This window comes from Haloterrigena sp. H1 (assembly GCF_005938085.1).
Taxonomy (GTDB): Archaea; Halobacteriota; Halobacteria; order Halobacteriales; family Natrialbaceae; genus Natrinema.
Genome location: NZ_SMZK01000001.1, coordinates 277526 through 502712, shown reverse-complemented (window position 1 = coordinate 502712; position 225187 = coordinate 277526). Strand labels below are relative to the sequence as shown.

Sequence of the window (225187 nt, the reverse complement as noted above, 5' to 3'; positions counted from 1 at the left end):
CCGTAACGCAGGCGAGCTTATCTTCCGTGTTCGGGATGGGTACGGGAGGAACCTCGCCGCTATGGCCGCTGTAATGCCGATCGGCGGAATCGAACCGCCGTCAGACCACGATCGGTGGATGATGACCGTATTGGTCGATATGAGTGGAGGCGGCGAAACGAGTTTCCCAGAGGGTCGCCCACTCCAGTACTCACCGTAACGCAGGCGGGCTTATCTTCCGTGTTCGGGATGGGTACGGGAGGAGCCCCGCCGCTGTGGCCGCCGTAACGCCGACCAGCGGAATCGAACCGCCGTCATTCCAATATCGGTGGTGTGTCCAAGACCGTTGTATACGTGTAGTCCAGTTTGCGTCCGGACCCGTTCGCGCGTCACGGATCCAATGCGATTGTAGTTATGAGTGTGTGGCTTGGCCGATTAGTGCTCGCGGACTCAACACCTCGTTGCCTTGGTGCGTACATCCCGAGTCTATCGATCTCGTCTTCTACGAGTGGCCTCGGTGGTATCTCTTTTTCAGGTGGGTTTCGAGCTTAGATGCGTTCAGCTCTTACCCCGTGGTGCGTCGCTGCCCGGCACGTGCTCTTTCGAACAGCCGGTACACGAGTGGCACCCATTCGTAGTTCCTCTCGTACTATACGAACGTTCCCGTCAGATACCGTAACACCCCCAATAGATAGCAGCCGACCTGTCTCACGACGGTCTAAACCCAGCTCACGACCTCCTTTAATAGGCGAACAACCTCACCCTTGCCCGCTTCTGCACGGGCAGGATGGAGGGAACCGACATCGAGGTAGCAAGCCACCCGGTCGATATGTGCTCTTGCGGGTGACGACTCTGTTATCCCTAAGGTAGCTTTTCTGTCAGCAATTGGCCGCATCAAGCAGCCTAATTGGTTCGCTAGACCACGCTTTCGCGTCAGCGTCCGTCGTTGTGCCGGACACTGTCAGACTTCCGTATGCTCTTGCGCTCTTCCCCGCGTCTCTGACACGGGTGAGGAAATCTTGGGGCGCGCCCGATATCTTTTCAGGCGCGTACCGCCCCAGTCAAACTGCCCGGCTACCAGTGTCCTCCGCCAGGAGTGAGAGTCGCAGTCACCATCGGGTAGTATTTCAATGCTGGCTCGGTGGCCCGCTAGCGCGGGTACCTGTGTAATGCCTCCTACCTATGCTGCACAATGGCGACCACGTCTCAGTGACAGCCTGCAGTAAAGCTCTATAGGGTCTTCGCTTCCCCTTGGGGGTCTCCAGACTCCGCACTGGAACGTACAGTTCACCGGGCCCAACGTTGGGACAGTGGCGCTCTCGTTGATCCATTCATGCAAGCCGCTACTGAAGCGGCAAGGTACTACGCTACCTTAAGAGGGTCATAGTTACCCCCGCCGTTAACAGGTCCTTCGTCCCCTTGTACGGGGTGTTCAGATACCTGCACTGGGCAGGATTCAGTGACCGTACGAGTCCTTACGGATTTGCGGTCACCTATGTTGTTACTAGACAGTCGGAGCGCCCGAGTCACTGCGACCTGCCCCATTGCGGGGCAGGCATCCCTTATTGCGAACGTACGGGACTAACTTGCCGAATTCCCTAACGTCGGTTGCTCCCGACAGACCTTGGCTTTCGCCGCCACGAGTACCTGTGTCGGATCTCGGTACGGACAGTGTGCTCGCCTTTTCACGGGCTCTAGGTTGACCTGACTTGCGCTATCCTGCCATTCGGTCGCTTCGTGCCATTACGGCTTCCACGAACTTCGACAGTTCGACCGGGCGAAAGCCCGGCTCAGGCGGCCCCAAAGCGTTGGCTTTGAGTGCACACTGGCATAGGAATGTTAACCTATTTCCCTGTTGTCAGCTTCGACTTACGGGCTGACTTAGGACCGGCTAACCCTCAGCTGATCAGCATTGCTGAGGAACCCTTACTCGTTCGGCCGTCGGGGTTCTAACCCGACTAACGCTGCTACTATGACCAGGATTTTCGTTACTGAACGGTCCACACGAAATCTCTTCCGTGCTTCCACCCGAACAGAACGCCAACCTACGGGATCGTGTTGTGACACACGCCGCTAGGTCTCGGTGGTGGATTTGAGCCCCGATCATTTTGGGCGCCTCAAACCTCGGCCGGTAAGCTGTTACGCTTTTCTTAGAGGGTAGCTGCTTCTAAGCTCACCTCCCGGCTGTCTAGGGCTTGAGACCACCTTCGATCGCACTTAATCCACACTTGGGGACCTTAACCCAGCTCTGGGTTGTCTCCCTCACGGTACACAGGCTTACCCCGTGCACCGGACTCCCTGCGTCAAACGACGTTCGTAGGTTCGGAGTTGGACAGGGGGGCGCACTCCTCTCGGAGTGCGGTCCCCCAATCCGTCGCTCTACCCCACAAACTATCTCGGCAGAGGTGATGCTTCGACATCTTTCGGTTGGAACCAGCTGTTTCCGGACTCGATGGGCCTTTCACCCCTAGACGTAGATCACGAGAGGGTATTGTAGGACACCAACTCTAACAGGCCTCCACGTGCCTTTCGGCACGCTTCACCTTGTCCACGCCTAGATCGTCCGGTTTCGGGTCGTGCCCGTTTGACTCCCCGCGCTTGAACACGGCGGCCCTCGCACATAGTGCTGCGGCCATGTCGGTTTCCCTTCGCCTTCCTCGATAATCGAGTTAGACTCGTCAAACAGGCACACTCCCTGGTTCGTTTTTCAAAACGTACGACAGAACACCGGCTTCCCAAACTGCTTACTACAGGTTCGCACCTGATTCATTATGTCCGGGACCTTGTGTGCCCTGTCGCTCCATCGCCAACTGATTTCACGCCCTATTGCACCTCCCTTCGTGGGGTGCTTTTCAGCGTTCGCTCACGCTACTTGTTCGCTATCGGTCTTGAGGAGTGTTTAGTCTTCGCGGTCGATGCCCGCGATCTTCACGAGGGATATCCAACCCCCGATACTCTGGAGCTGACTCGTTCCGTACTTGTCGACAATACGGGACTGTCACCCTGTTTCGTGCTCTGTTCCAAGAGACTTCGTGTCGACGTTCGGGAAGTGATCGTCAGTCCGAACACCACATTGCCTGACGGCTTCGGTTTGGACTGTATCGCGTTCATTCGCCATTACTAACGACATCGCGTTTGCTTTCTTTTCCTGTCGATACTAAGATGTTTCAATTCTCGACGTTCCCCATTGCGCGAAGCAATTGCGGTGGGGATTCCCATTCGGAAATCCTGAGTTCTTCGCCTCCGTGCGGCTCCCTCAGGCTTATCGCAGCTTGGCACGTCCTTCTTCAGCTCTCAAGCCGAGCGATCCACCAGCTGGCACAGTAGCCACGTTCATCGGATCGGCGTTGCGACAGAGTCGCAACATCGTGACCCGGGAACGGGTCCAGTGGACGCCTGGACTACACGTACACACGGTCTCATCTGCACGCCAGTAGACAGCTGGCCTGCATTAACCCTTCCCAGCCACACTTACGCGGGCTGGTGCATCGGTTCGGTCGTACTCCCTCATCAAGCCGTCCCCCACTTAAGGGGCACGATTCGATGAGCAGTACGAAGCATGGACCCACAGGGATTCGAACCCTGGGCATCCTCCTTGCAAAGGAGGCACTCTCCCACTGAGCTATGGGCCCACGTCCACCCAAACGGGCGGACAGAGATTGCGTTAGCCTTGGTAGTTCTAAGGTGCCCGATCGGCCACTCGGTGGTCGATCGAACGTGCGGAAAACCGCTAAGGTGGGCCAGGCGCGATGGCCTGGTCCCGGTCTGTGGAGGTGATCCAGCCGCAGATTCCCCTACGGCTACCTTGTTACGACTTAAGCCCCCTTGCGGAGCCCAGATTCGACCTCGGAATCGAGGCCTCATCCGGACCCCACTCGGGTGCTTTGACGGGCGGTGTGTGCAAGGAGCAGGGACGTATTCACCGCGCCCTTCTGAGGCGCGATTACTACCGAATCCAGCTTCATGAGGGCGAGTTTCAGCCCTCAATCCGAACTACGACCACGTTTCGGAGATTAGCGTCCCCTTTCGGGGTTGCATCCCACTGTCGTGGCCATTGTAGCCCGCGTGTCGCCCAGCACATTCGGGGCATACTGACCTACCGTTGCCCGTTCCTTCCTCCAGTTTGGCACTGGCAGTCCTCCTAATGTACCCAACCACCACAAGGGTGTTGCTGGCAATTAGGAGTGCGGGTCTCGCTCGTTGCCTGACTTAACAGGACGCCTCACGGTACGAGCTGACGGCGGCCATGCACCTCCTCTCAATGGCTCCAGTAAGGTCATCAACCTGACGTTCACTGCACATTGTCGATGCTGGTGAGATGTCCGGCGTTGAGTCCAATTAAACCGCAGGCTCCTCCGGTTGTAGTGCTCCCCCGCCAATTCCTTTAAGTTTCATCCTTGCGGACGTACTTCCCAGGCGGTCTGCTTCACGGCTTCCCTACGGCACACCACAGGCTCGTAGCCTGTGGCACACCTAGCAGACATCGTTTACAGCTCGGACTACCCGGGTATCTAATCCGGTTCGTGACCCGAGCTTTCGTCCCTCACCGTCGGATCCGTCTTTCCAGAGCGCTTTCGCCACCGGTGGTCCGTCCAGGATTACGGGATTTCACTCCTACCCCGGACGTACCCTCTGGATCTTCCGGTCCCAAGCCACACAGTCTCCACCGGACGCCCGCGCGTTGAGCGCGCGGATTTCCCGATAGACTTGCGTGGCCAGCTACGGACGCTTTAGGCCCAATAAGAGCGGTCATCACTCGTGCTGCCGGTATTACCGCGGCGGCTGGCACCGGTCTTGCCCAGCACTTATTCGTGTACCTCCTTACGGTACACAAAAGCGAGGACTATATGCCCTCGCACCTGGAGTCCCCTTATCGCACTTTCGTGCAGTGTAAAGGTTTCGCGCCTGCTGCGCCCCGTAGGGCCCGGTATCTTGTCTCAGATACCGTCTCCGGGCTCTTGCTCTCACAACCCGTACCGATTATGGGCACGGTGGGCCGTTACCCCACCGTCTACCTAATCGGCCGCAGCCACATCCTATGGCGCCGGAGCGTTTCTGACTCTCGCCACTTCCAGGCTGAGAGTCGTATTCCGGATTAGCCTCAGTTTCCCGAGGTTGTCCGGATCCATAGGGTAGTTTGGCCACGTGTTACTGAGCTATCTGCTACGAGTCTCAACTCGTACAACTAGCATGGCTAAATCGGACTCCAATAGCAATGACCTCCGGCAGGATCAACCGGAATGTAATGCTCTTCCCCAGCGAAGCTGGGGGAGTTGGCGGTGAATGTAAATACACTCACACATGGGTCCACACGTTCGCTGACGCAGATCAAACGACCGATCGGGCGTCACCGAACTACCAAGGCTAACATCAGATCCCATCTGTACGGCGGACCGCAGGGGTGGAATCCTCATTTCCTTCGGACGTATTTGTAGGCCATCAGGGGTACATAACCCCTTCGAACCTGAACCGTCCGAGCCGACGGCGCGTGTCATCCACGCCGCCTGCTTCTTCGTATATAATCACAATCGCTGACCACTACTTAAGGCCTACGAACCGAGACTTCAAAGAGAGAGAATACCATACAGAAGGAATGGACAATATTCAGTTCTAGTTGCCAGTAATTCGATAATTCGTCCGGTCTGTATCGAGCAAGGGCAGGCGTTCTGACGATTGGAGTCTACTATCGATGGCTGAGGACCGTGCCAAGTGGCTAACATGACTATTGATTTCAGTTTCGACAGATTCCGTCACGGAACGTCTTTACCCCAGGCGAGCGCGTGCAGAAATATGAACGTCGATATCGGGAACGCACTTGCAACAGTCGCAGCACCGGGCGTCTCGAGAGAATCACTCGAGCGACTGGACGATCACGTCGCAGCCGCCCACGAGCGCATCGAGCGCGGAATGGAAAATCAAGAGCACGGCTACGAAGCGCTGAATCTCCCCCAGCGAACCGACCCCGACGAGATTCGGACTGCGGTCGAGCCGATCGCTGACGCCGAGGTCTTGTTCACCGTCGGCATCGGCGGGAGCTCACTCGGAGCGGCAACGATCACGAACGCACTCGAGTCGGACACCGAGACGGTCTTCCTGGACAACGTCGACCCCGAGTGGATCACGAGCCATCTCGAGCGCGTGTCTCTCGACAACGCGGCGATCAACGTGGTCTCGCGGTCGGGGACGACGGCAGAGACGCTCGCGAATTTCTTGGTCGTGCGCGAGGCCTTCGAATCGGCTGGTGTCGACTGGACCGAGCGGACGATCGTTACGACCGGCGATTCCGGACCGCTTCGTGATCTGGCAGACCGTCACGATCTTCCCGCACTGAAGGTTCCCGACGGTGTGCCGGGACGGTTCTCGGCGCTTTCTGCCGTCGGTATGGTCGCCGCGGCCGTCTGTGGCCACGATCTCGAGGCACTGCTCGAGGGTGCGGCCGCCGAGGCCGAGACCCTCTCGGGATCGTTGTTCGAGTGCCCGGCCTACGCCTACGGCGCGACCGCGTACGCGTTAGACGAACGCGGCGCGGGCGTGAACGCGATGATGCCGTATGCGGAGTCGCTCGAGACTTCTGCCGAGTGGTTCGCCCAGCTGTGGGCCGAGAGCCTCGGCAAGGACGACCTCGGACAGACGCCGGTTCGAGCGCTTGGCGTCACCGATCAGCACTCACAGCTACAACTCTATCGCGCGGGCCCGCGCGATAAACTCGTCACGTTCGTCACGACACAGGAGGAAACCGACCGACAGATTCCGGATACAGACGTTGCGGAGCTGTCGTATCTGGGTGATGCGACGCTTGGCGAGTTGCTCGAGGCCGAGTTCGAAGCCACGGAAGCGAGCCTCGCGGCTGCCGGCCGGCCGAACGTCCGCATCGAACTCGAGCGCGTCGACGAGTACGAACTCGGCGGCTTGCTCTACGGACTGGAAGCCGCCTGCGTGCTCGCGGGCGAACTCTACGGCGTCAACACCTTCGAGCAGCCGGCCGTCGAGTGGGCAAAGAAGGCGACGCGCGGATTGCTCGGTGGTGGGGAGTTCGAAGAGGCCGAGGCGGTCGCCGACAAGACCGAACTACGAGTCGAACGATAATCGAACGCAGCATGCGCTCACCAGCTGTCATCCGGTTGCGGTGAGCCTATGAGTCCTCGCACGAACACTGAGGTATGACCGAAACCGCACGGGCCGATGACGCCGGCCCAATCTCCTCCAGCGTGATTCCCGGCCTCGGGACCGCCCTCGCGGGGATCACGATGGTCGCCATGCTCGTTCCCGTTCGGCGTGGTGTCGACGACCCGGTCGTCTGGGCGGGCGTCGGGTTCGCCGCCGCTGCCGTCCTCGCCTTTCTGATTCGTCGACACGGCGGTATCGATCGGACGATCGGTGGCTCGATCGCTGCCATTTCGGGTGTCGCCGTTGTCGTGCTCGCCGGCTACGCCCTGAATCAGGGGACGATGGGCACAGTATCTATCCCGGCAGTCTCGTCGTCGATACCGATCGTCTTCGTTGCCTTCGTAACTGCTGGGTTGACCACCGGCATCGGCGTCGCGGACTTCTTCGGAATTGGCGTGAGCGGACTGAAACGGCGGGCACAACAGGTGGTCGTGTTCACCGGGGTCGGCTTTGCCGGTCTCTTTGCGCCCTACCTGACGACGCCCATCCTCGTGCTTCCGGTGTTGCCGTTTGTCGATTCGTTTTCAGAGATCCAGAGTACCCTGGTCAATCAGGTCGTCGGCCAGCTCGGCATGGCGTTGGGAACGGTACTCGTAGTCGGTGCCGTTCTCAAATTCATGGATCGAGATCTGTCGTTTCTCGATCTCCGGCGGCCGACGCTGCGGGATCTCGCCTGGATCATCGGGGGGATCGTCGTGCTCTTTGGCGTCCTCTATGGGATTTCGATCCTCATGGAGCTGATCGGCGTCGAGAGTGCAGACCACGCGACGACCCAGAGTGCCGAGAAGGAGCCAGAGATGCTGCTGGTGTTGATCCCGCTTGCGATCCTGATCATTGGCCCGTTCGAGGAACTACTCTATCGGAACGTGATCCAGAAGGCGCTGTACGAGACGTTCTCGCGTGCCGGTGCCGTCGTCGTAGCCAGCGTCATCTTCGCCGCCGTCCACGTCCTCGCATACAGCACTGCCGGACTGGGCGCGGTGATTGCCAGTCTTGGCACCATCTTCGGGCTCTCGATCGTGCTCGGCGTGATCTACGAGCGAACGAACAATCTCGTGATGCCGGCGCTGGTCCATGGCATCTACAACGCGGTCGTCTTTACGAACCTCTACTTTCTGGTCGGCTGAAGACGACCGACTTGAGGACGCCTATGAGGGGTTCTTTCGGGCCAGTTCCGACCCGCAGATCGGACAGCGGTCTTTCTCTTCGTCGAACTCGCGGCCACAGCCCTGACACTGGAACGTCCAGTGGCGCTGTTCGTCGATCCCTTCGCGGGCAATCACTTCGACGTCGACGTTGAGTTTCTCCGCGACGTTTTGCATCGCGTAGTCGTCGGTCACGAGGACGCCGTCGAGTTCGAAACTCGCCGCGATGAGCCGAACGTCGGTTTCCGACAGGACATCGAGATCACCGGACTCGCGGGCCGCCCGCTGGACCTTCTCGGTGGTATCGTCGTTGGGAATGTGAATGTGCATTCCGGAGCCTTCCATCGCGTCGTAGCGATAGGCGCTCTCGTCTTTGAGTTCCTCGCGGACGAGCGGGATCGTCGCAGTCTGTTCTGTCGTGTGGAAGTCGTGAATAAAAGCCGAGGAGTCGAGAACGTACATACCGTTAGCGCTGGACGACGATGTAGTCTTTCACCGCTTGGACGCGGTTGACGGGAACGAGGAAGTGACCGGCGTCGTCGAGGTCGAAGTCGACGGCGCGCCGAGAGACCTCTTCGTCTGGCTCGATGACGAGATCGTTCAGCTTCCCTGATTTGAGATCCATCGTAATGTTGTAGAGCAGTCCGAGCTCGGTGCCGTCGGTACCCATGACGGATTTCCCCGAGAGGTTTTCAGCGAGTATATCGCTCATGCATACCCGTACTTACTAATCGGTATTAAAACCATGGAGACGGCATGAAACAGGCCGTCTCCAGGCGTGTCGCCAGCGGACAGCGCTCCCGTGAGCAAGGGACTCGAGTGGAACCGGATCGAACCGCCGAGATCGGCCAGCGACCGATCGATAGCCCAATAGCAGCGGCAACGACCGCCGGAACCGCGATGACGATGGGTTTAACTACGGCGATACGGACGATTTAGGTAAGACCTTCTCGGGTGGTTCATCATGTCGGACACGGATACACGCGACCCCACATCCCTCAGAACGCCGATCGTCGCCGTCCTCGGACACGTCGATCACGGCAAGACAAGTCTCCTCGATAAGATCCGCGGCTCCGCGGTCATCGAGGGCGAAGCAGGCGCGATCACCCAGCATATCGGCGCGACCGCCGTGCCGCTGGATATTATCTCCACGATCGCGGGCGATCTCGTCAATCCGGACGACTTCGATCTCCCTGGCCTCCTCTTTATCGACACGCCGGGTCACCACTCCTTTACCACGCTTCGATCCCGTGGGGGCGCGTTGGCCGACATCGCCATCCTCGTCGTCGACGTCAACGACGGTTTCCAGCCCCAGACGCTCGAGGCCTTAGACATCCTCAAACGCTCGCAGACACCGTTTATCGTCGCGGCGAACAAGATCGACACCGTCCCCGGCTGGAACGCGAAGGAAGATTCGCCGATCAACGACACCTACGAGTCTCAGTCCGATCGCGTCCGCGAGCGCTTAGACGAGAGCCTCTACGAGATCATCGGCAACCTCTCGGACGAGGGCTTCTCCGCCGATCTGTACTGGCGCGTCCAGAACTTCCAGCGCAACGTCGGCGTCGTCCCCGTCTCGGCGATGACCGGCGAGGGGGTCCCCGACCTCCTGACGGTCATGATGGGACTGTCCCAGCGCTACATGAAAGAAGAAATGGAGATCGACGTCACCGGCCCCGGTGTTGGCACCGTCCTCGAGGTCAAAGAGGAGAAAGGCTTCGGGACGACGATCGACACGGTCCTCTATGACGGCACGATCCGCGCGGACGACCAGATCGTCGTCGGTGGGATGAACGAACCGATCGTCACCGACGTGCGCGCGTTGCTTCAGCCCCGTCCCCTCGCGGAGATCCGTACCGAGAGCCGCTTCGAGAAAGTCGAGGAGGTCTCGGCTGCCTCGGGGATCAAGATCGCCGCACCGGAACTCGCAAACGCGATGGCCGGCGCGCCGGTCCGCGTCGTCCGTGACCGCGACATCGACGAGGTCATCGAAGAAGTGCAGGCCGAACTCGCCGATATCGCCGTCGACACCGCCGAGGAGGGCGTCGTCGTCAAAGCCGACACGCTCGGCAGCCTCGAGGCGATGGCCGACGCCTTAGACGAGGCGGAGGTTCCGATCGTCCGCGCGGAGGTCGGAGACGTCGCCCCGCGGGATGTCTCGGTCGCCTCGACGGCCGAAGACGGCAAACAGAAGGCCATTCTCGGGTTCAACGTCGATGTCCTCGACGACGCCGAGCAACGCGCGGAGATCGAGGACGTGACGATCTTCACCGACGAAGTCATCTACCAGCTCATCGAGGAGTACGAGGAGTACGTCGAAGGAATCGAGAAGGCCCAACAGGACACCATCCTCGAGAACATCACACGCCCCTCTCGGTTCCGGATTCTGCTCGACCATACCTTCCGCCAGAACGACCCTGCAGTCGTCGGCGTCGAGGTCAATGCGGGGACGATCCAGAATAACGCAAACGTCGTCAAGTTCGAGGGCAACGAACCCAACCGCGTCGGCCAGGTCAAGGGGATTCAGGAACAGGGCGAAGACGTCGACGAGGCCCGCGCGGGTAACCGTGTCTCGGTCGCCATCGACGGCCCGACCGTCGGCCGCCAGATCGAGGAGGGCGACGAACTCTGGATCGAAATTCCAGAGAAACACGCGAAGATCTTAGAACAGGAACTCGCCAGCGAGATTCCCGGCGACGAACTCGAGGCGCTGAACATGTATCTCGACAAGCAGCGCAGCCGGGACCCCTTCTGGGGCAAGTAGTCGACTGGTCGCCACCCTCTGTTTTGCACGTAAGTCGGGCGCTCACTCGATAGTCTGCTCGAGTCGAACCTGTGCCCCACCCTCGATCTCTGTAAGCGGTTCGGTCTCGGTGACCCGTGCGACGACGTTTACAGGCGAGGCAGCCCGTGGCTCGTCGTCCTCGCTGGCGAGCGTCGGCCCCCAGAACAGACAGAGGACGTTCCCGGTCGGCCAGTATGCGATCGCACCCTCGGGAACGACCTCGCGAGCGTTTTCCGCCGACACGTCAATCGGGACATCGAAATAGAGTTCGTCACCCCAGCGCGTGGCCTCGCCCGCGACGGGCAGTGTGTCCGCGAGTGCAGCCTTCGTTTCGGGTGCGTCGTCGGTCCAGTTCGCCTCGAGTTCGCGGCCGTCAACGATGACTCGGAGATCGGTCATAGCGGCCCAACGAACGGGGTGTACTTCTACCCATCTCTCGAGATCCTGTGCGCAGACGCACCCACGCGAGTTCCCGCCCGGCACCTGCCCCGAGAAGCGTTAACCGCGGGAATAGATCTAGCTTCGGATATGCTCGCACAACTTCGCCAGTACAAACACGAAGAGGTCCAGTTCGACGACAACCGGACGACCGGCGAATCGCAGACCGAAGACACGGTCAACCCGAACGCAGAGGACTACTTCGGAACGGACATGGACGACCTCGACATCGAGACGTGGGACACGGTCGAGTACGAAGGCGATCCGATTCAGCGCCGCGCTCTCACGATCGACGGCGTCACCGCCGTCTCGGTCCCGGACGACTCGCTCGAGGAAGACGAGTCAGCTCTGCCCGGCCACACGATTCAGATTCGGACTCCGGGCGACATGGAGACGATCGCGAACGCTGAGATCGTCGAAATTCAGGACGAGCAACCATAAGCAGCGACGACCGCGAAGACCCACGTGGCGCTGGCTGGCAGGAGTCGTCGCGGATCATGAAGCGCGCGTCGTGTAAGTTCACCGCTGACGAGGGATGATAACCTCTGTCGGTGGCGGTTCGCTCCCGAAATCGTTTTCAAGCGGTCGCGCTCACACTCGGTATGCCGACGGAATCGGACACTCATTATGACCCCTCGCTGGGGAACAAGTTCATCTTCGTCACCGGCGGCGTCATGTCGGGACTCGGAAAGGGGATTACGGCCGCGAGCACCGGCCGACTCCTCAAAAACGCCGGGTTCGACGTCACCGCAGTGAAGATCGACCCGTACCTGAACGTCGACGCGGGAACGATGAATCCCTATCAGCACGGGGAAGTCTACGTCCTAGAGGATGGGGGCGAGGTCGACCTCGATCTGGGGAACTACGAACGGTTCCTCGACATCGACATGACCTCGGACCACAACATCACCACCGGGAAGACCTACCAGCACGTCATCGAGAAAGAACGTGCCGGCGACTATCTCGGGAAAACGGTCCAGATCATTCCCCACATCACCGACGACATCAAGCGGCGCATCCGTGAGGCCGCCGAAGGCACCGACGTCTGTATCATCGAAGTCGGTGGCACGGTCGGCGACATCGAGGGGATGCCCTACCTCGAGGCGCTGCGCCAGTTCGCCCACGAGGAACCCGAGGAGAACGTCCTCTTTACGCACGTTACCCTCGTTCCGTACTCGAAAAACGGCGAGCAAAAGACCAAACCGACCCAGCACTCGGTCAAGGAGGTCCGTTCGATCGGTCTCCAGCCCGACATCATCGTCGGCCGCTGTGAGGACCGACTCGACCCCGAGACCAAAGAGAAGATCGCCCTGTTCTGTGACATCCCGACCGAAGCGGTGTTCTCGAACCCGGACGTCGAGGACGTCTATCACGTCCCGCTGATGGTCGAGGAGGAAGGGCTCGATCAGTACGTTCTGGAACACTTCGGACTCGCCGACGAGGCACTGCCCGAGGGCGAGCGCGCAAACGGGTGGCGTGAGATCGTCACGACCGACAAGAACGACGAGGTCGACATCGCGCTGGTCGGCAAGTACGACTTAGAGGACGCGTACATGTCGATCCACGAGTCACTGAAACACGCCGGCTTCGAACTCGGTGCCGACGTGAACGTTCACTGGGTATCGGCCGACGAGATGGCCGACGGTCACGACGGCCAACTCGAGGACGTCGACGGTGTCATCGTCCCCGGTGGCTTCGGGATGCGCGGCTCCGAGGGCAAAATCGAAGCCGTTCGCTACGCCCGCGAGAACGACGTGCCGTTCCTGGGACTCTGTCTTGGTTTCCAAATGGCCGTCGTCGAGTACGCCCGGCACGTCCTGGGCCTCAAGGATGCCCACTCCGCAGAGATGGTCGAGGATACGCCACATCCGGTCATCGACATCCTGCCCGAACAGTACGAGGTCGAAGACATGGGCGGGACGATGCGACTGGGCGAGCACACGACCGTGATCGAACCCGAGACGCTGGCCTACGACCTCTACGAGGACACGTCCTGTACCGAGCGCCACCGCCACCGCTACGAGGTCAATCCAGAGTACTTCGATCAGTTCGAAGACGAACCGCTGACGTTCTCGGGCACGGCGGGCAACCGAATGGAGATCTTAGAGCACGAGGACCACCCGTTCTTCCTCGGGACGCAGTTCCACCCCGAGTACACGTCCCGACCCGGACAGCCGAGCCCGCCCTTCGTCGGGCTGGTCGAGGCCGTCCTCGAGCAGTCCACTGAGAGCGAGAGCGACGATGCAGACGCAGATACTGACACCGAAACCGAGGTAACCCACTGATGGTAGACACTGAGACGTTCGTTCCGGACGCAGTTGCAGAGATCGAAGACGAAATCGGCGACGCGAACGCCGTCATCGCCCTCTCGGGTGGTGTCGACTCCTCGGTCGCCGCCGCGCTGGCCTACGAGTCCATCGGCGACCAACTCACCCCAGTCTACGTCGACACCGGCCTGATGCGGAAAGGCGAGACAGAGCAGATCCGCGAGACGTTCGACTACATGGAGTCGCTGCGGATCGTCGACGCGAAAGACCGGTTCCTCGAGGCCCTCGCGGGCGTCACCGACCCCGAGGAGAAACGCGAGATCATCGGCGAGCAGTTCATCCGCGAGTTCGAGCGCGAAGCCAAAGACGCCGACGCCGACTATCTCGTCCAGGGGACGATCTACCCCGACCGCATCGAGAGCGAGGGCGGGATCAAGTCCCACCACAACGTCGGTGGCCTCCCCGATGTCGTCGACTTCGAGGGCATCGTCGAACCCGTCCGCGACCTCTACAAAGACGAGGTCCGTGAGGTCGCCCGCCACCTCGGACTCGACGAAATCGTCGCCGAGCGGATGCCGTTCCCCGGTCCCGGTCTCGCCGTGCGCGTGATTGGCGAAGTCACCGAGGAGAAACTCGAGGTCGCCCGCCACGCCTGTCACGTCGTCGAAGAGGAACTCGAGGAGTACGAGCCGTGGCAGGCGCTCGCAGCCGTTATCGGCAAAGCGACGGGTGTCAAAGGCGACAACCGCGTCCACGGCTGGGTCGTCTCCGTGCGCTCGGTCGAGTCCCGTGATGGCATGACCGCCCGCGCCCAGGAGATCGACTGGGACACCCTCCAACGGATCCAGTCCCGGATCACGGGCCAGAACGACAACGTCGCCCGCGTCGTCTACGACGTGACCCACAAACCGCCCGCGACTATCGAGTACGAATGAGCACGACTGCGATCGTCGCCGGCCCCGACGACGACGAGATCGGCGCGGCACTCGAGGCCGCCGGCGTGGATGTGACTCGTGTCGACGGCGTCATTACCCGGCCCCAACTCGAGGAGGCAGGCATCGTCGCGGCCAAGCTGTACGTCCTGACCGATGTCGATCAAGCGACGACGATCCCGATCGTCTGTGATCTGAACGACGAGGTTCGAACCGTCGTCTACGCTCGCGACACGGTCCCCGAGTTCGTCAAGGGACAGCTCGACCTCGCGATCGATCCGCAACTGATGGACGCGAGCGTCGTTGCCGACGAACTGACCGACTGAGACGGTCTGCTGTCACCGTCCGGCGCACCCGCGACAGTCGTGCGAGCGCGTCAGTCCACACGACGCGTGGCACTATTCACTATTTACCGCGTATAAACGTTCTCGAGAGCGATATCGGCAGTATAAATCCGATTTGAATTCGGCGGAACTCGGCGTAAGATCCGTATACCATCACCCCCGTTCAAGTGCGAGTCGCCGGTAGCCGTGTGTGGAGGTCGACGGGCAGACCCCACCGATGGCACCCACCACCTGTTCCCGCGACTTCCAGCAACCCCACCACAGCACCCTTCCCCACCACTGCCAATCGATTCTTGCTGACGCGGGCCCATCCCCACACCGGCTCGCGTCACACCCTGCGGTTCTGTGATGAACTCGAGGAGAGACAAGTCGATGCCGATCGTCCGTCCTGCTGACCGACAGTGATACTGAGACGAGCGTACGAGTCGACAGTTATCGAGTGTCGTCCTCGAGTCGCCGTAGCACCGGAATTTCGTCGCGCCGCTCGTCATTGAGCAGGTCCCAGTCGAGCCCGGCCGGCTGGTCGCTTCCCTCAGGTCGCACCACCCGCTCGGGCGTGACGACGAGGTCCATCGTGACGTCGTGAGCCGCGAGCGCGACGGCCTCGTCGATGACCTGCCGGTCGTGGACCGTCGTCGCGACAGGCGTTTCCTCGTCGACCAGTCCGAGTTCCCGGAGGACGGCGTACTCGAGGTCGCTGTATCCCTCACCCTTGCCGATGCGACCGCCGTCTTCCGTGACCGCCACGCTACCGGAGACGATCAGGTCAACGTGGTCGATCTCGTCCGGCCCGATTTGCTCGCCGTGTGTCGACGAGCCCGAGACAGTCGTCGCCGCGTCGTAATCCTCGAGGTCGTCGGGATCGAGTTTCAGGAAACACTTCTCGTCGCGAAGGCGGGGAACCGCCATGTAGACCGTCTTGCCCTCACGTAGCGCCCGCCGTCGGACGGGCAGTTGCGGCGCGTCGGGATTTGCTTTGATCGTCGTCGCTGACTCCCACTCCGGTTGTGCGGCCAGCCGGTCGGCGGCTTCGCTCGCTCCGGCGACGTTCGGAATCCGGCCGTGGGGCGGAAACGGAAAGCGGGCGACACCGCTTTCTTCGAGGTCGTCCCACACGCGTTCGCGAAGCGCCTGTTTTTCCATGTTCTCCCCGTAGTGCCTCGACCCTATAGTAGCAACTGAACGGAGTGACACACCCCTCTCGCACAACTCTCGCAGCCAAGTGCACACCGACGGGCAGCGGCTATGATCGCATCACCCGCCGTTGGCAACGGTCACTCCTCGTCGGTGTCGGTCCCACTGCTCGCGAGCGTTGCAAGTCGCTGTGCCTCGGGGACGATAATCGACTCACAAGCGATCCGTATGGCCTCACGGTCATTGGGAAGACAAAAGATCGGGACCCCATCGGAGATACCGCCCAAAGCGCGGCTCGAGACGATGCCGGTCCCCAACTCGTCGTAAGAGATGGCGTGAAAGAGATCGAGAAACGCCGGGAGGTCCTTGTCGAGCAACGGCCGAACCGCCTCGAGGGTCGCATCCCGCGGTTCGACACCCGTGCCGCCGGTTGTGACGACGATGTCCGCATCGTCGCGATCGACGAGCCGCGACACTTTCGACTGAACGTTGTCGTGGCCCCGCTGGATCAGTTCCCGCGTTACGATCTCGTGGCCCGCCATCTCGAAGGCTGCCACGATCGCTTCACCTGCATCGTCCTCTTCGAGCGAGGAGTCCGACGAGACCGTGACGACGGCTGTGCCGACCGCATCGGACTCGTCCGTCGAATCACTCATGGGTCGCGGTTGGGGCTCTGGCGGCAAAAGCGGTCCCCAGTCGATCACATCCGTCATACGGTCTGCGGTCACGACGTCCCGGTGCACCTGCACCTGCAGACCGGGTCGCGGGCCCGCCGGCGCTGACTGACAGGAGTCCGTCTCATAGGGGTTAGCATAGACCCTCATACGTTTCAGCGTGGCAGATCCTGGATACGTTGAAATCGGTGTGCAAGACGTAGAGGACAAACCTATCAAAGAAACCGTTCATCGGCTTGCTTTGATTGGATTGTTGACTTCGATGCGTTGAGCCAGCCTGTGTCTGCATCATTCGGAACATCGAAGTCAGGAACGAACGGTTTGATATCCAGCAACGGCGTCTGATCAACGACATCGATTCCCCTCACAGTCACTTCGTGATCTGTGACGGAATCGATTTCGACAACAGAGAGTCCAATCTGATTCGGACGCTGTGGTGCCCGCGTGGCAAAGACTCCTCTTTTTTCGTCATCAAGAAACGGTTCAACCTGCAAGGAAGCGGTGTCAGCAGATGCGTGAAAATGATACAGCAAGATACAGTGAGTAAACCCGTCCAGGTCCTGCAAACCATCCGCGTATGACTCGTCAACCTCGACAGTCCCCACTGCGTCATCCGCTCCAGCCGGTTGGATCGGCATTCCGTCCGGCGATTCGAAGGGCGTCCGGATCACACCAATCGACTCGTACTGGAACTGGTCATCAGGCATGTCTATACTTCGGTCTTCGATTGAGAAATCAGTGTCGTGGCCGATACGCGCCTTGTATTCATCACCGCATATCTGTCAGTCTCTGTAGAGCACTGATGCAAAACTATGGATTGCTCTGCTAATCCCTATCAGTCGGCGATCGGGTCAGTTCAATCGCATCCTCCGAGATTTCGTCAATTGACGTACCCCGATTCGACGTGCTTGCCCCTTCCATCACGATTTTATATAGCCTGTTCGTTGGAAGCACTATGCAAGCCGTCAAGATCACGGAACACGGCGACAGAGACGTCATCGAGTACGGCGAGTACCCCGACCCCGAGATCGATCGGGACGAGGTACTGGTCGACATCAAAGCGGCCGCGCTCAACCATCTGGACATCTGGACCCGCCGCGGCATGCCGGGGATCGACCTCGAGATGCCCCACATCCCGGGCAGTGACGGGGCCGGCGTCGTCGAAGAAGTCGGCGAGGACGTCACCCGCTTCGAGGAAGGCGACCACGTCGCGGTCTCCGCCGGCGTCGGTGACCTGCGGATGGACGACCCGACGCTCGATCCACGCTTCCACATCATCGGCGAGCACGTCACCGGCGTGCACTCCGAGTACGCCGCGGTTCCCGAGGACAACCTGATCCCCGTCCCCGAGCACGTCGATTGGGAGATCGCCGGCTCGGCCTCACTGGTCTTCCAGACTGCCTGGCGGATGCTCATCGAGCGTGCGGATCTCGAAGCTGGCGAATCGGTACTCGTGCTTGGCGCAAGCGGCGGGGTCGGCCACGCCGCCCTCCAGATCGCCGATTACGCGGGCGCGGAGGTGTACGCGACCGGCAGCACCGAGGAAAAGCTCGAGTACGCCGAAGAACACGGCGCGGACTACGTCTGTAACTACGAAGAGGAGAACTTCGCCGACTGGGTGCTCTCGGAGACCGGCGGCCGCGGGGTCGACGTCGTCGTCGAACACGTCGGCGCGCCCACCTGGCAGGACTCGCTGAAGAGCCTGACCAAGGGCGGCCGACTCGTCACTTGCGGTGGCACCGGCGGTGGCAACCCCGAGACGGACATTCCGCGCATCTTCTGGAACCAGCTCGAGATCATCGGCTCGACGATGGCCACACCGGATCAGGTCGACGACGTGCTGGAACTCGTCTGGGACGGCACCTTCGAGCCCGCGATCCGCGAAGTGCTGCCGATGAGTGAAACCGCCCGCGCCCACGAAATCATCGAGAACCGAGAAGGGTTCGGCAAGGTCGTCGTCCGACCCGACAGCGAACTGTAGCCGATCACGGTCGGCCGCGGCCGGGTGCCGGAACCGTGAGGGCTTTCACGACGCGCTCGATACGTCCGGTCGTGAGCTCGAGCGACGACGGCGGCTACGTCCACGATCCAGCGGCGTTCAACGCAAACGGTGAAGAGGGGACCGAGGAGCCGGCCGGCGGGGACGGGAATCTCGAGCCGACCCACCCCGATACGGTCGACCGGGAGTTCGACTGGCGCGGCTGGCTCCTCGTCGGCGTCATCGTCTTCGCGTTCGTCATCGCTCCAGTCGCCATCTATCTGGTCCCGCCCGGTGGAGACGGGTACCGGTTCGCGTTGCTGATTCTGCCGCTTGCACCAGCAATTCTACTTGCGATTACGGCGGTCTGGGCGACGACTCGGCCCTGAGACGGCGACGGCTCGCTGGCGCTGTACGATCGACTGAAAAGAACTGACCGGTGACCGGCAGGTCAGGCGTTGCGAACGTCCTCGAGCCGTGCGAGCACGGACGTGGCGTCGCTGATATCCCTTGCTGGCGTCTCCTCACGGTCGACGTACGTCGCCAGCGTCTCATAGAGCCGGTCGGCTTGCGAGTCGGTGAGTCGCTCCGTGTCGCTGTCGGCTTCGATCGTCTCGAGTACCTCGAGTGTCCATTCGGGTGGGGTTTCGTCGGCATCGAGTGCGGCATCGAGGCGGTTCGAGAGGGCGTGATGGGCGACCCATTGCTCGTCTCTGGAGAGCGTGACTTCGTACGTCTCGGTTTCCGGTGGTGAGGAGCTCATTTCGTCACACGGGACCTGTTTCGTCGGTCCTCAGGCAACGCTACGAACAGGAAGGTAATAAACCTTGTTACGGTGTGCCATAGTTGCTGCGAGATCGTGTCGTGACTGGCTCGTCTCGAGTCGGCCGACTGCAAACCCGAACTATCCTGCTCTACCGGACGTCACGTCGCATCGCGATCTCGAACCACGGACAGAGTCGAAGCTGGCGGTACCACTCGGGATGGGAGTGGAGCCGCTCGTAGGGAACCCACATCAGCCCAGCGACCTCGTCCTCGTCGGGTTCGAGGCTGCGATCCGACAACGTGAGCTGCAAGACGGCACAGACCTCGTGTTCGACGCCCTCGTTCTCGAAGTAGCGTTTGTACTCGAAGCGGTCGGTCAGCCGCAGGTCGTCGTACTGGTCGGGCGTGATTCCGAGTTCTTCCTCGAGTCGCTGTCGGGTCGCTTCCTCCTGGCTCTGGCCCGCGACAGGGTGGGAGGCGACGGTGCCGTCCCAGTAGGTCCCCCAGAGACGTTTCTCCGGAGCTCGCTGGGCGAGCAAGATGTTTCCCTCGCCGTCGAAGACCAGCGAGGTGAACGCCCGATGGCGGATCCCGTCGCCCGTGTGGGCGTCCAGTCGGTTGACGAGTTCGAGTTCGGTGTCGTCGGCGTCGACGGCGATCACGTCTTGCCCGGCGTTCTCGTGTTGGAAGTCTTCCTGTGGCGTGCTCATAGAACCACAATTACACCGACTCGTAAAACCAGTATCGCTCATCGCAGCCGGTTCGCATCGACACGTGAGGCGTATCGACTACGTGCACGATCCTCCGAACGATGATCGGTTTCTGACGGATCGTCTGTCAGTCGTGCGATCGAGCGTGTGCTGCCGACAGTGACGGCTAGAACAGCCCGTCATCTGGATCGGGTTGATAGCCGTCGCCGACTGCGACCTGCAGCGTCCGCGGGACCGTCTCGAGACGGAGTGCGTGGGTCTCGAGCATCTCACCGTCGAGGCTGTATTCGATCGCGTCCCGACTGCTCTCGATCATGAGCGATGGGGCGCGCCGGCGAACGACGTAGTTGCTATCGCGTCCCAGTAGCCGCTGGAGGGCCGCATCGCCGAGCAGGTTCATCGCCGCGGCGTCCTCGACGATCGTCACCTCGAGCAGACCATCCTCGACGTTGGCCTGTGCCGTTCGAGCGCCGGTGAACCGCCGACAGTTTCCGATGAGGACGAACATGGCCCGCCCATCCCAGGCCTGTGTTCGGTTCCCGTTCGGTACGGGAGCCGTCTCCACCCGGAGCGGAAGCGCGTCGAACGATCCCATCGTCGCGAGCATGCTTTTGACGTATGCGAGCACGCCCAGGTTCGCCTTGCTCTCTGGCCCCGTCTTGCTGCTTGCTTCGGCGGTGATGCCGCCGACACAGGAGTTGACGAAGATCCGGTCGTTCGCAGTGCCGAGATCGATCCATCGCCGTCGTCCCGTTTCGATCACTGAAAACGCGTGCTCGAGTCCTCGAATTCCGATGTTCGTCGCGAAGTTATTGCCCGTCCCTGCGGGAATCACGGCGACTGTCGTCGTCTCGAGTTCGTTCGCGGCGGCGATCCCGTTGACCACTTTGTTCACCGTGCCATCGCCGCCGCCTGCCGCGATAAGGTCTGCATCGGGTGCAGCGTCGCGGGCTAACCGTTTCGCGTCGCCGCGTTTCTCGGTTTTTCGGACGTCGAAGCCATGCTCGGTCCCCAGTTCGACCACAGTGTCGACATGGGATTGACTGCCGCTGACAGGATTGAGGATGAGCACGCGGTCATCGACGCGACCGCCGGCTGTCCCCTCCGGACACATGATCTGGAACACGCCAGCCGAGGGCAAAAGGGCCTCGCTGGCGTATGCGTTCCCGTGTATACCGTCGATTTGCACGCACACACGCGATTCTTTCATGGCTATCGGGGGCTCGGCGATCGGTTCGACCCGCTGGGCGTCCGTCTACTCACCGGAATGGCTGACCGGCGCGGCCTCGACGGGGTCGCGACAACGAATCACGATTACTACACGCCATTGACGCCGACTGAACCCGTCGAACTCATCCCGGGGATCGAAATCACGACCGACCGCGGCCACGTCCTCGTCGTCGGTCCTGACCCGCCCGCGGAGACGAAGCCGGGGGCGCTCTCCCCGGCGGACGCAGTCGCACTGGCACACGACTGCGGCTGCGCCGCGATCGTCGCGCACCCGTTTCGGAACAGTTCCGTCCGAGAACTCGAGGGAATCCCGTTCGATGCGATCGAGGTCAACGGGAAACATCCCCGTTCGCGGCCGCTCGTCGAGGAGCTAGCGGACGAACGTGGGTTGCCGCTGGTCGGCGGGAGCGATGCCCACTACCCGTTCGAGGTGGGCCGGGCATACACGGTTATCGAGGCTGACCGGCTCACGCCCGAGACAGTCGTTGCTGCGATCCGTGACGGACGGGTCCAGGCACGCGTTTGCCGGACGGGATTCGATCGGCTTCTACGACGGGGATATCGGAAAATCCATCGCCGCAAAGGGGAACTCGACACGCACACGGGGCCGACGCCCGGTGTCGGAAGCCCACCGGATGAGAACTGACGCCAGTCGACCCTGCCAGTTGGCTGTCAATGCTGGCGTTCCCGCGGCTGCCGGACAGTGACGCCGTGAGATACAACAACTGACAGTCGGACCGGCTGCTACACCGCACGGATTCGGATCGTGACCCCGTCCGGGTCGCTGATTTCGATCCCCTCGTCCCAGTCAGTGACCGTGACATTGGCGTCCTCGAGCCGCTGGCGGACCATCGTGAGCGTCTCGTCGTCCGAGACGACGACCTCGAACCACGCCAGTCCACGGCCGCCCGCGGGCTGTGACCGGCCGTTCCACGTGTTCACCCCGAGATGGTGGTGGTAGTCGCCGGCCGCCAGGAACAGCGCCGACGGGCTCTCGGTCTGGACGGTCAGTCCCAGCGTCTCGACGTAGAACTCGCGTGCCGCTGCGAGCGAGGTCGCCTCCAGATGGAGGTGTCCGACCGTCGTTCCGGGTGGAGCGGTCACGATCCCGTTAGACTCGGCAGCGACGTCGTCGAGGTCGAGCGGAACGGTTCCGATTTCGACCGTGCCGTCGGCTGCGCGTGGCCACTCTGCTTGGGGCCGATCCGTGTAGATTTCGACGCCGTTGCCCTCGGGATCGGTCAGATACAGTGCTTCGCTCACGTAGTGGTCTGATGCGCCATCGACGTGCCAGCGCTCGCGAATCCGCTCGAGTGCAGCCCCCAACGCAGCGCGTGAGGGAAGCTTGAACGCGGTGTGGAACAGCCCTGCCTGGTCCCGTCCGCGAGGCGAGACGTCCTCGACGTGGTTCAAAACGAGCAACGACGTCCCGTCGACACCGAGTGTGGCTGCCGTGTCACGTCGTGTAAGCACCGTGAGGCCGACGACGTCTCGATAGAAGTCGATCAGCTCCTCGAGATTCGTAACGAGCAGTGCAGTTCGACCGATGTCTGCCGTCTCCGGAATGAGCGGGGACTCTGTCATTGACTCCATCATTTGCACGTCTCCTATGTGTGTGTTTGCGGACAGTCCCGTCACTAGGTGACGGTGTTGTTATCGGGCCATCGCCGCGAGCACGACTCCGTCAAGCTGATACTGCCGGACAAAACGGTTCATACCTCGATTACACCCGAGACGCTGTCGCCGACGGCGACAGCCGTCGAGACGCGATCGAGTATTCACTGACTGTTGTCCGGTAGTATGAGCTACGTCGTGGCTGCCGGGACACGGAGCGTAACGACACTGCCCCGTGGCTCGTTGTCGGTGATCCGCATCTCGCCGCCGAAGCTCTTCGCTACCCAGTAGATGTGCCACAGCTCGAGGCCGGTCCCGTGGACGAGTTGCGTCTCGGTTTCGTGTTCGACCATCGGCCGTTCCTGTGGCGGGATCCCCGGTCCGTTATCGGCGACAGTGATGTCGACCCAGTCGCCCGTGTCGGGTCTGTCGACCGGGGTCGCGCTGACGGTGATCTCGGGCACTGCGCGATCGGTATGGGTAACGGCGTTGGCGACTGCCTTCCGAATCGCCGTCTCGAGTCGGTCGTCGGCCTGTGCCGCGATGGTCTCGGGTGCGGTCACGGTGATGTCGGCGTCGGGATACTGTTCGTCGAAGTTGGTCGCCAGCCGCGAGAGCATCGCCCCGACATCACAGGTAGCGTCGGGATGGCGGTCACGCCGAAACAGGTCTCGCACGGCCGCGGCGTTGTCACTGATTTTGAGCAATTCGGCGGCCTGTTCTTCGATCGCGGTCAGGGCCTCGTCTCGCTGGTCGTCGTCAGAGGGGGTCCGAAGTCGCATTGCGTTCCCCTCGATCACGTTCATCCCGTTTCGGATGTTGTGTCGCAGGACCCGATTGAGCACGCTGAGTCGCTGTCCGCGCAGTCGCTGTTCGGTGATATCGGACTCGATCGCGACGAAATGCGTGATCTCGTCGTCGTCGGTAATCGGTGCAATCGTCTGTTCGACGTGGTACAGCTCGCCTGATTTCCGCCGGTTGATGAGTTCGTGTTCCCAGACCGCTCCCGAGCAGATCGTCTCCCAGAGCCGCTCGTAGAACGCTTGATCGTGTTTGCCCGATTTGACCAGCCGCGGGTTTCGCCCGACGGCCTCCGTACGGGTGTACCCGCTGTCTCGTTCGTAGGCCGGGTTGACGTACTCGATCGTTCCGTCGCGATCCGTGATCACGATGCCATGGCCCGCCTGTTCGACCGCCTTCTGAAAGAGCTGTAGTTCCTGTTCGCGTTCCCGTCGCGCCGTCACGTCTCTGACCGCGCCGCGTAACGCGACGACCTCACCATCGTCGACGACCGGCTCGCCGACGGTATGGGCCCATCGTTCGTTCCCCGCAGCGGTGATGATTCGCAGTACTACGTCGTACGGCTCGCCGCCGTCCCGACACGTCTCGACGAACGAGCGGATCCGCCCCCGGTCGTCGGGATGATAGAACGCGACTGCCTCGGACAGCGTCGGCTCGTAGTCGGCACCGACCTCGAAGATCTCCCGCGTCCCGTCGGTCCACCGGAGCTCGTCCGACCGCAGATCGAGTTCCCACCCACCGACGGCGGCGAGTTGCTCCGTTTTCTCGAGGAGTGCCCGATTGCGCTCGAGTTCACACTCCTTTCGCTTTTCCTCGGTGACGTCACGAACGATTCCGACGAGTTGATCGACCGTCTCGTTGACGACTGTCGGCGTCAGTTTCGTCTCGAGCGTGCGTTCGCCAGCGGGAAACGACAGCGTCGTTTCGTAGTCGATCGTCGCCGCCTGCTCGACGCACGCGTCGTATCGGTCCGTGATCGCAGCCGCGGTTTCCGCGTCGAACACCTCGGCCGGTGTCCGTCCGCTGAGCTCCGTGTCGGTCAGGCCGGTAATCGTCTCGTATGCGGGATTGACACGCCGATACCGGTACGTACGACCGCCGACCGTTCGATCGACATCGAGGAGAAAAACGGCGTCCTCGACGGCGTGGAATATCGTTTCGTACTCTTCGAGCGTCGTCGAGCAGCCATGCTCCGATCGTGTCCGGCGATCGGCGGGCGCTGTCGGCTCGGGTTGGTTGTCAGCCCTGTCCCCGGTGGTCATTATGTGTGAATATAAACCCAACTCGAAAAAGGGACCGATGTTTTCCAACTCACTGAGAATACCGATACAATCTGAATCTCAGGTCGCTCGAGACGACCCCAGACCTCGGTTCAGCCGAGTTCTTCGTCCAGAATGAGTCGTGTCTTCGTGCTGACAACCTCGTCCTGATCGCGGGCTTTCGTAATGAGATCGTTGACCCCGCGTGTGTCCGCAGCGTCGACGACGAGGACGATGTCTTGCTCGCCCGAGACCATCCAGACGAAGTCGACCTCGTCCCACTCGGCCATCCGCTCGGAAACACCCTTGGTGTCGACGTCGACCGCGACGCTGATCTCGAGCATCGCCTGGACGTTTCCCGTTCGCGTCGAGATGGTAAAGCGCTCGATGACGTCGTCGTCCATCATTCGTTCGACACGGTTGCGCACGGTCCCCTCGCTCGTTTCGACCTCGTCGGCGATCTCCGTATACGGCGTTCTGGCGTCACGCCGGAGGATATCGAGGATCTGTCGGTCCAGGTCGTCCATAGAGATGCGTACCTATACTCGACGTGCACTTACCGATTACGAAAATCGTAACTCAGCTTCGAAGACAACACTTATGAACGTCCATCCGATACGTAGATCGTAATGACGGAAGCCTACGTCGCACTGGAAGGCGGCCACGTACTCGAGGGACGTGGTCGCGCGTCAGGTACGGCTCGCGGTGAACTCGTTTTCACGACAGCATACACCGGCTACGAGGAGAGTTTGACCGACCCATCCTACGAGGAACAGGTCCTGACCTTCTCGTACCCGCTGATCGGTAACTACGGCGTCCGCGAAGAACGCTTCGAGTCCGACCGTGTCCACCCGCGTGCGGTGCTCGCGAAGGAACTCACCGAGGACGTCGCCGAGTGGCTCGAAAGTGAGGGTGTCCCGGCGGTCGACCACCTCGACACGCGCGAGGTCGTCACCGACATCCGCGACGGCGGCGCGATGAAATGCGGCATCGCCGTCGGCGAGGACGTCACCGAGGAAGACGCACTGGCCGAACTCGAACAGTGCAAGGCCATGAGCGACCATACCGAGATCGGCGCACAGGTCAGCGTCGACGAGCCCGTCGTCCACGGCGACGACAACGACGGCGCTGACGTGGCGCTGATCGACTGCGGTGCGAAGGGCTCGATCGTCGACTCGCTGCTCGAGCGCGACGCGACCGTCCACGTGTTCCCCCACGACGCGGCCACCGAGGACGTCGCAGCCGTCGACCCGGACATCCTCTTTATCTCGAACGGTCCCGGTGACCCGGTCAACTTCGAGGGCGCGATCGAACTCGTCGAGGAATTCGTCGAGGATACGCCCGTCGCCGGCATCTGTCTCGGCCAGCAGATCGTCGCCGAGGCACTCGGCGGCACCACCGAAAAGATGGACTTCGGCCACCGCGGCGTCAACCAGCCGGTGCTCGATCTCGAGTCCAATCAGGTCGTCATGACCACCCAGAACCACGGCTACACGGTCGCCGACCCCGGCGAGCACCTCGAGGTCACCCAGATAAACGTCAACGACGACACATCCGAGGGAATCGACGGCGTCGAGTACGACGTCATCACCCGCCAGTATCACCCCGAGGCCAACCCCGGCCCCGAAGACACCCTCGACTTCTTCGACGACGTGCTCGCCATGGCTTCCGGGCGAGCTGACTCGCGAGCGGTTCCTGCCGACGACTGATCGGCTGCCGTTTTCTCCGTCACGCGTCGACGTGCGAGTCGAACCAAATAACCCCGATCGGTTCGACTCGCAAAGTCAGGCTTGACGAACCACTAGTCCGTTATCGCGTCGTTTCGACACCGCTCATACTGTCGGCCACGACGGATGTAGACTCGACCTGGTCGATCGGTGACGACCACCGAGAGCCGCTTACGTGACCGCCTGTTTGCCCACCGGCGGCTCTCCTGGCAGACACACGGCCAGAACGAGGGGTGCCCGAAGCGGTACATATCCGACCGCAGACAGCTATACGATCGGCGTGTCGCTCGTTTCATACGGACTCCTGACAGCATACCGGCTGGTCCGCGGCCCGTCCTGCGGGTACGCCGGAGATCGGGACAGCAGCCCGTTTCAGTGGCACCTAACTCACTCACCCTGACCAGCACTGGGCTCGAACCGGGCGAACCGTACACGACGAGCGGGCCGTCGCCGTCACTGAGCCGTAAACGCGTACGTGACCGTCACGCTGGCGCTGACGGTGACCGGTTCCGCGTCGATTTCGGTCGGTGGTGCCCCGCCGCTTGCCGCAGCGTCGCTGGCTTCCGATTCGGCATAGTATGCCCGGACGTCCACGTCACCGGTCTTGACCGTCGTCGTTCCCTCGAGGGAGACGTTGCGATTGGTAGCGATATGGGACGCTTCCGCGTCGGCGTTCGCCAGTGCGGCATCGATCGCGTTCGCTCTGTATTCCTCCCGGGTCTCCGGACGCAACGTAAAGCGGACGCCGCCCACGTTGTCCGCACCGGCGTCGACCACCGTATCGATGATCTCGCCGACGCGATCGACATCGGTGACGACCACCTCGAAGGAGTGTGATCCTTCGAAACCGTCGGCGTCTCGTCCGCGTGCCGGATACACCCGGTACTGGCCTTCGTCGACGTTCTCCTCGGGAATTCCGAGGTCGTCGAACGCCGTGCGAAGACTGTCCGCTCCGGCCGCCAGGTCGTTGGACACGGCATCAGCGCTCTGGCCGTTCGCTTCGACGCCGACACTGATCACTGCCTGATCCGGTTCCGCCTCAACGTCGCCGTCGGCACTGACCGTGATTTCTCCGTCGCTGCCCGAGACTCCCGTATTCGATCCGGCATCGTCGGGTGTCGCTCCATCGCTCCCGAGCGACTGCCCCACACATCCCGCCATCGTTGCCGTCAGGCCGATACTCGAGGCCGCAAGGAACTGTCGTCTCTCCATAGAGTAGTGACTAATCGGGAGAGAAATAAACACACCCCCAAGCTCAAACGGCCGTTTGAGCTTCGGCGGGAGCGAAACCTTTCAGAAAACAGTCAAGCACATCGTGTTAGCCAGCTGTACTAACGAATCGGTCTCATTGGCGTCTCGGAGTACAGCAAGGACGCGCAGAGACCGACCTCTATATATCGACGCCGACGAGGGGTGACTTCGCTCGAGTGTCGCTTTGGGGCCGTCATATGGACTCCTGTCGGTGGATGCCGGCGGGTCCGCGACCCGTCCCGTCCTGCGGGTACGCCGGAGATCGGGACAGCAGCCCGTCTCAGTCAGCGCCAGTCGTAGACCTGCACTGCCCGGTCGTGTCGTTGTGAGAGTCCGTGTGGATTGCGCCGCCGAGAGCGATCACGGTATCGGGCTCGAGCGCCATCCCACAGGCCGCGTGTGACGTTCCTGACGACATCAGTCCCATCAGAGAGCCAGCCCGTCGGTGTCGCCTCGCCGGCCGCCAGTCGGCACACGCCGGCAGCCCCTTCTCGCAGCGCGCTACCGGCGGTTCGAGCGAGGACGTTCGGTCGCAGGCCATAGTTTTTCGCCAACCGGTACGACAGCGATCGATAGGCTGTGCCCCAGTCGGGATCGGTGCGGCCACCATCGGAACGGAGTTCCGACGAGGATCGCCTCGAGTCGATCGATCCACCGCCGGCAGTTCCGACCTCACAGCGAGCGGCCATCGCCGCGTTCCACGACACCTCGAAGTCGAGGCTCGCGACCCGATGCGCACAGTCGCGCTCACCTGCCTGTGTGAGATACTCGTCGAAGCCGTCCAGCGCCTCGAGGACGGAACGGTCGAACGCGACGTTATCTCCGTGAAAGTGCGTGACGGTCCGGCCATCGACGGCGTGTGACGACGGCTCGGCGTCGTCGATGGGGCGGCCGGTTACGGGGCCGGTGACGACGTCGGTCCCGTCGGCCATCGACTCGTCGATGGCTGGATACCAGCTGTGATCGATCGCGTACTCGCCGTCGAGAAAGGCGACGACGTCGCCCGTCGCGAGTTCGAGGCCGGCGTTGCGGGAGACGTTCGGAGTTCGCTCGGAGATTTCGACGAGGACATCGATGTCGTTGCGGTCACGGACCACGCCAGTCGTTCCGTCCGAGGAGGGGCCGTTGACGACGATGCGCTCGGTTTCGGCCGGCGTTCGCTCGGCGAGCGCGTCAAGACACGATACCAATCGCTCTCGGTCGTTGAGCGTCGAGACCACCACCGAGAGCTCCATACCTGCCAATAAGAGGCCCCAATAGTAAATAGGTTGGATTCCAGTCGGGTCAGCGAACGCGCGCGTTCCAGTACGAGACGGACGCGGCGTGGTCGGTGGTCGGCAATTCACCGATTGCCTCGTCGAGCATCCGAAGTGGCGAGGCGAGACTGTTAGGGATCGACCGATACAGCCCGTATGGGAGGAGGAAATCGTCCTCGACGTCGACGAGCGTGAGACCCGTCTTCGCGAGCAGCACTGCGATTTCGCTTTTCGAGTACAGGCGCGACCCCATCGGCAGCGCCCAGTTGTAGATACTGCGGGCCGAAAAGCGGTTGAACGTGTCGAAGACGATCTGATCGCGAGAGACGCGACGCATCTCCTCTAAGAACGCCTCCGGATCGTCCGCAAGGTGGAAAAACCGCATCGCGATGACGGTATCGAAGTGATCGTCCGGAAACGGCAGTCGGCCCGCATCTCCTCGGAGGAACTCGAGCGTACCCGCGAGTTCGGTGTTCTGCGCTTTTCGTCGTCCCTGCTGTAACATCGCCGCCGAGATGTCCAGTCCCACGACGTCGGCTCCCTGGTGGGCGAGCATGACCGTAAACCGCCCAGTACCACAGGCGATTTCGAGGACCTTCCGATCCTCGACTGGCATGATCGCCTCGAGGACGGCTTCTTTCTCCCGACGGTCGATCAGCTGGCCGCCCCGGGAGAATCGCTTATCGTCATATTCCTCGGCGACGTCGTCGGCTTGGTACCACTCCTGTCCTTTCACACTGGGCGAATCTACTGTCGTGCTGGGATAAAACGATACTGGAGTCCCGCCGACGAACCAGGCTCTGTACTGCTATCTTGCGTGACCATCGTTGCCGAAACCCGAACTATATAAACGTGTTAATACATCATTCATACGCATTATACAAACTTCAGTATCCGTATCCACATATAGGGAAGCTTTACCACCAACCACGCCGCTGGCTCGAGTATGAGCATGAGTACAGCCGAAGACCGTGCCACCGCTGCCGAGGAACTCCTCTCGGAGGAGGAATACCGCGACCGACTCCGTGACCTGCCACCGAGTGCGAAGCTCGTCGCGAAAGTGTTAGAGACCGACTCGCCGCTCTCGCAGGGCCAACTCGCTGAGGAATCGCTACTGCCCGATCGCACCGTTCGCTACGCACTCAACCGACTCGAGGACGTCGGCCTCATCGGCTCGCGGTACAGCTTCCGCGACGCACGCAAGCAAGTCTACTTCCTCAAGCGCTGACCGGCTCGGAACGCGCGTTCGCGGATCGAGACGGCCTGTTCGAGGGAGCCAGCCGGCGTCGATACATCCTTTTTGACCCGGTCCCACTGGCGAGGTATGCACGTCACGCGGTGTCCGATCCCAGTCGCGACACGTGCGCCGGGTGGGGAGACCAACGCCTATCTCGTCAGCGCAACCGAGACGCGATACGGCGGGGCCGGCGGCAAGCCAGCGATACTCGTCGACCCGGCAGCGAAAACCGACGACCTCGATCGGCTGCTCGAGGACTACACCGTCGACCACGTTCTCGTCACGCACACCCATCCCGACCACGTCGGTGCCGTCGAGCCGTACGCGGCCGCAACCGACGCGACGGTGTGGGCTCGCTACGGCCGCGTTGATCGGTTCCGTGACACGACCGGCTGCGATCCCGACCGCACGTTTACGCCCGGCACGACGATCCCCCTCGGCGACGAGCGCGTCCGCATCCTCGACACGCCGGGACACGCCCCCGATCACGTCGCGCTCGAGGCCGGCCACGGCGGACCGATCTGCTGTGGCGACTGTGCCGTCCGCGAGGGCAGCGTCGTCGTCGGCGCGCCGGAGGGGGATATGCGCGCATACATGACGACGCTGCGTCGGCTCCGTGCGATCGATCCACCGGCATTGTATCCCGGCCACGGCCCCGAAATCCACGCCCCACGAGCGACCCTCGAGCGCCTGCTCACCCACCGGACCGAGCGCGAGCAGCGGATCCGGGAGGCAGCCGCGATGGGTGCCGACACGGTCGCGGAAGTCCTCGAGACGGCATACGACAAGGACCTCACAGGCGTGCGTGACCTCGCACGGGCGACGGTCGCCGCCCACCTCGAGAAACTCGCCGTCGAGAGCCACGTCGCGTGGGACGGCCAGCCGGCAGCGTCGCTCGCGGACGACTGACTTTTCCCTGTCGGCGACCTCCCGTCGGATGTGCAATCGCTCGAGGCCGAACTCGACGCCGCTCGCCAGCTCGCAGTCGCCGATCTCGCGGACGCGATCGAGTCGATCGGCTTCGAGTGTACCCGCTGTGGGGCCTGCTGTACGGCCGATGGTGAAGACGACCACACCGCGACGGTGTTTCCCGACGAAGTGCGCGACCTCCAGCAAGCAGCCGCGACCGGCGACGAAGAACGCGACTGGCGCGACGTTGCCCGTCCGATGCCCTACGGCCTTGCCGAGTCCGAGGACGGGACGCTCGAAGGCGAGACCTTCGAGTGGGCGCTCCAGACCGACGGCTGTGGCGACTGCGTTTTCTACGAGGAAGCCGACGGGATGGGGACCTGCGTCGCCCATGAGGACCGTCCACTGATCTGTCGGACCTACCCCTTCAGCGTAGCACTGGCCGGAACGAGCCAGCCGATGGGCGAAGCCGTCGACGAAGAAGGTATCGTCCGCGCCCACGAGTGCGAGGGTCTCGGCCGCGACATCTCCCGCGACGATGCCGAGGAGTTGGCACAGGCGCTCAAAGAACGCGCAGTGCGGGAACTCGAGGAGGCGATCGCCGTCCGAGATACCTACCGGCCCGCCGATCCTGATTCCGGCGAGGTCGTCGTCCACGACTCGGAAGGGGCAAAACGGATGGATGGAACGCCGCTCGAGGACTGAAACGAGTCTGAAGCAGGTCGATCAATCAGAACGAAGTGAGCGGAGTCTCCGAAGAGCGCTGCTCTTCCGGTGTTTTTGATCGAGATTTTTTGTTGGGGTTGAGACTGGCGTCTATGACGCCAACCGATGCCCCCAGTAAAAAGGTCGTTGTTAGAACGTGTCTTCGATGATCTCGCCGACAGCGAAGTTCGACTTGACCTCGGTGACCTCGATCTTGACGCGTTCGCCGACGTCGGCCCCGGGAACGATGATGACGTAGCCGCGTTCGACGCGGGCGATGCCGTCGCCCTGTTTGCCGATGTCTTCGATCTCGACGTAGCGCGTTTCGCCGACGTCGACCGGTGGCTGTGGCTCCGACGGCGCACTCTGGGGCGTCGTGGTCGTCGTCCCCTCGTCGCCGCTCGGCTCGTCTTCACGCGAGATGAGCGCGACGCGATAGACCTCGCCGGGGTCGATGTCGCCGGTCTCGACTTCCTGGCGCGGTACCTCGATGACGTAGCGATCCTCCTCTTCCGACACGTCCGTACTGAACAGACACAACAGTTTTTCAGATATCTCCACAGGTAGACCCTCTATTTCACCTCTGATTCCCATCCATAATAGAACTACCGACACAGAACTGCCGATTGACGGGAAAAGCGCCCGTTTTGGGCGATCGAGATCAGTTCACACGCTCGAGCGGTCGGGTCGTGACGAACTTGGAGAGATCGACCGTTGTCTCGAGGCCGGCGTCGGCGACCGACTCGTAGGGGCGATCGACGACGATGTCGCCGGCGGTGCTGGAGCCGATGCCGGGGATGGCGGTGAGTTCGTCCATCGATGCCGCGTTGAGATCGAGCGGGTACGGGACGCCGGTCACCGAGCGGTAGCCGTGATCGACGACCGCGACGTCGATCGTCCGGCCGAGGTCGCGCTCACCCGGCACCCCGACGAGTAACGGATAGGTGCCGAGTTGGCGGCCGAAGGTCGTCCCGTCCTGGTGATACTCGAGGTGGACGTTCGGCAGAACGGTGCCGGGAGGAGCGACGCGCTCGAGCATCGGGTTGTCGATCTCTTCGCGAACCTGCTTCTTGTAGCGTTTGAACAGCTTCTTGTGGTCGTTAGCGATCTCGGCCCCGGTATCGGACATGTCGGTGCCGTCGAAGGCCATCACCTGCCGGATGTTGATCCGCCGGAGCATGTAGCCCTCGTCGTAGACTCGCCGGAGGAACGCCATGTTTCGATCGTAGGTCTCCTCGCGCTCGCCTTTGAGCCCATGCAAGAGATTGATTCCCGGCAACAGTTTGGGGAGTCGCCGCGGTGCGTCGTCCCCGAACGTCGGCGCGTCCGCCGGCTCCTCGCCGGGCCGCCAGCCACCCTCCTCGTTGACGATCCGGACTGCTTCGAAACACTCCTCGGCGCTGACGTTCAGGTTGTTCTCCTCCTGAACGACCGGATCGGCTGACTCGAGGCCGAACGCGGCCGTGTCGCCGGGCGTGTTGTGCTCGGCGATGATCCGGATCCCCTCGCGGCTCTGTTCGGGCCACTCGACGATCGTGATGGGGTTCATGTTGTCCAGATGCAGCGTCTCGAGGTCGGGGGCGACTTCGCGGATCCCGCTGTAGAGTTGCCGGAGGGCGTCGGGGTTTGGCGCTTCGCCGTCGCCGCCGTAGGCGAGGATGTCGGCCTGTCGGCCGATCCGGAAGTGTTTCACGCCGTAATCGGAAAGCGCGTCGACCTCGCCGACGACCGTCGGTGGCGGCCGAAACGAGGGGTTGCCATAGAGGGGTTCGGTACAGAACGAACATCGGTAGGCACAGCCACGGGAGGTCTCGAGTTCGGCGATGAGGTGGTCCGGGTGGTTGGGGTGTTGGTCGACGACGAACGCACCCTCCTGGGCCCACCGCGAGACCTCGTCGACGTCGCGCATGCGGTTGTTGAAGCCCTCGAGACCGTTTTCGACGAGGTCGTAGACAGCAGCCTCGACGTCGCCTTTGGCGACGAAATCGAAATCCAGGTCTTGCCGTTCGGTCTCGGTCGCGCCGGCGTTTTCGTCGCCGACGCCGAACTTGACAGGGCCACCCATCAGACTCGTGCCGTTTGCTGTCCAGGCGAGCTTGCGGACCTCGTCGGGCTCGGCCGGCGTGCCGCCGACGTACTTACCGGGGACGGTCATGCCACCCAGATAGATCATGAGGTCGGCCTCGTCGACGTCCCGCCAGCGATCGGTATCGTCGCGAAGCCCGTCGATCGTGTGGTACGTGATCTGGTCGCGGGGAACCCCCGCGTCGACGAGCGCCCCAGCCGTATATCGGGGATACGTCGAGATGTACGGCGGCACCCCGAAATGGGCGGGCTCGTCGACGTAGCCGTCGACGATCGTCACCGACAGCGCCTCGGGGTCAGTCATGGCTCCCGGTAGCGCCTCGAGTGGTAAAACGGTGACTACACGCGCGAGACCAGCAGCGGCCACGAACACGCAAACGGCCGGCTTCGGGTGCTCGCCGAAACCCCTGCGTTGATAGCCCTCGTGGCGCTAGTCCCTCATATGCCACCGACGGAAGAAGTCGTCTGTACCAACGAGGATTGTTTTCTCGACCTGTTCGAGATCCACTACACCTACGACGTGCCCGACGACTTCGATCTCTCGGAGCTTTCGTGTCCGGTCTGTGGTGGCACTGATTGTCTCGAGCGGGTCGAATTGTAAGTGAACTAGCCACATGTCAGACGTTTCTTTTGTCCGGAGCAAAAGGGATATCTACGGGGCAATCATAACCGTTCACACGGTCATGTCTGCCATGTACTGTCAGGCCCTTCTCTCGGTCTCCGCAACCGCCGCCCACGCCGCACGCACCGCTCGAGGTGACACCCTGTGAGGTTTAAAGACCTCGGTAAATCGGTTGGCAACGCGCTCTACCGACAGGTCGGCCGCGCGAGCGGTCGCGTGCAGAACCACCGATCCCTCCCCGTCGATATTCTCGAAAACGACACTGCCTATCGCGTCGTCTTCGACGCGCCGGGTGCCGAATCGGACGACATACAGGTTCGCTATCTCGACGGCACCGTCAGGATCCAGATCGACCGGTTCCGGCAGTTTCACGAGGGCTACGAGATGCAGTTTCCCGGCCGGGGCATGTCGCTGTCCGGCGACGCCGAGTTACCGGCCGACGCAGTCGTCGATCCGGACGCCGGAACGGCGCACCTCTCCGAAACCGGGACGCTGAGCGTCGAAATTCCGAAGGCGTCGGCGATCGGAGACCCAACGGAAATCGACGCAGAGACAGCACTCGACGCGTCCGATGACGAGTCGGAGTCGAACGCGGATCCAGTTACTGTCGACAACGAGTGATACTGTCGGACAGCAGTCAATACGATGTCGGTCTGTCCGGCAGTATGAGAAACTATAAGATCGCAGTGGTTCAACGTCGGTCGTAGAAAGCAGCCGCTTCCGTCGACGACTGCCGAATCCCGACAATTGGCCTTCAAAGAGTGCGCATCGAGCGTCTCAGTTCGACTCGAGTGACATCCCATCGACGACGTCGAACGCCTCGTCGCCGTCGAACCGCGTCGGGTCGAAGGCGTCGATCCCCGAGCTACCACAGATTTCTGCTGCGAGTCGCTGTCCGATCGCCGGCGCACGCATGAACCCGTGTCCCTGGAAGCCGGTCGCGACGTACACCCCATCACGGACCGCGCCGACGAGTGGATCGCGATCCGGCGTCGCCGTACAGAGGCCGGCCCACGCCTGCTCTACGTCACCATCCCCGAGACCTGGAACGCGGTGGACAACCCGTTCTCGGAGGTCGGTAGCGAAGTCCGGATCCGCGTCGCGGTCGTAGCTGTCAGGGTCAGCTTCACGATTTTCAGTGCCGTCTCCCGCGAGGACGCCAGCGGTGTGAGGCCGCAGGTAGAAGTCGCCGGTTGCGTCGTAACACATCGGCTCTGCGAGGTCGCCGTCTGCGACCAGCGCCTGCACCCGATAGGGCTTGACGGCGAGCGGAACGCCCGCGTCCGCGAGCAGCGCCTTCGTGCGTGCACCTGCTGCAACGACCACTGCGTCGACTTCGTGGACTGTCCCATCCGGATGGATTACGCGCGCTGGATCGGTTCGAACGTCGACCGGCGTGTCGGTCTCGAGAGTCGCTCCAGCACCGGTAGCTGCAGCCGCGAGACAGGCAGTGTACGCGGCCGGATCGACGTAGCCCGCTGCACCGGCGATCCCCGCGACTGCGATGTCGTCCGTTCGCAGGGCCGGGAACCGCTCGGCGAGCGCGTCGGCGTCCATCTCGAGGGCGACGACGCCGTTGTCCTGCATGCGCTGGACCTGATCACGGATCGCATCGGCCCGGTCGGCATCGCCTTCGCGGGCGAGCCAGACGTACGGACATTCAACGAACGGGAACGTATCATCGCCTCCGAGTGTACGGAAGCGTTCGATTGCCTCGCCAGCGAGTTCGGCGTCGAGTCCATCCGCGAAGGCGTCGTAGCAGATCCCTGCAGCCCGGCCGGTCGCGCCGCTTGCGACGCTGTCACGGTCGTACAGCGTCACGTCCACACCTTCGCGTGCGAGGTCGTAGGCCGCGGTCGCACCGATGGCACCCGCGCCGACGACCGCCACCTCGAGATCGGCACCCTGGTCTGTGAACGCGTCGGCGCCGACGGCCAGCTCCGGGTCGTCGGTGTCATTCATAGCCGATCACTCGTCGAGAAGGGTCGATACAGACGACTCGAAACGCGTCTCCACGTCGTTCTTACGTGGGTGGGATCGCCGCTCATACCTATCACTCGTGATGCTGTCTACTTACGTCTGGGTGGTTGCGGCAGGGTCGCGACCAGCTATGGCACCCCCGTGTTCGCTCGTTCATACTGCCGGACAGAACGACGTGACGCCGGTCGCATGTATGCAGCCGTCCCCGCAGGTGACGGTCGCAAATTCGCGACCGGCGTCGTATTGACTACTGTCCAGTAGTATCAGTGCCGTCATGTCGGGAGAAAGTGGGGGAAGAAGGGGGGTACGACGGCAGGGCGGAGCGCCATGGTTCAGTGCCCTGTCTCCCTGCCGTACGACGATGTACTACCTCATCATGCATACGAATACTCCCAAAGCATTTGGGTATCTCAAGTGACGTATAGCGAGTGCGCGATCACGAGAAAGCCGGTCAGAACCAGCAGACTCTCGAAGAGGATGCCCGTCATCAGCGGGACGGCGAGTAGTTCATACAGCATGCCGGCGAGGACGAACCCGAGCGTAACGAGTCCGAATCCGAGCGCGAGATAGCCAAGCGCCGGCTGTCGAGTTCGCCGGTAGGCCTTGGAGGCGAAGAACGTGATCACGCCGCCGACGATGAGGACGAGCGTTTTGACGATCGCGAGTGCGACCGCAGTCGGCAGTGTCACGGCATGGAACGACATTGCTGTGCGTACCCCACATTCGAGAGCCCTACCAAGAACTTTGTCGTTCCCGGAGCGGGGTATGTATGACAACAACCCACGACGCGCGGTCAGGAACACCGCACGCACGGCTCGAACGAAGCGTTTTGTCGCCGGCGGTCCGAAACGATGTCATGACACGACTTGTCGAACTCGAGGCGACGGGCCCACGCAAACTCAAGCCCGAGGACATCGACGACGAGAAAGGCGACGTTGCGGTCTGTCAATGTGGCCTGTCGGACTCGTTTCCCTTCTGTGACGGCAGCCACCGACGGACGCGCGACGAAGACGACGAGACGACCTACGTCTACGAAAATGGCGAGCGCCGGGAACTCGAGCGGGTCGTCACAACTGACGAGGATACAGAAGTGTAACCGACAGCCAAACGGAGCGGCTCACGTCGCTACATCGACCGCGAGGAGTTGAGGACGACCAGCGCGCTACTGGCAGCCATCGCGACGGCAGCGAACAGCGGGTTCAGCAGGCCAAGCACTGCCAGCGGGATCGCGACTGCGTTGTAAGCAAAGGCCCAGCCGAGGTTCTGTCGGATTCGCCGGTGAGTGCTCGTCGCGATATCGAACGTCTCAGAGACGGCATCGAGATCGTCACCGACGATCACCGCGTCGGCCGCGTCGGTCGCGAGTTTCGTCCCACTGCCCATCGCGATTCCGACGTCCGCGGTCGCCAGCGCAGGCGCGTCGTTGCTCCCGTCGCCGACCATCGCGACCGTTCCCCGACTCCGCAGTCGGTCGACGGTCTCGGCTTTCGCCTCCGGCGGGACGCCGGCGAAGACCTCGTCGACGCCCTCGAGCGCGCGGAACCGATCGGCCGCCGCGCCCTCGTCGCCTGTCAGAACGACGACTTCACGGCCCGCCGAGAGCGTCTCGAGCGTCTCTCCGAGCGCCTCTCGAGGGGAGTCACCGACGACGATGATACCGCGAGCGTGGCCGTCCCAGCCGACGACGACGGGTACGTCGCCTGCGTCGCGGGTCTCGTCGATTCGGGACTCGAGCGTGTCAGGAACGGTGAGTCCGTGCTCACGGAGGAAATCGGGATGGCCGACGACGACGCGATCGCCGTCAACGAGTCCGCTGACGCCGCGGTCGGCCCGTTCGAACTCGTCGACGGCAGTCGTTGGGTCCTCGGTCGCGGATTCGGGTGCCGCGTCCGCGATGGCAGCCGCGATCGGATGCTCGGAGAGCGCCTCGACAGTGCCGGCCCGCGGGAGCAGTTCGTCGGTAGCGACGTCATCGACGGCGTGAACGTCTTCGACGGCCATCGTCCCGGTCGTGAGCGTCCCCGTCTTGTCAAGGACGACGACGTCGACGTCTCTGGCGTCCTCGAAGATCGTCTCCGCGGCGACGACGATCCCTCGCTCGGCGGCGGCCTGAATTCCCGCAGCGATCGCAAGCGGCGTCGCGAGCCCGAGCGCACAGGGACAGGAGACGATCACGACCGTCAGCCCGATCAACAGCGCCGTCGAGACGCTCGAGCCGGTCGCGAGCAAGACGGCCGCCGTCCCGACGGCGAGGGTGACGACAAGCGGGACGAACACCGTCGCGAGCTTGTCGGCGAGTCGCTGGACGCCCGGTCGGGCGCTCTGGATCGACCAGAGCAGGGAGACGAGTCGGTCGAGCGTGCTTTCGGCCTCGTCGCCGACCGTGACGACGAGTGGGGCGTCGGTGACGACGGTTCCGCCCCGAACTGGATCGCCCGGTTCCTTGCCGACGGGCAGCGACTCGCCGGTGACGAGCGACTCGTCGACGGCAGCCGAGCCCTCCGAAACGTTACCGTCGAGGGGGATCCGCTCGCCCGGACGGACGAGCAGGCGGTCGCCGGGGCCGACATCCTCGAGGGGGACCGTCTCGCCGCTCTCGCGGCGGGCCTCGTCGACCTGCTGTTCGGTCAGTTCGGAGAGTAAGCCGGTCGCGCGGCGTTTGACCGCCTGCTCGTAGTGGGTGCCCGCGGTGACGACGATGATGATTGCGACGGTCACGTCGAAGTAGACGTGGGTCTGTCCCAGAACGGTCGCAATCGCGCTGTAGCTATACGAGCCGAGTGCGGCGAGCGCAACGAGCAGATCCATGTTCGGCCGACCTGCCCGGAGGCTGACGTACGCCCCGCGGAGGGTCGGATAGCCGGTATAAAAGAGGACGAACGACGTAAACACCCAGATGTTTGCCGTCAGAAACGTGCCGTCGTAGCCGCCGAAGTCGGCGATCGGCTCGAAGCCGAAGTAAGTCGGGTATAGAAACAGGATGTACCACGTCATGACCATCATGCCGAAAAAGGCCCCGAACAGGAGCGCACCGAGCCGATCGTCGGCGTCTGCGTTGTCGGCATTCGCTCGGTCGGCGGCGGTGTAGCCGTAGCCGGAGACGATATCGGGCAGCTCGTCGGCCGCAAGCTCGTCGGGATCGTAGACGATCCGGATGGTATCCGTCGCGTAACTGGCCGTCACGCCACGGACGCCTGACTCGCGTTCAGCCGTCGTCTCGAGGAACGCCTCACACGTCGAGCAGTGCATGCCATCGACTGCGAGGAAGGCGTCTTCGCCGTCGAGGTCGTCGAGGTTGGGGCCGTCGTCGCCGTCCATTCGGGACTGCAGCTCCGCCTCGTCGGGGCCGTCGGTTCGCTCGAGCGTCCGAGCGACCTCGAGACAGCCCTGGCAGCAAAACGCGCCGTCCACGTCGGGTTCAGTGATCGGCGTCGGCGGGGTCGGCAGGTCACAGAGGTCGCAAGTCTCGGTGTCGGTCTGACTGGCGGGTCCAGTGTCGACTGGGGGTGTCGTCGCGGGCGACTGCGCGGACCGTCGTGGATTCTCACCCATCGTTAGAACAGGGGGATGTACGGCAGCGGGAGGTGTGGCAGGTGGATGCCGTACAGCATCAGGCCGTGTGAGAGCGGGATGTAGCCGAGCACGACGAATGCGGCTCCGAGCCCACGGTGGAGTCGCACGCGCGTATCAGCACCGATCTTGTTCAGGACGGTCCCGTAGGCAAACAGCGTCGGGATCGTCCCCAGCCCGAGGACGGCAAGCGAGAGCGTCCCCTGTATCGGCGACCCGAGCGCGAACGCGTACAGGTACGCCGGATAGATGATCGGACACGGCATGAGGCCGTGGACCGCGCCGAGTGCCACGATCCTCGGCGAGGTCGCGTAGTGGTCGATCCGACTCGAGAGCAGCTCCGAGAGTCGCCGAAAGGCAGTCCCGATAATCGGCAGTCCGTGGCCGGGGACGGCGGTTCGCCCCCGCAAGTAGTACAGGCCGCTCGCGACGATCGCGATCCCGACGAGGATACCGGTGACGCCCCTGACGTTGTCGCCGATCGCGGCGACGGCCTCGCTCGAGGCGATCGTAATCGCACCGAGCAGGCCGAACAGCCCACCGACCGCGGCGTAGCTGGCCGTCCGACCGAGGTTGAACAGCGCGTGCTGGCGCACCTCGTAGCCAGTAAGCGTATCGTCACGGCGCTTGCCGCTTGCCGCCCCGATCCGGTCGGCGTAGGCCGTCACGAGTGGCCCACACATGCCCAGACAGTGTGCGCCGGCCAGTAAGCCGACGATAAAGAGGACGAGCAGGTTGACACGCTCGAGGCCGGGGCCCGACGGCACCGATGCACCCATCAGCGGTGCGATCAGTGAGCGTGCGCCGTACTCCGGAGTAACGGCGGTCGAGAGCAGGGCCGATACGAATGAAACAGGCGTCATCTGTGCGGAGAGTTAGCCGAGAGTGCCGCTGCCGTCACTGTGGTGGCCGTGGGACGTCTCGACCGGCGACATAGCAAGGTACAGCGAGCCGTAGATGAGGCACGTGTTGAGCGCGCTGACGCCACCGGCAAGTGCCGAATGCGTCACATGTGCCGTGATTCCATAGACGATAAGCGGGATCAACGCAAGCAACCCGACAGCTGCTGCGTGCCGGGGTTGGAGTGTCTCGAGGCTCATACGCACTCCTTTGACGGTCGGTAGCTTAATTCCCTAACCCGTTCCCAGTGGCCGGGAATGAGGGCTGGCAGTAAGTCATCCCCTTTCCCAACCACTTCGTATGAGTTCGGCTATCGAAAAAGGGGTGGATGGGAAGCATCCCACTGATGAGACCGAGCAGGTTCGTGAGCTCGGTCACGACGAGTACGACCCGATCGGAACGGCGATCCTGGTCGGGATCTACTTTCTCATACTAGTGGCATTGTGGATATTCATGTACTTCGTTGAGTTCCTGGGTAACGGGCCGACCGTCATCGGTGTACTCTTGACGGTGGTGGGGCTCGCATGAATATTCACACGTACGAAAAAGCCTGGCTGGCCGTGGCGATGGTGCTGATCGTCGGCTTCATCGCGACGATCACGTACGGCGCGGTCGGGCCCGGCATCGCGATGATCGACGACGATGGCGGCACCATCGACCCGGACAAAATCAACGACGACGAGCGGTTCAGTGACCCTGGCGTCACACACGTCGGTGGCAACGAATACGAGGCAAGTATCGTCGCACAGGCGTGGTCGTACACGCCAGGCGAAATCACGGTGCCGGCAAACAGCAAAGTAACGTTTTACGTGACGAGTCGGGACGTGACACACAGCTACACTGTCGTCGGAACAAACGTGAACACGATGGTCGTCCCCGGGCAAGTCTCACAGATGACCGCCGAGTTCAACGAAACCGGCGAGTACGGTGTTCTCTGTAACGAGTACTGCGGCCAATATCACCACACGATGGAAGGCAAAATCAACGTTGTCCCCGAAGACGAGTTCGATCTAACTGAGCTGTCGACCGACGCCCCCGACGAGGCCCAGGTCGGCAATCAGACGACCATCAACGCAACCGTAAGCAACGGCATGAACTACGACCTCGAGCCGACAGCCACGCTCGAAATCGACGACCAGACGATCGAACAAGACGTGACGGTGCCCGCACACGGCAGCGAAACCGTCGAGTTCGCGGTCGACACGACCGACCTTGGCACGGGCGACCACGACTGGACGGTGACCGTCGACGGCCACGAGGACGGCGACACGCTCACGGTCACCAACGCGACCGAGGGAGGTGATGGCGATGCGTAACGCCTACGTCGACCAGTTCCCGGACGAAGCACGCGTTATCAGATCCATCCTCTGGAGTTCCTTCCTCGCGCTGACGATCGGCGGGACGCTTGGGCTTATTCAGGGACTGCACCGAACGAACGTCTTGCGGTTTATCAACCCGCCGGACTACTACACCGTCCTGACGGCCCACGGCGTCTTGCTGGTGCTTACGTTCACGATTTTCTTCCTCGTGGGCATCTTCACCTGGGCAGTAACGACCAGCCTCGATCGCGGTGTCGAAGACATCCGCTTTACCTGGGGCTGGTACGCCATGATGATGCTTGGAACACTACTGGTCGGCATCTCGATCCTCGGCGGCGTCGTCGAGCAGATCCCGATGAACGCCGACGTCCTCTACACGTTCTATTCGCCGTTCCAGGCACATCCGGCGTTTTACGTGGGTCTAGTCCTGTTCGTCGTCGGCTCCTGGCTCGCCGGCCTCGATTGGTTCCGGACGTGGTGGGCATGGAAGAAGGAAAACCCCGACGAACGGATCCCGCTACCGACGTTCATGGCGTTGACGACGATGCTGTTCTGGTATCTCAGCTCAATCGGTGTCGCCATCTCGATCCTCGCGTTCCTGCTCCCGTGGTCGCTTGGGATCATCGACTCCGTGAATCCGCTGCTCACCCGGACGCTGTTCTGGTTCTTCGGCCACCCCGTCGTGTACTTCTGGCTGATGCCGGCGTACATGCTGTGGTATGTCATGCTGCCGAAGCTCGCCGGTGGAAAGCTGTTCAGTGACCCGCTCGCACGCGTCGTCTTCGTGCTGTTCCTGATCCTGTCGACGCCGGTCGGGATCCACCACCAGTATCTGGACCCCGGCATCGCGGAAGGGTTCAAGTTCATTGCGATGACGAACACGATGTTCCTCCTGCTGCCGAGCCTGCTGACGGCGTTTACCGTCGTCGCCAGCATGGAACACGGTGCACGCCAGCGTGGCGGTGAGGGCTACCTCAGCTGGCTCAAGGCGCTTCCATGGCGCGACCCGGCGTTTACCGGGATGGCGCTTGCAGGACTGATGTTCGCCGCGGGCGGCTTCTCCGGCATGATCAACGCTGGCCTGAACATCAACTACCTCGTCCACAACTCCTGGTGGGTCGTCGGGCACTTCCACCTCACCGTCGGCACCGCCGTCGCGCTGACCTTCATGGCAGCGTCCTATTGGTTCATGCCGCAGCTGACCGGCAAGGAGATCTGGAACCGCTCGCTCGGCCTGGTCCAGGTCGTGCTGTGGTTCATCGGCATGACCCTCATGTCGAACGCGATGCACCGCGCTGGGCTGTTCGGGATGCCCCGCCGCACCGCCGAGCCGCAGTACCAGGGCTTCAACTTCGAACCCGCGGTCGGGACCGTCGCTGAGATCGACGCACAGGTCGCTCTGGGCGCGGCGTTGCTGACCCTCTCGGTGTACCTGTTCATCACGAACATGGTCCTGACCACCATCGGTGGTTCCAGCAGCGACGCGATCCCGGACAACACCTACGCCGGCACGCTCTCGGGCCCCGAGGACTCGCCGGCTATCATCGATAACCTCAAGCTCTGGACCTCGATCGCCGTTGTCCTCGTGATCATCGCGTACTCGCTCCCGCTTGCGAGCATCATCGACGCCGGCGGCCTGTTCGGTCCCGGCATCGATCCCTGGAAGCCCGGCGTCGTGGCCGACCCGAGCCTCGTCCTCGAGTCGCTTCGTGGGGTGATGCCCTAGTATGCGTATCTCGAAGGGAGGACTCCTCGTCATCATGGCGTTCCTGACGCCACTGATCGTCGAGTTGCGAACGGTGCTCTCGTGGTTCGGCATCAAGCTGTCCGTCGGGGGGACGGTTGCACTCAGCGGTGCACTCGTCCTCGCGGTCCTCGTCTGGGCGCTGTGGCCGCCAAACGGCGACGCCGAGGCAGAACCAGTCGGATAACTACGAACGCGTTTTCCGCCGATTTCTTAGAAGATATCGCGCTCGCGGAGTCGATCGACCACCTCACGCACCCGCTGGGACGCCTCCCGTGGGGCGACAAGCAGTCGATCGTCGACCACCGCCACGATCAGGTCGTCGACTGCGAGCAATGAAACGTGTTTCTCGGGCGCGGCGACGACGTTTCCCGTGGCGTCGATCGCGAGAACGTCTCCTGCCACGGCATCGTTCGCTGGCTCGCCGTCCGTCTCGAGGACGCGGCCAACTGCATCCCACGTCCCGAGGTCGTCCCAACCGGCCGCCAACGGGGTGACGAAGACGTTCACCGCGCGTTCCATGATCGCGTAATCCACGCTGATGGGGGTGACGGCGTCGAAACCGCGGTCCGGATCACCTGCTTCGAGCGCGTCGACAAGCGGCGCGAGCGGAGAGTCACGCGCCGCGGCCAATAGTGCACTGGGTGTCCAGGCGAAGACGCCAGCGTTCCAGTATGCGCCGGCCTCGACGAGGTTCCGTGCGGCGTCGCGGTTAGGTTTCTCGGTGAACTGTGCGACGGCCGCGTAGTCGCCGTTGGATTCGTCGTCGCCGTTCGCCTCGAGCCCGCCGGCGGGAACGATATAGCCATAGCCCGGCGACGGCCGCGTCGGTTCGACGCCGACCGCCACCAGACCATCAGTCTCGGCGGCGATGTCGGCAGCACGTTCGAGGCGCGCCGCGAACGCCACATCGTCGGCGACGTAGTGGTCACTCGGCAAACAGACCAGGACAGGTTCCGTATCGAACCGTTCGCGGAGCCGCCAGGCGGCGTAAACCAGCGCCGGGCCGGTGTCCTTCCCGGCCGGTTCGACAAGCACACCCGCCTCGGGTACGTGATCGTGGACCGCGTCGGCGAAGGCTTCGCGGGTCAGCACGTAGCGCTCGTCGGCGAACGCCGTTCGATCCATCGTCCGTGCGAGCAGCGACCGCTCGCCAGCAAGCGAGAGCAACTGTTTGGGTCGGTCGCTTCGACTTGCCGGATACAGTCGACTGCCGATCCCGCCGGCCAGCGCGCAGGCGACGACGGGGTGGTCCATCTTACCAGGTTTCGATCCGGCCGTTGCGGACGTCCTCGGCACACCCCTCGCAGTCGGGGTGGCCCGCCTCGTAACAGGCCGGTCGGTACTCCTCGTCGAGCTTCGCTGCCCGCTGTTCGGCATAGCGCCGACAGACGATCTTCGCCCGCCCCGCATCGTCGGTCGGCAACTGGCGGGCGTTTTTCGCCACCTCGTAGGCCTCTCGGGCCTCCTCGAGTTGCTCGTCGGTCGATCTGCGAAGCTCCTCGAACTGCTCGCCTGCGCCCTGCAGCGTCGAGCGGACGAATCGCTCGAGCCGACGCCGATCCGCCATACGCGTCCGTTCGACTGCCGGACACATATACTGTCGGACGGATCGACGGAGCGGTCACTCACGGCTATCTGTCGCGGGCGACCGATAACAACGATTTTGGCGTGATCGCACGTTGAGCACTGACATGGATCTCCGCGACGCACTTCGGGGTATCACTTGTCCGATGGTGACTCCATTCGATGGCGGATCGATCGACAAAGCGGCACTCATCGACGTGCTCGAGCACCTGCAGGCCGGCGGTATCGACGCTGTCTTTCCCTGCGGAACGACCGGCGAGTATCCGAGTTTGACAGCCGACGAGCAGCGCCGCGTCGTCGAAACGACCGTCGACCACGCTGACGTGCCGGTCATCGCAGGTGCCGGCGCAACGAGCGTCGGTGAGACGGTCGCAGCGATCGACCGCGCCGCCGACGCGGGAGCCGACGCCGCCGCAGTCGTCGCTCCCTACTTCACGACCGCGAACGCACCCGAAGGCAATCGGCGGTTCTTCGAGGCTGTCATCGACGAGGCGCCACTTCCAGTCTTGCTCTACAACATTCCGCAGTGTACGGGCCAGCGCATCGAACCCGAGACCGTCGCCGCCGTCGCAGAACGCGATGGGGCTGTCGGGATCAAAGACTCGAGTGGCGACCTCGGATATTTCCTCTCAGTGCTCGCGGGGACGCCCGACGAGTTTCTGTGTCTACAGGGGTACGACGCGTTGCTGGTACCCGCATTGCGGATGGGGGCTGATGGCGGGATCAACGCCCTGTCGAACGTCGTCCCCGAGGTACTGCGGGAGGCGTTCGAACGCGCCGACGACGAGCGCGGGCGAGAACTCCAGCGGGACGCGATCGCACCGCTGTTCGATGCGTGTACGACTCACGATTTTGCCCCGGCGACCAAGACCGCACTAGCTGAACGTGATGTCATCCCGTCCGACGAGGTTCGCCCGCCACTGGTCGCCGTCGACGACGCCGGCAGGGAGACGATCGGCGACGCGCTCGAGGCCGCACTCGCGGTCACGGAGCAGTAGGACGAATCGGTGTCTCGACGGGTGGTGACCACTATCTCGAGATGCCCCTTGACGCCTGCTGGCGGTTTCTTTCGTCCCTGTTCACTTTCGCTCCGGTGGCGGTAGTTTAAATACTATCGGGAGCGAACAGCGGTATGCCTCCCAGTGAAACCAAAGAGGAGGCGAGACACTATGAGCGACGTACGACAGCACGCGGACGATATACACGCGCAGTTTTCCGACCATATAGACGTAGATGTTGAGGACGTCGAGGAGCGCCTGACGACGCTCGTCGACGAGTACAAAGTCCCGATGGACGAGGCACGCCGGAGCGTGACGAATCACTATCTCGAGGAGGCCGGCCTCGAACGCGAGGACATCTCGGGCGGCGACAGCGAGGCGGCAAACATCGAGGACGTCGACGAACCCGAGGAGTGGATCGACCTCACCGCGAAGGTCATCGAACTCTGGGATCCGCGCAGTGATTCGGTCGCACAGGTCGGCCTGCTGGGCGACCCAACGGGGACGATCAAGTTCACTAAGTGGGCCAAATCCGATCTTCCTGCACTCGAGGAAGGCAGCGTCTACGAACTTCGCAACGTCGTCACCGACGAGTACCAGGGCCGGTACTCGGTCAAACTCAACTCGACGACGGTGATCGAAGAACTCGACGAAGATCTCGAGGTCGGCAACGACACCAGCGAGGTCGAGGGCGCACTGGTCGACATGCAAAGTGGCAGCGGCCTGATCAAGCGTTGCCCGGAAGAGGACTGCACCCGCGTCCTCCAGAACGGTCGCTGTAACGAACACGGGGAAGTCGAAGGCGAGTTCGACCTCCGGATCAAGGCCGTCGTCGACGATGGCCTCGACGCCCACGAAGTCATCTTCGACAAGGACGCTACCGAGGAGTTGACCGGGCTCAGTCTCGAGGAAGCGAAGGATATGGCGATGGACGCGCTGGATACGACCATCGTCGCCGACGAGATCAGAGAGGACATCGTCGGCACCTACTACCGCATCGAGGGACCGACGTTCGGCCGGTACGTTCTGGCCGACGATGTCGAGGAACTCGGCGGGCCAGCTGATCCCGAGGAACTGCTGATCAAAGCGAGGTCGATGTAATATGAGTGGAGAAGAACTCACCCGCGAAGTCGCCCGCCGCGTCTTCGCATCCGAATTCAACGACTCGACGTACGCCTTCAAAGAGAGCGACGACGAGCGCGCGCCAAACTACGCGCTGCTCCCGACTGGCGACCGTGCGAACCGCGTGTTCGTCGCCGGCACCCTGACCGAGACAGAAGACGTCGGCGAGGAAAGCGAGTACTGGCGTGGCCGGGTCGTCGACCCGACCGGGACGTTCTTCGTCTACGCTGGGCAGTACCAGCCCGAGGCCGCGTCTGTCCTGCGGGAGACCGAACCGCCGGCGTACGTCTCCATCGTCGGGAAACCCCGCACCTACGAGACCGACGACGGAACGATTAATGTCTCCCTGCGACCCGAATCGATCTCGGTTGTCGACGACGAGACGCGCGACCGCTGGGTCGTCGAAACCGCCGAGCGCACGCTCGACCGTATCGAGGCGTTCGAAACGTGGGAAAGCGAGCAGGAAGCACCCGAAAGCGCGTCGACCGCACCGACGAACGAGTACGCCCAGATGGCCCGCGAACAGTACGACTCGCCCGTCGTCAACTACCGTAACGACGTGATCCAGGCCCTCGAGAGCCTCGAGACCGTCGAAAAAGACGACGCGGAAGCACCGGTCTGAACGCGGCTGCCAGCGGACCCGGTCCCCTTTATCGACCGCCGTCTGACAAATGGTTAAGTGTCGTGAACGACGACTAGGGACATCGATGGGGAACAAGAACAAGACGATCTCGTTTCGGGTCAACGAGGACGCCTTCGAGGCGCTGCAGGCAATCGCCGCCGAGCGCGATATCTCGCTGTCTGCGGTCTTCCGGGATTACGTTGACCAACTCGTCGAACACGACGGCCAGGTCGAAGTCGTTCCCGAAGCCGACCTCGAGGTCCGCACGAGCGAGGACGAAGACGTCTCGTTTCCGCCGACCGTCGAAGTGTCAAAGCAGTTCATCCGCGAGCACGAGCGACTGGAACTCGAGGCCGAGCACCTCCGAGAGCAACTCGACGAGTACAAAGGCTACGTCAACGAGTTACAGGACCGACTCGAGGGCGAAGAAGACGAAGTGCTCCTCTTAGATGAATTAGACGACGAGAGCGAATCGTACCAGGTTCGGTAGCTGAAGCGTCTTGTCGCCCGTCCCGAAACGAAAGCCCCAACGCGGTTCTCGCCTTGGTTTCATCCATTGTGGCTGTTCACTTCGCACTGAATTCCGTCTGAGAGAGGCCCGTGAGCACCGATTCCGTCACGATGGCGCAAGCCTTATGTACATATGAGTACGTCGATGTACAATAATGAACTCCGATACGGAGCTCGCTCCCGCGGTGCAGTCGATTCTCGAGGCGGCACGGGAGCGGTCGGGCGGTGACGGCGTCGTCGATATCGACGCACGGTCGCTGCCTGACGCGCTGGCCGACGCCGAGGCCGCGGGGCGAGTCCCAGTGGTCGCGGAGGTAAAACCGACGAGCCCGACAGCTGATGGGACTCGAGACGACGATCCAGTCGAGTTAGCGCAGGCGATGGTCGACGGCGGCGCGACGGCGCTGTCGGTGCTCACCGAGCCGACCCACTTCGGCGGCTCGCCCGAGGCGCTGACCCGAATTCGGGAGGCCGTCGACGTCCCCGTCTTGCGCAAGGACTTCGTTCTCGACGAAGCTGGGATGGACGTCGTCGAGGCCGACCTGCTGTTGCTGATCGCGCGGTTCGTCGACGACCTCGAGAGACTCGTCGCCGCCGCCCGCGAGCGCGGGTTCCAGCCGCTGGTCGAGGTTCACGATCGGGCGGAACTCGAGACTGCTCTCGAAGCGGGCGCGGAGATCATCGGCGTAAACAACCGCGACCTGGCCCGTCTCGAGGTCGACCTCGAAACCTTCGAGTCAGTGGCACCCGAGGTACCGGATGACGTGACGCTGATCGCCGAGAGCGGAATCTCGTCGCCGGCCGACGTGCGACGGATGCGCGAGGCGGGTGCCGACGCGTTGCTCGTCGGCAGCGCCATCATGGACCACGGCGCGGGCGATAGCGACGTGACCGAGAACACGCGGCGACTGGTACAGGTGGACGCCGACGCTGCGACCGAGACGGAGACGACATGAACGACTACCACGGAGACACCCAGACATGAGCACGGAACGCGAACGCGACGGTGAGAGCGGTCGAACGGGAACGTTCGGCGAGTACGGCGGCCAGTACGTCCCCGAGGCGCTGATGCCAGCCGTCCAGGAACTCGAGGACGCCTACGAGCGCTACGTCCTCGAGAACGAGGACGGCTTCATGGACGAGTTCCGCGAGCGGATGCGGGAGTTCGGCGGCCGGCCGACGCCGCTCCAGCGCGCGGATCGGCTGAGCGAGCGCTACGACCGCGAGATCTATCTCAAGCGCGAGGATCTGCTCCACGGAGGGGCTCACAAACTGAACAACGCGCTCGGACAGGTCCTGCTCGCGAAGTACATGGGCAAAGAGCGGATCATCGCCGAGACCGGCGCGGGCCAACATGGCACCGCGACGGCGATGGCTGCGGCCCACCTCGACATGCCCTGTGAGATCTACATGGGCCGAACCGACGTCAATCGCCAGCGCCCTAACGTCTACCGGATGCGGATGAACGGGGCCGAGGTGAACCCGGTCGAGGCAGGCAGCGGCACCCTGAAGGAGGCGATCAACGAGACGATGCGCGACTGGGCGACCACCGTCGAGCGGACCCACTACGTGATCGGCTCGGTCGTCGGCCCGCATCCGTTCCCGCAGATGGTCCGGGACTTCCAGGCGGTCATCGGGAAAGAAGCCCGAAAACAGATTCAGGAGCAGGCCGGCCGACTGCCCGATAGCGTCGTCGCCTGTGCCGGCGGCGGTTCGAACACGATGGGCACCTTCCACGCATTCGTCCCCGACGACGACGTCGACCTGTACGCCGTCGAGGCCGGCGGTTCGAGCCTCGAGATCGACGAAGACGAAGGGCTCGCGCCCAACTCCGCGACACTGTCGACGGGCACCGACGGTGTCCTCCACGGTGCGATGACGAAGCTCCTCCAGAGTACGGAGGGCCAGATCATGGAGTCCCACAGCGTCAGCGCGGGACTCGACTACGCCGGCGTCGGCCCGGAACTCTCGCATCTCGTCGAAACGGGCCGCGTGACGCCAGCCAGCGTCGACGACGAGGTCGCGCTCAACGGCTTCCACCGCCTCTCGCGACTCGAGGGGATCATTCCGGCCCTCGAGTCGAGCCACGCGCTCGGCTATTTAGAAGAGGCTCACGAAGACCTCGGCGATCTCGTCGTCGTCAACGTCTCCGGTCGTGGTGACAAGGACTTAGAGACCGTGCTCGAGGAAACCGAGAAACGCGATCTCGCGGCCGCCCCTGACGTGGAGGTGTTCGACCAGTGAGCGACGATACATCGATCGAGAGCGAGAGCGACATCGAAGCCGCCATCCGCGAGAACCACCCTGCCCTCATCACCTACATTACGGCAGGCGACCCCTCGCTCGAGGCCACCAAGGAGTACGTCGAGGCGCTCGATCGTGGCGGCTCGGATCTGATCGAGCTCGGCCTGCCGTTTTCGGAGCCGATCGCGGAGGGACCGACGATTCAGGCCGCGATCAACCGCGCGCTCGATGCCGGCACGACCCCCCAGGCTTTTTTCGAGTTGGTCGACGACCTCGAGACCGAGGCACCGCTGCTGGTGATGACCTACTACAACATGATCCTGCAGTATGGATCGGAGCCAGACGTCCGTCCCTTCGTCGAACGCGCGGCCGAGGCCGGCCTCTCGGGAATCATCGTCCCCGACCTGCCCGCCGAGGAGTCCGAGCCGCTCCGTGCGGCCTGTGACGAGCACGGGCTCGATCTCGTCTTCATCGTCGCGCCGACGACCGAGGGCGAGCGCCTCGAGACGATCATGTCACAGGTCTCTGGCTTTGCCTACGTCCAGGCACGCCTCGGGACGACGGGTGCGCGGGCGAACGTCTCGGGGGCGACCCACGACAGCCTCGCGCGACTCTCGGAGTACGACGTGCCTAAGGCAGTCGGCTTCGGGGTCAGCGAGGGCGACCACGCCGCCGAGATCATCGAGGCTGGCGCGGACGGCGTCATCGTCGGCAGCGCCCTGATCGATCTGATCGCCTCCAATGACGAGCCGGGCGACGCAGCCGATGCGCTCGAGGCCAAAGCCGCGGAACTCAAACGCGGCGCACGCCGTGGGGTCGAGAACGAGGAAGACGACGAAGTGGCACCGGAACCAGAACAGCCATAACTGCAAGCTTGCTACACTCCCGCAATGACCACCGGAACTGACGCACGACTCGATCGAATCGGGACAGACGGATCGTACGTAATCGTCCCAATGGACCATGGCATCACGATGGGTGCCGTCCAGGGACTGAAAGACATCGAATCGACCATCGATGGCGTCACCAGCGGTGGCGCGGACGCGGTTCTCACCCAGAAAGGGATCGCACCGCGTGTCCACGACAACAAGAACGGCAAGGGCTACATCGTCCACCTCAACGGCTCGACGACCATCGGGCCCGACGAGAACGACAAGCGCATGACCGGCACCGTCGAGGAAGCGATCCGTGCCGGTGCCGACGCCGTTTCCTTCCACATCAACGTCGGCTCGGACCACGAACCCGACCAGCTCACGCAGCTCTCGGAGGTCACCGAGAAAGCAGACCGCTTCGGAATGCCGGTCCTCGCGATGGCCTACGCCCGCGGCCCGGGCGTCGACCCCGAAGACCCCGAAGCGCTTGGCCACGCAGTCCGCCTCGCCGAAGAACTGGGTGCCGACATCGTCAAAACGGGCTACAGCGGCGACGCCGACAGCTTCCAGCACGTCGTCGAGTCGACCCGGCTGCCGGTCGTCATCGCCGGCGGCTCGAAGGGAACCGACCGCGAGACCATCGAGATGGTCCGTGGCGTGATGGACGCCGGCGGTGCCGGTGTCTCGATGGGGCGCTCGATCTTCCAGCACGACGACCCCGAAGCGATCGCCCGCGCGGTCGCCGGCGTCGTCCACGACGATCTCTCGACTGAGGACGCGCTGGCCGAGGCAGGACTCGCACTCGAGGCCTGAGCGACTGATTCTTCCCCGTCAGGCACTCTGCTCGGTCCGTTTTGGACCGCCGTTCAGTAGCTTGGGTAGTGGCCAGCCCACGGCCGCGCCCGCTCGAGAGCCGCAGCAACCGCGAGCACGTCCGCTTCCGCGTATCGGCGGCCGACGATCTGCAGACCGACCGGCAGCCCGTCGTCGGTGAGTCCCGCAGGAACCGACGCGACCGGATGGCCAGTCAGGTTGAACACCCAGGTGAGCATCGCGTCGGTCGGAATCCCGTCGACGGCCTGTCCGTCGATCGTCGTCGGATACCGGTCGGCCAGTCGTTTCCCGTAGGGAGGTACCGTCAGCGTCGGCGTCACGAGCGCGTCGTGGCCTGTCAGCGCGTTCTCGATCGCGTCGTAGGCCTGCGCCCGGGGACCGTTTGCGAGCCGTTCCTCGACCGCGCTCGTGTCGTCTGCCAGCGCGATCGTTGACAGAAGTGTCTCCTCGACGTCGGCAGTCTCGAGGTCGATCCCGAACCGCTCTTCGACTCGAGCTGCGAGCGTAGCGAAGTAGCCACCGACCTGCGTGTAGTACGCCGCGCGGAGGGTCTCGGAGGCCGGAAGCGAAACGTCGACGTGGTCGACGGTCACGCCCGCAGCCGCGAGGTCGTCGACTGCGTTGCCGACGATCGTGCGGACGGTTGGATCGACGGGCTGTAAGTCCAGGTTCGGACTATAGCCAACGGAGAGGTCGTCCGCCGGCCACTCCGTTGCCGGAAGTACGTCGTCGCCGTCCGGGACGCTGAGTGGATCGCGATCGTCCTGCCCTGAGAGGACGTCGAACGCGAGCGCGACGTCCTCGGTCGACCGTCCGATCGGGCCGCCGACCATGAACGGGGTATGCGTCCCAAAGGTGTCGAGCCGGGAATCGGCCGGCACGCGCCCGAAACTGGGCTTGAGACCGATGACGTTACAGCACGACGCCGGCACCCGAAGAGAGCCGCCGATGTCCGAGCCGGTGGCGAACGTCGCGAGACCGGCCGCAACCGCCGCCGCTGAGCCACCGGAGGAGCCGCCGGCCGACCGCTCGAGATCAAACGGCGTCGCCGTCGGCCCGACGAGGCGGTTGTCGGTCTTGATCGTGTGGGCGAATGCCGGCGTGTTGGTGGTGCCGATGATCACTGCGCCGGCCGCCTCGAGTCGCTCGACGGTGATCGAGTCCGTGCTGGCGACGTGGTCCGACAGCGGAGCCAGCCCCATCGTGTTCCGGACGCCTGCCTTCCGATCCCGGAGATCCTTGATCGCGATCGGGACCCCATGCAGTGGGCCGAGATCCTCACCAGTTGCCGCCGCACGGTCGGCCTCGCGGGCACGCTCTCGAGCCGCATCCGCGATGACCGTCACGTAGGCATTCAGGTCGCTGGCCCCCTCGATCCGCCCGAGAACGGTCTCGACGGTTTCCAGCGAGGACTGCTCGCCGCGCCGGATCGCGCTTGCGAGCTCCCGTGCGGACGAGGTGATGTCAGTGCTCATGAACTATGGACCCAGTTCGAGATGATAAATGTCCGGGTGGCTGCTCACTCGAGACGTGCTGTAGCCCGACCACCGGATCGCTCAGTGACAGTGCGTATCCAGGTGGATATCACGATCGTCGTAGTGCGGCGAGAGTTCGACGGTGGCGTGATCGACGCCGTGGCCGGCGAGTTCGTCGTGGACCCGGCGCGTGACCGACTCCGCTTCGATCATCGTCTCGATGTCCGTTTCGACATGGATCGTCGCGACGGTGATCTGGCTGCAGATCTGCCAGGCGTGGAAGTCGTCGACCGCGGTGACACCCTCGATATCACGGATGTGCGACCGGATTTCGTCGATTTCGAGGGGTGTCTTGAGGAAGAAGATCTCGCCGCTGCCGCGCAACACGGTGGCCGCCGACCAGGCCACGACGACGGCGATCAATGCTGCCGTGATGGGGTCGATAATGCGGATTCCCGTCAGTTCGATCGCCAGCACGGAGACGATGACGGCAACCGAGCCGCCGGCGTCGCCCAGCAAGTGGTAGAACGCACCCTTCTCGTTGAGGCTCATCGCGTCGCCGTGGAGGACGTACACGGACCCGATATTGACCAGCAAGCCGCCGAAGGCGATAGCGATCGTCGGCCCAGTTCCGATGGCGACAGGCTCGAGGAATCGTTGAGAGGATTCCCAGAGAATAAAGGCGACCATCGGCAGGAGGAGGAGGCCGTTGAGGAAGGCGGCAAACGGCTCGAGGCGGTGGAGGCCGTACGACCAGCGCTCATCCTCGCCGTAGTGTTCGGCGACGTAGGAGGCGGCGAAGGCCATCACGTACGCGAGCGCGTCGAACAGCATGTGGACGGCGTCGCTGATGAGCGCGACCGATCCGAACGCCAGTCCGCCGGCGAGTTCGACGAGGAAGCCGACGACGTTGATCAGCGAGACGGCGGCGAGTTTGCGGCTGCTAGTCGACCCGCCACCGTGGTCGTGTCCGCCATGGTCGTGAGTGTGACCGTCGTGTGAGTCGTCGTGGGTGTGCGCCGACTCGGTGTGACTCATCGTAGTTCGAACTCGGAGCGTTCTGTTTATTAATTCAACTGCTATTAAGTGGCGTTTAGACTAGTAATCTTAACAAAATTATCCGGCCAAGTTGCTAACTTGTCGACGGCTGGGCCATCGACCGTCCGGAGTGGTCGACTCATCGGAAGAATTTCGGAACCGGTCTCCCTTCTCGAGTCCGTGACCGACGGCGAGGAATACACGCTTGCAGACGAAATCGTCGCCCGCGCGCGGATCCACGCCCGCAAGGTCGTCGACGAACACGAACTGGCAGTCGACCTCAAGGCGCTCGAGTGGGAGGTATCAGCGCGAGCGCGCTGCCGAGCTGGTGCGTGTCAGTGGCATGCCGATCGCGAGGTGGCGACGATCGTCCTCGCGCGACGGGCCTACGAACGATACGACTGGTCCGCGTTCGCAGGGGTCGTCCGCCACGAACTCGTCCATGCCTGGGAGTTCCAGCAGTTCGGCGAGTCCGGTCACGGCGACCGGTTTCGTGAACAGGCTGGGGCGCTCGAGGCCCCGCGCTACTGCGATGCGTTCACGGAGCCGCGGTACGTCCTCCGGTGTCGTGTGGCCGACTGCGGCTGGCGGGCGACGCGTCACCGCGCCTCGAAGCCGGTGAAAGCGCCCGATCAGTACCGCTGTGGGGCCTGCGGCGGCGAATACGAGGTCGAACATGCGGTAAGCGGCCGCACGTGGACGACCGCGAGCGGCTACGGCGGTGCGAAGGCAGTGCTCGGCGACGATTGGTAGCGAGGCGGCACTCGAGCCCAATCCATATTCGGTAGTCGACAGCATCCCGACCAGACCACCGTCGAGTGGAACTGAACGGGCTCTCGAGGAGCGAACAGCTCCAAACTGCAGTACAGAGCACCAAAGACCCGTCAAGTCGACCGCAGAACACTTATTCGCCTCACGACACCTGTTTCTAGTATGGGAATACTCGACCAGATGCTGGGCAAGACGAGCCCTGGTGAACAGGGCATCAAAGAACAATCGTATACGCTCCCGAAAGAGACACACGACTTCGTCTATCCCGTCGCGGTTCGACGCGACGAAGTCGAGGCGTTCGCCGAACTGGTCGAGGTCGAAGCGGACGCACCGCCACTCGCGGATGCCGGCGACGATCTCCAGTCGGTCTTCGACGGGCTGGTCGGGGAAGGCGGCGTCGACGCCGACGAACTGGCCGACCAGCTACGCCAACCCCGGCAGGCGGTCGAGCCGATGATCGAGGCCTGGCAGGAGGCAATCGAGCAGGATATCGGCGTCGTCTACGCTCGCATCGGTGCCCACGAGAACCTGCTGGCGTTCGTCCAGTTCTGCAAGCAACGCGACGAGGACGACGACGATCCATTCACTCTTCCCGAGACCTTCTCGGAGGCAGCGGCACTGCTCAAGCGCGTCGAGGAGGGAACCGACACCCAGTACCGCGCGGTGGTTCACACGGACCTCTTGCCCGAGAACTAAGCCGGACCATCCCTCATACGGACTCCTGTCAGTCAGTTCCGGCGCATCTGCAGGATCGATCGCGGATGTGCCGGGACATCGGGAGAGCAGACCGTATCAGACGATCGTCTCGAGCCCCTCGAGCGACGCGAGTTCGTAGGTCGGGTCGTGCTCGCCGGGGCCGTCCTCGCGGCCGAGGTCGAGCCAGGCCGAGTCGAGTCCCATCGCGTTCGCGCCCGCGACGTCGGCATGGAGCGAGTCGCCGACGTGGATCGCCGCGTCCGGCGTGACCGCGAGCTCGGTCAGCGCGCGTTCGAACGGTGCCGCGTTCGGCTTGGGTCCGATGCCGGCGCTCGGCTCCGTAAAGACCTGTACGTCGAAGGCGTCCTCGATTCCGAGCGTTCGGAGTTTCTGTGTCTGTGTCGGCCGGCCGCCGTTCGTGATGAGCCCGACGTGGGCTCGATCGCGGGCGTACTCGAGTGCGGTCTCCGCACCGGGTCGGAACTCGACGGCGGTCGGATCTCGCACGTCGAGATACTCCGCGGCGAGCGTCGGTGCGATGTCCGTCTCGACGCCAGATCTGTCCGCGACTTCGGTGAAGAGGTGCTCGTAGAACTCACGATCCGTCTCGGCGGTTGGCAGGTCCGGGACCGCCGCTCGTAGCTCCGCCGGCGTACAGAACTGTTCGTGGCCGGCCCGGTCGAACGTCGACTCGAGCAGCGCGGTAGCGTCCTGGGTCGGCTCACAGAGAGTGCTGTCGAGATCGAAATAGACCGCGTCGTAGGCTGCCATCTGTGCTGGTGTAAGAGAGCAGGCGTTCTCAACGTTTCGCCGACGATGTGATTGATTCGTCGCTGCTATCGTCAGCGCTATCAAGAACACCTCGAAAGCCCCTTTCAATCCCACCCGACGATAGTTTGTCCGGGTGGCTGAAACGCGCCGGTTGGTCGGATGGGGTTCGACACGAGCCGAGACGGCAGTTCCACAGCCAGTGATCCGTCGGCCGTCTGTGACGGTCGACCGACACCCGCTCTGCGGGTATCCGCTAGCGAAGGCTGTCGATCACTCGTCTTCCCTGCCCGATTCGCCACGTTCAAGCCGGTTCCCTTCGAGGGTCGATTTATGACGCGAACTGTCTGGGTAAAAGCCGACGACGCCGTCGGTGACTGGGACGACCGCCGGGCGCGGATCACCGCCGCACTCGAGGCGGGTGCAGACTGGGTACTGGTCGACGAGGACGACGTCGGGCGCGTCCGCGAACTCGGCGATATCAATGTGGCAGCGTTCCGGACCGACGGGGACGTGACGCTGGTCGACGACATCGACGACGCCGAAAGCGACGACGGGCCGTCCACACAGGCCGACGCCATCGTCGTCGGGAAAGACGGCGAGGGCGACGCGACGATCGATCTGCCCGAGGACTTTTCTGGCTCGGCAGACCTCTCGACGCTGCGCCGCGATGGCGACTTCGAGCGGGGTGCGTACGTCCGCATCCTCGGCAAGGAGTACGAGCACTTCGCCGAAACCGCTGCCGAGGAAGCCGACCACACGATCGTCGTCGGCGAAGACTGGACGATCATTCCCCTCGAGAACCTGATCGCCCGCATCGGCGAGGAGACCGACCTCGTCGCCGGCGTCACCAGCGCGGAAGAAGCGAAGACGGCCTTCGAAACCCTCGAGATCGGCTCCGACGCCGTCTTACTCGACTCGGACGACCCCGACGAGATCCGCAAGACCGTCGAGGTCCGCGACGAGGCCGCCCGCGAGAGCCTTGACCTTGAGTACGCCGAAGTGCTCGACGTCGAGCGGGCCGGCAGCGCCGACCGGGTCTGTGTCGATACCGGCAATCTGCTCGAGCACGACGAGGGGATGCTCGTCGGCTCGATGAGCCGCGGCCTGGTGTTCGTCCACGCGGAAACGGCCGAATCGCCGTACGTCGCCTCGCGCCCCTTCCGGGTCAACGCGGGCGCGGTCCACGCCTACATCCGCACGCCCGACGGCGGGACGAAGTACCTCGCAGGCCTGCAAAGCGGCGACGAGGTGCAAGTCGTCGACACCGACGGCAACACCCGCGAGGCAATCGTCGGCCGAGTCAAGATCGAACAGCGGCCGATGTTCCGGATCGCCCTCGAGACCGAAAGCGGCGACCGGGTCGAGACGCTACTCCAGAACGCCGAGACGATCAAAGTCGCCGCCAAAGAGGGGCGCAAAGCCGTGACTGATCTCGAAGCCGGTGACGAGATCATGCTGTACTACGAGGACACGGCCCGCCACTTCGGCGAGGCCGTCGACGAGAGTATCATCGAGAAGTAACGGTTCGGCTCTATCTTAGCTGTTTTTCTCCGGTTTGGGCGCATCGGACTCGAGTCGCGTCGTACACCAGTGACAGAACTCGAGGTCCGGATCGACGTCTTTCCCACATTCGGGACAGGTCGTCTCGTCCGCGTTCTCGTCGCCGCCGGATGGATAGCCGAATGCTCGAAAGGTCGCGTCGATCGTGGCAAACAGGGCGATAAACGAGAGGAAGAACTGTGCCATCGGATCGACATCCTCGGCCATGGCGGTCGCCTGTGTGATAGCCTCGTCGTAACTCGCCGGCTCGGCGGCCGCGAGCTGCTCGATCGGGAGCAAGAAGGCACTCGCCGCGAGGAACAGGCCAGCGAAAACGGCGGCGCGAAGCCAGTCACGAGAGAGGACGTGGCCCGCACCGGGCATGATCACCGACAGACCGGCAGCGAGGATCGCGCGGAGCCATGTCATTGTCGGCTAGTGGGGGACCGCTGCCCTTAACATTCCGATTTCGGCTGTTTTTCAGGTCACTCGAGATGTGCTACGAGCTCCGCGAGCGTCTCGAGGTCGTACTGCCCCGGCGCAGTCGCCTCTGCTGGATCGACAGGCGCATACCCGATCTTCGACCCGTACACCGGCGCGACCGCACGCGTGTGACTCCCGACTTCACCCATCGCCATCGTCGCGACGGTGTCTCCATGCGAGGTCAACTGCTCGGTCGCCGACAGCAACGCGAGCGTATCCGCTGTCGATTCGGCTGTCACCGCCAGCTTCGCCACGTCGGCGTACTTGCCTGCCTCGGTCAGCGTCCGCACGAGTTCCGTCCGGGGCGGCGTCCCCTCGAAGTCGTGGGCCGAGGCGACGATCGACACGTCGCGCTCGCGAGCCGTCTCGAGCACAGCCTCGGCTTCCCCCTCGAGAATCGACTCGAGTTCGATATCAATGGCCTCGACAGCCTTGAACGCAGTCGCCTCGGCCAGTGCCTCGAGTCGGCCCTCATTACTTGCTTCCCCCCCTTCCCATTCGGCCCGGTTCGTCGCGAGGATCGGTAACTCGCCGTCGTAGGCCTCGAGTGCTGCCAGCGGCTCGTCAGCTAGGTCCATTCGGAATTCGACCGCATCGGCGTGCTCGCGGGCCGCAGGTTCATCCGAGAGGTCCGCCGTCGCTGCTGTAAGTACGAACGAGTCGAAATCAAGTCCCATTGCTACCGACTGGGACCGAGCGCGATAAAAACGGTATCGTTCCGGCGACGTGTAGTTCGACAGCCGCGATTACGCCATTCCGATGGTCTCCTCGGCTTCGAGGAGCTCGTGGTACCGGTTGCGGATGGTGACTTCGGAGATGTCGGCGACGTCGGAGACGGCAGCCTGCGTCGTCTTTTCGTTGGTCAACAGTGCGGCGGCATAGACCGCGGCGGCCGCGAGGCCGACCGGCGACTTGCCGGAGTGGACGCCCTTCTCCTTGGCGTTCTGGAGCAGCGAGCGCGCGCGGTGTTCGGCTTCGTCCGAGAGCTCGAGCCCCGAGGCAAAGCGGGGAACGTAGCTTTCGGGGTCGGCCGGCTGGACCTCGAGACCGAGTTCGCGGACCACATAGCGGTAGGTGCGCGCGATCTCGTTTTTCTCGACGCGGGAGACGTCGGCGATCTCGTCGAGCGAGCGTGGGACGCCGGCCTGGCGGGCGGCAGCGTAGACACAGGCCGTCGAGACGCCCTCGATGGAGCGCCCCGGCAGCAGGTCTTCGTCGAGTGCGCGCCGGTAGATAACGCTGGCCGTCTCGCGGACGTTCGTCGGGAGGCCAAGCGCGGAGGCCATCCGGTCGATCTCGCCGAGTGCCTGTTTCAGGTTGCGCTCCTTGGAGTCGCGGGTGCGGAACCGCTCGTTCCATTTGCGCAGGCGCTGCATCTTCTCCCGTTGCCGGGATCCCAGTGAGTTGCCGTAGGCGTCTTTGTTGCGCCAGTCGATGTTCGTCGAGAGCCCCTTGTCGTGCATCGTGTTGGTCGTGGGCGCGCCCACGCGGGACTTCTCGTTTTTCTCGGCGGCGTCGAACGCACGCCACTCGGGACCGCGGTCGACCGAGTCCTCCTCGACGACCAGGCCACAGTCCTCACAGACCGTCTCACCGTGTTCGTCGTCGACGACGAGCTGGCCAGCACATTCGGGGCAGACCAGATCCTGATCTTCGCTTTCGGTCTCCTGTTCGTTCGTTTGGGGTTCGCTACGTCGTACTCTCGTGTTCGATGGTGCGTTAGTCATACGATGGCGATTGCTGGCCGGCCGAACCGATCGCAAAAGCCCGGACGGATCCGTTACCTCCCACGTTCAGACACTCGAGGGATAAGGGTTTCGAAATCTCAGCCAGATACCCCTCGAAAACGGGTAATTCGGGCAAAAGAGCATGATAAATAGAAACATTAAAGCAAAGTATCGACTCGAACCGGAGCCACCAACTGCCCGCCGTTCGAACGGCCGCTATGAAGCTTGCAGTCGGGAGCACGAACCCGGTCAAGATCGATGCAGTCGAGCGAACCCTCGAGCGATACGAGCCGACCGTCATCGCCGTCGACGTCGATTCCGGCGTGAGCGAACAGCCGTGGTCGATCGAGGAAACCGTCACCGGTGCCGAGACCCGCGCCCGGCGAGCGCTCGCGACGACCGACACCGATTACGGCATCGGCCTCGAGGGAGGTGTCGCCCGGCTCGAGGGCGTGCCGGGACTCTCGCTGATCATGTGGGGAGCCGTGACGGACGGCGATCGAACGGAACGAGGGAGCGGCCCGACACTTCGGCTCCCCGATAGCGTCACCGAGCGGCTTGAAGCCGGTGCGGAACTGGGACCGGTGATGGACGATCTGCTCGGAACCGAGGGCGTCGCCGAGTCCGAGGGAGCAGCAGGTGCGCTGACGGCTGGACTGACCGACCGAACCCGTGCGCTCGGCGAGGCGGTTGCATGCTCGGCTGGTGCCTTCTTTACAGAGTATTACGACAGCGACGACTGACAGCGTTCGCCGGTCGAAATCCCGAACCAACCCATGACCGAGAACCACCACGATCGGATGAATGTAAGCGAATAGAATGTTTTAACCGGCTGTACCAACGGCAGCTTTCCGGTCGATTATTCATCTCTTACTCACCGGTAAAACCGCATGACAGCGGCCAGTTAACTGTGCGTACCAAACCCCCTAAGGTCGATCCAGTCATCCACAGATGTATGAGCACTGCAATGGCCCCCGACCTCACGAGCAAACAACAGCGGATTCTGGAGTACCTCCGGAACAACGCGGCGACGAAGACGTACTTCAAATCCCGCCTCATCGGCAAGGAACTCGGGATGACGGCGAAAGAGGTCGGCTCGAACATCACCGCCCTGCAGGAGGGCGACTACGACGTCGACATCGAGAAGTGGGGATACTCCTCGAGTACCACCTGGAAAGTCGACGTTTAACGCCGCCCCGGCATCCGGTGCCATTTCAGCTCGTTTTTACCGATCGGTTCGGTCGCAGACGTCAAGCGACGCCGAACCCTCTTTTCGCTGCACCCCTTCCATCCGAACGGATGACGACGGTACTGTTCGACATGGATGGGGTTCTCCTCGAGGACCCACACACGGACCCGGAGGTATACGCCGACGCGGCCGACGCGGCCCTCGCCGAGCTGGGAGCCGAACCGACGCCGGCCCAGCGCCGCGACTTCAGAACCCACGCGTACGAACGGATTCGGACCCACTGCGAGGAGCTCGGGATTGATCCAGCGCGGTTCTGGAAACTGAAAGAAGCACACGCCTCGAGTGGCACACACGATCGCCTTCGATCGGGTGAGCGCGGCATCTACGAGGACGTCGACGCGATCCGTAAACTAACCGACCGAACCACGACCGGTCTCGTCACCAACAATCGCCACGAGACCGCCGAGTTCGTCGCGGAGTTCGTCGGGATCGATTTCGATATCGTTCGCGGACGCGATCCAACGCTCGCGGGCTACGAACGCCGCAAGCCCGATCCATACTACATCGAGGAGGCGCTGGCCGACCTTGGCGTCTCGGACGGACTCTACGTCGGTGACTCCCCGAAAGACATCGTCGCGGGACAGGCGGCGGGCCTCGAGACCGCGTTCCTCCGTCGGTCGCACAACCGCGAGCGAGAGTGCCCGCCGAACGCGACCTACGAACTCGAGTCACTACCCGAGGTGCTGTCAGTCATCGACGAGCCAGTACTGTAAGCAGATCTTACCGGCTGCTAACAGCATCTTAGCCGCGGTAGTCAAGTAACTGATCGGCGTTCCGGGCGAAGTTTCGTGCCCGCTCGCCGAAGGAGTCGGCGTGACCGACGACCAGCAACAACACCGTCTCCGGGCGCTCGACCGCATAGCCATCGTCCCGGGAGAGGAGGCCGGCCTCCTCGAGCTGGCCGGCGTACTTGCTCACTGTCGGGGCCGAGACGTCGAGCGCCTCGGCGAGGTCGCCAGCAGTGGCGTCAGGATTCGCCAGGAGTTCGATCAGCATCCCACGCGGAGTCTCCCGGCGCAGGTAGCCGAGCGCTCGTTTCTCAAAGTCGTCGAACCGACCGGCTGTGACGAAGCGTTTGTAGTCGCCGTCGCGATAGCGCTCGATCGCACCCACGTCCTCGAGCCGACGAAGGTGATGTTGGGTTTCGCCGGTGCCGAGCTGGAGGTCGTCGCGGATCTTCGAGAAGTGCGCACCGGGCGTCGTGGAGAGATAGCCCACGATCGCGTCGCGCGCGTCGCTTTCACCCGTTTCGGCCGCCGCCGAGCTCGATCGGCCAACCAGCGGGGAGGCGGCACCGAGAGCGGCAAACCGGCGGAGGGTCGCTCGTTTCTCGTCGTCGACCCCATCGGGTGCTGTCATTACTATCTATCGTTCAGCACGGCGCGCCCAGTAAAACCGGTTTCGCTCCGCTTTGTTCACTGAAAGCTACTAATTAGCTCTCAAATACCGTTCGAACACGTGATACAAAACGAGGTTGACTGCGGGCCAGCGGCGTCCGATAGTGCCGTGAGCTCGAAGGCGATGGGGTTCCAGCGAAAAGCGACTCCATACTGTCGGACAAAACGGACCACACATCGATCGCACTCGAGACGCTGTCGCCAGCGACGACAGGCTCAAGACACGATCGAGTGTTCGCGGACTGTTGTCCGACAGTATCAAAAGAGGTGGCGCTGACCGACCGAGACCGTCGTCAGTTGTTCGTCGCAGTATCCTCCGTGTCGTCGTTCGGCACGTCAGTGCCGCCGTCGGTCTGTCCCTGGAAGTCCTGATCCATTTCCTCGATGACCTCGTCCGGATCGGAGATCTCCGCAGGGTCTTTCCCTTCTTTGATCGCCTGGGCTTCCTGTTCCATCGCCTCGACGTCCATGTCCGCCTCCTGGTCGATCTCGCCGATGATCTCGGCGATGTCGTCGAGGCCGATCAGTTCGCGGGTCTCCTCGTCGAACTCGCGGCTCTCGAGTTCCGCGCCGTCGGCTTCGACATCGCTGCCCGAGAGGTGCTTGCCGTAGCGGCCGACCAGCGACGTGAGTTCCTGAGGCATGACGAACGTCGTCGACTCGCCCTGGCCGATGTCGCCGAGCGTTTCCATCCCCTTGTCGATGATCGCGCGTTCGCCCATCGACTCCGCGGAGCGTGCACGCAGCACGGTCGAGATCGAGTCACCCTGTGCTTCCAGGATCTGACTCTGTTTCTCACCCTGGGCGCGGATGATCTCGCTCTGTTTGTCACCCTCCGCTTTCTCGACGGCGCTGCGGCGTTCACCCTGGGCCTCGAGAATCATGGCACGGCGTTTCCGCTCGGCGGAGGTCTGTTGTTCCATCGCGCGCTGGACGTCTTTCGAAGGGTTGACCTCGCGGACCTCGACCGATTCGACACGGATCCCCCACTCGTCGGTGGGTTCGTCGAGTTCCTCGCGGATGCGGGCGTTGATCTCTTGGCGTTTGTTCAGCGTGTCGTCGAGTTCCATGTCACCCAGCACGGCGCGCAGGGTCGTCTGGGCGAGATTGGAAACGGCGCGCTTGTAGTCGTCGACCTGGAGGAATGCCTTCTTGGCGTCCATCACCTTGATGTAGACGACGGCGTCGGCGGTCACCGGCGAGTTGTCTCGCGTGATCGCTTCCTGCCGGGGGACGTCAAGCGTCTGTGTCCGCATGTCGAACCGGTAGGTATTCGAGACGAACGGCGGGACGAAGTTGATCCCCGGTTCTAAGAGCTTGCGGTACTCACCGAAGACCGTGAGGGCGCGTTTCTCGTAGGCGTCGACGATCTCGATCGCGCTCAGCAACGCGGCTACGACGAGAACGAGGACGAGGGCACCGACGAGCAACAGAGCAGTGCCGGCGGTTTGTAGTGGAACCAATGGGATCTCCATATTTCGGAGTTACGACGGTGGGGAGAAAAGCGTTCCCTTGTTTCGTCAACATATGTATGTGTCTCTCACTCAGTGGTCCGATCGTTCCGTCTCGGTTTCGGTCTCCCACTCGCCGTCGACGCTGTCAGTTCGCTCGACATCGGATCGGTCGGTGGAATCGGACTCGGACGACTCGTCCATGCGTGCGAGCGCTCGATCGATCTCGTCTTCGCCGAGTGCATCGAGCGATTCGACCGTCAGCACGTTCCCGCCACCGGGGTCGAGGACGATGACCTCTTTGCCTTCTTCGATCGTCCCGTCGGTCGTCCGCGCGCTGTAGTAGGGCGCGAATCCGCCACCCTCGAGTTTGACCTCGCCGTCGCGGCTCGTGACGGTCTCGGTGACGTAGCCCGTTCGGCCGGCGAGCGAGTCCGAGTCCGTCGTCCGGGCCGTCCCTTTCCCGCCGTAGAAGTCGAACTCCCGGTAGACGTAGGCCGCTGCGAGCCCGATGACGAGCGTCAGCGCGGCCAAAATGAACGGGCTCGCTGCGGGCGGGAAGACCATGCCCACGAGGCCAGCACCGACCAGCGCGATCCCGATGACGATGAGGTGGGCACCGGGCGACATGGCCTCGAGGACCATCAACACGAGCCCCGCAACGAGTAACAACAGCGGGATGTTCCCCACGAGGGATTCGACCATATGCGGGGGTTAGGCCTTGTGCCGATTAAATGTTTACCGCACGGAAGAAGTGAGATAATCGGTCGAACGGCGGACAGGCCCATGAATGGGACAGTCCGATCTCGGGACGAGCCGACGACAGTTCACCCAAGCGGGAGCATGAGGAGTCGAGCGATGACGAGCACCATCGCGATCACACCTAGCAGGACGAACAACGCGTTCTCGAGGTCCGGGTCGCCGGGTTCGATCGGCGTCGAGCTGGCTTCGGGTGTATACCCGTCCGACTCGGTCACGGTCGCGGTCGTGTCATCGTCCTCGTCGCCTGCACCGGAGAGATCGAGCGGGATCCGATCGTCCTCGTCGGCTCGCTCGACGCGATCGGGCGGGCTCGAGTCGCCTGCCGGTCCGCTGTCCGGGTTCGCCGTCGACGACTCGCTCCATCGATCGTCGGCGTCGTCGCCGGGTCCGGACGGCTCGTTTGCCATACGCGGCTATACTGGCCCGGGCGTCAAAAACCCGCGGTCCGGCCTGCCGACGACGTGAACGCAGGGAGGACCGGTAGTGGCCAACAGTATCAGGCTCGCTCGTGTCGGTCCCCGATGTCGCCGCCGTAGACGACGCCGTGTTCGGCGTCGAGAGTGACCGGTTCGCCGTCCGTCAGTGCCGAGACGTCGGCATCGCTGAGCATCGGAATCCCCAGTTCGCGTGCAACCAGCGCCGGATAGCCGGTCATGCCCCGCTCGGCGTTGACGATGCCACCAAGGCGGCTCGTCTCGCCCGAAAACTCCTCGTCGAAGTCAACAGGCAGTGCGACGATAGCCCCGTCGGGCACCGCCGAGAGATCGCCGTCCGACAGGTGGACGACCGGGCCGGTCGCCCGCCCCTCGACGACGACCTGGCCGGTCGTCAGCGTGTCGGCTGCGACGTGGACTTTCAGCATGTTCGTCGTGTTCGCCCCCTCGAGTTCGGTCATCATCCCACAGAGGACGACGACGGTATCACCGCTTTCGGCAACGCCGGCGTCAAGGGCGGCTTGGACGGCGTTTTCGACGACGGCGTCGGCCCCCTGCCCCGAGACATCGGCGTACAGCGGCGTCACGCCCCAGCTCAGCGCGAGCTGGCGGCGCACCGCCTGGCTTGGCGTCGAGGCGACGACCGGGACGCCGGGGCGGTACTTGGCCGTCTTCAGCGCTGTGTAGCCGGACTCGGTCGCGGCCACAACGGCGTCCGCGTCGATGTCCCGCGCCAGAAAGCGCGCCGAGCGCGCGAGGGCGTCGGTCCGCGCCTCGCCGGAGGCAGGAACCCGCTGCTCGAGTAACTCGGCGTACTCGTTGGATTCTTCCACCTGGCGGACGATGCTGTCCATCACGCCGACGACGGCCACGGGGTGGTCGCCGACGGCGGTCTCGGCCGAGAGCATGACCCCGTCGGTGCCGTCGAGGACGGCGTTGGCGACGTCCGAGGCTTCCGCGCGCGTCGGTCGGCGAGCCGTGACCATCGAGTCGAGCATCTCTGTTGCCGTAATAACCGGGCGTCCCGCCTCGCGGCAGGTACGGATGATCCGTTTCTGGATCATCGGGACGTCCTCCATCGGGCACTCGACGCCGAGGTCGCCGCGTGCGACCATCACGCCGTAGGCGGCGTCGATGATTTCGTCCATGTTCTCGACCGCGCCGGCGCGTTCGATCTTCGCGATGATCGGGATGTCCGCCCCCAGATCCTCGAGCACCTCACCGACCTCGTAGACGTCCTCGGCGTCCCGGACGAAACTCGCCGCGACGAAGTCGACGCCCTTCTCGGCTGCGAGCTCGAGGTCTGCCCGATCCGACTCCGTGACGACATCTAGGTCGAGTTCGACGCCGGGGACGTTGACCCCCTTGCGGCCGCCCAGTTCGCCGCCGGTGTCGACGTGAGCGTGAACCCCGTCGGCGTCGGTCTCGAGGACGGTCGTCTCGATCAAGCCATCATCGAGCAGGACGCGGTCGCCTGGCTCGACGGCGTCGATCGGCAGCGAGAGCCCGACCGTCTCCGGGGTTGCCTCGTCGCCGTCGACGAACCGGATTTCGGAGTCAGTCTCGAGCGTCACCGTCTCGCCCTCGGGCAGCGGTGCGGTCCGGATCTCCGGGCCCTTCGTGTCGAGCATGACCGCGACGGGTTCGGCTCGCTCCTCGTCGACGGCGCGGACGTGATCGATCAGTGCTGCGCGATCCTCGCGAGTCCCGTGGCTCGCGTTCAGACGTGCGACGGACATTCCGGCCGCGGCGAGTTCCCGGATCGTCTCCCGGTCGTTCGACGCTGGCCCTAGCGTACAGACGATCTTCGCGTTTCTCATATCGAGAGCTACCGCCAGCACCCTCTAAAAGATGGTCACTTACTCGCGTTCGAGTAGCTGTCTTCGCCCCGTCGACCGGCGCCCCGTCGTCTGCCACGCCAACCGTTTTTTGCGGATCGCCCCTCCGACCCGACATGCCAACCTACGCGACGCTCGTCAATCTCGACGACCGCGACGTCCAGAACGCACAGGAACTCGCCTCGATCTGGGGCGAGATCAGAACGGAGTTCGAAGCGCACGGCGCGAAACTTCACGACTCCTATGCGGCCCTCGGCGGGTTCGACTTCCTCGTCGTCTTCGAGACCGACGACGACGAGGCAGCGTTCAAATCGGCGTTGACGCTCCACCGCCACGGTCTCGAGGGCGAGACGATGGAGGTCGTCCCGACCGAAGACTTCTCCCAGGTCGTCGACGAAGTGTGATTCAATCCGCCGGTCGCTCGAGCAGCCGGGTCACGCGCTCGCCGCTGACGACTTCGGGGATGATGACTTCGTCGGCACCGGCTTCCTTCGCGACCGACTCGTACATCTCCTCGCCGACGCGAACGAGGACTTCGGGTGCATCGGTCGCCGTCCCGCTGACGACCGCGATCTGGATGTTGACGTTCGAGTCGTCGATCGCGGCGACGAGTTTCGTCGCCCGCTCGACGCCCGCCGCTCGCAGCGTCTGTTCCTGTCTGGCGTCGCCCTCGACGAGGAGATGACCGTCCGTTCGGACGCGTTCCGCGGTGTCCTCGTCGCTCTCGATGACGACGACCGTTCGGCCCGCCTCGGCGAGCCGGTCGGCGATCGTTCGTCCGAACATGCCGTATCCACAAACGATAACGTGCTCGTCGCTGTCGTCGATTCGTCGTTGCATGGTTGCTCGTGATACCTCCGTTGGAATCCGCCCCCCGAACATCTCGGTGACGACCGTTTCGCCGATCCACAGCCCCGAGAGGACGAGGCCGGCCGTCACCGCGATGGCGTAGGCTTTCGTCGCTCGCTCGGGACCGGCGTGCTCCTGGAAGTGCAGGTCGATACTCGTCAGATCGACCAGCCAGAACGTCGCTTCGAGGGGACCGACACCGCCGAGAGCCGAGAAGCCGACGATGCCGGCGACGACGACCGTGGCGAAACAGCCGATCGGGATCAGCGCCCGTCGCAGGACCGGCCGCCCTGCGAGGTGGGAAACGAATCCTCGGTGCACAACTGACCCATGACAACATCCCGCATATATCTGTCCGTTGGCGCAAACGTTGGTCGAACCGATGGTCCAGAAAACCTCGGGTTCGAGTTATACCACCGTGAAAATTGACGAATAGCCAGTCGTTACTGGATCTTCTCGCCGAGCGCGGCGTCGCCGTGAGTCGTCAGCAGGTCCGCCTCGTCGCCTGCCGCAAGAATCATGCCATTAGATTCGACGCCGAACAGTTCCGCGGGTTCCATGTTCGCGAGCAGCACGCACCGCGTCCCCGGCAGTTCCTCGAGGTCGTGCAGTTGCTTGATCCCCGCGACGACCTGTCGGGTCTCGAAACCGATGTCGACCTCGAGTCGCGCGAGGTCGTCGGCTCCCTCGATGCCCTCGGCCTCCTCGATTCGGCCGACGCGGATGTCCAGTTCCTGAAAGTCCTCGAATCCGATCCGGTCCTCGAGCAGCGGCTCGAGGTCGTCCGTGGCTGTCATAGCGTCGGATTCGTCCCCGTCGGTGTCGTCGCTTTCGGTTTCGTCCTCGTCGGCAGCGGCGGCTTCGACGCGTTCCTCGAGCTTTTCGGTGAGTTCCTCGACGCGCTCGTCTTCGATCTTCCCGAAGAGTTCACCGGGTTCCTCGAAGGTTGCCGGTGGGGCCGCGAGTGCCTCGTCAAGGTGGGCATCGGCGATATCGCCATCCTCACCGATCTGTGTCCACAGGGCCTGTGACTTGTCCGGCGTGATCGGCTCGAGGACGACGGCGACGGCCTTTGCGATCTGGACGCAGTCGCGGATGACCTGTGCGGCCTTCTCGGGCTCGTCGTCGGTGAGCTTCCAGGGCTCGTTGCGCTGGATGTACTCGTTGCCGAACTGGGCGAGCTGGGTCGCGGCTTGGCCGACCCCGCGCATGGAGTAGTCATTGACGTGCTCGCGAACGTCGGCGATCGCCTCCTCGATGCGCTCTTCGACCTCCGCGGAGACGTCCGCGTCGGGGGTGCCCTCGTAGTTGCGGTAGGCAAACAGCAGCGAGCGGTACCAGAAGTTGCCCACGGTGCCGACGAGTTCGCCGTTGACCGTCTCCTGGAAGGCCTCCCACGAGAAGTCGACGTCCTGCTGGAGCCCACCGGTGGTCGTCAGGTAGTAGCGCAGCAGGTCGGGATGGAACCCTTCATCGAGGTACTCCTTCGCCCAGATCGCCCGATTACGGCTGGTCGAGAGGCCCTTGCCGTTGATCGTGATGAATCCGGTCGCGGCGATCCCGCGCGGTTTGTTGTAGCCCGCGCCCTCGAGCATCGCCGGCCAGAAGATCGTGTGGTGCTGGATGATGTCCCGGCCGATGACGTGCATGATCTCGCCGTCACCTTTCCAGACCTGCTCCCAGTCGAAATCGTCGGTGCGCTCGGCGTACTGTTTCGTACTCGAGATGTACTCGATCGGCGCGTCGACCCAGACGTAGAGGACCAGATCGTCACCGTCCTCGCCGGGGTAGTCAATCCCCCAGTCCATGTCGCGGGTGATACACCAGTCTTGCAGACCGTCTTCGATCCACTGACGGGGCTGGTTGCGTGCGTTCGAGGTTCCCTCGAGGTCGTCCAAGAAGTCGGTGAGGAAGTCGGCGAACTCCGATACCTCGAAGAACTTGTGGGTTCGCTCGCGATACTCCGCAGGGTTGCCCGTGATCGTACTCGTCGGGTCTTCGACCTCGCCCGGTTCTAAGTGGCGCTGGCAGCCCTCGTCACACTCGTCGCCGCGGGCTTTTGCGCCACAGTAGGGACAGGTCCCCTCGACGTAGCGGTCGGGTAGGTACTGGTCGGCGTCGGGATCGTAGGCGACCTGAATCTCCTTCTCGTAGACGTAGCCTTCCTTGTCCAGCGTGCGGACGATCTCCTGGGTCGTCTCGACGTTGGTCGCGTCGTGGGTGTGGCCGTAGTTGTCGAAGTCGACGTTGAACTGCGGGAACGTCTCCTCGTACTGGTGGTGCCACTCGAGTGCGAAGTCTTCGGGCTCGACGCCCTCCTGTTCGGCGTTGACGGCGACCGGCGTGCCGTGCATGTCCGATCCGCAGACGTAGATCGAGTCCTGGCCAAGCGTCTGCAGTGCGCGGTTGAACGCGTCCGCCCCGATGTACCCCCGCAGGTGACCGATGTGCAGGTCGCCGTTGGCGTAGGGCAACCCGCAGGTCACGACGGCGGGTTCGTCCGTCGGAAACTCGTCGTTGCTCATGGTCGTCACGTTGCGCTGCCGGGCGTAAAACCCGCCGGTTTCGATCGTCCGACCGGCCGCTCCCGTTTCGATACCCCGTCACACGACGTGCAGTCCCACCTACCGAGCGATGAAAAGCAGCGAGTAGCGACACTACTGGCTCGAGTAGCGAGATAAACCAAGGAGCAGCATTAGCGCTGGTTTCAGATCGCTTATTCGTCGCTCCAGCGAAGCAGGCGATCTTTCCGGTGCTCGAGTTCTCGAAGTGACCCAGCAACCGTTTCGTCTGCATCTGACGCCCTGAGCGCCGCTATGACGGTTTCAAGTAACGCTGCAATAGCTTCGGAGAGCGTCGCCAGTCGGATTCGATATCGATGGTCTCCTATCGGATCTCCGTCGAGCGTTTCCATCGTCAGTAGTCGTTCCGAGTCAACACGCTCGATTTCCCACTGGATGTACGTACAGCCGCTATCCCCACAGGAACAGTAGAACGGAGTCGTCCGAACGCGGTTCTCTGTGACTGTGCTGTCAACCATCTGTTGCATCGCCGTGGCGGTCTTTGACATCTCGAACGTTGCGGGGAGTTTGTTCCCGTATCCCAGTTCGCGTCCGTTTAGGCACAGATGTAGCCGTCCGACGACTCCAGCATCGTACAATCGAGTCCCCCGCCGATAATCCGTGCCAGCCTCGATATACGTCACCTCCTCCGCTTCGAACTGAAGCGAGTCGATTACCGTTTCGTCGGTCACAGTCTCTCTGTTCTGACCGTATTTGTCACTCAATCGTCGCTCGCCACGGGCACGCTCGCACGCACCTCGAGCCGATCGAGATCGCCGACGAACGACGCCAGCATCTCACGGGTGACGTGGGGCATACAGACGACACGTAGCTCACCGGTTGCGGTCCGGGAAATCCGCCACCCCTTCGCTCGTAAGGCGTCGAACGTCGACCGGGGTACGTCGGCTGCCACCAGCGGCAGCGTGGGGTCAGCGACCCGGTAGCCGCGTTTCTCCAGGGCGTCGGCGAGCCACTCGGCGTTGTTCTGTGACCGGATGTACTGGCTGCGATAGCCGGTGGGCCAGAGTTCTTCGATCGCCGCGACGGCGCTTGCGACCCCGGCACCCGATCGGGTGCCCGTCAGCGTCGCCTGCGAGGTCGACTCGAGATAGGGCGTGTCGACGGCGAGTTCATCGAGCAGTTCCGGCGAACGCACGAGCAACCCGCCCGAGGGCACCGCGGCCTGGCCCATCTTGTGGGGGTCGATCGTCATCGTGTCGACGGCGGCGTGGCCGAAGTGCCACTCGTAGTTAGTAAAGGGAAGAACAAACCCGCCCCATGCGGCGTCGACGTGGAGCATGGCATCAATCGACTGGGCGATCTCGCCGAGTGCTGGAATCGGGTCGACGCGGCCGTACTCGGTGGTCCCCGCGACGCCGATCACGAGCGCCGTGTCGGCATCGACGCTGGCGCGGACGGCCTCGAGATCAGCCCGGTGCTGGTCGTCGGTCGGAACGATCCGGAGTTCGACACCGAGTAAGTCGGCGGCTTTCTGGAAGCTGAAATGGCCCGATTCGGGCATGACGACGTTCGGCGTCCGACTGTCGGTCCGCTCGCGAGCGATGCGGACGGCCTGAATGTTGGCCTCCGTCCCGCCGCTGGTGACGTAGCCTGCCGGGTCGTCCAGACCCGCGATCTCGCCTAACAGGCTGATCGCGTCGTCCTCGAGTGCCGAGACGTTGGGATACGTGCCTGGGTCACCGGGATTCGTCGCGAGAAACCGCTCGGCCGCGTCGCGCGCCGCCGGGTGGGGTTCCGTACACATCGACGAGAGAACCCGGTCGAACGCTTGCGGCTCGATTTGCATATCACGTATGTAAACGGTCGTCGGTTTATTTGTTGCGTTTGACGACGTTTCTCGACGGCAGCCGGTTTGACACCGCTGCGGACTGGACGTTCGGTGAGGAACGAGAGCCATCACGGGCCAGCACTGCACGTCCGATCGCATGACAGCACGCCGATCAATGTCTCGCAGTTGGTGTGGAACCACCCTGACGGTGGCAGCTCACGCCCATCGAAAGCGTGCCTTCAAGTCCGCCGCCGCGCAACGCCTCCCTATGAACCCAGGCGACCGCGTCCGCGTCGACCGCGCGGATCGCACGTACGAAGGCGTGTTGCTCCCTTCGAGCACGGACGAACACCTCGTGGTGAAACTCGAGGGCGGCTACAACGTCGGCGTCGATCGCGACGGTGCCGACGTCGACGTCCTCGCGGAGGACGTCTACGAGATCGACGGGACGGACTCGACGGGTCCCGACGAGGAGAGCAGTTCCGAAATCGAGTTCGACGACGACCTGCCGACGATCTCGCTGATTTCGACTGGCGGGACGATCGCCTCGACGGTCGACTACCGCACCGGCGCGGTGACCGCACAGTTCGACGCCGAGGACGTCCTGCGCGCCGTTCCCGACCTCGCAGGCCGGGCGAACTATCGCGGCCGCGTCGTCGCCAACATCCTCTCGGAAAACATGGAGCCGCCGATGTGGCAGGAGCTCGCACAGGTCGTCGCCGAGGAGATCGAGGCCGGTGCCGACGGCGTCGTCGTCATGCACGGCACCGACACGATGCAGTACTCCGCGTCGGCGCTGTCCTTTATGCTCGAGACGCCGGTCCCGATCGTCTTTACGGGCTCGCAGCGCTCGGCGGATCGACCGTCCTCCGACAACGTCATGAACGCCGTCTCGGCCGTCGAGGCCGCCAAAAGCGACTGCGCGGAGGTCATGGTCTGTATGCACGCGTCCGAATCGGACGATCGCTGTGCGCTCCACCGCGGCACTCGCGTGCGAAAGAATCATACATCGCGTCGGGACGCCTTCGAGACCGTCGGCGCGAAGCCGCTTGGCGAAGTCGACTACGAGACCGAGGAGATCACGTTCCATCGCGACTACCAGCAACGCGGCGAGGCCGACCTCGCGATCGACGCCGACCTCGAGGACGACGTCGAACTCGTCAAATTCACGCCCGGGATGGATCCCGCGTTCCTCGATGTCGTCGAGGGCAGCGAGGGCCTGACCGTCGAGGGCACCGGCCTCGGCCACGTCCACACCGATCTCATCCCGCGGCTCGCGGAACTGATCGCGGACGGCACGACGGTCGTTATGACCAGCCAGTGTCTCGAGGGCCGGGTCTGTGACCGGGTCTACGACACGGGTCGGGACCTGCTCGAGGCGGGCGTCATCGAAGCCGGCGATACGTTGCCGGGGACGGCCAAGGTCAAGCTGATGTGGGCGCTCGCGAACAGCGAGGACGTCGAAGAGGCAATGAGCACGTCGCTTGCGGGCGAGCTTCAGGAACGATCGGTTCCCTGGGAGTAAGATCGGCTGCCGGCCGACCGTGCGGACAGTTGGAAACCCTATTCTGAGCTATACTTTTGGGCATGGCCGCTGAGTGTCCGCGTATGATCCGTGGCGTTCTCTCGCGACTCCGTGAGTGGATTGCCGTCGAGAACCCCGAAGAACGAATCGACGGGTCCGGTGAGGCGATCGTTTCGCCCCAGCATCGACGGTCGCTCGAGGTAGAACGCGAACTGGACCGGCTCGATGACGTCACCAATAGCGACCGGCACAGGGAGCGATAATGGACCGGTTTCGAGCGACCCCGTGAGGTGTTTCGACAGTCATGCCACCAGATTCAGACGCCGACGCGGCGATCGAAATCCGGCGCGCGACCCACGACGATTACGATGCCGTCGCCGCCTTCACGGGTGACATCTGGGTCGATCGCGGCGGCGACTACATCCCACAGGTCTACCACGAGTGGCTCGAGGACGGGCCCGGCCAGGGCAAGAAGACCTTCCTCGCGGAGGTCGACGGCGAGGCCGCGGGCATCGTGCAGGCCGTCATGCTCTCGCCGGACGAGGCCTGGTTCCAGGGAATGCGCGTCGCGGCCGACTACCGCCGCCAGGGCGTGAGCCGCCGGCTGAACGAAGCGACATTCGCGTGGGCCCGCGAACAGGGTGCGACCGTCGGCCGGGTCATGATCTTCTCGTGGAACGCCACCTCGCTGGGCGCGGCACGCGCCAGCGGGTTCGCACCGATCACCGAGTTCCGGTTTGCTCACCCGGAGCCCGATCCGACCGCCGATGGCCCACACCGAGTCTCGAGCGATCCCACAAGCGCGTGGCGCTACTGGACTCACAGCGAGGCCCGCGATCACCTGCACGGCCTGGGACTGGCGCCCGGAGAGAGCTGGGCGATGCGAGAGCTCACGCACGCCGATTTCGAGCGGTTAGCCGACGAGACGGCCGTCTTCGCCGTCGAGAGCGACACCGGTCTAGCGGGGACGGCCTACCGGTCGCGAACGTACGACAGCACAGTCGGGACCGACGACTCGAGCGAGTCGAAGACGTGGGCCGAGTACGGCGTCGCCGCGTGGGACGATGTCGACGCGGCCCGCTCGCTGTTGGCGGCGATCGCCCGCGACGGCGCCGCCTGCGGAGCCGACGCCACGCGCGTGCTGATCCCCGAAACCGCCCGCCACGTCACCGACGTGCCGCTCGTGGGGGCGGATATCGCCGAGGAACCGGACTTCGTGCTCGGAATCGATCTCACGGCGGAGTCGTCGGCTTAGTCCGCTGCCAGCCGTCGTAATCGCTCGATGCGACGCTCCGTCGCGGGATGGGTCGCAAAGAGGCCACCACCGCCATCACGCTCCGGGTCCAGCGTCGGGAGGACGGACATCGCGTCGACGGACCGGGCGTGTGTTCGCAGGTCCGCGGGCGGCCGGTCCGCAGTCGCCGAATCGAGGCGCTCGAGCGCTGCGGCGAGTGCACCCGGCTCACCGGTGGCGGCGACGGCCGCTCGGTCGGCAGCGAACTCGCGACCGCGAGAGAACAGCCCGACGCCGAGGGTCGAACTCCCGAGGAGCAGCCGCCCGAGCATCACCCAGGGAATGTCTCGCGGATCGCCGTCCTCCTTGTCCATCTCATCGTGGAACTCCTCGGCGGCGATCAGTGGCACGAGCGACCATGTCATCAACTGCTGGTCGCCGTTGGCGAGGTGTGCGAGTTCGTGGGCGATCACCGCCTCGAGTTCCGCGTCGGGAAGTGACTCAAGCAAGCCACTGGAAACGACGAGAACCGTCTCACCGTCGCGTCTCGTCGTGCACGCGATCGGCGTCCTCGCGTGATGGTGACGAAGTTGTGGCACTGGCAGATCGAACTGGGCCGCGACCCGAGCGGTCGTCGACGCGACCCGCTCGGTGTCGACGGGTGCGAGGTCGATCGGCACCGTCTCGCGGAGCAGCCGAGCACGGCCCTGCCGGACCGCTTCACGCACGTCGCCGATCCAGATGCGCAGCATCAGCGCGCCCCCGAGGAGCAGTATCGCGACGAACGCCTTTAGACCGGGATCGACGACGAGGTCGACTACGCTGAGGACGAGTCCGCCAACCACCAGCCCGCCCAGTATCGCGGTGACAAGCCCTACGACGACGAGCGTTCCGAGACCCATCACAGCCGCACCGACTGCACGACCCGCGAGGCTGACCGTCGTTCGAAGTCGCACGGCTACTTGTTTCGAACGGATACAATTAAGAAATTCGACTGGTTTCGCGCCGCCGTCGCTGTCGGTTGCTCGATCCGACTCGAGCGTCACCCACCACTGACCGGCGGAAACAGCGCCAGTTCGTCGTCGCCCTCGAGTTCCGTGTCCAGCCCCTCTTCCTCGACTAAGACGTTCGTGCCGTTGCGAAGGACGTTGATCTGTGATCGCAACTCGCCGTCCTCGAGCACGCGATCCTCGAGCGTCGGTTTCGTCTCGAGCAGTGCCTCGAAAGCATCACCGACGGTGTCACCGGCCGCAGCGTCGACGGTTACGTGTTTGTCCCCCGCGCGTTCCGCGAGGTCTGCGAACAGTTTCCACTCCGTTGGCATACGTGGCGCTATCGCTGCTGGCGGCAAGTAGCTACCGCTCCCCCGATCGGCCGGGTTTCGAATCGTGTTCGTGTCCCGTGGCCGCCCCACCAGCGTGGGGTGTGGCTCGGCCCTGCTCGGCCGTGTCGCCCGCTGACGGTTCGACTAGCGTTCGGTCGGTCACCCGCCGGAGCGCGGCCGGCCTGCCGAGCACGTAGGCGACGTCGCCGGCTGCGAGCTGGACGTCGTCGGCCGGCAGCGGCAGGTGTTTTTCGTCGTCACCCGCGCGCTCGAGGGCGACCACGAGAAGCGGCAACGCGCCGACTGGGTGGCCGGTCAGCGGGTCGTCCGGCGCGATGGCAATCGCCGTCACCGTCTCGTCGGCCGCCCGGAGCAGGGAAACGAGTTCTCGCTCGGCACCGGGACTACCCGGCAGTGTCGTGAGGCGATACGCTCGGTTGGGTTCGAGGTCGCGCGCGTCGGCGGCGTCGACGGCGACCGTCGCGACGTCGTCGACGGCGGCTCGCAGTTCGCCGCCGGCGACCAGCCGAGCGGTCCCGCCCTCGTCGCGGGTCCAGATCTGAACTGCGTCACCAGGGCTGGCATCGGCTGCGGGATCGGCCTCAAGCGCGACGGCGACGGTCCCGGGAGCAAGCGTCGGGCCGATCCCCGCCGGCCGGCTCCCGACTGCGAGGTATTCGATCGTCCCCTCCGCAGTGAGGTCGACGTCGACGTGACCGACGCCGAAGTCGCGCTCGAGGCGGGCTGCCAGCCGGTCGCGCAACCCCTCGACGGTGAGCCGGCGGGGGAAGAGCAACGTTTCCCCCGCGAGGTCGTCTTTGACCGACTCGTCGACGGGGTCGTAGCCGTCGATGTCCGCGATTTCGTCGGGGAGTTCGACGGTGACGACGCGGCCGGCCGAGCGGACGAGTTGGCTGACCTCGGTGAACGTCCGCGGCGTCGCCATCATGAAGACGTCTCGTGCGAGGTAGTCGCCCAGCCGGCGGCCACCGTCGGCGGCGATCGCGCTGGCGACGAACACCGTGACGGTGTAGACGGCAGTGCCGGGTTCGGTCAGTCCGGTGTTTCCGATGATCGCCTGCTGGAGTGCCGTCTGGGTGTTGAGCCAGAGCGCGACGACCGTGACGCCGACGAGGATGGCGACGCCGTCGGGGATCCCGTCCCCGCTGTACCATCGGTAAGTGACCGCCGTGCCGGCCGCGGCGCCGGCCGCGAGCAGGACGAACCCGACGATGCGGAGGACCGCCGTCAGCAGCGTCTCCGTCGGGATCGCCTGGGCGGGGACGGGGTCGATCACGGGCGCTCACCCCCGTAGTCGTCACGGGCCTCGGCAGCGTCGTCGGAGAGCGGCTGACTCATCGCGCGACCGCCTCCACGAAGGCGTCGATCGCGTCGTCGGGTCCCGCGACGAACGCCTCGTCGCCGGCCTCGAGCGGGCGTTCGATACCCGGACCGAACACCCAGCCGTGGCGGCGGCCACCGGTCTCGCTACCCTGTCGTCGTACGGCGAGAACCCGAACCGCCGTCGCCGACGTGGGCGGCTCGTCGGCCGTCTCGCCGTCCGTACCGCCAGTACCGACGGTCAGCCGACGGACGGCGTACCCCTCGCGTTTGAGCAGGGCGAACGCCTCGAACTCGCGGCTCGTCCCTCGCGAGCGGACAACGAGTCCCAGCGACTCGGCCTCGAGAAGTGGCTCGACGTCCCGTCGAGCGACGGCGATGGTCACGCGGCCGGGGCCGCCGGCGGTCGCCGTGGTCGGTCTCGATGTCGGGATGGCATCGGCTGTCGGGTCGCCCCCGTCGGTCGCCAGTTCGTCGTCCGGGGACTTCTCGGGAACGGGGACCGCGGCGCGCTCGTCGTCGATCTCGGTCCGGACGCTCAGTACCGTCCCGGTGATCGAGCGGTCACCGACTCGGGCGGTTACCTCGTCGCCGCGGGCGAGGCCCGTCGGGACGACCGTCGCAACCGAAACGGCACGGTGGCCCGTCGAGAGCCGTCTCGAGAGGCTGCCGGAGGGCGGTGCCGCCGCGATCGTCGCGCGGGCCCGCTCGTCGAGTGTGACGTCGACGTCCGCGAGATCGTGTTCGGTTCGCAATCGTTCCTCGAGCCGTGCCTCGAGTTCCGAGAGGGGGAGGTCGGCGGGGAGCCGCCACGAGCCGGCTTTGAGTCGCCCGCGGAGGTCGGGCGACAGCGGCGGGTACCCCTCCATGTCGCGGATTTCGCCGGTCGGCCGGACCGTGACCTGGCCGACCGAGCCGACGAGTTCGACCACGTCGGCCGAGAGGGTGCGCTGTCGGATGGAGGTCAGCGAGAGCCGGCGGGGGAGTTCGGCGCCGAGTTTGTCGCCCTGGTTGTGGGCGTAGAGCGCGAGCATGAGCACGACTAGCACTGCGACCAGTAGCCGCGGTGATTGGGCGATCGTGGGTTCGACGAGGCCGAGCAGCCCGCCCTGCACGCTGGCGATCGACAGCGCGAGGACGACGACACCGAACCCGGGCAGCGTGACGCCGGTGAAGTACCGGACGAGAAAGCCCAGTGAGCCAGCGACGAAGGCAGGGACGATACCGGTCAGGAGCCCGAGGTAGAGGCCAAGCAGGAGTTCGACCGGAAGTGATGGCATTGTGGGCTGGTGGCGCGGGACGGGTAAAGTAGCATCGGCGGACGGCAGGTATCCGTCTCCGCTCGAGGTCGTCGATCGAACTCCGCTGTGGCTGACGCCGACACTGGCAGACGCGAGACGGAGACGTTTAACTAATACCACCGCCGAGCGGTGTGTATGGCCGACGACCAGTCGCTGCGAGCGCGGCTGCCGGAGAACTGGCGGCGAGTGCTGACGACGCGAGCGACCGTGATCCTCGTCCTGCTGGTCGCGCTGCTCTCGGTCGCCACCGCAGTCATCAACATCTGGACCCCGAACCCGGGGCCGCTCCACGGGTACGTTCCCGACGCGATCCAAAGCGCCGCCGCGTTCACCGGGGCGCTCACCGGGTTCATGATGGTCGGCAGCGCGCTCGCCCTCCGACGCGGGCTCCGCGCCGGCTGGTGGGCGACGCTGCTGTTGCTCCCGCTGACCGCTGCACAGGGGTTCCTCCAGTCGAGCCAGTACTCGTTTCCCCTGGTCGTCCTTTCTGTCGTGTCGATTCCGGCCCTCCTGTTGACTCGCACCCGGTTCGACAAACCGCTCGCGCTGACGACGACACAGATCGCGGCCGGCGCGGCGCTGGTCGGCGTCCAGCTGTACGGCACCATCGGCGGCTACGCCCTTCGGGACCACTTCGACGGGATCACCAACATCCTCGATGCGTTCTACTTTACGCTGATCACCTCGAGTACGGTCGGCTACGGCGACGTGACGCCGAATCCGGCGTCGGTGGAGGCGATGTTGTTTACGATGTCCGTGCTCATCCTCGGCGTCGCAAGTTTCGGTATCGCCATCGGGGCGCTCGTCGGCCCCCTGATCCAAGATCGAATCTCGAGAACACTCGGAAAGATGACCGAATCACAACTCCAACTCCTAGACGAGCACCTCCTCGTGCTCGGCTACGGCGAACTGACGGAACCGATCGTCGACGAACTCGCAGACACCGGCCACGAGTTCGTCGTCGTCACCAACGACCAGGAGGCCGCGACGGCACTCACGAATCGAGACATGCCGGTTATTAACGGCGATCCAAGCGACGAGGACCCGCTTCGCCGCGCGAAGATCAACCGTGCAGCAGCAATCCTCGTCGCCACGAACCACGACGCCGAGGACGCGCTGGCCATCCTCACCGCGCGCCAACTCGCCCCCGGGGCCAGGATCGTCGCCGCCGCGACCGACCGCGAGAACAGCAAGAAACTCAAGCGCGCCGGCGCGGACGCGGTCATCAGTCCTGCACAACTGGGCGGCCACCTGCTCGTGCGCTCGGCACTCGGCAGCGACGAGAGCGGTCTGATCGATCGGATCCTCGAGAGCGAGTAGGGTGTTTCATAGAACCTCTCTCTGTCTCTTCGTCACTGGGAGAGCGAGCCAGCCACCCCTCGCACCGAGTGAGTGGGACGGGCTGCTGTACCGACATCCCGGTGGGACCGCCGGACGGTCGCAGGTGCACCGACACTGACGACCAGTAGTCCGTATGAGATGCTATAGTAGCCACTGATCGTCACTGCACACCCGATCGCACGACTACTGTGCGATCAGTGTGTAAGTCGTTTCAGTTGTTACTATAGGTCGGCGATTCTGGCACCAGCGAGGGGACCACTGACATTTCAGTTCGGGGTATCAAGGACTACGATCAGCGTTGAGGGCATTGAACACGATGTCCGGATCACGCATCAGCCGATGAACGAGATAACTCCCCTCACGATCGCCGCCACCGGTATGCTCGCTTTCAGTAATCCCGAGGAACGCTTGTTCTTTGAGGAGCCGTCTAACTCGATCGTGTGACAGCGGGTCCGATCCCTCCTGTGTCGCGATCGTCGTGTAGAGATCGTATATTTTCGCGGTCCGGAACTGTTTCTTCTCCTCCGAAGCGGTCAGTGCAGCAAGCGCTCGTAAGATGTACTTCACGTGTGGTGTCTGTCCACTCACGAGGCGATGGAATCGGTTGACTTCTGCCTGGGTGATGGCTTCATCGACGTGCGCGTCAGTTACCTGCCCGTCGCCGTTCTTCTCCGCGAGACGGCCTGCTTCGTAGAACGTCTCGACGGCTTTGCGTGCATCACCATGTTCTCGAGCTGCAAGCGCTGCCGTCTTCGGAATGACCTCGTCCGAGAGGACATCAGGTTTGAACGCGTCTTTCCGGTTTTCAAGGATTGCGCGTAATTGTTTTGCGCCGTATGGATCGAACACGAGTTCGTTATCCTGCAAACTCGAATCCACGCGCTCGTTCAACCGTTCTCGATACTCTATCTTATTACTGATACAGATAACGCCGATAAACGTGTCTGATTTCCCACTCTCACGCGCTCTCGACAAGCTTCGAAGCAGATCTTCGTTCTCGAGCTTATCGATTTCGTCGAGGATGACGACGAGTGAGTCAACCGCGTGATTAGAAAGCAAGTCCCACGTGATATCACGATAATCCACCGCACTCAAGCCTGTTTGCGGGATAGACTCACCTGCCTCGAGATTCTCGTTCAGTTCCCGGGCTAATTCACGGCTTGCTTGCGTTTCCGTCTGATAATCCGAGCAATCTACATACGCATATTCAAGAGCAGTGCCATTGTTAGCGGCTCGTCTGGATGCTTGACGTGTGACGCATCTCGAGACGAGAGATTTCCCGGTTCCTGTTTTCCCGTAGATGATCGTCGTTTCTGGCGGTCCACCTTCGGTTGCAGCAGCAAGCGCACTCCCGACCGATCGGATTTCTTCGTCACGGCCCACAACACGGTCGAGTTCAGGAACGTGACCGACACGAACTAACTCTCGGTTCGCAAAAATATCACCCGTGTCAAATATATCAGTCAATTCCCCATTCTCTGCCATGGACCGAGATTACGTTCCAGGGAATTAAACGCACCGAACCTGATGCTGACTGAGATTCGGAATTCGAGTCCGAGAGATCCTATTGAGGGAATACAACGTTCCTTAATAAGGATAGCCGATAGCAGCCCCACCCCTCGTACCGAGTGAGCATCAGGTCTACGTGGTGCCTAATTCATACGTAGTATATAAACACTCCGTAGGGAGAGAGGGCGGTGTTCAGATAAGGATGAAGGATGAGGCGGTTCGTTTTCTGAGTGATCTATGCCCGAAAACGACCGCCTCAATGGTTGTTTAGACGAGATCAACTTAGAGTTTGTTGAACGAGAAGCGACACCGCGATTGCTGATGAAGCTCAGTATTCAGCTGCATCTCGCGGGACTCTCGCTTTCGAATACTGTCTCTATTCTTGAGATATTCGGTGTCGAACGCGCTCGGTCCACCGTTCACAATTGGGTTCACAAGGCCGATCTACAGCCCGAATCTGATCGGTGTCCGGATCACGTTGCGGTTGACGAGACTGTGATCCAACTGAATAATGAGCAGTATTGGCTGTACGCCGCAGTCGATCCCAAGACAAGCGAATTGCTCCATACAAAGCTTGAGCCGACAACAACGAAGGTTCTTGCTCATTCGTTTCTTACGGAACTCTCCGAGAAACACGACGTCTCCGACGCCGTGTTTCTCGTCGATGGATCGCATTCGTTACAAGATGCATGTCAGCGTCACGGCTTCGATTTCAGATACGAGAAACATGGAAATCGGAATGCTGTTGAACGTGTCTTTCGAGAGATAAAACGACGAACTCTCTGTTTCTCAAACTGCTTTAGCAATGCCGAAGCAGAAACTGCCGACGACTGGCTCAGATCGTTCAGCTTCGCATGGAATCAGCTTATCTGAACACTACCGGAGAGAGATCGTCTCCAGAAAAACAGCTACGGTACGATACTAACTGACAGTAATACCAAAAGAAATAATACTAACTATTAGATACGTGTTAACTTCGCGCGTACAGAACCTCTCTGGCGGACTCTGGTGGTCGTCCTTCGGAAAGACACCGTTCTATTTGACGAGACCTCACTCGGTACGAGGGGGGTGTCCGGGGGTAGTATCACGACACTCACTCACTCGGTACGAGGGGTCACGGCAATAACTGACGATCATACAGCTGCGGCGCGGCACCCGATCCTTTCTCTCACGACAACTATTTTGGTCGATATTTTTCCGAGAGTAAGACGCCGTCGCGTCCGCAGTACAGTCGGTAAACAGGTACAAATTGATACGGACTCCTCTCAGTCAGTGCCGGCACACCCGCGTCCCGTCATGCGGGTGCGCCGGGACACAGTGGTAGCAGACCGTATGACAGTATCAGCGATGCCGTCCCCGGTGGACGATCGCCACGTCGGCCTCGAGATCGCTGAGCTTGCGAAACGTCGGTGGCGAGATGAACCGCGAGGCAGCCGAGCGGTCGGTGCTCGAGCCGACGAAGCAGACGTCGTACCGCGGTGCGACGCGAGTGAGGTAGATCTCGACCGACGCGGTCGCGACGTGGGTTTCGAAGCGGCCCGAGAAGGCGTCGACGAGATCGGCGAGCGTGCTCTCGGCCGTTCGGCGACGTGACTCGTCGTCGATACAGGTGCTGACGGTGACCGAGCGGCGGGGTTTGGTGACCCGGATTGCGAAGTCGACCATCGCCCGAGCGGTGTCGCCAGCACCCCGGACGGCGACCAGACTGTTACGCCAGCGCCGGCGGCGGGTGCCGTTCGAATGGAAGGCGATAACATCGATTTCGCTGTCGAACAACCCTTTGAGAAACGACGAGAGCCCGCCGCTCTCGTGTTCGGCATACGGTGCGACGACGAGATCACAGTTCTGCTGGCGGGCAGTCCGGAGGACGAGACCTGCGGATTGGGCGGATGCGGCCGCGACGACCGCCTCACAGGAGACGTCGTAGGCGGTCTCGAGATCGGCCGACAGCGACTCGAGTTGTCGGGCCACATCGCCGGCCGCGCGTTTGACGGATATCGACTCGCCCTGGCCGTCGGTGGCGTCAGCATCCTGCTCGGCGTCGGTTTCGTCGACGATATCGAAGAGCACCACCTTGCCAGCATCGTGGGCACCCGCGATCGACGCGGCGAACCGGGCGACGGTCTCGTCGGCGTCACCCATCGGGACGAGCACGTGATCGTCACCGGTGGTCGTCCCGTAGAGATAGCGAGCGCGCTGCTGGTAGAAGTGTCGCCGCCAGAGGACGAACGCGAGCGCGACGAACGTACTCGAGACGACGATCCCGAGGACGTATGCCAACTGCGCGTTGCCGGTCAAGAGGACGAGGAGCGCAGTCGAGAACGCCGCCGGCTCCTCGAGGTCGAGCGCCCACGTACAGAGGCCGGTAAAGAACACACTCAACGCAGCGCCCGAGGCGCTAACGCTCCCGCCATCCAACCCGGTGGCCGCCACCAGCGCGAGTGCGAGCCAGCCACAGAGCGCACCGGCAGTCATCCCGCCGACGAACGTCGACGGCGTGGCGTAAGTCCCCTCGGGATCGGCAAAGAGCGTGTACGTCCCCGACGCCAGCGGCGGAAACAGCAGAAACGAGACCGCCGCAGTCGCGTTCGCCAGCCACGTCACCGCCGCGATCAACAGCGGGACGAACACCAGCACCGAGAGATGCAAGAGATTGCCCGTCCGCTCGAGCCAGCGGGAGAAGGCGTCGAGTTCGCGCCGCTCGAGCCGGCGCAGTCGGCTTGCAAGCGCGAACAGTGCGTCCCGGACTCGCTCGAGCATGGGAGTCCGTTGTTCGCTGCGGGACCAAAGCCGTTTGGTTCGCAGGGGTGCGACACCGGGATCGGTCTCGTCGGCGGGACGGCACGATAGCGGCGACTCGGTTTCGAATGGGTGAGTCTGCCACGGGATCTTATTGCACGCAGTCCTGTAGTGGTCATCGAAGCTATGGCTCGCCCGTCCTTTGGCTATCTCACCCAGGAGACTGCACCGCTGTTTACCGACCTGTACGAGCTGCGGATGATGCAGGCGTACTCCAACCAGGACCACAACCCGGACGCGACGTTCAGTCTGTTCTTCCGGGACCTGCCTCCGAACCGGGGCTACATGGTGACCGCCGGCCTCGAGCAGGCGATCCACTACATCGAGAACCTCTCGTTTAGCGATCGGGCGCTCGAGTTTTTGACCGAACAGGGATTCGACGAGGGGTTCCTCTCGCAGTTGGCGTCGCTCGAGTTCACCGGCGAGGTGCGCGCGCTGCCCGAGGGAACGCTCGTCTTCGCGAACGAACCGATGCTCGAGGTGACGGCACCGATCCTGCAGGCGCAGTTGCTCGAGACGGTCGTGATAAACCAGATCGGCTTCCAGACGCTGATCGCGACCAAGGCGAGCCGGATGCGTGACGTGATCGACCGTCACGGGGACGACCAGCGGCTGGTGGATTTCGGCTCGCGGCGCTCGCACGGAACCGATGCGGGCATCAAGGCGGCGCGGGCCGCGTACGTCGGTGGCTTCGACGGCACCTCGAACGTCGCCGCCGGCGAGGCCTTCGACGTGCCGGTGTTCGGGACGATGGCCCACTCGTGGGTCCAGAGCTTCGAGTCCGAACGCGACGCCTTCGAGACGTTCGTCGACGAGCACGGCGCGGACAGCATCCTGCTGATCGACACCTACGACACGGTCGACGGGGCACGAATCGCCACGGAGGTCGCGGACGAGACCGGTGTGGATATCCGCGGCGTGCGACTCGATTCGGGAGACCTGCCCGCGCTCTCGAAGGCGGTCAACGACGTCGCCCCCGAACTCGACCAGTACATCTCCTCGGGGATCGACGAGTACACGATCCGGGAGTTCTTCGACCGCGACGGCGTCGGGGCGGGGTTCGGCCCCGGGACCGCGCTGGTCACGAGCACGGACGCGCCGAAAGTCGAGGGCGTCTACAAACTCGTCGCGGTCGAGCGGGACGGCGAGCTGCAGCCGTCGATGAAGCTCTCGAAGGGGAAGGTGACGTACCCGGGCGCGAAGAGCGTCCGACGGCTCGAGTCGGACGGCACCTACACCGAAGACGTGATCGGTCTCCGGGACGAGTCGCTGCCGGGCGAGGAACGGCTCGTAACCGTCATCGAGGACGGGACGCGCGTCCACGACCTGCCCGACCTCGAAACGATTCGCGCGACCGCACAGGAGCACCGCCGGCTGCTTCCCGAGAAACACCGCCGCATCGAGGAGCCAGCGCCCTACGACGTCCGGATCAGCGACGGGCTCGAGGCCGAGACCGACGAGTTGCGGACGACCCTCGAGCAGCGGGTCGACGAGTGAGACGGTCTGCTATATCGAGTTGCCGGCGCACCCGCGACCCGTCTTTCAGGTGCGCCGGCACTGACTGACAGGAGTCCGTATGATACTGCCGGACGAAACGGTTCGATCGTACTCGGAACACGATCGGGTGTGGTTACGGGCTGTTGTCCGGCAGTATCACTCCGGTGTGCCGTTAAGAATCGCCACGCCGCTGGAGGCCCCGATCCGGTCGGCACCGGCCTCGAGCATCGCGACGGCTTCGTCGTAACTGCCGATACCACCGCTGGCTTTCACGGGAAGATACTCGCTCATGAGGGCGACGTCGTCGGTCGTGGCGCCGTCGTCGGCGAAGCCGGTCGAGGTCTTGACCATCGCCGCGTCAGCCGCCGCGGCGGCCTCGCAGGCCCGGCGTTTCTCGTCGTCGGACAGGAGCGCGGTTTCGATGATCACCTTCACGGGGATCGGCACGGCAGCGACCAGTTCCGCGAGTTCGTCGCGAACCGCGTCGTCCGCGCCAGATTTTAGCCGGCCGACATTGCATACGACGTCGAGTTCGTCGGCACCGGCTCGCCACGCCGTCACGCCTTCCTCCCGTTTCACGTCGGAGTCGTGGTGGCCGTGGGGGAAGCCGACGACCGTCGCGAGCGTCACGTCGGGTGCGTACTCGGCTGCCAGTCCGACCGCGTACGGGGGGATACAGGCGTTCATTCCGTACTCCTGTGCCTCATTGAGGACCGTCCGTACGTCGTCGGGCGTCGTCTCGGGGCCGAGGACGGTGTGATCGATCAGGGGGGCGAGGTCGCTACGATTCATACGGGTGTGGACTCGCCGGACGGGCAAAAACCCGCCCGGTCACTTTTCATGACCGGTGTGCAACCATCCCTCATGGAAGGTGCCGAACCCGGCGTCGTACCGGCCGTCGAGTCCACCGCCGACGACATCACCGCGATGCGGATTCGCGGCGCCGCGGCGATCGCCGACGCGGCAGCCGAGGCCCTCGCAACGCAGGCCGAACGCTCCACGGCCGACACCCCCACGGCGTTCGAGCGGGGACTCCACGCCGCCGCGGAGACGCTCTACGAGACGCGACCAACCGCGGTCAGCCTCCCGAACGCCCTTCGCTACGTCCTTCGTGGGATGGACGGCGACACCGTCGCCGACCTGCGTTCGTCGACGATCGCTCGCGCCGAACGCTTCCAGCGCGACCTCGCACAGGCCCAGGATCGCCTCGGCGAGATCGGCGCACACCGGCTTCAGGACGGCGACACCGTGATGACACACTGTCACTCGACAGACGCACTCGCGTGTCTCGAGGCCGCCCTCGAGGCGGGCAAAGAGCTCGAGGCGATCGTCAAGGAGACCCGCCCGCGCAAGCAGGGCCATATCACGGCCAGACAGTTGCGCGAGTGGGACGTGCCGGTGACGCTGATCGCTGACAACGCAGCCCGGCGATATCTCGACCGGACGGACCACGTCCTCGTCGGGGCTGACAGCATCGCGGCCGACGGGAGCGTGATCAACAAGATCGGCACGAGCGGGCTGGCGGTCAACGCCCGCGAGCGGGGTGTTCCGGTGATGGTCGCAGCCCAGACGATCAAACTCCATCCGGATACGATGACCGGCCACACGGTCGAGATCGAGATGCGGTCGGAACGCGAACTACTCGCCGACGAGGAGCGTGCGGCGATCATCGGCGAGGACCTCGAGCCGGAGACGACCGGCGACGATGACGAGTTCGCAGCGACCGACAGCGGCCTAACTGTCGAGAATCCCGCCTTCGACGTTACACCGCCCCGGTACGTCGACGCGATCGTAACCGAACGCGGCCAATTTCCACCCGAAAGCATCGTGACGCTCATGCGGGAACTGTTCGGCGAGTTGACCGACGATCCGTGGAACGACTATAGTAGCCACTGAACGTCACTGCACACCCGATCGCACGACTGCTGTGCGATCCATGTGTAAATCGTTTCAGTTGGTACTCTAGAAGACTGGCGAACACCAGTCCGAGAACACTCGATCGCGACTGCCTGCGATCGGACGTGTAGCGACGGTCAGCGGCGATGACAACTGTTCCTTTCATGGGTCTTCGATAATCGGAAAGTGTTAGTTACTGCTGTGAGCAACACCTGGCTATGGTAGTACCCGAGGGGTTTGTCGTCCCACCATGGTATCTGCTGGTTCCAGTCCTCGTGATCCTGGGGGGCGTCATCGCGCTGCTGTGGGCGCTCGAGCCGCCGGTGACCGATCGGACGGTGATCGCGTTTGCACCCTGGATGATGTTCGGCTCGAGTTTGCACGTCCTCTACAAGCTGGATGCGTTTCCGGCGGACATCGCACCCCTGTTCAGTGCGCCGATGGTTTATGCGGTGACCGCGGTTATCGCGGGACTCGCCTGGGTTATCGCGATCTTCCTCCACGTCGGTGGCCTCCAGCCGACGATCGTGCGGTTCGTCGGGATCTCCGGAACGGCGTTTTTCACCGTCTTCGCGATGTTCGCGATCTTCCAGAGCATCGAGCTGGGGACCTTCGAGCCGTTCTGGCCCGTCGTTTCCGTCATCGTCGCCGGCATCGTCACCGCGCTCGCATGGCTCGTGCTCAGCCTCTGGTTTACCGACGTCGCGGCGACGACGGGCATGACCGGGGCGCTTGTCGTCTTCGGCCACACGTTAGACGGCGTCACGACCGCAGTGGGGTACGACATCCTCGGGGCCAGCGAAAACGTCCCTCTCTCGTTGCTGATCCTCGAGACCGGGGGCTCGCTGCCGACCGCCGAGCACATCGGTTCTGGGTGGTTGTTCGTCCTCGTCAAGGTCGGCCTCGCGATGGTCATCCTTGGGCTGTTCCGGGAATACGTCGCAGACCGGCCCCGACAGGCTCGGACGCTCCTCGCGCTGGTCGCCGCGGTCGGCCTCGGTCCGGCCGTTCACAATGCGCTGTTGTTCACGGTGGGCTGATACGGCCTGCTGTCACTGCGTTCCACGCCCCCACGACCCGCCATACGGGTACGCCGGAGATCAGTCACGGCCGGGACGATACTGATCACCGACACTAGATTTTTATCGGCGGCTCCCGTCCTCCCACTGGCATCGAATGTCTTCGGTATCGGTTCTCGTAGCCGGACACGTCAACTGGGACGTGACCCTTCGTGTCGACAGGCTTCCCGAACCCGACGGCGAGGCCGCGATCCGCTCACAGCGCCAAGCCGGCGGCGGCAGTGCCGCCAACGTCGCCGCCGCACTCGCCACGTTGGGCGTCGAGACCGAGCTGATCGGCAGCGTCGGCGACGACGACAACGGCCTGCTCGCCCGCCGGGAACTCGAGGCCGCGGGCGTCTCCGTGGCGGGCGTTCGCGTGATCGACGACGCCGAGACGGCCGTCAAGTACCTGTTGGTCGACGAAGACGGCGAGGTCGCGATTCTGGGCAACGACGGTGTCAACGAGGCCGTCACGCCCGCTGACCTCGAGCCGGCCCGGATCCGGGCGGCCGACCACGTGCATCTGACCGGCCAGCGGCCCGACACTGCCGCGGCGATCGCACGTATCGCCAGCGAAGCCGGGGGTTCGGTCAGCTTCGATCCCGGCCGCCGACTCGCCGACCGGGACTACGACGACGCGCTCGCACTCGCAGATGTCGTCTTCGTGACCGACCGAGAGGCGACGGCGCTGTTCGCAGACGAGTCGACGGCACCACTGGCCGACGATCGGATCATCGTCGTCACCTGTGGTGCCGACGGTGCAGAAGCGTACACCCCGGCAGGGTCGCACGTCCACGCCGGGTTCGACGTCGAGCCAGTCGATACCGCCGGTGCGGGCGATGCCTTCGCCGCGGGCTTTCTCGCGACCTGGCTGGCGGGCGACGGGATCGACCGCGCACTCGCCTACGGAAACGCCTGCGGATCACTGACTGCGAGTCGTGACGGCGCGCGGAGCGCCCCGACGGCCGAAGCCGTCGAAGACGTTCTCACGTGCTGATAGGTACGTAATGCTTTTTGATATCGGCGGGCTCACCGTAATCGGCTGCCATCGGGTGGTTCTCACCGGGTGCCGTCTGACGGTAGTTATATACCCAGGGACGTTGGCCACTCGAGTGAGACGGTCACGATCTCGTGACTGAGAGACATGACGAAAGGAAGGGTAACCGAGTCCAACGGATGTAGCCCCAGACGGCACATCCAGTACGAACGAGACGCCGACGAGCCGCCGAGTATCGCCGCTGCAATGGCACTGGCCCAGTACTTCGGTAACGATGTGACTGCGACCAGTACACGGCTGTACGACTACATCGAGCCGGATGCGCTCGATAGCCTCTTCGCCGATACGAATCGTGGTGCCGAGCGGCCGACAGGAACAGTCGAGTTCGAGGTCGACGACGCCGTCGTCACGATCCGACCCGACCGTATCGACGTGTGTCCGACTCGGTAAGCGATCCGCTGGACGCACACCGGCAAGGGATTCCGGGGTGGCATCGAAACCCGGCACGACGAACCTTTTTTCTCAGTACCGACGGAAGCCACCGGTATGACACAGCCCCATCTGCTGGTCGACGAGGGAGAGCTGACGGATATCGCGCTTATCCCGGGCGATCCCGGGCGGGTCGACCGCATCGCTGATCACTGTGACGACGCCGAGACGATCGCCGAAAACCGCGAGTACAAGATCGTCAACGCCACCTACGAGGACCGAGAGCTGACGATCTGCTCGACGGGGATCGGCTGTCCCTCGGCCGCGATCGCCATCGAAGAACTCGCCAACGTCGGCGTCGAGACGTTCCTCCGGGTCGGCACCACGGGGGCGCTTCAGTCGGACATCGAAATCGGCGACATGGTCGTCGCGACCGGCGCGGCGAAAAACGAAGGCACCACGAAGCGCTACGAGGCCGTCGAGTACCCAGCCGTGCCGGACTACGACGCGCTGTCGGCACTGGTCGACGCAGCACAAGCGAACGACGAGGACGTCCACGTCGGCCCCGTTACCTCCGACGACGCCTTCTACGCCGAAACCGGCGATACCGTCGCCGACTGGGAGGACGCCGGCCTGCTCGCCGTCGAGATGGAAGCCGCCGCCGTCTTCTCGCTGGCTCGCCGAAAGGGGCTGCGCGCCGGCGCGATCTGTACCGTCGACGGCAACCTCGTCGAAGGCACCCAGAAGGGGACCGACACCGAGGACGACGAACTCCCCGACAAGGCCAAGAACAACGTCGGTCGCGCGATCGATATCACACTCGAGGCGGCCCGGAACCTCTAGGCGGTCAACTGCGGACTACGCGGTCAACCGCTCTGCGAGTGCCGTCGTCCGATCGGTCAGTGTGTCGGTCGTCTCGGAGGCGTCCTGCAGCGTCTCGTTGATCGTGCCGAAGAGTTGATCGAACGCGATCGATCCACTGGTGTGGCGCCAGTCGGCCGTCTCCCGAGCCTCGAGTCCACAGGTCGAACACGTCTTTCCCTCGAGCGAGTCGAAACAGCCGTGGCAGCGTTCGAGACCCGCGACGACTGTCTCGCTCAGCTCGACAGTCTCGATGAGCCCCGACTGGAGAGTTGCTGCTGTCTCGGTGAACGCTTCGAGCGACGGCCGAACATCGGAATCGACGGCCGATTCGAGGACAGCGAGTTCCTCGAGGTGGGCATCGACGACCGCCATCGAAAGCAGGACGTCGCGCCGGGTGCAGCGGTAGTCCGACATCGCGTCGTCGCTGTCGGCTTCAGTCCCGTCGTCGCGGGCGGACTCGAGGGTCGCGGGCAGTGACGTCGATAGGGACGCGAAGGTAGCGACGTCCGAAATCGACGCCCCCTGTAGTCGAGTCGTCTCGCGGACGCGGTGAAACAGCGTCTCGGCGGTGACGGCGGTCGCCGCTGAGGGTGTCTCGAGCATATCGAGACAGTCCGCACAGACGGTGACGAGTGCGCTTTCGTGAACGGTCCCCTCGCGCGGCACGTCACCGACAGGATGGAGTCGAATCGTCGTCGCGTCGTCGCCGACGGTCTCGCAGTGGCGACACGTGAACGCGTCGCGGTCGAATACGGACTCTCGGTCGGCGGTCCAGTCGCGTGCAGTCACGAGCGAGCGAAGACAGCGCGGCGACAAAAACACACCGGCAGGAGAGCCGATCGAACTCGGCCGACGACAGCGAGGACCAACCACTAACACACAGCGCCACGAAGCCCCGCTATGACCGACACAGCGGACGGTGCTAATCGATCGGACGAATTAGACACAGATGATCGCTTCTCCCTCGAGCGTGCATACGACCGCACGGACGTCGCGGAACTCCTCCGCGAGTTGACGGCCGCTGCCGAGTCGGGACGGCCGGTTACCCTCTCCGACGACGGCCAGACAGTCAGGCTCACGATTCCCGACCGTGTCGTCGCCGGCATCGAGGCGATAAGCGAGTCCGACAGCGACCCGCCGGTTGCCGACCTGACGCTGAACCTCGAGTGGGACGACCCCGACGGCTCGAGTGTTCGGATCACCGATCGCGACGAGGGCGACGCGACGGACGCCGAGCCGACGAACGGTACCGAGCGAGCCAGCCGGTTCGAGGTCTACGAGGATGCGGCGGGCGAGTGGCGCTGGCGACTCGTCCACTGGAACGGCAACATCATCGCCGACAGCGGCGAAGGCTACGCCTCGCGGTTCAACGCCGAACGCGCCGCTCGTGGCGTCATGCGAAACGCGCCGACAGCGACCATCCAGCGACGCGACTGAAACGGACACCTCCCAGTGGGTTCCGGCGCACCCGCGACCCGTCATGCGGGTACGCCGGGACATAGTGGTAGCAGACCGTACGAGACGGCCGACGGGATTACCGCCGAAGGTCGTTCCCGTCGAGGTCGACGTCGAGGTCGGCCGACCAGTCGATGCGCTCGTACTCGAGCGACGGCGTGGTGTCAGTCGGCACGGCGTTGTACTCTCGAAGGAACGAAACGATACCGCTCGTTCCCCCGAAATCGCCCCGATACTGGCGGAAGAGTCGCGGTACCGTCGCCGTCACGTCGTCGGGATCGTAGGAGACGTTTTCCTCTAAGAACCACTCGATGGCGATGTCCAGTTCCTCGTCGACGTCACGGGGCGAGTAGACCGCGATCGGCGGACAGTGGTCGGCCCCGTGACTCAGCGCGAAGTGGATCCGTGGATCACACTCCCCGAGGCGGAACTGCCGTTCGAACGGCGAGGGAAACAGTCGCGGTAGATAGCCCATCCCCCACGGCAGTTTCGAACTCCGGAGCAGGCCGTGCTCGATGTCATTGAGACTCAGCCAGACGCCGCTGATCGGGATCTGATCGCGTGCGAAGAACTTCCACTCGTCGAGCAACCCGCCGTCGAACAGGTCGTCGTCGGCCTCCTCCTCGAGGAGGAGCTGGGCGTACGCGTTATAACAGTTGAGCCAGAACGCGAGTTTTCCCTCGCGACCGGTCAGTGCCCGATCCAAGTGCGACCGCTCGAGCGCCGCGAGGCGTTCCCGCAACGGGTCCGCGTCACCCTCGGTCTTGACTGTATAGAGGAGATCGGCCGAGAGCGAGAGGGGATCGAGCTGCGTCGACATTCAGGTACGACTTCACCAACCAAGCCCTTGAAGGCGTGTGACGTTTCGTGACGACAGTCTCGACTGGCGATACGTTCAAGACGTGGTTTTATTTCGCTGACACTGGAAAGAACGCCCGTGAATCTTAGCAAGGGATTTCTGCTAGCTGTCGTCGTCCTCTTTGCGTATCTCTCGTTGTTACTTGCGCTTCCCTTCTTCCAGTACATTCTCGGCGCTGTCCTCGTGGCATACATCCTCTCGCCGGTCCAGACCGTCCTCGAGAGACGGGGCGGGATTTCACCGCCGATCGCCGCCTTCGGACTCGTCGCCGCGACGGTTGCGGGCGTCGTCGTCCCGCTGGTCATCCTCATCGCACTGGTCGCCAGCGATGCCCGACGGCTCGTCGAAAACGCCGATACGGGATCGGTCGGAACCTCCGACCTCGAGCGACGTATCGAGGAGCAAACCGGCATGAGCGTCGACCTGACCGCAACGATCACCGACTCCGCCCAGGGGATCGGTACCACGGTCCTCGAGCAGTCGACCACGTGGTTTAGCGCACTGACCCACACCGCCGTCGGGCTCGGCGTCGCGATCTTTCTGCTGTACTACCTACTCAAAGACGGGAACGCACTGTTGGCCTGGATCAGGGAGTTGACGCCGCTGCCGGACGACGTTCAGGACGATTTCTATCGGGAACTGGACGCAGTGATGTGGGCCGTCCTCGTTGGCCACGTCCTGATCGCGATCATCCAGGGAACGCTCGCCGGACTGGGACTGCTCGCGACCGGAATTCCGAACGCTGCGTTCTGGACGGTGGTCATGATCGTCCTCTCGTTGATCCCGCTGATCGGCTCGTTTCTCGTGTGGGGGCCGGCTGTGGGCTTTCTGTTCCTGACGAACGAACCGGTGCTTGCGGTGGCACTCCTCGTCTACAGTACGATCATCGTCGGCCTCTCCGACGACTACCTCCGGCCGATTCTCGTCGATCGCTACGCCGATCTCAATCCCGCCGTGATTATCCTCGGCGTCCTCGGCGGCGTCTATGCGTTTGGCGTCATGGGACTGTTCTACGGCCCCGTCGTTCTCGGCGCGCTGATCGCGACGCTGAACGTGGTCAACGACAACTACAACGAACTCGAGGGGGCACAGGGAGTCCAGTGACGGGGTGGCCCGTCATACGGTCTGCTGTACCGATGTACCGGTGCAACCGCAGTGCGGGTCGCGGTTGCACCGGAAATGACTTACAGTAGTCCGTATCAGGAGTGTGACTCGCTCCCTGCGAGCAACTCGTCGACGAGCCGCGTAAACCGATCGACGAGTCGATCGGGCACCGTCGGCGTCACCGTCGACAACAACTGGCCGGTCGCGTCGGGGTTTGCGAGCTCGAGGACGACGCGATTGCGCTCGTCGTAGCGCTTGTCGACGATTTCGTGCTCGACCAGCCGGTCGAGGTGGTACTCGAGCGTACTCCGGGCGATCCCGAGGTCGTCGGCGATGTCGGCGGGTGCAGCGGGTTCGTGTTCGATCAGATGCGTGACGATCTCGCGGGCGGTTTCGCGACGGAACAGCGCCAGCGCGCTTCGCTCCCACGCGTCGTACTTCGGCGGATAGTAGTGGGTCCGGCCGTACCACTCTTCCCGGACGAGGCGGTCGTCCTCGAGCAGTCGGCGGATGTGATACTGGATCTGTCCCGGCGCGAACGCCGATTCCCTGACGAGTTCATTGAAGTGAACGCCAGCGTTGGCCTGGACGTGGGCGCAAATCTCATCTCGCGTGTCTGTCATGTCGCTATCTCCCCCAGAGGGGTCGTATCCGTGCCTAGCGGTGGGGGGCATATAACGGGTTCACCGCGTTCTCACTCGCCGAGAACCGCCGTCTTACGGCGTTTAGAGTCTGAAACGTCCACGTGAGCCGTCGTCGAAACGGTCGACTAATCGCTTCGATACTTCCTCACGGCTTTTCACGAACGGACCAAAGGGAATAGGTTGCTGCCACTCCCAGTTCAGATGTCGATCACATGGTGCTCGCGCTGTCGTTTACCGACGAGTGGCTCGATCCGCAACTCGCGCCCATCCTCGTCGCCGTCATCATCCTCGCCGTCATCGGAACGACGGCATTGTTCGTCATCGGTCTCGTCGCGTACTCGCAGCGGCGGTCGGCCCGCTACGTCCTGATCACGGCCGTGCTGGGAATCCTCGTCGTCCGTTCGGTGATCGGACTTGGAACCGTCCTCGGAGTCACCCCGATGACGGTCCATCACCTCATGGAGCACGGCTTCGACTTCCTCATCGCGGTCTTGCTCCTCTATGTGGTCTATCGGAGCGGTTCCTCGAACCGACGCGCGTCTCGAGGCTTCGACGACTAACCGACGGATCGGAGCAGCTACAAGCGAACCCGATCCGTCGGGCTTTTGCCGTCCGGTCCCCGACAGTTGGACGAAACGGATGGCCCGGTATCACATCGAAACGTATGGGTGTACGTCGAATCGCGGAGAGAGCCGTGAGATCGAGCGACGGCTCCGCGATGCGGGTCACTACCGGGTCGACGGACCGGACGAGGCCGATGTCGCGATCCTCAACACCTGCACCGTCGTCGAAAAGACCGAGCGAAACATGCTCCGACGGGCCGAGGAGCTGGCCGACGAGACGGCCGATCTCTTCATCACCGGCTGTATGGCCCTCGCACAGGGCGAGGAGTTCGCCCAGGCCGACATCGACGGCCAGGTCCTCCACTGGGACGAGGTGCCCGAAGCCGTCACCAACGGCGAGTGTCCGACGACGACCCCCGACGCCGAACCGATCCTCGATGGCGTCGTCGGCATCCTCCCGATCGCACGGGGCTGTATGTCCGACTGCTCGTACTGTATTACCAAGAAGGCCACCGGCAAGATCGACTCACCGCCGATCGAGGAAAACGTCGCAAAGGCCCGCGCGCTGATCCACGCCGGCGCAAAAGAGATCCGGATCACCGGTCAGGACACCGGTGTCTACGGCTGGGACGAGGGCGAACGCAAGCTTCACCGCTTGCTCGAGGAAATCTGCGCCATCGATGGCGACTTCCGGGTCCGCGTGGGGATGGCTAACCCGAAAGGCGTCCACGGCATCCGCGAGGAACTCGCCGACGTCTTCACCGAGCACGACGAACTCTACGACTTCCTGCACGCGCCGGTCCAGTCCGGCAGCGACGACGTCCTTGGCGATATGCGCCGCCAGCATCAGGTCGCAGAGTATCTCGAGGTCGTCGACACCTTCGACGCGGCGCTTGATTACTGGACGCTGTCGACGGACTTCATCGTCGGCTTCCCCACCGAGACCGACCACGACCACGCACAGTCGATGGCCCTGCTGCGGGAGACGCGCCCGGAGAAGATCAACGTCACGCGCTTCTCGAAGCGACCGGGTACCGACGCCGCCGAGATGAAAGGGCTGGGCGGGACGGTCAAGAAGGAACGCTCGAAGGAGATGAGCGAGCTCAAACGCGACCTCGTCGCCGACGCCTACGCGGACATGGTTGGCGAACGGCGCGATGACTGTCTCGTCGTCGAGGAGGGGACCGCCGACTCCGTCAAGTGTCGCGATTCGGCCTACCGACAGCTCATCGTCCAAAACGCAAGCGAACACGGACTCGAGCCTGGCGACTTCGTCGACCTCGAGGTGACGGCCCACGAGACGATGTACGCGTTCGGAATGCCGGTGTAAACGGAGCGACGCTCACCGAAACAGGACCGTCGGCCGCCGTTGAACCGTCTCGATCGATTCGTCCGGCGTGATCGCCGGGAGCCGAATCGTAGCGATGGAACCACTCGACCCCTCGTTCGCACGGATCTGAAACGAGCCACCGTAGCGCGTGACGATCCAGTTGACGATCCAGAGTCCGAGCCCTGATCCGTGTTCGAGCGCCTCCTCTGTTCCGTTGGCGATCACAGCGGTCTCCATCGCGTCGATACCGGGACCGTCGTCTTCGACTGTCAGTTCGATCCACTCACCGTCGTCTCTCGCCGAAATCTCGACCCACGGCTCGGACGAGGGGTTGTGTTTGAGCGCGTTTTCGACGAGTTCAGAAACCGCTTGCTCGAGTTCGGGGCCACCACAGAGTTGGCGATCGGTTCGAACGGTCACGTCAACCGTCGCGCCGGCGAGCTGCTGTCGATAGTCGTCGGCAACGGTCGTCAGGAGCGAGTCGGTCTCGAGACGCTGTGGATCGCGTTCGCGCCGCGAAACCCGTTCCAGCGTCCGCGCTTGCTCGCTCAGTTCGATCAGGTCCTGGGCAGTCGTCGATAGCTGGTCACCGAGTGCAGTGACGTCGGGATCGGCCTCGGTCTCGAGGCGGGTTCCCAATCCCAGGAGGACGTTCATGTCGTTTCGCAGGTTGTGCCGAAGCACCCGGTTGAGCAATCGAACGAGCTGTTCAGTCCGCTTTCGCTCGGTGATATCCGTCTGGAACCCGAGGTAGTGAGTCACGGTACCGTCGTCGTTTTCGATGGGCGTGATTCGGACCTGATTCCAGAACGGCGTCCCGTTTGCCTGATAGTTGAGGAGCTCGGTCGAAACCGGTTCGGCTGCATCGATCCGTTCGCGGAGGAGGTCGACGGCCGCAGCATCGGTCGCATCGCCCTGTAGAAAGCGGCAGTTTTGCCCGAGCGCGTCGGCAGCATCGTAGCCAGTCACCTGCTCAAATCCGCGGTTGACGTAGACGAGCGGCTCGTCGGGCTGTCGAGCATCGGCGATCGAAATACCGAGACGTGCCTCATCCATCGCACGGTTCTTGATTCGTAGTTCCCGTTCACGCTCTTTCCGGGCAGAGATGTCGCGTCCGACGCCTTGAACACCGACAACATCGCCGTTCTCGGTGATCGGTGTGGCGTTGACCGCCAGTGGGACACGATCGCCGCTGGTATCGACGAACGTCAACTCGAGGGTTTCGACCGTCGTTCCCGCGAGCACCTCCGAGTACGCCGACATCGCTGTTTCGGTCGACGACGCTGCGATAACGTCGGTGATGTGTCGTCCAACCAAGTCCGCGGGCTCGTAGCCCAACACGCGTTCGACGGCCGACGAAACGTACGTAAACTCCCCCTCGAGATCGACTCGGAACAGGATGTCGAAACTCGTTTCGGCGATCCCTTCGAACCGGCGCTTTTCTCGCTGCAGGCGTTCGTTTCGCTTCCGGAGTTCGCGTTGGTGGGCCTCGCGCTCGAGTGCATTGCCGATCAGTTTGGCGACCAGTTCAAGGAACGTCTCTTCGGCTTCGGTAAAGGGCGTGTCACGGTCGTCAGTCGACGCGAAACAGACCGTTCCGTAGAGATCGCCGTCGACGACGACCTTGCTGCCGATGTACGTTCCCAGATCGAAGGTCTCGATCGCGGCGTCGGGAACCGGCGCTGTCGCCGCCTGCTGGACGGCAAGCGGAACGTCCATCTCGATCGTTCGACGGCAGTAGGCATCCTCGAGCGGGCAGCTTTCGCCCGGCTGAAGCAGTTCGTGCGAGCCTGTCGCGTAGACGACCGTCTGTGTCCCGTCTTCGATCGACGTGAGAAACCCGAAGGGGAGATCGAAATACTCCGTTCCGATATCGAGAGCACGAGTGATCCGGGATTCGACATCGGCCTCGGTATCGATAAAAACGTCGTACAATGCTTCGCGAAACGAACTTCCGTCCATCTGCGTTCGCTTTAGAAATGCAAGACGAAATGTGTTGTGTAGCCTGATATTGATACTATCGGACAGCAGTCAATACGACGTCGGTCGTGGATTCGCGGCCGTCTCCACCGGTGACGGCCGCAGCAGCGCGACCGACCGTCACGTCGTTCTGTCCAGCAGTATGAGACACAATTACAGTGGCTCGCTCGAGTGTGTACTGACTGGTGTCCGAGAGGAGCACACCCGAGACGGGCCGTCCACACGATCAGAAAATCTCACCTGCAGCGTCTGCTACTCGATCTCGACGGCACGATCCTCGCCCGGAACGGTCGCGCCATTCTGAGCGGCAAACGCATCGCGAACGTGATCGTACGTTTCCTCAAGCGCTTCGACGATCACCGTGGTGTCGCTCAGCACTGGCATGAAATTGGTGTCGCCCTGCCAGCGTGGGACGACGTGAGTGTGCAGATGGTCGTCGATCGAGCCACCAGCCCCGTTTCCGAGGTTCAAGCCGGCATTGAACCCGTCTGGCTCGAGTGCAGTCTCGAGCGCATCGAAGGTTCGCTGTTTCAAGCGGGCATGATCGAGGAGAATCTCGTCTTCAAGCACCCCATACTCACCGGTATGTGTGTGGGGGATTACCATCGTGTGACCTGGGTTGTACGGATAGTTGTTCAACATGACGAAGGCGTGATCACTTCGTGCAACGATCAGGTTCTCTCGGTCGGCCTCCTGTTCGGGGAGTTCACAGAAGACACAGCCTTCGATCTCTGCGTTCTTGTCCTCGCGTCTGATCCACTCGATACGCCACGGTGCGAACACCTGCTCCATACTGATGCTCTCTCGGGGCTCCGGTAAAGGATTTCAGTTCGAACACCCGCATCAATCAGTCCGATACACCAAGATAGGAGTCATAGTAGATTACAACTGCGTCTTGAAGGAACGCGAATCACTCGTAAACAGTAGCGAACACTCTGTGGCGTTTTTTCGGCGAGATTAACGCCGTCTTGCGATTTTTGCGTTGCACGCCGCAAAATGAAGCAGGGGTTTAAGGTAATGCTACGACAGCTAATGTGACAATGGCAACGACTGACGATTCCTTTAACGGGATGACCGAGCACTGCGACGAATGCGATCTCGAAACTCTCCACGAGGTGTCCGTTCAGATCCGTACCGAGAGCCTCAAGAAAGAGAACGCACAGTTCTCTCGCGAACCGTACCGCGTGGCCGAGTGTCAACGGTGTGGCAACCGCACTAGCCAACGGATGAACAACGCTTGACCGGCCCTGCGGTTCGAACACCAGCGCCCGTTATCCGGTCACCCGTGTCCGTCACTTCTTCCACGCTGTCTCTCGGCTAATCCTATATTACCGATCCCGATCGCTGATGACTATCGTGCCGTCGTTACTTCACAGCCGTCCTCAGTGATGATGATCGTGTGTTCTTTCTGACTGACGAGGTAGCCGTCGTCTTCCTTGAGAACGGGGTAGCCGTGAACGATGTCGTTGCGCTTGAGTCGGCGCAGCGCCATCTCCGGGCGATCCGTCTCGAGCCAACGCGTCGCGAACGGTAGCGTCCGGAACTCCTCGGTGATCTGTTCGAGCGCGTCGCGGGCCTGCCGGTTGCGAACCGTGCTCTCGCGCTGGAGCGAGAAGATCTCCTCGCTTGCGCCCTCCGTGACCTTGCCGCCGCCGTCGGTTGCGAACGGTTCAATTGCGACGACGTCGCCGACCTCGAGCGTCGTGCCCTGCGAGACGGCTCGATTGGGGATGTTCGGACTGGTGTGTTGTTCCCAGTGGCCCAGGCCGTGGCCCGTGAGGTTGACGACGGGATTGTAGCCGTAGCCGTCGATCACGTCCTCGATCTCCGCGCCGATGTCGCCGGTGTCGACGCCCGGCTCGACGATTTCGAGCGCGGCCTCGAGCGCCTGTTCGGACGCCTCCGCGAGTTCGGGAGTGCCCGACAGGTCGACGGTGATGGCGGTGTCGGCCAGCCAGCCATCGACGTGGACGCCGATATCTAAGTTGACCATCTCTTCACCGAAGGTCGTCTCGTCACCGATCGACGGCGTCGCGTGGGCAGCCTCCTCGTCGACGGAGATGTTGACGGGAAAGGCGGGCTGGCCGCCGAGTTCCCGAATCCGGTCTTCGGCCCACTCGGCGACCTCGAGTTGGCTCGCGCCAACCTCGACGCGGTCGGCTGCTTCCTCGCGTACCTGCGCGAGGATCTCGCCCGCCTCGCGGTGTTTCTCGTACTGCTCTGACTCGAGGTCGACCTCGGATTCGGCCATGCACCGGGGTTGGTTCGGTCGACAAAAAGAGGTTCCGTCTCCTCGCTGGATGGCGCTGCGACCGCGTTGCGGAGCCGGTTGGTCACTGTCCGGACGCGAGTGGTGAGCGAACGACGGTGCGCCCGACTGTTACGGAAGTAATACGGGATAATACCCTGCCGCTTCACGAAACGGTCGCCACGGGTTATACCGGATGCACGTCTCGAGTACGATGGCGTGAGAGACGCCACGAACCGAGCAGGCCGTCACAGATATCGGCTCAAGCCCACGGCTGTCGCCACGGGACCGCAACCAGGCACGAACGCTCCCGGCGGATCACTCGAGCGGTTGCGAAGCGACAGTCATCGCTCTCTTCTTTCTCGGGTCGACGCGACGGGCCGTGCTGTCATACGATCTGCTGTACTGATTTGTCGGCGCACCCGCAGGACGGGTGGCGGGTGCGCCGGAACCCACTGACGGGAGTCCGTATCAGTACGGTGTTATCGGTCAGCGTTTCGCAGCCGATAGAGCGAGGTCCAGCCACCGAGCGCCCACCGCTGGAGACCCGCTCACCAAACGAACTATCCAAGCAATTGCTCCAATTTTCCATACTTTTATATACTTAATTCAATATAATCTTACATTATTTAACATCCTATTTCAGGAGCTTCGACGGCTCAAACGGCCGTTTTCGGCAGTTTCAGGAGAACAGCGATCGGCGAGAATCGGGCAGCTTTTGCCAGTCGGAGACGGAAATGGTAGACCTTTTACCCCCGTCGGCGAACCGTACAGACGAGATGAGCTACGACAAGATCGAAGTCCCCGAGAACGGGGAACAGATTACGCTGAAGGAAGGGGCCGAGGACGAGCTCGAGGTGCCGGACAACCCGATCATCCCGATCATCTACGGTGACGGTGTTGGGAGTGACGTCGGCCCTGCCGCACAGAAAGTGCTCGAGGCTGCCGCAGACGCCACTGGCCGCGAGATCAACTGGATGCGCCTCTACGCTGGCGAGTCCGCGCGCGAGAAATACGACGAGAACCTGCCCGCCGAGACCGTCGAGGCGATCAAGGAACACCGCGTCGCCATCAAGGGCCCACTGACGACGCCCGTCGGTGCTGGCTTCCGCTCGCTGAACGTCGCGCTGCGCAAGAAGCTCGACCTCTACGCGAACGTCCGCCCGACCTACTATCTCGACGGCGTCCCGTCGCCCGTCAAAGCACCCGAGGAGATGGACATGATCTCTTTCCGTGAGAACACGGAAGACGTCTACGCCGGCATCGAGTGGGAAGCCGGTACCGACGAGGTCCAGCAGGTCAAAGAGTTCGTCGAAGACGAGATGGGCGCAGACGACGTCATCCACGACGGCCCCGTCGGCATCGGCGTCAAGCCGATCACGGAGTTCGGCTCCAAGCGGCTGATTCGCCGCGCCATCGACTACGCGCTCGAGCACGACCGTGACACCGTTACCCTCGTCCACAAGGGTAACATCATGAAGTACACCGAAGGTCAGTTCCGCGACTGGGGCTACGAGGTCGCAGAAGAGGAATACGGTGACGAGGTCATCACCGAGGACACCCTCTGGGAGGAGCGCGACGGCGAAGCACCCGAGGACGCAGTTGTCGTCAACGACCGCATCGCCGACAACATGCTCCAGCAGATCCTCACCCGCACCGACGAGTACGACGTCATCGCGACGATGAACCTGAACGGGGACTACATGTCCGACGCCTGTGGTGCCCAGATCGGTGGCCTCGGCATCGCCCCCGGTTCCAACTTCGGCGACGGCCTCCTGCTGGCCGAGCCCGTCCACGGCTCCGCACCCAAGTACGAGGGTCAGGACAAGGTCAACCCGACCGCCATGATCCTCTCGGGTCGCATGATGTTCGATTACATGGGCTGGGACGACGCCGCCGACCTCGTCCGTGACGCTGTCGAGGAGACCATCTCCTCCGGCAAGGTCACGTACGACCTCGAGCGCAACCTCGAGGACGCCGAGAAGCTCGCCACCAGCGAGTTCGCAGACGAAGTCGTCAACAACATTGAAAAACTGGCTTAAAGCCAGTTTTTCAAGCAATCAGACTCCGTTGGTGTCTGATGACATCGAAAAGCTCGCATAACGCGAGCTTTTCAAGCAGTCAGAACGCAGAGCGTTCTGACGACATCGAGAAACTCGCATAAGCGAGTCCTCGTCCGCTGGCGGTTCACCGCCAGAACATCGAAACCGCGATTTCCGTTTTCTTTGTCTCTACATTGGTAGGGCCACGCGCCGTGTCCCGTAACGCTCTCAGCGCCGGCAGCCGTAGCCGCTCGCGATGGACGAACTCGAGGTACAGGTCGCCGACACCGAACGGGAACGCGAGGACGCGTTCTCGGTCCGCCACGAGGTATTCGTCGAGGAACAGGGCGTCGACGAGAGCGACGAATACGACGCATACGACGAGACGGCGACCCATTTCGTCGCATACGACAGCGGCGAGCCAATCGGTGCGGCACGGCTTCGCGAATACGCAGACGGCGTCGGAAAGGTCGAACGCGTCGCCGTCTGTGCGTCACGACGTGGGTCCGGTGTTGGCCGAGCGCTGATGGCGACGCTGGAAGCCCGTGCCGAGACGCTCGGTTTCGTGACCCTCAAACTGCACTCACAGACGCAAGCCGCCGACTTCTATCGCAGCCTCGGCTACGAGCGCCACGGCGGAGAGTTCGAGGAAGCCAGCATTCCACACGTCGAGATGCGAAAGCCACTCGAGTGAGCCCAGGCCACTCGAGCGGCGCTGTGACGTGGCGTCTGTCACTCGTCTGACTTACTTTCAAGGCCCCTGGTGTGGTAGACACTACCACATGTCAGCTATACATCTCCCAACAAAGGCGATGGCGGCGATGATCGCTTCGATGTGGAAAGCTGGCCGAATCCTCGTTCCGCTCGGGATCGCGGCCCTCGTTACCGGACTCGGGCTACTCGTCTTCTTCGGTGTGGTAACCGCGCTTCCGTGACGGTTCGGTTTCGCCCCGGCAGTGACGACGTCCGGGTCAGACCCCGCTGACCCGGTCTCGGACGTACCGCCCGGCCAGTCCGAGCAATGCGAGCGCCATCGCGATCGCGAAGACGACGACGAACGCCGAGAGCGGATCGGAGATCGTCTGGAGTTCCCCACGGACGAACTCGCCCGCGAGGACGGCAGCGACGACGAAGAGCACGAGCCCACCAACGTTCGCCGCACGCGAGTTCGTCTCCGGGACGACATCGGGATCGTTCAGCAGCACGAGGATGACGGCGATAGCGAAGGGGGTGCCGACGAGGCCGAAGGCCAGCGTGAGTACGAGCAACTGGAAGAACGCACCGCCGACGAACGCTCCGACGGCGGAGATGAGCGCGACGCCGGCGACGGCGGCCCGATACCGGCTGTCGTCGGTCGATCGCTCCCAGCCGAGTTTGTCGGCGAGCAGGTACGGCGGGACGATCGTGTTCCCGCCGAGCGTCGAGACCGCTGCACCGAGCAGGCCCGCGAGGAACACCCAGGTAGCGTACTCGCCGGCGACCGGGCCGAGAGTCTGGGCGGCACTGATGCCGTCGATCGTCGCGGGATCGACGCCGGCCGCCGGGAGCACGCTCGCCGCGACCAGAAAGACCGCGAGGCTGAAAACGCCGAACGCACCCAGCATCGAACTCACGATGTCGACGATCGCAGTGTCGGCGTCACGATCAGTCCAGCCTCGGGCCCGCATCGTGTAGCTTTGCATCGTCAACAGCGTAATATGGACCGCACCACCGAGGATGCCCGCGGCGACGAGCGCACCGTTGACGCCTGCGGGAATCGCCGGCACTAGACCGCCAGCCGCCGCAGTAGGGTCGATCGGCACGACGAACGCGGCAGCGACGAAGGCGACGACGACCATCGAGACGAGCACCTTGGCGCCGATCTCTGCGACGCGGTAGCCCCCGCCCGCGAGTCCCAGCGCGAGGAGCACGGCCCACGCGACGCCCCAGAAGCGTGGATCAGCGAGGACGGCGACACCGATACCCGCGCTGGCGACCATCGTCGCGCTGACTTCGGCCAGCGTCTTCATGATGATCACCTGCGCCAAACCGGCGGCCAACACGACGTCGACCACGAGGACCCAGGCCCAGCCCGAGCCGAGATGGCGGTCGACGACTGAGACGATTCCCGCCTCGGTGAGCAGCCCCAGTCGCATGGCGAGATACTGGCCGAGGGCGCCCAACACCGCCGAGCAGACGACGACCCACAACAGGGCGTAGCCGAAGCTCGCGCCCGCGACCAGCAGGCTGCCCATCGTCGCCGGGCCCGCCGCGATCGCGCCGGCGAGCCACGTCGGCCCCAGCCGCTCGAGCGCGGTTCCGATTCGTCCGCGTTCTACTGACCGCTGTTCGGTTGCCATAACAGTCTCTTACGAACTCGAGAATATAACTCCGTGGTATTCAGTAGTGGTGGCAGACGGACACGACAGGCGGCGAGACTACTCCTGCCAGCTCGGGTTCTCCCGTGGCGGACTGAAGATATCGACGCCGCGGACCGTCTCGTCGCCGCGATTTTCGGCCGCGTGGGGCTGGTCGCCCGGGATCGCGTACGAGTCGCCGGGGCCACAGACGATTTCCTCGTCGTCGACCAGAAAGGTCACCTCGCCCTCGCAGATGAATCCGGTCTGTTCGTGGGGATGGCTGTGTTCCTCGACGACTGCGTCGGGTTCGATCTCGAAGTGCTGAACGTTCATCGAGTCGGTGCCAGCTAGCAGCGCCAGGTGGACACCATCGGCGGCTTCGGACGGCTCGTTGTCGGTCAGGGACACGCGTTCCATACGCCTCGAGACGGTAGCAGCCGCCTAAAATCCCACCGGCAGCCGCGTTTCACTTCCGCTCCGGTTGCCGAAGGTTGAACTGCCGGGCCAGCCCACTGCCTGCTATGTACGCCGTCGTCGGCTGTAGCGAGTGTTCGAACCTCTGGATCATCGAGGGCCGATCGGAGACGACCCAGTGTCCCCGCTGTGGCGCGCGCAAGGCCTACGACAAGCGCAAGAAGTTCGTCGAGACCGACGATGCCGCCCACGCCCGCGACGTCCGCGCGTCGATGCTCGCGAACCGGCAAGGCGAAGGTGAAGCGTTCGCCAAACTCGATTCCTTTGCCGAACTCGAGGGCGACGTGGCCGACGGTGTCGTCGATAACACGGAGTATCTCGAGGAATCCGGCCTCGATGTCGAGAAAGTCGAAGCAGCCGGCGATCGCGATCCGCGCGGGCCGACTCGTAGCGGCAGCAAGCAGGAGATCGTCGAGGGAGCGCTCGAGGCCCTCGAGAAACCGACCGAAGACGAGATCGTCGCGTACGCGGGCGAGCGGGGGGTGTCTGCGGAATACGTGCGGGAGGCGCTCGAGAAGCTTACGCGACGCGGTGTCGCGAGCGAGAGCCGCGGGCAGTATCGACTCCTCTGAGGGCCTCGAACGAGCCGGGAACCGCGACTGCTGCAGTCAGCGTAGCTGCCGCCAACTCCATTCGGGCGCCCAGTCGAGCAGGGTCTCGGCGTTCCCGGTATCGATCAGCGCGGCGTGCTCTCCGTCGCCGAGCGCGTCGCGGAGTTCGGCGTCGGGGAAGACCGTCGCGGCGAGCTCGCGGCTGGGCATTGCGGCGCTCGTATCGGGTGCCGACACCCAGACGCGCTCGTGGCCGTCGAACGTCGCTTCGACGGTCCGCCGGACGAGATCGGCCACGTCCGAGAGGTGGACGTAGCTGAACAGCGTGTTGCGCTGCATGTGGAACTCCCCCGCGTCGCGGAGCCCCGACAACGTTCGGTCGGCCTCGAGAAACGCCTCTCGAGCCAGGCCGTCGTCGACGATCCACGGGAACCGGAGCGAGGTGATGGTTCGCGGCCGGTCTGCGGACCGCCGTGCGACCCCGTCGGCGGCGATCTCGAGGGTCTGCTTCCCGATCCCGTACGCGGTCGACGGCCTGAGCGGGTGGGCCTCGTCGACCGGAAGTAGTCGACGCCGATCGGCTCTGGCTCGTAGCCGCCGCCCATGGCGCTGAGACTCGAGGCCAGCGCTACGGTGTCGATCCCGAGTTCACCCGCGGCCTCGAGGACGAGGTAACTCGAGAGCGCATTGCTCTCGTAGGTCCGAAAGCCCGGTGACGTCTCCGGCGAGGGGATCATCTCGAGGTGAACGACGGCGTCGGCGTCGCTTTTCGCGAGCGAGCCGTAGACCTCGCCCGCGTCGAGCAAGTCGGTCGTAAGATAGGCGTCCGCCCGATCCTCGTCGCGCTTCCCCCGCGAGCAGTTGACGGTGCGGTAGCCCTCGTCGGCCAGGTATGCGATCTCGCGCCGTCCGACACGGCCGTTGCCGCCGGTGACGGCGACCGTCTCGATCATACGCTCCCTGCACCGCTCAGCTCTAAAATGGCCGGGGCAGTTCCCGTCGACTCTCGGTTTGGTGGGGGCGCCGAGTGGACCGCCGATCGTCCCTACTGCCCGCGCTGATCGCCCCTACCGCCCGAGGTCTTCGTGCGCGCTCGCGAGGTGGCGCGAGGACAGCGCCCCGAGCAGCGAGAGTTCGCCCGCCAGCGCGCCGACGGCGATGATTTCGGCGAGCGCATCGGCGTTCGAGCCCGGCGGGTCGCCGCCGCCCCGCAGCCCGAGGATTTCGAGCGCTTCGGCTTGGGTCGGCAGTTTCGTCCCGCCGCCGACGGTGCCAACCTCGAGAGAGGCAAGCGAGACGCTGGCATAGAGGTCGGTGGTGCCATCCTCGCGTTCGCGGGTGTCCATCGTGGTGATGGTATTCGCGCCTTCGACGACCTGGGCCTCGTCCTGGCCGGTCGCGAGGAAGGCCGCGCCGACGACGTTGGCTGCGTGGGCATTAAAACCCAGACTGCCCGCTTTGGCGCTGCCGATCAGGTTCTTGCGGGTGTTGGCCTCGGCGATCGCGTCGGCAGTGGTGTGCAGACGTTCTTCGACGAGTTCGCCAGGGATCACGACGTCGGCGGTCACGGAACGACCCCGACCCTCGACGGCGTTGATCGCGGCGGGTTTCTTGTCCGAACAGAGATTGCCCGACAGCGCGACCAGCGAGGCGGGCGTTTCGGCCTCGACGACCTCGCAGGCCTCGCCAGTAGCGATCGTCGCCATGTTCATCCCCATCGCGTCTTTCGTGTCGTAGGCAAAACGCAGATAGACGGAGTCACCGACGACATAGGGCTCGACGTCGAGCAGTTCGCCGTGGCTCGTCGTCGACTCGGCGGCCTCACGGAGCGTCTCGAGGTTGTCCTCGACCCATTCGACGGTCTCGGCAGCCTCGGCGACGCCGTCGACTCGGAAGACGGGGGCGCGGGTCATCCCGTTTTTCGTCACACGCGCATCTGCGCCGCCGGCCGCACGGATCACGGCGAGCCCGCGATTGACCGACGCCAGCAGTGCACCTTCGGTCGTCGCCAGCGGCAGGTAGTGATCGCCGGTTGCCGCACCGCCATCGACGGGGACGGGGCCGACGACGCCCATCGGCACCTGTGCCGCACCGATCATGTTCTCGATGTTCGGCTCCGCCTGTTCGGCGGGGAACGAGTAGTCGCCGACGGTCTCGAGGTCGGCACCGGTCTCGCGTTCGACGAGCAGCCGGCGTGCCTCGGCCGCGGTGTCGTAGTCGGCGTGGTCCTCGAGTTCGTGTATGCGAACGTCGCCGTCGCGCACCCGCGCGGCGAGTTCCTCGGGATCGGTCATGGATGGGTCGAGACGGTCGGCTACCCTAACAGTTGCTGATTCTCCTGACTCGAGGCTCACCGATCCTGGAGGTCAAACGAGACATCGTCGCTGACGGCACGATATCCCGAAAGCGCCTCGTAACAGAGAAGCCCAAGCAGCGCGCCGGTGCCGATCGTCGCAAGCAGCAGATAGCGCGCGCCCGCCGCGTCGTCAGCGAACGCGACTGCGAACACAGCAGTGGTAACAGCCGCAAATCGGAGTCGCGTCCGCGAGCGTGCCCCCGCCTCCGTCAACGCAAGATACAGCTGTGGGAAGACGATCGCAACGCCGACGACCAGAAAGAACACAGCGAGCGGCCACTCGCGGAGTGTGATTCCGGTCTGTCGCTCGAGGACGACCGAGCCCGCAACGGCGATCACGAACGCCAGCAACGAGCCGAAGACGATGCGGCCTTCCCGATCGATCATAGCGACAGATCACCGGCCGAACAGGTCAAGCTTGCGCTCAGTTGCAGTTTCAGCGGTCTAGCAGTAGTCGCACACCTGCAAGTGACGCTCAGCGCGCCAGCTCCTGCTTTGCTCGCCGGATCTCCTCGTGTGTCTCGTCCGCACCGTCGACGCGGGCGAGCCCCTCCGCGGCCTCGAGCGTGCGGACGGCATTGTCGAGAAACGAGAGGACGTCGCCCGGATAGGCATAGACCATGTAGTCGTCAGTCATCACGTCGACGATCGCGTCCGGCCCGAGCCCCTGGGCGCGCAACTCGAGTAAATACTGGATGAACTTCCGCTCCGGACAGCCACAGTAGGGGTTGTTGTCACAATCACAGTCGAGGAAGTCCTGTGTGAAATCGAGGACGCGATCACGGGTCGCGTCGTCGAGTTTCTCGAGGCCCTCTCCCTGAAAGAGCATGTCGAGCGTTGCCCCCTTGAACGCCCCCTTGGGGATGTTCGTCTCGAGCTGGGAGCTGAGCTGGCGGTGGTTCTTGATGTAGATCTTGTCGGTGATGGCCACGCGTTACCGGTGGTACCGGCCGTGTGCCGAAAAACGTCTCGGTCGCGTGTCGTGTGATCGAAATCGCGCGGTATGGAGTCGCACACACCGATCCCCGAGTCGTAACGTATTTGAATCCGACCGCGTGTAGGATATGGTGTAAGCGCGTCCGGGTTGGGGTAGTGGTTATCCTTCAGCCTTGTGGAGGCTGAGACGCGGGTTCGATTCTCGCACCCGGACTTTTTCAGACGAACGAAGTGAGGAGTGAAGAAGCCGGAAGGCGAGACCGAACGAGACGAGTCGCGCGCAGCGAAGTGAGTACGTTTCGACGTGGTTCGATTCTCGCATCCGATCCGTTCGCGGCGAGGGTTTTCGGGCGTTGGTCGGCTCTTTCGAGGGATATATTACGGTTACGTACGTTCGCCGAGGTCCGTCCTGGGACGCTCGGAACGGACATCCCTCACCGTCTCTAGACAGTATCATCCATACGTGTGGACGTGCTATCCGATCCGATGGCCGAGACGAGTGGTCCCTTCGAATGTGATGCCTGCGGTGAAACGGTCTCGCTCAACGAGGCGCGTCGAACGAAGACGATGGGTGGGCTGGATCCGGCGAAGTGGCAGACGCTGTGCTGTCCGTCCTGTGGCGCACGGCTGCAGACGATTTACGTCGGCGAGTGAGACGTACCGACAGTCGCAGGTGCTCACTCCGCAGCCTCGGTCAGTCGCCGCACCTCCGTATCGGACAGCGACAGGTGTGAGGCAGCGACGTTCGACTCGAGATGGTCGAGGTCGGACGTACCCGGAATCGGGAGCATGACGTCGGCCCGCTCGAGCAGCCACGCCAGTGCAATCTGCCGTCGCGTCGCATCGTGATCCGCGGCGATTTCGTCGAGGAGGTCGCCATGTGCGGCCAGATCGTCGCCGTCGATCGGTGCCCACGGGATGAAGCCGATGCCGTCGTCGGCACAGATCTCGAGGACCTCCCGGCTGCCACGGTCGTGCAGGTTGTACCGGTTCTGGACGGTCGCGACCTCGACCTGTTCGCGAGCGCGGTCGAGGAGTTCGGCCGAGACGTTGCTGACGCCGACTTCGTCGACGAAGCCGTCGTCTTTGAGTTCCGCGAACGTCGTGATGGAGTCCTCGAACGGCGTGTCGTCGTCCGGCCGGTGAAACTGGTAGAGGTCGATAGTGTCGGTCCGCAACCGGTCGAGCGAGGTGAGTACCTGGTTGCGGATGTAGTCCGGATCACCGTGGGGGATCCAGTCGCCGCTGTCGTTGCGCAGCAGGCCCGCCTTAGTCGCGACGAGTACGTCGTCACGATCGCCGATCGCCTCGCCGATCAACCGTTCGCTGACCGCAGGACCATAGGAGTCGGCCGTATCGATGAAATCGACGCCGCAGTCGACAGCGTGGCGGACGACCTCTCGTGCACCGTCCTCGTCATCGGGCGCGCCGATGATGTCCTCGCCACAGAGGCGCATCGCACCGAACCCGAGCCGATGGACCGTCGTCGCGCCGATCTCGAACGTCTCGCTCTCGTTTGTGATCGAGTCGTTGCTCACAGGTACGTTACCGAGCCGTGGGGTGAAAGTCGTTGGCGGTCACACGCGTCTGCCACACCGGCCACCGGTCGGCGCTGTGTCCAGTGGACAGCACTAAACAGCCGGCGACCGTAGAATAAGGGTGTGACCGCTCCCGAACAGATCTACGCTGCGGTAGTCATCGGTCTCCTACTCGCTGCGATCGGGATCAGTATCCCAGTGCTTACAGGGATTTATCGGGACGGCCTCGAGCGACGGTCCGAGAGACGGTCCCAGGACGCCGACGCGACGGAATCGGAGCCGACGGCACTCGATGGGAACACGGCAGACGGGACGCCCTTCACGTGTCGGCAGTGTGGTGTCGAAAACGATCCCGCATTTACTTACTGTCGGAACTGTCTCACACCGCTTTGATTACGTTACAGCGCCGCGCCTACCCGCTTGTAAAGACCGCTCCCACTCGACGCTCGATAAATAGTATTATAAACGCGAAGATTGCGAGGGTGTGTCAGTCGAGCCAGTTCTTAGAAGGACTGGCCACCGACTTGCGGCGACGGCATTTGGCTCCCCATCTGCTGTGACTGGCCCTGCTGTCGCTGGCCCTGCTGTGTGACCTGCTGGCTCGCCTGGTGGATCGTCTGAGAGAGCTGCTGGGCCTGCCGAATCACCTGCTGGACACCCGGCGCCTGGGACTGCTGGAGTTGCTGGGTGCTCTGCTGGATCGCTTGCTGGGTGCACTGGCCGAACGTCTGTGCGAACTCGGATTGCCGCAGGAGGAGCGTCTTCTGGAGATGGATGATCTGCGTGAGATCAGCCAGCATTCCGGAAGTGGATCGGTCGCCGGACTTCATCGCCTGTCCGTGCGCCCACTCGGCGTCCGACTCGAGCTCCTCGAGCTGGTAGATGGCCTGCGAGACCTGCTGCGGGACGGCCTGATCGAACGACTGTGGCTGCTGTTGTTGCTGTTGCTGTTGATACTGCTGTCCGGTCTGTTGCTGAGATCGCTGGCGGCCGGCTCGCTGTTGCGGTGACTGTCCCATTTGCTGGTGCGGTGGCTGTTGGTGTGACATGGTTCTCTGGGTTGTATCGCATCCTACGAGACGGGGGATCCGCAAGCGCGTTGCCTCGTAGGGCAGTGCAACCAGTCCCGCCGCCTCAGTAAATACCCTGGCTACTGTTCCTCCCACCCGCTCTACTGTTTTCCCGCTCGAACCCCGATGTGACTGATCACGTCCGTTCAGGCGTCCCGCTCGAGACTGCCGGCCGTCCAACGGAGAGTTACTGGGCGTGTTCGGACAGTATATTACTATCGCGCGATATCACACCGCTGCTGATCCGGTTCGGCTGCGTCGTCAACCGGAACGCCCCACAGTTGAACGGGCGAATATCTCGAGGACACAGCGTCGACTGCAGAAGCCGTTGACGATGCCGAAGTCTCTCGGCCGGTTCTGTCGTGCAGCTTTCGCAGACGGCTGATCCGAAACTCTTGTCGCCGTCCGTGAGCCGCCGATCGCACGCGAAAGACGATTTGAGACCACACTCAGCGAAGAGGAAGGGTGCTGCAACCTCGTGGGACGCGATCTCGAGCAGTTGCACCCACGCTCACCCCGCTCCCTTGCAAGCAACGGCATAGAGACTACTGAGTAGGAGGCTTGTCGTTCCGGCATATGAACCGAGAAGGGAGTGCCGCCTCCCGGATTTGAACCGAAGGAAGACATTCCTGCTCGCTTCGCTGCGCAGGCTGTGACTTCCAGGGTTCAGAATACGCTCGGGAGCGTTTTCACTGCTCACGTTGTTCGCAGGAAAATGCCGCCTCCCGGATTTGAACCGGGGACAGCTCGATCTTCAGTCGAGTGCTCTCCCAGTCTGAGCTAAGGCGGCTTACCTCTCTCTCCGTCCATGATATAAAAAAGGATTTCGAATCGCGATCGTCGTTCCACACTGCTTACAGGAGCCTGCGACGGGGCCCGATATATTGAGTATGGTATTGAAAAACCAGTAACGGAGACAATACACGGATATCTATGTTGGATTACCATCTGTTTGTTGGATTAACGGATATTCAAGACACCCTTTTCCGCCCTGGGGGGTAATATTGTGTTATGGAATCGCTTACCTCGAGCCAAGAGCCCACCGAACTCGACGCCGACACGATCCTCGAGTTATTGGCGAACCGCCGGCGGCGGTATCTCCTCTATGCGCTTCGGGGCCAGGACGAGCCGATCGAGCTATCGACGCTGGCCGAGACGGTCGCCGGCTGGGAACACGACGTACCGCCGGACGAGGTCGCAAAAAACGAGTACAAGAGCGTCTACGTCTCGTCGGTCCAGTGTCACGTCCCGAAACTGGACGATGCGGGTGTCGTCGAGCACAACGAAGACAACCATACCGTCGTCCTCGCGGACAACTTCGAGCAACTCGAGCCGTATCTCCGCATCGTCGTCGAGGACGAACCCGAGAACTCGACGCTTCATGCAGCTCTCCAGCCCGGGTCAGGGGACGGCCTCCTCGGCCAGATTCGGGAAAACGTTGCGCGGCTCAAGCACTGACTACGTCGGCCTGATCCCGTTCGAACTCGAAAGCCGGCTCGAGGACGGCATCGAAACCGGTCGCGGGGGTGGTCGAAGCACTGTTGTTTACTGTCGCCGTCGGACGTCTCGGACTCGAGGTCTGTCGCAGACAGCTCGGTCTCGGGCGGGCTCGAACTACGCCGAGACGTGCCCGCGTTGCTGTGCGCGTGTCGTCTCTTTCGAACCGCCCTCGTTCCACATACCTGCTGCTCGCGGAGTTGCTCGCAGTAGGAAGTGGGCTCGGGCGGGTTCGAACCACGGTCACAGCGAAGCTGCTCCCTGATTAGAACCCACCCTCGTATACAGTTCTGTGACTCACTGTCGTTTCGTCCCAGAAATGGGCTCGGGCGGGTTCGAACCACCGACCTCGGCCTTGTAAAGGCCGCGTCATGACCAGCTAGACCACGAGCCCGCATCCGAGACGAGTAGGTCCGTCCGAATAACCTTTACTCTCTGGCCGTGCAGCTATCGTGTATGTCAGTCGGGCGCGTAGGCAAGGGATTGCTCGCGATCGCCGTCCTTTCGATCGCCGGTGTCGTTCTCGTTCAGGCCGGGCTCGTCTCGACGCCATGGGGGCCCGATAGCGGAGAGGTACGGGTGGTCGACAACGCCGATAGCGGCGAGCCGAAAGCGGTTATCGATGTCGAGGTTGCAGACGACCGCCGAGAACGCTACACTGGACTGAGCAACCACGACTCGCTCGAACCGGGTAATGGCATGTTGTTCGTCCACGAAAGCGAGCAAGACCTGACCTACGTGATGCGCGAGATGGATTTCGACATCGATATCATCTTCATCGGTGCGGACGGCGAGATCACGATGATCCACCACGCCCGTGCACCCGGCCCGAACGAAGACGGCAACGATCTCGAGTACTCCGGGCGCGGGAAATGGGTGCTTGAGGTGCCACGCGGCTACACGAATGAAACGGGAATCGAGGTCGGCGACGAGGTTGAGATCGACCTCGAGTCGAATCAGACGACCGTCACCAGCCTCGATTCCAGTGGGCCCGAATGAGTCAATAGTGGGCCCATACGTGACTTCATGGGGCCATCGACACGGGATATGTTTCGATTCGTCGGCAATTCTTATTGCTGACGATCCCTGAGCCCCGATCAATGAATCACGCCGACGGAGACGAGGACGACCCGTTCGAGGACCAACGGGCGGACGTCGAGAACCCGATGAAGCGGCTGTTCCTCGAGTACGGTGTGAACTACGTCGGGGCTGCGGTCGTCGGCGTGATCGCGAGCGTCGGCGCTCGAATCCTGGATCTGTTGCCGCCGCTCATGCTCGGGATCGCGATCGACGCCGTGATCCGCCAGGAGATCGCGTACGCGGCGGCGTTTCCAGTGGGTGGCGGTCTCATTGAACCGTACGTTCCCGACGGACGGCTCGCCCAGTTCTGGCTGACGATCGGGATCATCGCGGGGGCGTTTCTCTGTTCGGCGATCTTCCACTGGACCCGAAACTGGGGGTTCAACACGTTCGCACAAAACGTCCAACACGACATTCGGACCGACACCTACGACGAGATGCAGCGCCTGGACATGGGTTTTTTCGCCGACAAACAGACCGGCGAGATGATGTCGATCCTCTCGAACGACGTCAACCGCCTCGAGAAATTCTTGAACGACGGGATGAACTCCCTGTTTCGGCTGCTCGTGATGGTGGTGGGTATCGGCGGCTTACTGCTGGCGATCAACTGGCAGCTCGCACTGGTCGCCTTGCTGCCGGTGCCGCTGATCGCCGGTTTCACCTACCTATTCATCAAGACCATCCAGCCGAAGTACGCCGAGGTGCGCTCGACCGTCGGCACGGTCAACTCCCGGCTCGAGAACAACCTCGGCGGGATTCAGGTCATCAAGTCGAGTACGACCGAGTCCTACGAATCCGACCGCGTCGAAGACGTCTCTCAGGAGTACTTCGACGCCAACTGGGGTGCGATCCGGACGCGGATCAAGTTCTTCCCCGGGCTGCGCGTGCTCGCGGGCATCGGCTTCGTCGTCACCTTCCTCGTCGGCGGTCTCTGGGTCATCTCGGGTCCGCCGGGGCCGTTCTCGGGCGAACTCAGTACCGGGATGTTCGTCGTCTTCATCCTCTACACCCAGCGCTTTATTTGGCCGATGGCCCAGTTCGGTCAGATCATCAATATGTACCAGCGCGCGCGGGCCTCGAGTGCGCGCATTTTCGGGCTGATGGACGAACCGAACCGGGTCGGCGAAGAACCCGACGCACCCGACCTCACGGTGGCCGACGGCCGCGTCGAATACGACGACGTGGCGTTTAGCTACGAGGACCGTGAAACGGAGGATTCGCAGACGGAGGAGCCAGTCCTCGAGAAAATCGACTTCACCGTCGAAGGCGGGGAGACGCTCGCACTGGTCGGGCCGACCGGTGCTGGCAAGTCGACGGTCCTCAAGCTCCTCTTGCGAATGTACGACGTCGACGATGGAGCGATTCGGGTCGACGGACAGAACATCCAAGACGTCACTCTCCAGAGCCTTCGCGAATCGATCGGCTACGTCAGCCAGGACACCTTCCTCTTCTATGGCAGCGTCGCGGAGAACATCAGATACGGCACGTTCGACGCCGATCGTAAAGACGTGATCGAGGCCGCGAAGATGGCCGAAGCCCACGAGTTCATCGAGAACTTACCCGACGGCTACGATACGGAGGTCGGCGAACGCGGCGTCAAGCTCTCCGGCGGGCAGCGTCAACGACTCTCGATCGCTCGTGCGATCCTCAGAGATCCGGCGATCCTCGTCTTAGACGAGGCGACCAGCGACGTCGACACCGAGACCGAGATGCTCATCCAGCGGTCGATCGACGACCTCGCGGAAGATCGAACGACGTTCGCCATCGCGCACCGACTCTCGACGATCAAAGACGCCGACCGGATTCTCGTTCTCGAGGGTGGTGAGATCGCCGAACGGGGAACACACGAGGAGTTGCTCGCAAACGACGGACTCTACTCGCATCTCTGGGGCGTTCAGGCCGGCGAAATCGACGACCTTCCCCAGGAGTTCATCGAACGCGCCCAGCGCCGACAGGCACGGACGGAAGTCGGCGACGACGACTGAGACGGGCTGCTGTCACGATGTCCTGGTGGGCCCACAGGACGGGTCGCGGGTGCACCGACACTGACTGACGGGAGTCCGTATGAGAAAGAGGGGTCGCGGAGGCGTCTAGAACGACTCTTGCTCACTCTGGTCGCCCTGGTCCGGTGCCCCTTCGTCCTGTCTGTCCTCGCCTGCCGCGGGCGGCGTGCGATCGCTGTAGTTTTTCCGACCGATGGCCTCGTCGCCGACCATGTTCATGATGGCTCCCTCGACCTCGCCGTAGTCCCGATACTCGTCTTCGTTCAACGGACCGATGACCTCCTCGAGCGTCGTCGTGTTGCCGCTCATCTCGATCTCCTCGTCGCCGTGGGCCTCGAGTAACTCGTCGTGACCGATCGGATACTCCACGTTCGTGAGCGACTCCTGTACGTCGCCGAGTTCGACGCCGGCCTCGCGATTCTCGTCAGGCATACGTGACGGAACGCAACCAGGCCGCAAACGGATTGGGCCTGCGTTCGCCGTGCAGTCCGATTGCGACGTACTATGCAACGCGGTCGAATATGTATTGACTTTTGTCCGACAGAAGCGTATTCTCGCGCATGGATCTCACAGCGGCGACGTGGACGGACGTGGACGATCTCGAGACGGATCTCGCGGTCGTTCCCGTCGGTAGCACGGAACAACACGGCCCACACGCACCCCTCGGGACGGACGTGCTCACCGCGGAAGCGATCGCCGACGCAGGGGTCGAGCGAGTCGACCGCGAGGTCGTTCGTGCGCCGGCGATTCCGGTCGGGATCGCCGCGGAACACCGCCAGTTCCCCGGGACGATGTGGGTCTCCGAAGACACGTTCCGCGACTACGTCGGCGAGGCCGTCGAGAGCCTCGCTCACCACGGCTTCGACCGCGTCGTCCTCGTCAACGGCCACGGCGGCAACGTCGACGCCCTCCGAGAGGTCGGTGGCCGGCTGACGCGAGCCGGCGATGCCTACGTCGTTCCGTTCACCTGGTTCGAAGCCGTCGGCGAGCACAGCAGTGATATGGGCCACGGTGGGCCCCTCGAGACCGCTTTGCTCCGTCATCTCGAACCAGAACTGATCCGGGAGAATCGGATCGACGAGGCTCGCACCGGCGCGGCCGACGGCTGGGGCGACTGGACGAGTCACGTCAATCTGGCCTACGATTCGGCGGAGTTCGCGGAAAACGGTGTCGTCGGCGATCCGGCCAACGGCGACGCCCAGCGTGGGGAGACACTACTCGAGAGTGCTGCCGATTCGCTCGCTTGGCTGCTCGAGGCAGTCGCCGAGCGTGACGTCTCGCGGCCTGACCATCGGTAACGGCCGCGGGCTGGGCCGACAGGCGGGGAGTATGGCTCGAGTAGCCGCCTGATGGGAGTCGGTTATTCCTCGTCTTCGGCTTCGGCTTCGGCTTCGCCGCCGGCGTCGTCACCTGCGTCATCGTCGGCTGCGTCGTCCGCGGGTCCGGCATCCTCGAGCGTGCCGCGAAGCGCCGGAATCGTCGACGTGAGTTCGCCGACCTGCTCGCTCGCCCCCGAAATATCCGTGATGGCGTCCTCGAGGTCGGCTATTTCTTCTTCGAGGTCGTCGGCATCGTCGAAGGCATCGGCACGCTGGCCCATCGTGAACCACTTTTTGGCATCGCGGAGGTGGTCCTCGGCATCGCCGACCTCGAGCGCCGAGTTGAGGCCGTTGAGCACACCCAGTACGTTGTCGGCGTCGGTCTCCCAGACGTCGTCGGCGTCGGGGAGTGCCGCCCAAGCGTCTTCGAGGGAGGACTCGACGTCCGCGCGCATCTCGGTGGCCGCTTCTCCGAACAGTTCCTCGTCGTCGCCGAGCGTCGCTTGGCTCATGTCACCGTGTTCACGGGGCCCAGGGTTAAAAGGTAGCCCGAAAGTGAAAGTGAAATCGGGCCGGAGCGGATCAATACCGGAAGAACAGCGATCGAACTTCGAAAGGGAGGTCTTCCGGTGATTAGAGTTCCTCGATCGACCGTAACTTCTGCTCGACGTCCGGTGGTGCGGCACTTGGGCCGTCACGGACGCGATGGTCCGGGATGAGAATCGGTGTCGGGTTCTCGTCGAGTGCGGTCCGGACGAGGATAATGTCGTCGTCGTCCTCGTGATCGAGCCCCGACGTCATCCGGGCGAGCGTGTCGACGGTGACCTGATCGCCGTAGGGGATCTCCCGGACGCTCTCGAGGACCGATCGCTGGTCGGTCGGCATGGTCATCGCGACCTGTACGTCGTCGAACGTGATCGGCTCGAGGCCGTCTAAGTACTCGAAGAGCTGATCGAGAACGGGGTGGTCCGCCTCGGCATCTGCGTCGGGCACGTCTGGAAACGAAACGCTGAGGACCCGCCCGCTGGCAGCCCCCAGTTGCACGTACCGGTCGAGATACGGCGATTCCCGCGCGTAGATTCCGGCGTCCGTAACGTCCTCCATACGATTCTGTAGGCAAGCCGGACTTGAATAGCCGCCGGTCCCGGTCGCGTTTCGACCGCCCAGCCGTCGCTCACTCGAGGGCAACCTGCCGCCCCGTCTCGGCGGACTCGTAGGCGGCCTCGATCGCGCGCAGGTCGGCCAGTCCGTCCTCGCCGTCGGGTTCGGGATCGGTTCCCGTCAGGACGCAGTAGCCGAAGTAGTCGAACTCCTCGCGGACCTCGTCGACCCGTGGACCGGTGTACTCCATGCGAACGTCGCCGCTCTCGACGGTCATCTCCTGGGGGACGACACCGCCGAACGGTGACTCGATGTCGATCATCCCGTCGGTGCCGACTAGCTCGAGCGCGCTGCGAGCGTGGGCGTCGAAACTCGCCGTACACGAGGCCGTCGTACCGGTCTCGTACTCGAGTTGAATGGCGACGTGTTCGTCGACGTTTGCAAACGGAGGATCCTCCGAGCGAGTGGTAGCGTACACTCCGGTGGGCTCGCACGCGAGGACGAACCGGATCGTATTGAGCGGGTAGATTCCAAGGTCGACCAGCGCGCCGCCGCCAGCGACGTCGGGATCGAGCCGCCACGTGTCCGGGCCGGCCTCCTCGAGCAGTGGGTGTGAGAAGCCGCCGTGGACCTGGACGACATCGCCGATCACGCCATCCTGGACGAGTTCGCGCGTACGACGCACCGTCGGTTCGGCCTGCAACCGATAGGCCGTCATCAGCGTCACGCCGGCATCGACACAGGCGTCGACGACGGCTCGAGCGCGCTCGACGGTCGTCTCGAGGGGCTTCTCACAGAGAACGTGCTTCTCGAACTCGGCTGCCGCGGTCGCGTACTGGCCGTGGACGGCGTTGGGTGCCGCGATGTAGACCGCGTCGTAGGCGTCGACGCAGGCCCCCTCGAGGAAGGGATTGTAGTCGACGACGTGGTCGACGCCGTACGTTTCGGCGACGTCAGCCACGCTCTCGGGCGGGCTGGCGACGAGCACCGTCGTCTCACAGCGCGCGCTGTCGACGATCGCGGGAAGTGCCCGCTGGCGTGCGAAGTGGCCGACCCCGATGACGGCGAGTCGGACCGTGCCCGTGGTCGCCTCAGCCTCCCAATCTCGTCGCATGAAGTCCGAAAAGGCGTCCTCGAGTGCCATACGCCACCTACGAGCGCCAGCAACAAGGACCACAGCGACTCACGCAGTGACTTTCACGTCAGCGAGACGTTCACAACCTGGATTCCCGCCGGTCCGGTTTCGGTCGCCGTATTCACGGATGGTATTCCCTCGAATCCTGATTTCGAAGGAAAAAGTTATTCAATACTCGCGTGTGATGTGGAGCTACCCACAGGTGACGTGAAATGGCCAACATGGAAACGGCGGAGTTCGAAACCGATCTCAGTTTGTTCAAATACGACAACCTCGAACAACTCCCGCCACGATACCGCGATCTCGAAGAAAACGAGCGGACAGAACGCATCGAGGCGGCGCTCGCCGACCTCGGCGACGACGTCGTCATTTTGGGCCACAACTACCAGCGACGGGAGATCGTCGAACACGCGGACTTCATCGGTGACTCCTACCAGCTCTCGAAGCAGGCCGCCGAGGCCGACGCGGAGTACGTGATCTTCGGCGGCGTGACGTTTATGGCAGAGAGCGCCGACATCATCACGGACGACGACCAGTCGGTGATCCTCCCGAGCATGGAGGCGTCGTGTCCGATGGCGGGCATGGCCGAGGCGCTGCAGGTCGACAGCGCGTGGGCCGAGATCACCGCCGCCGCGCCCGACGCCGATATCATCCCGATCACGTATATGAACTCCTACGCGGATCTGAAGGCCTTCTGTGCGAGTCAGGGCGGGCTCGTCTGCACGTCGTCGAACGCCCACAAGGCCTTCGAGTACGCCTTCGACAAGGGCGACAAGGTGCTGTTCCTGCCCGACAAGCACCTTGGAGAGAACACCGCCCACCAACTCGGCATGGAAGACGAAATCGCCCAGTGGGACCCCTGGGACCCCGAGAGCAAAGACGCCGGTGAGGTAGCCGAGAGCGATATTATCCTCTGGGACGGCTACTGCCAAGTCCACGAGCGATTCCGGGTCGAGCACATCGAGCAGGTTCGCGAGGACAACCCCGATGCGAAGGTCATCGTCCACCCCGAGTGTCGCCGCGAAGTCGTCGAGGCCGCGGACAAAGCCGGCTCGACGGCGACCATCTGTGAGACGATCGCCGAGGCCGACCCCGGTGACACCTGGGCGATCGGCACCGAAGTCCACCTCACGAACCACCTCCAGCGCTGGCATCCCGAGGTCAGCGTCGTCCCGCTCTGTGGCGACGCCTGTATGGACTGCAACGCCATGCGCCAGATCGACCCCAACTATCTGACCTGGGTGCTCGAGGAGCTCGCCTGCGGCCGCGAACACAACGTGATCGAGGTCGCCCCCGAGGAGAAAGAACTCGCGGGCGTCGCACTCGATCGGATGCTCGAGATCTAAGATGACCGAAACAGACACCAGCACGGCGACGACGACAGACGGCGAAACGACCGACGTGCTCGTCGTCGGCAGCGGTATCGCGGGCTGTGCGGCCGCCCTGTCGGCCGCACGGGAGGGCGCGGAGGTCCTCCTGCTGACGAAAGCGACGAAGCCCGACGACGCCAGTACCGACTGGGCGCAGGGCGGGATCTCGACGACGCGCGGCGATCCCGAGAGCCTCAAACAGGACATCATCGCGGCCAGCGACGGCACCGCCGATCCCGCGGCCGTCGACACCCTCGTCGACAACGCCGACGACGCCGTCGCGGACGTACTCATCGACACGCTCGAGATCGACTTCGACGAGACCCCCGACGGCGACCTCGACTATACGCGCGAAGCCGCCCACTCGGAGTTCCGCATTCTCCACGTCGACGCCGCGACCGGCACGCACATCCTCCGGCCGTTCCTGCAGTACGTCGACGACCACGAGCGTATCGAGGTGCGCCAGGACACCGCAGCGCTCGAGTTGATCACCAACGAGGGACGCGTCCACGGCGTCGTCAGCGATGAGGAACCCACCGGCCACCCGATTTACGCAGGTGCAACGGTGCTCGCAACCGGCGGGATCGGTACGCTCTACAGCCGATCGACCAACCCCGACGACGCCACCGGCGATGGCATCGCCATGGCCGCGCTCGCGGGTGCAGACATCGCGGACATGGAATATATCCAGTTCCATCCGACTGCCTACGACGGCGAAGATCCGTTCCTTCTCTCCGAGGCGCTGCGCGGTGAGGGAGCCATCCTCCGCAACGGGGACGGCGAGCCGTTCATGGACGACTACCACTCACAGGGCGACCTCGCCCCACGAGACGTGGTTGCCCGCGCAGTCGAAGCCGAACGCGAGGCAACCGGCGAGGTCGTCCTCGACGTCAGCCCGCTCGAGTTCGAGACCGACTACCCTGCCATCGCCGAGAAGTGTCGCGATCGCGGCGTTGAGGGCGACGAGATCCCGGTCGCCCCCAGTGAGCACTTCCTGTGTGGCGGCATCGACGTCGACGACCGCGGTCGCACCTCGCTCGATCGGCTCTACGCCGTCGGCGAGTGTGCCCGCACCGGCGTCCACGGCGCGAACCGGCTGGCGAGTACCAGCCTGCTCGAGGGCCTCGTCTGGGGACTGCGCGCGGGCGACGATGCAACTGGGTTCGACCCCGACGTTGTCGAGGCTCCCGACCTCCTGAATCGGGATCCCGACCTGCCCGCACGCTTCGCTGCCGAGAAATTCACGCGCCTCCAGCAGACGATGGACGAGTATCTGGGCCTCGAGCGCGATTCCGACGAAATCGCCCGCGCGAGTGCCGTCCTCCGGCGGCTGAAAGGCGAGGTCGACGCCTACATCCGCACGCGCACGGCGCGCGACCTCTACGAACTGCGCAACGCCAGCGTCACTGCGCTGTTGATCGCGCGTGCGGCCGGCGAGAATACTGAGTCTACTGGCTGTCACTACGTCGCGACGGATGTCGACGAATCGACGGCCGAACCGACGGCGGACGATTGAGATGATCACCGACACACAGATCGAACAGTGGCTCTGCGAGGACATCGGCCACCACGACGTGACCAATCAGGTGCCCGGCGAGACGGTCGGCCGACTCGTCGCGAAGGAGTCGGGCGTCGCCGCCGGCCTCGAGGCCGCGACGGCCGTCTTCGAGTACCTCGACGTGCCCGTGACCGATCAGCTCGCGGACGGCATCGCGGTCGACCCCGGTGACGAACTGCTCCGGGTCGTCGGAGGTGCCCGTGAGGTGCTGCGCGGCGAGCGCGTCGCCGTCAACATCGCGGGCCATGCCTCGGGGATCGCGACGCGGACCCGCGAAGCGGTCGACGCGGCCAGAGACGAGTCCGACGACGTCGCGATTGCGGCGACCCGCAAGACCACGCCCGGCCTGCGCGGCATCGAGAAGCGTGCGGTCGTCGCGGGCGGCGGCGACACCCACCGGCTCGATCTCTCCCACATGGTGATGGTCAAGGACAACCACGTCGCCGAACTGGGGCTCGAGAACGCCGTCGAACGCTTCCAGGAGCGAACGTCGTTCGCGACGAAAGTCGAGGTCGAGGTTGAGACCGTCGACGATGCCCCGCTGGCGGCCGAGGCGGGTGCAGACATCGTCTTGCTCGACAACATGACGCCCGAACGGACGGCGGCGGCCGTCGACGAACTCGCCGACTACGAGGGCGTGCTGGCCGAAGCCAGCGGCGGCATCACCCTCGCGGACGTGCCCGACTACGCCGCGACCGGCGTCGACGTGATCTCGATGGGGGCGCTGACCCACTCGGCACCGTCGCTCGACTTGTCGTTTCGAACCGGGGAGTGACTATCACTCTGCGTCCCAGGCCCGAACGTCCGACTCCTCGAGAAACAGCGACGGATCGTCGTGGGAGAAACTGACCCAGCCGTCGTCCGGATCGGCCAGTACGTGCACCAGCAGTTGTTCCTCGAGTAGGGCAGTTTCGAAGACGGGGCGAACAGCCGTGATGTCGTATGCAAGCGGGACGAAAATCGCCGTTTCGCTGTCGTCGTCGCGTTCGACAGCGAGGGCGACCCGCTGGTCGGTCTCCGCCTCGGCGAGTGGTCGATAGTAGACGTCCGCCGCGGTGATCGTTACATTACCGTCGTCGATGAGTCCCGCGACGACATCGTACTCGTCGGCGCTGACCGTCGCATCGAGGCCGACCCGCTCCTCGCTGTCGACTGGTTCGATGTCGGTCGGCTCGAGGACGACGACGTCCCAGCCGTCCTCGCGGTACTCATCTGCGACCGCCCGTGTATCTTCGAGGAGTTCGGTCCACAGGGATTCTGCCAGGTCCGGCTCGTCATCGGCTGATTCGTCCGTCATCATCGCGCACCCTCCGGTCGTGATCGGCACGTCATATGCGAGTCGAACACCGCGAAGCGGAAAATAGTATCTCAGTCTCTCACAGTGACTCGATCGAAACGGTGGTCGCGTCGCCGACCAGCGCGTCTTCGATCGCCGCCCGAACGGGCTCGGGATCGGTCGGGCCGCCCGCCGCCGCGATACTCCCGACTGACGCCGGCGCGAGCGCCACGCCGAGCGAATCATAGACCGCCTCAAGCACAGCCGAGAGGTCGCCACGATTGGCCACGAGCACGATGCCGGCGACGAGGGCGGCATCACTGCGAACGCGCTGGGCGATGCCGACGACCTTGCGCTCGCGTTCGCCAGCGTGCGTATTGACAGAAAGCGAGTGCGTGCCGGGGCAAAACGAGTCGTCGGGCTCGCCGTGGCTCGGTTCGAGGCCGAGGTTCTGAAGCGCCTGCTCGAGGGCGGCCGTGGCGCGTTCGTATCTGTCGGTCGTGCCAGTTCTGCCGTCCGTAACCGGCTCGGCACGGGCAAACGCTAGCGTCGTCGCGCCGTCGTAGGCCACCGCGCGGCCGCCGACATCGCGCTCGATCGGCGGGAACCCACGCTCGGTGGCGGCCACACAGGCACGTTCGTACCCCTCGAGGCGAGCATCCCGACGGCCGAAGGCGACCTGTCGATGGGGCGTCCAGACGCGGACGGCGGATTCGCCGCCGGCGGCGATCGAAAGCAGCCGTCGGCTCGCGTCGCGATCAGTCTCGATGGACGCCGCCCGACCGCGAAAGACGCGCATACCATGGGTTAGAGCCGGTGGGTCTAAACGCTCCCGCCGCCCAGCGTTGATATCCGATGGCCGTCACGCTCCCCGAACCCGTGCTGGCGCAGTACGAGCGCTTCTCGCTGTACAACTCGCCGTATCCCGCCCACGACGGCGGCTGTGCGATCGATCTCTATCCCGGGACGCTGGTCGACGGCCGGACGACCGCCGCGCCGAGCCCGGTCGCTGGGACCATCCGCGAGACCCGCACCGTCCGCGCGCCGCCGAAACCCTACGCGCCAGAACACGATCACCTGATCCTGCTCGAGCCCGCTGACTCGAGTCCGCTCGCGGGACTGACGGTCAGAATCCTCCACGTCGAGCCGTCGGTCGCGGCCGACGACGTTGTCGAACGAGGGGAGTCGCTCGGCCGCCTCGTCCGGGCTGGCTTTTTCGCCCCCTGGGTCGACAACCACCTCCACGTGGGGGTTCGCGGCCCCGAGCAGAATCCCTACCGGGCGTCGGGGTCGCTCCCGATCGACCTCGGCGTCTCGGTTCGGTCGCTCGCGTGGGACGGCACCGGCCGCGTCGTCTCGAGCGGCGATACCTATGCGGTCCTCGACGCACCCGTACACCCCGATCCCGGCACTGGCTTCGTCGGCGTACGCGCCGACGGGGGTGGTGTCCTGGATGGCGGGCTACCACACTACGACGGCGGCGGGGTCCTCGAGCGCGGCGACGATACCGACCCCGTGGTCTCGCTGAACGGCGATCGGCTCGGCGTCGCCGACGGCCGCACGATCACGTGGGACGACGTGACCGTGATGGCAAACGACGAGCCGATCACCGGGCTGTCGCTGTTCTGTGCGCAGGATGGGGACTTCGGGGCGAAACTGATCTGTCCCGAGCGGTCGTTCGCGGTCGGCGAACGGGTTCGGGTGCGGGTTCGCTCGAGCGACCGGGACTGAGAGGGAACATTCGGAAACGCAGCCGTCAAGACCGTCGCTCCTAGACAGGAGGCTATGACCGAGGAGACGCCACCGGACGTGTTCGACGAGTTCGACGACCTCGAGAGTCTGCTCCAATATTCTCTCGAGGAGGACCACGAGTTCCTCGCGTGGCTCGATACGAGCGTCGACAACGTCGGCGATGGGACGATGACGATGTCGATTCCCTACGACGAGAAGCTGACGAACACGCGGCCAACCGCCGATCCCGACGAGCGGGCTGACCTCCACGGTGGCGTCGCAGCGACACTCATCGACACCGTCGGCGGCCTCTCGCTTCGGACGGCGATGGACGACCCCTTCGAGACGAAAATCGCGACGATCAACCTGAACGTCAACTATCTGCGCCCAGCAACGGGCGATCTCGTCGCGACTGCAGATGTGATCCGAGTCGGTAGCAGCGTCGGCGTGAGCGAAGTTACCGTCGAAAGTACGACGCCCGACGGGGAGACGAAAGTCGTCGCCATCGGACAGGGCGCATACCGAGTTTTCCGGTCACAGTAGAGCGAGTCCACGACACCGTCTCAGGAGTCAGCAGTCAGTTTTCGGAGCCGTACCACGAGGGCGACCGTCACGAGCCCGAACGCGATCGCATACAGATTCGAGCCAGCCGTAGCGAAATACCAGAGTGCGTACGCACTGGCCGCAACGCCGAGCAGATACAGTGGTCGTTGGTTCATTCGCCGTCACCGCCTCTCTGTGACTCGAGACCTGATTCGATCGCAAAGTCCCCCCGCCGTGGCTGCAATACGTGCATACCGCACGTTGGATCGCCGACGACGAAAAAGACGGTGGGACGGCTGTCGCGATTACGCGAACTCGAAGTCGGCGCTCTGCTCGACCTCGCCGAACAGCCAGTCGGCGTGCTCTAAGGCGTACTCGTGGTGCTCGTCCTCGAGTGCGCCGATACAATCTTCGACCAGGATCGGCCGGAAGTCCCGCACCCCCGCACTGCCGCCGGTATGGAGCACGCAGACGTTCGCGAGCGTGCCACAGATCACTAGGTCGTGGATGTTGCGAGCGTTCAACCACCCCTCGAGTTCGGTGTTGTAGAAGGCGTCGTAGGTGTGTTTCTCGAGGACGTGATCGTCCTCCATGACCGGGAGTTCGTCGACGATCTCGGCCTCCCAGGAGTCCTCGAGGACGTGTTCGCCCCACTGCTCGAACTCGTCGTAGTAGTGGGCGTCGTCGAACTGTTCCGGTGGGTGGACGTCGCGGGTGAAGATCACCTGGACGCCGGCCTCGCGAGCACGCTCGACCAGATCAGCGATCGGCTCGATGACGGCCTCGCTGCCCGGCGCGTACAGCGATCCCTCTGGGTGACAGAACCCGTTTTGCATGTCGACGACCACCACTGCCGTGCGGTCTGGCTCGAGGCGCATAGCTACGTAGTCGTACGGGCGGGATTGTGAAAACGTTCGTGTCCATTTCAACGCGGGACCTGCAGTTCGCGTTCTCACGTGAGCGTCAGGAGCCATACCGCATCCGTCACGACCGTCAGCAGCCACGAGCCGCCCTTTCATGTGACTGCCGAATAGGGAACGCGCTGGAACGATTATCCGCGACTCGTCACGGTCTGTGCACGAACTGACCACGAGATGATGTGAGTATGCAATACAACCCCCTCGCTGAGTACGGCGCGATCGGCGACGGGAACACGGTCGCCCTCGTCGGTCGCGACGGCTCGATCGACTGGTGTCCGTTCCCCCACGTCGAATCGCCGAGCGTCTTCGCCGCGCTGCTCGATGCCGACCGCGGCGGCCGCTTCGCCGTTCGGCCGACGGGGTCGTTCGACTCCGTTCAGCGGTATCGCGATCGAACCAACGTGCTCGAGACGACGTTTCGGACCGCCGACGGGGAAGCGACGGTGACGGACTTCATGCCCGTCGCGGAGGCGACCCAGTCGCACGACCTGCCGCCTGCCGTCTACCGGCGACTCGAGGGCGAAGACCGGCCGCTCGAACTCGAGATTCAGTTCGAGCCGCGATTTGACTACGCGCGTGACGTCCCCGAGATCGAACCGACGGCAGACGGCGTGGTCGCGCTCGGCGACGACGAGCGAGCCGTCCTCTCGAGTGACCTTCCGATCGAGCCGTCGGCCGACGGCCACGCGGCGAGCGCGACGGTGACGCTCGCCGGCGGCGAGCAACGCTGGCTGGTACTCGGCTACGGCGACGAAATCCCGCTCTCGCCGGCCGCACACGGGGAGACGCTCCGGCGCACCGTCGACTACTGGCAGGAGTGGATCCACGACTGTGACGGTGTGGACTGTCCCGTCGGCGGCCGGTGGCACGACCTCGCCGTCCGTTCGGCGCTCGTCCTCAAACTGCTTATCCACCGGGAGACGGGCGCGGTGTGTGCGGCTCCGACGACCTCGCTGCCCGAGGATCTCGGCGGTGTCCGCAACTGGGACTATCGGTACAACTGGATCCGCGACGCGGCCTTTACCGTCCGGGCGCTGTCCGAACTGGGCCACCTCGCGGAGGCCCGGTCGTACTTCCAGCTGTGTCTCGACCATTGCCGCCAGCACGACCCCGCCGCAGTCCCGCCGGTCTACGGCCTCCACGGCAGCAGTGACTTCGAGGAACGCGTCCTCGATCACCTCGAGGGGTATCGCGGTTCGGCACCCGTTCGCGTCGGCAACGCGGCCCGGGACCAGCACCAGCTCGACGTCTACGGCGAACTGATCCTCGCGATTTACGAGGCCGTCCGCTACGGCGAGTCGGTGACGACCGACGACTGGGAGGTCATGCGTGACCTCATTGACTACGTCTGCGAGGGCTGGGACGAGCCCGACGCGGGCATCTGGGAGGTCCGAAGCGATCCCCAGCAGTTCGTCTACTCGAAAGTCATGTGCTGGACCGCGCTGGACCGCGGGATCGAACTCGCCGAGGCCGCCGACGGCATCGACGCGCCCCTCGAGCGCTGGCGGAGGTGTCGCGCGGACGTTCGAGCGGCGATCCTCGAGCGCGGGTTCAGCGAGCGGACGAACAGTTTCGTCCGGGCGTTCGGCGACGACGACACGTTGGATTCGGCGAATCTACTCGTCCCGATCGTCGGCTTCCTCCCGCCCGACGACGAGCGCGTCCAGGGGACGATCGACGCGACCATCGACCGGCTGGTGACCGACGACGGCCTCGTCCGACGCTACGAGGGCGACGACGGCCTTCCGGGCACCGACAGCCCGTTCGTCGTCAGTTCGTTCTGGCTCGTCACCGCGCTCGCGCTCGCGGGGCGAACCGAGGAGGCGACCGCGCGCTTCGAGACGATCCTCGAGTACGCCAGCCCGCTCGGACTGCTGGCAGAGGCGGTCGACCCGGAGACGGGCGACCAGCGTGGCAACTTCCCGCAGGCGTACAGCCACATCGGACTGCTCAACGGCGCGCTCGCGCTGGCCGATACAGCCGGTTCGAGCGCCACATCGCCAGCCACACCCGCACCGCTCGGCCGCGACGAGTCGCTTGCAGACCTCGACTCGAGCGAGGAGATCATCAGCCCACCGACCGACACGAACTGAGAGACCATGAGCGACGACAGACATGACGACTCGACCGACGAACCGACCGCCGTGACGACCGACGCGCGCGAGCGGCCCGAGAGGGCCGACGGCGGCGACGGGAACCGAGACGGAACCGACGGCCAGGACGGCGACGGTGGCTCGATGCGGCCGGGCGACATGATGCTCGCCCATCCGACGGAAGAGGTGTGGCCGCAGTACGCCATCATCTCGCTGGGTCTCTGGCTCATCGCGAGCACGCCGACGCTGGGGTACGAGAGCGTGCTAATGGGCTGGAACGGGATCGTCAGCGGCGTCGTCCTCATCGCGCTGGCTGGGCTCACGATCTATCGGGAGAGCGGCTACGCCAACTACGCCAACGGCTTCGTCGGCCTGTGGCTGGTGTTCGCGCCGATCGCGTTCTGGGCGCCGACGGCAGCAGCCTACGCCAACCACTCCCTCGTGGGCGTCATGGTGATCACCTTCTCGGTCCTCATCGTAATGCGCTCGGAGATGGACGGACCGGCCGTCCCGCCGGGCTGGTCGTACAACCCTTCGACAGGTGCCCAGCGTGCCCCGCTGATCGCACTCGGGATCTTCGGCTTCTTCACCTCGTGGTACATGGCCGCCTTCCAGCTCGAGTACATCAGCAGCGTCTGGGATCCGCTCTACGGCGCGGGGACCGAGCAGATCCTCACGTCAAAGGTGTCGGAAGCGTTCCCGGTCTCCGACGCCGGGCTCGGCGCGGTGGCCTACTCGGTCGAGGCGCTGATGGGCTTGATGGGCGACCGGCGGCGCTGGCGCACGATGCCGTGGATGGTCGCCTTCTTCGGGGTCGTCGTGATCCCGCTTGGGTTCGTGCAGGTGCTGCTGGTCATCTCCCAGCCGATCATGGTGGGGACGTGGTGTACCCTCTGTCTTCTCTCGGCCTTTGGCATGCTGTGGATGATTTCGCTGACCGTCGACGAGGTCGTCGCGATGGGCCAATACCTCGTCCGACTGACGCGCCAGGGCGACAGCCTCTGGACCGCCTTCTGGATGGGCGGGACGATCCCTGAAGACGAGGCCGGCGTCGACGAGGCCACGGAGCGACCGATCGGCGAGTCGTCGATCGGCGAGCCGTTCTGGGGTGTCTCGATCCCGTGGACGCTGCTCGCCGCGATGGTGCTCGGGGCCTGGCTCATGCTCTCGCCGACCATCTTCGGGACGACCGGGGCGATGGCCGACAGCAGTCACCTCGTCGGCTCGCTGGTCGTCTCCTTCACCGTGATCGCGACCGCGGAACCCGCCCGCGCGATCCGGTTCCTGAACGTCCCGCTGGCCGCCTGGATCGCCGTCGCCCCGTTGCTGGCGACCGGTGTCCCGACGATCGCCGCGATCAACGCCGTCGTCATCGGCGCGCTCGTCGTGATCGTCAGCGTCCCGCGCGGCCCGATCGCTGACCGCTACGGCGGCTGGGAGCGCTACGCCACCCTCGAGACGGTCGATCGGCTGAACCCACTCAGTAGCTAACCATGTCTGAATCCACTGATTCGGAAGTCGTCGTCGTCACGGGTGCATCGGCCGGCGTCGGACGAGCCACCGCTCGCGCGTTCGCCGACCGCGGCGCGAAAGTCGGCCTGCTCGCACGCGGCGAGGATGGCCTCGAGGGCGCACGCGAGGAGGTCGAACGGGCCGGCGGCGAGGCGGTCGTCGTCCCGACGGACGTCGCCGACCCCGATGCGGTCGAGGCCGCGGCCGAGGCCGTCGAGGACGCGTTCGGCCAGATCGACATCTGGGTGAACAACGCGATGGTCTCGGTGTTCTCGCCGGCCGCGGAGATGACCGCCGACGACTACCGCCGCGTTACCGAGGTCACGTATCTGGGGTACGTCTATGGGACGCAGGCCGCGCTCGAGCGGATGCGACCCCGCGACGAGGGAACGATCGTGCAGGTCGGCTCGGCGCTGGCGTATCGGGGAATTCCCCTGCAATCCGCGTACTGCGGCGCGAAACACGCGATTCAGGGGTTTACTGAATCGGTTCGAACGGAACTCATCCACGACGACTGTGACGTCCAGCTATCGATGGTGCAGATGCCCGCGATGAACACCCCGCAGTTCGAGTGGTCGAAAAGCCGGATGCCGAAGAAACCACAGCCGGTGCCGCCGATCTACCAGCCAGAAGTCGCCGCGCGTGCGATCCGGTGGGCTGTCGACCACGACAGAGACGAACTGTGGGTCGGCCGGTCGACGGTGAAGGCGATCCTCGGCAACCGCGTCATGCCGCGGCGACTCGACAATTATCTCGCACGCGGCGGGTACGACTCACAGCTGACGGACGAACCGACTGATCCCGGCCGGGAGCACAATCTCCACGAGCCGGTAGCAGAGGATTTCGGTGCTCACGGCCCGTTTGACGGCCAAGCACGCGACCGAAGCTACCAGCTTCAGGCGTCGATGCATCGGCGAGCGCTCACCCTGCTTGCCGGCCTCGTGGCTGCGATCCTAAGCGTCCTACTGGGCTTGCGGGCCGCGTCGACCGACGCCGAGTGATACGGTCTGCTGGAACGAGTTCCCCGAGCACCCGCAGGACGGTCGCGGGTGCACCGGCACCCACTGACAGGAGTTCGTATGAGCGGCGATGCGACCGGCGTACTTTTTGCACTTCCATTCAAATGTATCACTAGTCACGTCAGATGCCATCGACGCGTCCCCGCACGTCAGCCGCCCTCCGTGTACTGGTCCTCGTTGGAGCGCTGGTGATAAGCGGCCTCGCCGGCCCAGTGATCGCAGCCGATGCGGCCGCGGCTCCCGGCGGGACGACCGCTGCCAGTGCCGATCGAGCCGAACCGGCCCCGCGTCTGGAATCGACTCCGGCCACAAACGCGGCGGTCGCCCCACCGGACGACCGTCCCGCGACCCCCTCCACCGAGGACACGGTCGGCTACGTCGAAGGCTACTGGTACGACGACGAGTTGCCCGTCGACGGCCAGTCGGATGCGGTCGTCGACGACGACGACCTCGAGCCCGTCGTCTACCGAGCGATGGCCCGCGTCGAGGTGATTCGGAACCAAACGTTCAAAGAGGAAGTCGCCGTCGACGTCGTCTCCCGCGAAACCTACCGACAGACCAACGACGAGCGCTTCGAGAACTATACTGCAGCCGAGCGGTTAGAACAGAACGTCGGTTACGAAGCGTTGTTTACAGTCGGTCGGGACACGACGGCAGTCAACGCGACCAAGACAGTGTACGGCGGTGCCGTCAAAGGCTACTACGACCCCGAGACTGACGAGATCGTTATCGTCTCCGAAAATCCCGAAACACCGGCGCTGGACGAGCTCACGCTCGGCCACGAACTCGTCCATGCCCTGCAGGACCAGCGGTTCAACCTCTCGGAGCTCAACGGCTCCACACAGGACGCTAGCCTGGCGACGAAGGGGGTGATCGAAGGCGACGCTAGCTGGATCGAACGCGAATACGAACATCGCTGTGGCGTCGAGTGGGACTGTCTTACACCCCGTAGCGACGGGGGACCCGGCCAGTTCGACGTCAATTGGGGTATCTACGTCGCCATCTACCAGCCCTACAGTGACGGGCCAGGCTACATCGACTACCTGCGCCAGCAAGGCGAGGGCTGGTCGGCGGTCAACGCGGCCTACGACGAGCCGCCGGCAACCACGTCGGCGGTCATCCATCCCGGCTCCGAGCGCGAACCGGTGACCGTCTCGGTCCCCGACCGCTCGAGCGACGGCTGGCGACAGCTCACCGTCGACGGCGTGGTGGCAAACGACACCATCGGCGAAGCAGGGATGGTGGCGATGTTCGCCGCCGACGCCATGGATCAGGACCAGCCGTCGGTGCTCGACGCGACCGATCTCGACGTCCTGGGCGGCGGGCGTGGCTTCGACTACGATCACACCGTCACCGACGGCTGGGCCGGCGACAGACTGGTTATCTACACCACCGACGAAATCGACAACGCGACCGATCCCGCCGACGCGGCGGGCCAGGCCGGCTACGTCTGGCGAACGGAGTGGCAGTCGGCCGAGGATACCGGCGAGTTCCTCGAGGGGTATCGAGAACTCCTCGAGAACCACGGTGCCGAGGCCGTCACCGCCCGACAGAACACCTTCGTGATCGATGATGGCGGCTACTCGGGTGCGTACTATATCGAACGAAACGGGACGACCGCAACGATCGTCCGCGCTCCGTCGGTGGCAGCGCTGTCGAACGTCGACGCCGGTGCTGCGCCCGAAGCGACCGCCGGCACCGGAATGCGGGCCGCGGTCGGCGCGATCGCGGTCACACTGTTCGGAACGGGAGCCTGGCTCGCCGTCGGCCGTCACCGATAGCGACCCGGGTCGCACACGACGTATCAGCCATCCGACTATCGGCGCTGCGAACGCGCGCAGCTGGACCAGCAAGGGACCGCCGTCGCCGTCGCTCGCCGGCAGACGGGTAGCTTTTTTGCCTCCCGCGGAAACTCGGCGATATGTCAAATCCGTTCGGAACCGTGCCCTCGGAGGCGATTCTCGAGGGGGACGCGACTGACGCCTACTTCGAGCGAACGCGGGCCACGCTCGAGCACGCGGGGAAAAACCCCCACGTCGTCGCCGAAGTCACTGCAGACCAGTTCCCGACCGGGGAGTTCGAGGTCTTCACCGGCGTCAAAGACGTGGCAACGCTCTTTGAGGGCCGCGCCGTCGACATCGACGCGCTCCCCGACGGCCAACTGTTCGACGGCGGGCCCGTCCTCCGGATCGAAGGCCCCTACCTCGAGTTTGCCGCACTCGAGACCTCGATGCTCGGCTTTCTCTCCCAGCCGAGTGGCTTCGCAACGGCCGCACTCGAGACCAGACTGGCAGCGCCCGAGTCGCTGGTGTTGTCGTTCGGCGCGCGCCACGTCCATCCCTCGATCGCGGCGACGGTCGAACGAGCGGCGTTGCTCGCCGGCCTCGATGGGTTCTCACACGTCGCAGCAGGGGAGATCCTCGACCGCGAGGCAGGCGGGACGATGCCCCACGCGCTCATGTTCTGTTTCGGCGAGGGCAATCAGGCCGACGCCTGGACGGCGTTCGACGAGGCTGTCGGCGAAGACGTCCCCCGAATCGCGCTGGTCGACACCTTCTGGGACGAGAAAAGCGAGAGTCTGCTGGCCGCCGAGACGCTCGGCGAGGACCTAGACGGCGTCCGCATCGACACGACAGGCTCTCGGCGCGGCGATTTCCGGCACATCATCCGCGAAGTGCGTTGGGAACTCGACGCACGGGGCTACGAGGACGTCGACATCTTCTGTAGCGGCGGGCTCACTCCCGAGACGATCCGGGAACTGCGCGATGTCGCCGACGGCTTCGGCGTCGGCAGCCACATCACCGGTGCCGACTCGGTGGACTTCAGTCTCGACATCGTCGAAATAGACGGCGAACCGATCTCCAAGCGCGGGAAACTCTCCGGGATCAAAGACGTCTCCCGAACGCCCGACGGCGGCCACCACGTCACGCTGGCAGACCGCGACGGACCGACCGAGGGCGAATCGTTGCTCGAGCCGCTGGTCCGCGACGGCGAGCTCGTCCGCGAGTTCGATCTCGCAGACGCGAGCGAGCGATGTCTGGCCGACGCTGAAGCGGTCGGATTCGACCACTAGACGGCATTACCCGATCGATAGCTGTGTGGGCTGGCCTGTACGCGAATGCGAGAGCACACCAGCTCAGATAGGATAGTTGACCTTTTCCTGGACGCGGGGAAACCAATCATCGATGGTCGCCGCCGCTGACCCCCCACACTCTCGAATCGCGACGCAGCTTGCGATCCGCCTCGTCATCGTCTTTGCGGTCGGTGGCGTCTGTACGGTGCTCCTCCTTCCGGGACCGACACTGCTCTCGATCCCGCTGATCCTCGTCGTCAACCTGTTCGTCCTCTGGTTTACCGTCCACTACGTGTTCGCGGCGCTGAACGCACTGCTCGAGACGAAACTCGAGCGGCTGGACCCCCATCGGCCTGCTGAATCGAGCGACGACACGAGCTAAGAGTGGGAACGAACTGCGTTGCGCATTGCTATCGGCACACCGAGTGTCTCGAAGAACCGCGGACCCGTTCAGACCTGCTCGATACTGCCGTCGGCCTCGCGCTCGCGGAACACTTGGCCTTCGAACAGTGTGACGCCGACGTTGTCGTCCTGCCACGCATCCGGCGCGAGCTTTGCCTTCCGGCAGGTGCGCTCGAGATATTCGCGGGCGGTCCAGCCGTTTTCGACCGGGACCGTCGGATAGAGCCACCCACCCTCGCCGCCGTCGATGGCGATGCCGTGGGTGCCGACCTCGAGGTCGGCCAGCGGATCGTCGGTCAGCACGACGTTTCTGACGATACAGACCGAGACCGTCAGATTCGACAGTTCCGACGGGCTGACCTCGGAGCCACAGGAGTCCCCACTGGCGGCTTCGATCGCCGCGTCGACGATGACGTGGCCAAGCTGGTCGCCCGAGCGATAGCCGCCTGCACAGCCACGTAAGCTGCCGCGGCCGCGAGTCGACTCGAGGCGGACGAACGCCCCGGTTCGCTCGTAGAAGGCCTCGCGCATGCTGCCCGGTTGTTCTCGCTGCCCGTGTCGTACGTAGGAGTCGACGGCTTCACGCGCGAGTTCGACCGCACGTGCACCGTCCTCGTAGGAAAGGTCGACGCCCTGTCCCTGGGACATACAGATACACATGGAAATGAGCATCCTAAAGCGCTTCCATTCGCTGGTGGGCTCTTTTTGCTGCCTAATCGGGGGACTTATTCGGCAACCGCCCCTATACAAACTGGGAGAGAGAGCCTGGCTGCCGCGATGGCCGCGCCGGCAACGGCGCGACTACCTTTCGTGATCCGTCCCTCCGGGACGCATCACGCTCGTAACGTTGGCCAACCCACTGGGTTGCCCAACGCCCGCGAGGAAAGTCCCCCCACCTGTTCGGGCAGGTGACCGGACGCAAGTCCGGAGCGGGAGACCGCTGGCTCTGGAACAGAAACGACACGTCTCGGCCCGACCGATGATGCGCGCGAACCCGACCGAGAGGAAGGGGAGCTAACCCGCAGAGGGAAGCGTGGTCGCATATCGCTCGCGGTTTAATTCCGCGGGTCACGCTCGACGTGACCGACCACGCACTGACGGCCGAGGACCGATGGAACGGCGAACCCTCACCGGTGCAAGTCCGCGCCGTGGTAGCCCGAACACCCCGCGGCCTCGCCGCGGACGGCGCGGACGCTCAGCCGAATGCCGGGATGAACAGAAGGGGGCTTACTCCTCTCACCTACGTTTCGATCGTGAGTTGCGACGCCGTCGCTCGAGCACTCGAGTTTCACACCGACATGAGCGGCTCGCTTCGCTCGTTGGTGTTGTGTTGGTGAAAACGTCCTGACGGAGTCCAACGCGAGCCGGGCGGGACCGGAGGTCCCGCTGGAAACCGGCGGCTTCGCCGCCGGTGACGCGAGTGAGCGTTGGGCACGTCAGGACCGAACGACGCAGCGAGTGCTGAACAACGTGAAGCACTCGAAAGGAGTGAGCGTCCTGACGGAGATTTGAACTCCGGTCCCTGGCTCCGCAAGCCAAGAGGATAGTCCACTACCCTATCAGGACTCATCTCTACGTAACCCGCTGACCATTAAAGCCCTTTCGAAACGAAGCCGCCGCTGGCTGTCGATTCCTGCTGTCTGCCGACACGTCTCGAGGGGCAGAGTGTCACAGTAGCCAGCCAGGGATTTATATACTGAAAGGCGGCCAGGTGGGGTATGTGTCCCCGTTCGAGTCCCGACAGATCGTGGCGTTTCCGTGCCGGGTCTGCGACGGCGGAATGGGTCGATCCGGCCAGTATGCGTACTGTACCCGTCGAACATCCCCGAACCGGGAAGCAGCGAATGGATAACGCTTATGCGCGGGCTACCCATGCACGAGCATAGAATGAGCGACATCGAGGGTGTATATGAGGACCTCGAGGCCGACGTTTCCCTCGAGGAGTTTCGCGAGGCCGTCGAGGCGAAAGTCGAGCAGATGGGCGGACTCGCAGACGAGGAGACGGCGGCGATGCTCGTCGCTCACGAAGTCGGCGAGAGCGAGGTCGGCGGTATCGCCGATATCGAACCCGGCATGGAGGAAGCGAAGTTCGTCGCCAAAGTGCTCTCGATCGGCGAGAAGCGGACCTTCGAGCGCGACGGCGAGGACGAAGACGGCCAGGTCGTCAACGTCGAGGTCGCAGACGAAACTGGCTCGGTTCGGGCAGCATTCTGGGATGACCATGCCGAAGCCGCCATCGAAGAGCTCGAGGAGGGACAGGTCCTGCGGATCAAGGGCCGCCCCAAGGAGGGCTTTTCCGGCGTCGAAGTCAGCGTCGATGACGTCGAACCGGACGACGATACCGAGGTCGACGTGCAGATCTCCGATACCTACGCGATCGAGGACCTCTCGCTTGGCCTCTCGGACGTCACCCTCGTCGGCCTCGTCCTCGAGACCGACAGCGTGCGCACGTTCGACCGCGACGACGGCTCCGAGGGGAAAGTCTCGAACCTCGTCCTTGGGGATTCCACTGGGCGCGTGCGCGTAACACTGTGGGACGAACAGGCCGACCTCGCCACGGAACTCGAGGCCGGGACGACCGTCGAGGTGATCGACGGCTACGTCAAGGAACGCGACGGCAGCCTCGAACTCCACGTCGGCAACCGCGGTGCCGTCGAGGAAGTCGACGAAGACGTCGAGTACATCCCCGAGAGCACGCCGATCGAGGACCTCGAGATCGGCCAGACGGTCGACGTCGCTGGCGTCGTCCGCTCGGCCGACCCCAAACGCACGTTCGACCGCGACGACGGCTCCGAGGGACAGGTCCGGAACATCCGCGTCCAGGACGCCACCGACGACATCCGCGTCGCGCTATGGGGCGACAAAGCCGACATCGACGTCGGGCCGGGCGACGAGGTCGCACTCGGCGACGTCGAGATTCAAGACGGCTGGCAGGACGACCTCGAGGCCTCCGCCGGCTGGCAGTCGACGGTTACGGTCTTAGAGTCCGAGTCGGCCAGCTCGAGCGGGACCGAGGATACAGGCGACTCGAACGACGAAAACGCCGGGCTGTCTGCCTTTGCCGATGACGGAACGGACGAAGAGACGGCGACAGATGGCACCGGCGCTGGGTCGCCGACGACCGAGCACGGCGATGCCGGCGCGGACGCGCCGTCGGACGGCGAGGAACTCGAGTTCACCGGCGTCGTCGTCCAGGCGGGCGATCCGGTCGTCCTCGACGACGGCGAGGAGACTATGAGCGTCGCAACCGATGCCGATGTCGGCCTCGGCGAGGAGGTAACCGCCCGAGGGGTCGTCCGCGACGGCCGTCTCGAGGCAAACGACGTGTTCTGACGCCTCGAGCAAGCAGATCGCGAGACTAGGAAAAGCGTTAAGGGCGTTAGCTTCGCCTATAATGATATGAACGTCGAACTCCCGTTCGCCCCGGTGGACACGATAATCCGGCGGAACGCGGGCGAGCTTCGGGTGAGCGCCGACGCGTCCAAGGAACTCGCAACGCGGATCCAGGAACACGGGAGCGAGCTCGCGATCGACGCTGCCGAGGAGGCGACGGCAGACGGCCGCAAGACACTGATGGCACAGGATTTCGGGGTCGAGGCGGCCATCGACAAAGACGATCTCGAGTTACCGGTCGCACCGGTCGATCGCATCGCTCGGTTAGAGATCGACAACCGCTATCGCGTCTCGATGGACGCCCGCGTCGCGCTGGCCGACATCCTCGAGGACTACGCCGACAACGTCGCCCGGGCAGCGGCGATCCTCGCGCGCCACGCCGACCGGCGGACGATCACCAACGACGACATCGAAACGTACTTTTCGTTATTCGAGTGAGCAAATGCAGTTCGGCTACAGCGAGGACTGTCTCGCACACGATCCCGGTTCGCGCCACCCGGAGTCGCCGGACCGGCTACGAGCGATCCGGGAACGACTGAAGCGTAAACACGGCGTCGAGTACGTCGAGGCCGACCCCTGCGATCTCGAGACGATGGCGGCCGTCCACGACCGCGAGTATCTCGAATCAGTACGGGAATTCTGCGAGAACGGCGGCGGCAATTGGGATCCCGACACGACCGCCGTCGAGGCGACCTGGGACGCGGCCCGCCGGAGCGCCGGGCTCGCCTGCTGGGCCGCCGAATCGGCACTCGAGGGAGCAACCGGTCGCGAGACGCCGTTTTCGATCGGCCGGCCGCCGGGACACCACGCGGTGTACGACGACGCGATGGGGTTTTGCTTCGTCAACAACGTCACCGTCGCCGCCCAGTACGCCCTCGATCACGACGACCACGATGTCGACCGCGTCGCGATCCTCGACTGGGACGTCCACCACGGCAACGGGACACAGGACATCTTCTACGACAGGGACGACGTATTCTTCGTCTCGATCCACGAGCAGGGACTCTACCCCGGCACCGGCGATGTCGACGAGACCGGTGAGGGTGATGGCGAGGGAACGACGATGAACATCCCGATGCCGGCCGGCACCGACGATCACGAGTACCTGGCTGCCATCGACGGCCCGATCAGCGCCGCGTTCACCGCGTTCGATCCGGATCTCGTCCTCATCAGTGCGGGCTTCGACGCCCACCAACACGACCCGATCTCCCGAATCCGGCTCTCGACGGAGGCCTACGCACTGATGAGCGATCGCATGCGGTCGCTCGCCGACGACGTCGACGCCGCGCTGGCGTTCGTCCTCGAGGGAGGATACGGACTGGACGTGCTCGCCGACAGCGTCGCACTCGTCCACGAGACATTCGACGGCCGCGAGCCGATCGAGCCCGACGACGACCCCGGAGAAAAGGCGAAAGACGCCCTCGAGGACGTGCTCGACGAACACGACCTCGACGTGGACGTCGACGAGCTCTGAAACGCCCGCGTACCACGTTCTGTCTCAGGGCCGGGGATCGAAATACGCCGCGAGGCCCGTTCCGAACTCGTCGAGCAACGCCGCAATGTCGTCGCCGACCAGGACCTCGTATCCGTCCTCGAGTGCCGTCTCGACGTGTGCGCCGAGGCCGACGTCGAAGAGCCGATCGCTCTCGAGGTATTCACGAGCCGCCGTGAACGAGCGCGGGCGCTCGGTGACGTACCGGCCGCCCTCGATGAAGGGGCCGTAGGCGTTGGGGTCGTCCGCGTAGGCGTCGTAGAAGCCGGCGGCGTGGTCGCGGACGTGGACCGGCGGCCCCTCGTGGCGCTCGACGGCAGGACGCTCGCTGACGGCGAGTTCGGCGAACACGACGGCCGTGTCGTCGGCGAACGTCGTCGCCCGGAAGACGTCGAACCCACGATCGTCGAGCCCGTTCGTGATCCCGTCGAGTGACTTGTAGAGTTGCGGATAGAGCTGATCGTCGACCAGATCGGGCGCGTCGAATCGGACGGCGACTGGCGTGGTGGTTCGTTGCTCGAGGTGGTCACGCAGCGCTGCGTCGGTGAGCGGCTCCGGTTCGTCGGCGTCGAACAGTTCGACTCGTGGGTTCGCGAGGAATTCGCGGGCGTAGTGTTGGAACCGCGCGACGTTCTCGGCCGCACAGACGGCGGCGACGTTGCGCTCGGGATCGGTGGGATCGATGATGACCAATGGATCGTCGAAGCTCGAACGGCCGTGATCCTCGGGATCGAGTTCGACCGGTGGGTGCCAGTCGGCGGCCGCCTCGAGCAGCGGCCGAAAGCCACCGTACTCGCAGACAAGCAGTTCGGTGAGATAGCCACTGAAGCCCTGCGTCCGAAGGTCGCTGCCGTAGACGCCGATCCCCTTGAGGAACTGCTTCGTGACCCGGACGTCGCCGGCGAGGTTGTCGTCGAGTCGTCGATTGAGATACTGGGTGTGGAAGGGTGTCCGATCGACTGCCGACCGGATGTCCGTCGCCGACTCGAGGCGAAAGCAGGGGACGACATCGATGTCGAACCCCTCGACTTCACCTTTCACGTAGGGGTGTTCGGCGTACTCCTCGTGGCCGTCGGGCACCGTCGCGTGACCGACCTCGAGGCCGTACTCTTCTAGGGTTTCGCGGTCGAGCTCCGGCGGGAAGCGGACGAAGATGTCGATGTCGCGGTCGCCGCTAATCCAGGTGTTTCTGGCCGTCGAGCCGACCTGCAGAACGTCGGCATCGGCACACAGCTCCGTGGCCGCCGTCTCGGCGCGCTCGATCAGCCGGTCGGCGACCTCACGAAGCCGCATCCGTTCTTCGGCAGCCGGATCGACGCGATCGCGCACCTCGGCGACGACCTGTTCTCGGTCGTGATCGTCGCGGTCGGCGTCCTCTTCGCTCATGGCTGGACTCACTCGAGCGGTGCGTGAAAGGGTATCGAACCCGCTGCAGGGAAAACGAAAGTCCTATTAAATGCACCCGACAATCAGAAGATAAGCCGAAGTAGCTCAGATGGTAGAGCACCTCGCTGTTAACGAGGTTGTCCCAGGTTCGAGTCCTGGCTTTGGCGCTTCTCCTGATTTCACACTCGAGTAGCCAGTGGTCCGTGTCGGCTCCCGGCAACTGGACACGCGCTGGGTCGGGGCAGGATTAACGTCGGCCGACGGCGATATGGGGGTATGACCAACGATAGCGACGACCGTCGGGGGACCGACCATCACGGCCACGACCTCATCGACCCGCTCTATGTCGGGATCGTGACCGTCTCGAGTTCGCGAGCGAACGAATCCGATCCCGACGATCCGGGCGGCGACACCATCCAAGACTGTTTCGAAGCCGAGGGCCACGAGATCCGCGAGCGACGCCTGGTTCGGGACGACTACGCCGCGATCCGGACGGCTGTCCGAGGGCTGGTCGCGCGCCAGGACATCGACGTGGTCTGTACCACCGGGGGCACGGGTGTCACCGTCGATGACGTCTCCCCCGAGGCGACCGCCTCACTGTTCGAGCGCGAGCTGCCAGGCTTTGGCGAACTGTTCCGGTCGCTCTCGTGGGAGGAAGTCGGCACCCGGGCGATGGCCTCCCGTGCGACGGCAGGGATTGCCGTCGACACACCGGTGTTCTGTCTGCCCGGCAGCAAAAGCGCCTGCGAAACCGCCTGCGAGGAACTGATCGTCCCCGAAGCGCCCCACCTCGCGGGGCTGGCGACGCGCCATCGCGCCGGGACGGACGAGCCGACGCTGACGGAATACCAGGAGTAGTCCCGTCGGCATGGGCTCGAGATATAGCGAGCGAACCGGACAGCAAACGTTAATTAGCGCGCACGGTTTGTGCCGAGTGGAGGGCCCTTAGCTCAGTCTGGTAAGAGCGCTCGGCTCATAACCGAGTGGTCGTTGGTTCGAATCCGGCAGGGCCCATCCGCAAAAAAAAACCGAAGTGTGGCCGAATCTTCTTCGGCCCATGAACGGGTTCTAGACCAACTCGAGACACGGTTTTCTGGTCTCGAGCTACCCCGTCTGAAACTGAACCGAACCAGTCACTGGTTCCGAGTCACCACCTTCATGCGAAATTAGTAGCCGAAACGGGGTGGTTGGCCTGACGGTCACACCGTAGCCGTCGGTCGATCGTCATGGAGGTGAGTCGGCGTGAGCCGTCTCGTCAAATCCGACGAGTGCGAGCGCTGCGGTGACCGGATTAGCGGGATTCGTCAGTTGTGTTCTGACTGTACGCGCGCGGTTCGCGATGCACGAGAGGGCCTGCCATGAGTTCTCGAGCATCGGGACTCGAGAGTTCGAAAGCGAGCGGCGACGCCATCGAAGCCGAGATCGTCCAAGCAGTCGACGCCCTCGAGTACGTCGGTGATCGCACCGCAACCTGGCACGATGCACGGACGACGGCCGTCCTCGAGTCGATCCGTCGTTTAGGCCACCGTTCTTCTCTGGTTGACCGATACGTTTCACCGATTGTGGGCCGAGATGAGCCGTTCAGTGAGTCGAAAAACGAGGATTTCGGGAGTCGTGTGTACGAGTATGCGGATCAGGACCGACGGTGACTATGCATCCCAATGAGACGCGATCGAACGAGCAGTGACTTTCGAGGTCGATACCGAAATCGCCGTCACTACTGATTGAGTGTTACTCTCGAGAAACGCCGGCCAGAGGCCAGCGTTTGCTCCCATCCGATAGGTGACCCCCCATCCGATAGGTGCTGTGTCGATCGGATGAGTCTGAGATCGATCGGCGATGTGGCCATTGACGTGAGAACGATCCCAGGATGGCGGTGAGGGTCCGTCTGCCTCGAAGCCGATCAGCTTCGATCTGGCAACGACGAAATCACCTCCCCGCCGTCTACGGATTCAAATTGCGGTGAAATAACCTTGTTGGCCGAATGACGTTTACCGAAAGAGTCAACAGTAATAACCGAAAACAATAGACCACCTCCGGAACTCCATCCGGAGGTATCCCCCCATCCCCCATTGCTGTTTTATTAAAAATCGAGTCGATCGCGATCCTCGCCTGCTCGGTCCTGCGGTGATCGCCGCCATCGTGCCACCGCAGCAACGGGAGATCCCTCGAGCGAACCATCTTGTCTTGGAGGATCGTCAGTCCCGATCGCCCACGCGGTCGGTAGACGACAAAACAGTACCAGCCGTCGTATCGCCGGGGCTTCTCGTGATACTTGCGGCAGACCTTCCAGTTGCCGGACTGTCCGTCGGCGTGTTCGTGCATCGTGCTCTTGCTCTCGACTGGCGTGTCGCTGCCGAATCTGGCGTCGTGTCAGGTCGCACGCTCGAGTTCGAACCGTCGCTTCTCGGCCATGCATTTCTCGACGGCTGTCGCCGTCGGCGACAGCGTCTTGGGTGCGATCGAGGTATGAACCGTTTTGTCCGGCAGTATAACCACTGACTGAGGACCGCAAAGATTCTGGACGTTCTCTGGCAGGACCCACCCAGAAACTACACGATGCTGAGCCAACGTAGCGGAGGGTAGGTACAGTGGTTACACGATGGGTGAACCGTAAGTCGTGCGTGGAAAGCCAACTTGCCACGAAGACACACTTTGGAGAGAGGTCTGAGACGCAGGTGACATTCCGCCAGGAACATCTTAGTGGTCTCGGACCATCGTGGTACATGATGACGACCGACGAACTCAGCGACTATGGCATGGTCCGGATGAATGACGACGAGATTCGCGGGTTTCTGTCGAGTCAGAGTATTGGGGTGCTCGGTCTTCCAACCAAGAATGTCCCCGTCATGCGCCCGCTATTCTTCTGGTATGACGGTGGATCCCAAATCTACTTCCTGTATGTTATAGGGCCTGAAAGTCAGAAAGAAGACCTCAGCGACCGTGCTGATGCTGCTCGATTCCTCGTATTCAATGTTGACACACCATTCATGTGGACGAGCGTTCTTCTCACTGGCTCGATCAGTGATGTTCCTGAGAGCGAGCGAGAGCCAATCGAAGATGCTATGGAAATGCGGTGGCGTCCGGACTTGTTCGAACGGGCTGGCACATCAGAAAACACCAAACTATACCAACTCCAGATCGAAGACCGAGCCGGTATTACCCACAGAGGACTGCCGCCTGCGTTTGAGACGGACTCGTCCGAAGACCAGTCAGAGTAACGGAACCGCATTTCGAGACGATTGTATCCTGATAGCGTAGATGTGTCTTTGCACATACAGGAGTGGCAACTCACTCCGGCAGTCCCACACCACTACAACTCATTCAGGAATAAATACACGGGCCACGATTTGCCGTAGGATCTCTCGAGTCGACCCCAGTGGCGACTCTCACTCGAGCAGCTACCACACAACCCAAAGCCGAAACCCCGAAACCTATCAATGACCTACGAGCGACCATGAGCAAAAAGACGGGTACCTTCGTCGTCACGCACGCCGAACCCGAATCGGCGGTCGTCCGCGACGTCGAGACCGCACAGGTCCACCCCCTCGGGTCGAATCCCGGCCTCGAGGTCCACGACGTTCTCGAGGCGACCGTCGCACCGGAACCGCCCCTCGAGGTCGCGTGGGAAGTGATCGACGTCGCGGAACGGCGCTCGATCGAGCTGGTCGACAGCGATCTCGAGCCGACCCAGCACGAAAAGGAGTTGGCAGCCGACGGTGACGTCGGCGACCTGATTCAGGAAGAACGGGCTGGAACAGGTGAACTACACGTGTTCTGTGTCCCCGAGAGCGAACTCGAGGCGGCGGCCCAGGACGTCCTCGAGGACGAGGAGACGATCGCGCGCGCGGCCAGACTCGAGGCGGTTCGGGTGGAAGTCCGGCGCTCGGCCGACGACGGCGTGTTGAGCGTCCGGTATTTGCCGGACTGAGCCGATAACATCACTGTCTCGAGGTTCGAAATCGCGGAATTTGATTCGGGACCACGCGGCCGTAAAGAGAGTCCGAATTGAGAAGGCTTACTTCGTGGGCTGCAAGAGAAGCGATATATGGCGTATTTCGACGTACCGGAGATCGAATACAACCGGTACAGTAACCGCCAGCTCGCGGCGGTTCCGCTCGCGGTCCTCGCGGTTGCATTGCTCGTCCTCAGCGGGTCGTTTCTCGTGTACGGCACGCCGGTGCCGCTGGGGATGGACTTCGCCGGTGGGACGGAACTGACCGTCCAGACGACGACGCCGGCCGACGACATTCCGGCGGCGTTCGACGAACAGCCCGAATCGGTGACGGCGGCGGGCGGCGAGAACCAGTATATCGTGCAGTTCGCCTCGAGTGACTCCCAGACCCTGCGGGAGCAGGCCGAGTCGAATCTGGCCCAGGACGGCGGTGATGATATCATCCGATCGATCTCGTCGACGTCGGCGAGCTTCGGGCAGGGGAGCCAGCAGACGGCTCTGATGGGACTCGTCATCGCCTTCGTCGGGATGAGCGCCATCGCGTTCCTCCTCTTTCGGACGTTCGTTCCGTCGATTGCGATCGTCATCTCGGCGTTTTCCGATCTCATGATCCCGCTTGCGTTCATGCGCCTCGCCGGGATTCCGCTCTCGCTTGGGACGGTCGCCGGGTTGTTGATGCTGATCGGGTACTCCGTCGACTCCGACATCCTGTTGAACAACCACGTCCTGCGCCGGAGCGGTGACTTCTATGAAAGTACGTACCGCGCGATGCGTACTGGCGTCACGATGACCGTCACGTCGATGGTCGCGATGCTCGTCATGGGCGTCGCGGCGTTTCTGTTCGGTATCGATCTGCTGGCATCGATCGGTATCATCCTGTTCGTCGGCCTCGCAGCCGACCTGATGAACACGTACATGTTGAACCTGAGCTTGCTTCGCTGGTACAAATTCAAGGGGGTCCGCTCATGAATCCGATCAGCGCCGTCAAAGCCAACTGGCGGGTCCTCATGCTGGTGGCGTTCGTCGGCTTTGCCGTCGTCGCCCTGTTCATCCCTGGCGGCATCGTCGCCGACAACAGCGTCGCCGGAAACGAGAGCCTCCAAGACAGTCCGACGAACCTCGAGTTCGGCCTCGGCCTCGAGGGCGGGACCCGGTTGCGGGCTCCCGTCACGGGGATGACCGCTGAGGGGATCGCGTCCGATGGGGTCGACGAAGCCCGTATCGACGAATTCGAGCAAGCACTCCGCGGTGACGGGGTGGACCAACTCGGCCTCGAGCCGGCGAACGCCAGCGTCCACGTCCAAGACGACGGGACGGTCGTCGCAGAGGTATTCACAGACGACGTCAGCGAAGCGGAGTTCGCTGCGGCACTGCAATCGGCAGGCGCCGACGTCTCCGAAGACGACATCCGTGATGGCGTGAGCCAGCGGACCCGCGATCAGATCATCGAGACTATCCAGACAAAGATCAACGCTGCGGGGCTCTCCGGTGGGACGGTCTACGAGCAGACGACGCCGAACGGAAATCACTATATCGTCGTCGAGGTGCCCAATATGGGCTCCAACGAACTCCGCAATATCCTCTCCGAGCGAGGTGTCGTCGAGGTCGTCGCCTACTATCCCACCGAAAGCGGGAACCAGACCAACGAAACGGTGCTGACCGGTGACGACATCGCCAGCGTCGACCCACCCCAGCAGCCACAGTCGCGGCCGGGCCAGGCGAGTCAGGGCTACGTGGTCCCGGTCCAGGTCAGTGAGGAAGCCGCGCCCGGGTTCCAACAGCAGATGAACGATCAGGGCTTCACCGACCCGAACGAAGGAATGGGCCGGTGTAGTCTCGGCACCACCAATGGAACCGTTGACTTCGACCACGAGGCCGAGCAGTACTGTCTGGTGACGGTCACCGACGGCAAGCCCGTCGCCGCACACAGCATGGGCTCGAGTCTGGCCGACTCGATGCGAAGTCAAGAGTGGGCCAACGATCCCACCTTCCAGATGGGTGCCCAGAACCAGCAGGACGCCCAGTCGCTCTCGGTCAATCTGAAAGCCGGCAGCCTGCGCGCGCCACTCGACTTCGGTGAGAGTCAGGTCTACTCGATCGAAGCGGCCCACGCCGACCAGTTCAAGCAGTACTCCCTGCTGATCGGGCTCCTCTCGGTGCTCACCGTCAGTGGCGTCGTCTACGCCCGCTATACGGACACGCGCGTCGCTCTGCCGATGATCGTCACGGCACTGGCCGAGGTCGTCGTCTTGCTCGGGTTCGCCGCGCTGATCCGCATGCCGCTGGATCTCTCCCACGTCGCCGGGTTCATCGCCGTCGTCGGGACTGGGGTCGACGACCTCGTGATCATCGCCGACGAGGTGATGGACGAAGGAGATGTCAGCTCGGAACGCGTCTTCCAGTCGCGGTTCCGCAAAGCCTTCTGGGTCATCGGCGCCGCCGCGGCGACGACCGTCGTTGCCCTCTCGCCACTCGCCGTCTTGAGTCTCGGCGACCTCCGCGGGTTCGCGATCATCACCATCCTCGGTGTCTTCATCGGGGTGCTCATCACTCGCCCCGCCTACGGTGACATCCTTCGCCGACTGTTGACCGACCGGTAACGCTCGTTTTGACCGGCCTCACCGGCCGTTTCGACATCGTGGACACCAGTCGACGGTGTCGCCGTTACCGTGTGCGGACGCGAAATCGTACGAAACAGAGTTGTTACACGACGTACAGCTCGGCATTCTAATCATCACCACAACGCACCGCTTATAGGGTAAAAAACGATCAGCCGGCAGTTGCAGCTTTGCTCGAGGCCCCGAGCGGGCTCGACAGTACGCCGCAGTTGCATGTCGAACCGCAATCGAACGACGATTCTGTGCTCGAGTAGCACCGATTCGAGTAGACGATAGTACACGTTGGAGGATCAGATATCGCGTGTGAGCGGCCACTCGTCTCCGACAGGATGCCGACCGAATCGAGTCACACACCGGGTCACAGGACACAGTCTCGCGATCGGCTGTGCGTGACGTGGCTACGATAGCGATCCGAGGAGAGTCCATCAGCGAGGCAGACCAGCGAAGCGACTCGAGGAGCGATGGATTCCGAGAAAAGCCTAGGCCGGGATTGCCCCCCGGGCTCTCGTCATACCGGACGCAAAAGCCCGCTAAAGGCCACTTGCGCAAGTATCGCAGACTGTGGTGGAAACCAACAATGAGTCTGAAACCAACACCGCCACACGAAGCGAAGAATAGATTCCTCAACGACAAGAGGCCGGGAGTCACCAAGAAAACAATCAAGAACTACAGAACAACTCTGCGACAGTTCTGCGACTGGCTTGATGAGCAGAACCTTACGAGTCTCAACGAACTGGACAGCGAACTCATTCAGCGATACAAGGAACACCGTCTATCGAACGTGAAGGTTATTACAGCCCGTCAAGACATGATGACGCTCAAGCAGTTTATCGAGTTCTGCGAACACATCCAAGCCGTCCCTCGGGGGATGGCCGACATGGTTCGGATTCCCTCAGTCAGCAAAGATGACGAGATATGTGATGATCTCCTGACTCGGGACGAAGCCCTTGAAATGCTAGACTTCCTCGAAAAGTACCAGTACGCGAGTAACCGTCACATCACCTTGCTAATCCTCTGGAAGACAGGAATGCGGATGAGCGGGCTTCGGGCTCTTGATGTTGAAGATTTTGATGACGGACGGCCCGCACTGGAACTTCGCCATCGGCCAACGATAGGAACGCCGCTGAAGAACAAAGAAAAGAGCGAAAGGGACGTATTGATTACGTCAGAGATGGCAGAAACCATCCGGGACTACGTTGAGATGAACCGGAACGGGGAGACGGACGAATACGGACGGGAACCGCTTCTTACGTCCAAAAACGGGCGCGTGGTGGAGACAACGATTCAACGGTACGTGTACACTGCAACTCGCCCCTGCTACTACAACGGTGGAGAATGCCCGTTTAACCGTGACCCTGAGACGTGCGAAGCAATGTCTTGGAATACCTCTTGCAAGTGTCCCGGTTCAGTGAGCCCCCACGCACTTCGTCGTGGATATGTGACGGCGGCGCGGAATGCAGGACAACCGAAAGACGTCACGGGAGAGAGGGTAAATATGAGTGGAAAGGTGCTTGAGAAGCATTACGACAAGGGTACAAGTGCTCAAAAAGCCGAAAGGCGAAAAGAATACGTCAAGGATATTTAGGTCAAGAACCAGATCTACATCTCGTCTAACAGTTGTTGTTTTTTCTCTTCAAACTCAGTGTCAGATATTAACCCCTCTTCCTTGAGTTGATTTAATTCACGGATGAGTTCGGTGGGGTTTTTGGTATTACTGTTCGGAGGATTGGAGTCTCCATCTGCCCGCAACACAATCCGCTCTTTGTTTTTCTTCTTTGACATTTTGTCATATGCTACGTTACCCATTCCAAATGTCCATAAGCCCGTGAGAGCGCCAGTCAAGGCGTGGCCCCCGATGGTCCCACCATTAGTAGAAGACATTACCACCCGCCCACCTGAATCTGTAATTTCCTCAATATCCCATCCCTCAGCCTTCCTATCTTTGACTTGTTGGCTCAGTTCAGGGTCAGAGATCCGTTCTGGCAATGCATCTACTGCTTGTTTCTTCTTCATTTCGTCCATAACTTCCTTATGAAATTCTTTTACTTCGTGTTTTTCAGCCTCATAACCGCAATTATTGCAGATATACTCCGTGAAGCTTAGAAGGCCATCGCTCTGAGAATATATCTCATCCTCCCCACATTCTGGACAGGGAAGAAAAGCATCGGAGCCCGGTTCAGTCTTTCCGCCAAAGAATGGCATAGATAAGGAATACCATACAGATAGTTATAATTTCTTATTTGTTGTCCTTTTGCCGCAGCCCTTTCTCTACAAAGGACTGCGATAAATCATCAACCCCCTCATTTCTTAATGTGCGAATTTCAATACCTTTCTAATGCCGTACAGCGACCACCCTGTGTTCGACCCTCCAAATGATTCTCAACTTGTATGGCGGTATATGGATTTCCCCAAGCTAATGTGGATTATTCAAAAGGAGAAATTACACTTCCATCGTGCTGATGATTTCAGTGACCCTTTTGAAGGTACAACTCCTAAGGCATTGAAACAATTACGCGATAAATCCCTAAGGGAGGCTCAGTCAGAAATTGATTCAGAAGAAGTAGACCTTCTGAAACAGTGGAGCAAAGGTGTAAAGAACTTCAGGAAAAGCATGTTTCTCAATTGTTGGCATGCTAATGATACTGAGTCTGCCGCAATGTGGGATCTATATGGAAATGAAGACAAGTCCATTGCTATTGTCAGCACTATTGAACGAATGAAGGATGCATTCAAAGAAACAGAGGAAACCGTATATATTGGTGATCTTTTTTATGTTGATTTTTACTCAGACTTACACGATATTGATAGGGAGTCAGAAGCCAAAATTGCCCGTGTTATAAATAGAACCGAAAATCCAAATGCATTTCAGCAGATACTGTTTAAAAGACAAGAATTCTCACACGAACATGAAGTGCGGGCCGTGATATCTGACATGTCCAATATGGGTGATGAAGAGGAGAATTCCAAACTCTATTTTAATATTTCTATTGATATAAATAAGCTGATTGAAGGAATATATATTGCCCCCGATACACCAAGCTGGTTCTCGCAAGTAGTGGGAAACGCCGTAAATGAAAGCGACCTTGACTTAACTGCAAATGACGTCCATCCATCTCGCCTTGATGAGGATCCTTGGTACTAGATAGCAGTCTAACTTTAACAACTAAACTAATTTATTTACAAAGGACTGTGGTATAACACGGTACAACCCGGATCAACTGGAAGGGAATGTTTGTAAGGGTGATCTAATAGACTGGCAGGAAGGGGAGATAGCAGCATACTACCCCCTTCTATAGCCGATTATAGAATCTTCTCGAGTCGGGTTACGTTAATATAGACGATCCCTTTCCAGTTCATGTTCCAACCTCTCACGGGGTTCTGGTTTCGATTTGATCAGTTGGAAAGATCGAAGCGTAGGCAGGCAGCAATACTATCAGATGAAATACACTCATTATACAATAATAGTGATACAATTGAATGGGAGATAGAAATAATATCTAAACTCAATAAGTCACCTATTCCTATTCTACCAAAATTGTTTATAGGCCCACATACATCTCCTGAAGCGTTTTTTTCGTTTATCATGATGGAAACCATTCGTGAGGTCATAGAATCGCTTAGAAGGTCCATCAGCCATCTTAGAATTGATTCTGGACCGTGGCGATAGGCCGGTATTTCTGATATGGGCCTCAATCGGTGATCTCTCAATCTCTCAAAGGGAGAAAGGGAAATACAAAGGGATAGAGGGATACCAATCAACTGGTATACCACTAGAAAGTCGAGAAGGCCCCTCTACGAAGTATAACATTATCACTTAGAAGGTATACTGGAACTGGTTATCTCCATTGTTACTACAGTCTATTGGTAACACTGTAAAGAGCGAGAAGGTAGCTATACAGTAGTATCATAGTGTCTTCTAAGTAGTACACTGGAAAGAGGTATATCCACTACAAAGGCAGGAAGTGGTACAACAGTGGTAACCAACGGTACTCTTGTAGTCTGACTATCAGAAGGCCACTACCTATGAGAATACAATACATCAGATATATTATATTCCTACTATAAGATATTGTATGTATTCTCGAGGCTCATGCTTCCAGCCCTTTCTTTGATTACAGCAAACAGTTGTAGTTCTGCCAGATGAAAATAGATATGTGGGAAGAAAAATAACTTATTTCTTGATAGTAATGGATACGGAAGTTAACACTGTATATTTCAACCAAGGTCGAGGGTGGTTCTAAGCATGGCCAACGCTTTTGGTGCGATCTTTATGATTATCGGCCTCCTTTGGATAGGTGCTACCTTTGGAGTAGCTTGGGATGCGTACAAACATAACAGGAGTCCTGTCACATGGTTCTTTGCTGTAGCAGTTTTTGGAATATTTGGCCTGTTAGCTTATTCTCTCACGTATTCTGAAGGTATAAATATGAATAGTAAACGAAGTAGTGATACGAACCTTCGAGTTAGTGCAAATGCAATAAAAGAGGAAACTGGTGAGGAAACTGAACTATCCTTAGTGGTTCACACTGAAAGTGTTGATACTGCAATCAAACAGTTTGAAAGGCGTTGTCGAAACGAGGGGTATCTGATTCAAGAAAAACCGAGTGTCGAAAGAGAATAACCTGCTCTGCCCCTTCCTGCCTTTATTGAGGGAGACCTTTCCCTTGGAGTCTATTTCAGATAATCCCACACGGGAGTCGAATACTAATGAGATTCCACTGGAAAGACGGGAAGGTGTGTAAGACGGTTAATCTCCATTGACGAAGTGGCTATCTCAGGGAGAAGACTATGCTGCGCCGCTTCTCGACTTTCAAAAGGACCCTTCTCGTAAAATTGCACTCTCCCCCCTATAATAGGGGCACCTTCCTCAGCCGCACTTGTCTTCGGGCTACGTCCTAAGAGCTTCCATCGCACTTCAATAGCCTTTGCAGGTTGTGTTCCCTGTTCTGGCCTCTATACGATCTTGCTCACCACCCACAGACAGCGGTGCGAGAACCATACCCAGTGGATACAGTCCTTGACTTCAAATGAAGGAACTACTCTCGAGAACCCAACTGTCTCTGGTAATACCAGTCCAGATGGGACCCACTATTCTATGTATCTACAGCAATATAAGCATTTCGGATTTGATATGTGTTAGAAAGCAACCGTCCCTGTCCATATTTGTCTAAACCGTAGCTGTCGGCTTCCCGCCTTTGCATAGGTGACCTTCACTCCAACACTTCATTGGATAAGACGTCTGTTGAGATTTAGCATAATCTCTGGAGTGCTAACAGAGACGGTGATTCACGGTCATTTTTGAAAACCGCCACCCGGAACGAGGGGATTGCTCGCACGGGTTTCCTTTCCCCTGCCGGATCACCGGTAAAATCACCCTTGAAACGGGTATCCTTTCTACTGAAAACAGCCGTAAAAACTATGCTGGAGCGGCGCTGTATGGGAATTACGGTCTGCGACGAAGGAGCAAGCCTAGGCCGGGATTTGAACCCGGGCTCTCGTCCTTACCAAGGACGCGCTTTACCGCTAAGCTACCCAGGCGCGTACTTCTTCGTTGTTCGGAGCCGTCTTTATGGGTTTCGATTCGAACGGACTATGCGTCGGTATGTCGTATCGCCCTCGCAGGATCTATCGTCGTCACTGCCCGTCATTGTAGCGGCAATCGCACGTCAGTGTCAGTGCACGATCGATGACGAACTCGGTTCGGCTGGCGCAAGAACGGCGATCAGGGATCGGTTGCCGACGTTGCGCGATCAGTAGTCGAATCCTCGAGCGACTGCTCGCGAACCTTCGCTTCGAGGTCGGTCAGACACTCCGTGACCGGCGGAAACGAGGTGCCGGCAGCGGCAGCGAGATCCGCAGCGACGTCGAGCAACTGAGGTGAAGGTGTTTCGTCGACGGCGACCGCCCCGGCACGAACGGCCAGTTCGAGCACGTCATGCTCGAGGTTGGCGTCGAGCGAGTCGGGATCGGTGCCGTCGGCCGCTGTTCCGGCGTCGAGTTCGCCACGGCGCGTCTGGTCGCGGCCGAACGACTGGACCGTGCGGACGGCTTTGCCAGCGGCGTCGGTGCGAGCAAGCAGGTAGAAGCCACGGGCGACGAGGATATCGGCCGCGAGGATCGCGAGATCGCCCTCATCGGCGTCATCGTCGGTCACCGTCCAGGGTTCGTCGTGGGCCAGCGATCGCGTCAATCGCAGCCCTTCGTAGATGAGCTGGACGCCAGCAGCATGGGTGACGATGCGCTCGGAGGGCGACTCCGAGGTCAAGGTTCGGTCTCGGTCGGTCTCGGACTCGTCATCGCAGTGTCGGCCATCCTGGTCTGCAAGGACGTGGCCCTCGGGGGCCATCGCCGCGGCGCTCTCGAGCGTCAGTGCGGCGGGAACCATCGATGCCCGGTCGAGGACGGATTCGATGTACTCGTACAATCGTGGTGGTTCGACGTCCGCGACGGCCTCGACGGCGGCACGCCGACAGCTGTCGGCCTTCTCCATTAGCGGGGGGTTACGACGGAGTAGGCAAAGACCTTTGGAAACGCCTGATCGACTGCAACTATGATCGACGTTGACACGAACGGATCGATTCGGACGATCACACTCGACCGCCCCGAAGCGCGCAACGCCCTCACCGTCGACGGACTCACTGCACTCGAGGCGGCGATCGACGACGCCGACGAGCCGGTCGTCTACCTTCGTGGCCGCGGCCCGGCGTTCTGCGCAGGGGCGGATCTGAACGCGGTCGGGGCCCTCGAGGGGGACCGCGACCGTGCAGCCGACTTCGCACGACTGGGCCAGCGCGTCGCCCGGACGATCGAAGACTCGCCGGCGATCGTCGTCGCGGGAATCGACGGGCCCGCACGCGGTGGCGGGCTCGAACTCGCGGTAGCCTGCGACGTCCGTGTCGGGACGACCGACTCCACCTACGGGGAGCCGGGAGTCAGCTTCGGTCTGTTCGGTGCCTGGGGCGGCACCGTCCGGCTCCCCCGCGTCATGGGCGAGGGCGACGCCCTCGAGTTCGCGCTCTCCGGCCGGTCGGTCGGCGCCGAAGAAGCGCTACGGATGGGACTCATCTCACGCATCGAAGACGAGCCCCGAGCGGTCGCCGAGGAGATCGCGGCAAACGCCACCGACACACTGCCAGTCCTGAAACGACGGCTCCGTGACGACAGCGAGCGAGCGACGCAGGAGCGACGCGAGGCCGCGGCCTTCGCAGACCTCATCGCTTCCCACGCCGACGACATCGACGCCGTCCTCAAGTAGAAACTCTTTGAGCCGAGTCCCTCACTCGCACAGCGACCTCGGTGACGAGAAGGGAACGTGCCACTGAGAGACAGGACCGGCCGGATTGACGTTACGCGAGTGGCTCCGGGGCCGTCGGCGCGTTGCGCTTGTGCGCACTGCTTTCGTACATCCCGCGGACCCGCTCGACCGTCTCCGCGTCGACCTCGAGCAGCCGGCAGGTCGCAGCCACGGAGAGTGGGCCGTCGATATGGGCAGCCAGAATCGAGTCGAGCGTTTCGTAGCTGATCCCCAATTCGTCCTCATCGGTCTGGTCAGCCCACAGCTCGGCGGTCGCGGTCTTTTCGGCTAGGTCCTCGGGAACGCCGACGTGGCGAGCGAGCTGGCGAACCTGTGCCTTGTAGAGGTTGCCGATCGGGTGACAGTCGACTGCGCCGTCGCCGTATTTGGTGAAGTAGCCGACGGCTGCTTCGCTACGGTTGCCAGTGCCCAACACCAGCCGACTCTCGTGGTTGGCGACGAGATAATTAAGAACTGCTCGAACACGGGCACGGGCATTGCCGACGGCTTCGTGGTCACCCTCGGCTTCTGGGTAGACAGACAGCAACGAATCGACGATCGGCTCGATTTCGATCACGTCGTAGGTAATCTCGAGTTCCTGTGTGACCCGCTCGGCGTCGCTCATGTGCTCCTCGCTGCTGACGTGTGCCGGCAACACGAGCCCGTGGACGTGCTCGGCCCCAAGCGCTTCGACGGCGAGATGGCCGGTCAGTGTGCTGTCGATCCCACCCGAAAAGCCGAGGACGACGCCGTCAGCTCCCGCGGCGTCGACCTGTTCCCGAATGAACGCCGTGATGTGGTCGCGATGCTGCTCGAGTTCCGCCTCCGAAAAGCGAAGGTCGATCATGTAACAGGCTAGGGGCGGCGTGACCTAATAGGCACCCCTCTTCGGGAAAAAGTGACCGAGCGGTCGGTTTCGGGAACTGCTCTGGAGCGCTACGTTGAAGTGTGACCGGGCGATACATTCGGGCGAAGTAAGTGGGCGCCGATGGTCCAGTGGTAGGACTCGAGCTTCCCAAGCTCGCGGCCCGGGTTCAATTCCCGGTCGGCGCATTTCTCGCGGATACCTCCGGATGAGTGTCGCGACTCTACAACGATCAAGAATAGCAAGAAGTTCAACGTCGTGGTTCGAGCCCTGACGATCGCTTACTCGTGAATCCCCATCGCTTCGATCTGCTCCTGATACCGGTTGCGGATCGTCACTTCGGTCACCTGCGCGACGTCCGAGACCTCCCGCTGGGTCTTCTTTTCGTTACAGAGCAGTGAGGCAGCGTAGATCGCGGCTGCGGCATATCCCGTCGGTGACTTGCCCGAGAGTAGCCCCTTCTCGGTCGTCGTGTCGATGATCTCGTTGGCTTTCGCCTGGACCTCTTCGGAGAGTTCGAGCTCCGAGCAAAACCGGGGCACGTACTTTTTGGGATTGACCGGCTCCATCTCGAGGCCGAGTTCCTGGGCCACGTACCGATAGGTGCGACCGATCTCCTTGCGCTCGACGCGGGAGACGCCGGCGACTTCCTCGAGCGAGCGGGGGATGCCTTCCATCCGGCAGGCGGCATAGAGGGTGCTGGTCGCGACGCCTTCGATCGAGCGCCCGCGGATGAGGTCTTCGTCGAGTGCGCGTCGGTACATCACACAGGCGACCTCACGCACCGAGCGGGGGATGCCAAGCGAGGAGGCCATTCGATCGGTTTCGGAGAGCGCGAACTGCAGGTTGCGCTCGCCGGCGTCTTTGGTGCGGATGCGCTCTTGCCACTTGCGCAGGCGGCGCATCTGGTTGCGTTTGTCCGAAGAAAGCGACCGGCCGTAGGCGTCCTGGTTCTTCCAGTCGATCGAGGTCGTCAGCCCCTTGTCGTGCATCGTCTGGGTCGTCGGCGCGCCCACCCGGGACTTGTTCTGCCGTTCGGAGTGGTTGAACGCCCGCCACTCCGGTCCGTGGTCGATGTTGGACCCTTCGACGATCAGACCACACTGGTCGCAGACGAGTTCGCCCTGATCCTCGCTTTTGACGAGCGTTCCGCTCTCACACTCGTCACACACCCGCTCAGCCTCCGTTTCCTGCGTTTGTTCCGTCGATCCAGAAACTCGTTCGCGCTGGCGGGGTGGGCTTGCCATTTCATGTAGAGAACGACGGCGCAAGAACTTAAGGGCTCGCCACGATGGGATACCGTTCTCACGGGGCGGTGATTGTCCATTTCGCCGAGGGATCGATACCACTGGTTGGTCAAAAATGACCCGACAGCGTGCCGACTAGCACGAGAATCCACATCGCGGCCCCGACCAGCAGCATGTCGTTGACCTTCGCGGTTCGCGCCGCACGTTTTGCCGCCCCGCCGGCGATCAGGCCGAGCGCGACGACCACGAGCATCCGCTGGACGACGACCTCGAGCGGCAGCGTATCCACGCCGAGCATACCGTAGTCGAGCCAGATCGCGACCGCGAGCGAACCCGCGGCGACGATGGCGGCGTCGAGTCGGCGCGTCAGCCCGCGTGCGATCAGGTAGGTTGCTGTCGGGAGTCCGACACCGATCACCGGATAGAGCACTGCGGCGATCTGATGGGGCGTGAGAAACGCCGCGCGGTGCTCGAGGACGATGCCGCCCGCGCGCACGCCGAGCAACAGGGCGATGATGGCAAACGCGAGCGCGAAGTGACCGCCCTCGAGGCGGGCGAACGCGGTCGCGAGGCGGCGGCGATCGTCCTCGGTCAGGTGGTCGTCGATGGTGTCGGCTGTCCGCTGGCCGAGCCGGTCGGTAACGGGATCGGCATCAGCAGCGCCGTGGGAGCCACGCGTGCGGGCCCGGATGCCGACCAGCGTGGGTACGACGAGCAGTCCAGCGAGTTCGACCACCGTCGCCCAGCCGTCCGCGTCGGAGGAGTTGCTATTCCCGAGATAGATGCGCTGTACGTCGTCTTTGGGGTCGATCTGTGGATGGTCCATGAAGTTGGACTCGACTTTGCGCTGGGCGTCCTGTGAGCCGTGGACGCGGTGGCGAAGCGTAAACCAGTCGAAATGTTCGGAGTGGGTCTGCATGGCGACCCAGTCGTCGTCCTCGTTGGGACTCTCGTAGAGCCGGATGTGGTAGCGCTGGCCGTAGTAGTCGCCGTCCTCGAGTTGGCGCGTCTCGGTCGTCCAGTAGCCGCTCTCGTTTGGACCGGGTTCGATGTAGGCGTAGCGGGTCCCGCCGTCGGCTTCGCCCCAATTGAACTCGGGGAGACGGCTCCAGGCCTGGTCTGACGTCGCGTTATCGGCGGTCACGTTGGCCGCCGAGTCGTTCGATGTGTTGGTAGCCGAGTCGTTCGACGCCGTGAGTTCCGAATCAGGAGAGGTGGTGGCCAGCGATCCGTTCGGCGAGGACTCGAGCGGTGGCTGTGTCTCGTTGGAGGAACTGTTTCGGCCGACGAGCGCGTAGGTCTCCGAGACCGCTACCTCGGACTCGTTGATTTCGGACCAGTCGCCGTCGCTGGCTTCGACCAGCACTCGCTCGACGTCAGCGACATCACCGCGGACGATGACGTTGATCGGGCTGCGCTTTTGGAACCCCTTTCGCGGGCTGAGATACTCCCAGAAGCCGCTCTCGGAGTCGTTGAACGTGACGACAGCTGGAGCGTCCGATTTCGGTTCAGAGGGGGTCGACGCCGCCGAGGGCTGCTGGTCGGTCGACAGCGACAGGATCATCGATGGTCCACCGACCAGCATGAACGCGAGGACGCACAACACAGCCGCGATCACGAGCGATCGACGCATGTCTCCGTCAGTAGCGACAGGAGACACATCAAACTGTGTGTACTGTCTCGACCGGAGCCCGAATCAGTCCTCGACGTCAGGGCCGACAGTGGTGACGGGAACGGGCGCTTCGCGGACGACCCGCTGTGAAACGCTGCCGACGACGTTGCGTTCGTACTCGTCGCCGCTGGTTCCCATGACGATCAGGTCGGCATCGACGTCCGCGGCGTAGTCGACGATACACTCGGCCGGATTCCCCGTTTCGACCGCCGTCTCCGTCTCGAGGTCGTACTCGGCGGCCCGCGTGACGGCGGCGTCGATCGCTTCACGGGCGGTCGCGGCGAGGTCTTCGCGGACGCGTTCGACGCGATCGTCGTCGAGGACGAGAAACGCGCGGTCGTCGACGACCGAGAGAATGTGCAAGGAGGCGTCTCGCGTGGCTGCGATGTCGATCGCGTGGTCTGCGACGGTCGCCGCGTGTTCGCTGCCGTCAGTCGGGAACAGAATCGTCTCGTACATCGGTGTCTAGGCTGTCCTCTCGCGCCGACGGAAAAAGGGGTTTCCCTCCCTCTTCGGCGGTGGGAACGGCTGGGCACAGACCACCGGATACCTGTCGGACTCTCACGACAGGCTTAAACCCCCGGAATCCCGAGCGCGTCAGGCGTGACGAAGCCGATCGCCGCGAACGCGTAGACGATCCCGACGGCGACGATCCAGGCGACGAAACCGATCGCGACGGCAGCACCCCAGCCGCCGGGATAGCGCCAGTTGATCACACCGACCCAGACGACCAGCATCAACAGCACACCCAAGATCGGGACCCAGCCGACGAAGAAGCTCGTGATCGCCCACGCGATCGCGCCGATCAGCGCGGTCACTGCCGCGTTCGCGAAGCCAGCGTCTCGATCCAGGACCAGTCGCACGCCCGCGAGGATACCGACCGTCCCGACGAGCAGACTCAAGGCGAAGATCAGGATGGAGTCTGCGGCAGCCATGTTATGGTTTCCAGCTCAGTTCGATATCGACCGTCTCGCGTTCCCCTCGAAGCATCGACGACCGCTCGACCACTTCGACTGACACGTTGATCGTCTCCGGCGGCGTCAGCGCGACGTTCTTGTTCCCGACCGGGACCGTAATTTGCTCGTCACCCCGTTCGAACTCCGTCGCGAGTTCTCGAAGGTAGGCGGCGAATTCGTCTCGCGGCAGTGTTTCGTCAGTGGTCGTCCGTTGGGCCATGCAGGTGTATGACAGTCGTACCCGCAAAAGTATGGACAACCAACGGTGTCCTAACTCGCTGTTACCGGATCGGCCGTCGCTGTAACAGTCCACTGCCCTGAAAACTGATGTTAAAACAGGTTCGCCTGCTGGTGGACCGAGATGCCGTCGGGGGTAATCTCGTAGGGCTTTTTCTCTCGAGAGTGGTTCGCATCGCGGATTTTCTGGATCTCGACTGCCAGTCTGGTCTCGCGGAAGTCATCCGGCCGGACGTACTGCAGGACGATGACGGCATCGGTGAGATATTCGACGATGCCATACCGCGAGGCATAGGCCGTCGCCTCCGCGGCTTCGCTGGTCAACAACGCGGTGACACCTGCCTCTTTCAGACTGCGAGCGAAGTCGTAGATTTCGTTGCGTCGTTTCGCCCGATCCTCGTACATCATCTCGAGCAGGGAGACCGAATCCAACACGAGCCGAGAGGCGCCGAACTCCTCGACGAGTGCCGGCAGTTCGTTACGGATCGACGCCAGACTGTTAGCCATTTCGATCGGGTCGACATCGACGACCGCGAGTTGGCCGTCGGCGACGTACTCGTCGAACGCGTATCCTTTCTCTGTCGCGCTGTTGATGACTCGGTCGCGGCTCTCCTCGAGTGTAATGAAGACCGCGCGCTCGCCGGCCGCGAGGCCGTGGTGGAGAAACTGCAGTCCGAAGGTGGTCTTGCCGGTGCCGGCACCGCCCACGACGACGATCAGCGAGCGTTCGGGAACGCCACCCTGAATCATCCGGTCGAGCCCATCGATACCGAGGTCGAGTCGGGGCAGGTCCGAATCGGGTTCCGCGTCGAAGTCGGGTTCGTCGCTACCCAGAACGAAATCGAGGTCGTCGAAGCCCGCCGGTCCCTCGGAGTTGTTACTGTCGTCGGTTCCCTCCTCGACATCCTGTAACGCCGCGTCGAAGTCGTCCTCGAACAGGGGTTGGTCGTCGCCGTCGTCCCGCTCGTCGGCCGTGGGTGAACCGGCGCCGTCTTTTGCCTCGAGTGCGCGGTCGAACCAGTCGTCGTCCTCGTTAGCCACGGCGATCACCTGTGGTCCGTCGGCGGACCGGACCGTCGGAGATGAACGAAACGGTCGACTGATCGACCGCTCGTACCGGGGGCGAGACGATGGGAAGAGACGAGGTGTCAGACACCATACGAAACACGGCGACGGATTCGTCGCGGCTGTTCACGTGCTCGGAGACGTTCCAGCCCGATTAACCTTGTTGCCGCGGCGAGACAAGCGTGGCTTTTTGACGACGGGGCGGGAAGCCGCCGACGATGGACGTCGCCGTCGGAATCGTTGCCCAGCGGAACAACGAACGCGCACAGACACTTGCCGCGACGCTTGTCGAGACCATAGAGTGCGAGGGCGCACGCGTCGTCGTCGACGAGCTAACCGGCGAGGCGGTCGACGCGACCGCCGTCCCGGTCGCCGCGATGACAGACCGCGATCTCGTCGTGAGTATCGGCGGCGACGGAACGCTGCTGTTCGTCGCCCGCGAAGTCAGCCCGACGCCGATTCTCGGCGTCAACCTGGGCGAGGTCGGCTTTCTCAACGCCGTCGCCCCCGACGACGCATTCGCTGTCGTCACCGACCTCGTTGACGGCCTTGAGGACCCAGATACCGTCGAGAGACGCGAACTGGCACGGCTACAGGCGACGGGCGTCGACAACGACTGGACGCTCGAGCCCGCGCTCAACGAGGTGGTCGTCCACGGCCCCCGGCGAGGTCACGGCGGTGGCGCGACGATCGACGTTCGCGTCGACGGCCACCAGTACGCCGAGAGCCACGTCGACGGCGTCCTCGTGGCCACGCCGTCGGGCTCGACGGCCTACAACTTAAGCGAGGGCGGCCCGCTGGTTCACCCATCGGCCGACGCGCTCGTCGTCACACAGATGGCCGCGACCGAGTCGATGCCGCCGCTGGTCCTCGATCCGGATACCGAACTCACGCTCACCGTCACCGGGGCCGACACTGCCTATGCGATCAGCGACGGGCGCAACCGACAGCGTCTCGAACCGCCGGCGACGGTCTCGATCTCGCTCGCGGACGACTCCGTCACGCTCGTCGGGCCACAGGCGAACTTCTTCGATGGGCTCGACAAGCTCGAGTGAGTGCACTCATACTGCCGGACAGAACGACGTGACTGCTGTCCAGTAGTCTCAGTAGTCGATTGAAGAATAGTACTGAAAATCGGCCGTCAGTCGTACTGCCGGACGCAGTCAGTCTTAGTTACGGACGACGTTCGTCGCGCGTGGGCCTTTGGGGGCCTGTTCGATGTCGAATTCGATCTCGGTGCCTTCTTCGAGGTCCGGTCCGCCAACGTCCTCCATGTGGAAGAATACGTCGTCGTCCGCGTCGTCCGTCGAAATGAAACCGTAGCCGCCAGTGTCGTTGAAGAAATCAACGTTACCGTTTGCCATTACAAACAAACGTACGCCCAGAACACGGATAACACTTGCGAGGGTGACAGTACCACGATCGTGAAAAAGTTGCCAGTCGCGGCGACCGTTACTACTCGCCCTCGACGAGCCGCGCGATGTGTTCCGGCGGCACCGCGCCGCGGGCAACGTGGCCGTCCGAGACGAACGTCGGTACACCGGTGATTCCCCGTTGGGAAGCCGCGGCGAACCGCTCCTCGAGTGTGGCCCGGCAGTCGTCGTCCGTGACCGCATCGCGGATCTCGCCGGCCGGCAGGCCGACGCTATCGGCGAGTTCGGCGAGCACGTCGACGTCGCCGATGTCGCGGCCGTCCTGCCACAGGGCGGTGTAGATCGCCTCGTCGAACGCCGCCCACTGGTCGGGGTACGCTTCATTGACGTACCACGAAGCCACCTGCGCGTCGAACGAGTCGACATCGGTCGCGACCTCCTGGGCCATCTCGACGCCGTATTCGTCCTGCAGTCGGCGGACGTTCCGTCTCGCCTGCTCGTAGTACTGGTCGTCTTTCCCGTCGTCGACGTCGTGGTCAATCGAGCCGTCAGGGTTGCGTTTTCCACGTCGCAGATCGAAAGGATGCCACTCGACTGCGAGCGGTTCGTCGCGCTCTTCGCGGTACTGTGTGAGCGCGCGCGTCCCCAGATAACAGAACGGGCAGACGTAGTCAGCGTAGATCTCGATCCGATCTGCGGTCTCCGGTATCGACCCGGTACCAGCGTCAGCCATGGAGTCGATAGGGAACCAGAACGGAAAAGTCGCCGGTCGCCCGTCACCGGCAGCGCGATAGGGCTCGAGACGAGGCACGGACGGCGATCCAGAACACGCGGCGCGGGCCGAACCTGCCGAAACGGTATCAGCGCTCCGAGCCTGAGGCCGCCGCGTCCGCGGTGTCGGTCCCCGCCGTCACGTCCGGCAGGTTCGGATCGCGGTACGGGTTGCGGCCGTAGGCCGGGAGTTCGTCCTCGAGTTGGGATTTCAGGACACGGCGCAAGCGATTCAGACTCGTCGTATCCAGTCCGTACTCGGCCGCGAGGCGCTTGAAGGCATCCTCGTCGGTGATGTCGTGGGCCCGGTACTGGGCGAACAACTCTTCCATGCGGTCGGCCGACAGCGCCTGCGCGTCGATGTCGTCAAGGCCGAAGTACTGCTGGCGGTCGACGTCGACGACGTGGCGGATCACCACGAGCGCGACCTTCTCGATCGCCCGCTGGCTGCCGAACTCGGTGAGGTCGATCTCGTCCATGACGCCAAGCGCCAAGTCGCGTTGCCACGGCGTCACCTCGAGAGCGTTACACAGCGCCTGTGTGGTTCGCAGTCGGTCGAGGTGGTGGGCGCGCTCGCTGTAGCCCGGCGTCGCCGCGTGCTGTTCGTCGTGGAGGCGGCGAACGCTTTCGGAGAGGTCCGCATCGGGGGAGTCGGCGCGGCCGATGACGGTCGCACTCGGCGTGACGACACCCCACTGGCGAACCGTCGAATCGCGCTGGACCTCCGCCCGCGAGAGCGCCCCGGACCCGGGCCGGGTCTCGAGCCGTCGCTCGTGGTCGGGATCGTACTCGACGCCGTCCGTAGTGGCCGTATCCGCCGCAGGAGGACGACCAGGGTCGGCACCGTCGTCGTGCATCACCTGTCGGTCGGAGGGGGAGCGTGAAAAAGGCTCGCTCCGAACGGGAGACGTTTCAGTTGGACTGACAGCGCCGCTAACAGGTCTGTGACGGGGCTCGAGCGATAACCAGCGCAGTCGCTCCGTGTTCGGGGTATGGCCCGCGAAAAGCCCTTCGTAGCTTCACCTTGTGACCAGAGACACTTAAAGGGCAGCTGGCTACTGGACCGCGGCGATCAGGTCGTCGACGAACCCGTCCAGCCGCGCGGGATCGGGACCGTCCCGCGCGTGCACGTCGGGATCGATTCGTTTTGGCGGGTGTGCGAACTCACGGCCGACGGCGTCGCCGATCGTGGCGTCTCCCTCGCCCGCTCGTTTTCGCTCGAGCAATTCACGAGCACACGCGATCCGGTCGGCGTCGAACACAGCGGGAGCCTGCTCACGGAGGAACGTCTCGAACGCGAGCGCCGGCGGGTCGTACGTGTCGCGCTCGCCGGTCGCTTTGAGGTAGTAGGCGGCCATCGCCGCGCGGTAGATGGTCAGGTTTCGCTTGACTGTGGGTTTCGTCTGTGTCTCCTGAAATCGCTCGTCATCAGCCGACACCGTCATCGTGCCGTCGTCGGTCTCGACGACGAACGTCTGGCCGTCTCCCTCGAGAATTGGAAAGAGTTCGTCGTCACTGCGGACCAGATGATGCGAGATGTACTTCCGGTAGTTGCTCGTCGCAATGCCGCGCCACGTATGATAGAGATCGATCGGATTGTACGTCCGTTCGACGTAGGCGGCGAGTTCGTCGGGCTCGTACGTGCGACGATAGCGGATCGGACTGCGAACCAGGTCGATCGCACCCTCGTTCGAGTCGGCGAGCAGTCGCGCGAACGTCCGCACGTCCCAGCCCTGGTACTCGAACGTGCCACGAACTTCGACGATGGTCTCAGGCGGTCGCTCGAGGTGCGCGTACCGACGCAGATCGGTCGACACGAAGACGAAACCGACATCGTAATCGCTGTCGGAACTCGCCCCACCCCAGGCGTGGCTCCCGCGGGCGACCGCCAGCGGGACCGCAACGTCGTGTTCGCGTTCGATCGCAGTCAAGTGGTCGGCGACGGTCTCGTGGACGTGTTCGGAGACAGCGGTCATAGCTGTGGCTCGCAGCGGAGAAACCGAGAGAAGACCGGGTGTCGAATGCCCTTCGTAGCTTCACCTTGTGACCAGAACCACTTAAAGAAGAAACCCGTGCCCGGATCGTGCACAACCAACTCGAGACACGACACAGGCCACAGCCGTCGCTCGGTGTTTTGAAAGTCCGAAAAGCGACGACCTCCCGTCATAGCTCTACCTTGTGACCAGAGGCACTTAAAGAATCGACGGCTCGAGCCGCTACCGAAACGAGATTACCGCAACACTCCCGGTTCCGAAAGCTTGAATCGGCCGCTTCCCTGAATGCGGTCAATGAGTCATCAGTTGCCGGACGTGCAGGCGACATCGCCAGACGTGACCGTCGGTCTGAGCCAGGTCGGCGTCACCGGTGTCGACAAGCTCGTCAAGATCGCCCGCGAGGACAAGCGCCCGATCGTCCTCACCGCCGAGTTCGAGGTCTTCGTCGACCTCCCCGCCTGGCGCAAGGGCGCGGACATGAGCCGCAACATGGAGGTCATTGACGAGATTTTAGAGGACGCGACCCGCGAGGAAGCCTACGGCGTCGAGGAGGTCTGTGGCGAGGCCGCCGAACGGCTGCTCGAGAAACACGACTACACCTCCCGAGCGGAGGTCTCGATGGAAGCCGAGTTCATGCGCCGCGAACAGACGCCCGCGAGCGACCGCGAGACCCAGCACACGGTCGACATCGTCGCTTCGGCGACGGCAACAGACGAGGGTACCCGCGAGGAGATCGGCGCGCAGGTCACCGGCATGACCGTCTGTCCCTGCTCACAGGGGATGTCCGCCGCCCGCGCGAAACAGACGCTCGAGGATCTCGGTGTCGAAGCAGAGACGATCACCGAATTCCTCGAGGAAGTGCCACAACCGGGCCACTCCCAGCGTGGCCACGCCACGCTGACCGTCGAGGCGGGTGGCGACCCTGAAGTCGATCTCAACGACGTCATCGATATCGCACGGGATTCGATGAGCGCGCGGATCTACAACCTCGCGAAGCGACCCGACGAGGATCACATGACCTACGAGGCCCACGCCGACGCGAAGTTCGTCGAGGACTGCGTGCGTGCGATGGCGGAAGGCGTCGTCGACGAGTTCGATCACCTGCCAGACGACGCGGTGATCACGATGGCCCAGTCCAACGACGAGTCGATCCACCAGCACAACGCCCACGCCGAGCGCGTCGTCGATCTGGAGACGCTCCGCGAGGAGGTCAGCGACTAGAACTCGAGGGGCTCCGCCTGTTCCCACCGCGGAACGAACTCCTCGTGGACGTTCGCGGCGAACTCCGGATCTTTGAGGTCGATCATACCGAAGGCTTCACCCGACGACAGCGGGTTTGGCACCTGAATGCAGACCTCGACGCCGTCGATGATGTTGAACGAGCCCGTGATGTCGTCGTGGGTCCGGACGTCGAACGCCTCACGTTGCTGTAAAGTCTCCCGGTAGCGCCGGCCGACGGCTTCGGAGATGGAGGCGACCATGTCGCGAGTCATCAGGAGCTCGATCGAGACGCCCCTGTCGAGTGCGTCCTCGAGTTGTGCGTTAACCGCTTCGCTGACGGCCTCGATGTTCCACTGTGGGGAGGGATGTGCCGACACCATCACGATGTCGCGGTCGGCCGCCGCGAGCCGCTCTAAGAGCAGCTCGCGTGTCTCTTTAGGGCCGACAGCGGCGGTCCAGAACTGTTCGTCGACCGGCTCGGCTGCGTCGAGTTCGTCGGAGAGATCGTCGACGATCGACTCGTACTGGTCCGCCTGTTCCTCGAGTTCGCGTTTCTTGTCTTCGAGGAGCCGATCGAGTGCCGTCGAGGGCTCGACGGCGACGTATTTCTTCGGCCGGCTCGCGGTCTGGCTGCGGACCAGATTGTACTGTTCGATACTATTGAGCACGTCGTAGATCCGTCCCATCGGCACGTCGCTGGCCCGCGACAACTCCTTGGCAGTTGTGGGTCCGGTGGTGAGTAGCGACCGGTAAGCTCGTGCTTCGTACTCGGAAAGCCCGAGGTCTCTAAGAGTAGCCATATCAAACACGAATCTATCGAAACGGCATAAACGCTAGGATGGTTTGAGGTGGATGACAACACCGACCGAGACGAGCCAAACTGACTGTCGGAGACGGTCTCAGTCGAGGACCGTCTGGACCCGTTCGCTCAACTCCGCTGGAGTTTCGGCAGGTTCAGAGACACGGTCGCCGCGTTCGGCTCGTGCCGTTCCCGCCTCGAGCCCGTCGGCGTCGGGAACGACCACCTTCTCGTGATCCGCGAGTCGGAGTGCCGCGCGGTGCAGATCCGAGCCGGGGTCGGCGGCGACGGGGAGCACGAGCGGCCCCTCGAGCAGCCGGGAGACCGCGGTTGCGTAGCGGGCGACCTGAACACCAAAGCGGTCGCTGGCCCCGGCGAAGGCTTCGAGTGTTTCCCGAGCGCGCTCGCAGTAGCGGTCCTCGCCGCTGAGGACGGCCAACTCGAGCAGGCCGTCGGCGAACGCGACGTTCGCATCGAGCGGCCGGAGTGGCCGCTCGAGCAGGCCGACGCCGGCAGCGGGCCCATCGAGGAACGAATCCTCATCGTGCAGGCGGTGGATCGTCGCGTCGGCGATCGCCGTCGCGTCTTCGAGGACACCGGTGTCGATCGTGCTTGCGGCCGTCGTCAGCGCTGCCAGCGCGCGGGCCTGATTCGCCAGGAGGGGAACAGGATCGTCGCTGTCCGCTACGGTGTGTGCAACGACGCCGTCGACGAGTAGCTCCTCGCGAAGGGTTTCGAGTGTGCGTTCCGCGTACCGGCGGGCGCGCTCGTCGTCGGTGTACGCATAATAGGTCAGCAGCCCCTCGACCGCGAGCGCGTTCGGGCCGGCGAAGACGCCGTCGTCGACCGGCGGCTCATCGGCGCTCGCCCGGTCGGTCGCGTCGAGGCTGTGAGCGGCGTCCTCGCCGGGAGCCTGACTGTTCGCGAACGCATCGGCGTCGCCGTTCCACAGCGTCGCAGTCAGGTACTCGATCGTGCGCTCGGCAGGCTCGCGGTACTCGTCTTTGCCCGTGAGGAGGTAGGCGTTAGCAAAGGCGCGGACGAGCGCGCCGTTCGAATCGAGGAGTTTCTCGTGTTGCAGCCCCGACCAGTCGCGGTCGGTCGCGAAACGATAGAAGCCGCCCTCGTACTCGTCTAACAGGTTCGCGCTGACGGCGTCGTACGATCGTAGCGCCATCTCCCGGTCGCGTTTGAGCGCGAACTCGAGGGCGTCGGGCAGTGGGAACTTCGGCTCCTGACCCCAGCCACCGGCGGTCTCGTCGTACGTTTCTGAGAGCTGGCCCAGCATGGCCTGTTCGATCTCCGGGGTTAGTTCGCCTGCCGGCGGGTTGTCCTCTCGCAGCGGGCGTGGCACGCGTGCCGCACCGCTGCCTTTGGTCTGCCACATCGTCCGGACGCTGTCTAAGACCTGGCGCATTCCATCAGGACCGAGATAGCCCGCACCCGTCAGGACCTCGCCGTTGGGCGCGAGAAAGACCGTCGAGGGGAACCCGCCCATGTTGTATCGATCGCGGACGCGCGGATGCCGGTCGACGTCGACTCGCACGGGTACGAAACTGTCGTTGACGTTGGCCGCGATGCGAGGCTCCGCGTAGGTTTCGGCGTCCATCTCGTGGCAGTGATCGCACCACGTCGCAGTCAGCGAGAGCAACACGGGGATGTCGGCGTCCGTCGCCTCGTCGAAGGCCGCCTGGCCCCACTCGCGCCACTCGACGCGCGTTGGATCGTCCATATCGGAGCGACGTGAGTCGCCGGGGTAAGCCCTTCGTTCGCTTTTACTCCGGCGTATGCTCGAGCCAGGGCATCAGATCGGGGCCTCGAGTCGCAGTGGCACCGCTACTGTGACGAGAGTAAAGGACTTTCACCCTTCGGCGGCTAGGGCGTGATATGCTTCGGTGGATCTTCGCGCTGTTGCTCATCCCGTTTCTCGACGCCGTGTTACTCGCGGTCGTCGTCAGCCAGACGAGCTACATCGGCTGGGTCGGGATGGTGCTGCTGGTCGTCCTGACTGGACTGGTGGGGATGCTCCTCGTGCGGGCCGAAGGGCGACGAACGATCCGGAAGATGCAGCGGTCGATGGTACGTGGCGAGCCGCCGACCAACGAACTGCTCGACGGCGGCTTGCTGATCGCCGCCGGTGCGTTCTTGCTGACGCCCGGGCTGGTGACTGACGCCATCGGCTTCCTGCTCGCCGTGCCCGTGACGCGGGTCCCGATCCGCGCAGTGCTCAAACGCTACGTGATCGTCCCCTACGCGGACAAAAAGACCGGCGGGTTCGCCAGCGGCAACGTCTGGACGTTCGGCTTCCCCAACCAAGAGACGGCTCGAGAACAACCCGGCTCGGCCGACGATGGAACCTACGACCTCGGCGACGACGACTACACCGTCGACGGCGACGGCAGCGAGGACTCCTACACGATCGAGTTCGGCGACGAGCGTACGGACGATCGAGACGACGACCCCTTTGCCCGGTAGCGGTTCGCATGGGGATTTCAGAAAGAAACGCTTAAACGTTCCACCGAGCAACTACTGAATGCGAAGAAGGCGACGCGGGCCAATAGCTCAATTAGGTTGAGCGCCACTCTGATAAGGTGGAGGCTCTCGGTTCAAATCCGAGTTGGCCCATACTTCTCCGACGAACAACTTCGTAAGCCGCGCATATAGATTCAGACGTCGTCACGTCTCTTGCTGGCCGAGTTCACGATCGGCAGATGCATGTTATAATGGGGATGGAACGATCGGTTTCGGTGGACGACGCCATCCGCCGTCGGAAATCAGAATCGGCTGTGACGATCGCTCAATTACAGGACGAGCAGCGTCAGTAACGGTTCACGTGAGACGAGCAAGACGACGTTGTTACTCGCGAAGAGGGCGTAGAGACCCACCATGAGAGCCACGAACCCGGTATCGAGTGGCCTCGAGAGCAGGTGACCGATGCCGATCACGAACGCAGCGTAACCGACGGCAGCGATGACGACGCCGACGAGTCCGAAGAGGTCGTGTAGAAAGACCGTGACGGGGTTCAGTTCGTCTGCGTATGGAACCGTGAAAAAGAGAAGCGTTGCGACGAGATCGACGAACCAGACGCCGACGAACGCAGCCCGAAGTCCGAGGGTCCCCGGCGGATCTACTCTGTTCTCGAGGTCGGAGACACCGATCATACTGGTCCACAGGCACCAGCGAGAATAGACGTGCTACTTGCGAATTATGGTCGTGCTACCTGTTCCCGTGATGGTCGTCAACATGGGCTACTGGTAGGCCTGCAGTCCGGTCAGGGCTTCGCCGAGGATCAGCGTGTGGATGTCGTGGGTACCCTCGTATGTGTAGACCGTCTCGAGGTTCGCTACATGGCGCATCGGCGAGTAGTCGGTCGTGATGCCGTTGCCGCCGAGCATCTCGCGGGCGACGCGGGACTGTTCGCGGGCCATGCGGACGTTGTTGCGCTTGGCCATCGAGACGTGTTGTGGCCGGAGGTCGCCGCGTTCTTTGAGCTCAGCCAGACGGTAGGCAAGCAGCTGGCCGAGCGTGATCTGGGTGGCCATCTCCGCGAGTTTCCCCTGTTGGAGCTGAAATCGGCCGATCGGACCGCCGAACTGCTCGCGCTCGGTGGCATAGTCGCGGGCGGCCTCGAAACAGTCCCGTGCTGCACCGACCGCGCCCCAAGCGATGCCGTACCGGGCCTGCGTGAGACAGGACAGCGGTCCCTTCATTCCGGAGACGCCGGGTAAGACGTTCTCCTCGGGGACGGAGACGTCGTTCAGGCTGATCTCACCCGTGATCGACGCGCGCATCGAGAGTTTGCCGTCGATTTCGGGCGTCGTGACGCCGTCGCGGTCGGTCTCGACGAGAAAGCCACGGACGGGGTCGTCGTCGGCCGACCGGTCGCGCGCCCAGACGAGGGCGACGTCGGCGATCGGGGCGTTGGTGATCCACGTCTTCGACCCGTTCAGCACGTAGCCGTCGCCATCACCGTCGCGTTCGGCGTGGGTCTCCATCGCCGCTGGGTTCGATCCGTGTTCGGGTTCAGTCAGCCCGAAACAACCGACTGCCTCGCCCTCCCCCAGCGCCGGCAGCCACTTGGCCTTTTGCGCGTCGCTGCCGTAGGCGTGGATCGGATACATCACGAGCGCACCCTGGACCGATGCCATCGAGCGGATCCCGGAGTCGCCGGCCTCGAGTTCTTGCATCAGTAAGCCGTACGCCGTCTCGGAGACGTTCGGCGAGCCGTAGCCCTCGAGGTTCGGCGCGTAAAACCCCAGTTCGCCCATCTTCGGGATGAGTTCCGTCGGGAACGTCCCGTTCTCGAAGTGGTCGCCGATGTCGGGTCGCACGTGGTCCGCGACGAACTCACGCGCCGTCTCGCAGATCAGTTGCTCTTCCTGCCCGAGGTCGGCCTCGAGCTGTACGAAATCCAGCATACGTGGTACGTCCCGAATGAGAGGTATAGGCATTCGGATCGGTGCCACGGGTGACGTTCACAATGTTTGTGGAGTCCGCCAGTGAGGATAGCTGCGATGGGGTGGGCGACCAGCATATACCCCACTAGTTAGGCACAGTATTCGTTTTCGTGTCTCGAGTACGGGTGTCTGCCGTTCGAGACAGCGAGCGGCACCCACCAAGGGGGCACGCGTGGAACGACGACAAAGTCGACGGTTCCCCTCGATCACATCCCCCGAACCGGACGCGTGCCGGACAGGTGGTCCGAGATCCACCGTCTGTCCGACCATCCCTTCTACACCGGCAGCGAACCACGAGACGATCGAACGGCCGCAGTACCGGTGAGCGATGGGGTAATGCGGGTGCTTTTTGTCGCCCCTGCGCAAGGGTGACGTATGTCTCTGGAGCCGAGCGCCGACCCGGCCGCCGACCGGCGAGCGAACTACGACTACCGGAGCGACAACGTCGACCGCCCGGCACTGGTCGCAGACCTCGAGCGAGAGGTCGACTGCGAGATCCGGGCCGACTCCTACTCTCGCGAACTGTACGCGACCGACGCGAGCGCCTACGAAGTGACGCCGATCGCCGTCGCCTTCCCCGAATCGACGGCCGATGTCGCGGGGATCGTCGAGTACTGTGCCGAACGCGAGATCCCGGTGCTCCCGCGGGGTGGCGGGACAAGTCTCGCCGGCCAGACGGTCAACCGGGCCGTCGTGTTGGATTTTACCCGGCATATGAACGAGATCCGCGCGATCGATCCCGACGGCCGCACCGCCACGGTCCAGTCCGGGACGATCGTCGGTACGCTGAACGAGGCGCTGGCTCCCCACGACCTCAAGTTCGCACCCGACCCTGCGTGGCGTGACAAAAGTGCCATCGGCGGTGCGATCGGCAACAACTCGACCGGCGCACACTCCCTGAAATACGGCAAGACCGACGCCTACATCGAGGAAGTCGAAGCCGTCCTCGCCGACGGCACCGTCACCCGTTTCGGCGAGGTAACCGTCGATGAAATCAGCGAGCGAGCCGATCCCGACGGCGACCTCGAGGCGCGGATCTACGCCGAAGTCGAGCGGATTCTCGAGGAAGATGCAGACCGCATCGAGGAAGCGTATCCCGATCTCAAGCGCAACGTCTCGGGCTACAATCTCGATCGGCTCGTCGCTGAGGCTCGAGGCGACGACCTGCCCGGCGGCGAAGCAACCGGCGAGGCTGGCACCGTCAACCTCGCGCGCCTGCTGGCCGGCAGCGAAGGGACCCTGGCGATCGTCACCGAGGCGACGCTCGCGCTTGAGCCGGTCCCCGAGACGAAGGCCGTTACCTTGCTGTGTTATCCCGATCTCCACACCGCAATGTGCGACGTCGAACCGATCCTCGACCACGACCCTGCGGCGGTCGAAGTGCTCGACGACGTCTTGATCGACCTCGCGCGCGACACCGCGGAGTTCGGTCCCGTCACGGAGATCCTGCCCGAGGGAACGAACGCCGTCCTCCTCGTCGAGTTCTACGCCGAGGATGCCGCCCACGGGAAAGAGCAGGTCGCCGGCTTGCTCGCCGACCGGGTGCCGTCGGCGACACCCGCCGGCGAGCCGGCCGCCAATGTGCCACACAGCGACGCCGAAACGCGCGCGCTCGAGGCGCTCGAGGCCTACGACAAGGCCGAACGCGCGAAGCTCTGGAAGCTCCGCAAGTCCGGGCTCCCGATTTTGCTCTCGCGGACGACCGACGCGAAGCATATCTCCTTTATCGAGGACACTGCGATCCCGCCGGCACAGCTCCCCGAGTTCGTGGAGGGGTTCGAGGAGATCCTCGAGGCTCACGACACCTATGCCACGTTCTATGCCCACGCCGGCCCTGGCGTGCTTCACGTCCGGCCGCTCGTGAACACGAAGACGGAGGTCGGCCTCGAGCAACTGCACGGCATCGCCGACGACGTGACGGACCTCGTGGTCGAACTCGGTGGCTCGGTCTCGGGCGAACACGGCGACGGTCGCGCACGCACGCAATGGAATCACAAGCTCTACGGCGACGAACTCTGGGAAACGTTCCAGGATCTCAAGACTGTCTTCGACCCTGACTGGCTGCTCAATCCCGGGCAGGTCGTCTTCCGCGAGGACGATCCGACGGACCTGCGCGAACACCTGCGGTTCGACCCCGACTACGACTTCGAGGCGGGGTTCGAGCCTGCTCTCCAGTGGGACAACGACAACGGCATGCAGGGCATGGTCGAACTCTGTCACGGCTGTGGCGGCTGTCGCGGCGAGCAGTCGACCACCGGCGGCGTGATGTGTCCGACCTACCGGGCCAGCCGCGAGGAGATCACGGCGACCCGCGGTCGGGCGAACGCGCTCCGACAGGCCATGAGCGGCGACGTCGATCCCGACGAAGCCGTCTCCGACGAGTTCGTCGAGGAGGTGATGGACCTCTGTATCGGCTGCAAGGGCTGTGCTATCGACTGTCCGAGCGAGGTCGACATGGCGAAGCTCAAAGCCGAGGTCACCCACGAGTACCACCAGCGCAACGGCACGACGCTCCGCGACCGGCTCTTCGCCAACGTCGCGACGCTCTCGAAGTGGGGGAGTCGACTCGCACCCGTCTCCAACGTCGCGTCGAAGGTGCCGGGTGCCCGCAAGGTACTCGAGGCCACCGTCGGGATCGATGCGAGCCGGTCGCTGCCGACGTTCCACGCCGAGACGTTCCGCGACTGGTTCCAGGAGCGTGGCGGTGCACGCGTTGCCGAGGCCGACGCCGAGCACAAGGTCGTCCTCTACCCCGACACCTACACCAACTACAGTCATCCCGAGGCCGGGAAAGCGGCCGTCCGCGTCCTCGAGGCCGCGGGCGTCCACGTTACCGTCCCCGACGACCTGGGCGATACCGGACGACCGGCGTTCTCGAAGGGCTTTCTCGAGAAAGCGCGGACGGCGGCCCGTGAGAACGTGACCGCACTCGCACCACGGGTCAAGACTGGCTGGGATGTGGTCGTGATCGAGCCCTCCGATGCGGTCATGTTCCAGTCGGATTACCTCGATCTGCTCACGTCCGACGCGGCCGAAACAGTCGCCGACGCCACCTACGGTATCTGTGAATACATCGATACGTTCCGGCTGGACGAGGCCATCGACTTCGATCCTGCGGCGGTCCAGCAGCACCTCGTCTACCACGGCCACTGCCACCAGAAATCGGTCGCGAAGGACCACCACGCCGTCGGCGTGCTTCGACGGGCGGGCTACGCCGTCGACCCGCTCGATTCGGGTTGCTGTGGGATGGCCGGCTCCTTCGGCTACGAGGCCGAACACGCCTCGATGAGCGACGCCATCGCCTCGATCCTCTACGAGCAGGTCGCAGACAGCGACGGCGACCGCGTCGTCGCGCCGGGTGCCTCCTGTCGGACCCAACTCGAGCACCGCTCCGGTGCACCCGAGGAGCCACCGACACCGATCGAAGTCGTGGCGGAAGCGCTCGAGCGGCCACAGTAGCACCGTCACTCCGACGGCAGCATCGCTCGAGAGCGCAGGGTGGACGCCGCGTCATCGACGACACACCTCGCTCGAGGGGCGAAATCATTTATTATCGTCGTCGACCAATGGGGAGACGCTTCCGGAATCGGAAGTCCCTGTGTGGGGGTCGAATGGTAACAGGTGGTCGGTCCCCACACATGGCGCACCTTGCGGTGCAACCCGTCTGTTGGAGCGCGGATTTAAAGAGACTATTCCAAAAGGATTTGGTATATATTGACTACATACATGTACTGGCCGCCCCTGCCGAGCGAACGGCCGCGTGAAGTGATCACGGACGGTGTCACAGACGTTAGTTACCAACCAGATCCTCGTAGCGGGCACCCGTCTGTTTCAGCGTCTCGGTCGAGTAGAGTCGCTCGTGGTTAACGGGGAGGTAGTCGGCCGCGAGTTCGTCGATTTTCTCGTCGACGGCCTCGGGATCGCGGCCGTGAATCATCGTAAACAGGTTGTACGACCACTCCTGCTCGGGCCTGCGCGGCCGGTGATAACACAGCGTCACGTAGGGCAAGCCACCCGCGCGCTCGCCCCACTCGTCGAGCCGGTCGGCGGGGACGTCCCAGACGACCATACAGTTAGCGTCGAAGCCGGTCACGACGTGGTTGATGATACAGCCGATCCGTTTGATACAGCCGTTTGCGAGCAGCCGGGAAACGGCCTCGAGCACGTCCTCAATTGGGTAGCCGATGTTCTCGGAAATGTCCTGATACGGCGTCGCCGAGAGCGGAAAGCCGTCCTGAATCTCGAGCAAGAGATCCGCCTCGAGTGCGGAGAGATCGCCCGTCGCCGACTCGCTGATCCGGGTGGCCGAGGAGTCGGTGCGATCTTCGAGGGACTCGCGTGCGAACCGATCGCTGTTGACGACGGGGAACTCGAGGTCGATGTAGTAGTCGGTCAGCATCGGCAGGTTGAGGACCTCACAGCCGGTCTCGGCCTCGATCTCGGCGAGAATCTCGTCGCGTCGCTCCTGTGAGCCGGCGGTGACGACGAACCACATGTTCCACTCGTGGTCGCGGGCGTAGTTGTGGTTGACCTGCCGGTAGTCGTTGATCGTCGCCGCGACCTCGTCGAAGCGATCTTCGGGTGCCTGGACGGCGGCGAGCGTCGACGAGCCGATCACGGGCGGGTTGAGGACGGCACCGAACCGGCGGACGATTCCCGCTTCCTTGAGCGCGCGAACGCGTTCGACTGCGTCTGTCTCGTCGATCCCGAGGTCGGCAGCGAGCTGACGGAACGGCCGTTCCTCGACCGGGAAGCCGCTCTGATAGCCGTCGATCAGCGCTGCGTCCACGTCGTCGATGGCCTCACGCCAGTTCCCCGACAGGGTACTCATTGGCCGTCCTAGGGAGACGGCCACTGTATTGGTTTCGGGACTCCCCGGACGACGACATCACAGTTGGATTCTCAGGATGCCGTTTCGCTGCCGGGCGAACACCCGCCATTTGACCCGGTCAAAATATACTGCTGGTCAACACGGTTTACACACCGCGTACACTCGAGGCGTGAGCGGGGGCGCGAGCGGGTGTACACGGACTGTTTCCCGGCAGGGTACAGGAAACGCGGGGTTTTTGCGCCATCCCTCCCAACGGCCGCACATGGCGAAGGCATCCCAGACGTTCGGCGAATGGCCGTTGAAACGCCTGCTGACGGAGGTCATCGGGTCGGGTCCCAAGTCGGCTGACGACATGAGCCACGCGCAGGCTCGCGAGGCGTTCCAGCGGATTCTGGCGGGCGAGCCCGAGGACACCACTCTCGGTGCGTTCTGGCTGGCCAACCGCTGGAAGCGCAACAACCCCGCGGAGCTTTCGGCCTACACCGACGTCATGCGCGAGGAGTCGGTCGTCACCGCAGAGCCCGAGTGTGATCCGGTCGACTGCGGCGCGAACTACGACGGGAAGGACACGTCCGCCATCCTCGGCGTCGGTGCCGGCGTCGTCGCCGCCGCCGCGGGCACGCCGGTCGTCGTCCACTCCGGCGACTACGTCCCCTCCCAGAAGGCGACGGCGTACAAACACGTCCTTGACGAACTCGGCGTCCGAACCGAACTCGAGCCCACGGAAAGCGCCGACATGGTCGACGAAACTGGCTTCGGCTTCTACTATCAGCCCGCGTTCAACCCCGGTATCCACGACCTCTTCGACCGGCGCGACGAGATGGGCGTCCGAACCTTCGTCAACACGATCGAGACCGTCGCCAACCCGGCGAACGCCGACGTTCACCTGGGCTCGTTCTATCACCTCGCGTTCGCGAAGAAGCTGACCGATCTCATCAAGGAAAGCGACCGACTCGACTACTCCCGCGCGATCTTCTTCCAGGGGATGGAAGGCTACGACGACATCCGCCCCGGCTACACGAAGGTGGCCGAGTGGGACGAGAAGGGAGCCGATGGCGACGAATCCTTCGACGACTACGAGATCGAGACTGCCGAGTACGGCATGGCAATGGAACGCGAGGACCTCGCCGTCGATGACGTGGCAGCCGACTCCGCGGCGATCACCGAAGCCGTCCTCGCCGGCGAGCGCGAGGACCACTTCGCCGATGCGATCGCGCTCAACGGCGCGTTCCGGATGTACGCCCGCCAGGACGTCGACAGCCTAGACGACGGCCTCGAGCAGGCCCGCGAGGTCATCGCCGACGGCAGCGCGCAAGCTGTCCTCGAGGAGCTACAGGCGTACTGAGCGGTCGACGAGACCGGGACGTCCGGGACGTCGTCTCTGTTTTCCGTCGTCGCTGCCTGAAACGGCGTGTCACCCAGCGCCCCACCACGGGCCGAAAAACGACAGTAACCTTTTGCGAACGGCCCGACACGTGAGCACATGCAACTCGATTCGATTCGGGTCCTCGATCTGACCCGCCTCCTCCCGGGGCCGTACGCGACGCAACTGCTCGCCGACGCGGGTGCTGACGTGATAAAAGTCGAGGACACAGGGACGGGCGACTACGCCCGACATATGCCGCCGATGACCGACCGTGATGTCGGCGCGCTGTTCGACAGCGTCAATCGCGGCAAGCGAAGCGTCGCACTCGATCTCAAATCCCAGGCGGGCCGGACCGCGTTCTACCGGCTGGTCGAAGACGCTGATGTCGTCTTCGAGGGGTTCCGACCAGGCGTCGCCGACCGCCTCGAGATCGATTACGAGACGCTGACCGAGTACAACGACGAGCTGGTCTACTGCTCGCTGTCGGGCTACGGCCAGACTGGGCCCTACGCCGAGCGCGCGGGCCACGACCTCAACTACGTCGGCGTTTCCGGACTGCTCGATATGACCCGGGAAGGCGAGTCGGCACCGCCGCAAATTCCGGGCTACCAGATCAGCGACTTCGGCGGCGGTCTGTTCGCAGCGTTCAGCATCGTCGGCGGCCTGCTCTCGCGCGAACTCGGCAACGGCGGGGAGTACATCGACATCGCCATGACCGACGTGGTCGCCTCCTTCTCGCAGGCACTCTCCTACGAAGCGCTGACCGGCGACGATCCCCGCCCCGGCGAGACGCCACTCACCGGCGCGGTGCCCTGGTACGATATCTACGAGACCGAAGACGGCCGATACGTGACGTTCGCGGCACTCGAGGAGAAGTTCTGGACCACGTTCTGTGAGGAAGTCGGCCGCGAGGACCTGCTGGATGTCCACGGCAGCGACGACCCGGCCGAACTGGAAGCGATCCGCGAGGAACTCGAGGCCCTGTTCGCGAGTCGGTCGCGAGACGAGTGGCTCGAGACGCTGAGCGACGAGACGGTCGTCGGCCCGGTGTATACGCCAGCCGAAGCCCTGGAGCACCCACAGTTCGAAGCCCGCGGACTGGTCGAGCGACCGGACGATGCACCGCCACGAGTCGGGTTTCCGGCAGCGGGACCGGACGCACCCGAAAGCGACGACGAGTCGCTTCCGGCCCACGGCGAGCACACTGATGAACTGCTCGCGTCGGTGGGCTACGACGAAGCACAGCGAGCCGAGCTGCGCGATGCGGGCATCATTCGCTGATCCGCTCGAGCGGCCTCGAGTAGCGGCTTCAGTCGAGCAGCCGCGACCGGGAATACTGTTATGTCAGCCGTCCGCAAACCGTGGTTGTAATGAGACGCGGACAGGACGGTCCCGACACGCACCGCCCCACGACGGAACGACCACCGGCGACGACCGGCCGAACGGTCGAGGGACGCTACGATGCCGACTAAATCACTCGCGGAACTCGAGGCGATGGTCGGCGACTCGCGAGTTACAACGGAGGCGTTCCGCCTCGAGGCCGGCAAGGTCGAGGAGTTCGCACGCGCGATCGCGGCCGACGACCCGCTCTTTCGCGACGCGACAGTCGCTGCGACGCGGGGCTACGACCGTGTGCCCGCACCGCTGACCTACAGCCAGGTCAGTCGATTTCCGCGGCATACGCCCGATGACATCGAGGGCACCGGCTTCGACCTCGGCTTCCGGCCGGCATACGTCCTCCACGGCGAACAGGGTTATGAGTACGAGCGCCCGCTGTTCGTCGGCGACGTCCTCGAAGGAACGACCACCCTTACGAACGTCTTCCAGCGCGAGGGGGACCGCGCGGGGACGATGACCGTCGCCCACTTCGAGACCGAATACCGGGATCAGCACGACGATCTCGTGCTCACCGAACGGACCAGCATGCTCGAGACTGAGGTGGCGGTCGGTGACGAGAGCGCAGCGGCCGACACGGCTGCGCCAAACGGTGGGACCGTCACAGCCGACAGCGACGGTCCGTCCCCGACCGGCGTCGGATGCGAACGGGTCAGTTCGATCGACGATCTCGCGGTCGGCGACAGCGGCCCGACGGTCGTCGTCGGCGACCTCGAGCGTCGGCACTTCGTCAGGTACGCGGGCGCGAGCGGCGACTTCAATCCGATCCACTACGACGAGCCGTACGCGACGGCTGCGGGCAACGAGCGTGTCTTCGGCCAGGGGATGTTGACAGCCGGCATCACGTCCCGCGTCGTCACCCGCTGGTTCGACCTGCGGGACGTCACGCGCTTCGACATCCGGTTTCGGTCACGGGTCTTTCCCGGTGACACCGTCGTCGCGACGGGCGAGATCGACGAGATCGACCCCGACGCTGGCACGGTCGAGACGACACTCGAGGCGCGGACGGCTGCAGGCAAGACGCTGCTAACCGGCTCGGCGACGGCCCGCCTTTCAGACAGGGACTAAGCAGACTGTTGACCGGAACTTTGCCGGTCACAACCCAGCTCCACTGGAACCCGGACTACGATCCGGCCGGCTCCCGGGCTCGAGCAGTTGGCCTCATGCACCCGGGTTCTCGTCGTCGACCAGCGCCACGTTCGCCAGTCGGTCGCCGGCGGTCACGGTCGCTTCCCGGGTGAGCGTATAGAGCAGGCCGTCGCGGTCGACGCACGGCTCGTGGAGCGGCTCGTACGTCGTTGGATGATAGACGGTCCCGACCGACGTCCCTGCCTCGACCACGTCGCCCACCTCGAGCGTCGGGTTCGGCCGGAACAGCCCGGAATCGGTGGCGGTGACCTGCCCGGCGTGGTTCCGGCCGACGGTCTGATCGCGTGTAGGAACCGCACCAGGGAAGAGATCGAGATGGCGACAGACGTCGAGGAGGCCCGTGACGCCCTCGGCGACGACGTCCTCGAGGATCTGCTTGTTGTGGCCGAGTTCGGGCGTGATCGCGGGGGCCCCCTCCTCGGCGACGGTGACCCGGAGCTTGCCGTCGAAATCCCGCCGGGACCACGCGTCTGGCGCATCGTCGCCCGTCCGTTCGGCCACCAGGAGGTCGGTCCCGAAGGCTTCGGCGAGCGCCCGGGACCGGTCGTCACCTGCCCGATAGACGACGTGAGGGAGCATGTCGGGGCTGCCCGTGTGGAGGTCGACGACGGCGTCGGCCGCCGTGACGTACTCCCAGAGGCGGGCGGCCATCCGCTGGTGGAGACTGCCGTCGGCGTCGCCCGGCCAGACCCGGTTCATGTTTGGGTTGATGCTGTCGAACGGCTCCGGCGTCGTGTAAGAGACCCGGTCAAACGTCAACGGGTTCGCGACGGGGACGGCGATTACGGTCCCCGACAGCGACTCGAGGGGAAGGCGCTCGTGAAACCGGCGGAGCAGTTCCGTTCCGTTGATTTCGCGGCCATGCTGGGCCGCCTGCACGTACAGCGTCGGCCCGGGGTCGGCGCCCCGATAGGTGTGGACCGTCGTCGTCAGTTCCACGCCCGACGGCAGTCGAGCGAGCGTGACCTGGGCTGCCGTGTGCGTGCCGTCGCTCATGGCCGGTCGTTCCACGGCCGGGGGTATGTACCTGCGGCCGCGAGTTGACGGCGCCCCACTCCCACCGCGCCGGCGACCGCGACGCGAGACCACTATCGTTTTCAGTCGTCCCGTCGACCCCGACGTATGGGAGACGTTACTGCGACCCTGCACACGAACAAAGGTGACATCGAGGTCGAACTCTACGACGAACGCGCGCCGCGGACCGTCGACAACTTCGTCGGCCTCGCGACCGGTGGCAAGACCTGGACCGACCCTGAGACCGGCGAGGAAATCGAAGGCGAGCCGCTGTACGACGACGTTGCCTTCCACCGCGTCATCGAGGACTTCATGATTCAGGGCGGCGACCCGACCGAAACCGGCCGCGGCGGCCCCGGCTATGAGTTCGACGACGAGTTCCACGACGAACTGCGCCACGACGACGAGGGCATCCTGAGCATGGCCAACTCCGGGCCCGACACCAACGGCTCGCAGTTCTTCATCACGCTCGACGCCCAGCCCCACCTCGACGGCCGCCACTCCGTCTTCGGCAAGGTCACTGATGGAATGGACGTCGTCCACGAGATCGGCAGCGTCGACACCGACGCCAACGACCGTCCGCGAGAAGACGTAGTCCTCGAGTCCGTCTCGGTCGACTACGAGTAACTACCGAACCCGCTGTTTTGTCGCTGGAATAACCGTCGGCGAACCGTTCAACCCGTCGAAGCCGCGCGCACCGAGGGGATAGTCGGCACACGTCTTTAGGTCCGCGGTAGCATACCGCGCGTATGGACTGGACAGCCGACGACATTTCCGATCAGGAGGGGCGCCGAATCGTCGTCACGGGCGCGAACAGCGGCATCGGCCTCGAGGCAACCCGGGAACTCGCACGCAACGGTGCGACGGTGATTATGGCCTGCCGAAGCGTCGACCGCGGCGAGGAGGCGGCGAACGATATTTGTGCTGATATCCCCGACGCCGACCTGCGTGTCGAGGCGTGCGATCTGGGCAGCCTCGAGTCGATCCACGCCTTTGCCGACCGACTCGGCGACACGGACCTCGACGTCCTGATCAACAACGCTGGCGTCATGGCGATCCCGCGTTCGGAGACCGCGGACGGCTTCGAGGCCCAGTTCGGCGTCAACCACCTCGGCCATTTCGCGCTTACTGGGCTGCTGCTCGAGAACTTCCACCCCCACGACGCGTCCGAGTCGCGGATCGTCACCGTCTCGAGCGGCGTTCACGAGCGCGGCGAGATCGATTTCGGCGATCTCCAGCACGAGCAGTCCTACGACCCGTGGGACGCCTACGCCCAGTCGAAACTGGCGAACGTGTTGTTCGCGTACGAACTCGAGCGCCGGCTGCTGACGGCGGCTGCGACCGCCAAGAGCATCGCCGTCCATCCGGGCTATGCGAACACGCAGTTGCAGTTTCGGGGCCCCGAGCAGCGTGGCAGCCGCCTCTGGAAGACCGCGATGTGGATGATGAACACGGTCCTGGCCCAGCCGGCCGCGATGGGCGCGCTCCCGACGCTGTACGCCGCGACCGCGCCCGAGGCCGAGGGTGGCGCGTACTACGGCCCCGGCGGCGTCATGAACATGCGCGGCACGCCTGAACGCCAGGCCTCCTCGGATCGCTCCTACGACGAAGGGACGGCGCGTCGGCTGTGGGCCGTCTCGAGCGACCTGACTGGCGTCACCTACGACCTGCCGGAACCGAAAGCCGAGGTGTCGGCGTAGGGCCGCGCCCGCTCCGCTCGCACCAACCGTAACGCGAAAGACGGCTCGGTCGAAGTATGACACAATGAGCGACGACGGCATTCAACGCGCCAGCGACGTCGGCTCGAGCGACGCACCGCCGGTCGAAGAGAAGCCATACAAGATCATCTTCGAGGCCAACAAGTGCTTCGGCGCGGGCAAGTGTGCCGAAGTCAGCGACAACTGGGAGATGTCCATCGCCTCCGGCATGGCTCAACCGGCGGAATACTTTATCGGCGAGGAGGATCTCGAGCACAACGTCCGTGCCGCGGAGGTCTGTCCAGCGAAGAAAGACGACGGCTGTATCCACGTCGTCGACCGCCGCACCGACGAGGAGATCGCACCCGATCCTCACGGCGACGGCACGCTGAGCGTCGACTGGTGAGTCTCGGCTCGAGCGCACACCGAAACGCACATCCCCACCCCGGGACAACGACTGACTGCCTTCTGTGCGAGGGTAGCCAAGCAGGCCAACGGCGGTGGGCTTAAGACCCGCTCCTGTAGAGGTCCCTGGGTTCAAATCCCAGCCCTCGCATGTCGCCGCGAACAGTTCGTGAGCGGCGACTGCGGTAGTTGGAATTTGAATCAGACCGAGGTTCTGCGAACGACGTGAGCAGGTTCTCGAGCGTGGTTCACATCCCTCCCTTGCAACGTATTTCGAGGAGTCCTCGAGCGACAGCGATCGAACCGTTGCCGATGAGCGACCGATATTGGCCCCGGCTGTCGCTGCAGCTGTATCGCGTTTGCCATCGATCTGCGACCCGATCCTGAAACGGATGGTTGAGAGCCCTCAACTCGGGAGGCGGCCGGCCCGCTCGAGCACAGCGAGGACGACGATCGTGGCACCGAGGCAAAGCGCGGCGGTGGCAAACACCGAGTCGTAGGCGTAGCCGCGCTCGAGGAACAGGCCGACGACCCACGACCCGACCGACTGTGTGAGCATCCAGACGGAGCTGAACACGGCGTAGGCGCTGCCACGCGTCGAATCGGGGAGCGTATCGAGGAGGTACGTGTCCGCGGCCGGAAACAGCGCGTGGACGACGAACCCGAGAAGGGCGGTGAGCACGACCAGCGCGAACAGGCCCTCGACGAGCGTCAGCGCGGCCAGACACGCGGCGAACGTCCCGACGATGCCGAGCAGATACGGGACGTGCGGGAACCGGTCGGCCAGATCCCCGCCGACGTAAAACGCCGGCACACCGGCGGCGAAGACGAGCGTGAGCATCGTTCCCGCGGTCCGGTCGGAGAGCCCCTTCGATTGCATGTAGAGTTCGTAGAAGTTGAACACGCCTTGCCAGACGAACACGGCCGCACCGACGAGTGCCAGCGCGGTGACGATGATACGCCACTCCGAGAGTGCGCCGGCGACGAACTTCCGATCCGCACGCCCTGCCGTCGGCATCTCGGTTCCTTTCGCAGCGAGCCAGGTGTAGGCCGTCCCGAGCGCCGCGCCAGCGGCGATCACCCACAGCGCGAGCCGCCAGTCGATGAGCAACGAGAGCGCGACGAACGGCGCGGCGATCACCGCGGCGAGCTGGCTGGCCGCCCCGTGGATGCCCATGACGCGGCCGACGCGGGACGGATAGAGTTCGCTCAGGAGTGGGTTCGCCGAGACGAAGTAGATGCCGGAGGCGACGCCCATGAGAAAGGCGCCGGCCATGAGATGCGGAACCGTCGTCGCGGTCGCGGCGAACGCCGAGGAGGCTGCGAGTACGATACCAGAAGCGACGACGACGCGGTGTCTCGGGACCTTCGTGAGCACCCACCCGGTCGGGAGTCGAAGGGACGCGCTCCCGACCCACACCAGCGTCGCGATGAGCCCGGCGGTCGCCTCGCCGATCGCGAACTCGGCGATGAACACGTCCAGCAGCGGCGCAAAAACGATCCGGGCGAGATTGAGCAGAAAGACGAGGCCACAGAGAGACCCGAAGAGGCGAGCGCGGGACACGTACGGTATTGCTGGCAGCGGCTATCAAACGTTGCGAAACCGGCGAGCCGTCGCGAACGGAATCAGCGAGCCGCTGGGACGCGTCGGCGATAATCGACCCGTGTCGTCGCCCGGCTTTCGACCTCAGAACGGGTACTCGCGCGGCTCGTGTTGAACCGAGCGCCACTTGGTCGTCGTCACTTCCTCGAGGATCTGCTCGCCGTTGTACCGACCGATGCCGGACTGTTTCATCCCGCCGAAGGGGACGTGGGGCTCGTCGTTAACCGGCTGGTCGTTGATGTGAATCATTCCCGTGTCGATCCCATCGGCGATCCGTCGGGCCTGCTCGAGATCTTCGCTGTGAACGGACCCCGAGAGCCCGTGGATCGTGTCGTTAGCGAGGGCGATCGCCTCGTCGACGCTCGAGAAAGGGATCACCGGCGCGACGGGGCCGAAGTGTTCGTTACAGGCCGCGGCCATGTCGTTGTCGACGTTCGAGAGAACGGTCGGGTCGACGACGAGACCGTCGTGCTCACCGCCGGTCTCGACGGTCGCACCGTCGTCGACCGACCCCTCGACGTACTCGAGGATCTGGTCACGCTGGCCCTCGTCGATGATGGGGCCGACGATCGTCTCCTCGTCTCGCGGGTCGCCGGTCGGCAGCGAGGCAGCCCGGTCGGCGAGCGCGTCGACGTAGTCGTCGTAGACGTCCTCGTGGACGAGGTGACGGTTGATCGAGATGCAGATCTGGCCCTGATGGAGGAAGGAACCGAAAACGCCGCCGTCGACGGCCCGCTCGAGGTCGGCATCGTCGGTGACGACGTGGACATTGTTCCCGCCGAGCTCGAGGGCCGGCAGCGCGCAGGTGCTGGCAGCCTGCTCGGCGACGCGCTGGCCGACCTCGGTCGAGCCGGTGAAGGCGATGACGCGGGGAATCTCGTGGCCGGCAACCGCATCGCCGATCTCGGAGCCGCGGCCGGGGACGACGTTGATGAGCCCCTCCGGAACGCCGGCTGCCTCGAAGATCCGTGCGAGGAGCAGCCCGCCCGTGATCGGCGTGTTCGAGGCCGGCTTGAGGACGACCGCGTTGCCGGCGGCGATCGCCGGTGCGACCGCTCGCATCGAGAGGTGCAACGGGAAGTTCCACGGCGAGATGACGCCGACGACGCCGACGGGCACCCGCTCAGCGACGTTCTCCTTGCCCGGCGTGATCGACTCCATGTGCTGGCCGTCCATTCGGAACGGGTAGCTCGCCGCCTGCTGCATGATGCCGCGGGCGGTCCCGAGTTCGATCTCGCACTTGACCTGCGTGCTGCCGGACTCGACGGCCAGCAACTCGGCGATCTCCGCGCGGTGATCGCCGACGAACTCGAGGGCGGCGGTGATCGCGCCCGCTCGAGCCTGCGGGGGCTGGGCGGACCACTGTTCCTGTGCCTCGGCTGCGGCCTCGTAGGCCGCGTCGACGTCATCCTCGATGCCCGCCGGGACGGTCGCGATTGCCTCACGTGTGTATGGATTCTCGTCGGCGAGCACGTCCCGGTCGCCGACGTCGGTCCACTCGCCGGCCAGATACAGTGACTCCCAGCCGTCGTCGGGTGTTAGGGGAAGATCGGTCATGCGGGCGGGCTATCGCTCGAGCGAGCAAAAAGAGCAGACGCGCACCTGCAACGAGCAGTGGCCCGCCGGCGGTTCGAACGGCGCCAGCGTGGCGCTACTCGTCGGTCTCGGCGATGTCCTCCGCTCTGAGCTCCGCGCTGGCTTCGCGTACCTCGCGCATGACACTCGAGATGCGCTCTTCGGCCTCGAGTTCGTCCTCGACCGAGAGGTCGACGCCCTCGACCTCGAGCAGGAACTTGGCGACCTCGGTGGCCTCGTACATCACGTCATCGAGTTCCTCGGCGGTGAAGAAATCACACATCGCGCCGTAGAGAAACGTTGCGCCGGCCATCCGGACCTTCTCCTCGAAGGACGCGCGGGCCTGGTTGACCGCCTGCGGGGTGTAGGTGTCGGTCATGAAGGGGACGAGGTCGGGCAGGTTCTCGCCGATCTTGGTCATCTCGACGCCGGTTTCAGTTCGAAAGTCAGAACAGAGGCGGGCAATGGCCCACTCGCGAGCGGTGATGTAGGTCCGCTCACGCAGGAAGTCGTTGACCCGGTCGTATTGGGCGCCGTCCATCTTCTTGAAGCGGGCGTACTTCTGGACGTCTTCAGGTGGTTCATCCGCCGTCGGTTCGGGGTCCGGAACACCCGGCATCGATGCCTCGTCGGTTGCCTCGGGGCCGTCCGTGTCGACGGTGTCTGCGTCGTCGGCTCCCGACTCCGTGTCGCCATCGACTCGAGGGGCGTTCGCTCCGTCCTCGTCCATGTCCGCGTATTACCAATAACTCGAGATAAGGGTTGTTCTCGAGCGAGTCCGCTCATCGGACGGCAGCGATCCGCGACCGATCGCGGTAGAAATCGACCCATCGGGGGGTTCACTGGCCGTAAACGGCTCGCGTATGAACTCGAGTTCGACCGGATTTAAGGCCATGTACGGCATTTGGTAGGACATGACACAGACGCCAGTCGTCGTGAAGGCAGTCCGGACGCCACAGGGGAAAGAGGACGGCGTGTTCGCGGATGTCCGCAGCGAAGACCTCTCAGTCCCGCTGATCGACGAGATCCTCGCGGAAACGGGCCTCTCGAGCGACGAGATCGACGATCTGATGTGGGGGTGTGCCCAGCAACGCGGCGAGCAGGGGAACAACGTCGCCCGCGTCATCGCCTTGCTCTCGGAACTGGGCGAAGGCGTTCCGGCAGCGACGATTAACCGATGGTGTGCCTCCTCGATGCAGGCGATCATCTCTGCATCCGACGCCATCGCGGCCGGCAACCGCGACGCCGTCATCGCCGGCGGCGTCGAGAACATGAGCCGCGTCCCGATGGGCGAGAACATGGGCAGTGTCCACCCACGGCTGGCCGAACTCTACAACGTCGGCGAACTCCAGATGGGAATGACCGCCGAAAAGGTCGCCGAGGAGTACGACATCAGCCGTGAGCAACAGGACGAGTACGCCGCCCGCAGCCAGCAGCGCGCGGTCGACGCCACCGAATCGGGCCGCTTCGACGACGAGCTCGTCCCGATCGACACCAGCGTTGCGTCAGAGACGCAACGAGCAGACGGCGAAGCCGTCGATGACGACGGCACCGTCACCGAAGACGAGGGGCTCCGGCCCGGCACCACCCCCCAGAAACTCGCCGAGCTACCGACCGTTTTCAAATCCGATGGCATGGTTACCCCCGGTAATGCCTCCCAGATCTCCGACGGCGCGGCCGCCCTGCTCGTCACGAGCGAGGCGTTCGCCGACGAGCACGACCTCGAGATCATGGCCGAGGTCGGCATGAACAACGTCGCCGGCGTCGACCCCACCGTGATGGGGATCGGCCCGGTTCCGGCGACGCGGGGCCTGCTCGAGCGCAACGGTCGCGATATCGACGACTACGACCTCGTGGAACTCAACGAGGCCTTCGCCAGCCAGGCGCTGTACTCGCGTGACGAACTGGGTATCGACCCCGAAATCTTCAACGTCAACGGCGGCGCGATCGCGATCGGCCACCCGCTGGGGGCCTCGGGTGCCCGCCTGCCCGTCACGCTGATCAACGAACTCCGGAAACGTGGCGGCGGTCTCGGGTTGGCGACGCTGTGTGTTGGCTTCGGACAAGGGGCTGCGATCGAGTTCGAGGTCAACTGAGATGCGCGATCGGGCAACCGGCGATTTAGGTAGCTCGAGCGCGTCAGCACGTGTATGCAACGGCTGTTGCTGGCGATACTCGTGGGGATTCCGCTCGTCTGGCATCTGGGCCTGACCGCCGTCACCTACTACGACGCCGGGCGAGTTGGCCTCGAGCCACCGAAAAAGTGGGCTGCACTGACGTTTTTCGTTCCGGTGATCGGCTTTTTCATCTACCTCTTCGAGCGCAGCGAGCTGTCCTACGACCCCGAAACGGATCCCTATCGGGGAAACAACGTCAACATCCACCCCTCGCGGGCCGACGACACCTCGCTGCCGTCCCGCGGCGACAAGCGGCTCACGGCAGACGACCTCGAGGACGACAGCGACAACGCTGGGCGTGGGAAGTGACAGAACGCAACGACTCGCGTCGGGTCGCTGAGATCAGTCGTCGGCGACGATGTCTGTACTCCCCTCGAGTGCCGCGTCGGGGACCGTCCCGTCGTCGTTCCAGCCGCGTTCGTCGTAGTACTCCTCGAGGCCCTGCTCGAAGTCGGGAATCTCGTAGGGCACCGCGTCGTCCTCGCGGTCGAAGCCGCGCTGGTTGTTGAAGTGGCGTTCGAGCGAGACGATCTCACCTCCGATCGCGAGCAACTCCTCGTAGTCGGCGTCGAGCAAGGTCTCGAAGCGGTCTTCGGTGATGAAGTCCCGCGAGAACTTACAGAGGACGGCGCTGTCTTTGATCACGTTGATGTTCTCCAGTTCGACGACTTTCGGCGGTTTGCCCTCGAGCCCGGCCTTGTCGAAGGCATCGTCGGCGTCGACCAGCGGGTACTCGTAGGGGTAGAACTCGGCGTACATGTGGTCGGCACCGCGATTCGAGGTGGCGAAGGCCAGCCCCTGGCCGTTTAGGGTGCGGCCGTCGTGGGCCGGGAACTCCATGCCTTTGGCAGTCCAGTTTTCGACGCCCAGATCGTCGTGGATACGATCGATTCCCTCCGCGAGCTGGTCGCCGACGCCCTCGCGGTAGGCGATTTGCTTGACGAGATCGTGGATCAATTCAGCGTTGCCGAACTCGTCTTCACTCGCGAGGTAGGCGGCGACGGTGTCGCCCGCGGAGATCGTGTCGAGTCCGAGTTCGTCACACAGCTTGTTCGATTGCATTACGTCGACGATGTCGTCGATGCCGGAGTTGGGGCCGAAGGCCATTAGCGTCTCGTACTCGGGGCCTTCGGTCTCGAGGCCGGATTCCTCATCGCGGGTCGGCAGTTTGCAGGCAAAGGCACACGACGAGCAGGTGCCTTTTTTGTACTTCTTTTCCTCGACGCGGTCGCCATTGACGCCCTCGATCCCCTCGAAAGAGAGTTCCGAGAAGTACCGGGTCGGCAGCGCCTCGACCATGTTCGCGTACTCCGTGACCGACGTGGTCCCCTGATCGCGCATCGGGCTATCGGAGTTGGCGGCCTCGCCGTGGATCTCCATCTGCAGCGGCGGGAGCTCGACCTCGCGAGTCGAGTCACCGTCAAAGGTAATCGCCTTGACGTTTTTCGCGCCCAGCACCGCGCCGAGCCCGCCGCGGCCGAAGGCGCGCTCCTCGGAGGTCATGATCGAGGCGAACCGGACCTCGTTCTCGCCGGCTGGCCCGATGACGACGGTGTGCTCCGAGCCGAGGCCGTGTTCGTCTTCGATGTGCTCGCAGGTCTCGGGAACGGTCGCCTCCGCGAGTTCGGGAACGGCCTCGAAGTCGACACCGTCATCCGTGACGTGGACGATCACGAGGTCGTCGCTCGCACCGGAGACTTCAACGGCGCTGTAGCCCGTCCCGGTGAAGTTCCGCGAGAGGAACCCGCCGGCGTTCGACGACAACAGACCATCGGTCAACGGCGAAACGCCGGTCGCCGACATCCGTCCAGTGAAGCTCATCGTCGAGTGCTGGAGCGGTCCCGTCGCGAAGTACAGCCGGTTGTCGGCCCCCAGCGGATCGGCATCGAACGGGATCCGGTCGTGGGCGAGTCGCGTCCCGAGTGCCCGGCCACCGATCGAGGACTCGAGGACATCGTCGATCGGGACGGACTCAGCCGTGCGTTCGCCCACGTCGATCGAACAGAGTGGTCCCCGTGCGTATTTCATACTACCACACTGATGGACACGGCCGCAAAACGGTGTCGGTTATGTAGGTCGGCAATCCGACGGTTACCCTCGAGGATGCTTAGACCGGTTTGCCGCACTGCTCGATGGCATCGCGGACCGCGTCGGTCCGGCCGATGAGCGTGATGTGATCGCCCTTCTGTAGTTCGACATCGGCTGATGGAACCTCGTTGGTCCCGTTCCGACTCACGAGCGCGATGAGGACGCCACTGGGGAGTTGGTCCCCGACATCGACGACTCGTTTGCCGACGAGGGTCTCGTCGGTGACTTCGATCTCCTGGACGTCACCCGACCGGCCGAGCTCGGACATCCAGTTCGAGAGTGCAGGACGTTCGATCACGTTGTCGATCGCCCACGCAGTCGATTCGGCTGCCGAAATCGTCTCGACGCCGAGGTCCTCGAACGCGGCAGCGTTCGACGGATTGTTCGCTCGAGCGATGACTGTCTGGACGTCGAACTTCGACTTTGCGAGCTGTGCTACGAGGAGGTTGACGTCGTCGTCACCGGTCGCCGCGACGACGGTGCGGGCGTTCTCTGCACCCGCGCTCCGCAACACATCGACGTCGGTTCCATCGCCCTCGCGGGCGGTAAACCCGTCGTTGCGAAGGTCTTTCAGCGCCGACCGATCGTCTTCGATCAAGACTACGTTTTCACCGCGCGCTTCGAGCCGTTCTGCCAGCGAGCGACCGACGCGGCCGCCGCCGATGATGAGTACACGCATTGGTATCACGTCGAGTTTCTCCGCGATCTGTCGGGCGAAGCCACCCTCGAGGACGACCGTGACGAGGATGACGAGAAAGACCGTGCCGACGAGCAGATCCGCGCCCGCCGGGTTCGTCGGTGGCTCGGCAGTCTGCAGCCGGATCGCAAACAGCGTCGCGACCGAGGCTGGAATAATCCCCCGCGGCCCGACGACGCTCATAAACAGCGTCTCACGGATCGTAAACCGGTCGCCTCGCGTCGACAGGAAGACCAAAAGCGGCCGCAGGACGAACATCACGGCGACGACGACGGCCACGCCGCCGAGTCCGAGCGCAAACAGCTGTTCGAACTCGAGTAACGCCGCGAGCGTAATGAAGACAAACGAGAGGACGAGCAAGGTGATGTCACCTTTGAACGCCTCGATGTCCTCCTCGTAGGGCAGGTTGGCGTTGCCGAGCATGAGCCCGGCCGTCGCCGCGGCCGCAACGCCCGCCTCGGAGAAGACGTAATCGGCAGCGCCGAAGGCGACGATCGCACCCGCAAGCGTGAGCAGGCGGGCGTTCTGTGGCGCGTTATCGGGCGAGAGGTCGACGTACTGCAGCAGTGCCCAGACGATCGTCGCGACGATGACACCGACGAGCAGGCCCGTCCCCAGCCGTTCGGCGAACAGCTGGAGGTAGATGTCGGGGGTCAGCTCCCGGACGGTCATCGCTTTGAACAGCACGACAGCCAGGATCGCCGCCGTCACGTCGTTGACGATCCCCTCCGTCTCGAGGGTCGCTGCGACCCGATCGCGGACGGGGACGACTTTCAGGATCGGCGTGATGACCGTCGGCCCGGTGGCGACCAAGAGCGCGCCGATCAACAGCGCGATGTCCCACTGTGCCTCGAGAAACACGCGAACCGCGATGGCGGTCCCGGCCAGTGCGATCCCCGCGCCGACTGTCGTCAATCGCAAGACGGCAGCCGGTGCCTTCCTGATCTTGTCGATCTTGAGGTGGAACGCACCCTCGAAGACGATGATCGCGACGCTCAGTCCGACGATCGTCGAGAGCCCGCTGCCCCCGCCGAACGACTCGACCGACAGAACGCCGAGTCCTTCCGGGCCGATGGCGACGCCAGCGACGATGAGAAAGAGGACACTCGGAACCCGAAACTTCGCCGAGAGAAGCTGTGAAACGACGCCAAGTCCGACGATCACAGCGACGAGAACGAGCAGGTTACCGCCACCAGCCGCACTCATGGCTGCAACTGCCGGGCCACAGCCAGTCGAGAGACCGATACGTCAGCGCTATCCATTCGTTTCAATGGAGACACTCGAATAGGATAACTCCTGTGAGACACGGCAAGACACAAACACGGCGAAACGGTCGCCGAACGCCGGACGATACCCCAGTCGCGCGGTGGCAGCCGATCACGCGCTCGCGTACATTCGGTCGATTCGGTCCTCGAACCGGTCTACGATGACCCGACGTTTCTTTTTCATCGTCGGGGTAAGCATGTCGTTTTCCTCGGTGAACTCCCGGGGGACGAGTTCGAACTGCTTGATCGTCTCGTGTGCCTGAAAATCCTCGTTGATCCGGTCGACCTCCCGTTGGACGTACGCGCGGACACGCTCGTCGTCACACATCGCCTGCGAGCTTGCCGGGAGCTCAATACCGTCTTCGTCGGCCCACGACCGGATATGTTCCTCGTTCGGAACCAGCAACGCCCCGACGAACTTCTCACCGTCGCCGACGACCATCGCCTGATCGACAACCTCACTGGCAGCAAACGCATCCTCGAGCGGCCCGGGGGCGACGTTTTTTCCCGTCGAGAGGACGATGAGCTGTTTGAGTCGATCGCGAAACTCGAGGTAGCCGTCGGGACGGATGTGGATGATGTCGCCGGTCCGGAACCATCGACCCGTCGACGCGTCGGCTGGCCCCCCGGGAGCGTCGTCGGTAAACGCACGCCGTGTCGCGGCAGGATCGTTCCAGTAGCCCTGCGTGACGTTCGGCCCGCGCACGAGGAGTTCGCCGACTGCGCCGGGATCGTCCGTGAAGGCTGCCTGATCGACGACAGTCTCGTCGACTGTCACTTCGACGTTCGACAGCGGTAGGCCGATCGTTCCGATCTTTACGGCGTCCGGTGGGTTCGTCGAGACGACCGGCGCGGTCTCGGTCAATCCGTAGCCCTCGTAGATCGGCAGCCCCATCGCGTGATAGAGCCGGCAGAGTTCCGCCGAGAGGCTGCCGCCGCCGCTGATCAGCAACTCGAGGTTGCCACCGAGTGCGTCCCGAACCGACGAGAAGACCAGCCGATCGGCGATCGCTCGTTGGGCACGCAACACGGGCCCCGGCGAGTCGGCCTGCTGGTACGCGATTCCGACGTCGGTCGCCCACTCGAACAGGCGCGCTGTGACGCTCGAGGTCTGTGCCTCCTCGCGAATGGTATCGTAGATCGTCTCGTAGACGCGGGGGACGCTCGTCGCCGTCGTCGGCTCGACGGCACCGAAATCTTCCTTGAGCGTGTCCGGACTCTCCGCGTAGACGACGCAGGCACCGGTCGCGAACATGACGAAGTGGCCGGCGGTCCGCTCGAAGACGTGTGCCAGCGGCAGATACGACACCGCCACCGACTCCGCGTCGAGCGTGGGGACGTCGTCGGCCCTGTCCGGTCGTGGGCCGAAGCGTTTCCGAACCCCATTGACGTTCGCCCGAAAGTTCCCGTGGGTGAGCTGGACGCCTTTGGGCTGGCCCGTCGTCCCGCTCGTATAGATCAGACTCGCCAGGTCGTCGAGGTCTGTCTCCGCAAGGCGAGTCTCGTAGGCCTCGCGGTCGAAGGCCGCCTCGCCGCGATCGTAGACCTCACCGAGGGTCAGGATGTCGTCGCGGTCGTCGTAGCCCTCGAGGTCGTCGATCGAGACGAGAAACTCGAGGTCGAGGTCGTCTTCGACAGCGAGGACCCGCTCGAGCAGGGTTTGGTTCTCGACGACGACGCCGTCGGCGTCGGGATCGTCGAGGAGGTAGTGAACCTGCTCTGGCGAGGACCCCGTGTAGACGGTCGTCACGACCGCGCCGGCCGACAGCAGAGCGAAGTCCGACTGGGCCCACTCCATGCGCGTCGCCGAGAAGATGGCGACCCGGTCGCCGCGCTCGACCCCGAGCGTGCGAAAGCCAGCCGAAAGCCGGCGGACGATCGTGCGCAGCTCGGCGTACGAGAGCGGGCGGAACTCGCCGGGTGTCGCAGCGGACAACGCGGCCCCGGTCAGCGATCGGTCGTAGACGCCGCCTTTGTACTGCTGTGCTGGCCGGTTCGCGTTGCGCGCGGCAGCGTCTTCGAACAGCCGCCCGAGCGGGGTGTCTCCGATGACCGCGTCTACGTACTCTCGTTCGGCGTCCCGCCAGCTCATACTGCGTGAGAATATCACCCACGGAAATAAAACGTGATGAAACCGTCGGCCGGTGGCGGCGCGTTTATTCACCGCTCGACAGGAATCGCTTCGACGGCGTCACTCGAGACGGTGCCATCCACCCACTGCGGCGACGATCACTCCCGATGCTCGAGATAACCCAGGACACCGCGGGTGTTCAGCTTCGCCTCCTCGCTGGCTTTCTCCTCGCCCCAGACGTCGGCCATGTCGGTCGTCGTGGCGAAATGCTCGATGACTGCCTCGTCGTCCTCGAGTCCGTCTCGTTTCTGTGCGACCGCGTCGACCCACTCCTCGAGGACGATGGCGTACTCCTCGAGGGCCGTCTCGAGGTCGTCGCCGACGAATCGGGGGCCAAAATGAGGATAGCAGAACACGTCCGGATCGAGCGCCTCGAGTGTCTCGAGGTCGGCAAGACACTGCTCGAAGTCGAAGTTCGAAGGTGGCGATGTCACCCGGATCTCCTCGAGTTTTGGCACCCAGATCCCGGCGGCGTCGGCGACGAAGACCGCGTTGTTTTGGGGATCTTCGAAGACTACCTGGTGTGGCGCGTGGCCCGGTGCCGCGTGAACGCGCAGTTCGTGGGTGCCGAGGTCGATGACGTCGCCGTCTTCGATTTCGACGATCCGCTCGTCCGGAATGGGTTCGGGTTCGACGTAGTATTGCCACTGCTCGCCGACAGCTGCTTTCGTTCCCGCGACCAGCCGCGAGGGATCGGCCATGTGGTCGGTCCCGATCGGGTGGACGTAGACGTCGGCATTCGGATAGTCCCGGGCGAGAAAGCCCGCGCCGCCGGCGTGGTCGAGGTGGATGTGGGTGAGTGCGATGACCTCGAGGTCGTCCTCGTCGATGCCGACCTCGGCCAGTGCCTCAAGGACTAACTCGTAGTTGGTGCCGATGCCGGTGTCGACGACGGCGGGCCGGTCGTCGTCGATAATGTAGACGGCCCCGTACTCGTTCGTGTCGTACATCCCCGTATCGAGATAGTAGAGCTCCGAACAGTCTCCAGTCGTGACCTCGCGGACGTCTCCGACTTCCATACCGGGTAGCCTGTGGTCACGTAGCATAAAAGCTCGCGTCGCGGCTAATCGGCGGTCGGATTTCATACGATAACCATCAGCCAGTGACTGCAACCGGTCTCATACGGTCTACTGTAAATCATTACCGGTGCAACGCAGGGCGGTCGCGGTTGCACCGGTACATCGTTACAGCAAACCGTATCAGTCGTCGTCGATCGAATCCTTCCATTCGCCGATCCCGGAGGGGTCGAGATGAACGTGGGCATCACCGACGTCGTCGATCCCGCGCAGCCGAGTGACCAGCTCCGATTCGACGTCGTGAGCCTCCCGGAAGGGAATGTCGCCGTCGACTTCGGCGTGGACTTCGACCTCGAGGACGGTCCCGTCGTAGAAGACGGTCAGGTCGTGAACTCCCTGGACGGCCGGGTGACACCGCAGGGCATGGGTAATCTCCGCTCGCTTTTCGGGACAGGGGGCAGCACCGATGAGGTACTCGACGTTTTCTTTGCCGATCTCGACGCCCTGATAGACGACCAGCAGACTGACCAGTCCGCCGGCGAGAGGGTCGAGCAGCGGGACACCGACCAGTACGCCGAGCACGCCGACGATCGCGGCGATCGACGTATAGATGTCGTTCAGACAGTCCACCGCGAGCGCGGTGAGCGCGGTCGACTCAAGCCGCTCGTTGATCCGGACGGTGTAGCGGTAGACGAGATACATATCGGCGATCGAGAGGACGAGCGCCGCGAGCAACAGTGGGCTGAATTCGACGTCGGTTCCGGAGACGATCCCCTCGAGCGACCGGTAGAGGAGGTTCAGCCCGAGCAACGCGATGACGGCACCGACGAACAGCGCGGTCAGCGGTTCGATTCGATCGTGCCCGTGTGGGTGCGTCTCGTCGGGTTCGTCGAACGCGCTTCGTCCCCAGACGAGCACGACGACGCTGGCGACGAGATCGGCCACCGAGTGAGCCGCGTCCGCCAGCAAGGCAACGCTGCCAAAGGCATAACCCGCCGCCCCCTCGGCGACGATCTTGGCGACGTTCCCGAGGACGTTGACCCACGACGCTCGCGCGAACCCGCTTCGCCCGCCGTCGGTGGTACCGTCTTCGGCCATAGCTCGGTTTAGAGGCAGTCTAACCTTGGCCTTTTTCGTTCCGGTTTTCGAACTGGTCGGGATCCGCCGGCTGGCTTTCGGAATCCTCATTGAGGGGCAACAAAGAGAGACGAGACAACTGGGCGATGGGGCCCGCCTGACCCAACTGCCGGGCGATACGTGCCGGTTCGTGTCTGGCGTCGCTGCCAGCACGCGCCGAGCGTCGGTCGGCTGACGGTCCCTGCCACACACCTCGCTATGGCAGCCGATCATCCCCTCGTTCGACTCGAGACGCTCGCACTGATCGCCGTCGGCGGCTTCGCCGGCTCGAACCTCCGGCTGTTCGCGATGGGGCTGGTTCCCGATATCCCGTCGATCGTCCTCGTCAACGCCGTCGGAAGTGCGGTGCTTGGCTTTCTGGTCTACGAAGCCGAGTATACGGGCCACATCGACTCGCGGACGCGGACCGTCTTCGCGACCGGCTTTCTCTCCTCACTGACGACCTACAGCACGTTCGCACTCCAGACCGCGTTCGCGGCGGGCCCGCTCGCGATCGGCGGGATCGTCGCCGCCAACTATGGGCTCGGATTCGCCGGGGTCCTTGCGGGACGCGCGCTCGCCCGGCGACTCGAGACGCCACAACCGACTGGCGGTGAGACGGCGTGAGCGTGACTCCGACGATCGTTGCGGACGCACTCGCCGGCAGTCTCGTCACCGTCGATCCCGATCCGGCTCATATCGTCGGCACCGGCGGGGCGATCGGTGCGCTGTTGCGCTACTGGGTCGGCCAGCAGGTCTCGAGTCGCGTCCCGAGCAGCCAGTTCCCGCTGTCGACGTTCGCCGTCAACGTCATCGGCAGTTTCGCCCTCGGACTCGTGGTGCTCGCGGGCGCGGGCGAGTCGACGCTACAGCTGGTTGGTACTGGAATCTGTGGTTCGTTCACGACCTTCTCTTCGTTTTCGGTCGAGACGGTGCGGCTCTTCGAACGCGGTGACCGGACCCGTGCGGTGGGCAACGCCGTCGCCAATCTGGCGTGCTCGCTCGCGGCGATCGGGCTCGCTTGGGCGTTCGTCGCTGTGACTCCTCTGTGAGGGCGCGTCGCCGCTCGCTCGCGTCAAAACACGTTCGCGTTCGTTCAGGACTGATAGCAACCCACATGGGGTCGTGCGATTCGGTCGCGTTCGACCCGCGGTAGGTTTATGTTCGGACTGCGTCATTCGCCGCTATGGAGGGTCGCCAATCCGCGTGGCGCATCTACCGCGAGTCGCTGCCGATCCTCGTGGTCAGTCTCGCCGGCGGCATCTTTGCGGGATCGGTGCTCGGTTCCGAAGGGATGACTGAAGGGTTCGAGCGCTTTCCCGGCATGCTGTTGTTGCTGCCCGCCTTCCTCGCGACCCGCGGGAACGTCTACGGCGCACTAGGCGCGCGGATCTCGAGTGGCCTCCACCAGGGGATGATCGATCCCGAATTTTCGTGGGATCGCCGGCTGGTCAACGCCGTCGTCGCCTCCTTTATCAACGGAATCGGCGTTTCGGTGTTCATCGCCGTCCTCTCGTGGGGAATCTTGCAGGTGCTGGGACGCGAATCGGCACGGCTCATCGAACTCATTTCGATCATGGTCGTTTCTGGCGTGCTCACGTCGACGACGCTGATTTTCGGCTTGCTGACGCTGGTGTTTGCAAGCTACGAGTACGGCCTCGATCCGGACAACCTGATCGGCCCAATCGTCACCACGCTCGGCGATTTCTTCGGCGTCGTCTTCCTCTTTACCGCGCTCACGATCGCTGAGGTGTTGTTCTGATGGGGGCCACCGACACTGACGACGCGCTCGATACCTGGACGGTCAGACACATCGTCGGAACGATGTTTCCGATTCTGATCGGTCTCTCCGTCCTCGAGATGGGGTCGGGCTACGTCCTCGAGGAGTTGCAGGCGACCTACCTCGGAAACCCGACCCTGCTGGTACTCGTCCCCGTGATGATCGGGATGGGGGGAAATCTCGGCGCGATCCTCTCCTCGCGGCTCTCGACGCGGCTTCACCTGGGCGTCCTCGAGTTCGACCCGCACGACGAGGTGCTGTGGACGAACGTGATCGCGATCCTGGGGCTTGCGGCGACGGTCTTTTCGACGCTGGGCGTCGCCGCCTGGGTGGTCGGGCAACTCATCGCCGAACCGATGGCGCTCGCCGATCTGCTGATCATCTCGATCGTCAGCGGCATGTTGCTGGCAGCCATTGCGGTCGTCCTCAGCATCGGCGCGACGTACGTCTCCTACACGCGCGGCTTAGACCCCGACGACACGACGATTCCGGTCGTCACGAACCTCTGTGACATCCTCGGCGTGGTCGTCCTGTCGGGGGTCGCGATCGTCGTCCTGAACTGAACTGGGTCGCAGGTACTCGTCACGAACTCGAGCGTGTCGAACCCGGCAGGTACCGAGGCGATGCTACGGAATAAGAATACTCGAGAACGGACGCCCTCCCGTCATAGCTCTACCTTGTGACTAGAGGTACTTAAAGGCCGAGCGGAACGCGGTCTCCTGAGCGAAACGTGAATCCGATTACGCGGTCGCGAGCTCGCGGAAGTCGGCGGCGGCCGTCCGGGTCCCCTTCGAGATGAGCACGTCGCCACCACACAGTTCGGCGTCGGCGTCGGCGACCAGCAGCCACCCCTCGCCTGGTCGACGGATGGCGATTACTGACATCATCGAGTCGGCATCGGGCACGCCAGCGGTCACTGCGGTGCCGTCGAGGTCGCTGCCTGGATCGACCACGACGCGGGTGATGATCTCGTCGCTTTCCTGAACCGCCATCTGCACGACCGGATGAACGTTGATATCGCGCAGGACGCCCTCGCTGATCTCGATCGCGCTGTCGCTGATCCGCTCGGTCGAGTTGCCAAGCTGGATCAGTCCCCGTAAGACGACCGGATCGCTCGCGTCGGCGGCCGCCCGAAGCGTCCAGGCCTCGAACCGCGACTGCATCGCGTCGACTTCGACCTCGAGGTTGCGGACCTCCTCTGCGAGTTCCTCGCTGTCGAACAACACGCTGCTGTAAGCCAGATCGACCGCCAGCTCGGAGAAGTCTTTCATGTGGATGATCGTATCGACGGCCCGCTCTAAGTCGTCGATGTCGGGCGCGTCGACGGCCGGTGCCTCGTAGTCCTCGCCGGTCAACGTCTCGTAGACGTCGCCGATCGACGAGTCCGGGCCCCGCAACAACGCCACGTCGTCGGCTTCGATCTGGGTCTGTGGCCCCGGGTTGAGCAGCCACTCGTTGCCCCGTCGGAGCGCGATCGCACGGACGCCGGTTTCGGACTCGAGGTCGATAGCCTTGAACGTCCGGCCCGCATACGGCGAGTTCGGATCGACGACGCCACGGACCAGCGTCCCCGCCGCCTCCGGCAGCGCCGCCCGCATCGCCTCGGGCAGTCCCATATCCTCGAGGACGATCTTCGCGATATCGCCGGCAGCATCGCTGATTCCGTCGGCCGCGCCGACGATCCCCAACACAGGGGCGAGCTGTTCGGCGTCGGCCGGCTTCCGCGCGGCCATCAAGAGGCTCATCCGCGCGCGCAACTCGAGGACATCCATGCGCTCCTCAAGTCGGAGGACCTCGGTGGCGAGTTGCTCGCTGCGGTGGAGGACCGCCGAGTACGAGAGGTCGATCAACAGCTCCGCGGTGTCTTTCATCTCTACGAGTACGTCCTTGACGCTGACGGGCTCGTACTCGATCGACGCCGACGGTGTCTCGCCCTCGAGCGGGTCCATGTCTCGAGAGTCGGCCCGCCGACGAAAAAAACGTTTCCCGCCACCGTCGCAGGCGCTCGGAAGACGCAGCCTTCCGACACGGTTTTGCCCGGGCACAAAGAACCCACGGGCAAGACCAATGCTCGACCGGACCTATATACGGGAGAATACAGAGGAGGTACGCGATGCCCTCGAGAACCGCGGGGCCGACGTCGACATCGACGAGTTCCTCGAACTCGACGAACGCTGGCGCGAACTGAAAGCACGCGGTGACGACCTGCGCCACGAGCGCAACCAGATCACCAAAAAGATCGGCAAGCTCGTCGCCGACGGCAAAGAGGAAGAACGCGAGGAAGCCATCGAGCGCTCGCGGGAACTCAAAGCCGAGATCGAGGAAGTCGAAGAAGAAGGCGTCGAACTCGAGGACGAACTCCGAGAACGCATCCTCGAGATTCCACAGATCCCCCACGAGAGCGTCCCGCTGGGGCTCGACGAGCGCCACAACGTCGAGGATCGGCGCTGGGGCTTCGACGACCACCGTGACCTGCCCGACGAGATCACCCCCCACTACGACCTCGGCGAGGACCTGGACATCATCGACGAGGAACGCGCCGCGAAGACGACGGGCTCGGGCTTTTACTTCCTCAAAGGCGAAGGCGCACAGCTCGAGCACGCGCTGATCCAGTTCATGATGGACATCCACCGCGAGCAGGGCTACGTCGATCTCTTCCCGCCGATTCCGGTCAAGAGCACCTCGATGCGCGGCACCGGCCAACTGCCGAAGTTCGCCGACGACGCCTACCGTCTGGGCGGCAGCAACGAGGAGGAGTACGACGACGAGGATCTCTGGCTCTGTCCCACCGCGGAGGTGCCGGTCACCAACATGTACGCCAACGAGATCCTACTGGACGACGACCTTCCGCTCAAACACCAGGCCTACACGCCCAACTTCCGGCGCGAGGCCGGCGAACACGGCACCGAAACGCGGGGCATCGTCCGCGTCCACCAGTTCAACAAGGTCGAACTCGTCAATTTCGTCGAACCCGAGGACAGCTACGACCGCCTCGAGGAACTGCTCGGCGAGGCCGAAGAAGTGCTCAAACGCCTCGGACTCCCCTACCGCATCCTCGAACTCTGTACCGGTGATCTGACCTTCGCCTCCGCGAAAACCTACGACATCGAGGTCTGGGCCCCCGGCGACGACATGGACGATGGTCCCGACCGCGGCGGCCGCTGGCTCGAGGTCTCCTCGGCGTCGAACTTCGAGGACTTCCAGGCGCGGCGCGCCGGCCTGCGCTACCGGCCCGAGCGCCACGAATCGGCCGAGTATCTGCACACCCTGAACGCCTCCGGGCTCGCGATTCCGCGCGTGATGGTCGCGATCCTCGAGTATTACCAGAACGAGGACGGCACGGTGACCATCCCCGAGCCGCTGCAGCCGTACATGGGCGGTAAAGACGTCATCGAAGGTCACGAGAAGGTCGGCGAGTCGGCACTCGGTGCGGGTGAACGCGAGTAACCGATCTATCCACCTCGTCGGCTAGCGCTGGCTCCGTGTGGAATCGATATTTTCTCGCCGCTGCCAAAACGCACAGGGATTGACGGGGTTGGCACTCGCAGCGGATCTGAAGAAGACGAGGTGAACAGAGCCATTCTCGCCTGCAGAGTGCTGTCGCTCGAGTCCCAACGTCGAAAGAAAACAGCAGTAACACAGAGTGACGGGCCGATTCCCGCCGAATCAACCGGATTAGATGTAGTCGATGCTCGGCGGCAGTTCGAGCTTCATGCCCTTGCGCTCGCGAATCTCCATGATCTTCTCGCGCTGGAGGGAGGTGGACATGAATTCGAAGCCGGCGTTTTCGGTGTTCCAGGAGGCACGACCCTCGGTCGCAGAGCGGATGTCGCTCGCGAAGCCGATCATCTCGTCGACGGGTGCGATACCCTCGACGACCATGAGGTCACCTTCCTGGTACATGTCGTCGACGCGGCCACGGCGACCCTGAATCTCGCCGGAGGCAGCGCCCATGTGGTCGTTCGGCACGTCGATACGGACGTCCTGCATCGGCTCCATCATCTTGATCTGACCGTCGATCAGCGACTTGTGGACGGCCTCACGCGTGGCCGGGATGACCTGTGCGGGACCACGGTGGATGGTGTCCTCGTGGAGTTTGGCGTCGTGCAGACGGATGAGCGTTCCCTGAACCGGCTCGTTGGCGAGCGGACCGTTGTCGAGGGCTTCCTCGAGCCCCTCGATGAACAGCTCCATCGTTTCGTTCAGGTGCTGGATCCCTTTGGTCTGGTCGAGCAGGATGTTCGTGCCGTGGATGTGCTCGACGACCTGGGAGTCGTCTTTGTCCATGCCGGCTTCCTGGAGCGCTTCACGGCGCTCGAGTTCGGGCATGCTCATCGACGCCTCACCCATTCGGATCGTCTCGACGATCTCCTCGCTGAGCGGCTCAGCGGAGATGTAGAACCGGTTGTGGCGGTTTGGCGAGATGCCTTCGACCTCGTCGCTTGCACGGTCGATAGCCTCGCGGTAGACGACGATCGGCTCACCGGTGTTGACCGGGATGCCCTGGTTCTTCTCGATACGCTGGGTGATGACCTCGAGGTGAAGCTCACCCTGTCCGGAGATCAGGTGCTCGCCGGTGTCCTCGTTGATCGTAATCTGGATCGTCGGGTCCTCTTTCGAGACCTGTCGCAGCGTCTCGATGAGTTTGGGGAGGTCGTCCATCGTCTGGGCCTCCACGCTCTTGGTGATGACCGGCTCCGAGATGTGTTCGATCGACTCGAAGGGCGTCATCTCCGTGCTCGAGACGGTCGAACCGGCGATCGCGTCGCGCAGGCCGGTGACGGCCGCAATGTTCCCGGCAGGAACGTGATCGACTTCCTCGCGTTCGCCACCCATGTAGATCCCGACGGACTGGATGCGGTTCTTGCCCGCGGTGCCCGAGACGTACAGCTCTTGGCCCTTCTCGAGGGAGCCCGAGAAGACACGGCCGGAGGCGACTTCGCCAGCGTGTGGGTCCATCGCGATGTCGGTGACCATGAAGACGACGTTGCCGTCCTCGTCGACGAGACGCATTTCTTCGGCGAGGTCGCTCTCGGCGTCACCACGCCAGACGCGTGGGATACGGCGGGGTTGTGCGTCGACAGGGTTCGGGAAGTGCTCACAGACCATGTCGAGGACGACGTCCGACAGGGGCGTGCGCTCGTGGAGTTCCTGGCGCTTGTCGGCGCGCTCGAGTTCCATGATCTCGCCGAAGTCCATGCCGGTACGCTGCATCGATGGCATCGAGACACCCCACTTGTAGAGGGCGGACCCGAAGCCGACGGTGCCGTCTTCGACGGAGACGGTCCAGTCGTCGATGTCGTCCATGTCCTCGGTCATGCCACGGATGAGTTCGTTGACGTCGTGGATGACCGAAAGGAGTCGCTCCTGCATCTCCTCGGGACCTTCCTGCAGTTCGGAGATGAGGCGGTCGACCTTGTTGATGAACAGGGTCGGCTTGACACCCTCGCGGAGTGCCTGTCGCAGGACCGTCTCGGTCTGGGGCATCGCGCCCTCGACGGCGTCGACAACGACGAGTGCGCCGTCTACAGCACGCATCGCACGCGTGACGTCGCCACCGAAGTCGACGTGGCCCGGCGTGTCGATGAGGTTGATGAGGTGGTTGGTCCCCTCGTACTCGTGGGTCATCGAAACGTTTGCCGCGTCGATGGTGATCCCACGTTCCTGTTCGTCTTCTTCCGTGTCCATCGCGAGCTGTTCGCCGGCAGTCTCGTCGGAGATCATACCGGCACCAGCGAGGAGGTTGTCAGAAAGCGTCGTTTTACCGTGGTCGACGTGAGCGGCGATGGCGATGTTCCGGATGTTCTCCGGTTCGTCCATCAGCCGTTCACACTCTTGGACGATCTTTTTGCGTCGGCCCATATACACCCTGTTACCGCCAGCGGGGTCAAAAGGGTAGTGTTTCGTCGCCGCCGAAATCCGTCGTATTTCACGGTTCGAGCGCCGGAATGTCCAATTTGCGTGAGTGAATGCCACGCAGTTTGGAACGGGAACCACGGTCGGACGTGCTGGAGGCAGCTCTTGCAGCCCCAGCGATCACGTGGTCACGTCGTGAATGGGTTCACCCTCGGTTCGCGATGTGACTACAGCCGTCACTGTAATAGCGCTGGACGCCTTGGTACGTACAAGCATGGATCTACGCGTCCAGGGGTCTGGTCCGACCGCTCCGTTCCTCAGTGCCCAAGATCTCTTCGAGACCGAACACGACCTCTCGCTGCCGGTCTACGTCCACCTCCGGGACGATCCCGACGAACGAACCTGGGCCGCCCACTACGACGACCGCCACGTGCTCAACATCTCGCGACAGGCCGCCTCGTCGGCGATGGCTCGCGAACTTGCCCTCCACGAGTTCGCCCACATGGTCCGCCACGAAGAGCAACATCCGTCTCACACCCAGTCAACCGAGGAAGTCCTCTACCTCGCACTGGCCGGCAAACGTGTCGAGCAACGCAAGCTCTCACACTGTTACCAGATCGCAAACCACATGAAAGACATCTACGCCGACGACATCACGCTCTCGGTCGGCCCCGGCGAGAAACTGCTCTCCTTTCTCGAGTCGAGTCTCGCCGCGGCGGTCGTCGACCGACCCGAGACGCCACCACGGCCCGGTCTCGAGCGACTCTCTCCGAGTGCCGATCCCGAGATTACGGCGGTCAACGCAGCCTTCGCGCTCGCACTCGCGGAACGACACGACCTCGTCGACGAAGAACACCGACTCTACGATCTCGCGCACGTGGCCACGATGGACGCGCCAGAAGTCGATTTCCAGGAGTTCAAACGGCGCTTTCGAGAACTCGCACGAGAGCCCGACACGAGTACCTACCGACAGGTGCTCGTCGACGCGACGCGATCGTACGCCAGCAACGAGCGTCTCGCCGCGGACTGAGTTCGTGCATCGACCGGACGGCCAGCGAACTTGACAGGTGCTTCGAGTACACCCTCAAAGCCGCGTCTACCCGGCGAATACAGTCGGCCCGAACACTTATCATTTGACATAGTGACAGGTATAACACACGAGTAATCTGGGAAACGGACTGTGACGAGACGAACGGAGACCGTTTCTCCAACAAGTTAGCACGACTGAAACGCCAGGGTGCGAGCGCTCTCGTCGTCGGCTCGGTTCGACCCGATCACCGTCAGGACACCTGTCAGCGGTTGTTTAGCTGTTCAACAGATCACGTCCGACGACACGTCCTCGTTTCAACGACCGATGGCCCTCACCCAGTGTCACAGCACGTCGACGCCACCGGTCCTGATGCCCTTTCTATCATTACTCACGGCACTCGAGCCTGCAGTGGCGCAACGACGACCTCGACAGTCTCACCGGCGGTCGACCCGTCGACCGTCGTCGGTACCCTTGGCGACCTTGGAATCGCCATCACGAATGCGGTCGACGCCTTCGAAGCAGACGCGGACGTGCTCGAACCGGGCGAAGTCAGAGTCGGGATCGACTCGTTGTGCCCGCTACTCGAGGAGTACGACCACCGACAGGTGTTCAAGTTTCTGCACCTGATCAACGGACGAACACAAGAGGCCGACGGGATGGCACACTCTCATCTCCCGATTGAGCGGGATGCGCGAATCGTCCCGACCCTCTCGCTGCCTTTCGACGTCGTCGTCGAGATGCGCGAACACGGCGGCAACTATCAAGAACGATGGGTCATCAACGATGGCGCCGATAGCTCTGGATGGCTCTCGGAACGGCCAGAATAAACGGGACGAGAGGCTGTGTTGAATCACTAGACGGCATCGGGATAGGTTGCTAAATCAAAGGAGTTGAAGCGGGAGGCTGCGAGTGTCCATGACGCAAATCCCCCGCTTCACTGTGGAGTTGAGTCTCGACCAGAGACAAAATCACCACCAGCGATGTGAAGGAGGGTCATCGTCTACTGTTTAGCGCAGGTAGATGTCAAACGAGGATGTTATTGACCGCTAAGCTCGTTCCGAGAACGGAGAATGTTCCTCCGGAGTCGAGGTAAATAGTGAGCTAAATTAGTCGTTGTCAAAATCCCCACGAGCTCATCGTCATCAACGACTGGGAGGTGTTGAATCGAATGCTCTCTCATCAGTGTGGCCGCTTCACGGATCGATTTGTCACCCGTGACCGTGACGACCGGTGTCGACATAAACGAACCCACGGAGATGGACGAGATATCTGCATCAACGGCGACCTGGTGCATAATATCGGACTTGGTAACGATACCTAGAACACCCTTCATTTCCGGAGAGGTCACGACCGCGGATCCGATATCGTCTTCGGCGAACACTCTTGCAATGGTGCTGGCCGTCGTCTCCCTGGAGATAGTCCGCACGTCTTGTGTCATTACACTTTCTATGGTTTGTTCTATCATAGCTAGGGTACCGCACAGAGACGGTTAACTCCTTGCTCAAGCGGGCGCCAAGAACTATTCGAGGCTATAACTATCCGACGAACAGAAAGTACAGGAGAGCTTGAAATCACTCACAACGGTCATACAATTGAGTTTTCATATGAATCCACAGGTGATGACAGCGTCCCAAGAGGTCAATCATAACATCGAGCGGGCAGTCAAACAGTGAAATCCAACGCCGTATGGCGATTCAACATAGCCGGACGAGAACACTTCGAGAGACAGCAAAATCAAAAGCCCGTCGAAAACGGACTCGACGGATCGCGTTAGCGTGCGGCTGCCGCGACGCGCTCTTTTTCTTCTTTCTGGCTGACCGCGTAGGTCTGGACGTCGTAGTTGGCCGCGCCGATGAGCTGGCTGGCGATGGCCTCTGCGACGGGCGTCGCCGTCTTGAACGAGGCATTGTAGACGCCTTCGGCGAGGAACTTCAGGGCCTGGTCGACCCGACGCTGGGGGGCGACGTCGACAGCTTTTGGGACCGAGATGCCACCGTATTTCAGGCGGACGGTCTCCTCTCGTGGAGCCGCGTTCTCGACGGCCGTCACGAGCACCTGAATCGGGTTGTCCTCGGTGCGTTCGTGGATGAGTTCGAACGCATCGCGGACGTAGTTGAGCGTCTGCTGTTTCTTGCCCGTGTTCTCTTCGGTCTGCATCAAGCGGTTGATGAAGCGCTCGACGATCGAGATTTCGGACTTCTTGAACTGTTTGCTAGCGTGGCGACCCGCGGTGTGAGCGACGGGCGAAACCGTGATGTAGCGCTCGGTCGAGGGATCGGCGTACTCGATTTCGCCGATCTCCCACTCGCCGAAGAGCTTCGCCGAGACGTCTGCGCCGCCGGCCGGCGCGTCCGGATCAGGTTGGTCTTCTGCCGCCATGATTATCGCACCGGTTTCTCTGCGTTCCCGCGAACGAGTTCCTTCAGCGCGACGCCGTTGACCTTGTCAACCTTGTAGTTGACACCGGAGAGGTCACCCATCGCACGACCCTTCGCCCCACCGATACCGGCGATGGTGACTTCGTCGTGTTCGTCGATGAACGAGATTGCACCGTCACCGGGACAGAACGCGGTGACCTGCTTCCCGTTTTTGATCAGCTGCACTCGGACGCACTTTCGGATCGCCGAGTTGGGCTGCTTTGCTTCGATGCCGACCTTTTCGAGTACGATACCGCGAGCCTGGGGTGCTCCCTCGAGGGGGTCGGACTTCTCGCGAAGTCCACGGGCGCGGCGCGCGTAGTCCGAGTCGGACCACCGCTGGTTCTGGCGGTCCTTCTTGAGCTTGCGCGCGGCATATTTGCCGTTTGCCATAGTACCCGTCGCTATCCGTTGAAGCCACTTAAGCGACCCGTTTCGAATCAACGAGACGGCTCGAGATCGCTTTAGATACATCGCTCGCCGAATCTGTGGCCGTTTCGACGACTCGAGTTACGGCCGGAGCACGGGTTAGCGACGCTCGGCAGGCGAGAGGTTTCCGAACGGCGACCGCTCGATCGCCGTGTTCGATGAGCATCGATACAGCCTTGCTGGTCTACTGGCGAACGTGTACTAGCGTTCGAACACGTGCTGGCCTTCCGCGCTCTCAAAAGCGGAGGTCGCCGAAGTAAGTTGAACCACGGTCAGTTACGGTAGCAGTGGCTCTGTTCGGGGTCATGGTACTCGGGGTACAGATCGAGAAGCGTGTATGCGGCGACGGCTTCGAGGCGGCCGTTACCGAGGACGCGAAACGCTTCGGGTGGATGGACTCCCATCCGAACGAAATAATCTCGGATCTGACACTTGAGGTGGTGATCGAGGTATTCGCGGAAGGTCTCGCGCGAACGCGGATCGATCGGTGGGAGTTCGAGCAGCGTGTCCGGATTTCGGTCGAACGGATCTGTCTCCGGCTCGGTCGTGTACTGTTCACCACGGTCTTTGAGGGCGGTGGCGTACAGCGAGGAGACTGCATCGATATACACGCCTTCCGAACGGGCGACCGCCGTGTCTTCGGCGAGGGCAACCAGGTCGTCAGCGAAGGCCGTCCAGTCGGCGATATCTACGTCGGAGAGGTCCTCGATCGACTCCTCGAGAATCCCCTCGTCGCTGAGATCGAGACCGTGAACGCCGGCTATTTCTTCGGCTTCGGGGGCAATCTCGGTGCTCAGCGAGTCGATTCCGAGATAGACGTTCTGCCGATAGAGAACGTTCTCCGAAGCGGTCGGGGGTTCGGGAATCGGCCGCTCGGTATCGAAGTCGTGATAACTGCGCATCTGCCGGTAGAGGTCACCGAACAGCGCGTCGAACTCGTTGTCACTGAGACGCTGGATCGCGAGTCTGACGGCGTTGATCCGCTCGGGATGCTCGGCTGGCGGGACCGTGTCGTATCCCCGTTCGACGTAGACGTAATATCGGGCGTACTTGCGGACCTGTTCAACGTGTTCGTTATTTTCTGCTGTTCGATTGACTGCTTTGTCATGATAACCGTCCTGTCCATGTCCTTGAATTTCTCCGTCAAAACCAACTGAAACCGTATGCTGTACAGAGTCGTTGTCGATAACCCTCACACCAATACCCCTGTCGTCCTCGCCAACGATTGTTGCTTCCATGTCTTTTATTCTCCCTCGAAACGACTCGAGTCAGTGTCAGAACCACCGAGGAGGTCTTTAACCGTCTTCTCGACGAATCGCTCGAGATGAGCTCTGGCTTTTCCGCCCAGTCCACCGGCGACTTCAGCCCCGTTCTCGTAGGCCTGGCCGGTCAGAGTCTTCGTCACGTCGCCAGCAGCGCCTTTCGATATCTCAGCTCCAACGGAAGCGCCACCGATGGTTCCGAGACCGGGCAAGACCATCGTGCCACCGACTGCGCCGAGTAATCCACCGACCGCACCGACCATGCCCTGTGTTGTAGCCTTGCCCACGCTGTCGAGCGTCGACCCACCGCCGACGGCCTGTTCGAGCGACGAGAGTCGCTCTTTGAGCTAGGAAATCTCCGCCGCGAACGAGAGTTGCTCACTATCCTCGGAGAGTTGCTCGCGCGCCTGTTTGAGGGTCTCCGCGCTTGGCATCCGCTGGACGTGTACCTCGGTCTTGGCCATCCGCCGAATGCCCAATTTACCACCGTCCATCACACGTTGTGCGGTCTCTTCGGCCGCTCGCTCTAACTGCGGATCAGGATCGATCTCGAGTCCCGGTCGTTCCTGCGGTAGCATCGAAATTGCTCCGCCGGTCTGCTGGCGAACGTGCGCGAGTTCGTGTGCAAGGACGTGCTGGCCTTCCAGTGACTCAGGATCGTACTCACCAGAATTAAAGGCGACGTGATTGCCGACCGTAAACGCCCGCGCGTTGATCTGCTCGCAGGCCCGGGCAGCTTTCGTCCCGGTGTGAATTCGGACATCACCGAAGGAATCGTCCATCCGCTCTTCCATCGCGCGCTGGATGCCGCCGTCCAGCGGCTGGCCCGGCGTGCTGAGAACCTCCCGAACCGACGTGGGCACACCCGCGTCCCCGACTCGATCAGTGTCGTACTGTGCCTCGCGGCTGCGCTGGACCGACGCCGCGTTCTGGCGCTCGATATCTTTCGGTACCGCCGCCGGTCGCTCGACCTGGCGCTCCCGGAACGCGTCCATATCCACCGGCTTCCCCATGAGTTCGACCGGCATCCCCTCGTCGACCCAGCGCTGGACTTCCGCGGGACCGCAGGCCTGCTCCAACCGCTGGATCTGGACTTCTTGCCCGGGTGCGTACAACTCGAGACCATACCGACTCTTGATATCCGCTCGAGTCGGCGTCGGCGACGTGCCAGTCGACCTCGCGTTCGACTGCGATCTCGTGTTCGACAGCGGCGATCGGGACCGATAACTCGCGGAGTCGTCGGTCTGTTCCGCCCTTGACTCCGAGTTCGCTCGTGTACCCGTGAATCCCATTCCGTCTCTACCCTGATTCATTCCCGCAATACACATATAATTATCGCCAACTAATTGGGAAAGATAAATATGGCGCGTGTTCAAACAGACGATAACGGCTAGAATCTCAAATGCAGGGGAGGGTTTCACGCCGATGAGAGACACTGCTACGAGCGAGCACCTACTCGCCGAATTGGACCGGATTCACAGCATCCTCGAGCGGTACCTCGAGAACCGCTCCGACACCACGTCTGGCACGACAGTTGCCGGCGCGAACGGACGCGACGAGCGACGTGGCACGGCCGATCCGACTGCGCTCGCGTATTCGATTCCCAGTGTCGATCAGAGCGGCTTCGGTACACTCGCGGACGACACCGGGCACACCCAGCGTGAGGCTCTTGAAAACGGCAAACGTCGCCTCGAGACGCTGGTCGACGGATTCGACCTCGACGACCTGCATCGTGAGCTCCTCCTCATCGCCCTGCTTCCCGACGTCGATCCGACGACCGAAGACCTGTTCGCGAGAGCGACCAACGACCGCACGAAACCGCGCCCAACCGTCGGGCTCGTTGCGGACCTGTTTTCCCGGACGAACGCCGAGTTCGTCACTGCGACTGCACTCGTCGGCGAGCAGTCGCCGCTGCGAACCAACGACCTCATCCTCGTCGACGACGTGACCGACTCGAGATCGAAACTCGAGCGCGAACTCCGTGTCGACGACCGTATCTACGAGTATCTGCTCGGTCACGACGGCGTCGACCCGCGTCTCGAGGCGACCATCGACGACCACAGTCCGATCGAACTCGAGGAGTCGCTCACCAACGCACCCGCCGACGCCACCCTCGAGGACCTGCTGCTCGATGATTCGCTCCGTACGGACCTGGCGTCGCTACCCGATGACGAGAGGGGAACTGGCCGCCGCGTCTACTTCTATGGACCACCCGGCTCCGGCGTCGACTGCGCCGTCGAAGCCTGCTGTCAGGACGACCGCTATCTGCGGGCCGACCTTCGGGCCGTCCTCGCCGCCGACGCCCTCGAGGCGCTCGTACGCGAAGCGACGATTCTCGACGTTCCCGTCCACCTCCGCAACGCCGACGCCACCGTCGCCGACCGGGAGACTGACCACTCCCTCGAGGGCGTCCTCGCTCGCTTTCGCGAGTTCGACAACGACCTGTTCGTTACGGGCGAACGCGCGTGGGTGCCTACCGAGAGCCGCCGAGCCAGCGTCGACGCTATCTACGAGTTCGGCCGCCCCTCGATCGCGCGCCGCCGGCAGTTCTGGGAGGCCCGCACCGACGAGCTTCCGGACGACCTCGAGCCCGAGACCATGGCCAGCACGTTCGATCTCACCCAGGGACAACTCGAGGCGGCGCTTGCGACCGCCGACGCACGTGCCGGCGGTGACGACCGCACGCTCGCGGACGTTCGGGCGGGCTGTCGCGCCCAGTCGTCGGACGCGCTCGACGAGCTCGCCCAGCATGTCGAACCCACGAAGACCTGGGCCGACATCGAGGTCGACGACCGTACCGAACGGCAGCTACGGACCCTCGAGACCCACATCACGAATCGAGGGTTACTTTATGATGACTGGGGGTTCCGTGACCAGACCGGCAATGCGGGCATCGTCTCGCTATTCAGAGGGTATCCCGGCACCGGGAAGACCCTCGCAGCAGAGGTGCTTGCCAACGCCGTCGGGATGGATATCTACAAGATCGATCTCTCATCGATGGTCAGCAAGTACATCGGCGAGACCGAGGAGAACTTGGAACAACTCTTCCAGGCCGCCGAGCAGTCGAACGCGATCTTGCTGTTCGACGAGGCCGACGCAATCTTCGGCGACCGCGCGGACGTCGCCGACGCGACCGACCGCTATGCCAACGTCGAGGTGAACTACCTGCTCCAGCGGGTCGAAACCTACGACGGCGTCATCTTCCTGACGACCAACTACGCCCAGAACATCGATACCGCCTTTACCCGCCGCATTACCCACTCGATTCGGTTCGACGAACCCGACGCGGACACGCGCGAGGAGATCTGGAAAGGCGTCTTCCCCGACGGCTGCCCTCTCGAGGAGATCGACTGGAAGTGGCTCGCCGGATTCGACTACAGCGGCGGAACCATCGAGAAACTCGCCACGCATATCGCCATCTATGTCACCAGTCTGGGAGACGAGACGATCACCATGCGCCACGTCGTCGAGGCGCTCGAGCGGTATAAACGGGATCGCAACAGCCGGATCCGCGAGCAGGATTTCGAACCCTACCTCGAGTTCCTGCAGGGTCCAACCGAGCGAGAAGCGAAAGAACGGCGCCACCAGGAGCGCCGCGCTGGATAATGACGGGGACGAACCGATCGTCGCACCACGTCGGTCGGCATCACAACACAAGGGAGAGAAGTAACGAACGTCGATCGTAATTTCGACTCCACTGAACGATGACATACAGCGCCATTGCAGACGTCAGCAACGTGTTGATCGAACTCGTAAGAGCGAACGCCGACGAACGAAGTCCCATTGATTCGAATCGAGTCGAAGCGGCCTCGCCTGCCGACGTCGACTCCCTCTCGAGCGTCGATATCACGCTGTATCCGTATCAGCTCGAAACGGACACGGCGATGGGGTCGGGCAGCCGAACTATCTCTGGGACGGCGCGACAGGACCGGCCGCTGGCGCTTTCGGTACGCTATCTTGTGACGGCATACGCCGTCGACGACGGTGAAGACGATGAGGGACAGACGAACCCCCTGAAACGCCAACAGCTACTCGGCGCAGCTCTGCAGCTGTTTCACGACAATAGTCGCATCGAGCCTGCCGACGCTCCTGGGCCACTCTTGCAGGAACAGCCGCTTTCGATCTCGATCGTCGACGAACCGGTCGAAGAGCTACTGTCGCTGTGGTCGCAGTTTTCCGGCGTGACCCACCAGCCGTCGGCGACGATCGAAGTGAGCCCAGTGGTGATCCAGTCGCTGAACGAAGCGGAGTTCACTCGCGTTGAGGAACACGAGATGACGGTCGAACGGCGATCGGACACATCCGATCGACAATCAGAATGAGCGGAATGTGTGAAGCGAACGGCAGTCAGCGGCCGAACGGAGCTCGAGCGCCGCCTATACCAACTGCACGTCGTCGATCCCGAAGTGGCGCTTCGCGAGGGTGCGGGCGGCCTCGATCGTCTGCCCATCGGTCCCGATCGCAACCCCGTGGTCGGATTCGGCGACTTCGACGTAGGCGACGGTGTCGTTGTTCTCGCTGATCGTGACGTTGTAGACGGCTGCCGGCGCGAGCGCGTTCGCGACGAATGTCTCAGGGTCGGCCGCGTCTTCGACGAGTCGAACCTGCGCGTCGACGCGATCCTCGAACCGCTGGATCGTCCGGCCCTCAGGACCGATCGCCTCGCCCATCTTGCCGCGTTCGACGACGATCAGGAGGCTGTCACCGCCGTCGGTGACGAGACAGTCTCGGCCGTCGACACCGGTGGCGTCCTCGAAGGCGGCGAGATACTGTCGGGCGTCGTCGGCGAGCGTAACCTCCATCGATCAGTCGGCCTGACCGCTCCCGGATGTGGTCGATCCCATCCGGAGGTCGACGTCGCCGGTCCCGAGTTTGATCGGCTTGCCGACGATGACGTTCTCCGTCACGCCGTCTAACTCGTCGACCTCGCCGTGGATCGCAGCGTTGAGCAGGTGGTTGACCGTCACCTCGAACGCCGCACGAGCGAGCACCGAATCCTTCGACCCCGAGATGCCGTGGCGACCGATCGACTCGATCTCACCGCGGTTCGTCATCATGTCCGCGACGAGCATCAGGTGGCGGACGTTCACGTCGTCAAGCCCCTGCTCGGCCAGCGTGTTGTTCGTCTCCTCGATGATGGCTTCGCGGGCCGCCTCGATGCCGAGGTTGCGCCGGATCTCGTGGATGTTGTTACACGTCGTCCGCGAGGCGTCGACGCCCTCGATCTCGAGAACGTCGCCGAAGGCCGACCCTTCGGTGTAGAGGACGAACTCTTCGCTGCCGTCGTCCATCTCTTCGCGGCGGATGACGACCCGTGAGATGTCCTCGATGCCCTTGAACGTGATATCACGCAGGTCCTCGACGAGCTGAAGGAGATCCCGATACGAGGGTTCCTCGGGACCGAACTCGATCTGGGTTCCCTGCTGAATCGTCTTGACGCCGAGCGAATCCTCGATGATCTCGGCGACTTCCTCGGGCGTAATCAGCCGCTCGTTCAAGGTATCCTCGTTGAGCGAGATCTGAACGCGCATGTCCGCGACGTTCGTCGAGACGTCACCCAGCGCGAGGATCTTGGTGGCTTCGATCTTCCAGACGACCTCGTGGGCGCGCTCGCGCTCGGTGGCGTACTCGCCCTCGAGGTGGACGGTCATCATCGGCGTGTCCGGGGTCTTTCGGGCGTCGACCAGCTCGATCAGCCGAGGCAGCCCCTGAGTCACGTCGATCTCTGCGACCCCCGCATAGTGGAACGTGTTCATCGTCAGCTGCGTGCCGGGTTCACCGATCGACTGTGCGCTGACGGTCCCGACGGGGTCGAGTGGGGAGACTCGCGTGTCGAGATACCGGGTCTCGACGGCCTTTGCCAGTTCGTCGGCGTCCTCGACCGTGGCGCCCTCGCGGGCTTCGATCGTCTCGTACACTTCGTTCTTGAGTCGCCGGGGCAGGTCGGTGTCTTCGACGACCGCGATAGTGTCATCGGAGACGTCGTATTCGACGTTAGTCATCGGAGGTCACCTCCGTGCCCTCGGCAAGGCGATCGTCGGCGTGTTCCGAGAGGTTTGTCGGCCGCGGTCGCGAGCCGAGGAACTCCTCTTTCTCCGCTTCGGACTCGAACTCGGAATCGAGCACGCGGCTGGCGATGTGTTCGACGTCGATGTTGTTCTCCTCGCCGGAGGAGACTTTGACCGGCGACGTGCCGTCCTCGCCGAACTCGAACTGGACGATCGTGTCCGAGGTATCCCGGACGGTGCCGTCGTACTGGCTCTCGAGCTCGGAGAGGGCGTTGATCAGCCGCCGCTGCAGGTAGCCGGACTTGGAGGTCCGGACTGCAGTGTCGACCAGGCCCTCGCGGCCACCCATCGCGTGGAAGAAGAACTCCCGTGGGGTCAGCCCGCTCGTGTAGGAGTTCTCGACGAAGCCGTGTGCCTCCGCCGAGAGGTCGTTCGGTTCGTAGTGACTGAGGGTTCGATCCTCGTAGCCGCGGTTGATCCGCTCGCCGCGAACTGCCTGCTGGCCGACCGCGCCGGCCATCTGGGTCAGGTTGAGCATCGATCCACGGGCACCGGAGTTGGCCATGACGACCGCCGGGTTGTCGTCCTGGAAGTGCTCGTCGGCGATGTTCCCCGCGTTGTCACGCGCACGGGAGAGCGTCTGCATGATCTTCATCTCGAGGGTCTCGTCGATCGTCCGGCCGGGGAGACTCTCGAGTTCGTTGCGCTCGTAGGCTTCGATCAGTTCCTCGACGCGGTCGTTGGCGTCGTCGATCGTCTCGTCGATCCGGGACTCGGCCTCCTCCGGGATGGTCTCGTCGTCGATCCCGATCGAGAACCCGAAGTGCATGATCGCCCGCATCGCCAGCGTCGAGACCTCGTTGACGAAGATACGGGCACGCGTGTTGCCGTAGACCTTCGTAATCGTGTCGACGATCTCGCCGCCGAACTCGCCGACCTCGTCCTCGGCGATGGTTCCCTGGAGCAACTGGCCGTCCTCGATGACGACCTCGTCGCCGACGGTGCCGGTGAACTCGAGGTTCAGGTCGTCGGGCAGGAGCTCGGAGAAGACGTCGTAGCCAGTCCAGAACGGTTTGCCGTCGTCGTCGACGCCGCTGGGGTCGGGCAGTTCGTCGATCCGGGTGGCACGCAGCAAGTCGAGTGCCTGCGTCTCGTTGAACCGCGGGTTGTCGTGGGTCAGCAGGTACATCCCGCTGATGTGGTCCTGGATGGCCCCGATGATGTTCTCACCGAATCGCGGCGAGAGCATCTGTTCCTGCACCCGCATGAGCACGCGTGCCTCGGCGCGGGCCTCTTCGTTTTGGAGCGCGTGCATGTTCATCTCGTCGCCGTCGAAGTCGGCGTTGTACGGCGGACAGACGACGGTGTTCAGCCGGAACGTCTTGTACGGCATGACCACGACCTCGTGGGCCATGATCGACATCCGGTGGAGCGACGGCTGGCGGTTGAAAATAACGATGTCGCCGTCGATCATGTGGCGGTTGACTTCCCACCCAGCCTCGACCTTCTCGGCGAGTTGCTCGCAGTTCTTCTCGGTCACCTTCAGCCGCCGGCCGTCCGGCCGACGGACGTAGTTCGCGCCGGGGTGGGCCTCGGGGCCGTTCGAGACGAATCGACGGGCGTCCTCGAGATTGCGCTCGGTGACGTTCATCGTCTGGGTCATCTCCTTGGCCACGCGGTCGGGGACACCGACCTCGTTCAAGCTAAGCGTCGGGTCCGGCGAGATTACAGTACGTGCAGAGAAGTTCACACGCTTGCCGGACAGCGAGCCACGGAAGCGACCCTCCTTGCCTTTCAGGCGCTGGGAGAGGGTCTTGAGCGGCCGGCCGGAGCGGTGCCGTGCCGGCGGCGTACCCGAAATCTCGTTGTCCATGAACGTCGTGACGTGGTACTGCAGCAGTTCCCAGAGGTCCTCGATGATCAGCTGTGGTGCACCGGCTTCGCGGTTCTCCATGAACCGCTGGTTGATGCGGATGATGTCGACCAGCTTGTGGGTCAGGTCGTCCTCGGAGCGCTGGCCGTTGTCGAGCGTGATCGACGGCCGGGCAGTGACTGGCGGTACCGGGAGGACGGTGAGGATCATCCACTCCGGACGGGAGCGCTCGGGGTTGATCCCCAAGACCTCGATATCCTCGTCCGGAATGTTCTCGAACCAGTCCCGGATGTCGCTGGGCATCAGCTTGTTCGTGTCCTCCTCGGTGAGGTCGATGTCCAGGGCCTTCTCGATGGCCTTGCGCTGACTCTCACGCGGGCGGAACGAGCCCGAGAGGATCTCGTTGACCCGGGTGAGCTCGATCTCGGTTTTCTCGGCGAGTTCGTCCGGCGTCGTTCGCTCGACGCCTGCCTCCTCGTCGCCCTGCATCGCGCCGGCGATGCGCTGGGAGTACTCGCTCGTAAGCACCTGCTGGACCTCGTAGTAGGTCGTCGGCTTCTCGTGGTCGATGTCGTACTGGATCTCGCCACAGAACGGACACCGATCCTTCTTACGTGCCTGCCGGATCGCGGCCTTGGTCACGTCGTTTAAGTCGCGACTCAGCTTTCGGGATTCATCGAGCTGGTCGCGGAACTCGTCGCGTTCGTCTTCGGTCAACAGCAGCCGCGAACACTCCCGGCAGGTCCCTCGCAGGAGTCGCCGGATAAGCTTCGTAAAGCCGACGTGGATGACCGGCGCGGCCAGTTCGATGTGCCCGAAGTGGCCGTTACACGATCCCGAGTGCTTGCCGCAGGTCTTGCACTCGAGGCCGGGGTCGATCACGCCCAGCCGCGGGTCCATCAGCCCCATGTCGATGGGGAACCCGTCGTCGTCGTAGGTGTCGGCCGTGATGATCTTCGTCGCGCTCATCTCCCGATACTCCTCGGGCTCCATGAGCCCGAAGGAGAGTTGTCCGATGTCTTTGGGTGTCGTATCTTGCATGGTTTAGACGGCGTCTTCGAGTTCGAGTCGCGGTGCGATACCCAGTGCTTTCATCTCGTCTAAGAGGAGCTTGAACGCGTAGCTCATCTCGATCTCGTGGATATCGGTCTCCTCGTCGCAGTTCGGACAGTAGACACGCCGTTGTTCGACGTTTTCGACCGCGCTCATGCCACAGTTCGCACAGATGTGGATGAACTCGCGGTCGGACTCATCGAGCAGTCGTTCCTTCAGCGTCATGGCCGCCCCGTGGCCGATGAACACGTCGCGTTCCATCTCCCCGATACGGAGGCCACCCTCGCGGGCGCGACCCTCCGTCGGCTGGCGGGTCAGCACCTGCACCGGCCCGCGCGAACGGGCGTGCAGCTTGTTCGAGACCATGTGGTAGAGCTTCTGGTAGAAAATGACGCCGACGAAGATCTCGGCCTCGATCTTCTCGCCGGTAACGCCGGAGTACATGGTCTCCTTGCCGGCCGAATCGAAGCCGGCGTCCTCAAGTCCGCCACGAAGCTCGTCTTTGTCCTCGCCGAGGAACGGCGTCCCGTCGACGCGACGGCCCTCCATCGCGCCGAGTTTGCCGCCGATCATCTCGAGAATGTGGCCGACAGTCATCCGCGAGGGCAGCGCGTGGGGGTTGACGACGAGGTCCGGCACCACGCCCTCCTCGGTAAACGGCATGTCCTCCTGGGGCGCGAGGTGGCCGACGACCCCCTTCTGGCCGTGTCGCGACGCGAACTTGTCCCCGAGTTCGGGGATCCGTTCGTCACGCACGGAAACCTTCGAGAGCTTCGAGCCGTCCTCACCCTCCATGAGCGTGACGGTGTCGACGATGCCGGATTCGCCCGAGCGCATGGTGACGGAGGTCTCACGCCGTTTCTGTGGCGAGAGGCCGCCCATGTCGTCGGGTTCCTCTAAGAATCGCGGCGGCGAGGTCTTCCCGAGCAGCACGGAGTTCTCGTCGACTTTCGTCTCGGGGTTGACGAGGCCGTCGTCGTCGAGGTGGTTGTAGGCCTCCTCGCCACGAGCACCGCGGACGTCCTGGCTCGGGATCTCGAAGCGGTCCTCCTGGCCACCAGGATAACGCCGTTCCTCGCCCTCGTAGGTCCGGAAGAAGTGCGAGCGCGCGAGCGCGCGTTCGACGCTGGCTTTGTTCATGACCAGCGCGTCCTCGATGTTGAACCCCTCGTAGCTCATCACGGCGACGACGAAGTTCTGTGCGGCCGGCCGCTCGTCGTAGCCGATCTGTTCGGTCGTCTGGGTCTTGACCATCGAGAGCTGCGGGTAGTGCAGCAGGTGCTGGCGCGTGTCCGGCCGGATCCGGTAGTTCGCGCTGGGCAGGCCAAGCGACTGCTTGATCATCCCTGCCCCCATCGTAATACGCGGTGAGGCGTTGTGCTCGGGATACGGGATCATCCCCGCACCGATCGAGAAGATCAGCGAGGGGTCGATCTCGAGGTGGGTGTGTTTCTCGGTCAGGTCGTCCTCGTCGACGGCCACGAGGATGTCCTCTTCCTCCTCGGCGTCGATGAACTCGATGTAGCCGTGATCGACGAGGTCCTCGAACTCGATGTCGCCGTCTTTGAGCGCTTCGATATCCTGTTCGGAGATCCGCGGGTCGCCGTCCTCGACGACCAGCAGTGGCCGTCGTGCGCGGCCGGCGTCGGCGTTGACGATCACTTCGCGGGTGCGGTCTTTGACCGAGACGTTGACCATCTCGCTGACGTCGCCGATTCGTCGCGCTTCGCGGATCTGTTCGGCTAGTTCGTGTGGATCGGGATGGGTCCCCACCAGCGACCCGTTGACGTAGACTTTCGCCTCTCGTTGTTGGCTGCTCATGATTTAATCGTCTCCAGATGCAGTCGTCCGCTCGATACCCTCGAGGCCGGGAATACCCTCGACTCCCATCGATGCGAGTTCGCGTTTGAGTTCCTGTTCGTCCTCGACGTTCTGGGAGAGCTCCATCGATTGCGCGAAGTTCTTCACCAGCCCACAGTTGGGACCCTCCGGCGTCTCGGAGGGACCGATGCGACCCCACTGGGTCGCGTGCAGGTCCCGCGCCTCGAAGTGGGGTTGCGAGCGCGACAGCGGGCTGCGAAGGCGGCGCAGGTGGCTGAGCACGCCCATGAAGTCAGTTCGGTCGACGAGCTGGGAGACGCCGGAGCGGCCGCCGACCCAGTTGCCCGTCGCGATCGGGTGCTCTAAGCGCTCGGTCAGCACGTCCGAGCGGACGACCGTGTTCACCGAGAGCTGGCGATTACGCATGTTCGCGCGCTCGAGCTGGTATTTCACGTCCCGGGCCAGCTTGTTCAGCGCGGTCCGGAACAGGTCTTTCATCAGGTCGCCGGAGACCTTCAGGCGCTTGTTCGCGTAGTGGTCTTTGTCGTCGGATTCGCGCCGCCCGAGTGCGAGCTCGAAACAGGCCTCGGCCATCCGACAGAGGTAGTGGGCCTTGTTGATGCGGACGTCTTCTTCCTCGACGCCATCCTCGTGGAGATGGGGAAGGAGATACCGGTCGATGACGTAGTTGGCGCGCTTGAGCTGGTAGTTTTTGCCCTGGCCGGAGGCGACCCGTTTCCCGAGCGCCTCGATGGCTTCCTCCTCGGTCTGGACTTCCGCTTCCTCCAGGTTCTCGAGCATGTACTTGACGACCTCGGGGTCGTTCGAGACCTTGTGGACGATCTCCTCGTCCGATTCGAGGCCGAGCGCGCGCACGAGCGTGACGAAGTTGATCGAGCCCGACACCGAGGGGAACGAGACCTCGAGCAGGCCGTCGCGCGTCCGCTCACACA

The 225187-nt window shown here is 63.2% G+C and carries 216 protein-coding genes, 11 tRNA genes, 4 rRNA genes, 1 other RNA gene and 2 pseudogenes (2 of these 234 cut by a window edge); 114 read left to right on the top strand and 120 right to left on the bottom strand.

Going from position 1 to position 225187, the window contains the following annotated elements:
- The 5 genes from rrf (E2L06_RS02575) to E2L06_RS02555 all read right to left on the bottom strand — a co-directional run.
- A 5S ribosomal RNA gene (gene rrf / locus E2L06_RS02575) occupies positions 1 to 73 on the bottom strand; it reaches 49 nt to the left of the window's first position.
- Between the two features lie 71 nt (positions 74 to 144).
- A 5S ribosomal RNA gene (gene rrf, locus E2L06_RS02570) occupies positions 145 to 266 on the bottom strand.
- A 130-nt stretch (positions 267 to 396) separates the two neighbouring features.
- Positions 397 to 3315: ribosomal RNA gene (locus E2L06_RS02565) — 23S ribosomal RNA — on the bottom strand.
- A 224-nt stretch (positions 3316 to 3539) separates the two neighbouring features.
- Positions 3540 to 3611, bottom strand: a tRNA-Ala gene (locus E2L06_RS02560).
- Between the two features lie 136 nt (positions 3612 to 3747).
- Positions 3748 to 5221: ribosomal RNA gene (locus E2L06_RS02555) — 16S ribosomal RNA — on the bottom strand.
- Together the 16S, 23S and 5S rRNA genes with 1 tRNA gene alongside form the textbook arrangement of a ribosomal RNA operon.
- A gap of 548 nt (positions 5222 to 5769) precedes the next feature.
- On the opposite strand from E2L06_RS02555, the gene E2L06_RS02550 reads away from it, so the two are divergent.
- The gene (locus tag E2L06_RS02550) at positions 5770 to 7065 is read left to right on the top strand and encodes a glucose-6-phosphate isomerase (RefSeq protein ID WP_138778318.1); all 1296 of its coding nucleotides are present in this window, start codon (positions 5770 to 5772) and stop codon (positions 7063 to 7065) included.
- A 74-nt stretch (positions 7066 to 7139) separates the two neighbouring features.
- Positions 7140 to 8273, top strand: a complete 1134-nt coding sequence (locus tag E2L06_RS02545; protein ID WP_138778316.1) for a CPBP family intramembrane glutamic endopeptidase — start codon at positions 7140 to 7142, stop codon at positions 8271 to 8273.
- A 21-nt stretch (positions 8274 to 8294) separates the two neighbouring features.
- On the opposite strand, the gene E2L06_RS02540 is transcribed toward E2L06_RS02545, so the two are convergent.
- A complete protein-coding gene (locus tag E2L06_RS02540; protein WP_008009094.1) occupies positions 8295 to 8753 on the bottom strand; it encodes an NOB1 family endonuclease in 459 nt (152 codons plus the stop codon).
- 4 nt (positions 8754 to 8757) lie between these two features.
- Entirely contained in the window at positions 8758 to 9003 is a 246-nt protein-coding gene (locus E2L06_RS02535) for a PRC-barrel domain-containing protein (RefSeq protein ID WP_138778314.1), read from the bottom strand.
- A 252-nt stretch (positions 9004 to 9255) separates the two neighbouring features.
- Between E2L06_RS02535 and infB the strand changes: the two genes are divergently transcribed.
- A complete protein-coding gene (infB, locus tag E2L06_RS02530) occupies positions 9256 to 11055 on the top strand; it encodes a translation initiation factor IF-2 (protein ID WP_138778312.1) in 1800 nt (599 codons plus the stop codon).
- Positions 11056 to 11097: 42 nt separating this feature from the next.
- On the opposite strand, the gene E2L06_RS02525 is transcribed toward infB, so the two are convergent.
- Positions 11098 to 11475, bottom strand: a complete 378-nt coding sequence (locus E2L06_RS02525) for a cyclophilin-like fold protein (protein ID WP_138778310.1) — start codon at positions 11473 to 11475, stop codon at positions 11098 to 11100.
- Between the two features lie 129 nt (positions 11476 to 11604).
- On the opposite strand from E2L06_RS02525, the gene E2L06_RS02520 reads away from it, so the two are divergent.
- The 4 genes from E2L06_RS02520 (at position 11605) to E2L06_RS02505 (ending at position 15039) form a co-directional block, all read left to right on the top strand.
- Positions 11605 to 11955 carry a hypothetical protein gene (locus E2L06_RS02520; protein WP_138778308.1) on the top strand — a complete coding sequence of 117 codons (351 nt, stop codon included), beginning with the start codon at positions 11605 to 11607 and terminating at the stop codon, positions 11953 to 11955.
- Between the two features lie 161 nt (positions 11956 to 12116).
- A complete protein-coding gene (locus E2L06_RS02515) occupies positions 12117 to 13799 on the top strand; it encodes a glutamine hydrolyzing CTP synthase (RefSeq protein WP_138778306.1) in 1683 nt (560 codons plus the stop codon).
- A complete protein-coding gene (gene guaA / locus E2L06_RS02510; protein WP_138778304.1) occupies positions 13799 to 14716 on the top strand; it encodes a glutamine-hydrolyzing GMP synthase in 918 nt (305 codons plus the stop codon). The genes E2L06_RS02515 and guaA overlap by 1 nt, the downstream gene beginning before the upstream one ends.
- Positions 14713 to 15039, top strand: a complete 327-nt coding sequence (locus E2L06_RS02505; RefSeq protein ID WP_138778302.1) for a CTP synthetase — start codon at positions 14713 to 14715, stop codon at positions 15037 to 15039. The genes guaA and E2L06_RS02505 overlap by 4 nt, the downstream gene beginning before the upstream one ends.
- A gap of 450 nt (positions 15040 to 15489) precedes the next feature.
- Here the strand turns inward: E2L06_RS02505 and E2L06_RS02500 are convergent, their stop codons facing one another.
- The 3 genes from E2L06_RS02500 to tsaA all read right to left on the bottom strand — a co-directional run bounded on the left by E2L06_RS02500 (position 15490) and on the right by tsaA (position 17572).
- Entirely contained in the window at positions 15490 to 16200 is a 711-nt protein-coding gene (locus E2L06_RS02500) for a 5-formyltetrahydrofolate cyclo-ligase (protein WP_171052293.1), read from the bottom strand.
- A gap of 131 nt (positions 16201 to 16331) precedes the next feature.
- The gene (locus tag E2L06_RS02495; RefSeq protein WP_138778298.1) at positions 16332 to 16847 is read right to left on the bottom strand and encodes a molybdenum cofactor biosynthesis protein B; all 516 of its coding nucleotides are present in this window, start codon (positions 16845 to 16847) and stop codon (positions 16332 to 16334) included.
- A gap of 233 nt (positions 16848 to 17080) precedes the next feature.
- A complete protein-coding gene (gene tsaA / locus E2L06_RS02490) occupies positions 17081 to 17572 on the bottom strand; it encodes a tRNA (N6-threonylcarbamoyladenosine(37)-N6)-methyltransferase TrmO (RefSeq protein ID WP_138778296.1) in 492 nt (163 codons plus the stop codon).
- Positions 17573 to 17820: 248 nt separating this feature from the next.
- On the opposite strand from tsaA, the gene E2L06_RS02485 reads away from it, so the two are divergent.
- Together E2L06_RS02485 and E2L06_RS02480 are read left to right on the top strand one after the other, a co-directional pair.
- Positions 17821 to 18846 carry a zinc-binding dehydrogenase gene (locus tag E2L06_RS02485; RefSeq protein WP_138778294.1) on the top strand — a complete coding sequence of 342 codons (1026 nt, stop codon included), beginning with the start codon at positions 17821 to 17823 and terminating at the stop codon, positions 18844 to 18846.
- Between the two features lie 71 nt (positions 18847 to 18917).
- Positions 18918 to 19232 carry a hypothetical protein gene (locus E2L06_RS02480; RefSeq protein ID WP_138778292.1) on the top strand — a complete coding sequence of 105 codons (315 nt, stop codon included), beginning with the start codon at positions 18918 to 18920 and terminating at the stop codon, positions 19230 to 19232.
- 62 nt (positions 19233 to 19294) lie between these two features.
- Here the strand turns inward: E2L06_RS02480 and E2L06_RS02475 are convergent, their stop codons facing one another.
- From E2L06_RS02475 to E2L06_RS02465, 3 genes are all read right to left on the bottom strand, one after another.
- Complete coding sequence (locus E2L06_RS02475; RefSeq protein WP_138778290.1) at positions 19295 to 19606, bottom strand: hypothetical protein; 312 nt, start codon at positions 19604 to 19606, stop codon at positions 19295 to 19297.
- Between the two features lie 151 nt (positions 19607 to 19757).
- On the bottom strand, positions 19758 to 20318 hold the full coding sequence (locus tag E2L06_RS02470; protein WP_138778288.1) for an NUDIX domain-containing protein: 561 nt from the start codon (positions 20316 to 20318) through the stop codon (positions 19758 to 19760).
- A gap of 166 nt (positions 20319 to 20484) precedes the next feature.
- Positions 20485 to 21432, bottom strand: coding sequence for a diacylglycerol kinase family protein (locus E2L06_RS02465; protein ID WP_138778286.1), 948 nt, complete (start codon positions 21430 to 21432; stop codon positions 20485 to 20487).
- A gap of 54 nt (positions 21433 to 21486) precedes the next feature.
- Between E2L06_RS02465 and E2L06_RS02460 the strand changes: the two genes are divergently transcribed.
- Positions 21487 to 22194, top strand: coding sequence for a PHP domain-containing protein (locus E2L06_RS02460; RefSeq protein ID WP_138778284.1), 708 nt, complete (start codon positions 21487 to 21489; stop codon positions 22192 to 22194).
- A 98-nt stretch (positions 22195 to 22292) separates the two neighbouring features.
- Here the strand turns inward: E2L06_RS02460 and E2L06_RS02455 are convergent, their stop codons facing one another.
- The 3 genes from E2L06_RS02455 to E2L06_RS02445 all read right to left on the bottom strand — a co-directional run bounded on the left by E2L06_RS02455 (position 22293) and on the right by E2L06_RS02445 (position 25749).
- The gene (locus tag E2L06_RS02455; protein ID WP_138778282.1) at positions 22293 to 23132 is read right to left on the bottom strand and encodes a VOC family protein; all 840 of its coding nucleotides are present in this window, start codon (positions 23130 to 23132) and stop codon (positions 22293 to 22295) included.
- Positions 23133 to 23353: 221 nt separating this feature from the next.
- Positions 23354 to 25225, bottom strand: coding sequence for a PAS domain-containing sensor histidine kinase (locus E2L06_RS02450; protein WP_138778280.1), 1872 nt, complete (start codon positions 25223 to 25225; stop codon positions 23354 to 23356).
- A gap of 110 nt (positions 25226 to 25335) precedes the next feature.
- The gene (locus E2L06_RS02445) at positions 25336 to 25749 is read right to left on the bottom strand and encodes an Lrp/AsnC family transcriptional regulator (RefSeq protein ID WP_138778278.1); all 414 of its coding nucleotides are present in this window, start codon (positions 25747 to 25749) and stop codon (positions 25336 to 25338) included.
- Between the two features lie 102 nt (positions 25750 to 25851).
- Here E2L06_RS02445 and carA point away from each other — a divergent pair, with 102 nt between their 5' ends.
- Positions 25852 to 26931 carry a glutamine-hydrolyzing carbamoyl-phosphate synthase small subunit gene (carA, locus tag E2L06_RS02440; protein WP_138778276.1) on the top strand — a complete coding sequence of 360 codons (1080 nt, stop codon included), beginning with the start codon at positions 25852 to 25854 and terminating at the stop codon, positions 26929 to 26931.
- 471 nt (positions 26932 to 27402) lie between these two features.
- Here the strand turns inward: carA and E2L06_RS02435 are convergent, their stop codons facing one another.
- From E2L06_RS02435 to E2L06_RS02425, 3 genes are all read right to left on the bottom strand, one after another.
- On the bottom strand, positions 27403 to 28161 hold the full coding sequence (locus E2L06_RS02435) for an SIMPL domain-containing protein (protein WP_138778274.1): 759 nt from the start codon (positions 28159 to 28161) through the stop codon (positions 27403 to 27405).
- 323 nt (positions 28162 to 28484) lie between these two features.
- Positions 28485 to 29435 carry a glycosyltransferase family 2 protein gene (locus E2L06_RS02430; protein WP_138778272.1) on the bottom strand — a complete coding sequence of 317 codons (951 nt, stop codon included), beginning with the start codon at positions 29433 to 29435 and terminating at the stop codon, positions 28485 to 28487.
- A gap of 49 nt (positions 29436 to 29484) precedes the next feature.
- Positions 29485 to 30192 carry a class I SAM-dependent methyltransferase gene (locus E2L06_RS02425; protein WP_138778270.1) on the bottom strand — a complete coding sequence of 236 codons (708 nt, stop codon included), beginning with the start codon at positions 30190 to 30192 and terminating at the stop codon, positions 29485 to 29487.
- Positions 30193 to 30402: 210 nt separating this feature from the next.
- On the opposite strand from E2L06_RS02425, the gene E2L06_RS02420 reads away from it, so the two are divergent.
- From E2L06_RS02420 to E2L06_RS02410, 3 genes are all read left to right on the top strand, one after another.
- The gene (locus E2L06_RS02420) at positions 30403 to 30684 is read left to right on the top strand and encodes a helix-turn-helix domain-containing protein (protein ID WP_130499655.1); all 282 of its coding nucleotides are present in this window, start codon (positions 30403 to 30405) and stop codon (positions 30682 to 30684) included.
- Between the two features lie 96 nt (positions 30685 to 30780).
- Complete coding sequence (locus tag E2L06_RS02415; RefSeq protein ID WP_138778268.1) at positions 30781 to 31602, top strand: MBL fold metallo-hydrolase; 822 nt, start codon at positions 30781 to 30783, stop codon at positions 31600 to 31602.
- Positions 31603 to 31632: 30 nt separating this feature from the next.
- On the top strand, positions 31633 to 32307 hold the full coding sequence (locus E2L06_RS02410; RefSeq protein ID WP_138778266.1) for a YkgJ family cysteine cluster protein: 675 nt from the start codon (positions 31633 to 31635) through the stop codon (positions 32305 to 32307).
- 150 nt (positions 32308 to 32457) lie between these two features.
- Here E2L06_RS02410 and E2L06_RS02405 read toward each other — a convergent pair whose 3' ends face one another.
- On the bottom strand, positions 32458 to 32868 hold the full coding sequence (locus tag E2L06_RS02405) for a TRAM domain-containing protein (RefSeq protein ID WP_138778264.1): 411 nt from the start codon (positions 32866 to 32868) through the stop codon (positions 32458 to 32460).
- A 100-nt stretch (positions 32869 to 32968) separates the two neighbouring features.
- Positions 32969 to 34696 (bottom strand): radical SAM protein, encoded by a 1728-nt coding sequence (locus E2L06_RS02400; RefSeq protein WP_138778262.1) that lies wholly within the window; start codon positions 34694 to 34696, stop codon positions 32969 to 32971.
- A 138-nt stretch (positions 34697 to 34834) separates the two neighbouring features.
- On the opposite strand from E2L06_RS02400, the gene E2L06_RS21675 reads away from it, so the two are divergent.
- On the top strand, positions 34835 to 34993 hold the full coding sequence (locus tag E2L06_RS21675) for a hypothetical protein (protein ID WP_171052292.1): 159 nt from the start codon (positions 34835 to 34837) through the stop codon (positions 34991 to 34993).
- A 165-nt stretch (positions 34994 to 35158) separates the two neighbouring features.
- Positions 35159 to 35635 carry an Hsp20/alpha crystallin family protein gene (locus E2L06_RS02395; protein ID WP_138778260.1) on the top strand — a complete coding sequence of 159 codons (477 nt, stop codon included), beginning with the start codon at positions 35159 to 35161 and terminating at the stop codon, positions 35633 to 35635.
- Between the two features lie 156 nt (positions 35636 to 35791).
- Here the strand turns inward: E2L06_RS02395 and E2L06_RS02390 are convergent, their stop codons facing one another.
- The gene (locus tag E2L06_RS02390) at positions 35792 to 36976 is read right to left on the bottom strand and encodes an FAD-binding oxidoreductase (protein WP_138778258.1); all 1185 of its coding nucleotides are present in this window, start codon (positions 36974 to 36976) and stop codon (positions 35792 to 35794) included.
- A 428-nt stretch (positions 36977 to 37404) separates the two neighbouring features.
- Positions 37405 to 37698 (bottom strand): hypothetical protein, encoded by a 294-nt coding sequence (locus E2L06_RS02385; RefSeq protein WP_138778256.1) that lies wholly within the window; start codon positions 37696 to 37698, stop codon positions 37405 to 37407.
- A gap of 152 nt (positions 37699 to 37850) precedes the next feature.
- Here E2L06_RS02385 and E2L06_RS02380 point away from each other — a divergent pair, with 152 nt between their 5' ends.
- Positions 37851 to 38090, top strand: a complete 240-nt coding sequence (locus E2L06_RS02380; RefSeq protein ID WP_138778254.1) for a CDGSH iron-sulfur domain-containing protein — start codon at positions 37851 to 37853, stop codon at positions 38088 to 38090.
- Between the two features lie 29 nt (positions 38091 to 38119).
- On the opposite strand, the gene E2L06_RS02375 is transcribed toward E2L06_RS02380, so the two are convergent.
- From E2L06_RS02375 to E2L06_RS02365, 3 genes are read right to left on the bottom strand one after another with little or no spacing between them, the layout of a single operon-like run.
- Positions 38120 to 40546 (bottom strand): cation-translocating P-type ATPase, encoded by a 2427-nt coding sequence (locus tag E2L06_RS02375; RefSeq protein ID WP_138778252.1) that lies wholly within the window; start codon positions 40544 to 40546, stop codon positions 38120 to 38122.
- A 2-nt stretch (positions 40547 to 40548) separates the two neighbouring features.
- Positions 40549 to 41427, bottom strand: coding sequence for a sulfite exporter TauE/SafE family protein (locus E2L06_RS02370; protein WP_171052291.1), 879 nt, complete (start codon positions 41425 to 41427; stop codon positions 40549 to 40551).
- Positions 41428 to 41439: 12 nt separating this feature from the next.
- A complete protein-coding gene (locus E2L06_RS02365) occupies positions 41440 to 41664 on the bottom strand; it encodes a cytochrome-ba3 oxidase subunit (RefSeq protein ID WP_138778250.1) in 225 nt (74 codons plus the stop codon).
- A gap of 100 nt (positions 41665 to 41764) precedes the next feature.
- On the opposite strand from E2L06_RS02365, the gene E2L06_RS02360 reads away from it, so the two are divergent.
- Genes E2L06_RS02360 through E2L06_RS02345 form a run of 4 tightly spaced genes read left to right on the top strand, consistent with a single transcriptional unit; the run spans position 41765 to position 44714 of the window.
- Positions 41765 to 41992, top strand: coding sequence for a hypothetical protein (locus E2L06_RS02360; RefSeq protein ID WP_138778248.1), 228 nt, complete (start codon positions 41765 to 41767; stop codon positions 41990 to 41992).
- Positions 41989 to 42780, top strand: coding sequence for a cytochrome c oxidase subunit II (locus E2L06_RS02355; RefSeq protein WP_138778246.1), 792 nt, complete (start codon positions 41989 to 41991; stop codon positions 42778 to 42780). The genes E2L06_RS02360 and E2L06_RS02355 overlap by 4 nt, the downstream gene beginning before the upstream one ends.
- Positions 42767 to 44509, top strand: a complete 1743-nt coding sequence (locus E2L06_RS02350; protein WP_138778244.1) for a b(o/a)3-type cytochrome-c oxidase subunit 1 — start codon at positions 42767 to 42769, stop codon at positions 44507 to 44509. Before E2L06_RS02355 ends, E2L06_RS02350 begins: the two co-directional genes overlap by 14 nt.
- A 1-nt stretch (position 44510) precedes the next feature.
- Complete coding sequence (locus E2L06_RS02345) at positions 44511 to 44714, top strand: DUF4175 domain-containing protein (protein WP_138778242.1); 204 nt, start codon at positions 44511 to 44513, stop codon at positions 44712 to 44714.
- A gap of 26 nt (positions 44715 to 44740) precedes the next feature.
- Here E2L06_RS02345 and E2L06_RS02340 read toward each other — a convergent pair whose 3' ends face one another.
- Both E2L06_RS02340 and E2L06_RS02335 read right to left on the bottom strand, forming a co-directional pair.
- A complete protein-coding gene (locus E2L06_RS02340) occupies positions 44741 to 45784 on the bottom strand; it encodes a mannose-1-phosphate guanylyltransferase (RefSeq protein ID WP_138778240.1) in 1044 nt (347 codons plus the stop codon).
- Between the two features lies 1 nt (position 45785).
- Positions 45786 to 46097, bottom strand: a complete 312-nt coding sequence (locus tag E2L06_RS02335; RefSeq protein ID WP_138778238.1) for a hypothetical protein — start codon at positions 46095 to 46097, stop codon at positions 45786 to 45788.
- A 124-nt stretch (positions 46098 to 46221) separates the two neighbouring features.
- Here E2L06_RS02335 and E2L06_RS02330 point away from each other — a divergent pair, with 124 nt between their 5' ends.
- The 8 genes from E2L06_RS02330 (at position 46222) to E2L06_RS02295 (ending at position 53295) form a co-directional block, all read left to right on the top strand.
- Complete coding sequence (locus E2L06_RS02330; protein WP_138778236.1) at positions 46222 to 47112, top strand: dihydrodipicolinate synthase family protein; 891 nt, start codon at positions 46222 to 46224, stop codon at positions 47110 to 47112.
- A 171-nt stretch (positions 47113 to 47283) separates the two neighbouring features.
- Positions 47284 to 48213 carry a replication factor A gene (locus E2L06_RS02325; protein WP_138778234.1) on the top strand — a complete coding sequence of 310 codons (930 nt, stop codon included), beginning with the start codon at positions 47284 to 47286 and terminating at the stop codon, positions 48211 to 48213.
- Position 48214: 1 nt separating this feature from the next.
- Positions 48215 to 48856, top strand: coding sequence for an RPA family protein (locus E2L06_RS02320; RefSeq protein ID WP_138778232.1), 642 nt, complete (start codon positions 48215 to 48217; stop codon positions 48854 to 48856).
- Positions 48857 to 48941: 85 nt separating this feature from the next.
- Positions 48942 to 49346 (top strand): ribbon-helix-helix protein, CopG family, encoded by a 405-nt coding sequence (locus tag E2L06_RS02315; protein WP_138778230.1) that lies wholly within the window; start codon positions 48942 to 48944, stop codon positions 49344 to 49346.
- A gap of 175 nt (positions 49347 to 49521) precedes the next feature.
- Positions 49522 to 50322 carry an indole-3-glycerol phosphate synthase gene (trpC, locus tag E2L06_RS02310; protein ID WP_138778228.1) on the top strand — a complete coding sequence of 267 codons (801 nt, stop codon included), beginning with the start codon at positions 49522 to 49524 and terminating at the stop codon, positions 50320 to 50322.
- 25 nt (positions 50323 to 50347) lie between these two features.
- Positions 50348 to 51610: a tryptophan synthase subunit beta gene (trpB, locus tag E2L06_RS02305; RefSeq protein WP_138778226.1), complete on the top strand. Its 1263-nt coding sequence runs from the start codon at positions 50348 to 50350 to the stop codon at positions 51608 to 51610.
- Positions 51607 to 52476: a tryptophan synthase subunit alpha gene (trpA, locus tag E2L06_RS02300; RefSeq protein ID WP_138778224.1), complete on the top strand. Its 870-nt coding sequence runs from the start codon at positions 51607 to 51609 to the stop codon at positions 52474 to 52476. Before trpB ends, trpA begins: the two co-directional genes overlap by 4 nt.
- A 24-nt stretch (positions 52477 to 52500) precedes the next feature.
- Positions 52501 to 53295, top strand: a complete 795-nt coding sequence (locus E2L06_RS02295) for a 2-amino-3,7-dideoxy-D-threo-hept-6-ulosonate synthase (RefSeq protein ID WP_138778222.1) — start codon at positions 52501 to 52503, stop codon at positions 53293 to 53295.
- 53 nt (positions 53296 to 53348) lie between these two features.
- Here the strand turns inward: E2L06_RS02295 and E2L06_RS02290 are convergent, their stop codons facing one another.
- Positions 53349 to 54791 carry an amidase gene (locus E2L06_RS02290; protein WP_138778220.1) on the bottom strand — a complete coding sequence of 481 codons (1443 nt, stop codon included), beginning with the start codon at positions 54789 to 54791 and terminating at the stop codon, positions 53349 to 53351.
- An 81-nt stretch (positions 54792 to 54872) separates the two neighbouring features.
- Positions 54873 to 55829 carry a cation diffusion facilitator family transporter gene (locus E2L06_RS02285; RefSeq protein ID WP_138778218.1) on the bottom strand — a complete coding sequence of 319 codons (957 nt, stop codon included), beginning with the start codon at positions 55827 to 55829 and terminating at the stop codon, positions 54873 to 54875.
- Positions 55830 to 56009: 180 nt separating this feature from the next.
- Between E2L06_RS02285 and E2L06_RS02280 the strand changes: the two genes are divergently transcribed.
- Both E2L06_RS02280 and E2L06_RS02275 read left to right on the top strand, forming a co-directional pair.
- Positions 56010 to 56582, top strand: coding sequence for a SprT-like domain-containing protein (locus tag E2L06_RS02280; RefSeq protein ID WP_138778216.1), 573 nt, complete (start codon positions 56010 to 56012; stop codon positions 56580 to 56582).
- 180 nt (positions 56583 to 56762) lie between these two features.
- Positions 56763 to 57296: a hypothetical protein gene (locus E2L06_RS02275; protein ID WP_138778214.1), complete on the top strand. Its 534-nt coding sequence runs from the start codon at positions 56763 to 56765 to the stop codon at positions 57294 to 57296.
- 96 nt (positions 57297 to 57392) lie between these two features.
- On the opposite strand, the gene E2L06_RS02270 is transcribed toward E2L06_RS02275, so the two are convergent.
- Complete coding sequence (locus tag E2L06_RS02270) at positions 57393 to 58067, bottom strand: HAD family hydrolase (RefSeq protein ID WP_138778212.1); 675 nt, start codon at positions 58065 to 58067, stop codon at positions 57393 to 57395.
- A gap of 330 nt (positions 58068 to 58397) precedes the next feature.
- Here E2L06_RS02270 and E2L06_RS02265 point away from each other — a divergent pair, with 330 nt between their 5' ends.
- Positions 58398 to 59588 carry a 3-dehydroquinate synthase II gene (locus tag E2L06_RS02265; protein WP_138778210.1) on the top strand — a complete coding sequence of 397 codons (1191 nt, stop codon included), beginning with the start codon at positions 58398 to 58400 and terminating at the stop codon, positions 59586 to 59588.
- Between the two features lie 15 nt (positions 59589 to 59603).
- Here E2L06_RS02265 and E2L06_RS02260 read toward each other — a convergent pair whose 3' ends face one another.
- From E2L06_RS02260 to E2L06_RS02250, 3 genes are all read right to left on the bottom strand, one after another.
- Positions 59604 to 60035 (bottom strand): zinc ribbon domain-containing protein, encoded by a 432-nt coding sequence (locus E2L06_RS02260; protein WP_138778208.1) that lies wholly within the window; start codon positions 60033 to 60035, stop codon positions 59604 to 59606.
- Positions 60036 to 60091: 56 nt separating this feature from the next.
- Positions 60092 to 60766 carry a type I 3-dehydroquinate dehydratase gene (locus tag E2L06_RS02255; protein ID WP_138778206.1) on the bottom strand — a complete coding sequence of 225 codons (675 nt, stop codon included), beginning with the start codon at positions 60764 to 60766 and terminating at the stop codon, positions 60092 to 60094.
- A 69-nt stretch (positions 60767 to 60835) separates the two neighbouring features.
- Positions 60836 to 61816, bottom strand: a complete 981-nt coding sequence (locus E2L06_RS02250) for a transcription initiation factor IIB family protein (RefSeq protein WP_138778204.1) — start codon at positions 61814 to 61816, stop codon at positions 60836 to 60838.
- 218 nt (positions 61817 to 62034) lie between these two features.
- Between E2L06_RS02250 and E2L06_RS02245 the strand changes: the two genes are divergently transcribed.
- The 3 genes from E2L06_RS02245 (at position 62035) to E2L06_RS02235 (ending at position 63778) form a co-directional block, all read left to right on the top strand.
- Complete coding sequence (locus E2L06_RS02245) at positions 62035 to 62559, top strand: DUF84 family protein (protein WP_138778202.1); 525 nt, start codon at positions 62035 to 62037, stop codon at positions 62557 to 62559.
- A gap of 224 nt (positions 62560 to 62783) precedes the next feature.
- Positions 62784 to 63005 (top strand): hypothetical protein, encoded by a 222-nt coding sequence (locus E2L06_RS02240; protein ID WP_138782478.1) that lies wholly within the window; start codon positions 62784 to 62786, stop codon positions 63003 to 63005.
- A gap of 110 nt (positions 63006 to 63115) precedes the next feature.
- A complete protein-coding gene (locus tag E2L06_RS02235; protein WP_138778200.1) occupies positions 63116 to 63778 on the top strand; it encodes an HAD family hydrolase in 663 nt (220 codons plus the stop codon).
- Positions 63779 to 63806: 28 nt separating this feature from the next.
- Here the strand turns inward: E2L06_RS02235 and E2L06_RS02230 are convergent, their stop codons facing one another.
- The 5 genes from E2L06_RS02230 to pyk all read right to left on the bottom strand — a co-directional run bounded on the left by E2L06_RS02230 (position 63807) and on the right by pyk (position 68929).
- Entirely contained in the window at positions 63807 to 64424 is a 618-nt protein-coding gene (locus E2L06_RS02230; protein WP_138778198.1) for a MarR family transcriptional regulator, read from the bottom strand.
- A 331-nt stretch (positions 64425 to 64755) separates the two neighbouring features.
- Entirely contained in the window at positions 64756 to 65937 is a 1182-nt protein-coding gene (locus tag E2L06_RS02225) for an SPFH domain-containing protein (RefSeq protein ID WP_138778196.1), read from the bottom strand.
- Between the two features lie 69 nt (positions 65938 to 66006).
- Positions 66007 to 66618, bottom strand: coding sequence for an NfeD family protein (locus tag E2L06_RS02220; protein WP_138778194.1), 612 nt, complete (start codon positions 66616 to 66618; stop codon positions 66007 to 66009).
- A gap of 122 nt (positions 66619 to 66740) precedes the next feature.
- On the bottom strand, positions 66741 to 67082 hold the full coding sequence (locus tag E2L06_RS02215) for a hypothetical protein (protein WP_138778192.1): 342 nt from the start codon (positions 67080 to 67082) through the stop codon (positions 66741 to 66743).
- 89 nt (positions 67083 to 67171) lie between these two features.
- The gene (gene pyk, locus E2L06_RS02210) at positions 67172 to 68929 is read right to left on the bottom strand and encodes a pyruvate kinase (RefSeq protein ID WP_138778190.1); all 1758 of its coding nucleotides are present in this window, start codon (positions 68927 to 68929) and stop codon (positions 67172 to 67174) included.
- Positions 68930 to 69063: 134 nt separating this feature from the next.
- Between pyk and E2L06_RS02205 the strand changes: the two genes are divergently transcribed.
- Positions 69064 to 69351, top strand: a complete 288-nt coding sequence (locus E2L06_RS02205) for a GYD domain-containing protein (RefSeq protein WP_138778188.1) — start codon at positions 69064 to 69066, stop codon at positions 69349 to 69351.
- Between the two features lies 1 nt (position 69352).
- Here E2L06_RS02205 and E2L06_RS02200 read toward each other — a convergent pair whose 3' ends face one another.
- The 4 genes from E2L06_RS02200 to mfnA form a co-directional block, all read right to left on the bottom strand.
- Positions 69353 to 70117, bottom strand: coding sequence for a TrkA family potassium uptake protein (locus tag E2L06_RS02200; protein WP_138778186.1), 765 nt, complete (start codon positions 70115 to 70117; stop codon positions 69353 to 69355).
- 122 nt (positions 70118 to 70239) lie between these two features.
- The gene (gene metG / locus E2L06_RS02195) at positions 70240 to 72321 is read right to left on the bottom strand and encodes a methionine--tRNA ligase (protein WP_138778184.1); all 2082 of its coding nucleotides are present in this window, start codon (positions 72319 to 72321) and stop codon (positions 70240 to 70242) included.
- 191 nt (positions 72322 to 72512) lie between these two features.
- A complete protein-coding gene (locus tag E2L06_RS02190; protein WP_138778182.1) occupies positions 72513 to 73049 on the bottom strand; it encodes a hypothetical protein in 537 nt (178 codons plus the stop codon).
- Between the two features lie 29 nt (positions 73050 to 73078).
- Entirely contained in the window at positions 73079 to 74164 is a 1086-nt protein-coding gene (gene mfnA / locus E2L06_RS02185) for a tyrosine decarboxylase MfnA (protein ID WP_138778180.1), read from the bottom strand.
- 250 nt (positions 74165 to 74414) lie between these two features.
- Between mfnA and gatD the strand changes: the two genes are divergently transcribed.
- The 3 genes from gatD to E2L06_RS02170 all read left to right on the top strand — a co-directional run bounded on the left by gatD (position 74415) and on the right by E2L06_RS02170 (position 76926).
- On the top strand, positions 74415 to 75671 hold the full coding sequence (gatD, locus tag E2L06_RS02180) for a Glu-tRNA(Gln) amidotransferase subunit GatD (RefSeq protein WP_138778178.1): 1257 nt from the start codon (positions 74415 to 74417) through the stop codon (positions 75669 to 75671).
- Positions 75672 to 75754: 83 nt separating this feature from the next.
- On the top strand, positions 75755 to 75934 hold the full coding sequence (locus E2L06_RS02175; RefSeq protein ID WP_138778176.1) for a hypothetical protein: 180 nt from the start codon (positions 75755 to 75757) through the stop codon (positions 75932 to 75934).
- A 41-nt stretch (positions 75935 to 75975) separates the two neighbouring features.
- Positions 75976 to 76926, top strand: coding sequence for a GNAT family N-acetyltransferase (locus E2L06_RS02170; RefSeq protein WP_138778174.1), 951 nt, complete (start codon positions 75976 to 75978; stop codon positions 76924 to 76926).
- Here E2L06_RS02170 and E2L06_RS02165 read toward each other — a convergent pair.
- From E2L06_RS02165 to E2L06_RS02150, 4 genes are all read right to left on the bottom strand, one after another.
- Entirely contained in the window at positions 76923 to 77861 is a 939-nt protein-coding gene (locus E2L06_RS02165; protein ID WP_212750761.1) for a M48 family metallopeptidase, read from the bottom strand. The two genes, E2L06_RS02170 and E2L06_RS02165, sit on opposite strands and share 4 nt — an antisense overlap.
- Positions 77862 to 77947: 86 nt before the next feature.
- Complete coding sequence (locus tag E2L06_RS02160; protein ID WP_138778172.1) at positions 77948 to 78229, bottom strand: ubiquitin-like small modifier protein 1; 282 nt, start codon at positions 78227 to 78229, stop codon at positions 77948 to 77950.
- 31 nt (positions 78230 to 78260) lie between these two features.
- Positions 78261 to 79523, bottom strand: a complete 1263-nt coding sequence (locus tag E2L06_RS02155; RefSeq protein ID WP_138782476.1) for a TrkA C-terminal domain-containing protein — start codon at positions 79521 to 79523, stop codon at positions 78261 to 78263.
- Positions 79524 to 79584: 61 nt separating this feature from the next.
- A complete protein-coding gene (locus tag E2L06_RS02150; RefSeq protein ID WP_138778170.1) occupies positions 79585 to 80850 on the bottom strand; it encodes a potassium transporter TrkA in 1266 nt (421 codons plus the stop codon).
- A 156-nt stretch (positions 80851 to 81006) separates the two neighbouring features.
- On the opposite strand from E2L06_RS02150, the gene E2L06_RS02145 reads away from it, so the two are divergent.
- Positions 81007 to 82191 (top strand): NAD-binding protein, encoded by a 1185-nt coding sequence (locus tag E2L06_RS02145; RefSeq protein WP_138778168.1) that lies wholly within the window; start codon positions 81007 to 81009, stop codon positions 82189 to 82191.
- A 300-nt stretch (positions 82192 to 82491) separates the two neighbouring features.
- Here the strand turns inward: E2L06_RS02145 and E2L06_RS02140 are convergent, their stop codons facing one another.
- Entirely contained in the window at positions 82492 to 83697 is a 1206-nt protein-coding gene (locus E2L06_RS02140) for a Cdc6/Cdc18 family protein (protein ID WP_138778166.1), read from the bottom strand.
- Between the two features lie 261 nt (positions 83698 to 83958).
- On the opposite strand from E2L06_RS02140, the gene E2L06_RS02135 reads away from it, so the two are divergent.
- Positions 83959 to 84594, top strand: a complete 636-nt coding sequence (locus E2L06_RS02135; protein ID WP_138778164.1) for an IS6 family transposase — start codon at positions 83959 to 83961, stop codon at positions 84592 to 84594.
- Positions 84595 to 85062: 468 nt separating this feature from the next.
- On the opposite strand, the gene E2L06_RS02130 is transcribed toward E2L06_RS02135, so the two are convergent.
- Positions 85063 to 86481, bottom strand: coding sequence for an HPP family protein (locus E2L06_RS02130; RefSeq protein WP_138778161.1), 1419 nt, complete (start codon positions 86479 to 86481; stop codon positions 85063 to 85065).
- A 165-nt stretch (positions 86482 to 86646) separates the two neighbouring features.
- On the opposite strand from E2L06_RS02130, the gene E2L06_RS02125 reads away from it, so the two are divergent.
- Complete coding sequence (locus E2L06_RS02125; RefSeq protein ID WP_138778159.1) at positions 86647 to 88017, top strand: nicotinate phosphoribosyltransferase; 1371 nt, start codon at positions 86647 to 86649, stop codon at positions 88015 to 88017.
- A 156-nt stretch (positions 88018 to 88173) separates the two neighbouring features.
- Here the strand turns inward: E2L06_RS02125 and deoC are convergent, their stop codons facing one another.
- Positions 88174 to 88809 carry a deoxyribose-phosphate aldolase gene (deoC, locus tag E2L06_RS02120; RefSeq protein WP_138778157.1) on the bottom strand — a complete coding sequence of 212 codons (636 nt, stop codon included), beginning with the start codon at positions 88807 to 88809 and terminating at the stop codon, positions 88174 to 88176.
- Between the two features lie 72 nt (positions 88810 to 88881).
- Here deoC and E2L06_RS02115 point away from each other — a divergent pair, with 72 nt between their 5' ends.
- From E2L06_RS02115 to E2L06_RS02095, 5 genes are all read left to right on the top strand, one after another.
- The gene (locus E2L06_RS02115) at positions 88882 to 89913 is read left to right on the top strand and encodes a ribose 1,5-bisphosphate isomerase (protein WP_138778155.1); all 1032 of its coding nucleotides are present in this window, start codon (positions 88882 to 88884) and stop codon (positions 89911 to 89913) included.
- Positions 89914 to 90131: 218 nt separating this feature from the next.
- The gene (locus tag E2L06_RS02110) at positions 90132 to 90953 is read left to right on the top strand and encodes a DUF63 family protein (RefSeq protein WP_138778153.1); all 822 of its coding nucleotides are present in this window, start codon (positions 90132 to 90134) and stop codon (positions 90951 to 90953) included.
- 136 nt (positions 90954 to 91089) lie between these two features.
- Positions 91090 to 91971, top strand: coding sequence for a carbohydrate kinase family protein (locus tag E2L06_RS02105; protein WP_138778151.1), 882 nt, complete (start codon positions 91090 to 91092; stop codon positions 91969 to 91971).
- Between the two features lie 147 nt (positions 91972 to 92118).
- A complete protein-coding gene (locus E2L06_RS02100; protein ID WP_138778149.1) occupies positions 92119 to 92421 on the top strand; it encodes a HalOD1 output domain-containing protein in 303 nt (100 codons plus the stop codon).
- Between the two features lie 96 nt (positions 92422 to 92517).
- Positions 92518 to 93243 (top strand): nucleoside phosphorylase, encoded by a 726-nt coding sequence (locus tag E2L06_RS02095; protein WP_138778147.1) that lies wholly within the window; start codon positions 92518 to 92520, stop codon positions 93241 to 93243.
- A 15-nt stretch (positions 93244 to 93258) separates the two neighbouring features.
- On the opposite strand, the gene E2L06_RS02090 is transcribed toward E2L06_RS02095, so the two are convergent.
- Entirely contained in the window at positions 93259 to 94053 is a 795-nt protein-coding gene (locus tag E2L06_RS02090; RefSeq protein WP_138778145.1) for an HNH endonuclease, read from the bottom strand.
- Between the two features lie 111 nt (positions 94054 to 94164).
- Between E2L06_RS02090 and E2L06_RS02085 the strand changes: the two genes are divergently transcribed.
- Positions 94165 to 94701: an amphi-Trp domain-containing protein gene (locus E2L06_RS02085; RefSeq protein WP_138778143.1), complete on the top strand. Its 537-nt coding sequence runs from the start codon at positions 94165 to 94167 to the stop codon at positions 94699 to 94701.
- 97 nt (positions 94702 to 94798) lie between these two features.
- Here E2L06_RS02085 and E2L06_RS02080 read toward each other — a convergent pair whose 3' ends face one another.
- Positions 94799 to 95539 carry a DUF547 domain-containing protein gene (locus E2L06_RS02080; RefSeq protein WP_138778141.1) on the bottom strand — a complete coding sequence of 247 codons (741 nt, stop codon included), beginning with the start codon at positions 95537 to 95539 and terminating at the stop codon, positions 94799 to 94801.
- A 117-nt stretch (positions 95540 to 95656) separates the two neighbouring features.
- On the opposite strand from E2L06_RS02080, the gene E2L06_RS02075 reads away from it, so the two are divergent.
- Positions 95657 to 96682: an AI-2E family transporter gene (locus E2L06_RS02075; RefSeq protein WP_138778140.1), complete on the top strand. Its 1026-nt coding sequence runs from the start codon at positions 95657 to 95659 to the stop codon at positions 96680 to 96682.
- Positions 96683 to 96777: 95 nt separating this feature from the next.
- On the opposite strand, the gene E2L06_RS02070 is transcribed toward E2L06_RS02075, so the two are convergent.
- Positions 96778 to 97305, bottom strand: coding sequence for a helix-turn-helix domain-containing protein (locus E2L06_RS02070; RefSeq protein WP_138778138.1), 528 nt, complete (start codon positions 97303 to 97305; stop codon positions 96778 to 96780).
- Positions 97306 to 97538: 233 nt separating this feature from the next.
- Here E2L06_RS02070 and E2L06_RS02065 point away from each other — a divergent pair, with 233 nt between their 5' ends.
- Both E2L06_RS02065 and E2L06_RS02060 read left to right on the top strand, forming a co-directional pair.
- Positions 97539 to 97886 (top strand): hypothetical protein, encoded by a 348-nt coding sequence (locus tag E2L06_RS02065; RefSeq protein WP_138778136.1) that lies wholly within the window; start codon positions 97539 to 97541, stop codon positions 97884 to 97886.
- Between the two features lie 79 nt (positions 97887 to 97965).
- Positions 97966 to 99219, top strand: coding sequence for a tRNA (N(6)-L-threonylcarbamoyladenosine(37)-C(2))-methylthiotransferase (locus E2L06_RS02060; protein ID WP_138778134.1), 1254 nt, complete (start codon positions 97966 to 97968; stop codon positions 99217 to 99219).
- A 12-nt stretch (positions 99220 to 99231) separates the two neighbouring features.
- Here E2L06_RS02060 and E2L06_RS02055 read toward each other — a convergent pair whose 3' ends face one another.
- Together E2L06_RS02055 and E2L06_RS02050 are read right to left on the bottom strand one after the other, a co-directional pair.
- The gene (locus E2L06_RS02055; protein WP_138778132.1) at positions 99232 to 101181 is read right to left on the bottom strand and encodes a PAS domain S-box protein; all 1950 of its coding nucleotides are present in this window, start codon (positions 101179 to 101181) and stop codon (positions 99232 to 99234) included.
- A gap of 270 nt (positions 101182 to 101451) precedes the next feature.
- Positions 101452 to 101991, bottom strand: coding sequence for an HIT domain-containing protein (locus E2L06_RS02050; protein ID WP_138778130.1), 540 nt, complete (start codon positions 101989 to 101991; stop codon positions 101452 to 101454).
- 248 nt (positions 101992 to 102239) lie between these two features.
- On the opposite strand from E2L06_RS02050, the gene E2L06_RS02045 reads away from it, so the two are divergent.
- The gene (locus E2L06_RS02045) at positions 102240 to 102440 is read left to right on the top strand and encodes a hypothetical protein (protein ID WP_138778128.1); all 201 of its coding nucleotides are present in this window, start codon (positions 102240 to 102242) and stop codon (positions 102438 to 102440) included.
- Between the two features lie 110 nt (positions 102441 to 102550).
- Here E2L06_RS02045 and map read toward each other — a convergent pair whose 3' ends face one another.
- Positions 102551 to 103450: a type II methionyl aminopeptidase gene (gene map / locus E2L06_RS02040; protein WP_138778126.1), complete on the bottom strand. Its 900-nt coding sequence runs from the start codon at positions 103448 to 103450 to the stop codon at positions 102551 to 102553.
- A 776-nt stretch (positions 103451 to 104226) separates the two neighbouring features.
- Between map and icd the strand changes: the two genes are divergently transcribed.
- The 3 genes from icd (at position 104227) to E2L06_RS21670 (ending at position 106424) form a co-directional block, all read left to right on the top strand.
- Positions 104227 to 105489, top strand: coding sequence for an isocitrate dehydrogenase (NADP(+)) (icd, locus tag E2L06_RS02035; protein WP_138778124.1), 1263 nt, complete (start codon positions 104227 to 104229; stop codon positions 105487 to 105489).
- Positions 105490 to 105745: 256 nt separating this feature from the next.
- Positions 105746 to 106183, top strand: a complete 438-nt coding sequence (locus tag E2L06_RS02030; protein WP_138778122.1) for a GNAT family N-acetyltransferase — start codon at positions 105746 to 105748, stop codon at positions 106181 to 106183.
- Positions 106184 to 106271: 88 nt separating this feature from the next.
- Positions 106272 to 106424, top strand: coding sequence for a hypothetical protein (locus tag E2L06_RS21670; RefSeq protein WP_171052289.1), 153 nt, complete (start codon positions 106272 to 106274; stop codon positions 106422 to 106424).
- 36 nt (positions 106425 to 106460) lie between these two features.
- Here E2L06_RS21670 and E2L06_RS02025 read toward each other — a convergent pair whose 3' ends face one another.
- Positions 106461 to 107828, bottom strand: coding sequence for an NRAMP family divalent metal transporter (locus E2L06_RS02025; RefSeq protein ID WP_138778120.1), 1368 nt, complete (start codon positions 107826 to 107828; stop codon positions 106461 to 106463).
- A gap of 78 nt (positions 107829 to 107906) precedes the next feature.
- Complete coding sequence (locus E2L06_RS02020; protein WP_138778118.1) at positions 107907 to 108245, bottom strand: cupin domain-containing protein; 339 nt, start codon at positions 108243 to 108245, stop codon at positions 107907 to 107909.
- 104 nt (positions 108246 to 108349) lie between these two features.
- Between E2L06_RS02020 and E2L06_RS02015 the strand changes: the two genes are divergently transcribed.
- The gene (locus E2L06_RS02015; RefSeq protein WP_138778116.1) at positions 108350 to 108874 is read left to right on the top strand and encodes a DUF5817 domain-containing protein; all 525 of its coding nucleotides are present in this window, start codon (positions 108350 to 108352) and stop codon (positions 108872 to 108874) included.
- A 36-nt stretch (positions 108875 to 108910) separates the two neighbouring features.
- Here the strand turns inward: E2L06_RS02015 and E2L06_RS22945 are convergent.
- The 4 genes and pseudogenes from E2L06_RS22945 to E2L06_RS01995 form a co-directional block, all read right to left on the bottom strand.
- Positions 108911 to 109806: pseudogene (locus E2L06_RS22945) on the bottom strand (NAD-dependent epimerase/dehydratase family protein).
- A gap of 114 nt (positions 109807 to 109920) precedes the next feature.
- The gene (gene hmgA / locus E2L06_RS02005; protein ID WP_138778114.1) at positions 109921 to 111147 is read right to left on the bottom strand and encodes a hydroxymethylglutaryl-CoA reductase (NADPH); all 1227 of its coding nucleotides are present in this window, start codon (positions 111145 to 111147) and stop codon (positions 109921 to 109923) included.
- A gap of 56 nt (positions 111148 to 111203) precedes the next feature.
- A complete protein-coding gene (locus E2L06_RS02000) occupies positions 111204 to 111596 on the bottom strand; it encodes a hypothetical protein (RefSeq protein WP_138778112.1) in 393 nt (130 codons plus the stop codon).
- An 88-nt stretch (positions 111597 to 111684) separates the two neighbouring features.
- Positions 111685 to 112140 (bottom strand): DUF5814 domain-containing protein, encoded by a 456-nt coding sequence (locus E2L06_RS01995; protein WP_138778110.1) that lies wholly within the window; start codon positions 112138 to 112140, stop codon positions 111685 to 111687.
- A gap of 147 nt (positions 112141 to 112287) precedes the next feature.
- Here E2L06_RS01995 and E2L06_RS01990 point away from each other — a divergent pair.
- Positions 112288 to 112359, top strand: a tRNA-His gene (locus tag E2L06_RS01990).
- 272 nt (positions 112360 to 112631) lie between these two features.
- Entirely contained in the window at positions 112632 to 112799 is a 168-nt protein-coding gene (locus E2L06_RS21665) for a hypothetical protein (protein WP_171052288.1), read from the top strand.
- Positions 112800 to 112822: 23 nt separating this feature from the next.
- Here E2L06_RS21665 and E2L06_RS01985 read toward each other — a convergent pair whose 3' ends face one another.
- Positions 112823 to 113683, bottom strand: coding sequence for an aldo/keto reductase (locus E2L06_RS01985; RefSeq protein ID WP_138778108.1), 861 nt, complete (start codon positions 113681 to 113683; stop codon positions 112823 to 112825).
- 123 nt (positions 113684 to 113806) lie between these two features.
- On the opposite strand from E2L06_RS01985, the gene E2L06_RS01980 reads away from it, so the two are divergent.
- Positions 113807 to 114076, top strand: a complete 270-nt coding sequence (locus E2L06_RS01980; protein WP_138778106.1) for a zinc ribbon domain-containing protein — start codon at positions 113807 to 113809, stop codon at positions 114074 to 114076.
- A gap of 110 nt (positions 114077 to 114186) precedes the next feature.
- Here E2L06_RS01980 and E2L06_RS01975 read toward each other — a convergent pair whose 3' ends face one another.
- Together E2L06_RS01975 and E2L06_RS01970 are read right to left on the bottom strand one after the other, a co-directional pair.
- Positions 114187 to 114702, bottom strand: a complete 516-nt coding sequence (locus tag E2L06_RS01975; protein WP_138778104.1) for a hypothetical protein — start codon at positions 114700 to 114702, stop codon at positions 114187 to 114189.
- Positions 114703 to 115469: 767 nt separating this feature from the next.
- A tRNA-Phe gene (locus E2L06_RS01970) sits at positions 115470 to 115543 on the bottom strand.
- Between the two features lie 221 nt (positions 115544 to 115764).
- Here E2L06_RS01970 and E2L06_RS01965 point away from each other — a divergent pair.
- Positions 115765 to 116211, top strand: coding sequence for a hypothetical protein (locus E2L06_RS01965; RefSeq protein WP_138778101.1), 447 nt, complete (start codon positions 115765 to 115767; stop codon positions 116209 to 116211).
- 359 nt (positions 116212 to 116570) lie between these two features.
- On the opposite strand, the gene E2L06_RS01960 is transcribed toward E2L06_RS01965, so the two are convergent.
- Positions 116571 to 116644: transfer RNA gene (locus tag E2L06_RS01960), tRNA-Val, on the bottom strand.
- A 62-nt stretch (positions 116645 to 116706) separates the two neighbouring features.
- Here E2L06_RS01960 and E2L06_RS01955 point away from each other — a divergent pair.
- Together E2L06_RS01955 and E2L06_RS01950 are read left to right on the top strand one after the other, a co-directional pair.
- Positions 116707 to 117249 (top strand): DUF192 domain-containing protein, encoded by a 543-nt coding sequence (locus tag E2L06_RS01955; RefSeq protein WP_138778099.1) that lies wholly within the window; start codon positions 116707 to 116709, stop codon positions 117247 to 117249.
- Between the two features lie 101 nt (positions 117250 to 117350).
- Entirely contained in the window at positions 117351 to 119315 is a 1965-nt protein-coding gene (locus tag E2L06_RS01950; RefSeq protein WP_138778097.1) for an ABC transporter ATP-binding protein, read from the top strand.
- A 105-nt stretch (positions 119316 to 119420) separates the two neighbouring features.
- On the opposite strand, the gene E2L06_RS01945 is transcribed toward E2L06_RS01950, so the two are convergent.
- Entirely contained in the window at positions 119421 to 119765 is a 345-nt protein-coding gene (locus E2L06_RS01945) for a hypothetical protein (RefSeq protein WP_138778095.1), read from the bottom strand.
- A gap of 128 nt (positions 119766 to 119893) precedes the next feature.
- Between E2L06_RS01945 and E2L06_RS01940 the strand changes: the two genes are divergently transcribed.
- Complete coding sequence (locus E2L06_RS01940; RefSeq protein WP_138778093.1) at positions 119894 to 120631, top strand: creatininase family protein; 738 nt, start codon at positions 119894 to 119896, stop codon at positions 120629 to 120631.
- Positions 120632 to 120693: 62 nt separating this feature from the next.
- On the opposite strand, the gene E2L06_RS01935 is transcribed toward E2L06_RS01940, so the two are convergent.
- From E2L06_RS01935 to gfo6, 3 genes are all read right to left on the bottom strand, one after another.
- Entirely contained in the window at positions 120694 to 121164 is a 471-nt protein-coding gene (locus tag E2L06_RS01935; protein ID WP_138778091.1) for a DUF5790 family protein, read from the bottom strand.
- Positions 121165 to 121285: 121 nt separating this feature from the next.
- A complete protein-coding gene (locus tag E2L06_RS01930) occupies positions 121286 to 121756 on the bottom strand; it encodes an MGMT family protein (protein ID WP_138778089.1) in 471 nt (156 codons plus the stop codon).
- Between the two features lie 70 nt (positions 121757 to 121826).
- Positions 121827 to 122897 carry a D-xylose 1-dehydrogenase Gfo6 gene (gfo6, locus tag E2L06_RS01925; RefSeq protein WP_138778087.1) on the bottom strand — a complete coding sequence of 357 codons (1071 nt, stop codon included), beginning with the start codon at positions 122895 to 122897 and terminating at the stop codon, positions 121827 to 121829.
- A 203-nt stretch (positions 122898 to 123100) separates the two neighbouring features.
- Here gfo6 and nadA point away from each other — a divergent pair, with 203 nt between their 5' ends.
- From nadA to nadC, 3 genes are read left to right on the top strand one after another with little or no spacing between them, the layout of a single operon-like run.
- Complete coding sequence (nadA, locus tag E2L06_RS01920) at positions 123101 to 124234, top strand: quinolinate synthase NadA (protein ID WP_138778085.1); 1134 nt, start codon at positions 123101 to 123103, stop codon at positions 124232 to 124234.
- 1 nt (position 124235) lies between these two features.
- Positions 124236 to 125774 carry an L-aspartate oxidase gene (locus tag E2L06_RS01915; RefSeq protein WP_138778083.1) on the top strand — a complete coding sequence of 513 codons (1539 nt, stop codon included), beginning with the start codon at positions 124236 to 124238 and terminating at the stop codon, positions 125772 to 125774.
- 1 nt (position 125775) lies between these two features.
- Complete coding sequence (gene nadC, locus E2L06_RS01910) at positions 125776 to 126591, top strand: carboxylating nicotinate-nucleotide diphosphorylase (protein WP_138778081.1); 816 nt, start codon at positions 125776 to 125778, stop codon at positions 126589 to 126591.
- A gap of 3 nt (positions 126592 to 126594) precedes the next feature.
- Here nadC and E2L06_RS01905 read toward each other — a convergent pair whose 3' ends face one another.
- The gene (locus E2L06_RS01905) at positions 126595 to 127116 is read right to left on the bottom strand and encodes a hypothetical protein (RefSeq protein ID WP_138778079.1); all 522 of its coding nucleotides are present in this window, start codon (positions 127114 to 127116) and stop codon (positions 126595 to 126597) included.
- Positions 127117 to 127192: 76 nt separating this feature from the next.
- Positions 127193 to 127891, bottom strand: coding sequence for a lipoate--protein ligase family protein (locus E2L06_RS01900; RefSeq protein ID WP_138778077.1), 699 nt, complete (start codon positions 127889 to 127891; stop codon positions 127193 to 127195).
- Between the two features lie 56 nt (positions 127892 to 127947).
- On the opposite strand from E2L06_RS01900, the gene E2L06_RS01895 reads away from it, so the two are divergent.
- Together E2L06_RS01895 and E2L06_RS01890 are read left to right on the top strand one after the other, a co-directional pair.
- Positions 127948 to 128823, top strand: a complete 876-nt coding sequence (locus tag E2L06_RS01895) for a hypothetical protein (RefSeq protein WP_138778075.1) — start codon at positions 127948 to 127950, stop codon at positions 128821 to 128823.
- Positions 128824 to 128877: 54 nt separating this feature from the next.
- The gene (locus E2L06_RS01890; protein ID WP_138778073.1) at positions 128878 to 129366 is read left to right on the top strand and encodes a PaaI family thioesterase; all 489 of its coding nucleotides are present in this window, start codon (positions 128878 to 128880) and stop codon (positions 129364 to 129366) included.
- A gap of 20 nt (positions 129367 to 129386) precedes the next feature.
- On the opposite strand, the gene E2L06_RS21660 is transcribed toward E2L06_RS01890, so the two are convergent.
- Both E2L06_RS21660 and E2L06_RS01885 read right to left on the bottom strand, forming a co-directional pair.
- Complete coding sequence (locus E2L06_RS21660; RefSeq protein WP_171052287.1) at positions 129387 to 129542, bottom strand: hypothetical protein; 156 nt, start codon at positions 129540 to 129542, stop codon at positions 129387 to 129389.
- A gap of 129 nt (positions 129543 to 129671) precedes the next feature.
- Entirely contained in the window at positions 129672 to 130244 is a 573-nt protein-coding gene (locus E2L06_RS01885) for a cysteine hydrolase family protein (protein WP_138778071.1), read from the bottom strand.
- Positions 130245 to 130471: 227 nt separating this feature from the next.
- On the opposite strand from E2L06_RS01885, the gene E2L06_RS01880 reads away from it, so the two are divergent.
- The 6 genes from E2L06_RS01880 to E2L06_RS01855 all read left to right on the top strand — a co-directional run bounded on the left by E2L06_RS01880 (position 130472) and on the right by E2L06_RS01855 (position 138365).
- A complete protein-coding gene (locus tag E2L06_RS01880) occupies positions 130472 to 132379 on the top strand; it encodes a glycoside hydrolase family 15 protein (protein WP_138778069.1) in 1908 nt (635 codons plus the stop codon).
- Between the two features lie 6 nt (positions 132380 to 132385).
- A complete protein-coding gene (locus tag E2L06_RS01875) occupies positions 132386 to 133870 on the top strand; it encodes a vitamin K epoxide reductase family protein (RefSeq protein WP_138778067.1) in 1485 nt (494 codons plus the stop codon).
- A 2-nt stretch (positions 133871 to 133872) separates the two neighbouring features.
- On the top strand, positions 133873 to 134892 hold the full coding sequence (locus tag E2L06_RS01870; RefSeq protein ID WP_138778065.1) for an SDR family oxidoreductase: 1020 nt from the start codon (positions 133873 to 133875) through the stop codon (positions 134890 to 134892).
- Positions 134893 to 135035: 143 nt separating this feature from the next.
- Positions 135036 to 136691, top strand: a complete 1656-nt coding sequence (locus tag E2L06_RS01865) for an Hvo_1808 family surface protein (RefSeq protein WP_138778063.1) — start codon at positions 135036 to 135038, stop codon at positions 136689 to 136691.
- Between the two features lie 140 nt (positions 136692 to 136831).
- A complete protein-coding gene (locus tag E2L06_RS01860) occupies positions 136832 to 137983 on the top strand; it encodes a nicotinate phosphoribosyltransferase (RefSeq protein ID WP_138778061.1) in 1152 nt (383 codons plus the stop codon).
- 112 nt (positions 137984 to 138095) lie between these two features.
- Entirely contained in the window at positions 138096 to 138365 is a 270-nt protein-coding gene (locus E2L06_RS01855; RefSeq protein ID WP_138778059.1) for a hypothetical protein, read from the top strand.
- A 68-nt stretch (positions 138366 to 138433) separates the two neighbouring features.
- Here E2L06_RS01855 and E2L06_RS01850 read toward each other — a convergent pair whose 3' ends face one another.
- Complete coding sequence (locus E2L06_RS01850; protein WP_138778057.1) at positions 138434 to 139033, bottom strand: TIGR00296 family protein; 600 nt, start codon at positions 139031 to 139033, stop codon at positions 138434 to 138436.
- A 105-nt stretch (positions 139034 to 139138) separates the two neighbouring features.
- Here E2L06_RS01850 and rnpB point away from each other — a divergent pair.
- Positions 139139 to 139627: RNase P RNA component (rnpB, locus tag E2L06_RS01845), an RNA gene on the top strand.
- A 251-nt stretch (positions 139628 to 139878) separates the two neighbouring features.
- On the opposite strand, the gene E2L06_RS01840 is transcribed toward rnpB, so the two are convergent.
- Positions 139879 to 139951, bottom strand: a tRNA-Arg gene (locus E2L06_RS01840).
- A 321-nt stretch (positions 139952 to 140272) separates the two neighbouring features.
- Here E2L06_RS01840 and E2L06_RS01835 point away from each other — a divergent pair.
- The 3 genes from E2L06_RS01835 (at position 140273) to E2L06_RS01825 (ending at position 143252) form a co-directional block, all read left to right on the top strand.
- Entirely contained in the window at positions 140273 to 141718 is a 1446-nt protein-coding gene (locus E2L06_RS01835; RefSeq protein ID WP_138778055.1) for a single-stranded DNA binding protein, read from the top strand.
- A 66-nt stretch (positions 141719 to 141784) separates the two neighbouring features.
- Complete coding sequence (locus tag E2L06_RS01830) at positions 141785 to 142216, top strand: histone (protein WP_138778053.1); 432 nt, start codon at positions 141785 to 141787, stop codon at positions 142214 to 142216.
- A gap of 4 nt (positions 142217 to 142220) precedes the next feature.
- The gene (locus E2L06_RS01825; RefSeq protein ID WP_138778051.1) at positions 142221 to 143252 is read left to right on the top strand and encodes a histone deacetylase; all 1032 of its coding nucleotides are present in this window, start codon (positions 142221 to 142223) and stop codon (positions 143250 to 143252) included.
- Positions 143253 to 143276: 24 nt separating this feature from the next.
- Here the strand turns inward: E2L06_RS01825 and cca are convergent, their stop codons facing one another.
- Positions 143277 to 144656 (bottom strand): CCA tRNA nucleotidyltransferase, encoded by a 1380-nt coding sequence (cca, locus tag E2L06_RS01820; RefSeq protein WP_138778049.1) that lies wholly within the window; start codon positions 144654 to 144656, stop codon positions 143277 to 143279.
- A gap of 94 nt (positions 144657 to 144750) precedes the next feature.
- Here cca and E2L06_RS01815 point away from each other — a divergent pair.
- The 4 genes from E2L06_RS01815 (at position 144751) to E2L06_RS01800 (ending at position 146305) form a co-directional block, all read left to right on the top strand.
- Positions 144751 to 144823 (top strand) — tRNA-Asn (locus tag E2L06_RS01815).
- 109 nt (positions 144824 to 144932) lie between these two features.
- Positions 144933 to 145514 (top strand): molybdenum cofactor biosynthesis protein B, encoded by a 582-nt coding sequence (locus tag E2L06_RS01810; RefSeq protein WP_138778047.1) that lies wholly within the window; start codon positions 144933 to 144935, stop codon positions 145512 to 145514.
- A gap of 81 nt (positions 145515 to 145595) precedes the next feature.
- Positions 145596 to 145670, top strand: a tRNA-Ile gene (locus tag E2L06_RS01805).
- Positions 145671 to 146014: 344 nt separating this feature from the next.
- Positions 146015 to 146305 carry a hypothetical protein gene (locus E2L06_RS01800; protein ID WP_138778045.1) on the top strand — a complete coding sequence of 97 codons (291 nt, stop codon included), beginning with the start codon at positions 146015 to 146017 and terminating at the stop codon, positions 146303 to 146305.
- Between the two features lie 436 nt (positions 146306 to 146741).
- On the opposite strand, the pseudogene E2L06_RS01795 reads toward E2L06_RS01800, so the two are convergent.
- Positions 146742 to 147071: pseudogene (locus tag E2L06_RS01795) on the bottom strand (hypothetical protein); the annotation flags it as partial.
- Positions 147072 to 147385: 314 nt separating this feature from the next.
- Between E2L06_RS01795 and E2L06_RS01790 the strand changes: the two are divergent.
- The 5 genes from E2L06_RS01790 to E2L06_RS01770 all read left to right on the top strand — a co-directional run bounded on the left by E2L06_RS01790 (position 147386) and on the right by E2L06_RS01770 (position 152814).
- Complete coding sequence (locus E2L06_RS01790) at positions 147386 to 147877, top strand: pyridoxamine 5'-phosphate oxidase family protein (RefSeq protein ID WP_138778043.1); 492 nt, start codon at positions 147386 to 147388, stop codon at positions 147875 to 147877.
- Between the two features lie 236 nt (positions 147878 to 148113).
- Positions 148114 to 148587: a DUF5812 family protein gene (locus E2L06_RS01785; protein ID WP_138778041.1), complete on the top strand. Its 474-nt coding sequence runs from the start codon at positions 148114 to 148116 to the stop codon at positions 148585 to 148587.
- A 117-nt stretch (positions 148588 to 148704) separates the two neighbouring features.
- Positions 148705 to 149580: a protein translocase subunit SecF gene (gene secF / locus E2L06_RS01780; protein WP_138778039.1), complete on the top strand. Its 876-nt coding sequence runs from the start codon at positions 148705 to 148707 to the stop codon at positions 149578 to 149580.
- Positions 149577 to 151211 carry a preprotein translocase subunit SecD gene (locus E2L06_RS01775; RefSeq protein WP_138778037.1) on the top strand — a complete coding sequence of 545 codons (1635 nt, stop codon included), beginning with the start codon at positions 149577 to 149579 and terminating at the stop codon, positions 151209 to 151211. The genes secF and E2L06_RS01775 overlap by 4 nt, the downstream gene beginning before the upstream one ends.
- A 595-nt stretch (positions 151212 to 151806) precedes the next feature.
- Positions 151807 to 152814, top strand: a complete 1008-nt coding sequence (locus E2L06_RS01770; protein ID WP_138778036.1) for a site-specific integrase — start codon at positions 151807 to 151809, stop codon at positions 152812 to 152814.
- A gap of 14 nt (positions 152815 to 152828) precedes the next feature.
- Here the strand turns inward: E2L06_RS01770 and E2L06_RS01765 are convergent, their stop codons facing one another.
- Positions 152829 to 153431 (bottom strand): hypothetical protein, encoded by a 603-nt coding sequence (locus E2L06_RS01765; protein WP_138778034.1) that lies wholly within the window; start codon positions 153429 to 153431, stop codon positions 152829 to 152831.
- Between the two features lie 133 nt (positions 153432 to 153564).
- Here E2L06_RS01765 and E2L06_RS01760 point away from each other — a divergent pair, with 133 nt between their 5' ends.
- Both E2L06_RS01760 and E2L06_RS01755 read left to right on the top strand, forming a co-directional pair.
- Positions 153565 to 154371, top strand: a complete 807-nt coding sequence (locus E2L06_RS01760; protein WP_138778032.1) for a DUF2971 domain-containing protein — start codon at positions 153565 to 153567, stop codon at positions 154369 to 154371.
- Between the two features lie 1101 nt (positions 154372 to 155472).
- Positions 155473 to 155850, top strand: coding sequence for a bS21 family ribosomal protein (locus E2L06_RS01755; RefSeq protein ID WP_138778030.1), 378 nt, complete (start codon positions 155473 to 155475; stop codon positions 155848 to 155850).
- 845 nt (positions 155851 to 156695) lie between these two features.
- Here E2L06_RS01755 and E2L06_RS01750 read toward each other — a convergent pair.
- Together E2L06_RS01750 and E2L06_RS01745 are read right to left on the bottom strand one after the other, a co-directional pair.
- Positions 156696 to 156767, bottom strand: a tRNA-Thr gene (locus tag E2L06_RS01750).
- 184 nt (positions 156768 to 156951) lie between these two features.
- On the bottom strand, positions 156952 to 157719 hold the full coding sequence (locus E2L06_RS01745; RefSeq protein ID WP_138778027.1) for a hypothetical protein: 768 nt from the start codon (positions 157717 to 157719) through the stop codon (positions 156952 to 156954).
- Between the two features lie 60 nt (positions 157720 to 157779).
- Here E2L06_RS01745 and E2L06_RS01740 point away from each other — a divergent pair, with 60 nt between their 5' ends.
- A complete protein-coding gene (locus tag E2L06_RS01740; protein ID WP_138778025.1) occupies positions 157780 to 158484 on the top strand; it encodes an enoyl-CoA hydratase/isomerase family protein in 705 nt (234 codons plus the stop codon).
- A 91-nt stretch (positions 158485 to 158575) separates the two neighbouring features.
- Here E2L06_RS01740 and E2L06_RS01735 read toward each other — a convergent pair whose 3' ends face one another.
- The gene (locus E2L06_RS01735; protein ID WP_138778023.1) at positions 158576 to 159370 is read right to left on the bottom strand and encodes an NAD+ synthase; all 795 of its coding nucleotides are present in this window, start codon (positions 159368 to 159370) and stop codon (positions 158576 to 158578) included.
- A gap of 135 nt (positions 159371 to 159505) precedes the next feature.
- Here E2L06_RS01735 and E2L06_RS01730 point away from each other — a divergent pair.
- A tRNA-Gly gene (locus E2L06_RS01730) sits at positions 159506 to 159576 on the top strand.
- Positions 159577 to 159669: 93 nt separating this feature from the next.
- Here the strand turns inward: E2L06_RS01730 and E2L06_RS01725 are convergent.
- From E2L06_RS01725 to E2L06_RS01700, 6 genes are all read right to left on the bottom strand, one after another.
- Complete coding sequence (locus E2L06_RS01725) at positions 159670 to 160635, bottom strand: transcription initiation factor IIB family protein (RefSeq protein ID WP_138778021.1); 966 nt, start codon at positions 160633 to 160635, stop codon at positions 159670 to 159672.
- Positions 160636 to 160744: 109 nt separating this feature from the next.
- Complete coding sequence (locus E2L06_RS01720) at positions 160745 to 162268, bottom strand: hypothetical protein (RefSeq protein WP_138778019.1); 1524 nt, start codon at positions 162266 to 162268, stop codon at positions 160745 to 160747.
- Between the two features lie 63 nt (positions 162269 to 162331).
- Positions 162332 to 162766 (bottom strand): universal stress protein, encoded by a 435-nt coding sequence (locus E2L06_RS01715; RefSeq protein ID WP_138778017.1) that lies wholly within the window; start codon positions 162764 to 162766, stop codon positions 162332 to 162334.
- 113 nt (positions 162767 to 162879) lie between these two features.
- Positions 162880 to 163242, bottom strand: a complete 363-nt coding sequence (locus tag E2L06_RS01710; RefSeq protein WP_138778015.1) for a hypothetical protein — start codon at positions 163240 to 163242, stop codon at positions 162880 to 162882.
- A gap of 1 nt (position 163243) precedes the next feature.
- On the bottom strand, positions 163244 to 163483 hold the full coding sequence (locus E2L06_RS01705) for an amphi-Trp domain-containing protein (RefSeq protein ID WP_138778013.1): 240 nt from the start codon (positions 163481 to 163483) through the stop codon (positions 163244 to 163246).
- Between the two features lie 110 nt (positions 163484 to 163593).
- The gene (locus tag E2L06_RS01700; RefSeq protein WP_394348740.1) at positions 163594 to 164604 is read right to left on the bottom strand and encodes a KaiC domain-containing protein; all 1011 of its coding nucleotides are present in this window, start codon (positions 164602 to 164604) and stop codon (positions 163594 to 163596) included.
- 179 nt (positions 164605 to 164783) lie between these two features.
- On the opposite strand from E2L06_RS01700, the gene E2L06_RS01695 reads away from it, so the two are divergent.
- On the top strand, positions 164784 to 165620 hold the full coding sequence (locus tag E2L06_RS01695; protein ID WP_138778009.1) for an NAD(+)/NADH kinase: 837 nt from the start codon (positions 164784 to 164786) through the stop codon (positions 165618 to 165620).
- 114 nt (positions 165621 to 165734) lie between these two features.
- Here the strand turns inward: E2L06_RS01695 and E2L06_RS01690 are convergent, their stop codons facing one another.
- The 4 genes from E2L06_RS01690 to E2L06_RS01675 form a co-directional block, all read right to left on the bottom strand.
- Complete coding sequence (locus E2L06_RS01690) at positions 165735 to 165929, bottom strand: cold-shock protein (protein WP_006087710.1); 195 nt, start codon at positions 165927 to 165929, stop codon at positions 165735 to 165737.
- A gap of 91 nt (positions 165930 to 166020) precedes the next feature.
- Positions 166021 to 166671 carry a DsbA family protein gene (locus E2L06_RS01685; protein WP_138778007.1) on the bottom strand — a complete coding sequence of 217 codons (651 nt, stop codon included), beginning with the start codon at positions 166669 to 166671 and terminating at the stop codon, positions 166021 to 166023.
- Between the two features lie 127 nt (positions 166672 to 166798).
- Positions 166799 to 167566 (bottom strand): DNA-directed RNA polymerase subunit epsilon, encoded by a 768-nt coding sequence (locus E2L06_RS01680; protein ID WP_138778005.1) that lies wholly within the window; start codon positions 167564 to 167566, stop codon positions 166799 to 166801.
- A gap of 198 nt (positions 167567 to 167764) precedes the next feature.
- Complete coding sequence (locus E2L06_RS01675) at positions 167765 to 168685, bottom strand: DNA polymerase beta superfamily protein (protein WP_138778003.1); 921 nt, start codon at positions 168683 to 168685, stop codon at positions 167765 to 167767.
- 312 nt (positions 168686 to 168997) lie between these two features.
- Here E2L06_RS01675 and mptA point away from each other — a divergent pair, with 312 nt between their 5' ends.
- Positions 168998 to 169924 (top strand): GTP cyclohydrolase MptA, encoded by a 927-nt coding sequence (gene mptA / locus E2L06_RS01670; protein WP_138778001.1) that lies wholly within the window; start codon positions 168998 to 169000, stop codon positions 169922 to 169924.
- Here the strand turns inward: mptA and E2L06_RS01665 are convergent.
- Complete coding sequence (locus E2L06_RS01665) at positions 169921 to 170724, bottom strand: TrmB family transcriptional regulator (RefSeq protein WP_138777999.1); 804 nt, start codon at positions 170722 to 170724, stop codon at positions 169921 to 169923. The two genes, mptA and E2L06_RS01665, sit on opposite strands and share 4 nt — an antisense overlap.
- A gap of 99 nt (positions 170725 to 170823) precedes the next feature.
- On the bottom strand, positions 170824 to 172455 hold the full coding sequence (locus E2L06_RS01660) for a DUF255 domain-containing protein (RefSeq protein ID WP_138777997.1): 1632 nt from the start codon (positions 172453 to 172455) through the stop codon (positions 170824 to 170826).
- Between the two features lie 155 nt (positions 172456 to 172610).
- Between E2L06_RS01660 and E2L06_RS01655 the strand changes: the two genes are divergently transcribed.
- Positions 172611 to 173198, top strand: coding sequence for an FxsA family protein (locus tag E2L06_RS01655; RefSeq protein WP_138777995.1), 588 nt, complete (start codon positions 172611 to 172613; stop codon positions 173196 to 173198).
- A gap of 76 nt (positions 173199 to 173274) precedes the next feature.
- Positions 173275 to 173348 (top strand) — tRNA-Ile (locus E2L06_RS01650).
- Positions 173349 to 173524: 176 nt separating this feature from the next.
- On the opposite strand, the gene E2L06_RS01645 is transcribed toward E2L06_RS01650, so the two are convergent.
- Together E2L06_RS01645 and E2L06_RS01640 are read right to left on the bottom strand one after the other, a co-directional pair.
- On the bottom strand, positions 173525 to 173884 hold the full coding sequence (locus tag E2L06_RS01645; RefSeq protein ID WP_138777994.1) for a hypothetical protein: 360 nt from the start codon (positions 173882 to 173884) through the stop codon (positions 173525 to 173527).
- A gap of 87 nt (positions 173885 to 173971) precedes the next feature.
- The gene (locus tag E2L06_RS01640; protein WP_138777992.1) at positions 173972 to 175141 is read right to left on the bottom strand and encodes an acyl-CoA dehydrogenase family protein; all 1170 of its coding nucleotides are present in this window, start codon (positions 175139 to 175141) and stop codon (positions 173972 to 173974) included.
- Positions 175142 to 175555: 414 nt separating this feature from the next.
- Here E2L06_RS01640 and E2L06_RS01635 point away from each other — a divergent pair, with 414 nt between their 5' ends.
- A complete protein-coding gene (locus tag E2L06_RS01635) occupies positions 175556 to 178639 on the top strand; it encodes an FAD-binding and (Fe-S)-binding domain-containing protein (RefSeq protein ID WP_138777990.1) in 3084 nt (1027 codons plus the stop codon).
- Positions 178640 to 178970: 331 nt separating this feature from the next.
- On the opposite strand, the gene E2L06_RS01630 is transcribed toward E2L06_RS01635, so the two are convergent.
- Complete coding sequence (locus tag E2L06_RS01630) at positions 178971 to 180011, bottom strand: Lrp/AsnC family transcriptional regulator (protein WP_138777988.1); 1041 nt, start codon at positions 180009 to 180011, stop codon at positions 178971 to 178973.
- 262 nt (positions 180012 to 180273) lie between these two features.
- On the opposite strand from E2L06_RS01630, the gene E2L06_RS01625 reads away from it, so the two are divergent.
- From E2L06_RS01625 to E2L06_RS01615, 3 genes are all read left to right on the top strand, one after another.
- Positions 180274 to 181356, top strand: coding sequence for an anthranilate phosphoribosyltransferase (locus E2L06_RS01625; protein ID WP_138777986.1), 1083 nt, complete (start codon positions 180274 to 180276; stop codon positions 181354 to 181356).
- 138 nt (positions 181357 to 181494) lie between these two features.
- Entirely contained in the window at positions 181495 to 182658 is a 1164-nt protein-coding gene (locus tag E2L06_RS01620; RefSeq protein ID WP_138777984.1) for a CaiB/BaiF CoA-transferase family protein, read from the top strand.
- Positions 182659 to 182838: 180 nt separating this feature from the next.
- Positions 182839 to 183840 (top strand): MaoC family dehydratase N-terminal domain-containing protein, encoded by a 1002-nt coding sequence (locus tag E2L06_RS01615; RefSeq protein WP_138777982.1) that lies wholly within the window; start codon positions 182839 to 182841, stop codon positions 183838 to 183840.
- Between the two features lie 93 nt (positions 183841 to 183933).
- Here the strand turns inward: E2L06_RS01615 and E2L06_RS01610 are convergent, their stop codons facing one another.
- Positions 183934 to 184917: a succinylglutamate desuccinylase/aspartoacylase family protein gene (locus E2L06_RS01610; protein ID WP_138777980.1), complete on the bottom strand. Its 984-nt coding sequence runs from the start codon at positions 184915 to 184917 to the stop codon at positions 183934 to 183936.
- A 126-nt stretch (positions 184918 to 185043) separates the two neighbouring features.
- On the opposite strand from E2L06_RS01610, the gene E2L06_RS01605 reads away from it, so the two are divergent.
- From E2L06_RS01605 to E2L06_RS01590, 4 genes are all read left to right on the top strand, one after another.
- Positions 185044 to 185562 carry a peptidylprolyl isomerase gene (locus E2L06_RS01605; protein ID WP_138777978.1) on the top strand — a complete coding sequence of 173 codons (519 nt, stop codon included), beginning with the start codon at positions 185044 to 185046 and terminating at the stop codon, positions 185560 to 185562.
- Between the two features lie 122 nt (positions 185563 to 185684).
- Entirely contained in the window at positions 185685 to 186635 is a 951-nt protein-coding gene (locus tag E2L06_RS01600; protein ID WP_138777976.1) for an oxidoreductase, read from the top strand.
- Positions 186636 to 186699: 64 nt separating this feature from the next.
- Positions 186700 to 187038 (top strand): ferredoxin, encoded by a 339-nt coding sequence (locus E2L06_RS01595; RefSeq protein ID WP_138777974.1) that lies wholly within the window; start codon positions 186700 to 186702, stop codon positions 187036 to 187038.
- 66 nt (positions 187039 to 187104) lie between these two features.
- A tRNA-Leu gene (locus E2L06_RS01590) sits at positions 187105 to 187188 on the top strand.
- A 255-nt stretch (positions 187189 to 187443) separates the two neighbouring features.
- On the opposite strand, the gene E2L06_RS01585 is transcribed toward E2L06_RS01590, so the two are convergent.
- From E2L06_RS01585 to E2L06_RS01575, 3 genes are all read right to left on the bottom strand, one after another.
- The gene (locus E2L06_RS01585; protein ID WP_138777972.1) at positions 187444 to 188601 is read right to left on the bottom strand and encodes an MFS transporter; all 1158 of its coding nucleotides are present in this window, start codon (positions 188599 to 188601) and stop codon (positions 187444 to 187446) included.
- Positions 188602 to 188724: 123 nt separating this feature from the next.
- Positions 188725 to 190197: an aldehyde dehydrogenase family protein gene (locus E2L06_RS01580; RefSeq protein ID WP_138777970.1), complete on the bottom strand. Its 1473-nt coding sequence runs from the start codon at positions 190195 to 190197 to the stop codon at positions 188725 to 188727.
- 94 nt (positions 190198 to 190291) lie between these two features.
- Positions 190292 to 190945, bottom strand: coding sequence for a DUF5806 family protein (locus tag E2L06_RS01575; RefSeq protein ID WP_138777968.1), 654 nt, complete (start codon positions 190943 to 190945; stop codon positions 190292 to 190294).
- A 184-nt stretch (positions 190946 to 191129) separates the two neighbouring features.
- Here E2L06_RS01575 and E2L06_RS01570 point away from each other — a divergent pair, with 184 nt between their 5' ends.
- Both E2L06_RS01570 and E2L06_RS01565 read left to right on the top strand, forming a co-directional pair.
- Positions 191130 to 192311: a thiolase family protein gene (locus E2L06_RS01570; protein WP_138777967.1), complete on the top strand. Its 1182-nt coding sequence runs from the start codon at positions 191130 to 191132 to the stop codon at positions 192309 to 192311.
- Positions 192312 to 192365: 54 nt separating this feature from the next.
- Positions 192366 to 192701 (top strand): hypothetical protein, encoded by a 336-nt coding sequence (locus E2L06_RS01565; RefSeq protein ID WP_138777965.1) that lies wholly within the window; start codon positions 192366 to 192368, stop codon positions 192699 to 192701.
- 33 nt (positions 192702 to 192734) lie between these two features.
- Here E2L06_RS01565 and E2L06_RS01560 read toward each other — a convergent pair whose 3' ends face one another.
- The 5 genes from E2L06_RS01560 to E2L06_RS01540 all read right to left on the bottom strand — a co-directional run bounded on the left by E2L06_RS01560 (position 192735) and on the right by E2L06_RS01540 (position 200687).
- On the bottom strand, positions 192735 to 194420 hold the full coding sequence (locus tag E2L06_RS01560; protein WP_138777963.1) for an aldehyde ferredoxin oxidoreductase family protein: 1686 nt from the start codon (positions 194418 to 194420) through the stop codon (positions 192735 to 192737).
- A 79-nt stretch (positions 194421 to 194499) separates the two neighbouring features.
- Positions 194500 to 196383 (bottom strand): cation:proton antiporter, encoded by a 1884-nt coding sequence (locus E2L06_RS01555; RefSeq protein WP_138777961.1) that lies wholly within the window; start codon positions 196381 to 196383, stop codon positions 194500 to 194502.
- Between the two features lie 171 nt (positions 196384 to 196554).
- Positions 196555 to 198534, bottom strand: a complete 1980-nt coding sequence (locus E2L06_RS01550; protein WP_138777959.1) for a long-chain fatty acid--CoA ligase — start codon at positions 198532 to 198534, stop codon at positions 196555 to 196557.
- 137 nt (positions 198535 to 198671) lie between these two features.
- On the bottom strand, positions 198672 to 199592 hold the full coding sequence (locus E2L06_RS01545) for an MBL fold metallo-hydrolase (RefSeq protein ID WP_138777957.1): 921 nt from the start codon (positions 199590 to 199592) through the stop codon (positions 198672 to 198674).
- A gap of 180 nt (positions 199593 to 199772) precedes the next feature.
- Positions 199773 to 200687 carry a cation diffusion facilitator family transporter gene (locus E2L06_RS01540; RefSeq protein WP_138777955.1) on the bottom strand — a complete coding sequence of 305 codons (915 nt, stop codon included), beginning with the start codon at positions 200685 to 200687 and terminating at the stop codon, positions 199773 to 199775.
- Between the two features lie 237 nt (positions 200688 to 200924).
- Between E2L06_RS01540 and E2L06_RS01535 the strand changes: the two genes are divergently transcribed.
- The 4 genes from E2L06_RS01535 to E2L06_RS01520 all read left to right on the top strand — a co-directional run bounded on the left by E2L06_RS01535 (position 200925) and on the right by E2L06_RS01520 (position 203048).
- The gene (locus E2L06_RS01535; RefSeq protein ID WP_138777953.1) at positions 200925 to 201332 is read left to right on the top strand and encodes a CrcB family protein; all 408 of its coding nucleotides are present in this window, start codon (positions 200925 to 200927) and stop codon (positions 201330 to 201332) included.
- Positions 201329 to 201757, top strand: a complete 429-nt coding sequence (gene crcB / locus E2L06_RS01530; protein WP_138777951.1) for a fluoride efflux transporter CrcB — start codon at positions 201329 to 201331, stop codon at positions 201755 to 201757. The genes E2L06_RS01535 and crcB overlap by 4 nt, the downstream gene beginning before the upstream one ends.
- Before the next feature lie 134 nt (positions 201758 to 201891).
- Positions 201892 to 202467, top strand: coding sequence for a magnesium transporter (locus E2L06_RS01525; RefSeq protein WP_138777949.1), 576 nt, complete (start codon positions 201892 to 201894; stop codon positions 202465 to 202467).
- Complete coding sequence (locus tag E2L06_RS01520) at positions 202467 to 203048, top strand: magnesium transporter (RefSeq protein ID WP_138777947.1); 582 nt, start codon at positions 202467 to 202469, stop codon at positions 203046 to 203048. The genes E2L06_RS01525 and E2L06_RS01520 overlap by 1 nt, the downstream gene beginning before the upstream one ends.
- Positions 203049 to 203225: 177 nt before the next feature.
- Here E2L06_RS01520 and E2L06_RS01515 read toward each other — a convergent pair whose 3' ends face one another.
- The gene (locus tag E2L06_RS01515) at positions 203226 to 204434 is read right to left on the bottom strand and encodes a potassium channel family protein (RefSeq protein ID WP_138777945.1); all 1209 of its coding nucleotides are present in this window, start codon (positions 204432 to 204434) and stop codon (positions 203226 to 203228) included.
- A 118-nt stretch (positions 204435 to 204552) separates the two neighbouring features.
- Here E2L06_RS01515 and serS point away from each other — a divergent pair, with 118 nt between their 5' ends.
- On the top strand, positions 204553 to 205932 hold the full coding sequence (serS, locus tag E2L06_RS01510; RefSeq protein ID WP_138777943.1) for a serine--tRNA ligase: 1380 nt from the start codon (positions 204553 to 204555) through the stop codon (positions 205930 to 205932).
- Between the two features lie 228 nt (positions 205933 to 206160).
- On the opposite strand, the gene E2L06_RS01505 is transcribed toward serS, so the two are convergent.
- Complete coding sequence (locus tag E2L06_RS01505) at positions 206161 to 208347, bottom strand: elongation factor EF-2 (RefSeq protein ID WP_138777941.1); 2187 nt, start codon at positions 208345 to 208347, stop codon at positions 206161 to 206163.
- A 268-nt stretch (positions 208348 to 208615) separates the two neighbouring features.
- Here E2L06_RS01505 and E2L06_RS01500 point away from each other — a divergent pair, with 268 nt between their 5' ends.
- Together E2L06_RS01500 and E2L06_RS01495 are read left to right on the top strand one after the other, a co-directional pair.
- Positions 208616 to 209371 carry a DUF5781 family protein gene (locus E2L06_RS01500; protein ID WP_138777939.1) on the top strand — a complete coding sequence of 252 codons (756 nt, stop codon included), beginning with the start codon at positions 208616 to 208618 and terminating at the stop codon, positions 209369 to 209371.
- Between the two features lie 338 nt (positions 209372 to 209709).
- Positions 209710 to 210198: a hypothetical protein gene (locus E2L06_RS01495; RefSeq protein ID WP_249361354.1), complete on the top strand. Its 489-nt coding sequence runs from the start codon at positions 209710 to 209712 to the stop codon at positions 210196 to 210198.
- 209 nt (positions 210199 to 210407) lie between these two features.
- Here the strand turns inward: E2L06_RS01495 and E2L06_RS01490 are convergent, their stop codons facing one another.
- The 6 genes from E2L06_RS01490 to E2L06_RS22315 form a co-directional block, all read right to left on the bottom strand.
- Complete coding sequence (locus E2L06_RS01490; RefSeq protein ID WP_138777935.1) at positions 210408 to 210809, bottom strand: cyclic nucleotide-binding/CBS domain-containing protein; 402 nt, start codon at positions 210807 to 210809, stop codon at positions 210408 to 210410.
- A 332-nt stretch (positions 210810 to 211141) separates the two neighbouring features.
- Positions 211142 to 211750 carry a 30S ribosomal protein S7 gene (locus tag E2L06_RS01485; RefSeq protein WP_138777933.1) on the bottom strand — a complete coding sequence of 203 codons (609 nt, stop codon included), beginning with the start codon at positions 211748 to 211750 and terminating at the stop codon, positions 211142 to 211144.
- Between the two features lie 2 nt (positions 211751 to 211752).
- Positions 211753 to 212181 carry a 30S ribosomal protein S12 gene (locus E2L06_RS01480; protein ID WP_004267302.1) on the bottom strand — a complete coding sequence of 143 codons (429 nt, stop codon included), beginning with the start codon at positions 212179 to 212181 and terminating at the stop codon, positions 211753 to 211755.
- 308 nt (positions 212182 to 212489) lie between these two features.
- Positions 212490 to 213455: a hypothetical protein gene (locus E2L06_RS01475; RefSeq protein ID WP_138777931.1), complete on the bottom strand. Its 966-nt coding sequence runs from the start codon at positions 213453 to 213455 to the stop codon at positions 212490 to 212492.
- Between the two features lie 5 nt (positions 213456 to 213460).
- On the bottom strand, positions 213461 to 213766 hold the full coding sequence (locus tag E2L06_RS22320; RefSeq protein ID WP_249361353.1) for a hypothetical protein: 306 nt from the start codon (positions 213764 to 213766) through the stop codon (positions 213461 to 213463).
- A 60-nt stretch (positions 213767 to 213826) separates the two neighbouring features.
- Positions 213827 to 214771: a DUF4157 domain-containing protein gene (locus tag E2L06_RS22315; RefSeq protein WP_249361352.1), complete on the bottom strand. Its 945-nt coding sequence runs from the start codon at positions 214769 to 214771 to the stop codon at positions 213827 to 213829.
- A 133-nt stretch (positions 214772 to 214904) separates the two neighbouring features.
- Here E2L06_RS22315 and E2L06_RS01465 point away from each other — a divergent pair, with 133 nt between their 5' ends.
- Both E2L06_RS01465 and E2L06_RS01460 read left to right on the top strand, forming a co-directional pair.
- Complete coding sequence (locus E2L06_RS01465) at positions 214905 to 217085, top strand: ATP-binding protein (protein ID WP_138777929.1); 2181 nt, start codon at positions 214905 to 214907, stop codon at positions 217083 to 217085.
- A gap of 98 nt (positions 217086 to 217183) precedes the next feature.
- Entirely contained in the window at positions 217184 to 217801 is a 618-nt protein-coding gene (locus E2L06_RS01460) for a DUF4255 domain-containing protein (protein ID WP_138777927.1), read from the top strand.
- A gap of 54 nt (positions 217802 to 217855) precedes the next feature.
- Here E2L06_RS01460 and E2L06_RS01455 read toward each other — a convergent pair whose 3' ends face one another.
- The 5 genes in view from E2L06_RS01455 to E2L06_RS01435 are tightly spaced (at most 3 nt apart) and all read right to left on the bottom strand, a layout consistent with a single transcriptional unit that may run on beyond the window.
- The gene (locus E2L06_RS01455; protein WP_138777925.1) at positions 217856 to 218281 is read right to left on the bottom strand and encodes a NusA-like transcription termination signal-binding factor; all 426 of its coding nucleotides are present in this window, start codon (positions 218279 to 218281) and stop codon (positions 217856 to 217858) included.
- Positions 218282 to 218284: 3 nt separating this feature from the next.
- Positions 218285 to 219481: a DNA-directed RNA polymerase subunit A'' gene (gene rpoA2 / locus E2L06_RS01450; protein ID WP_138777923.1), complete on the bottom strand. Its 1197-nt coding sequence runs from the start codon at positions 219479 to 219481 to the stop codon at positions 218285 to 218287.
- Entirely contained in the window at positions 219474 to 222401 is a 2928-nt protein-coding gene (locus E2L06_RS01445; protein ID WP_138777921.1) for a DNA-directed RNA polymerase subunit A', read from the bottom strand. The genes rpoA2 and E2L06_RS01445 overlap by 8 nt, the downstream gene beginning before the upstream one ends.
- 3 nt (positions 222402 to 222404) lie before the next feature.
- Positions 222405 to 224234 (bottom strand): DNA-directed RNA polymerase subunit B, encoded by a 1830-nt coding sequence (rpoB, locus tag E2L06_RS01440; RefSeq protein WP_138777918.1) that lies wholly within the window; start codon positions 224232 to 224234, stop codon positions 222405 to 222407.
- A 3-nt stretch (positions 224235 to 224237) separates the two neighbouring features.
- Positions 224238 to 225187 carry the 3' portion of a DNA-directed RNA polymerase subunit B'' gene (locus E2L06_RS01435; RefSeq protein WP_138777916.1) on the bottom strand. Its footprint extends 631 nt past the window's final position, so the window shows 950 of its 1581 coding nt (coding positions 632-1581); the start codon falls outside the window, past its right edge; its stop codon occupies positions 224238 to 224240.

Coding starts and splice junctions, on each gene's coding strand:
- E2L06_RS02550 (WP_138778318.1), top strand. CDS start 5,770: ATGAACGTCGATATCGGGAACGCACTTGCAACAGTCGCAGCACCGGGC.
- E2L06_RS02545 (WP_138778316.1), top strand. CDS start 7,140: ATGACCGAAACCGCACGGGCCGATGACGCCGGCCCAATCTCCTCCAGC.
- E2L06_RS02540 (WP_008009094.1), bottom strand. CDS start 8,753: ATGTACGTTCTCGACTCCTCGGCTTTTATTCACGACTTCCACACGACA.
- E2L06_RS02535 (WP_138778314.1), bottom strand. CDS start 9,003: ATGAGCGATATACTCGCTGAAAACCTCTCGGGGAAATCCGTCATGGGT.
- infB (WP_138778312.1), top strand. CDS start 9,256: ATGTCGGACACGGATACACGCGACCCCACATCCCTCAGAACGCCGATC.
- E2L06_RS02525 (WP_138778310.1), bottom strand. CDS start 11,475: ATGACCGATCTCCGAGTCATCGTTGACGGCCGCGAACTCGAGGCGAAC.
- E2L06_RS02520 (WP_138778308.1), top strand. CDS start 11,605: ATGCTCGCACAACTTCGCCAGTACAAACACGAAGAGGTCCAGTTCGAC.
- E2L06_RS02515 (WP_138778306.1), top strand. CDS start 12,117: ATGCCGACGGAATCGGACACTCATTATGACCCCTCGCTGGGGAACAAG.
- guaA (WP_138778304.1), top strand. CDS start 13,799: ATGGTAGACACTGAGACGTTCGTTCCGGACGCAGTTGCAGAGATCGAA.
- E2L06_RS02505 (WP_138778302.1), top strand. CDS start 14,713: ATGAGCACGACTGCGATCGTCGCCGGCCCCGACGACGACGAGATCGGC.
- E2L06_RS02500 (WP_171052293.1), bottom strand. CDS start 16,200: ATGGAAAAACAGGCGCTTCGCGAACGCGTGTGGGACGACCTCGAAGAA.
- E2L06_RS02495 (WP_138778298.1), bottom strand. CDS start 16,847: ATGAGTGATTCGACGGACGAGTCCGATGCGGTCGGCACAGCCGTCGTC.
- tsaA (WP_138778296.1), bottom strand. CDS start 17,572: ATGCCTGATGACCAGTTCCAGTACGAGTCGATTGGTGTGATCCGGACG.
- E2L06_RS02485 (WP_138778294.1), top strand. CDS start 17,821: ATGCAAGCCGTCAAGATCACGGAACACGGCGACAGAGACGTCATCGAG.
- E2L06_RS02475 (WP_138778290.1), bottom strand. CDS start 19,606: ATGAGCTCCTCACCACCGGAAACCGAGACGTACGAAGTCACGCTCTCC.
- E2L06_RS02470 (WP_138778288.1), bottom strand. CDS start 20,318: ATGAGCACGCCACAGGAAGACTTCCAACACGAGAACGCCGGGCAAGAC.
- E2L06_RS02465 (WP_138778286.1), bottom strand. CDS start 21,432: ATGTGTCCGGAGGGGACAGCCGGCGGTCGCGTCGATGACCGCGTGCTC.
- E2L06_RS02455 (WP_138778282.1), bottom strand. CDS start 23,132: ATGACAGAGTCCCCGCTCATTCCGGAGACGGCAGACATCGGTCGAACT.
- E2L06_RS02450 (WP_138778280.1), bottom strand. CDS start 25,225: ATGACCACCGGGGACAGGGCTGACAACCAACCCGAGCCGACAGCGCCC.
- E2L06_RS02445 (WP_138778278.1), bottom strand. CDS start 25,749: ATGGACGACCTGGACCGACAGATCCTCGATATCCTCCGGCGTGACGCC.
- carA (WP_138778276.1), top strand. CDS start 25,852: ATGACGGAAGCCTACGTCGCACTGGAAGGCGGCCACGTACTCGAGGGA.
- E2L06_RS02435 (WP_138778274.1), bottom strand. CDS start 28,161: ATGGAGAGACGACAGTTCCTTGCGGCCTCGAGTATCGGCCTGACGGCA.
- E2L06_RS02430 (WP_138778272.1), bottom strand. CDS start 29,435: ATGGAGCTCTCGGTGGTGGTCTCGACGCTCAACGACCGAGAGCGATTG.
- E2L06_RS02420 (WP_130499655.1), top strand. CDS start 30,403: ATGAGCATGAGTACAGCCGAAGACCGTGCCACCGCTGCCGAGGAACTC.
- E2L06_RS02415 (WP_138778268.1), top strand. CDS start 30,781: ATGCACGTCACGCGGTGTCCGATCCCAGTCGCGACACGTGCGCCGGGT.
- E2L06_RS02400 (WP_138778262.1), bottom strand. CDS start 34,696: ATGACTGACCCCGAGGCGCTGTCGGTGACGATCGTCGACGGCTACGTC.
- E2L06_RS21675 (WP_171052292.1), top strand. CDS start 34,835: ATGCCACCGACGGAAGAAGTCGTCTGTACCAACGAGGATTGTTTTCTC.
- E2L06_RS02390 (WP_138778258.1), bottom strand. CDS start 36,976: ATGAATGACACCGACGACCCGGAGCTGGCCGTCGGCGCCGACGCGTTC.
- E2L06_RS02385 (WP_138778256.1), bottom strand. CDS start 37,698: ATGTCGTTCCATGCCGTGACACTGCCGACTGCGGTCGCACTCGCGATC.
- E2L06_RS02380 (WP_138778254.1), top strand. CDS start 37,851: ATGACACGACTTGTCGAACTCGAGGCGACGGGCCCACGCAAACTCAAG.
- E2L06_RS02375 (WP_138778252.1), bottom strand. CDS start 40,546: ATGGGTGAGAATCCACGACGGTCCGCGCAGTCGCCCGCGACGACACCC.
- E2L06_RS02370 (WP_171052291.1), bottom strand. CDS start 41,427: ATGACGCCTGTTTCATTCGTATCGGCCCTGCTCTCGACCGCCGTTACT.
- E2L06_RS02365 (WP_138778250.1), bottom strand. CDS start 41,664: ATGAGCCTCGAGACACTCCAACCCCGGCACGCAGCAGCTGTCGGGTTG.
- E2L06_RS02360 (WP_138778248.1), top strand. CDS start 41,765: ATGAGTTCGGCTATCGAAAAAGGGGTGGATGGGAAGCATCCCACTGAT.
- E2L06_RS02355 (WP_138778246.1), top strand. CDS start 41,989: ATGAATATTCACACGTACGAAAAAGCCTGGCTGGCCGTGGCGATGGTG.
- E2L06_RS02350 (WP_138778244.1), top strand. CDS start 42,767: ATGGCGATGCGTAACGCCTACGTCGACCAGTTCCCGGACGAAGCACGC.
- E2L06_RS02345 (WP_138778242.1), top strand. CDS start 44,511: ATGCGTATCTCGAAGGGAGGACTCCTCGTCATCATGGCGTTCCTGACG.
- E2L06_RS02340 (WP_138778240.1), bottom strand. CDS start 45,784: ATGGACCACCCCGTCGTCGCCTGCGCGCTGGCCGGCGGGATCGGCAGT.
- E2L06_RS02335 (WP_138778238.1), bottom strand. CDS start 46,097: ATGGCGGATCGGCGTCGGCTCGAGCGATTCGTCCGCTCGACGCTGCAG.
- E2L06_RS02330 (WP_138778236.1), top strand. CDS start 46,222: ATGGATCTCCGCGACGCACTTCGGGGTATCACTTGTCCGATGGTGACT.
- E2L06_RS02325 (WP_138778234.1), top strand. CDS start 47,284: ATGAGCGACGTACGACAGCACGCGGACGATATACACGCGCAGTTTTCC.
- E2L06_RS02320 (WP_138778232.1), top strand. CDS start 48,215: ATGAGTGGAGAAGAACTCACCCGCGAAGTCGCCCGCCGCGTCTTCGCA.
- E2L06_RS02315 (WP_138778230.1), top strand. CDS start 48,942: ATGGGGAACAAGAACAAGACGATCTCGTTTCGGGTCAACGAGGACGCC.
- trpC (WP_138778228.1), top strand. CDS start 49,522: ATGAACTCCGATACGGAGCTCGCTCCCGCGGTGCAGTCGATTCTCGAG.
- trpB (WP_138778226.1), top strand. CDS start 50,348: ATGAGCACGGAACGCGAACGCGACGGTGAGAGCGGTCGAACGGGAACG.
- E2L06_RS02295 (WP_138778222.1), top strand. CDS start 52,501: ATGACCACCGGAACTGACGCACGACTCGATCGAATCGGGACAGACGGA.
- E2L06_RS02290 (WP_138778220.1), bottom strand. CDS start 54,791: ATGAGCACTGACATCACCTCGTCCGCACGGGAGCTCGCAAGCGCGATC.
- E2L06_RS02285 (WP_138778218.1), bottom strand. CDS start 55,829: ATGAGTCACACCGAGTCGGCGCACACCCACGACGACTCACACGACGGT.
- E2L06_RS02275 (WP_138778214.1), top strand. CDS start 56,763: ATGGGAATACTCGACCAGATGCTGGGCAAGACGAGCCCTGGTGAACAG.
- E2L06_RS02270 (WP_138778212.1), bottom strand. CDS start 58,067: ATGGCAGCCTACGACGCGGTCTATTTCGATCTCGACAGCACTCTCTGT.
- E2L06_RS02265 (WP_138778210.1), top strand. CDS start 58,398: ATGACGCGAACTGTCTGGGTAAAAGCCGACGACGCCGTCGGTGACTGG.
- E2L06_RS02260 (WP_138778208.1), bottom strand. CDS start 60,035: ATGACATGGCTCCGCGCGATCCTCGCTGCCGGTCTGTCGGTGATCATG.
- E2L06_RS02255 (WP_138778206.1), bottom strand. CDS start 60,766: ATGGGACTTGATTTCGACTCGTTCGTACTTACAGCAGCGACGGCGGAC.
- E2L06_RS02250 (WP_138778204.1), bottom strand. CDS start 61,816: ATGACTAACGCACCATCGAACACGAGAGTACGACGTAGCGAACCCCAA.
- E2L06_RS02245 (WP_138778202.1), top strand. CDS start 62,035: ATGAAGCTTGCAGTCGGGAGCACGAACCCGGTCAAGATCGATGCAGTC.
- E2L06_RS02240 (WP_138782478.1), top strand. CDS start 62,784: ATGGCCCCCGACCTCACGAGCAAACAACAGCGGATTCTGGAGTACCTC.
- E2L06_RS02235 (WP_138778200.1), top strand. CDS start 63,116: ATGACGACGGTACTGTTCGACATGGATGGGGTTCTCCTCGAGGACCCA.
- E2L06_RS02230 (WP_138778198.1), bottom strand. CDS start 64,424: ATGACAGCACCCGATGGGGTCGACGACGAGAAACGAGCGACCCTCCGC.
- E2L06_RS02225 (WP_138778196.1), bottom strand. CDS start 65,937: ATGGAGATCCCATTGGTTCCACTACAAACCGCCGGCACTGCTCTGTTG.
- E2L06_RS02220 (WP_138778194.1), bottom strand. CDS start 66,618: ATGGTCGAATCCCTCGTGGGGAACATCCCGCTGTTGTTACTCGTTGCG.
- E2L06_RS02215 (WP_138778192.1), bottom strand. CDS start 67,082: ATGGCAAACGAGCCGTCCGGACCCGGCGACGACGCCGACGATCGATGG.
- pyk (WP_138778190.1), bottom strand. CDS start 68,929: ATGAGAAACGCGAAGATCGTCTGTACGCTAGGGCCAGCGTCGAACGAC.
- E2L06_RS02205 (WP_138778188.1), top strand. CDS start 69,064: ATGCCAACCTACGCGACGCTCGTCAATCTCGACGACCGCGACGTCCAG.
- metG (WP_138778184.1), bottom strand. CDS start 72,321: ATGAGCAACGACGAGTTTCCGACGGACGAACCCGCCGTCGTGACCTGC.
- mfnA (WP_138778180.1), bottom strand. CDS start 74,164: ATGCAAATCGAGCCGCAAGCGTTCGACCGGGTTCTCTCGTCGATGTGT.
- gatD (WP_138778178.1), top strand. CDS start 74,415: ATGAACCCAGGCGACCGCGTCCGCGTCGACCGCGCGGATCGCACGTAC.
- E2L06_RS02175 (WP_138778176.1), top strand. CDS start 75,755: ATGATCCGTGGCGTTCTCTCGCGACTCCGTGAGTGGATTGCCGTCGAG.
- E2L06_RS02170 (WP_138778174.1), top strand. CDS start 75,976: ATGCCACCAGATTCAGACGCCGACGCGGCGATCGAAATCCGGCGCGCG.
- E2L06_RS02160 (WP_138778172.1), bottom strand. CDS start 78,229: ATGCCAACGGAGTGGAAACTGTTCGCAGACCTCGCGGAACGCGCGGGG.
- E2L06_RS02150 (WP_138778170.1), bottom strand. CDS start 80,850: ATGCCATCACTTCCGGTCGAACTCCTGCTTGGCCTCTACCTCGGGCTC.
- E2L06_RS02145 (WP_138778168.1), top strand. CDS start 81,007: ATGGCCGACGACCAGTCGCTGCGAGCGCGGCTGCCGGAGAACTGGCGG.
- E2L06_RS02140 (WP_138778166.1), bottom strand. CDS start 83,697: ATGGCAGAGAATGGGGAATTGACTGATATATTTGACACGGGTGATATT.
- E2L06_RS02135 (WP_138778164.1), top strand. CDS start 83,959: ATGCCCGAAAACGACCGCCTCAATGGTTGTTTAGACGAGATCAACTTA.
- E2L06_RS02130 (WP_138778161.1), bottom strand. CDS start 86,481: ATGCTCGAGCGAGTCCGGGACGCACTGTTCGCGCTTGCAAGCCGACTG.
- E2L06_RS02125 (WP_138778159.1), top strand. CDS start 86,647: ATGGCTCGCCCGTCCTTTGGCTATCTCACCCAGGAGACTGCACCGCTG.
- deoC (WP_138778157.1), bottom strand. CDS start 88,809: ATGAATCGTAGCGACCTCGCCCCCCTGATCGATCACACCGTCCTCGGC.
- E2L06_RS02115 (WP_138778155.1), top strand. CDS start 88,882: ATGGAAGGTGCCGAACCCGGCGTCGTACCGGCCGTCGAGTCCACCGCC.
- E2L06_RS02110 (WP_138778153.1), top strand. CDS start 90,132: ATGGTAGTACCCGAGGGGTTTGTCGTCCCACCATGGTATCTGCTGGTT.
- E2L06_RS02105 (WP_138778151.1), top strand. CDS start 91,090: ATGTCTTCGGTATCGGTTCTCGTAGCCGGACACGTCAACTGGGACGTG.
- E2L06_RS02100 (WP_138778149.1), top strand. CDS start 92,119: ATGACGAAAGGAAGGGTAACCGAGTCCAACGGATGTAGCCCCAGACGG.
- E2L06_RS02095 (WP_138778147.1), top strand. CDS start 92,518: ATGACACAGCCCCATCTGCTGGTCGACGAGGGAGAGCTGACGGATATC.
- E2L06_RS02085 (WP_138778143.1), top strand. CDS start 94,165: ATGACCGACACAGCGGACGGTGCTAATCGATCGGACGAATTAGACACA.
- E2L06_RS02080 (WP_138778141.1), bottom strand. CDS start 95,539: ATGTCGACGCAGCTCGATCCCCTCTCGCTCTCGGCCGATCTCCTCTAT.
- E2L06_RS02070 (WP_138778138.1), bottom strand. CDS start 97,305: ATGACAGACACGCGAGATGAGATTTGCGCCCACGTCCAGGCCAACGCT.
- E2L06_RS02065 (WP_138778136.1), top strand. CDS start 97,539: ATGGTGCTCGCGCTGTCGTTTACCGACGAGTGGCTCGATCCGCAACTC.
- E2L06_RS02060 (WP_138778134.1), top strand. CDS start 97,966: ATGGCCCGGTATCACATCGAAACGTATGGGTGTACGTCGAATCGCGGA.
- E2L06_RS02055 (WP_138778132.1), bottom strand. CDS start 101,181: ATGGACGGAAGTTCGTTTCGCGAAGCATTGTACGACGTTTTTATCGAT.
- E2L06_RS02050 (WP_138778130.1), bottom strand. CDS start 101,991: ATGGAGCAGGTGTTCGCACCGTGGCGTATCGAGTGGATCAGACGCGAG.
- E2L06_RS02045 (WP_138778128.1), top strand. CDS start 102,240: ATGGCAACGACTGACGATTCCTTTAACGGGATGACCGAGCACTGCGAC.
- map (WP_138778126.1), bottom strand. CDS start 103,450: ATGGCCGAATCCGAGGTCGACCTCGAGTCAGAGCAGTACGAGAAACAC.
- icd (WP_138778124.1), top strand. CDS start 104,227: ATGAGCTACGACAAGATCGAAGTCCCCGAGAACGGGGAACAGATTACG.
- E2L06_RS02030 (WP_138778122.1), top strand. CDS start 105,746: ATGGACGAACTCGAGGTACAGGTCGCCGACACCGAACGGGAACGCGAG.
- E2L06_RS21670 (WP_171052289.1), top strand. CDS start 106,272: ATGTCAGCTATACATCTCCCAACAAAGGCGATGGCGGCGATGATCGCT.
- E2L06_RS02025 (WP_138778120.1), bottom strand. CDS start 107,828: ATGGCAACCGAACAGCGGTCAGTAGAACGCGGACGAATCGGAACCGCG.
- E2L06_RS02020 (WP_138778118.1), bottom strand. CDS start 108,245: ATGGAACGCGTGTCCCTGACCGACAACGAGCCGTCCGAAGCCGCCGAT.
- E2L06_RS02015 (WP_138778116.1), top strand. CDS start 108,350: ATGTACGCCGTCGTCGGCTGTAGCGAGTGTTCGAACCTCTGGATCATC.
- hmgA (WP_138778114.1), bottom strand. CDS start 111,147: ATGACCGATCCCGAGGAACTCGCCGCGCGGGTGCGCGACGGCGACGTT.
- E2L06_RS02000 (WP_138778112.1), bottom strand. CDS start 111,596: ATGATCGATCGGGAAGGCCGCATCGTCTTCGGCTCGTTGCTGGCGTTC.
- E2L06_RS21665 (WP_171052288.1), top strand. CDS start 112,632: ATGGCCGAGACGAGTGGTCCCTTCGAATGTGATGCCTGCGGTGAAACG.
- E2L06_RS01975 (WP_138778104.1), bottom strand. CDS start 114,702: ATGGGACAGTCACCGCAACAGCGAGCCGGCCGCCAGCGATCTCAGCAA.
- E2L06_RS01965 (WP_138778101.1), top strand. CDS start 115,765: ATGGAATCGCTTACCTCGAGCCAAGAGCCCACCGAACTCGACGCCGAC.
- E2L06_RS01955 (WP_138778099.1), top strand. CDS start 116,707: ATGTCAGTCGGGCGCGTAGGCAAGGGATTGCTCGCGATCGCCGTCCTT.
- E2L06_RS01950 (WP_138778097.1), top strand. CDS start 117,351: ATGAATCACGCCGACGGAGACGAGGACGACCCGTTCGAGGACCAACGG.
- E2L06_RS01945 (WP_138778095.1), bottom strand. CDS start 119,765: ATGCCTGACGAGAATCGCGAGGCCGGCGTCGAACTCGGCGACGTACAG.
- E2L06_RS01940 (WP_138778093.1), top strand. CDS start 119,894: ATGGATCTCACAGCGGCGACGTGGACGGACGTGGACGATCTCGAGACG.
- E2L06_RS01935 (WP_138778091.1), bottom strand. CDS start 121,164: ATGAGCCAAGCGACGCTCGGCGACGACGAGGAACTGTTCGGAGAAGCG.
- E2L06_RS01930 (WP_138778089.1), bottom strand. CDS start 121,756: ATGGAGGACGTTACGGACGCCGGAATCTACGCGCGGGAATCGCCGTAT.
- gfo6 (WP_138778087.1), bottom strand. CDS start 122,897: ATGGCACTCGAGGACGCCTTTTCGGACTTCATGCGACGAGATTGGGAG.
- nadA (WP_138778085.1), top strand. CDS start 123,101: ATGGCCAACATGGAAACGGCGGAGTTCGAAACCGATCTCAGTTTGTTC.
- E2L06_RS01915 (WP_138778083.1), top strand. CDS start 124,236: ATGACCGAAACAGACACCAGCACGGCGACGACGACAGACGGCGAAACG.
- nadC (WP_138778081.1), top strand. CDS start 125,776: ATGATCACCGACACACAGATCGAACAGTGGCTCTGCGAGGACATCGGC.
- E2L06_RS01905 (WP_138778079.1), bottom strand. CDS start 127,116: ATGATGACGGACGAATCAGCCGATGACGAGCCGGACCTGGCAGAATCC.
- E2L06_RS01900 (WP_138778077.1), bottom strand. CDS start 127,891: ATGCGCGTCTTTCGCGGTCGGGCGGCGTCCATCGAGACTGATCGCGAC.
- E2L06_RS01895 (WP_138778075.1), top strand. CDS start 127,948: ATGGCCGTCACGCTCCCCGAACCCGTGCTGGCGCAGTACGAGCGCTTC.
- E2L06_RS01890 (WP_138778073.1), top strand. CDS start 128,878: ATGACCGAGGAGACGCCACCGGACGTGTTCGACGAGTTCGACGACCTC.
- E2L06_RS21660 (WP_171052287.1), bottom strand. CDS start 129,542: ATGAACCAACGACCACTGTATCTGCTCGGCGTTGCGGCCAGTGCGTAC.
- E2L06_RS01885 (WP_138778071.1), bottom strand. CDS start 130,244: ATGCGCCTCGAGCCAGACCGCACGGCAGTGGTGGTCGTCGACATGCAA.
- E2L06_RS01880 (WP_138778069.1), top strand. CDS start 130,472: ATGCAATACAACCCCCTCGCTGAGTACGGCGCGATCGGCGACGGGAAC.
- E2L06_RS01875 (WP_138778067.1), top strand. CDS start 132,386: ATGAGCGACGACAGACATGACGACTCGACCGACGAACCGACCGCCGTG.
- E2L06_RS01870 (WP_138778065.1), top strand. CDS start 133,873: ATGTCTGAATCCACTGATTCGGAAGTCGTCGTCGTCACGGGTGCATCG.
- E2L06_RS01865 (WP_138778063.1), top strand. CDS start 135,036: ATGCCATCGACGCGTCCCCGCACGTCAGCCGCCCTCCGTGTACTGGTC.
- E2L06_RS01860 (WP_138778061.1), top strand. CDS start 136,832: ATGTCAAATCCGTTCGGAACCGTGCCCTCGGAGGCGATTCTCGAGGGG.
- E2L06_RS01855 (WP_138778059.1), top strand. CDS start 138,096: ATGGTCGCCGCCGCTGACCCCCCACACTCTCGAATCGCGACGCAGCTT.
- E2L06_RS01850 (WP_138778057.1), bottom strand. CDS start 139,033: ATGTCCCAGGGACAGGGCGTCGACCTTTCCTACGAGGACGGTGCACGT.
- E2L06_RS01835 (WP_138778055.1), top strand. CDS start 140,273: ATGAGCGACATCGAGGGTGTATATGAGGACCTCGAGGCCGACGTTTCC.
- E2L06_RS01830 (WP_138778053.1), top strand. CDS start 141,785: ATGAACGTCGAACTCCCGTTCGCCCCGGTGGACACGATAATCCGGCGG.
- E2L06_RS01825 (WP_138778051.1), top strand. CDS start 142,221: ATGCAGTTCGGCTACAGCGAGGACTGTCTCGCACACGATCCCGGTTCG.
- cca (WP_138778049.1), bottom strand. CDS start 144,656: ATGAGCGAAGAGGACGCCGACCGCGACGATCACGACCGAGAACAGGTC.
- E2L06_RS01810 (WP_138778047.1), top strand. CDS start 144,933: ATGACCAACGATAGCGACGACCGTCGGGGGACCGACCATCACGGCCAC.
- E2L06_RS01800 (WP_138778045.1), top strand. CDS start 146,015: ATGAGTTCTCGAGCATCGGGACTCGAGAGTTCGAAAGCGAGCGGCGAC.
- E2L06_RS01790 (WP_138778043.1), top strand. CDS start 147,386: ATGACGACCGACGAACTCAGCGACTATGGCATGGTCCGGATGAATGAC.
- E2L06_RS01785 (WP_138778041.1), top strand. CDS start 148,114: ATGAGCAAAAAGACGGGTACCTTCGTCGTCACGCACGCCGAACCCGAA.
- secF (WP_138778039.1), top strand. CDS start 148,705: ATGGCGTATTTCGACGTACCGGAGATCGAATACAACCGGTACAGTAAC.
- E2L06_RS01775 (WP_138778037.1), top strand. CDS start 149,577: ATGAATCCGATCAGCGCCGTCAAAGCCAACTGGCGGGTCCTCATGCTG.
- E2L06_RS01770 (WP_138778036.1), top strand. CDS start 151,807: ATGAGTCTGAAACCAACACCGCCACACGAAGCGAAGAATAGATTCCTC.
- E2L06_RS01765 (WP_138778034.1), bottom strand. CDS start 153,431: ATGCCATTCTTTGGCGGAAAGACTGAACCGGGCTCCGATGCTTTTCTT.
- E2L06_RS01760 (WP_138778032.1), top strand. CDS start 153,565: ATGCCGTACAGCGACCACCCTGTGTTCGACCCTCCAAATGATTCTCAA.
- E2L06_RS01755 (WP_138778030.1), top strand. CDS start 155,473: ATGGCCAACGCTTTTGGTGCGATCTTTATGATTATCGGCCTCCTTTGG.
- E2L06_RS01745 (WP_138778027.1), bottom strand. CDS start 157,719: ATGGAGAAGGCCGACAGCTGTCGGCGTGCCGCCGTCGAGGCCGTCGCG.
- E2L06_RS01740 (WP_138778025.1), top strand. CDS start 157,780: ATGATCGACGTTGACACGAACGGATCGATTCGGACGATCACACTCGAC.
- E2L06_RS01735 (WP_138778023.1), bottom strand. CDS start 159,370: ATGATCGACCTTCGCTTTTCGGAGGCGGAACTCGAGCAGCATCGCGAC.
- E2L06_RS01725 (WP_138778021.1), bottom strand. CDS start 160,635: ATGGCAAGCCCACCCCGCCAGCGCGAACGAGTTTCTGGATCGACGGAA.
- E2L06_RS01720 (WP_138778019.1), bottom strand. CDS start 162,268: ATGCGTCGATCGCTCGTGATCGCGGCTGTGTTGTGCGTCCTCGCGTTC.
- E2L06_RS01715 (WP_138778017.1), bottom strand. CDS start 162,766: ATGTACGAGACGATTCTGTTCCCGACTGACGGCAGCGAACACGCGGCG.
- E2L06_RS01710 (WP_138778015.1), bottom strand. CDS start 163,242: ATGGCTGCCGCAGACTCCATCCTGATCTTCGCCTTGAGTCTGCTCGTC.
- E2L06_RS01705 (WP_138778013.1), bottom strand. CDS start 163,483: ATGGCCCAACGGACGACCACTGACGAAACACTGCCGCGAGACGAATTC.
- E2L06_RS01695 (WP_138778009.1), top strand. CDS start 164,784: ATGGACGTCGCCGTCGGAATCGTTGCCCAGCGGAACAACGAACGCGCA.
- E2L06_RS01690 (WP_006087710.1), bottom strand. CDS start 165,929: ATGGCAAACGGTAACGTTGATTTCTTCAACGACACTGGCGGCTACGGT.
- E2L06_RS01685 (WP_138778007.1), bottom strand. CDS start 166,671: ATGGCTGACGCTGGTACCGGGTCGATACCGGAGACCGCAGATCGGATC.
- E2L06_RS01680 (WP_138778005.1), bottom strand. CDS start 167,566: ATGCACGACGACGGTGCCGACCCTGGTCGTCCTCCTGCGGCGGATACG.
- E2L06_RS01675 (WP_138778003.1), bottom strand. CDS start 168,685: ATGACCGCTGTCTCCGAACACGTCCACGAGACCGTCGCCGACCACTTG.
- mptA (WP_138778001.1), top strand. CDS start 168,998: ATGAGTCATCAGTTGCCGGACGTGCAGGCGACATCGCCAGACGTGACC.
- E2L06_RS01665 (WP_138777999.1), bottom strand. CDS start 170,724: ATGGCTACTCTTAGAGACCTCGGGCTTTCCGAGTACGAAGCACGAGCT.
- E2L06_RS01660 (WP_138777997.1), bottom strand. CDS start 172,455: ATGGACGATCCAACGCGCGTCGAGTGGCGCGAGTGGGGCCAGGCGGCC.
- E2L06_RS01655 (WP_138777995.1), top strand. CDS start 172,611: ATGCTTCGGTGGATCTTCGCGCTGTTGCTCATCCCGTTTCTCGACGCC.
- E2L06_RS01645 (WP_138777994.1), bottom strand. CDS start 173,884: ATGATCGGTGTCTCCGACCTCGAGAACAGAGTAGATCCGCCGGGGACC.
- E2L06_RS01640 (WP_138777992.1), bottom strand. CDS start 175,141: ATGCTGGATTTCGTACAGCTCGAGGCCGACCTCGGGCAGGAAGAGCAA.
- E2L06_RS01635 (WP_138777990.1), top strand. CDS start 175,556: ATGTCTCTGGAGCCGAGCGCCGACCCGGCCGCCGACCGGCGAGCGAAC.
- E2L06_RS01630 (WP_138777988.1), bottom strand. CDS start 180,011: ATGAGTACCCTGTCGGGGAACTGGCGTGAGGCCATCGACGACGTGGAC.
- E2L06_RS01625 (WP_138777986.1), top strand. CDS start 180,274: ATGGCGAAGGCATCCCAGACGTTCGGCGAATGGCCGTTGAAACGCCTG.
- E2L06_RS01620 (WP_138777984.1), top strand. CDS start 181,495: ATGCAACTCGATTCGATTCGGGTCCTCGATCTGACCCGCCTCCTCCCG.
- E2L06_RS01615 (WP_138777982.1), top strand. CDS start 182,839: ATGCCGACTAAATCACTCGCGGAACTCGAGGCGATGGTCGGCGACTCG.
- E2L06_RS01610 (WP_138777980.1), bottom strand. CDS start 184,917: ATGAGCGACGGCACGCACACGGCAGCCCAGGTCACGCTCGCTCGACTG.
- E2L06_RS01605 (WP_138777978.1), top strand. CDS start 185,044: ATGGGAGACGTTACTGCGACCCTGCACACGAACAAAGGTGACATCGAG.
- E2L06_RS01600 (WP_138777976.1), top strand. CDS start 185,685: ATGGACTGGACAGCCGACGACATTTCCGATCAGGAGGGGCGCCGAATC.
- E2L06_RS01595 (WP_138777974.1), top strand. CDS start 186,700: ATGAGCGACGACGGCATTCAACGCGCCAGCGACGTCGGCTCGAGCGAC.
- E2L06_RS01580 (WP_138777970.1), bottom strand. CDS start 190,197: ATGACCGATCTTCCCCTAACACCCGACGACGGCTGGGAGTCACTGTAT.
- E2L06_RS01575 (WP_138777968.1), bottom strand. CDS start 190,945: ATGGACGAGGACGGAGCGAACGCCCCTCGAGTCGATGGCGACACGGAG.
- E2L06_RS01570 (WP_138777967.1), top strand. CDS start 191,130: ATGACACAGACGCCAGTCGTCGTGAAGGCAGTCCGGACGCCACAGGGG.
- E2L06_RS01565 (WP_138777965.1), top strand. CDS start 192,366: ATGCAACGGCTGTTGCTGGCGATACTCGTGGGGATTCCGCTCGTCTGG.
- E2L06_RS01560 (WP_138777963.1), bottom strand. CDS start 194,420: ATGAAATACGCACGGGGACCACTCTGTTCGATCGACGTGGGCGAACGC.
- E2L06_RS01555 (WP_138777961.1), bottom strand. CDS start 196,383: ATGAGTGCGGCTGGTGGCGGTAACCTGCTCGTTCTCGTCGCTGTGATC.
- E2L06_RS01550 (WP_138777959.1), bottom strand. CDS start 198,534: ATGAGCTGGCGGGACGCCGAACGAGAGTACGTAGACGCGGTCATCGGA.
- E2L06_RS01545 (WP_138777957.1), bottom strand. CDS start 199,592: ATGGAAGTCGGAGACGTCCGCGAGGTCACGACTGGAGACTGTTCGGAG.
- E2L06_RS01540 (WP_138777955.1), bottom strand. CDS start 200,687: ATGGCCGAAGACGGTACCACCGACGGCGGGCGAAGCGGGTTCGCGCGA.
- E2L06_RS01535 (WP_138777953.1), top strand. CDS start 200,925: ATGGCAGCCGATCATCCCCTCGTTCGACTCGAGACGCTCGCACTGATC.
- E2L06_RS01525 (WP_138777949.1), top strand. CDS start 201,892: ATGGAGGGTCGCCAATCCGCGTGGCGCATCTACCGCGAGTCGCTGCCG.
- E2L06_RS01520 (WP_138777947.1), top strand. CDS start 202,467: ATGGGGGCCACCGACACTGACGACGCGCTCGATACCTGGACGGTCAGA.
- E2L06_RS01515 (WP_138777945.1), bottom strand. CDS start 204,434: ATGGACCCGCTCGAGGGCGAGACACCGTCGGCGTCGATCGAGTACGAG.
- serS (WP_138777943.1), top strand. CDS start 204,553: ATGCTCGACCGGACCTATATACGGGAGAATACAGAGGAGGTACGCGAT.
- E2L06_RS01505 (WP_138777941.1), bottom strand. CDS start 208,347: ATGGGCCGACGCAAAAAGATCGTCCAAGAGTGTGAACGGCTGATGGAC.
- E2L06_RS01500 (WP_138777939.1), top strand. CDS start 208,616: ATGGATCTACGCGTCCAGGGGTCTGGTCCGACCGCTCCGTTCCTCAGT.
- E2L06_RS01490 (WP_138777935.1), bottom strand. CDS start 210,809: ATGACACAAGACGTGCGGACTATCTCCAGGGAGACGACGGCCAGCACC.
- E2L06_RS01485 (WP_138777933.1), bottom strand. CDS start 211,750: ATGGCGGCAGAAGACCAACCTGATCCGGACGCGCCGGCCGGCGGCGCA.
- E2L06_RS01480 (WP_004267302.1), bottom strand. CDS start 212,181: ATGGCAAACGGCAAATATGCCGCGCGCAAGCTCAAGAAGGACCGCCAG.
- E2L06_RS01475 (WP_138777931.1), bottom strand. CDS start 213,455: ATGGAAGCAACAATCGTTGGCGAGGACGACAGGGGTATTGGTGTGAGG.
- E2L06_RS22315 (WP_249361352.1), bottom strand. CDS start 214,771: ATGGGATTCACGGGTACACGAGCGAACTCGGAGTCAAGGGCGGAACAG.
- E2L06_RS01465 (WP_138777929.1), top strand. CDS start 214,905: ATGAGAGACACTGCTACGAGCGAGCACCTACTCGCCGAATTGGACCGG.
- E2L06_RS01460 (WP_138777927.1), top strand. CDS start 217,184: ATGACATACAGCGCCATTGCAGACGTCAGCAACGTGTTGATCGAACTC.
- E2L06_RS01455 (WP_138777925.1), bottom strand. CDS start 218,281: ATGGAGGTTACGCTCGCCGACGACGCCCGACAGTATCTCGCCGCCTTC.
- rpoA2 (WP_138777923.1), bottom strand. CDS start 219,481: ATGACTAACGTCGAATACGACGTCTCCGATGACACTATCGCGGTCGTC.
- E2L06_RS01445 (WP_138777921.1), bottom strand. CDS start 222,401: ATGCAAGATACGACACCCAAAGACATCGGACAACTCTCCTTCGGGCTC.
- rpoB (WP_138777918.1), bottom strand. CDS start 224,234: ATGAGCAGCCAACAACGAGAGGCGAAAGTCTACGTCAACGGGTCGCTG.